Origin of the sequence: Limnobaculum allomyrinae (genome assembly GCF_016649425.1) — a bacterium.
Classification (GTDB): Bacteria; Pseudomonadota; Gammaproteobacteria; order Enterobacterales; family Enterobacteriaceae; genus Limnobaculum; species Limnobaculum allomyrinae.
In genome coordinates this window covers 56,656-273,346 of record NZ_JADRCR010000007.1, presented here as the reverse complement: position 1 = coordinate 273,346, position 216,691 = coordinate 56,656, and the positions used below count along the sequence as shown (strand labels likewise).

The window sequence follows — 216,691 nt, the reverse complement described above, 5'->3', positions numbered from 1 at the left end:
TTCTGTTTTCCTAAAGAATGGTAGAGTTTATAAAAATAACGGTACCGCGCAGTGGGGCTGGGATTTCTTTGGCGCAAATGGCGAAGGTATGGTTTGGAGTAGTACCGCTTCAGAAGCTATGGGGCCGAGTACTCCTGCTATTGTAGTCTCTCCATCTGGTGGGGGGTTTAATGGATGGGCTGCGCGTGGGACTGCGTTACAGATCCAATGTGGTGATGCTATGAACGCCGCTTATAGCGTATGGAAAGCAGTACAACCTGGAAGGGCATGGATAGCAGGGTTAGATCTTTATATGCCAAGTAATAATGTTGGCCTTGTTATGTTGCATGTTAATGATTCAAATTTTCAGTTTTCGGGAGTAGGTGATTTTTCTATACCAGGATCTGTATATTGTACGTCAGTAGTTCAAACATCTGATGAAACCAAAAAATCTGATATAGAAGTGATAGAGAATTCTGATGATATTGTGTCATCGTGGTCTGGAAAAACGTTTACATTAAATTTTAATGATCGCAAATCTGCTGGTGTAATTGCTCAGGAAATAATGGAAAAATTTCCTGTTGCAGTAACTATATTACCCGATGGTTCTCTTGCAGTGGATTATAGTACTCTTATTGCTCCGATGATTGAATCTATGAAAAATCGGATTAGCAATGAAGCAAAACTGCTTAAGCGAATTGAAGATTTAGAGAAAAAATTTGTTGAATTAGGTAAGTAGCAATATATGAGCCGCGAATGATCCGCGGCTCTTTTCAAATCCTATCTATACTGATTTATTCATTAGGTATTCATTGCGCCGGTAAAGCTGATCTACAGCTGCAGTGATAAATGAATACAATTCCTCACTTGTTATATACATTTCACCAGTGGCCACCTTTACCGCCATTCCTTTTACTGACATAACGCAGGCATCTTCAGGAACAGCCATAACTGTTTGGCGCCCATTCTCAATAGAAACGAGAAAGCGGGTTGATAGGGTTGGTTCTTGTCTCTTCTGGAAATAGCTATCTTCCAGCTTTTCAAATACGTCCCACGCTTGATCGGTTTCCAGCATCTTAGCATGTCTGGCTGCGCCGCGTTCGGTCCATAGAATGAGGTGACGGGCATTTTTACCAACTAACCCGACAGAATCGGGTTTGTTCTTAAAGCTAATTAGATCTTCTTTTTCCAGCTTAAAATAATGTTTACCGCATACAAACCGACCACAATTATTAATATGGTTATCAGAAATATTTTTGGGTTTGCAGCCATAAAGTTGTGCTAATAAATCTGTAGTAATTACAGGCTGATTATTGTGGGTAATAGCAGGAAGGCTTGAAACTGATAATTGAGTATTCATTGATGATGCCCCTAATTTTAGGATGATCACCACCGTCAGTTGCAAATCATTGGGTGGTGAGACGTACAGGGTTTGCAATACCGGTCATCAACGAACCCGGCGCGGATTACTCCGCCCCTATACGCCTCACCATTGTTTCGATGTGGACGTACATAGCGCATAAAAAAACCGCAGGCGCGGCTATGCGCGTTGATGATATCCGGGTTGCAAATCCCGACACTGAATTAGTCAGTGCGTGGTCACTATAGCCTCGAATATCTGAATTAGTCAAATGGTTGAGCGCTGACAAACTAGCGAATAGTTTCACCATTGTTACGCCATCGTTTCGCCATAACGGTAAATAGAGGGAGATAAAAACCAGCCGTAACCGACTGGTTTTTATGGAGGAATTTGGTCGGCACGAGAGGATTTGAACCTCCGACCCCCGACACCCCATGACGGTGCGCTACCAGGCTGCGCTACGTGCCGAAACTGGTGATTAATACTACCGTTTCCTGCGTCTAATGCAAGACCCGAACCTTACGTTTGCTTTAGTTTTAATCAGTTAGCCATAAAACGCTTAACGTCTGTCAGGACTTGCAGCAACAATGACAGGCTTGGTTTTTCTTTGTCGATCTGCTTAAAGTTAGCGTCATAGGCTTTATAGCGGCCATTAGCATTGATAAGGATAGTCTCATCAGAAGTAATGACGACCAGCTGTTTTGGATCACCGGCGGTTACCCAAGGGTAACGACGCTGGGCAGTAAACAGGTCTTCACCCTGAGTGTAGGTACTGCTGGCATTTTTAACATGCAATAGCCGTTGCATCAGGGTAGCCATAATGTCGGTATGACCGGTCATTTTATCAATTTTTTGTGCCGGAGTTCCTGGCCAGTGAATAACCAGAGGAACCTGTAGCTGATAGCGGCTATAGTTTTGGCCAAAACCCTGAACGTTTTGCTTCGTATCATTAAACTCAACGCCGTGCGCAGCAGTGATGACAACAACGGTTTTCTCCAACAAGCCTTTGTCAGAGAGTGTTTGCATCACGCTATCAATTTGTTGGTCTATATCATTGACGGAGTTACGATACTTGTTGATAAAGTCCGCAGGCGCTTTATTAGCGTTAGCATTCAAAATGTTATTATTACTATATTGAATGTAGGAGAACCACGGACTACTTCCGTTTGGCATATTCACCCATTCTTGCCACTGTTCCGTGGTTGTACTATTGCTTTGAGCAACCGTTGGCGGCAAGGTGAAATCGGACAACAGTGCCTGACGATAAAGCGGACTTCTGAATCCGGAGGCGGAAAACAGGCCAAACTGATAGTTTTGCTGGCTTAATGCTGTAATCAGCGCTGAAGACTTTTTACCTGCCAGAATACTGTCAATATAGGTAGGTGATATACCATAGAACAGGCCAAATAATCCTGTGTCCTGCATATTGCCGGAACTGTAATGGCGAGTGAATTGGACATTGTTATCAGCTAATGCTGACAGTTTTGGCATATCATTCGTCAGATTTTGATTGCGGATGCCATCAACAACGATCACTAACAGATTGTAGTTAGTTACGCTTTCGTTATAACTCAATTTAGCTAATGGGTATTCAACTTCAACGGCTTCCGGATTGCCTTGCTGTGCTAACTTATCCTGATAAGCCTGAGCATCCAATAATCCATGTTTTTCCAGAAAGCGACGTGCTGTCATTGGATAAGACAACGGTAAATTTGCCCGTTGCATGGTAATCGGCCGATAGAAGTTAGCATCTGCCCATATATAAGCCATATGGGTAAAGATAAAAGAGGTAATAAACAGGGCTGCCAGCGGTTTTCCAAATTTCTGCCGGTTCAGGCTACGTAATTTCTGCCAGCTCCAGGTACCAAACAGTAGTTCAATCAAAAAGATGACAGGAATGCAGATAAACAATAACTGCCAGTCACGAACCAGTTCAGTTTCATCCGGATTGATCAGTAAACCCCAAACGGTAGGATTAAGGTGTAAACGAAAACGGAAGAATACTTCGGTATCGATAATTAATAGCGTGAGCCCGGCAGTTGCCAGAATGGCCGACAGTACCCTCATCAGCCGTTGTGACATAATAATAAATGTCAGTGGAAACAGAATCAGAAGGTAGACGGCAAAGGTGATAAAACCAAAATGCCCCAGCCAGCTTACTAACGCATAAACACGCCCCAGCAAGGTGCCAGGCCAGTCGGTAATGAACAAATAGCGGCTGCTCAGTACCAGGCTGAGAATAATATTAAAGAGAGCGAACCAGTGCCCCCAGCTAATCATCTGGGAGACTTTCTCTTTATATTGCTGACGGTTTGTCACCATATTCACTTTTGGATAAACAAATTAATGGGCTTTATCATCTCTGATTGAAGCCTGTAAAGCCTCAATAAAAGATCGGACGATAGCTGGCCGGGCCGCAGGGGCAACGCTGGTATTAATCAGGTTGGTTACCATGTTACCTAAAACCATCAGGGACAGGTCGGTAGGTGTCTGATTCTTTTCCAGAACATGAACCAATTCGCTTAATAATTTTTCTACCAGTTCATCACTGTAACGGGAAGCTTGTGGCATAAATTTGCGCTTAGTGTATTTATCAGGTGATTTAATGGCGTCTATCTTACCGTATCGATTGATTATTTTCTGTAGTTTATACAGAAAATCTTGCTTCTCTTCCGCGATTTTGCGGGGAAGCGCGAATAATACCGCCTCAAATGGTGAAACAACAACCCTACAAATTATATAGTCTATAACGTGTAAGGATGCGAAGCATTCCGCGGTTGGCTGATTTTGTGATTACACCGAAAGATGGCTCCTGCTATTATATTCTCATTATCACTGGGCATTGTCGTACAGTGTATATTCAGCCGTACAGAGGAGTCGTTATGAGTCTGGATCTTGACCAGATCGTTTTACATCAGTTAATTAAGCGTGATGAACAGACGCTTGATGTTGTGTTGCGTGATTCTCCATTGACTAATAATCAAGCCACCGAAGAGATGGTGGCGGAGTTACACCGGGTATATAGCGGAAAGAGTAAAGCTTTTGGGCTATTCAATGGTGAGAGTCAGTTTGCCGATGCACTGAAAAGTTGTCGTAAGGGTGAAGAGAGTTTTCTCGATTTTACTCGCAACAGCACTGAAATGTTATGTAACGAATTAGCTAAATATCCGTTCGCTGAGGGCGGTATTGTGGTTTTTTGTCAGTATCGCTATCTGGCCGTTGAGTATTTACTGGTAGCAGTACTGACCAGTTGTAGCAGTATGCTGGTTAATGAGCAGTTAGATATTTCAACCACACATTATTTGGATATCGATAGAGCTGATATTGTTGCGCGTATTGATTTAACCGAGTGGGAAACTAACCCTGAGTCGGTGCGTTATTTGACCTTCCTTAGAGGGCGTGTTGGTCGAAAAGTATCAGACTTTTTCATGGATTTCCTGGCAGCCAGCGAAGGCCTGGATGCCAAGGCGCAAAACCGTGGGTTACTTCAGGCGGTTGATGATTATTGTGCTGAAGGTCAGCTGAATAAAAATGAGCGTCAGTCGTATCGCCAGCAGGTTTATACCTATTGTAATGGGCAGTTACAAGCCGGTGAAGAAATTGCCATTGATGATTTGGCAAAAGAGCTGCCAACCGTTGGTGAGAAAGATTTTCGTCAGTTTACGAATGAAAATGGCTATGAGCTGGAGGAGCATTTTCCAGCAGACCGTGGAACCTTACGTCAACTAACGAAATTCTCCGGCAGCGGTGGGGGGATTACTTTGGGATTCGATGCGTTACTGTTGGGTGAAAGAGTATTCTGGGATCCGGCAACGGACACTTTAACCATTAAAGGTCTTCCGCCGAACCTGCGTGACCAGCTTCAGCGTCGTCTAAGCGGCGGGGATAATTAATACTGGTTCAGAGCCATAAAAAAACGCCGCTATGCGGCGTTTTTTACGTTCACTACTGATTATCAGTAGCACTCATAACAGTCGGCAATTAAGCGCGAACGAAGTCGATATGAGCGAATTTTGGTTTGAACGGGTGACGTTGAGCAGCCTGGATTTTAACTTTAGCTGGTTTGCCGTCGATAACCAGAGTCAGAACTTCTTCATAGAAGCCTGGTTTGGTTTGCATGTTCATCAGAACATCTTGATCTAAAGAGATAGCAACTGGCTTCTCAGTTCCACCGTAAACGATAGCAGGGAACTTGTTAGCATGACGCAGGCGGCGGCTCGCACTCTTTCCCTGCTCGGTACGTACTTCAGCATTAATAGTAAACATTTTATTTTCTCTTAAAGAAATTAACTCCCGTTACAGGCGACCCAGCAACGAGGTGAGTGATCTGCTTATAAAGCGGACGGGATTCTAACGGAATTCACTGGTGACAGCAAACAAAACCGTTATTTTTACAGTTCATTGGCTCGACGATAGCGCCCCTGGTAGTCAAACATCTTTTCGCGCACTCGCCAAAACTCGCCACGCAAATAAGCAATAACAAAATCAGGGTGACGTAGACTTTCCTGCTGACGAATTACATCGCCGGCGTTATTCCAGAGGAAAGGGACTCCCGGAGCCCGTTGATGAGGGCGAATAAACAATTGCTGAAAGGCAGTTCGTTGGGCGGGTGTTTTTAGCCGAAAACGTTCCGTTACATCGGCACCGTCTTCATCATAATAGGTGATGCTGAGCCATTCGCCTTTATCATCCTGCCCTCGCTTAAGTTGCATTCCACTACAGCGAAGTACTCTGGCATTTTTCAGACGCAAGGCATCTTTCAACATATCGTCAGGATCCACCAGTATCGCCTGACATTGGTGACAGCGCCTTGCGGCGATATCGTTTTCCGCACCGCAATGAGGGCAGGTTTTAAAACGGAATCGATAGTCACACTGCTGCCGATGACCTTCATCATCTTCAAGAATGCCCTGACAACGGCGACCAAAGTGCTCGATAATCTCACCGGATGGAGTGCACTTTCCCCAGAAAGTATTGGCAAAACCACAGCCAGGGCAAAATACCTGCACTGGCTGACTGTCGCTTTGTGGGCGACTGCTGCCTACTTCTGGTGTAAACAGGTCATAGGGGTTACCGGCATAGTCCAGAATCAGGCAATCTTCTTTCCCCGGCGCGAGACGTAGCCCACGACCAATGATTTGTTGATACAGACTGATTGACTCTGTAGGGCGCAAGATAGCAATCAGGTCTACATGTGGCGCGTCAAATCCGGTAGTCAGTACTGCGACATTGACCAAAAAATGCAATTTTTGTTGTTTGAATTCATCTATCAGACGGTCACGTTCATCTCCCGGTGTATCTGCACTAATAAAGGCAGCACGTCCGGCAGGAAGGAGGCCATATATCTCTTTAGCATGCTCAACGGTAGCAGCAAATATCATCACCCCCTTACGGGTTTGGGCGTACTCCATAATCTGGCTGACGATATGTGGTGTGATTCGTTGTTGCTGTTTTAACTCACGATTGAGATCTACCTCGCGGAACAGACCATTGCTACCGGCTTCCAGACGGCTGAAGTCATATTGGACAATGGGCATATCCAGCCGTTCTGGTGGAACCAGAAAGTGATGCTTGATCATGTAGCGTAGCGGTAGCTCATAGATACAGTCGCGGAACAGACAGTTTTCATCACCGCGAATCATGCCGTGATAGTGGTATTGGTAGATCCAGCCCTGACCCAGTCGATAGGGGGTAGCGGTTAATCCTAACAGGCATAGTTTGGGATTTTGCTGACGTAAATGACCAATAATCTGTTGATACTGGCTGTCGCTGTCGTCACTAATACGATGACATTCATCTATTATCAGTAAAGAGAAGGTGTCACTAAACGCGTCTAAATTTCTGGCAACGGACTGAATACTGCCAAATACGACTTTGGCGGAACTCTGTTTTTTATTTAATCCGGCAGAGAAAATGTCTGCGTCCAGACCATAAGCACAGTATTTGGCATGGTTTTGGGCAACCAGCTCTTTGACATGTGCTAATACCAGTACTTTTCCTCTGGCGAGTCTTGCCAGCTCGGCAATCACCAGACTTTTGCCGGCACCAGTCGGCAGCACAATAACTGCCGGTTCTTGATGGCGACGGAAATAGCTCAGGGTAGCGTCAACCGCTTCCTGTTGGTATGGACGCAGTGTAAATGCCATTAGTGGTTGCAGATTTTATCAACGTGGGTGGTAAAGCCATCATCGGCTGGAATAAATTTACCTTTGGATGCTAAAAAATCAACCAGTTCAGCGGCGGTTAAATCTTGCTTTGAGCAGGTATGAAAACGGGCATCGGTACCAAAACGTTGGTTGATAGCTTCGATAAGACTGGCTGTGGAATAGGGGTGTTCGGATGCAATCATCATCTCTAAAACCTGGTGGCCATGAACAGAAGACATTTTTTCTCTCTTAAAATATTAACCATAAACTGAGCATATTATGCCTTTAGCAGCTATTGAGGGCGAGTGTTTATACTCAGGTTTGGTATACTGCTCCGCCATTTCAACATCAGGTATTTATTGCATGCGTTTGGATAAGTTTTTGTCACAGCAGTTAGGGATCAGCCGCAATTTAGTTGGGCGGGAGCTAAGAGCAGGTCTGGTAACGATCAATAATGAGGTTGTTAAAAGCGGATCTTATAAAATACTGCCAGACGATGAAGTCGCTTATGACGGAAATCCTCTGGTACAGCTTACCGGCCCCCGCTATTTCATGCTGAATAAGCCGGAGGGATATGTATGTTCTACCGACGATCCGGTAAATCCGACCATTCTCTATTTTATTGATGAACCGGTAGCGGATAAATTGCATGCCGCAGGGCGGTTAGATATGGATACCACTGGATTGGTATTATTGACGGATGATGGTCAGTGGTCACACCGAATTACTTCTCCACGCCATCACTGCGAAAAAACTTATCTGGTTACGCTGGAACATCCATTGGCGGACAATACCGCTGAGCTGTTCACCGCCGGAGTTCAGCTTCATGGTGAAAAGAACCTGACCAAGCCAGCGTTGTTAGAGCCTGTTGATGAGATCACCGTGCGCTTGACCATTTCAGAAGGGCGTTATCATCAGGTCAAAAGAATGTTTGCTGCTGTGGGTAATCACGTTGTAGCACTGCATCGTGAACGTATCGGTAATATCTTTTTGGATTCAGATTTAGAGCCAGGAGAGTACCGGGCGCTGACTCAGGAAGAGATCGACAGTGTCGGTTCTGCCCGATAAAACGGATTTAAGTTATGGTTCTGGTTGGCGCTTTCTGACCAGAAGATCTCAACATCAGCTAATACGTTAACAGCGGGAGATTATTCTGCGTGTCTAATCCTGTATCACAGTCAGACCCTCAATCAGCAACAGCCATGCCACCGGGCGTCTCTAAACGCTGGCTAATATTTATTCTCGGCCTGCTATCTATGCTGATGCCGTTGTCCATTGATATGTATTTACCGGCAATGCCGGGTATCGCTGCAGATTTCGGCGTTGGTGATGGCATGGTTCAGCTCACCTTAAGCGCCTATATCATTGGTTTTGCTATTGGCCAACTGTTTTACGGACCAATGGCTGATAGTCTTGGGCGTAAGCCGGTCATTATCGGTGGGGTGTTGGTATTCTCTGTGGCAGCGGCGGGTTGTGCTTTATCACAGAGCGTCGAGCAATTGATTTTGCTGCGCTGTCTGCATGGTTTGGCGGCGGCATCAGCCAGTGTAGTGATCAGTGCATTGATGCGTGACATGTTCAGTAAGGATGAGTTTTCACGCATGATGTCTTTTGTGACATTGGTGATGACGATTGCTCCGTTAATGGCGCCCATTATTGGCGGTTTTTTACTGGTGTGGATGAGCTGGCATGCCATTTTCTGGGTGCTCAGTGCTGTAGCATTAGTTGCTGTAGTGATGGTGAAATTCTGCATTCCGGAAACGTTGCATAAACAGAACCGGCAGAAATTCAACTTTATAACGACGCTGCGTAATTTTGCCTCGTTATTTCGTCATCGTCGGGTTATCAGTTATATGTTATCCAGTGCATTTTCATTTGCCGGTATGTTCTCTTTTTTAAGCGCCGGACCTTTTGTTTATATTGATTTAAACGGAGTATCGCCACAAAACTTTGGCTATTACTTTGCCCTGAATATTGTTTGCCTGTTTATTATGACCACCATTAATAGCCGCAATGTCAGACGATTGGGGGCTGCAAAAATGATGCGGCTGGGTCTGTCAGTACAATTTATTATGGGTATGTGGTTGGTGTTTGCTCAGCTTACAGGGCTGGGGTTCTGGGCCATGGTGGTTGGTGTGGCTGGTTATATGGGATGTATTTCAATGATCTCTTCTAATGCAATGGCAATCATTTTGGAAGATTTCCCTCATATGGCAGGCACGGCGGCTTCGCTGGCGGGAACGCTGAGGTTTGGGGTAGGTGCGGCAGTTGGTGGAATACTGGCGTTAGTCACCTCTCAATCGGCCTGGCCGATGGTTATCTCAATGGCATGTTGTGTCATTGGCGCTGTATTTTTTTATTGGCGTTCTCTGGCTAAAAGTACACATTAATTTAACTAAAGTTTAAATATTACCCCACCTGAATGCCGTCATTACGACGGCATAACCAATGAAAGACCTTTCGCGACACCTTCGTATTATTCATTCTGTATTTATTCTGGTTGAAAATTATTTTAGGAAAAATCAACACCAACCTAATACTTAATAAAACATAGATAAATTCAGGTATTAGTGGATAAATTTTCTTAAAGAGTGGGGGCTATTGATTTTTTAATATAAAGTGTAAACGATATTGAGATTTATCAAGTAAGAAGAGAATATTTGTACAAAAAACACAGAATAAAGGTTAATGCTCTTTACCATGTGAGTAATTTGTGAAAAAATTGTATATTGTTTACAGTCACGTTGAGTGAGTACTATGAAGCTATCTGTTCTTCAGCGTTTACCTCTGTTTTACCATTGGAATGCCGGAGAGATAGGAAGCAAGGTGGAGCCCGCATTATTATCTGAACTATCTGGTGAATCAGACAGTGATGATAACCTGATTGGTTTAAAGCTCCTGAGCTATCCGGATCATCAGGCGTGGGAAGTGATGCATAAGATTAGTCAGTACCTGAACGGAATTGGTATTGAAAATAGCATTATTGAAAATGAAGGGGAACCTTGCCTGTTTATAAATTCTCAGGATGAGCCAATTGCACTATGTCGTTTGAAAAATATAGGTATTGCCATCGCTGACTTTATTCCAGTCAATCCTTCGTTTTAATTACTACCTTACTGTTTGTCTCTGTTGGTCTTTGGTTAACTGAAGGCTATGTATCTGCTGTTAGCGAGAATCTTCCAGCAGATTTTGTGTGTAGGGGTGTTGTGGTGAATCAAATACGGTTTCACACTCTCCCTGCTCAACAATTTCCCCCTGACGCATCACAATAATTTGATGACAAAGCGAGCGAATCACCTGTAAGTCATGACTGATAAACAGGTAGGTTAACTGATATTGTTGTTGCAGTTTTTTGAGTAACTCCAGGATTTGCGCCTGAACTGAACGGTCCAGTGATGAAGTTGGTTCATCAAGAATGAGTAGTTCTGGTTGCAAAATTAGGGCTCTGGCAATAGAAATTCGCTGCCGCTGTCCGCCGGAAAATTCGGTTGGATAGCGATGGCGGGTTGCCGGATCCAGCCCCACTTCCTGCATGGTGGCGATCACTTTTTCTTCCCGCTCTTGAGGTGTGAAGTGATGATGAACCTCCAAACCTTCAGCAATAATTTGGCTGATACTCAGACGTGGATTGAGTGCTGAAAACGGATCCTGAAATACGATCTGTATTCGACTGCGGTAAGGCAGCATTTGACGCATATTTAAGGTATGTAGCGGTTGGCCGTCAAACCAGATCTCACCCTGAGATTTCAGCAAGCGAAGCAGTGCCAAACCGGTAGTACTTTTTCCTGAACCGGACTCACCAACCAGCCCCAGGCTTTCACCTTTGCGGATATTAAAGCTGATACCGTTAACTACCGTGTTGTCAATTTTGGGTCTGAACAGGCCGGCAGTACGAGGGAAACCGATAGTCAGGTTTTTTATCTCTAATAAGTTACGGCTATTTTCTTGTGCCGGGAGAGGGCGTCCTTTCGGTTCAGAATCCAGTAATTTTTGAGTATAGGGATGCTGAGGCTGGCTAAATAGCATGGTACGAGAGTTTTGCTCAACCAGTTTTCCCTGACACATAACGGCTACGTTATCTGCCAGCTTACGCACAATATTCAGATCATGAGTGATAAACAGTAAACTCATGTTCATCTCTTGTTTCAGCTCTTTCAACAGCAACAAAATCTGTGCCTGAACCGTGACGTCCAGAGCCGTCGTTGGCTCATCGGCAATTAATAACTTCGGTTTAGTCAAAATCGCCATAGCGATCATGACCCGCTGACGCTCTCCACCGGATAGTTGATGAGGATAGGCATTGAGGCGTTTTTTGGCATCTCTTAGTCTGACGCGTTCAAGCACTTCAATAATTTCGTCTCTGGCTGCCTGTTTCGCCATACCACGATGAATCAGCAGCACTTCAGATAACTGTTTTTCGATAGTGTGCAATGGATTGAGAGAAACCATCGGTTCCTGAAAAATCATCGAAATGCTGTTGCCTCGATGATGACGTAAAGTCTTATCATCAGCATGCAATAATGATTCACCATTAAACAGAATATCCCCCGTTGGATAAACTACCGGAGGAGTCGGTAACAGGCGTAAAACTGACAGGGCCGTTACACTTTTTCCTGAGCCGGATTCACCAACCAGCGCCATGGTTTCGCCTGCAGCCACCTGTAAAGAAATCTGATCGACAACCCGATTTTCCTGTCCGTTTTGTCGGAAAGCAATACTCAGGTTTTTAATATCCAGTATTGGTGTAGTGGTCATATTAATAGGCCTTAGCAGGGTCGAATGCATCACGAATAGCTTCACCGATAAAGATCAGCAAAGAGAGCAACAGCGCCAGAACGATAAAACCGCTGATCCCCAGCCACGGTGCTTGAAGGTTGTTTTTACCCTGTAGCAGTAATCCACCTAGTGAAGGCGAGCCCATCGGCAGGCCAAAACCCAAAAAGTCGAGGGAGGTTAACAGGCTAATTGATGCACATAGCGTAAACGGTAAATAGGTCAGGGTTGCTACCATAGCATTAGGTAGAATATGACGGCCCATAATTATTCGATCTTTCACTCCCATGGCTCTGGCTGCTCTGACATAGTCAAAATTACGGGTACGTAAAAACTCAGCTCGCACAATACCGACTAATCCCATCCAGCCAAACAGCACGGTAATAGCTAATAGCCACCAGAAGTTAGGCTGAATTACGCTGGACATCAAAATAATCAGAAACAACGTGGGCATACCAGACCAAACTTCAATCAGTCGCTGACCGACTAAATCAATTTTTCCGCCGTAGTAACCTTGAGTGGCCCCAACAGCAATACCTATCAGGCTGGAGATCAACGTGAGTGATAAACCAAACAAAATTGAGATGCGAAAACCATAAAGGATATTGGCCAGTACATCCTGCCCACGATCGTCGGTTCCTAAAAGGTTAGATGTCGACGGAGGCGCCGGGAAAGGGTAAGGGCTCTTAAAGTTAATGGTATCGTAACTAAAACGAATAGGTGGCCAGATTGCCCAACCATTGTTATTAATCAGGTTAATCAGGTAGGGATCGCGGTAATCAGCCTTGGTGTTAAAATCGCCACCAAAAGTGGTTTCGCTATAGTTGACCAGAAATGGCGTGTACAACTCACCTTTGTAGCTAACCAACAGCGGCTTATCATTGGCAATCAATTCAGCTGCCATGCTGATAACAAACAGGATGGCAAAGATCCAGAGTGACCAATAACCACGGCGATTGCGTTTAAATTTAAGCCAGCGGGCCTGATTGATGGGGCTTAATCTGCTCATCCGCGTGCCTCAAAGTCAATTCTTGGATCTACCAACGTATAGGTAATGTCACTAATGATACTCAGCACTAATCCAATCAGTGTGAAGATATATAAAGTGCCGAACATTACCGGATAATCTCGTTGCAATGTCGCGTCATAGCCCAGTAACCCCAGCCCGTTAAGAGAGAAAATAACTTCAATCAATAACGAACCGGTAAAGAACATGCCGATGAAAGTGGCAGGAAAACTGGCAATAACCAATAACATGGCATTTCTAAATACATGGCCATACAAAATACGCTTTTCTTCCAAACCCTTAGCTCTGGCAGTGATGACATATTGCTTATGGATCTCATCCAAAAACGAATTTTTAGTTAACATTGTAAGCGTGGCAAACCCGCCAATCACCGTAGTCAGGACGGGTAATATGATATGCCACAGATAGTCGGTAATTTTGCTATACCAGGGCAGACTATCAAAATTATTAGAAACCAGACCACGCAGTGGGAACCAGTCCAGATAACCGCCTCCGGCAAAGACAATAATTAACAAAATGGCAAACAGAAATGAGGGAATGGCATAACCGATAATAATCAGGCTGCTGCTCCAGATGTCAAAAGCCGAGCCGTTGCGTACCGCCTTTTTAATACCCAGAGGAATCGAGATAAGGTAGGTAATTAACATGCTCCATAACCCGAGAGTAATGGAGACCGGCATCGACTGTTTGATTAATTCCATTACCGACGCACCGCGAAACAGACTGTCGCCAAAGTCAAAACGGATATAGTTCCACAACATGTCGAAATAACGCTGGTGTAGCGGTTTATCAAAACCAAAACGCTTTTTAATTGCCTCAATGACTTCCGGGTCTAGCCCTCTGGAACCCTGATACTGACGATCGCCAACCGGTACCTGTCCCATTTTTGCACCACCGGTGAGATTAGGGCCGGAACCGCCGCCAAAACCACTTTGGTGTCCCAGTTCAATGGTGGCAATAGCCTGATCCACCGGGCCGCCAGGGGCAATTTGTACAATAAAAAAGTTGAGAGTAATAATGGCCCACAGGGTTGGGATCAGTAGCAGTAGCCTACGGAGTATATATCGAGTCATTCAGGCTCCTTAGCGACGCTGTTCGGGTAAATGGGCGGCTTTATTCACGTCATACCACCAGGTATCGATACCCAGCGAGCTTTTCGGCCTGATTTCAGGCATAGAATATTTATTCCAGTAGGCGAATCGATCATGATTGGAATACCACATTGGTATCATCAGATGATGCCAGGTCAGTACTCTGTCTAATGCTTTACCCAGTGACAATAATGGTTTTTCCTGCCCCTGATAGGTAGCAATCAGCTGAGTTAACTCATCCACCGCAGGATCGCTAATTCCTGGCCGATTATAAGTAGAATCAATATATGCGGAGTTCCAGAGGATCATCAAGGTAACCGGAGATGGATATTCCATGGCTGAGTAACGTTGTGGGATCATATCAAAATCACGAGAACGTAAACGGCTGACGAACTGTGAACTGTCGACGTATCGTGCTTCCATCTTAATGCCTAATTTGGCCAGATTTTGCTGGAAGGGTAGAACATACATGGCATCGCTACCGCTCAGCAATAATAGCTCAAATGTGAATGGTTGGCCGGTCTGGCTATTAACCAGCACGTTATCTTTAATTTCCCATCCCGCTTCTTTTAATAGTTGAGTTGCTTTAAGCAGGTTTTCCCGATTATAGCCGGAACCATCAGTAACCGGTGGCTGATAAGATTTGGTAAACACTTCGGCAGGAATTTTATCTTTTAGTGGTGCTAACCATTTCAGCTCATCATCATCCGGTAGGCCGGTGGCAGCATAAATAGTATTTTGAAAGTAACTGCGAGGTTGTTGATAGGCGCTATAAAACAGTGCTTTATTCATCCACTGGAAATCAAAAGCCAGTGTAATGGCTTCACGGACTTTTGGGTTAGCGAAAATCGGCCGTTGGATATTAAAGGCGATCCAGCGGGTATCCTGTGCTGCCTGATTTTCCCAGTCCTTTTTGACGATATAGCCGAGGTCAAAGTTCTTTCCCTGATATTGAGTCGCCCATTTTTTGGGGGATGATTCAACGCGAAAATCGTAGGCCCCGGCTTTAAAGGCTTCTAACGCAACATTATCATCCAGATAGTAGTCGTAACGTATGGTGTCGAAATTATAGCGACCTTTATTAACCGGCAGATTGGCAGCCCAATAATCATTCACGCGTTTGTATACAATATATTGGCCCAGTTTATAGCCATCAATCATATAAGGACCACCGCTCAGAGGCGGTGCATTTAACGGCTCACCCAAATTGTGCTGTTGCCAGAATTTTTTTGAAAATACCGGTAATCCACCCACTAAGCCAAACATCTGCTCCCGGTCTGGTTTTGGTAAGTCAAAACGCACAACCAATGGCGATAGCGCTGTAACTTTGACCCCTTTATACACGCTACGAAATTGAGGTACGCCTTCAGTCATAAATTTTTCAAAGGTATATGCCACATCTTCCGCGGTAATTGGCGTTCCATCCTGAAAGCGAGCCTGTGGATTAATCTGAACCTCCATCCACTGGTAGTTATCAACGTAACGGGCTGATGTGGCAATGAGTGGATAAAGGCTATTTATCTCATCTTCTGAAGAGGCAAACAGCGTATCACTGAGGCGTTCACTACCATCCAGAGGATTACCACGCAACGCATAGCGGTTGAAGTTATCATAAGTACCGATAGCTGCGACGGTAAGCTGACCCCCTTTAGGAGCCTGAGGATTGGTATAGTCGAAGTGTTGGAAATTATCAGGATACTTAGGTGCACCAATAAGCGAAAGAGTGGTTCCCTGTTTGATGACGGCTTGTTTATCTTCAGCGTAATTATCGAAGGAAGCGAATAGTGATGCAATGCTTAAAACTAACAGAAGAGATGAGGTAGTAAGGTTCTTCCATTGATTTGACTGCAACATATTCATAAAGATTTCTGCTCAACATTAAGACCATGAGTTATGCCGCTGACGTTTTTAGCTTGTTAGCCAGACGGTTTCACAGTAGATGATACAAATTATCTTTTAGTATATAGCATGTTATTGAGGTGTGCGATAAAAGGGATGCTGGCAGAATAGGGAATCAAAACCGGTAGAACAAGAGATAGACAAAAACCTGAGCTGAATAAATATTCAGCTCAGGTTTTTGATAGCGAATTAACCTTTGCTCAGGATACGACGAGCCTGATGGTAACGCGTATTCCAGTATCGATCGTTCAGGCTGGAAATCATCACACCACTGCTGGTGGACGCGTGTACAAAGTTATCGTTACCAATATAAATTCCAACGTGACGGCCAGTAGAGCCGGAACGGAATAGTACGATATCGCCAGGGCGCAGTTTTTCACGCTTAATTTGCTGACCTACGTTTTGTTGCATTGAGGTTGAACGTGGAAGCGCTAAACCAAACTGCTCACGAAACGTGATCTGAACAAAACTGGAACAGTCAACGCCGCTTTTATTAGTACCGCCCATGCGGTAGCGGACACCTTTCCAGCCTGCGTATTGATTAAGAATCTTTGACTTAATGTCAACGTTCTTAACCATGGATTCGAATTCATCCTGAGTAGATTGTAGTGACAGTCCTTGTCTCTCATTTTGTGCCTGAGCATGCTTTGAATTAGATGCTTCAGCCGTTGAGGAGAGTGTGCCACAGCCAGATAACATTACGATTGCGGCTACGGCAGGCGCCAATCGTAGAACGTATCTCAGAATCGGTTGAGATTTGACCATTTGTGTGGAATTCCCGTGTAGTCCTTAACGACACCGTCGTTATAAAAGAGTTATTAACAATGATCTGCCGCACAAGGCGCCAGGTACTAATTTTGACTGGCAGAAAGAGCAACAAACAGGCTCCTGACATTGCCAATAGTACGCAATGAGCACGCACAAACGTTGGGAAGACTACTTGATTCGCTGGTTGATTGCGAGTTTTTTCTATCAGGAAAGCGTAGCAGAGCACATTTTTCGAGCTTTAACGATCCTTTAGACCAGTGGCCAAAACCGCCACCGGCCTAATTATAGTGTTAATTTTGGCGTTTGCCTCTGCCGGGGATCGATCTATTGATGAAATTGATCGTTGCGTCACAGGCGGGAGTCAATAACCACCAGCTTAAACCGACACAAGCCATACTCAATGCGCCGACATAAATATCGGTAAACCAATGAGCTCCAACCATAATTCTGGGTAAAGAGAAGATGATCACATAGCCAACAGCGACACAAAATGCCCAACGGGTAAAGTAACGCAACATGAATGCGGCAAAGATCATTAGCATCAAACCGTGGTCTCCGGGGAAGCTATCCCGTGAAGCATCCTTGGTTGGGATTCCCGATAATTCAGTGACCCGATTGATATCAGTGAAAGTTAAGGTTGGGCTTGGGCGTTCTACCGGTAATAAACGACCAGACTGGTTAAGTAATACGGCGGTTAATAACATCACGATCCCCATGATGATCATCCAGCGTTTACCGGCAGCATCTTGTTTAACAAAGAAATAAAGGAAAAGTAGCCCCATCGCCAAAAGTGATACACTGTCGAAGGCTCGATTATTCGTGATCGCAACCAGTTTTAAGAAACTGCTGCTGGTCGCTAAATGCTGATTGAAATAATGGAAAATAGAAGAGTCGATTGGAAACCAGAAACCGTGGTTTTCTGGTAAATACCAGGAGAGGAATAAAGCTATTCCAAATGCATTTAACAGCAAAATTGCAGGGAGATTACGCAAACCCATCAAAATACCTTCAAAAGTTAACTAATAAAAATGTTGTTAAATAAATAGCATAGAATCTATCGGGTGCTAAAAATGGTCTGTTACAGCATGTTAATTCGCGCTTTTAGTAATGCACTTTGCAGTTCATTCCAGGGCGCTTCATCGGTATGGATCAGCTCTACCCGACTATCCAATGGCGCAACAGGTTGGGTTTCTATCTTAAAATCGAATCCCTGACGGTTGAAAATTAGCGTTCCTTCCGGAATACGCATAACACCTTTAACACGTTCAACGGGAGACAGACGTACCCAGTCCAGTAATTCTGTGGTTGAAAAACAGGTTTCACTGTCAAAAATCCAACCACAGCTGGTATATCCCTGGCCCTGGTTCAGTGCACGTCGCCATCCCTGATTACCCGGTAAGCTCAAAGCGGCCAAACCGTTAGGCTTTGAATGAGTATGATGATGCGGACTGTCCGGTAAAGATTGCTGATTAGTGCGCTCTGTGTTTAACAATGCACTGTCGATTTTTCCTTGTTCAACCAGATATAACGGTCTGTTTAACGGATCCTGATTATGCCACTGGGATAATAGATCGCTATCTTGTTGACTATAAGTATCAGACTTATTTGCCAGAATAATATCGGCGGCGGCTAACTGATCGCGAAAGTTATCGTTTTCCGTATAGCGAGGCTCTGATAATTGTCGGGCATCAAGCAGACAAAAGGTCGCTTGCAGTGTCAAAAATGGCTGATAAACCTCAGAAGTCAACAGGTTCAGAATTTGTTTAGGATGCCCTAATCCGGTAGGTTCGATCAGCAGTCTATCGGGTTTAGTCTGCTTTAATATCATGTTCAGACCCACTTGCATTGGTAATCCATTAACACAACACATACATCCACCGGGTATCTCTTTTAGCGTAGCGCCCCGATTGGCAAGTAGTGCTCCATCAATACCAATTTCGCCAAATTCATTAACCAGAATGGCCCAGTTTTCATTTTCCGGCTTTTGCTGGAGTAGGTGTTGGATCGTGGTGGTTTTACCACTGCCAAGAAAACCGGTAATGAGATTAACCTTTGTCACAGAAAAAATACCTTAAAGTGAATATATGAGAATGATAAGTAATGCGTGTGAAATAATCGAGCGATTATTAACACATTGTAGGCATTGATTGGCAAATGGAACTATATCTTATAGGAGAACATTTGAAGTGGCGTAAATGTTCAATTGCTTGTTATTCGTGTGGACGTTGTAAAACCTAATGCATCGTCGATCGCTGAAACAAGCAGGGCTCTTTGGTATCGAATGGATATGAATAAAATACGGTGAGGAGATAACGGCTAAAGGTTCATGATAAATAAACATGAGACTGGAGATATTGTGTATGAAATATCAACGCTGGTTTTTCGCAAAAGCAGGTTGGTTATTGATTGCATGGACAGCGTCGTTATCAATGGCATCTGCAAGTGATGGTGGCCGAATCATTTTTACTGGTGCAGTAGTAGAAGAAGGATGTCAACTTTCTAACAATCGAACTGAGATTGTGCAAAGTTGCAATCGCGATAATCAGGTAGTGAAAAGTCATTTGCCAATTAGCAATGTTGGACAAATCACGATGCTGATACCAGCTAATGGCAACAATAAAATGAGTTTTCGCTGGTTTGATAAGTCGAAAGGATTGGCGGTGACGGAAATCGAGTATAACTAATAATATTAGTTAGTTACTCAAGATATATCTTATGGATTTGAATTGAATAACGCCATCACGGTAAAGTGATGGCGTTATTGTTTGTTAGTCTGCCCGACCCATATAACGACGTTCTGGAATATGAATGCGGATTTTTTCTCCCGAATCCAGATATTCTGGTACCTGAATCACTAAACCGGTACTCATCGTTGCTGGTTTGTTACGGGCACTGGCTGATGCGCCTTTGATACCTGGAGCCGTTTCAATAATTTCCATATCAACGGTTTGAGGTAATTCCAGAGCGATAACCCGGCCTTCAACGGTTAATACTTGAATACCAGGCATTCCACCCTCAGGAATAAACAGAAGCTCTTCTTCAATTTGCTCTTGCTTGAAGATATAAGGCGTATAGTCTTCATTATCCATAAAGACATATTCGTCACCATCAATATAAGAAAAGGTAACCTGACGGCGGCTCAGATTGATTTCCTCAATAATATCATCGCCTTTAAAACGCTCTTCAACTTTCAATCCGGTAACAATATCGGAAAAGCGCATTTTATACAGGGTACTGGCACCGCGTGCGCTTGGACTCTGTACTTCAATATCGCGTACCAGCAACATTTTACCGTTGTAGTTAACCGCCATACCGCGTTTTATTTCATTAGCTTTTGGCATAAAAATGACCTGTTCTCACTGATTAAATGACTGGCGACAAATTACTCGTGACGGGTAAAACAGGCAAGCAGAATTCATCGTAACAGAGAAAAAAAACGGGGAAAGAAAAGGCATCAGAAACCGATGTGTGGTTTCTGATGCCGACAGGCGATTATTTGTAAACCGGAAGCAGGTTTAACGTTGAGGCTACGTGAGCCACAATGTTTATCAGACCAAACAGAATAACGAAATAAACCATAAAGTTACCGCCAGGAGCATGATAAGTCGCCTGAGGGAATTTCTTACGGCTGGCGCGAGCCAACATCGCCGGTACGATAACTGCCCAAATAGTTGCCGCCAAACCTGCGAAACCGATGGCATACAAGAAACCATCAGGGAATAACAGTGCGGCTACTGTTGGTGGTACAAATGTCACCAGAGCAGACTTAGTACGACCAGCAGAGGTATCTTCAAATTTGAAGAAGTCAGCAATGTAATCCAGCAACCCAAGGGAAACACCCAGGAATGAACTGGCGAGTGCCATATAAGAGAAGGCATTCAGTAATTGTTTAACTAATGGGGTAACAACGCCATTATCCAGTTGGGCTAACAAATTACCAATGTTTCCGCCTTCGGCGATCACCTGCTTAAAGCCTGCGCGAGGGATATTCCCCTGAATAACATACTGCCATAACAGATAGATAACCAGCGCGATAAGAGTACCAATCAGCAGGCTGTGTACTACCGATTTAGCATCCTGATGGTAGTATTTAGCCAACCCTGGAATATTGCCATGATAGCCAAATGAGGCCAGTAAATAAGGGAATGCAGCTAATGCATAAGGCAGGTATTCAGCGTTACTTTCACTGCGGTTGAACAAAATTTCTGGTTGAACCTGGGCAAACATATCACTGACAGAGAAGACAAAGGTAATCACCATGCCGCCGATCAAAATTGTATTGATACGGTCAACGGCTTTGGTCGATAACCAAACGATGAAGGCAACCAGAATAGCAAACAACAAACCAGCCATGGTCTGGTTAATGTCTAACACGGAAGTCAGAGTATGGCTGATGATTGAACCACCAGCAGAGATGTAAGCATAGGTCAGAATATAAAGGACAAATGCAACCGACAGACCATTAATGCTGTTCCAGATATTGCCTAACAGGCTTTTAACCATGGTGTGGAAACTGGAACCGACCGGATAGTTAAGATTGGCTTCCAGCAACATTAGCCCGGACATAAACATACAAAACCAAGTATAAACCAGCATCAGGGTTGAACCGCTGAACCAAACGCCAGAGGTGACGATAGGTATAGAGAACATACCGGCACCGACAGCGGTTCCGGCAATAATCATCGCTCCACCAAGTACAGAAGGGCGTTTAATTGGGGTTGTTTGGGACATGTGTATGCTTTCCTGAGTGGGTTATATTTCCGTACTAGTCGAATGATACGTACTTGTATGCTTTTGTAAACAACTATTTCTTCATAATCAGGGGTGGTAGTAAGAGGAGATTATAGGCAAGAGAACTATTTTTGGAGACACGATGGTAAATAGCTGGTTATCGTCACAGCGTACTGCTATGGTCAGGCACCAGAATCGTTGATCGCGGATCGTTAAAATGGAATGTCGCACGGGTTGCGGAGCATGCTGTATCGGATTATCAATATCCAGTCCTATTCCCGGCATGCCAGATGGCAAACCGGCGGATGTTCCCTGCATTCATCTTGATGAGTCTTTTCGCTGTAAAATTTTTCATCACCCCGATCGGCCAAAAGTCTGTGCCCAGCTAAAGCCGCGTGAAGATATGTGTTTTTCCCACCGGGATGAAGCATTACGCTATTTACATCAGTTGGAAATCCTGACCTCCCCCTAGTTGCTGAATGAAGTATTTTGCATCATGAGTCTCAAATATTCGGGGAATAATAGAGCAATTGAGCAAAAATAGCGCTAGAATCACCTGAAACGATCCACCAACCGGAAACAGGGAAACGCATCTGCGTTTTTTGCTTTTCTGACGGTGTTGGAAAGCGGAACAGAAGCAAAAAAAGAAGAAATAGATGAACAGACGTGTAGCGACCATAACCTTGAATCCAGCTTATGACTTAGTTGGCTATTGCCCGGATATCGTTTTGGGGGATGTCAATCGGGTGAGAACGGCGGGGTTACATGCGGCCGGCAAAGGCATTAACGTAGCAAAAGTACTGAAAGATCTGGGTATTGATGTCACCGTTGGTGGATTTCTTGGCAAAGAGAATCAGGATGGTTTTCAGCAACTGTTCAGTGAATTAGGTATTGCTAACCGCTTTCAGGTTGTGCCGGGTCGCACACGTATCAACGTTAAACTGACTGAAGCCAGCAATGAAGTGACAGATTTCAATTTCTCTGGTTTTGAAGTTTGCCAGAGTGACTGGCAGCGGTTTATGGCTGATTCATTATCATGGCTGGGGCAGTTCGATATGGTGGCGGTGAGCGGTAGTTTGCCTGCGGGTGTCGATCCTGAATCATTTAGCGACTGGATGCGCCAACTGCGCAGCGTCTGTCCTTGTATTATTTTTGACAGTAGCCGGGAAGCTTTTGCCGCCGGATTAAAGGCCTCGCCATGGTTGGTCAAACCTAATCGCCGTGAGCTGGAAATCTGGATGGGGCGTCCACTTCCGACATTAGAAGATGTGGTAGAAGCTGCTCACGCGCTGCGTGAAGATGGTATTGCTCATGTGGTGATCTCTCTGGGGGTGGAAGGGGCGCTGTGGGTCAACGCTTCCGGCGCCTGGCTGGCAAAACCACCGGTTTGTGAAGTCGTCAGTACGGTAGGTGCTGGTGACTCAATGGTGGGTGGTCTGATTTATGGTCTGCTAATGAGAGAGTCCAGTGAACATACTTTACGATTGGCAACCGCGGTTGCGGTGCTGGCGGTGAGTCAAAGTAATGTCGGCATTAAAGATCGCATGCAACTGGCATCCATGATGTCGCAAGTTGAGTTGAAACCATTTAACTAATGATAGCGATTAAATAGGCTATACAGAGTGTTAACGAATATCGTTAGTTGGCATCTATGTATATGGCGGTCGTAAATCAGCGGGGCTTATATTGATTTTGTGCCCGACCGGAAGACCATTCGTACTCAGCCACAGAGTGGGTCGGGTCTGGCCCGCTGAAGGAGTGATACAACACCTTATAGTGTTTCTCTCTGCGGGCCAGCGCTAGCGCTACTCAAACAGCTTCAGCCACTTTCTGCTGGCTTTTCAACCAGGCTATTTCATCTTTCCAGATATCCGGATTGATGGTTTCCAGAATTAGTGGAATATTGTCAAAACGTTCATCGCGCATGATATAGCTGAAAACGGTTTTGCCAATATTACCTTCACCCAAACTATTATGGCGGTCAACCCGACTACCAAACTCGCTTTTAGCATCATTTAAGTGCATACCGCGCAGATAATTGAATCCAACAATATCGCTGAAACGAGTAAAGGTTTTCTCACAATCTTCTTCTGTACGCAGGTCGTAACCTGCGGCGAAGGCATGGCAAGTATCAATACAGACACCAACACGACTTTTATCTTCAACACCATCAATAATGGCGGCCAGATGCTCAAACTTAAAGCCTAAGTTGCTGCCCTGACCAGCTGTATTCTCTATCACTGCAACAACGTTCTGGGTTCTGTCTAAGGCGATATTAATAGATTCAGCGATGCGTTTAAGGCATTCATCTTCATCGATTTGCATCAGATGGCTACCCGGGTGAAAGTTCAGTAGCGTTAGCCCTAATTGTTGGCAGCGATCCATTTCGTCAATGAAAGCATCCCGGGACTTTTGCAGCGCCTCTTCCACCGGATGACCAAGATTAATCAGGTAGCTGTCATGAGGTAAAATTTGAGCGGAGCTGTAGTGATATTGTTCGCAGGCGCTGCGAAAATCTGATATCACTTCTTCAGTTAGTGGAGCGGCTCGCCACTGACGCTGGTTTTTGGTAAACAGTGCGAAAGCTGTTGCTTCAAGCTCATGAGCCCGGATAACGGCCTGATCTAATCCACCAGATGCACTAACGTGTGCGCCAACAAACTTCATATCTATTCTCCTGTATTGCCAGCCAATATTATCTCACACTTTGGGTAGCAACATCTATTAACAAATAATTAACGCTAATAGTAAACAGACAATCAATTAAAGACCAAATTGATGAACGGCAAGATTGATCAGTGCTCCTCCGGCAATTAACCAGATAAACAGCAATGTAGCGAGTAATAGTGGTTTAATTCCAGCCTGACGAATCGCACTGATGTGAGTAGTCAGCCCCAGCGCCGCCATTGCCATAGAGAGCAGAATAGTATCCAGATCGATGAGGGTTTTTACTGCCATATGTGGAAGCAGATCCAGAGAATTAAATCCGGCAACCACGATAAACAGTACGGCGAACCAAGGGATAACGATAGCGCTTTTTTGCGCTCCCTGTGATGAACTGCTCTTCTTACTACGGTTAAGATAGCCGGAGAGTAATAATAAGAAGGGCGCCAGCATCATAACGCGGATCATTTTGACAATGACTGCGCTGTTACCTGCATCATCAGAAATAGCGCGGCCAGCAGCTACAACCTGCGCCACTTCATGTACCGTGGAGCCAATATAAATACCAAAGTCATTATCAGAAAATCCTAACAGGTGATATTTCATTTCCAACTGATACAACCATGGATAAAGAAACATGGCGATAGTGCCGAAGATAACGACTGTTGCAACGGCAACGGCGACTTTACTGGATTCTGACTTAACTACCGGGTCTGCCGCCATAATGGCTGCTGCACCACAAATACTGCTACCAGCACCGATTAACAGAGTGGTTTCTCGATCCAGACCAAAAAGATGTTTTCCCGCCCAACAGGCCAGAAAGAAGGTAGAGATCAGAGTAAGGGCATCAATAATAATACCGCTCGTGCCAACATCAGCGATTTGCTGGAAGGTCAGGCGAAAGCCATACAAAATGATACCCAGTCGTAATAATTTCTGTTTGGCTAAATGCACACCAGCATCGCAAACAGAAGAGATGGCAGGGTAAACCAGATTGCCTAATACCATGCCAATCACAATGGCCAGTGTTAAAGCACTGAGCCCCAGCCGGGCTATTGAAGGTTGGTTTGCCGCATATATAGAGAGTAAAGTGATGGCACCAGTCAGTAATAAACCAGGCAACAATGGCGTTGCTGATTTAAACAGGGATGGTTTTACCGTAGTTGAATGACTCTGTTGCATATATAACGACCTATTGACAGTGAATAGGCTTACAAAAATAAAGTAATTGGCTATAAAAGAGAAATTGATTATATATTTATAACTAATCGAAATAAGTGGTAAGGAGCAGCGATGCATATCACATTGCGTCAGCTTGAGATATTTGTTGAAGTGGTAAAAAGTGGCTCAACCACACAGGCATCCTCAGTTTTAGCACTGTCACAGTCAGCGGTGAGTGCAGGTTTAGCAGATCTGGAGAAACAGCTTAATGCTGCACTGTTTGATCGGGTGGGTAAGCGACTGGTGGTGAATGAAAATGGTCGATTGCTTTATCCTAAAGCACTCTCTTTGTTGGAAAGGGCAATGGAAGTTGAGCAGCTTTTTCAACAGCAGGATGGCGCGCTACGAATTGCAGCCAGTACCACAATTGGTAACTATATGTTGCCGGAAATGATTGCCCATTATCGTCAGGATTTTCAATCCACGCCGTTGGAGCTGATTGTTGCCAATAGCCGGGAGGTTGTTCAACTGGTCTCTGATTTTCGTGCTGATTTAGGGTTAATAGAAGGGCAATGTCATAGTCCCGAATTGATATCCCGACCGTGGATGAGCGATGAATTGGTAGTATTTGCCGCAGCAGGGCACGCATTAACTCAAAAGCCGGTGACGATTGATGATCTGATTAATGCGCCATGGATATTGCGTGAGGCTGGTTCAGGTACGCGAGATGTATTGGAACATAGTCTGATGTCACACCTGCCGGGAGCCAGGCCCATTTTAGAACTGGGTAATTCCGAAGCAATTAAACATGCGGTTCGCCATGGTATTGGTATCAGTTGTCTGTCACGCAGAGTGGTCGCTGAGCAATTAGAGAGTGGAACTTTAGTTGAATTGAAGATCCCTTTTGCTCCTCTTGAACGCAGGCTATATCTGATTTATCACCGTCAAAAACATATTTCTTCCAGCTTATTGCGTTTCTTATCTTATTGTCGGGTTACTCCTCAGATATTGGCCGAGATTCAACGGGCTGATTGAAAAGTAGACGAAAACACATTATTGGGTTTTGCTAATAAGATCTTCAGAATTATGAACGAATCTTATATTGAGAGGTTTGATGTTATCCCGCGATCTATCCTTTGCTACAATCGCGCTCTTTTTAGTAACAGACAAGCAAATAGATAGGTTAAGAATGGCTCTGGTCGATACAAAAGATTCAAAGGAAAAAAGCGTGCCGGGATTACGTCGGGTACTGAAAGCGCGTCATTTAACAATGATTGCCGTCGGTGGTTCGATCGGTACCGGTTTGTTTGTAGCATCCGGTGCGACTATTGCTCAGGCAGGTCCGGGCGGTGCGCTGCTTTCCTATGCGCTAATTGGCCTGATGGTTTATTTCTTAATGACCAGCCTGGGTGAGCTTGCCTCTTATATGCCGGTTTCTGGTTCATTTTCTACTTATGGCGCTAAATATGTTGAGCCGGGTTTTGGCTTTGCGCTGGGATGGAACTATTGGTATAACTGGGCGGTAACCGTTGCCGTTGATCTGGTGGCTGCGCAATTAGTGATGCAGTATTGGTTCCCGGAGACGCCGTTTGGGTTGCCAAGTTGGATCTGGAGTGCGCTATTCCTGAGCTTGATGTTCTTATTGAATTACATCTCGGTAAAAGGATTTGGTGAAGCCGAATTCTGGTTTGCCCTGATTAAAGTGGTTACCGTTGTTATCTTTATTGGTCTTGGCCTGCTGATGATTTTCGGCATCATGAAAGGTGGGCCAACTTCAGGCTGGCATAACTGGACTATTGGTGATGCACCGTTTGCCGGTGGCTTCTCTGCGATGATTGGTGTGGCAATGATCGTTGGTTTCTCTTTTCAGGGAACCGAATTAATTGGTATCGCTGCCGGTGAATCTGCCGATCCGGCGCGTAATATTCCACGTGCGGTGCGTCAGGTATTCTGGCGTATTTTACTGTTTTATATTTTCGCGATTCTGATTGTCAGCGTATTAATTCCTTATACTGACCCAAGCCTGTTACGTAATGATGAAACTGATATTAGTGTGAGTCCGTTTACGTTGGTGTTCCAGCATGCAGGGCTGTTATCAGCAGCAGCGGTAATGAATGCGGTTATTCTGACTTCTGTACTTTCTGCTGGTAACTCTGGTATGTATGCATCTACTCGTATGTTGTATGCTCTGGCAGCGGAAGGTAAAGCACCGAAGATTTTTGCTAAGCTGTCCTCCGGTGGTGTACCTCGTAATGCCCTGATTGCCACCACGGTTGTGGCGGGACTTTGCTTCCTGACCTCAATGTTTGGTAATCAGCAAGTTTATTTATGGTTGCTGAATACTTCAGGAATGACAGGTTTTATTGCCTGGTTAGGTATTGCCATCAGTCATTACCGCTTCCGTCGCGGCTATATTGCGCAGGGACATTCATTGGACGCGTTGCCATATCGTTCAGGTTTTTTCCCATTAGGGCCAATTTTCGCATTTGTATTGTGTTTGATTATTACTTTAGGGCAGAATTACCAAGCCTTCCTGGAAGATAATATTGATTGGGCAGGTGTTGCGGCTACTTATATAGGTATTCCGCTGTTTTTGGCAATTTGGTTTGGATATAAAATAATTAAAAGAACAAAATTTGTCCGCTATAAAGAGATGGATTTTCCCAAAACAGAAATCCGGGAAGAGTAATTAGTAACTATAGTATTTAAGAGCGGCGTATAATACGCCGCTTTTTAGTAGAAATAGTCATCAAGATGTATTATTACTTTTGGGTATAAAATTCCAAAAGTGTGATCAACTTATTTGATGAATACTATATTCATATCTCTTTTCACGGTGTTATATTAAACTGTGCTAAGATTGGATAGGTTTCGCTTTGGCGAGGTTGTGCTGCTTTTCGTTTTGTATCTTTAATTGTAACCAGAACGATCTGAAGTTGTTTAGCGATACTCATTTTATTGCTTGCGTTATATGCGATCGACCTTGGTTTGTATCATGCGATACATCTATAATTTATAAAACTGCAATCAATTTTTTAAGGTAACAGATTGATGAAAAGAACATTGATGTTGGCCGCAGTAGGGCTGGTCCTTATTAGCATCAACGGTTGTGCGAAGTTCGAAAAAAAGAACACCCAACAGGCTAATAGTAACGAACAGTCGTATAACCAGCGTTTTCAGGGATGTCTTGTTCGTTTGGAAACATTAAAGAAGCTCGATTTTAACAGCTATAATCAGAGCAAAATGATGATGGATTCGAACATGGAAACGGCAACTAAGTATCTTGCTATGCGTTCAACATTGGGACCCGATACTGTGAATGTCATGGATAGCGTTTATCAGGCGAAACTTGCCAGAACCTGTCAGCATATTGATGGCCAAATCTACTCATTATTGTTAGAGCAAGCAGACAGGAAATAATATCTATGTTAATTAAACGTTATCACTGTGCATTGATTCTAAGCGTTTTAACACTAATGGTGTCTGGTTGCGTCGACAAAAAACAGAACGATGAGGCGTCTTCCGCATTTGGTCAGCCAATTGATCCTTCACAACAGAATATGTTAGGTGGTCTGCAGCAGTACCTTTCTCAAATTCAAAAACAGGGGAATGCAGGCGATCAGATAGCTCAGCGTAGGATGGGTGACATTCTTTTAGCATCAGGTGAAAAAGCACAAGGGCTGGGGTGGATTAAATCTTCAGCAATCAGTGGTAATGTTGATTCTCAGCTTCAATTGGCAGATATGTATGCAAACGGCGTAGATATGATGCCTGATTATACGGAAGCTTTTAATTGGTATAAAAAAGCAGCCGAACAGGGTAATGCTCGCGCTCAGGGGCAAGTTGCTTCCGCCTATTTGAATGGCAAGGGCGTAGAGTTCAACCTTGAACAATCCATTTATTGGGATAGTCTGGCGGCCAAACAGGGTATTGCCAACTCTCAGAATAACTTAGGTGCGGCCTATACCCACGGTGAAGGTGTCCCTCAAGATCCGGAACAGGCTGTCTACTGGTATACAAAAGCAGCCAATCAGGGTGTTACTGAAGCACAATTTAATTTGGCGGGCTCTTATTACTTAGGTCAGGGCGTTGCAAAAGACGATCAACAAGCTTATGCCTGGTACGCGACCGTTGCTAAATACGGTGACAGTGATATCGCTGGCACTGCGAAGATGGTGATGGAAAAACTGACTCCGGTTCTGAGTAAAGCCGGTAAGTTGGCATCTTCCAAGAGTTTGGCTCAGCAATACATTTCAATGTATTCACCAACCAGAAAAAATTTAGTTTTTACTGAATATTAATACCGTTTCAGATAAGGCCGGAAAGCCTGTATTGTCATCTAATTGATAATACGCGCTTTCCGGTTTTTTTATTTTGCTTTAGTGACTTTTGATAAATCTCCCTTCGATTATTCCCACGCTTTAACGATGTATGACTTATATCTCCCTTTTACTATCCCTTTGGCTTTTATTATTGATAATCATTCTCTTTTGCATTATTGTTTGCATCTTTGAATCTGTAGGGAAGAGGCATCATCTATGAAGCAACTTAATGGTTCGCTGGCAAAACGCTTTAGCGTATCCTTATTATTAGGAAGTTCGCTATTATTGAGTGCAGGTGCATGGGCTGAAACTATTACTGATATAGCCGATCGCAAGGTTGAGCTCCCCAAGAAAGTCGATCGTATTTTATTGGGTGAAGGACGCTTAATTTATGCTGTTGCGTTATTAGAAGGCGATAAGCCTCTGGATCGTATTGCTGGCTGGCAAGGTGATTTTCGTAAGCTTGACCCTCATACTTATGCCGCTTATAAAGCTAAATTCCCTGAGATCGATAAAATTCCGTTAATTGGTAATACCACTGCTGAAAGCATCAGTCCGGAAAAGGTTCTGACGCTTAAACCTGATGTGGCTATCTTTGGTTTATCTGGTCATGGTCCGGGCCGCAGTAGTGAGCTGGTTACTCAGTTAGAAAAAGCAGGTGTACCGGTTGTATTTATTGATTTCCGGACTGCACCGCTGAAAAATACAGTGCCAAGTATGCGTATCCTGGGCAAAGCTTTGCAGCGGGAAGAGCAGGCAGAACGTTATATTAAGTTCTATCAGGATAACGTGGCGAAAATTACCAATGTCACTAAAGATATTCCTGAAGACCAAAAGCCAAAAGTCTTTATTGAGCTGAAAGCTGCAACCGCAGAAGACTGTTGTGGTACCGCAGGTAACGGTAATATGGGTGACTTTATCGATTTAGCCGGTGGTGCAAATATCGCTAAAAACTTATTACCGGGTGCGTTAGGCACAGTTAATCTGGAAAAAATCATCGCGACTAATCCTGATGTTTATATTGCCAGTGGTGCTCGTGGTGCGGATGCTAAAGGGCCTGGTGTTAAATTGGGTGCGGATGTTTCTTATGATGTGGCACGTACCAGTCTGGATAGTGCCCTGAAACGTAAGGGTATTGACACATTACCAGCGGTAAAAGAGGGGAGAACTTATGCTATCTGGCACAGTTTCTATAACTCCCCCTATAATGTCCTGGCTATTCAGGAGTTTGGTAAGTGGTTCTATCCTGAGAAATTTAAAGATATCAATACTAATGAGACCATGAAGACGCTGTATAAAGACTTCCTGGCCATTGAGCCAACAGGTACCTACTGGGTAGGTGCTGTAGGTGAAAATAATAAATAATCGATAAAGCAGCAATGGTTGTCATTGAATGAGCATAAGTAGCAATTCGGTAGTAAAAGCTAATACCCCGGCTGAAGTGGGTGTAATGGGTCGTTATCATCGCATTTTGCGTAAGCGCCTGATGATTTTAGCCATTGTGTTACTGGCGATTATTGGATCTCTTGTGCTTGATTTTATCATGGGGCCTTCGGGCCTCACGATTGCAGAATTGTGGCAAACGTTATGGCACCCTGAAACTGTCGATGCCGGAACTCAGGTTATCGTTTGGGATATTCGCCTGCCTTATGCCCTGATGGCAATCGTAGTAGGAATGGCTTTGGGGTTGGCGGGTGCAGAAATGCAAACTATCCTGAATAACCCATTAGCCAGCCCTTTCACTTTAGGGGTTTCTTCTGCGGCTGCTTTTGGTGCCGCGTTGGCTATCGTATTAGGGATTGGTATTCCCGGTATTGATCCTCAATGGTTTATTTCTGCCAATGCGTTTATTTTTGCCTTGCTGGCAGCATTTATGCTGGATGCGGTGACTCGCTGGACAAGGGTTGCCACTTCAGGCGTGGTGCTATTTGGTATTGCATTAGTATTCACTTTCAACGCTCTGGTCTCCATGATGCAGTTTATCGCTTCTGAAGATACCCTTCAGGGGCTGGTCTTTTGGACTATGGGGAGTCTGGCGCGAGCAACCTGGATCAAATTAGGTATTCTGTTAGCCGTGTTCCTGGTTCTGTTTCCATGGTCAATGATGAATGCCTGGAAGTTGACGGCGTTAAGACTGGGTGAAGACCGGGCAATCAGCTTTGGTATTGATGTTCGTCGCTTACGTCTGACAACGTTATTACGTATCAGTATGTTATCTGCTCTGGCAGTGGCATTTGTTGGGCCAATTGGATTTATTGGTTTGGTTGCCCCACATATTGCTCGTCTAATTTTTGGTGAAGATCATCGCTTTTATTTGCCAGCCAGTGCCTTAATTGGCGCATTGGTATTGTCGATGGCATCAGTAGCCTCTAAAAACCTGATTCCTGGTGTGATTATTCCGGTTGGTATTGTGACTTCATTGGTTGGTGTTCCGTTCTTCCTGAGCATCATTTTGCGCCACAGAGGGCAGGTATGATGACTGGTTTACAAGCGAATCACTTTAATGCGGGCTATCCGAGAAAAAATATTATTACCGATCTCTCGATTCCGATGCTATCGAGAGGAGAAATCACGGTTCTGTTAGGGCCTAATGGCAGTGGAAAATCAACATTATTACGCTCTTTTGCCGGCTTGAATCATGCTACAGGTGAGTTATTGCTGGATGGGCAGGATTTAATGAAACAGCCTTTTGCTCAACGGGCTAAAAGCGTGGTTTATCTGCCTCAGTCATTACCCGCCGGTGTACATCTGCATGTACTTGAATCTATCGTAGTTGCTCAGCGAGCTTCAGGTGGTAGCCATACTGAAAAAGGTGAAGCTGAAGTGATGGCATTACTGCAGCAGCTCGGCATTTCTCATCTGGCATTAAGTTATCTTGATCAGCTTTCAGGCGGGCAGAAACAGTTAGTTGGTTTAGCACAATCTCTGATTCGTCAACCTTCACTCTTACTGCTTGATGAGCCATTAAGTGCACTGGATCTTAACTATCAATTCCATGTTATGGATTTAGTACGTAAAGAGACGGTTAAACGCAATATCATCACGGTTGTCGTGGTTCATGATATCAATATTGCATTGCATCATGCAGATCATGTTCTGATGCTGCAAAATGGCAATCTTATTGCTGACGGTAAACCTGATGAAGTGATCACACCAGAAAGTCTGGCGCAAGTTTATGGCGTTCGAGGTCGTATTGAACGCTGTTCTCAGGGACGCCCACAGGTATTAATCGATGGCTTAGTCGAACATCCAATATATTGAATGCGTTAGTTGTTTATATTTTTGTTAAAAGTTAGATAACGGTCGCAAAAAAAGCTTTAATCCCTTCGTAACGCTAATGATATTAATTATCATTAGCGTTCTTTTTTATTTTGTATTTACATTTATGGATGAAGGGATGAACACAAACACATTTAAATTTAATCCAATAAAATATGCTGGTTTTTGTCTTCCGCTATTAGGGCTGGCAGCTACGCAAGCTATAGCTGAAGAGAATGATAGTGGTAATGTTATGGTAGTGACAGCATCCGGTGTGGAGCAACGCTTTAAGGATGCACCTGCCAGTATTTCCGTGGTGACAGCTGAACAGTTAGAAAAAGAGATGGGGACGGCATCAACCGATCTTGCTGATATTCTTGAACGTGTTGCAGGGGTAAGTAAAGCTATTGGTACTGATGTGAGTTCCGGCATTCAATTACGTGGTATGCCTGCTTCCTATACGTTGTTATTGGTAGATGGAAAGCGTATTGGTTCCAGTAATGGTCTTAAGACAACCCAGCAAAACTATTTTGATGATATTAACTGGATCCCGGTTGAGTCTATTGAACGCATTGAAATTGTTCGAGGCCCAATGTCTACGCTATATGGTTCTGATGCCATGGGTGGGGTAGTTAACATTATCACTAAAAAGAACAATAAAGAGTGGAACGGCGCTTTAACTATCGGTACTCGTCAGCCAGAAGATTCTAAAAGTGGTGAAACGACTACCTATACCGGTAGTGTTGGCGGCCCATTAGGTAATGGTTTCACATTACGTATGAATGGCTCATGGAATAAACGTGATGCGGATAAAACCGATACCGGAGCTTTGCGTTGGGGGAGCGGTCAGGAAGGTAAGAAACGTTATAGCTATGGTGCAGACTTAAGTTGGGATATCACGGATAACCATCAGGTAAGTATTGGTACATTACAGGGAACGGAAGAGGGTATTCCTGGCGAGACTCTGGATGGTGATGAAGTTGGTTTACGTGGTATTTCCAAGCTGGAACGTGAAAATTATTCGGCAGCTTACCGTGGACTATTTGATTTTGGTAGCGTCAGATTAACCGCTTATGAGAATAAATATAAAAACTCAGCCAGCGATGTACCGGTGATTTCTGGTGGTTCACTGGTAGGGACTGAAGATACCAAAATCCGAGGCAAAGATAAGATTATTGAAGGGGATATCAATCTACCTTTCGAGCTTTGGTTACCACACAATGTCACTATTGGTGGTCAGTGGATGAAAGAAGAACTTAACAACCCAAGATCGATGGGCACCAATAAGTATGCTGCCGCTTCTTATGGCACACATACCGGTGAGGCAACCAGCAAAGGGGTATTCGTTGAAGATCAGATTGGTTTATTAGACGATCTGACGTTGACGCTGGGGGTTCGCTATGATGATACCGAATATGGCGATCAAACCACACCGAGAGCCTATCTGGTTTATCAGGCTAATGATTATCTGACATTGAAAGGTGGATATTCAGAAGGCTTCAAAGCGCCAACGATACGTCAGGCCAGTCCGGGCTTTGTTGAAGAGTCAAAAGGCGCCGGATGTAATGGTTATGCAGACTATACCGGTGGTGGTTGTTATATCGTCAGTAATGGCAATCTGAAGCCTGAAACTTCCGAAAACTGGGAAGTTGGTGCGTTATTTAATTATGAAGGATGGGATGCAGGCATCACTTTCTTTGATAGTCGTTTCAAAAATAAATTAGCTACTGCGCCAATTGGCTATATCACCGGAGATAAATCGGGTCGTTACTGGCTAGAACGAGTTAATCTGGATTCCGCCAGAACTCAGGGCATTGAAGGTAATCTGAATATTCCTCTGATCAGTGAGCCAAAAGGCCAGTTTCTGCAGAAATTAACCTTACGTAATAACTATACCCGTATGATAAAAGCAGAGGACGATCAGGGGGTGATGCTGGTCACTACGCCTAAATTCACCAGTTATTCATCGCTGGACTGGAGCGTAACACAGGATCTTGATTTCTCATTCAGCGCTCATTATTACGGAAAAATGTTAGGCTTAAACAATAAAGCCGATCAGGAATCTCGCGGCAGTACCGCAACGGCACGTATCAGAAATTCTTACACGCTTTATGGTTTATCTGGACAATATAAGATAACTAAGAATTTCCGCTTTAATGCCGGTATCGATAACCTGTTCGATAAAGATCCTGTCTCTTCTGAGCCATCAGGAAGTGCTTCATCCGGTAATAACTATTATGTTCCGGGAAGAACTTACTACGCTTCAATAACCGCTTCATTCTGATAAAAGCAACCTGTTAACATTAAAAGCCGTGATAATTATCACGGCTTTTTTATCGTATGACCCTCCGATGTCTTGCCTGTCACTTTAATTCCTTAGTATTAACAATGTTAATTTAAATGTGTTTTTTTGTATCAATTTATTGATAATGATTATCATTTGTTTTAATGTATTCATTCCTTGCTAATCACATCGTATTTTAGAAATAGACGGATATTAATATCCATATAAACCTAATGGATATGATTATGCTTGGAATTTTTTGGAATAGTGAGCATTTAATTCTAACTGTTAATAATAATTATTATAAAAAATTATTATCATTACCAATGGTAGAGGATTTAGATGACCAGGTTTGTACTTAATCCAATTATTCGGGCAGGGATATTTGTACCAATTATATTGACCAGTACTTCGGCTTTGTCCGCGGTTGATGACACTATGGTGGTAACCGCTTCAGCTGTAGAGCAGAACATCAAAGATGCTCCAGCGAGTATCAGCGTTATTACCGGTGAGGATTTACAAAAGAAACCGGTGCAAAATCTGAAAGATATTTTGCAGGAAGTACCGGGAATTCAGTTAACTAATGAAGGAGATAATCGTAAAGGTGTCAGTATTCGTGGTTTGGATAGCGGATATACGTTGATTCTGGTAGACGGTAAACGCGTTAGTTCTCGCAATGCCGTGTTTCGCCATAACGATTATGACTTGAGCTGGGTTCCGGTTAATGCGATTGAACGCATTGAAGTGGTACGTGGGCCGATGTCTTCTCTGTATGGTTCTGATGCTTTGGGTGGCGTGGTTAATATCATTACCAAGAAGGTGAAAAAGAGCTGGGCCGGCTCGGTCAGTGTCGACAGCACCATTCAGGAAAACCGAGATAAACGGGACAGTTTTAACACCAGTCTTTATGCCAGTGGGCCTTTAATTGACGATCTGCTATCGGTAAAAACCTATGGTAACTTTGCCCACCGGGATAAGGATAAGCCGAATAAGTCGGCAACCAGCGCCACTGGAACGACAGGGGCTATTGAAGGATACAACAGCCGTGATGGTAATGTTGAATTCTCAGTCACGCCTAATAATGATCATGAGTTTCTGATGAATTACGGTTTTGACCGTCAGGACAGAGAATCGGACTCGCTGGATAGGACGCGTCTTGAGCGTCAAAATTATGGCCTGTCACATAATGGCCGTTGGGGATTCGCCAGTTCAGAATTACGTTTTTATGGCGAAAAGATTGATAACTACACCACTCAGAAGCTGACATCGGAAAACAACTCACTGGATGGTAAATTTATTCTGCCAATTGACGCTATTAATCAAACCATGACCTTTGGTGGTGAACTGCGTCATGATGAGTTAAAGGATCCGGTAAACCTGCAGGGAAGTGGCTCGACCTCCAGCAAGCAGCATGCCCTGTTCCTGGAAGATGAGTGGCGTATTTTTGATAATCTGGCTCTAACGGCAGGTACCCGAGTTGATGACCATGAAGATTATGGAGACCACTGGAGCCCGAGAGCCTATCTGGTCTATAACGCAACCAATACAGTGACCTTAAAGGGTGGTTGGGCGAAAGCCTTTAAAGCGCCGTCACTGTTACAGCTAAGCCCCGACTGGCAATCTAACTCTTGTCGGGGATCCTGTATTATTTCAGGAACACCCGATCTGAAACCGGAAACCAGTGAAAACTATGAACTTGGTGTCTATTACGCTGGAGATGAAGGCATTCTGGATGGAGTAAGCGGTAGCATTACAATATTCGAAAATAATGTTGAAGATATGATTAACATTACGCGTACTGCTAATAAAGGGGATGCTGTTAACTATCCTAACTTCATTGGTTTTGATCCGGCAACGGGAAAACCTATGTTTGCTTACTATAACGTGAATAAAGCACGGGTTCGTGGGGTTGAAACCGAAGTCGCTGTTCCGATTAATGACGCCTGGAAAGTACGGTTAAATTACACCTATAACGATGCTCGTGATTTAAGCAACGGCGGCAATAAGCCATTGCAGGAGCGTCCATTCCATACGGCCAACGGTACGCTGGACTGGAAACCAACTGATGACTGGTCTTTCTACACTTCAGCTAACTATACTGGCAAGCAGCGTTCTCTTACGCCAGCGGTATCCACACCGGGTGGTTATGTAGTCTGGAACACCGGGGGAGCATATCAGGCAACTAAAAACCTGAAATTACGCGCCGGCGTATTAAACCTGTTGGACAAAGAGCTGGATCGGGATATTTACAGTTATAACGAAGAGGGGCGTCGTTATTTTGTCGCAGCAGATTATTCATTCTGATGTTATTGCTTAACTGAGAATATTCAAAGTATAGGTTCTTCAGACCGGGCAGGAAGATAATAAGGACAATTCAATTTACGGTCGGGATATTCGCTAAAACAAGAAATGATACATAAAGGGCTATAAAGATTTTATAGCCCTTATTTTAATACCGTATAAACGTTACTTAACCGACATTCCCGGTTGGGCGCCGCTATCAGGCGTTAACAGGAAGATATCCTTTCCGCCAGGGCCCGCCGCCATCACCATGCCTTCTGATATACCAAAACGCATCTTTCTTGGTGCCAGATTAGCCACCATCACGGTCAGACGGCCTTCAAGGGCTTTTGGATCGGGATAGGCACTCTTGATACCAGAGAACACCTGACGAATTTCACCGCCCAGATCCAGCGTCAGGCGTAGTAGCTTGTCTGAACCTTCTACTTCTTCGGCTTGCTTGATCAGTGCGACGCGTAGATCAACTTTAGCAAAATCATCAAACGTAATAGTTTCAGCAATCGGCTCATCAGCTAACGGGCCAGTGGCTTCTGCTTTTGGTGCACCGGACTGCATGGCCTGTAGGTCGGCTTTGGATGATTCAATCATGGCATCAACTTTATCGCTATCAATACGGTTAAACAGCGCTTTAAATCCGTTAACTTTATGACCCAATAATGGTTGTTCAATCTCATCCCAATGCAGCTCTTTATTCAGAAATGCTTCTGCACGTTCAGTCAGCGATGGTAAAACCGGCTTCAGATAGGTCATCAATACGCGGAACATATTGATGCCCATCGAACAAATCAGCTGTAGATCTTCATCCCGGCCTTCTTCTTTCGCTACTACCCAAGGTGCTTGTTCATCAACGTAGCGGTTAGCGATATCGGCCAGAGCCATAATTTCGCGAATTGCTTTGTTGAATTCACGTTGGTCATAGTATTCAGCAATAGTTTTTGCTGATTGGATAAAGGTTTTATAAAGCTCTGAATCAGCCAGTTTAGTGGACAATTGGCCATCAAACCGCTTGCTGATAAATCCGGCATTACGGGATGCCAGGTTAACCACTTTATTCACGATATCGGCATTAACTCGCTGTACAAAGTCTTCCAGATTGAGATCGATATCATCAATACGGGAAGAGAGCTTCGCTGCGTAGTAATAACGCAGACAATCCGGGTCCAGATGCTTCAGATAGGTACTTGCCTGAATAAAAGTACCGCGAGATTTAGACATCTTAGCGCCGTTAACCGTGACATAACCATGTACAAACAGGTTGCTTGGTTTACGGAACTGGCTGCCTTCCAACATTGCAGGCCAGAATAGGCTGTGGAAGTAGACAATATCTTTACCGATAAAGTGATAAAGCTCGGTATCGGAACCTTCACGCCAGTATTCATCAAAGCTTAAATCATCACGCTTGTTACACAGGTTTTTAAATGAACCCATATAGCCAATTGGTGCATCCAGCCAGACATAGAAGTATTTGCCCGGCGCATCCGGAATTTCGAAACCGAAGTAAGGGGCATCACGGGTGATATCCCATTGTTGCAGACCGGTATCAAACCACTCCTGCATTTTGTTTGCCACTTGCTCCTGTAATGCACCTGAACGAGTCCAGGCCTGTAGCATTTCCTGAAATGCCGGCAGATCAAAGAAGAAGTGTTCGGTTTCACGCATTTCTGGTGTTGCACCTGAAACTACAGAGCGTGGGTTGATCAGCTCTGTAGGGCTGTAAGTGGCGCCACAAACCTCACAGTTGTCACCGTATTGGTCTGGCGCTTTACATCTTGGGCAAGTGCCTTTTACAAAGCGATCTGGCAGAAACATCGATTTCTCAGGATCGTACAGCTGAGAAATAGTGCGGTTTTTAATAAATCCGTTAGATTTTAACCGACCATAGATAAGTTCGGATAACTCACGGTTCTCTTCACTGTGTGTGGAGTGATAGTTATCGTAACTAATGGAGAAGCCTGCGAAATCCTTCTGGTGTTCACGGCTCATCTCATCAATCATGCTCTCAGGGGTAACACCAAGCTGCTGAGCTTTCAGCATGATTGGTGTGCCGTGGGCATCATCAGCACAGATGAAGTTAACCTGGTGTCCACGCATTCGCTGATAACGGACCCAAATGTCTGCCTGAATATGCTCGAGAATATGACCGAGATGAATTGAACCGTTTGCGTATGGTAGCGCACAGGTCACCAGTATTTTTTTCGCGACTTGAGCCATAGTTAGTGTCTTATCTTTTATTAAGTGGAATGAATGGGAACCATTGATGTTAACTGATTGAATCACACTCGGCTAGGTGCTATTTCTTTCTGATGACGATAATTTTTGATTGAGCGCAGGCATCGCTTCTTTTTATCGATGAAACCGGTTATTGAAGAGAGATGGCCGCAGAACAAGGTTACGTGTTTTTATTCGTCATCTGTTATGCTAATAGGCAGTATGAGTCACCATTCATGTATAGCCATGTTTGTCGTAAAACTAGCTGATAATAAAGAGGAGTAGGGATGAGCCAACAATCCCAGGGGTCAGTGACGCCAGAAGCATTAAACCATCAGGTTACAGAGCTGCTCGCCACGTTTACCCATCCAACACTAAAGAAAAATTTGAGCCAGCTTAAAGCTCTTCATCACTGTGCAATGTTAGATAACGTATTACATATCGAATTGCATATGCCATTTGCCTGGAAAACCGGGTTTGAGGCATTAAAAGCAGAAAAGAGTGCCGAGCTGATTAAAGCCACTGGCGCAGCTTCTATTGAATGGCGTTTACATAATAATGTGGTCACTCTGAAGCGTGCTAACGATCAGGCCGGAGTAAAAGGTGTAAAAAACATTATTGCTGTGAGTTCCGGTAAAGGCGGTGTAGGTAAATCCAGTACTGCGGTGAACCTGGCGCTGGCGCTGGCAGCCGAAGGTGTCAAAGTGGGCATTCTTGATGCTGACATTTATGGTCCTTCTATTCCAACCATGTTGGGTACGGCCAATGAGCGTCCAACCTCACCGGATGGCGAGCATATGGCTCCTATTATGGCGCATGGTTTGGCAACTAACTCCATTGGTTATCTGGTGGAAGACGGTAACGCCATGGTATGGCGTGGCCCAATGGCTAGCAAAGCGCTGTTACAGCTACTACAAGATACCTTATGGCCTGATTTAGACTATCTGGTGATTGATATGCCACCGGGAACTGGTGATATTCAACTGACGCTGTCGCAAAACATTCCAGTGACGGGAGCGGTTATCGTTACTACTCCGCAAGATGTTGCATTAGTCGATGCAATGAAAGGGCTGGTGATGTTTGAGAAGGTTCACGTTCCGGTGTTGGGTATTGTTGAAAATATGAGCATTCATATTTGCAGCAATTGCGGCCATCAGGAAGCTATTTTTGGTACCGGTGGCGCAGAAAAACTGATTGCAAAACACGGTAGTCAACTGTTAGGCCAATTACCGCTGCATATCACGATTCGTGAAGATCTGGATCGCGGTCAACCAACAGTGATTTCAAATCCGGGCAGTGAGTTTAGTGAGCTGTATCGCCAGGTCGCGGCTAAGATTGCTGCGGAACTCTACTGGCAGGGACATACCATTCCATCTGAAATTAATATCAGAACCATGCTGTAATTTGCCGCTTGTTTGAGATATCCCGGTGTTTGCTTTACTGCCGGGATATTTCTGTCGAAATATTTTCTATTTTTATCTCCTCTTCATTTATGACTCCAGAGACGACATATTGCCGTTTTCGCTGGATAATAAAGCACCTGTTAACGGAGTCCCGCTATTATTAAAGGGATACTCTGGCAAACTGATGATAATATATCGAGATTATTGATTTTAATTATTTGAAATCATAGCAAGTACTGAAGCGAAGCAACTAAAGCACAGGAGAGTTACCGCCATGAGATTATGCGATCGGGATATTGAAGCCTACCTTGATAGCGGCAAGCTTAAAATAACGCCCCGTCCGCCTGTTGAGCGAATTAATGGTGCAACCGTTGATGTTCGTTTAGGTAATCAGTTTCGCGTATTTCTTGGTCATACTGCAGCTTATATCGATCTGAGTGGGCCAAAAGAAGAAGTCTCAGCAGCCCTTGAGAAGGTAATGAGTGATGAGATCAATCTGACAGAGGATGAGCCTTTTTTCCTGCATCCTGGCGAGTTAGCTTTAGCGGTGACGTTGGAGTCAGTATCGATTCCTGACGATATTGTCGGCTGGTTAGATGGACGCTCTTCGCTGGCTCGTTTAGGCCTAATGGTTCATGTTACTGCGCATCGTATTGATCCCGGCTGGCAGGGTAAGATTGTGTTGGAGTTTTATAATTCAGGTAAATTACCATTAGCGCTACGCCCGGGCATGGTAATTGGCGCATTGAGTTTTGAACCTTTGAGTGGGCCAGCTGCCAGACCTTATCATCGTCGTGAAGATGCAAAATATAAAGGGCAGCAGGGCGCCGTAGCCAGCCGCATTGATAAAGACTAACTTATTAATTTGATGGATTAAATGTGCTAACCGTTGGGGACAGTATTCCATGAGACGATTCTTAACCACATTGGCGATCATTCTGGTAGTGGTAGTTGCCGGAATGACAGCGCTGATTCTATTGATTAATCCGAATGACTTTCGTGATTACATGGTGAAAAACGTCGAAAATAAAACCGGCTATCAGTTAAAAATCGAAGGGGATCTGCGTTGGCACGTTTGGCCTCAGCTAAGTATTCTGGCCGGGCAAATGAGTCTGACTGCGCCGGGTGCCTCCAAACCAATAATTGGTGCTGAGAATGTACGCCTGGATGTTGAGCTATTTCCGCTGTTATCTCACCAGTTAATCGTTAAGAACGTCGTCTTGAAAGGCGGCGTTATTCAGTTGGTTCCGGAAACTCAAAGCCAAAAATCACAGAATGCCCCGATTGCTCCGGCGGGGACACATGCTCCGAAATCTCCCGCGGAATCAACGGCATCAGCCTGGTCTCTTGAGCTGAGTAAAGTAAAAATAGCCGACAGCCTGCTGGTTTGGCAGCGTAGTGAAAACGATATTATCAATGTACGGGATATTAATCTGACGCTGACTCGTACGGACGCCCGTAAAGCTGATGTTACTGCGAAAGCGCGTATTAATCGGGATCAGCGAGAATTAAGTTTTTCACTGGATGGTGGATTAAATCTGAATCACTTTCCACAAGGGTTAGAGCTTGCGGTCAGTAGCCTTGATTATCAGTTACAGGGCGCTGATATTCCTGTGGAAGGTATTCAGGGTAGTGGTAGCTTTAATCTGGCTTATCTGAATTCACCACCGAGTATGAAAATATCTCCGCTGGCATTAACCTTTAACGGCAATCACGTTACTGCGGATATATCTGCATCATTGGATGACACACCGGTTTATACCCTGGCGGTGAAGGCGGATACGCTGAATCTGGATCAACTTTTCCCACCGAAGGTGATTAGCGGTAGTAGCGAAGAGGGGGCAATCACCAGCGCCAAAGAAACACCAGCCCCGGTAACTTCTTCCGCCAATGGGTTGAGTGTTCAGCCTGATTTAACCTTTTTACAGACTTTTAAGGCTCAGTTGGATCTTGAGATTAATAATCTGGTTTATCGCGGTATTCCTGCCAGCTCGGTGGTGATGAAGGGAAGCAATCAGCAAGGGAACGCGGTGATTGACTCTTTACAAGCGGTTATTGCGGGTGGTTCCCTTAAAGCAACGGGAACTGTAGATGCAACTTCTTCAGTGCCAAAAATTACGCTCAAGCCAACGGTACAAAATGTCGCGTTAGGGGATTTGCTGAAAACGTTAAATTATCCGCAAACGTTAACCGGAACGGTGACGGCGCAGGGTACTTTCAATAACGTGAATAGCAATATCAATGATTTGGAAAAAGGTTGGCAGGGGTATGCGCATATCAATATTAATCAGGCGCGCCTGCATGGGTTAAATATCCAACAGCTGATTCAGCAAGCTGCTTCCCGTAGCAACAGTGATGTGAGGGGAATGGAACATTATGAACGCTATACTGAAGTGAAAAATCTGGTCGTTGATACGGTTTTCAATCAAGGACAGCTTAAAGTAACCCGTATGAATGGCGCATCTGAGCTTCTGACGGTAGCCGGAACCGGTGTATTGAATCTGCCTGCTAAATCTTGCGACATGAGATTAAATATCAATGTAACGCAAGGCTGGCAGGGCAAGTCTGATATTGTTTCACTACTACAAAAAAGTGTGATTCCTTTACGTATTTATGGGCCATGGAGTAAGCTTAACTATCAGTTGAACGTAGAACAAATTCTGAGAGATCAACTGAAAGGGGAAGTGGGTAAAGCTATCGATAAATGGATGGATAAGAATAAAGATAAGCAAGAGAGCAAAGACATCCAGAAGCTATTGGAAAAATTAAGATAGTGATGAAAAAAGAAGGCGCATTATGCGCCTTCTTCATATATTGCCGTTAAACTTTACTCATCTTCCGGTTCTGGTTCTGCCAGTGAAGTAATCCTAACTTTCAGAATACGGTGACTGTTAACTTCCAGCGGTTCATATAACCATTCACCGATTTTTACCTGCTCTCCCACGGCGGGAATGTGTTGCGTATATTCCATCAACAAACCGGCTAACGTGTGATATTCACGTTTTTCTTCAATCTCGATTGGAACATAAACTACCAGGTCGTCCAGCGGCATATAGCCATTTGCAATCCAGCTACCGTCAGCTTCATGTTGAATATCATGACGGGCATCGATATTTTCACCATCAACTGGCAAATTACCAGCGATGGTTTCCATCACGTCGGTCAGCGTTACAATACCTTCCACTGAACCAAACTCATCAACCACAAAAGCGAAGTGTGTTTTAGCCTTACGGAATTGCTCCAGCGCCATTAATAGGGATACCGTTTCCGGGAATATTAGCGGCTGTTTAACCAGCGAGCGGATATTCAAATCAGGATGTTCCAAATGGTGCTTTAGCAAATCATTTACATGAACAACACCTAATGGTTCATCTACGGAACCATCTTCCGTTACTACCATGCGCGTATGTTGGTTTTTGTGTAGCAACTGGCGAATGGTCTCTTCCGGTTCACTCAAATCCAGATTTTCAATATCATGACGAGAAGTCATGATACTGCCAACAGTACGCTGAGCCATACCTAATACTCGCTCGATCATGCGGCGTTCTTGTTGGTTAAACAGACCATCATCTTCTTTGGTATCGGCAATCAAATTCGCACTATAGTTATCCAGCTCAGCATCTTCATGTTTTCCACTTAACATACGTAAAACGGCTTCCGCAGTACGTTGACGTAGTGGGCGGCTGGATGACAGATATTTACGGCGGTTGGCGATTGATAACTGATTAAACACTTCAATCAGGATAGAGAAACCAATCGCGGCATACAGATAACCTTTCGGAATATGGAAGCCAAATCCGTCTGCTACCAGGCTGAAGCCAATCATTAACAGGAAGCTGAGACACAGAATTACAATGGTAGGATGCGCGTTTACAAAGCGTGTTAGTGGCTTACTGGCCAGTAACATCAGACCCATTGCGATACAGACAGCAATCATCATGACGGCCAGATGGTCAACCATACCAACGGCGGTAATGACTGAGTCTAATGAGAATACGGCATCCAATACCACGATTTGTGCAACAACCGCCCAGAATTTGGCACCTTTTTGCTGGGTTTGATCGTCGTGGTCTTTCCCCTCTAACTGTTCATTCAACTCCATGGTTGCTTTAAACAACAGGAACAGACCACCGATCAACATGATCAGGTCACGTCCACTAAAAGGGTGTTCAAGCAGGTGGAATAGCGGTGCAGTTAGCGTAGCGAGCCAGGAGATACTGGCAAGTAATCCCAGGCGCATAACTAACGCCAAAATCAAACCGACAACGCGTGCGCGGTCTCGTTGATGTTTAGGGAGCTTGTCAGCCAGAATGGCTATGAAGACGAGGTTATCAATACCCAGAACGATTTCGAGCACAACCAACGTTGCAAGGCCGGCCCAAATTGTTGGATCAGCGATCCATTCCATAAGTCAGGTGGTTACCTTCAGGTTACACAGCACATGCTGCTTGAATAATTGTATGGTGTAAACGCGATAACGACAATAAATTATGTCATTGTAAATCATGCCAGAAGTCAAAAAGTCTATTCAGCCAGGGTAACTTTTCTGATTTCAGAAGAATACGTAGTGTTTTTTATTAAGAATAGATCGGCATGAATCGCGGTGAAGGAGGATATCGGTCAATGATTAACAGTAAGAAGATTAACGCCAGCAATTTCTGTGATAGCAATTTCTGTCGTACCAATTGTAACTTTGGTGGGGTATCATAATTGTTATGAATAAGTTGTTCACTTGTCGTTATTTTAGCGGGTGGATTTGTCCGGTCAGCCAGGAGTTTTTATGTCTAAACAACAAATTGGTGTCGTTGGAATGGCGGTGATGGGCCGCAATTTAGCGTTGAATATTGAAAGTCGCGGTTATTCTGTTTCTATTTTTAACCGTTCTGGCGATAAAACCGATGAGGTTATTGCTGAGAATCCGGGTAAAAAACTGGTTCCTTGCTATAGCGTAGAAGAGTTTGTTAATTCGTTAGAAACACCTCGTCGTATCTTATTAATGGTGAAAGCCGGTGAAGCAACGGATAAAACCATTGATTCACTGAAGCCTTATCTGGCCAAGGGCGATATTCTGATTGATGGTGGTAACACTTACTACAAAGATACTATTCGTCGTAATAAAGAGTTGTCCGCAGAAGGTTTCAACTTTATAGGTACTGGCGTATCTGGTGGTGAAGAGGGCGCTTTAAAAGGGCCTTCAATCATGCCTGGTGGACAAAAAGAAGCCTATGAGCTTGTGGCTCCAATTCTGGAGAAAATTGCGGCCAGAGCTAACGGTGAACCTTGTATTACCTATATTGGTTCTGATGGTGCCGGGCACTACGTTAAAATGGTGCATAACGGTATTGAATACGGCGATATGCAACTGATTGCAGAAGCTTATTCTCTGTTGAAGCAAGCGGTTGGTTTGTCTAATGCTGAACTGGCAGAAACCTTTACCGAGTGGAATAAAGGCGAACTGGATAGCTATCTGATAGAAATTACGGCTGATATCTTCCGTAAGAAAGATGACGAAGGTAACTATCTGGTCGACGTTATCCTGGACGAAGCAGCACAAAAAGGTACTGGTAAATGGACCAGCCAAAGCTCGTTGGATCTTGGCGTTCCATTGTCGCTGATTACTGAATCAGTATTTGCCCGTTTCCTTTCTGCGTTAAAAGATGAGCGTGTAGCCGCTTCTAAAGTGTTAACCGGTCCAAAAGCTCAGGCATTTAACGGTGATAAAGCGGAGTTTGTTGAGAAAGTTCGTCGTGCGCTCTATCTGGGTAAGATCGTCTCTTATGCGCAGGGTTTCGCTCAGCTGAAATCAGCCTCTGAAGAATATAACTGGGATCTGAATTACGGCGAAATCGCTAAGATTTTCCGCGCAGGTTGTATTATTCGTGCCCAATTCCTGCAGAAAATTACTGATGCCTATGCTGAGAATGGCAAGATTGCTAACCTGCTGCTGGCCAGTTACTTCAAGAAAACAGCCGACGAATATCAACAATCGTTACGTGATGTTGTAGCCTATGCGGTACAGCATGGTATCCCAACGCCAACCCTGTCCGCAGCTATTGCATACTATGATAGCTACCGTGCAGCGGTATTACCTGCGAACCTGATTCAGGCACAGCGGGACTACTTTGGTGCTCATACTTATAAACGTACCGATAAAGAGGGTGTATTCCATACCGAATGGATGGAATAATTTCTTCTTCAATAAGATAAAAAATCCGGCATCGTCCGGATTTTTTATTGATGCGGTAATAACGCAGAAAATTATCTTTTCAGTAGCAGAACGCGCCCGACTTACGTACTATCGTAGGTAGCTTATATGATTTAAAACTGTTTATTTATTAAGTAAGGGTACTATGATGGAAAACGCTAAACCTTCATTTCAAAATGTGCTGGAGTACGTACGCTTGTCTCGTCGCAAAAACAAATTGAAGCGTGAAATAGTGGATAATGAGAAGAAAATCCGCGATAACCAGAAACGTGTATTGTTACTGGAAAACTTGGGTGAGTACATCAAGCCGGGCATGAGTATTGAAGATATCCAGGCCATCATCGCCAATATGAAAAGCGATTATGAAGAACGCGTGGATGAGTACATTATTAAAAATGCTGAATTGTCTAAAGAACGTCGTGATATTTCACAGAAAATGAAAGCAAAATCAGACGTTAAATAAAAGTAAAAGTTAGTGTCAGCCAGTTTTTAAGACTGGATGTCATTACTCCTCTAATAAACCCTCGCATACTGAGGGTTTATTTTTTATTAAAATCAGTAGGTAAGAGTGAAGTTTGTTTATGTGATAGTGATTTATACACTATTTCTAATAAGTCATGCTTAATTAAATGTACTCATTACTAATGACATTTGCTTTCTTATTAATTCAATGAATAGAAATATAAGTTTATTTCTATGTTTTATATTACTTTAATTTTAATTTTTTATAAGTAAAAGCAGCTAATAACTTACCTTGAGAATAAATATAATAAATGAGGCTAAAATAAATAATATAAAGCTGATATTGTCTACATGGGTATTATATTAATTAATATAATACCCATGTAATGATCAAATACATAATTGAATGTACTTTAAGGGAATATAAATGCGTGAGTTAAGCCATAGTGAAATGGATGCAGTAAATGGTGGATGGGCGGCAAATTTTAGTGATGTCGTGGAAGGCGCTCTGTGTGGTTTTGGTCAGGGTAGCATGATTGGCTTTGTCGGCGGCGCTAAAGTAGGTGGTGAGATTAGTGGCATTTTGGGGCTTGGTCTGATCAGCTCATTAGGGGGAGCAATTATGGGAGGAGTTATTGGTTCTTTCGCATTTCTCGGTGGAATGGTTTTAGGTAAGGATGAAATTAACCAACTGGCGAAAGAATATCGCGACGCATACACTAGCTATTAATAAATAAAATAAGTCTTAAATTATATTTAACAGAGAGCATTGCTCTCTGTTTTTTTTAATAATAAAAAAGCCATCTTTATAAAAGATGGCTTTTCACAGTTAACGCAGCAAAATGCAATTAGTTATTACGGATATATTCATCCATATCACTTTTAAGGTTATCAGATTTGGTTCCGAATATAGCCTGGATACCAGAACCAGCAACTACCACACCGGCCGCTCCTAAACTCTTCAATTTATCCTGGTCGACTTGTGCGACATCAGCAACACCAACGCGCAGACGAGTAATACATGCGTCCAGGTTAGTAATATTACCTTTACCACCAAATGCGGCAACCAACTCACGTGCCATATCGGTACTGCTTCCAGTGGTTGTTTCGGCTGCAGAATCTTCTTCACGACCCGGTGTTTTCAGATTCAACTTGATGATAGCGAAGCGGAAAACAACATAGTAGAACAGGGCGTATAGTGGACCAAGGATGAAGAACATCCAGCCTTTAGTCGACAGGTGATAGAACAACGTAAAGTCGATAGCACCGTGTGAGAAGGTCATACCGTGCTTCACACCCAACAGGATTGTGATTACATAAGCTAAACCTGCTAACACTGCATGGATAACATACAGAACTGGCGCAACGAACAGGAAAGCGAACTCAATCGGTTCAGTAATACCTGTCAGGAATGAGGTCAGTGCAGCTGACACCATGATACCGCCCACTTTAGCGCGGTTTTCTGGTTTAGCCGTATGCCACATGGCAATTGCAGCAGCAGGTAAGCCCCACATTTTGAACAGATAACCACCGGCCATATTACCCGCAGTTTTGTCACCTAAAAGGTAGCGTTGGATTTCACCAGTGATCCAGCGACCATTTTCTGCTTTACAAGCAGCTTCGCTGGCAATTGTCGTTACAATCTTACTATCAATAACGCAAGCCTGTCCCGCTTCATAGAAGAAAGGAACGTTCCAGATATGGTGTAAACCAAATGGAATCAATGAGCGTTCAACCACACCGTAAATACCAAAGGCCAAAGCAGGGTTTTGGTAAGCAGCCCACTGAGAGAATGCGCTGATAGCATTTCCGATTGGAGGCCAAATAAAGGAAAGCACAATACCCAGAGCAATACAGATAAAGCCAGTAATGATAGGAACAAAGCGTTTACCGGCAAAGAAGCCTAAATAATCAGGTAACTGGATGCGGTAGAAGCGGTTAAACAGATAACCTGCCAGACCACCAACCAAAATACCACCTAATACGCCGGTATCGATTTTGGTAACGCCCAATACTTCGGCCATTACGTTTAACGTTGCGGCCATAATGCCATATCCGACGATGGATGCCAGGCCGGCAACACCGTCGTTATTGGTAAAGCCAAGTGCTACACCGACAGCAAACAGTAGAGGCATCTGTTCAAAGATAGAACCACCGGCTTGCTGCATTACTTTAGAAACTATAGTTGGTAACCAGCTAAAGTCAGCGGCACCTACACCGAGTAAAATACCGGCAATAGGTAACACTGATACTGGTAACATCAGTGCTTTACCGACTTTTTGCAAATTTGCAAAGAGATTTTTAAACATGGAAAGTGCTCCAGGATAGCGTCTGTTTTAGTCAGGACGGTTTAAGAACAATGAGTCTGAATTTCAGGTTAGGGTATTTATTTCATAGCGTAAAATAAATACCCTGGACATAAGGTGATAGTTGTCACAATTTCTTAAATTTGTGTAAATACCGAACATAATCCAGTCATTATGGGCGATAAAGGCATTTCGCTAACTCTATAAAATATATGTAAAAATGAGATTGATATGTCATAAAGCGAGTTCGAATAAGTATAGCCGTTATGAAATTTTTCGTCAGAAAATGCAGAGTAGAAATAACGTTTATTCGCTCAAAAATGAATAAATAAAAAACGCAGTAATCAAGAGTTGCTAGCTGGCTGTTTTTATTACCAAAAAAAGATATTTTTATATGTATAAAAAAACAGTATTGACAAGCTTTAATAAAGGGTTAGATTGGTCTGTAACGCAGGTGCAATCAACCTTTCAGGTGATTTTGTAGCGCTGGCGTTTTGTCTAAAAAACGCGATAAGGGCCTCGTAGTTAACGCATGTTAATGAGAAGAAGCCGCGATTTGGGTATCAATAATTGTCATCGCGGCAGAAGTCGGGTCACGGAGTTTAAAGTATCATCGCGTGCCGGGAACTAAAGGGCGCGTGACAGTTTCAGACTGATGATGAATTGAGAACCTGTTGCGTAGGTGGTGTACCAAGTTAGTTGAAACCAAGAAAACAAACTAACTTAATAGTTTAAATGTGCAGAAAATTATAGTGTTTCGGTCAATAAATCGGAGGGATTTTTAGCTATAAATACTTAATTTTTCTCTTATGCAAAACGTGTACATCTAGTTTTTAGTAGTAATGATCTGTTGAAGTATTAATGTTTAACTCACAATTTGTTTTACCCTAAAGCCCTGGCTAACACTAGTCAGGGCTTTTTCATATCATAAGTTTAAATAATATTAATAAAATCATTGCATTAAATATTGTTTGCTCAGCTAATGAAATCGGTGCCGAACATTTTTTGATTGATATCATTAAGCATGTCAGTGAAACAGGCTAATTTAATTTTATTATTTAAAACAAAGTGGTGGTTTTTATGGCTTACCTGATATTGACGCTGGCGGCTATTTTTTGGGGAGGCAACTATGTCGTAGGTCATTTTCTGGTAAAAAATGCCGATCCGATCATTCTTTCTGAAGCCCGGTGGGCCATCACCGGGATATTACTGATGAGTCTTTATTGGCATCAAGTAAAAACAAACAAGACAAAAATTAAAAACGCTATTTTTGTTATCCTGTTTCTGGCCATCTTTGGACAAGTGTTGTTCCCTTTAACCCTCTATATAGGCTTGCAATACACTTCTTCATTGAATGCGGCGATTTATATGTCCGCAACGCCATGTATGGTATTACTTATTAATAAATTGATTTTCAAGGATAATATTACACGAAATAATGTAATAGGGGTGTTGTTGAGCCTGATTGGCGTTGTCTATCTCATTTTAGAAGGGAAGGTGACGAATATTGAAGCTTTCCACGTTATGAACGTTGGTGATTTATGGGCCATGGGATCGGCACTGAGCTGGGCGTTTTATTGTTCATTTCTGCGATTAAAAGATAAATCTATCTCTGGCAATGTTTTCGTTGCGGTAAGCTCTTCCCTTGGTGCAATCATACTCATTCCGGTGATGATGTTTTATATGGCATTCAATAACGTTGAGTTTGATGCCCAACATTACGTCAATATGAGTTTTATTATGGGGTTGATGTATCTGGTTATTTTTCCGTCGTGGTTGGCCTATGTGTTCTGGAATAAGGGAATACAGGAGATCGGTGCAACTCGAGGAGAGGTCTATACCCATATCATTCCACTTTCTGGCGGGATATTAGCCATTCTGTTCCAGAATGTTCAACTGGAGTGGTTCCATGTTATTAGTGCGATGTTTATTGTACCGGGTATCTATCTGTGTTCTAAAAAAGCCAGGAAGAATTGATAATCTTTGATATAACCGGTGCTGTTATCTTTAGGATTGCTTAACTATAGATAAAATACAGTATGAAACTTTCTACTATACTCTTTGTTTTTTAAGACTATTTTCTCTGGTTATATCTAATTAGGTAATGGTGATTACACGCTTTTGGTATTGGATTTATTAATTAATTCCAGTTCTGTTGATTGTTGTTTTTTTGTTCTTTTAAAATAAAAAATAAAGAATTTACAACGCTTATTAGGGAATTTGTATTTTTTACGCTACTATCTATTTTTTTTAAGTTCTAACTTATCTTTTCCTTGTGCTGGTTAATGTTGTCCACTTCTGTTTTATTTTAACTTATTGTTGTTCAATTAATTAATAACTATTAATCAATTTTTTATTTTCATTTTTTCATATAAATATTTTTTATTTTTAATGCGATATTATTTTGGTTTTTTTTCATTTTATCCTTGCTCACGTAAGTGATTTTTTATTGTTTTTAAGATTTCAAATCTTAAATTAAATTAATTTCACTTAAAACAATCAGATGTGATTATTGTTAATAATCTGTTTAAATTCCGATGGTAAATGTCAGGGGTATTGAGTTCCAATTTTCATATAGTATATTTGAATCGTCTTGAATTGATTGGTTGGTGTGTTTTTAAAACACATTAGGCTTTTTATTTTAATGGCATCAAATATTAATATTCGTATAGAAATTGATTCTAGGCGGTTGGTTTTATGCCAGCTGATGGGAATTAATTATTTTAAACGAATAAACAAGGAATGACATAGACTCATGTCATAAATAAAAATACATAAAATGGTTTACCATTTAATATGTAAAGGAAAAGATTATGAAAAAGTATTTTTTTATTTCCACCGCTTTAGTTTGTACAGCTTTAAGTCCGATTGTTTTTGCTGAAGATGGTAAAGTCAATTTCAAAGGTACGATTTTGGAGTCAGCTTGTACTGTTGAGAGTAGCAGCCAGAATTTGGATGTTAATTTGGGTCGAGTTTCTAAAACTGTGTTTACCGCAGCGGGTGATACATCTTCACCAATGCCATTTAGTTTGAAGTTAGAAAACTGCCCTACAGACGTTCTGACATCAGGCGTTGCTGTTCGTTTTGAAGGAACAACCGTATCTGGAAAAACCGATGTTCTGGATATTACCGGTGGTGCTGCTGGTGTAGGTGTTCAAATTAAAGATAAAGCAGGTCAAAAAATTGTATTAGGTTCTGAGTCTACAACTTACACCCCTCTTGTAGCCGGGGATAATACACTGGATTTTACTGCTTATTATGTATCAACCAGCACAACAGTTACGGCTGGTGCAGCTAATGCAGTAGCAAATTTCACCATTATTTACCCTTAATAATTAGGTAAAGCACTTCACAACTTAGTGAATGAATGAATGAAAGTAAGGTCAGGAGAGTAATGCTCCTGACCCACCTTTTTACATCATTGTTATTCAGGAATAATAAATGAAAAAAAGTATTAAATTATTAATAGCGACCTTGTTGATATCACTGAGTGGTGTGACTTATGCCGGTGTGGTTATTGGTGGGACTCGTCTTATTTATGATGGCGCAAAAAAAGAGTCCACAATTAATATCAGTAATCCTGACAACTCTGCTTATTTAATACAATCCTGGGTTGATAATCAGGATGGTGTGACAGAAAAAGCCCCCTTCGTTGTTACCCCTCCATTATTTCGTTTAAATGGTGGTGGGCAAGAGAATGTATTACGTATTGTTCGCGCGGGTGGTAATTTACCACAAAATAAGGAATCTTTATTTTGGCTAAATATTAAATCAATTCCTTCTGCCGATAAAAAAGAAAATTCATTACAAATTGCAGTGAAAACGCGAATTAAATTAATTTATCGCCCCAAAGAATTAAGTGGAACGCTGGAAGAGGCTGCTCAGGAATTAAAATGGCAGCACGACAATAATGGTTTTAGCGTCACTAATAATTCTCCTTATTACATTACTTTTTTCACTATAAAGATTAATGGAACCACCATTCCTGATTCTACGATGGTTGCTCCCCATTCCAGTAAAAGTTTTAAATCATTAGCAAAAAATTCAAGTGGAAAGCTGAGTTGGCAAATCATCAATGACTATGGTGGTGTCAGTAAAACCTATAGTACAAACCTCTAAACGAATAAATTGATATCCACATGTTGCCAGAAATTAAAGTTTGGTGGGGCAAAAGTAATGTCTGAACAATGGAGTAATGTGTAATGAAAAGGATAATTAATGGACACTCTGAAGTTATTGGTTCTCGTGGTTTCAAGCTGACATTACTTGCTTTTCATCTTGCTTTATTGCTGGGAGGTATTAATCAGGTTTGTGCTGAAGAGTATTTTAATCCTGCTTTATTATCTTTGGATAAGCAAGATCTGGCGGGCACCGATCTCAGTGTTTTTGAACAGGATGGTCCACAGGTACCTGGCCAGTATCGGGTCGATCTTTATCTTAATAATGAGGTGGTGGAATCATTAGAGATTGATTTTCAGTTACAGAAAGGTCAGGACGGAAAACAAACTCTGTTACCTTGCCTGAGTACCGGAATGCTTGAAGGATTGGGAGTCAAATCTGGACTTATTCCATCCACTAAAGATGACACTCAATGTGTCAATTTGGCCCAAATAATCCCTTTGGCATCAACTGATTTTAATTTCAGTCAACAGCGCTTAAATTTAAGCATTCCTCAGGCTGCACTGAACTCTCAGGCCCGTGGTTATGTATCACCTGACAAATTAGATCAGGGAATTAGTGCACTTTTACTGAACTATAGCTTTAGTGGTTCTAACAGCCGGATTAGAGACAGTAGTACTCAAGACAGCAGCAATTATTATTTAAATTTACGCTCGGGGCTCAATGCAGGAGCCTGGCGTTTGCGTAATTATTCAACCTGGAATCGGGATAGTGATGGAAATGATAAATGGGATTCCATCAATACTTACGTACAGCGCGACATTATTCCGCTGAAAAGCCAGTTGGTTATTGGTGATAGCTATTCATCCAGCGATATGTTTGACAGTGTGCCTTTTCGCGGTGTTCAGGTCGCTTCTGATGATGATATGTTGCCCGACAGTATGCGTGGTTATTCCCCGGTGGTCAGAGGTATTGCCAATACCAATGCGCAAATCACTATTCATCAAAATGGCTATCAGATATATCAAAGCTATGTCCCTCCAGGCGCATTTGAAATTACCGATCTGTTTTCAACGGCCAGCAGTGGCGATCTTACCGTTACGGTAAAAGAAGCGGACGGCACCGAACAGAATTTTACCGTTCCTTATGCGGCAGTTCCGGTATTACAAAGAGAAGGGCGTTTTAAATACAGTATTACTGGTGGGGAATATCGTCCTTCAAATTCAGATGTGGATAAGAAAGCATTCGGTCAGTTAACCGCTATTTATGGTTTGCCGTGGAATACCACTATTTATGGTGGGACGCAGATTGCCAGTAATCAATACCAGTCTTTGCTATTCGGTCTGGGTAAAAATATGGGCACCATAGGTGCTTTGTCAATTGATGTGACTAACTCCAACGCTTCACTTAAAGATCAATCCAGTCAGCAGGGACAATCCTGGCGGGTGCGCTATAACAAAAATTTTGTTGAAACCGGAACCAACTTTGCGCTGGCAGGATATCGTTACTCCACATCAGGTTTTTATACTCTACAAGAGACGTTAAACAGCTATACCGGCAATTACGAAGTTGGAAACAGTTTTTACGATCATAAGAAAAGTCGTTCTGAGCTGATGCTAAGCCAACATCTGGGCAAAGTGACAGGTAGTCTTTCGGTCAGTTTGATAAATGAAGATTACTGGAACGATCGGCGTAACACTCAGTCTGCCAGCATAGGCTATAGCAACAACTGGAACAGTATTAGCTATGGAATGAATTATACCTATAGCAAAAACAGTGCGGATAGTAACGGCGATAAAACCAATAATACCGATCAGATATTCTCTCTTAATATCAGTGTGCCGCTGGATCATTGGCTGTCCAATAGTTACGCCAATTATAGCCTGAGCAGCAGTCGGCATGGCAAAACCACAAATACCGTAGGTTTAGGTGGTACCGCGCTAGAAAATAATAACCTTAGTTATAACGTCAGCCAGGGGTATACCAATCAGGGGGAAGGGAACAGTGGTAATGCTGGCGTAGACTATCGGGGAAGATATGGCAGGGTTAATGCTGGCTATAGTAACGACTCCAATATGCAACGGTTGAACTATGGGCTGGAAGGCGGCGTATTAGTGCATAGTGATGGCATCACGTTATCTCAATCATTGGGAGAGACGGTCGCGTTGGTAAAAGCGCCTGGTGCTGATGACGTCGGTGTGACTAACAATACCGGCGTTCGTACTGACTGGCGTGGATATGCCGTCGTTCCTTATATGACACCGTATCGCAAAAATGTAATCACACTCGATACCACCTCTTTTGCCGATGATGTTGATATGACGATAGCCAGTCAAACACTAACACCCACTCGGGGAGCGGTGGTACGTGCCGAATATAATACTAACGTAGGGCAACGGATGCTAATTACATTATTACAGAAGAATAATCTGCCCGTTCCCTTTGGTGCAGTCGTCGCAGTGATGGGCGATAAAAAGAGCCAGGCAGGGATAGTTGGTGAAAATGGTCAGGTCTTTATGACCGGAATGGAAGCTAAAGGGCAACTGAAAGCTAAATGGGGTAATTCATCATCTGAACAATGCTCTGTTGGTTATAACAATACGCAAGATACCCCTGAAACGGGAATTTATATGCTGAATGCGGTGTGTGAATAGCGATATGAAGCGCAATTGTGATTATCAATATATCGCTTTCAATAAAGCCGCGTATGACGTTTAACAAGGGGAGCAGACATGATGAAGACCAAATTTAATTGGCTAAAGTTATTATTTATTTTGACACTCGTTGGTCAGGATGGATGGGCAGAAAACGTAACGGTAAATATTCAGGGGCGAGTGTTAGCTTCACCCTGTGTGGTTGATACCGCAGTCCAGAGTGTAGATTTTGGCAAAATGTCAGCCCTCGATCTCCAGCAAGCGGGATCGTATTCCCCGGCAATTAAGAATTTTAGAATTACCGTTAAGGATTGTCCCGAAAGCACAACCTCCGTAACCGCTCAATTCTCCGGTCTACCTTATCCGGATGATAATTCGGGATATGGCAGTACGGGAAGCGCACAGAATATCGGTATAAAAGTGATACCAGCAAACTCTGTCTGGAGTGATAACTCTCTGTCGCCAGTAGATGGGCGTTGGATTAAAGGCGTTTCATCGCTAACACATTCAGCCGATTTTGATTTTCTGGCTCGTGTTTATAGCACCACTGGAAATGCAACATCAGGCAGCATTTCTGGTGCGATGTTGGTTACTTTTATATATGACTGATATTTATATAGATAATGAAAATGGTGTTAATGGGATAGTCATACATAACAAGGTGTTAAGCAGGAAGATTAATATGAATCGTAATATTTATTGGCAAAAGATAATTTATATCATGTTGTTACTAGCCTTCGGACTTTTGTGTAGTACGGTAGCGAATGCTGACTGTTTATTTGATGGCTCAGGCGGTAAGGTTGATGGCACAATCAGCTTACCGGCAACTATTTCAGTAAAGAGAAATATTCAACCGGGAACGACTATTTGGGATAGTGAATGGTATAACGCTGGTTCGACGTCAGTTAGATGCATTCAGGGAGGGAATAAGACACGGGTTGGTTATGAATATCCAATGACATCAATCTCAGGTTACGATGGTGTTTATGCTACCAGTAATCCCTCAATTGGCATGAGGATACATTATTCTAATACCACGAACCTTTCATATTCAGCTACAGGATATTACCCTCAAGTTGATGTGCCATTTTCTCCTAATTTTGTTGTTGGTACCTCATACCCTTCAACAATGATGTATCGAGTAGAGTTGATTGTCGTCGATACTATTCAGCCAGTAGCGGTCACGCTCCCTAACTCAGGACTGTTTGTTTACTATTACAGCAGCACATTCACATCACAACTTTCTATTCCAGGCACAACAAATATAGTCGTGCAGTCCTTAACCTGTAATACCACAACGCCTAATGTTCCGGTCTCACTTGGAGACGTTTATGCGGGAACACTGAATCAAATTGGCCCAACAAGCACTGAAAATACCTTTAATGTTGATTTTAACTGTACCGGAAATGAAAGCGCTAAAATTGCGGCAACGTTGGAAGGTGTGCCGAGTACCGATGTGGGTGATGATAGTGTATTGGCATTAACTAATGAAGGTTCACCTGGAATCGCCAGTGGTCTTGGCGTTCAAATACTCTATAACTCACAACCATTAAGGCTTAATCAGCCAATTGAGCTGGTAAATTCGGCGTTAACTACGGAACGGGTTACATTCAAGACTCGCTATTACCAAACCCTGACAAAAGTCATGCCGGGACAGGCAAATAGTGTCGCTATTTTGAATGTAACCTATGAGTAAAGATGGATCGTTAATTTTATAAACCAAATTAACAGGGAGAGGGCAAAAGTAGTCAGCAGAGCGAATTGATTAATGATGGCAGGGATGTGAATTAAATAGTTGTATCGCAGTGATAATAATCAGAAAGCAAAAAGCCCGCTAAAAAGCGGGCTTTTCTAAATATGGCTCCTCTGACTGGACTTGAACCAGTGACATACGGATTAACAGTCCGCCGTTCTACCGACTGAACTACAGAGGAATCGTGTGAACAGGGCGCATGATATCCGCCATTGCCAACTCTGTCAACCGCTCAACATGGGAAAATAGCGTGTTTGCTTATACTTCACTCAAAATGTCAGACGATCGCTTTTGTTTTAGTCAGTTAGTTCAACTATTGTTCATATTAGTAACGATAACAGCATCAATATTGCTTGTTTGAAAATAGATAACCTGAACGGTATCGATTTTGAATACATTTTTTAGGTAAATTTTGTATTTGAGATGGTTTTAGTCAAAAATAATATAGAGTTAAGCTATCCTTAGCTAAAGATATGGCTATCTGCTGATAATGTTGGTTATTGTGTCGATAATTCGAATGTTTTTTTGATAGTCCCTGAGTATGTTGAATCAAACAAACAATAAGTGGTGAAATCAGTGCGATTATTAAACTCAATCTCTTTAAAACTGATTGTGACATCGCTTTTTGTCTTTATATTAACCATCATGTTTGGTTTAGCGGTCTTTTTGCAATATCGCAGTGAAAACCGCATCTTCGATAGCCTTAGTGATAAGCTGATTTCTGCCCATATTGAGTATGTTCATACCAATTTGTTTAACTTTTTGAAAATTCCAATACAGGCCAATGCATCGATTGAAATGACAATGCAAGAGCTCCTGTCTGGCGAGATGGTTAATCTGGATGAGTTTGAATCACCACTGATAGCAACCATGAAACGGGTATTTCCATATTCCCCTCAGCTTAGTCTGGTAGCGTTTGGTGCAGTAAATGGCGATTATATTGGGGTTAGTCGTGAAACGGTTACCGATACCTATACGTTAATTTTGAAAGATAAGCGAACTCAAGGAACGCTGAATTTCTACTCGGGAATGGGGATTCAAAATTCAATCATCAAAACCATAGAGAAATACGATCCCCGTACTCGCCCCTGGTTTCGTGATGTGAATGCCAGCCAAAAACCATCCTGGACCAGAGCCTATTGGGATTTGGATGCAATAAGAGGCATCAGTATTTCATACAGTAGCCCAGTTTATGATATGCATAACCGCTATGTTGGTGTGGTATCAAGCGATATTAAGTTGAACCGGTTTAATCGTTATTTGCAGCAGATTCCTAATTTGGGTAATGGCGTCATTTTCATCGTTAATGATAACAATGAAATTATTTCTCATTCGACAATAGAAAAACCGATCATCAAACCTGAGGGGAGTCTGCCAGAACAAGAACGCGCTCATTTGTTAACGCCGGAAAATAGTGAGAGTGTGATTATTCGCGCTATTGCGCCTTACTTATCTCATCCTGAACATAGCAAGATGACCTTACATATTGATAGTGAAACTTACTATGGGAGAGTTGTCTCTTTTGGTAAAGAGTTAGGGTTACATAACTGGCGTATTGTTGTCGCTATACCTCAAAGTGATTTTGTTGGCCAACTTAATGATGAAAGAAAAACGACCTTCAGTTTGATTTTTGCCATTTTTTTACTGGGCGTCACGATGGCCTGGGTTATTCTCTCCAGAGTGACTACCCCAATTCAATATGTAGCAACTCAGGCTCGTCTGTTAGCCGGACAAAAATGGTCTCCTGCTCATCAATCTTCTTTTGAATTGAAAGAGATTAAGCAATTAAATGATGCCTTTAATGAGATGTCATCAGCGTTATCGACGGCCTTCTCCCGATTGGAGCATCAGGTTTATTATGATTCTGTCACTGGTTTGTTGAGTAAAGAAGGGCTACAAAAGCAGATCCAGGTATTAAGTGCTCAGGAACATGCCACTGCATGGAAGGGGCTGATATTGCTGAGTCTGGATAATATCAATGCGGTGAATAATAGCCTTGGTTATCAGAAAGGCGAGGCGCTGTTGTGTGAGTTTGTTAAACAACTACAAGAAATTGTGCCTTCCTGTACGTTATTGGCAAGAGTTAACGATATTGAGTTTGCCGTTTGTTACCCTGAAGGTTGTGGTGCTGAGTGCGCTGAGGATGAAATCGCTCGTTATGTGCATATTTATATTAACTCTCTGGGTTGTGAAAGTGAACATCCACTGTTTGCCGGCAACATTGGTTTAGTTAAAGAAGAATTTGATGACAAAACGTTAGCGGTGATTCTAAGAAATGCTTCTGTCGCACTGGCTACCGCCAGAAAAAAAGGTGCAGGTGCCTTTGAAATTTATCGTCCGGAAATGATGGGCCGGGCCATTGAAAATACTCAAATGCTAACGGAACTTAATCAGGCTGAGTTGAATCAGGAGCTGAGAGTTTATTTCCAACCGATAATTGATTTACACAGTCATAAGGTTATTGGCGCAGAGGCTCTGATTCGTTGGCAGAGCAAAGCCTATGGTATGGTTCCCCCCTATAAATTTATTCCTCTGGCAGAGGAGTCGGGCTTAATTTTATCTATTGGTCGCTGGGTGTTGAGAGAATCTTGTCGACAACTGGCATTAAAAATAGCTTCAGGCTGGCCGTCTGATTTTAATATTCATATTAATGTTTCTGCTCGCCAACTGTATCAGGCCGATTTTTATGATGTCATTGTAGCCACGCTAAATGAGTTTCAGCTATCAGCATGTAACCTGACCGTAGAGCTAACCGAATCCATTTTGCTTGAAAAGGGCACGGTTATTAGTGAGCAATTAGGGAGAATTCGCGCATTAGGCGTTTTTGTCGCGATCGATGATTTTGGCTCCGGTTTTTCCAGCCTCTCTTATTTACATCGCTTACAGTTTGATTGTCTAAAAATAGATCGGGATTTTGTTAGTGGTATTTTGGAGAACGCTCGAAATGAGGCGATTATTTCATCTGTGATTCGTTTGGCGAAAGGATTAGGGGTTCCTCTTATTGCTGAAGGAATTGAAACCAGAGAGGTAGCGGACAGGCTATATCAGTTAGGCTGTCCGAGAGGACAGGGCTACTATTTTGGACGACCAATCCCACTGGATGAATGGCAAATGCCAGAGTTACAGAAGTAAATAAAAGCTGGAAAGCAAAAGGCCCGCTAATAAATAGCGGGCCTTTCTAAATGTGGCTCCTCTGACTGGGATCGCATTTGCCAATAACTGGCTGATTGTTAGGCTAAACTTAAAAATTAGGGTTGTCAAGACCACCAGAGTGACCACCTTTTTTTCCCGTATATACGTCAAGTACAATAAACTAACACTCCACATCTGTTTTACCGTTATATGCTGGTAAGTTTTGAACTGCATACTCCATTGATTTTCATATTTATTTTAAGTTTTGTTGCAACCAGCTTTCTAAAGCATCTACTTGTATGAAGTTAATGTCTGTCTCATATGGAGGGTTTCTTAACCACCAATAAATCTGTCTGCTAATATATAGGTTAATAACTTTTTCTTGGCAGTCAGTTGATGGTTGATTCCAGTTTAATAGTGAGCGCAGCTTATCTTGATTAAGCATTAAAAACTTCATTCTATTTTCTATTTCTCCAATTTGCCCTCTTTTATCTCCTCGGCCAAAAATTTTCTCTCTTAAGCGGCGCATATCCTTAATGCAATAGTATGGCTGGTTATATTTACACTCTATATTTAGCCAAGTATTTTTTTCGGGGAAGTATGCTAAGGTATCAAAATCCCCGACGGTAGGAAAATTTTCATTTGGAAAGCGTTTTTTAAAATCAATACCCTGTTCAAGTCGCGTCGCAAATCTTTTTACTATATTAAACGTCATCATCTCTAATTGCTTTTCAATTTGCTCTTTTATTTGACGTACTTCATGAGAAATATGACTCCATTCAAATTCAGCTGGAAGATACCCATTTGCTATATGAGATATCCATATTGTGCCAGCTCGATAGGCAGCAGCAGCTCCCCAAATAATATTACCATTGTTGAGTTCAATTAATGGCCTGATGTTATATCTGTGTGCTCTTTTATTGTGATCTGATATGGGAACATCAAACGAATTAATTTCAGAGCCTAATAGTTTTCGTATTTTATTTGGATCTAAAATCAGAAAATCAACGATTCTGTTTGCCTCTTCTTCTGCTAAGTTTATACAATTATTTAAAATTACTTTTATCAATTCTGCTTTTGTTGTTTGATATGAAAGGCTAATTTGAGAATGATTTATTCTAGACCATTGAAATAAAATAGAAAAAACAGCCAGTAAATTTGAATACTTAAAGTCAAGATCTTGTAAGAATACCCTATCAAGGGAATCCAACTTATCATTTATAATATTGGGTTCGACTTCATCATTTTCATTTAAATTATAGCCAAGTTTATAATTGGCTTGCTCTTCACTAAATTTATTTTCTTTTAATTCTCGGTCTTCAGAGAAGAATACTTGGGGAATATAAAGATTATCAATTATTACACCACCAACATCTATATCGTTATGCAGTATATCACTAAAATTATAAAGGACCATTAGCCAATCAATGTCAGCAATGAGTTGTAATATTTCATTGTTAGTCGGTATCTTTTCGTTTTTAGAATTAAGGCTTAAAGTGCATTCCAGTAAGTATCTATAATTAGAAGATATGCGGTTGAATTCTGTGCTTTGTTTAGCCAGTTTTTCTGCTCTGTCATAGTTGACTTCATGTTGAAGACTTAAAATAATATTATTCTTCTTTCGCTGATCTTCAGCTACATAAGCATCATAATTTTCAAGTACAAAACACAGCAGGCTATCTCTATGTAATGAGGATATTTGCGCATGGATTTTTTCTCTGAAAAAATCAGCTAAAGAATTAATAATATCTTTAGCTGCCTGCAACTCGTAAATTCCTTCCTTAATACCAGTGTCTTTTATTCTGCCAGCTAATGTTTTTCTAGCTAATTTAAAATGTTTGGGTTCGGGAGTTTTGGGTTTTATTTCTAGCGTATCGAATGGGCGTTCTTCACTGGAAATTGCCATTCTTGGAGCATTGTTTCTTGTATTATTAATCTGGTTTTCAACGGATTCTGGAAATTTAATGTGAAGTATATTTGAGAGTAATTTTAAAAATACAATGCAAATATCCGCCTGGAAGCTTGCATCTTTTGGTTTATTGAGTCTATTTTGGATTAAAGGCAAATTAACACTCAGATCTATGATTGCTGAGGATGTATTGCTACTAATCAGAGATGTATGTGAAAATAATTCATGAGAAGTGTTTTCAATGATATCTAATTCACTGCTGACTAAATATTCGTTATCAACTGAACAATAAACCGAGATTTTCTCGATGCCTAAGAATGATATATTCTCTAAAATATCTTTTCGTTGTGATAGGGCGTCACATATACATTCTAAAAATAATGTGAGCAGTTGACCATTGAGATGGTCTTCATTTATTAATGGCTCGCAATTAGCACAGAAATGTATTGTGCAATTATTTATTTGAGTCGTCCATGATATATAAAAATGTCTTTTTGATATTAATGAAACGTTACCTTGATAATTATCTCTGATATCCCATTTCACATCAATATCAGGAAAGTTTAAAGGTGCCTGTGACCAGTATTTTTTCAGTTCATCATACCTCCAGTTAGAACCCCAATGAGGGTCAAGGGAAATCATATTAAAACCAATAGCACCATCTTCTAAAACAGAGTGACTCCCTCTAAATGATGCAAATTTATCTATCACAGAAGAGAATGGGCTAATTTTTTTATTGTACTTCTCTAGATAAGATAAAAATGATGATAATTCATCGATATTATTTATTGAATCAAATAAAGCGATAAATTCAGTTAATGAAAATATATGATGTTTACATTTCAACTCTGGTGGTTCAAAAAAATACATGCTAGTTGAAACATTAGAGCTTACAAAAATAAATTCAATATCATCTATTGTTGGTTTTTTTCCTAATGTATTTTGAATACTTATTCTATGTGGAGAATAAATGGTTTTTAAATCCCATCGGCCATTAGCTAAACATTGATAAACTTCCTTTGCTAAATGCTTTAATTTTTCAGGTGTTTTAATATCAAACAGTATGAATAAGAAAATCTTATTATTTTCTTGTAATAGTCCTGAGAATTTATATGGAAGCGTTTTTTGCTCCTGGCGAAGTAAAAATGGTTCTTCAATGATATTATCAAAACGTTGTGATATAAATTTTGATAAAGCATCAGAAAATTCGACAGTTGTATGTATTGATGAACAATATTCTATAATAACGTTTACCATTCCCCGAAATGATAATGGATAAATATTATTCTCAATTCTTATACCAATAGCAGGAAGAGCTACTCCCTCCATAATGGTATTAGCGAGTTCATTAGTGCTATTAATACTTTTTATATCGCCAATGTTTTTAATAAAGCTACTATCAATATCAGGCATTAGTTTTTGAAATAGTTCATTAGTATTAATCAACTTTTGACGACAAATCGACCAGAATTTTTCGGAAGGGATTTCGATATAACCAGGTGAGAACTCTTGATTGAAAATAAAGTCATTTGCATTCATTTCTGATAAAAAACTGTTTTGCAAAATAAGAATATTTTCCATCTGCTTAAGGATATTAGGATATTCACTATAGCAAAGTTCAAATGCTTTGATATAATCATAAATTCGCTCTATTGCACCACCATAGAAAATTTTGTAAATACTCTTATCCCATAATACTTTTACTTCTCCCCAGTCCTGTTCAGGGATATAATCTTCTAGTTGGGGTATGTTAGGTAATAGCTTATAGAGAGAGTTAAGAAATTCGCTCCCTTGTTCGTATGTTTTTATTTCTTTATTATTGAATTCATTGGTTTTCATTGATAGTAAAATATTAAGGGCTAACATGTGCTTAACTTGAGCAGAAATATTAGGTAGCCATAATTCAGAGATGCTTATAGTAAGGAGTAGGTCTAAAGGATTATATTCTGAAAAAATAGAGATCAGCTTAATCCTTACTTGTGAAATACTATCATCGGTAGATTTTTTTAAAGTTGAATGGGGAGGGAAGAGCTATTGATTTTTTTCGGCTAAAAGATTTTATATTAGACCTCTTGTTGTCTTTTTTCTTTTTTAAATCTCGTTTTAGCTTACTGTTTTTTCCCATTGTATAATCCTTAAATAATCATTAAGCTTAATAACCTTCGGTTCTTAATTTTGCGTTTTGATCTTCATTTATAGCATCAAAATTATAATAAGACATCAGTTCGTCAAAAATACTGGCTACTTTAGGGTAGGAGAAATATAATTTATTAGCAATCTCACGATATTTATCGACCAACTTTCTTTCCTTGTCGCCGCCCTCATGATAGCCTCGCATAGTTACACCACGGTTACTAATAATACCAAAGTAGAAACCCTCTCGAATACTATCGTTTTCTGTTTCTTCTAGTAGATGCCTGACGAATGAACATGGCCACAAATCATCATTTTGATATTGTGAAGTGGCGAGCCATTTACCTATTAGATAGTCGGTGATATCGCATCTATCGTTCTCCATTGCCAGTTTTCTGACTTCATGGATCCAATGGTGAAATAGAGACTCATTAATGTCGTTATCTTCTTCTTGACCAGGTAATCCATTGCTATGATCTAGTATTCTATGAGCTTGTTGTGCAGCAGAATGTAGGGATTCATCCAGTTTATAATTTGGATCGGACGTTGGCTTATAGGCAAGAGATACCAGTTGTATAAAAAGAGGTGGGTTAGAAAGTAATTCGGCATAAAGATTTTTTGCTTCTTTCTCACTGTTTCTGAATGCAGAGAAAAAGAAGAACTCCTGCAATGCTAAGTCTAAACGAGAAACTTTCCCTGATAACTCTAAGTATTCAATCGCTTTAGATAAATACCAACCGTTTGGCAATGGAACATCTTTTTCAGTAGTGTTTCTGAACCCATTTAATAGCTTTAGTATGTTTTGCCAAGATACTTTTTCCAGATGATGCTTAACTAAATTGAATGCTGATATATATCTCCCAACAGATATCATTTTATCGATAAAATAGTCAGCTTCGTCGTCGTTATCGATCCAGAAATTTTGATGGCTTATCTTTTTCCAATATAGAGTTCGAGCGCTTTCTGTATATTTTAGAAGTATTTTCCAAGTTGTCATATTCAGCGGGAGCGCAGAGAAGAACGCTGCTATTTTTACATCATTGTTTATCTCATTATTCAATATTGAAGAGTTGATTAAAGCTTGCTGTTTTTCTGTTGGCAACCAATTATAAAATGAACTAATTAATTGGTAGTGGAAGGGGAAGTCGTCCTCTGAAAATTTTTCTATAATCCATGAAAACGAATCTATGTAAGAGATAGAACTAAAAGCCAATGTGTCACCAATTGCTGACGAAGATTGCACGGATATTAATAATGATGATATACCGCTCCATCCTTGAATCGAATAAATTTCTTCTATTGCCTCAATCCGCAGATTCTTTATTCTTTCACTACGCTTAATATAATCTTTATCATCTCCTTCTGGCAAATCAGGATAATGATGGGTAAATAGTCGGCGTTTATCAAGAATGATATCTTTAGGCGATAATAGATTAAATAAAGGTGCTAATAGTTCAGCTGTGGCTCTGCTTTTTTTATCTCCAGATGTATTATAAGAATTATGCCAATGTAGATAATGGCACAAGGCTTCTCTTATAATTTCTTTTTCCTCATCGGGAAAAGAGATCGCTTGTTTAACTAGGTGAATTAGCCGTGTCTGATAGGAACCTTCAAAGTGGTCTATATGCTTAATTAAGCCAGCTAACCTTTCCGTATTGCCTTCCGCTAATGTGAGTATTCGTTCCCCAAGATCGGAGTAGTATGCGGCGAAAAAAGTACCTCTCATCTGTGCACTACCTGCATCGTCATCTCGCCATTTAGGTCTGGCATTTTCCATATAAAGATGATTAAAAGAACTAATTTGAGCGTAGAGAAAGCGCCATGCAATGGTATCCTGATTTTTAATAATCATATCTAGTACGAGAAGCTTTTGTTCATCAGTAGCCAATGGTCTGTGGCCAATAAGGCCGAAGTAAAGAGTCTAGGGTGTTTTCTGGCGTATTTGCCCAATTCCCCTTAATTTCTAATGCAGATAGTGTTGTAAGAATAGTCGCGACCCTGAGTAATCGCCTAGGGTTCCAGGCCAGGATTTCTAACGCATTTAATAAGTCCGCATGCCAGCAACGCATGCCAAATCCTGTGCTTTCACTCGTTTCGGTTAACAAGCGAGTCACGTTGGCCTCTTTTGAAGATAGGCTAATCTCTATTGATTTTAAAAAGATGTCTGGTGATGCTTCAGCTAATGGACATAACACATCTGCTAATGACAGCCATCTTTCACCATCGGCATCTATCAACAGGTCATGAACGAGTTCATCAATAGCCGTTATGATGTAACGTGAGTTAATATCTTCACTGTTTTCGGCATAAACCCTGAGCTTCACTAGTGAGTCAGTAATTGATTTCAGGATAAAATCTGATTCCGAGCGGACTCTCCCATGGATGGCGGCCATCCAACGTTCTTCGCTTTTGAGTTCCAGTGCGGGATCTGGTTTAAGCAATATCGTTTTTACAACTAGAAAAAAACGAGCCAAGTTACTTTCAGTAAACCGGGGGGCTAACTGATACAATAATTCAATCGATGATTTAGCTTTCCAGATATATCCAATTTGCAATACGGGAGAGTCGTCTAAAAGCGAAATATCACATAATTCTCGTTCTAACTCTTCATATTTTCTTTGTGTGAGCATTTCAATGCAATATTTATCACCTTCCTTTTTGGCATTCCAACATCCGATTAAAGTTAAGGTTATTAATGCATTTACTAATGGTGTTGTAAGCCATGAAGGTGATGATATAGCCGGATTTTTAGCCCTGAGACGTCGATATACGGACCAAGAACGTCCTGTTGTTCGTGATAACCTTCGGGCGTCGGACTCTTCTTCTCCAAGCGTACAGAGGCGTTCTTCAAAATTACTTCTGGTAAGGCGTTCTAACGTAATAGTATCTGTAGACTTATGGTGAGCACTAGCATGATCGCCCAGCGATAATGGCGTAATGGTTGTTTGTTCCGGATGGGCGCTGTTTTCTCTGGCAATACGACTGGTTATCGCCAAACAAAACTTAATTGATGGGTTTCTATCTATAAAACGCCATCCATCATTGGAGGTAATGCATGCAGAAACGTTCTCATAACCTTGTTCTATTAATCTGGCACAAGCAAAAGCAATGGCTTCTTCCTGGCTGTCTGCCTTGATAACAATGTGTTCTTTTTCATCTAATAGGCAGCGATCCAGACTCTTTACCTCGTTTTCTCTACCTGCCAGTAAAGCCTCTTTGGTCAGTGGAATCCGTGATTGATTACGCCATCGTTCCCAGAAATGGGAGACAGATTCAACTCCAGCTCCGATGTGACCGATTAGTTCACCAAACCATAGAGATACAGTCGGAGTATTTTCTAGCCATGCTTCCAGATCGTCGGCATCAAGTGCATAGACGTTGCTCCAAAAATTTTCAGCTTTAGCTTCTTTAAGCCAGTTATCTTTTTTCGGCCAACGGCGAGGAGAAATAAATATGAAACAACTTTTGGCTGCTTCTGAAGGCAAAATGCAATGTTTTCTCTTATGGAAATCTCTACGTGCTTTATCAATAATATCGGAAGAGCATCCCATTTCCCAAAAAGATGAGCCATCAGGAACCCAAGCGTTTCCTTTCTCGACCTGAACGATACCATCCCATCCTGGAGATGAAACTGAATCTCCTCCCGGCATACTCAACGCCGTTATTGTGGAGGTCGAGCTAATTAATCGCCGGATTAAAATGGGTAACATTCCCTGAGCGTCTCTTGAATCGGCCCATTGTTCGAGTTGGGTAGCGGTAATCCTCATGTTTAAATCCTTAAAACATCTTTTGGGAATTATATTCACTATGACTCGATGAATAAAATGTAATCTTAACCTTTCTGCTGAGAGAAATAGAACAATTTTGCTTCATTTGTGTTTTGCAAACAGATTTTATAAAACGCTTTTAATTATACGTTTGTTAGAATTTCTCGCTCATAACCGCTTCTGACAGCGCCGCAAAAAACGTCCCTCCGACACCTTATCCACAAAGGGGCGTAACAGCGTCGCAACCTTTATCGCTTCCACTTCGTTAATATGGCAGTCACCATCGCGAAATAGCGCCATCATGCCTCGAAGCAGATAGTCACATAGTGATGAATTCTTATCATAAAACGTACTTTCTCTCCGATACTTTTGTAATGCAGCTACCACAGACTCTCGCTCTTCCTGCGAAGCATTGACGCTACCGCGGATATAACCCCAGTAATTGACGGTAGTTTTGTTCAACAAAAAGAGAAAGGCATCGCAGAGTTGCTCAAATTCACTTGCCCGAAAGTACACCCGTCGAGTGTAAATATTGAAGAAATTCTGTAGTTCAGTCAGTAACACCAGCAGACTCTGTTTGCTGTCTACCTGTTCAACAGAGATATTACTTTCGGGTTGATAGTGCGAATAAATATCATCGGATGTATAGGGGATATGGCGGGGGACGAGAAATGACAGCCGTTGCCATCCACTGCGTTCTGGAAAGAAATTAGCGCAATACCAGCTATCCGCGGCAGGGATTAATTTCTCCACTAGCCAGCGATATGTCGTCAGCGCATCCCAGTAATTACGTGGCCCAACAACATCCTCTTCCAGACTATCGAGATTGTAGCGACTGGGAGGTTGCCAGATTAGCGCCACGCGATGATTAGTCAGGCGATCAAAATTAGGATCGCGGTTGGCCAATAGCGTGACGTGATGTCCTCCGTTCATTACCTCGTTTTTATGACGGGTGAAGACCATAAGACGTTCACGCATGGGGTTAAATATCGACCATTCCCCTTCGGTATCCAGATAGTCATGATGTTGACAAAAAACGTTGATGCGGCCCCATAGCCAGTAAGGAATGGTAATGAGATGAATATTATCGCCGAGTGGTGTACTGTTCGAGAAATCAACTGTGCGACAAATCCGGTCAATCTCTTCCATGCGCTGTTTATAGCACCTCCAGAATTTATCAAAAGCATCACAGAGGGAGCGGGTTTCATTTAGGGTTAGTGCAAGGCGGCAGTTACCGATATCACAATAATAATTTTCGCCATAAAGTTCTTTTAAAACCCATGGTCTGACCCCCGCCTCTGGTGGGCTATAAGCCCCTTCGAAGGCTGAATTTAGCAGGTCATTCTGACTCATTGTCAGCAAAGCATGGCTATAGCGGCCATTACGAAAATCAATAAAACAGGAAAGGCGGCTCCCTTTCAGGTTAGGTAAAAACGCCTGAATAAACACATGATCGTTCTGAAGTGTATAGGTATCACCATTAATGTGTTCATATGGATGCGTGTAATTTCGCCAGGCAGAAGATTCATTATAGTCCCACAAGCCATAATTTTTAATATTCAGCAGTGCCCGCTCACCGTAAAAGAGAGAGACCCAACTCTCATGACAAAAGCGATACAATAGATCCGGACAATACAGATTTTTCAGCCAGTCGTGGATCATTTCCGTATCAAGTAAACGATGCACTACATTCAGTTCTTTAAAAAGAGCCTCTTGTTTTTTGTATTCCGCAATTAATTTCGCTGAAGCTTTCTCACAAAGGAAAATGTAAAATTCGTTGATATTCACCTGCCATTTTTCCCGATGTTCATTAAAGCGCTTAACAGTGGAAATATAGTGACTTTCTGTAAATTTTTTACAACGTTTCACTTCGTACAGCGAATAAACGTCCTGATTACCATGCTGGCGATGTGACACAATATCCGCACCAAATTGTGATTGGCCGGAAATACCAATCGTCATGGCATCAATTATCTTACCGTCTTCGATTTTCAGCCGTCTTTTGATGAGTTCACAACAAAATAGCTCAAACGTTTTAGGCTCCATAAGCTCCAGTGGTAAATAAGCATCTGCTTTTCCTACTGGAGCCCCTAGTTTTACAATCTGCTGTTCTGCGGTATTCAACGGACTCCCTCCGAAAGATTGATGAAGATAATATTTTAGCGACTAATGCTTATATTTATAACAATCTACGATCTGTATTCCATAACTTCCTATTGCCATTTTTGACTGAAAGCCTGACCGCTGATGCCATCCCTGTTGATATGTCCTGTTTTGTCCTCTATGTTGAATTACTTTATGACTACTCACTGATGCTAGCGTAATCCCTTATAGGGCAGTGGATGCTACCAAAAATGAAGTTGACCTACCGCGCTGTTGGCTTGGCCATCTGAATATCAGGCGGTTAAAAACTTCCTGGCCCGGCACGGGCTGGCGACATTGGCTATCGATCATCCGTTATGCAAGACGCCGATGGTCATAGAATATTGTGTAGATTTCACTAAATGGAATAAGCCCGACGAGTTTGATGGTGTGGTTAGCGACCTGATTAAATCTGATCCTGAACTTACTTTTACGGCTGAATTTTTAGGTAGGGCGGTGTCCTTGCTGAGTATTAGATTAAACATAGCGGATAGTGATTGGATGATCATTATAGTGGTCAACTCAAACTGGCCCAATTGGATAGTCTATGCCAAGCTGTTAAGCATATTTTTATGCTGATTTATATTTCCCAAAGGCCAAATTTATTTCCTCTTGGAATTTGTTTTCTTATCGAAATATGTATATTTTGGGATGATTTTTTCGATAATATCTGCGGGATTAAGAGATAACAAACTAGAAATATGGACGAACTCCACCACATCTAATCTTCTCTCGCCATTTTCAACCTTGGCGATAAACGACTGAGGACGATCTAATGCTTGGGCTAAGCTTTCCTGCGTGATCCCCTTGGCTATACGTGCTTCACGGAGTGCTTTAATAACTATTTGATATTCATTAGAATAAATTGAAGCCATATACTTAATCCCATCAGTTTTTAGGATTAAATATCAATCAGTTGTCAAATAATCCCAAAATGGGATTGTTTGCGTGATATATGACAAATCTGAGTTTTTGACTGAATTTTAGTCAATATGTCTTTCAAGATAGCTTCTGGTTCTATGGATAGTAAGTAGGCAATATGTAAGAACTCGATCACGTCTAACCTCCGTTCTCCGTTTTCCACTTTAGCGATAAATGATTGGGGTCGCTTTAAAGCCTGGGCTAAGCTTGCTTGAGTTATGTTTTTTTCAATTCTAACCTCCCGAAGAGCTTTTATAACCAATTGATATTCATCTGAATAAATTGACGTCATTTTTTTAACCTTGATTGATATCCCAAAATCGAATATCAACCATTTACGCAATTATCCCAAAATAGGATAATTGGTTGAATGCGTTATATGGAGGAGTAAAACAAATGGTTCAAAATGACTGGCATCCGGCTGATATTCTTGCTGGCCTAAAAAAGCGGGGGACAACACTGGCGGCGGTTTCAAGAGAGGCAGGCCTAGCATCTTCAACGCTAGCTAATGCCTTAATCAGGCCTTGGCCTAAGGGTGAAATGCTGATAGCTAGGGCCCTGGAATGTGAACCTGCCGAAATCTGGCCTTCACGCTATCAGAAAAGAAAACCGAGTTTAGGAGATCGTTATGTCAAAAATTGAGAGGGCGCTGGCCGAGGATCTCATGGTCAAATCTGAGTTTGTAAGACACCTTCGCCAAATCATTAAGGACAGAAAACTAGGTGATAGTCAGGTCGCCAAAATCCTAAATTTAGAATCCGACCAACTAACGTCTTTGCTTCATGGGCAACCTCGCGGTTCGGCTATGAGCTAGTACAAATTACCCATCACAATAAAAATTCTCTTCATCGCGTTTAGTGTTTTCGCTCCTCTTTTTTGCTCATACCTATAGACTTCCTCTTGTCCTACCGTTGTCGCAGACAACACCCCGAAAGCTTCCGTGCGGTTTATCTGCACCAGTGATCTGAAAGAAGCGCCTTCGGGCGATCACGACCCTAGTTGCCCTGACCTGCAAGGCAACGCCTTAACCGGCGGTCATCCAAACACCGGCTGCCTTTTGAAAAAGATACATCTCTAGCGTTCTGAGTGTTCGTGCCGAACGATTCGTTGACCATTTATGCTGATTCTTAACCCATTTGCGAGCGACCGATTCAAAAGTATGGTCGTTTTTCCTGGACTGTTTTTCCCGCTGTTTTTGAAGACTGGGATCGAGCCCCTGACTCAGGGTTAAACGAGCTAACTCGCGTTGAGAGCGGGCATGGCTGAGTGTGATAGTGGGATACCCACCAAAGGCAAGCTTACGTTCCTTCGCATCAATCCGATACTTCAAGTACCAGAGTTTTGAGCCATTGGGTTTGATGAGGAGATACAGGCCGAGACTATCACTGAGCTTGTAAGGCTTATGAGTGGGCTTGGCGCTGCGGATGGCAATATCTGTAAGCGGCATGTGGGGGCTCCGTTTTTTATCAAACCGACAGGCCCCCAATTAAGCCCCCAAATTCTTTGGATGTCAAAAAGCCTCCATGCACGTGAGTGGAAGAGAGGCTATTGATAACTAACTATATTTTTCTATCCTAGGTCTTGTGTGGACGCATCCATACTACCTAAAATAGTTATTTGGCTCCTCTGACTGGACTCGAACCAGTGACATACGGATTAACAGTCCGCCGTTCTACCGACTGAACTACAGAGGAATCGTCTGAACGGGGCGAATCATATCCATCTCTATTCAGGCTGTCAACGCTAAATTATCAACTTCAATTTGAGTGTTCATCAACTGAACAAATTGGCGTGATGTTAAACAAAATGGTGGAGATGTTTTCGCTGTTCATTGATTAGATAATGTTTTTTTCAGTGTATTTTTAGCCGCAAATTCCCAGTTACCTTTATATACCAAATCATCAATCACCCAATTATCGTTCTGCTTTATCATTTTGATTTCGTCACTCCAGTGGAGAATGTCTTTGCCTTGCTCTGTACGAGTAAAATTCGCCTGCAAGGTTACACTGTTAGCGCTGGGTAATACTGGAATAGAGGGTATATCAACAGAAGTAGGGCCTTCAAACAGGCTGGAAAATAGATCGCCATCAACCAGTGATGGTTTTTCGTCAGGGTACCGTTTTATCTCTTCAAGCTGACGCTTCTTTGCTGCTTCCAGTGATTGATAGAGTGCCGTACTTATATAAGGTTTAAAGGAGGCAAGTTGAGTTTCTGTGGGAAGTCCGGCACTGCCGCTCATGAAGTACTGGCTATAAAATTTTTGAGCTGTCATCGCCGGATCGTTAGAACCATAGTGATGGCTTACCCTAGTTTCTGTTACCACACATCCAGCTAACCCAAATGTGATTAATAAGCTGTATATCATTGATAAACAATACTTCATTTATACCTCTCATTCTGTGGTTGATCATGCGTTCTGATGAAAAGATGTCCTGATGATGACTTAAACAATAAGTATAGAAGAGCTTTGCTTTGGAGGGATATGCAAAAAAATTGGATAAATGGGGTATCAATATTGAGTTAATAGAAAGTAACTCAATCAGGGCGTTTCTTATCAATAACGATGAAGAGTAATGTAACTGCAGGCAATAATGGAATGACTGGAATATAGTGTATTGTTTCTCGAAATGTTATCTATTGAAGTGCTGTTTATCTTTGGATGGAATAAATGTATTTCCCCAATATTAGTAGTTGGGACAGAATAAAATACAGATGAGCTCAATATATAATAGCGGCTTTTTTACTAAATTACGCCAATAGTTATTTCATGATTAAAATTAAGTGTTGGAGGGTTTCATTCAGATAATGTTATATTTCTTTATATTAGGTCTTATATCCATATGATCACTTATTAATGTAAGTGTGTAACTCTAAATAAAATTTGTTACATAGAATTTACATATATTGTATTTAATATGTTAGTTATGCAGACAGGAATATATGGGAGGATGGTTTGATGGTGAACGTTTGCGGGTAGCTCATTAGCTATCTTGCGGAGATAGCTAACGCTAAACCATTATCGAACTTACTAAATACATATAATTTATAAGTGCAAATAAGCACACTTAAACTTTGGCTGACCTATGCAGATAGCAAGCCAAATTAAGATAAATAATGAATAGCAATTCTTAATTTATAAAATAAATTATTTGACCTGAGACCAGATGGTTTTAGGTACTTTACCTAAGTCAAATAGTTTACCTGCTACTAATTCTGCACGACGATGATCGGCAGCACGATACATATTAGCTAATACATTATTATCCACTAAAGAATAATTTAATTTATCATAAAGGCGCTCTAAGCTATCGTGATTAGAGCATTTGCGGAACATCATTAAATAATCAATATCGCACATTATATTTTACTTTTATTGCAGACTAAATTGAATGGTAGCCCAAGCGAGCCAAACTAGCATAAGTAAATGTTACGTTAGGTGATAAACTGCTTGGTGAATAATATTATACCAGAGTATCGACGGTATCGTCCCGTTGACGCATATATAATAGTATGTCGGCAGAGAATGAACAAGCGTTTATAGTATTATTATTCTCTGCCGATTAGTACTAGTAACTTAAACTTAAAATCTTTCGGACTTCTATTACTGAGATATCTTTATGCTCTCCGAGAGGTAATAAATTAAATCTTTTTAAATAGTTAATTGCTTCTTCAATAGCTGATTCAGGGATTCCGTATGCTCTAAGATAAGTCGGTAGCCCCATACTTTCAAAGAATTGGCGAGTAAGAATAATCGCACTATTTATCCGTTCTTCGTCAGATCCTTCAGTGAGTTGCCATACTCTTTCTGCATATTGCAGTAGTTTTAGCCGTTTATTTTCTCTCTGCACATCTAATACCGCAGGAAGAAGAATGGCTAATGTTTGGGCATGGTCAAGACCATGGTAGATAGTAAAATAGTATCCAATACGATGTGAGGCCCAATCTTGCGGTACACCAACACCGATGAGGCCATTCAACGCCTGAGTGGCGCTCCACATAATGGCGGCTCTGACATCGTAGTTTTCAGGTTCTTTTAAGGCTTTTAGACCTTCTTCAATTAAGGTTAACATTAATCCTTCAGCATAGCGGTCCTGTACTTTGCCATATACCGGATAGGTCAGATACTGTTCGGCAACGTGAACAAAAGCATCTACCACACCATTTGCCATTTGTTTGGTTGGAAGTGTATAAGATTTTCTTGGATCAAGAATGGCAAAGCGTGGGAAGAGTAGGGGATGTTTATGACTTAACTTCGCATTGAGCGCGGTATTACTAATTACTGCTGTACCATTCATCTCTGAGCCAGTCGCCGGAAGAGTTAATACGCAGCCAATAGGCAAGACTTGTTTTAATGGTGCGTTACTAATCCATGTTTCCCAGGCATCGCCCTCAAAATAAACTGCGGCAGCAATGAATTTAGTACCATCGATGACAGAACCACCACCAACCGCAATCAAATAATCAATTTTTTCTGCTTTAACGATTTCGACTGCTTTCATCAAAGTATCGTAGTGAGGATTGGGTTCAATACCACCAAACTCAATGTACTTTCGTTTTCCTAATGATTGGATCACTTCATCGATGGTGCCATACCTTTTTGCACTTCCACCACCATAGGTGATTAGCACTTTGGCATCTTCAGGTAATTGGGCACCAAGGTCTTTGATACGTTCGGTACCAAACATAATGCGAGTCGGGTTGTAATAATCAAAGTTAAACATATTCAGCACCATTGATTGTCGTTGTCAGGGATATGTTAGCTAATATTGGGCGTTTAATTGGAAAACGCATTAAATAACAAATCAAAATGGATTGAGGTTTTCAGTTATTTAAACAGATTAAATCCCACTACTGATTTTATCCTCTATTTAGCGAAAATTGTGTTCAGCAAGAAGGGATACAATATTCCATCAATAATAATGCTGATCGCCCGTTGATTGCATCGTTTTTGATATGGAAAATGTCAGAGTGGTGAGAAAAACCGAGACTAAAAAAATAGCCAACCCTGAGGTTGGCTATTGATAAAGTTTTGTAGCTGATGACGACTATTTCAAAAACACGCCGCCTGAATCACCCAGGCGCTGTTCATTGGCGGCCGGTTTGGCTTTTGCCTTAGGTTTTGTTGACGTCGTCTTTTTAGCCGCTGGGGCTTTATTTTCACTCGGTAACGGCGCAGCTAAACGAGCAACAGCACCTTTCTCGATGACATCGATCTTACCGCTTTCAACAATACCGTAAGAAATTTTGTCTTTAATGTTGGTAATCAGGATAGTTGCCACTTTCTCTTCAGCAGCTCCCAGAACTTCTCCGGTATCTGGATCGACCAATTGCTCGCCTTGAGAATAAATATCAAAACGGTCACCGTCATAAACCATAGCTTCACCACGGTTAATGACTACCTGACCGTTAGTCACAGCAACCACTTTGGCTGGTGTCAGTTTATTGACAATTTTATCGGCAATTACATCACTGATCTGCTTACGGGCAGTTTCAATATATCTGCCACCCTGTTCAAATACGCTGGAGTCAGACCACTGGATACCATGGGTTGCCGCTTCCAGTAGGGAATAGCGTACGGTTACTTTGGTTCTGTGCGAACTACTAACGTCAAACTCACCGGTTAAATCAACGCTGGTGACTTTAGTGGTTGTTTTCACTCCCGCTTCAGTGACATTGATGACCAGAATATAGTCAGCAAGCAGGGCTGTTTGCCCGACGCTGGCGGCATTATCAGAACGGCCTTCCAACATCTTTTCTTCCTGAGCAAAGGCTTTTTCGTTAGTAGCACTACGATCCAGTACGGTAAAACGTTGTGACTGTACAATGCGATCGGTGATTTCCTGACGAAGCGTATTGGCAAAGGCTGAACGACTACGGTTGCCTGTAGTAATAATGGCTAAACGGTCACGCTGAGAAGATGCCTGTGAAGTTTTACGTTCAACTTTATCAACCTCAACAGTTAAGACAACCGTACAGCCCTTAGTATCACAATCACGGGTTTTTACTTTATACCCTTTAACGATACCCGCACTTTGAGTATTGATTTGTGCACTCTGGCCGGCATTGACCGTAACATCACGATTACTGTTCGCAGCAGCGTTGATGTTGATATTTTCGGTATAAGTACTATTACCTTTCTTATTACTCAGAAAGGAATCATCTTTATTTTGGTCGTCCTGAACGCTGGTACCTTTAACATCACCACTAGCATCGCTTTTATCATTGATGCGAACATAGTTACCAGCACGTTCTGACTGTGTTGAAACGGTCATTCCATTAACCTGACGAACGGCATCGGCCAGTGCGGCATCAACTGCTTTTTCGTAGGTTTCACCGTATCCTTGTGCTTCAACGGTTTCAATTTTTGCATAAGCAGCAGATGAAAACGCGAAGAAAGCGACAAGTACCAGGATCCATTTTTTCATTCGGACATCCCTAATGGATTAAGTTGGTTTTGTAATGCTGCGAATTAATTCGCAACATTACGCCAGACAATCATTACCAGCTAGCTGTACGGTTGTCGCCACGCTTGATGATTGGATACTCTTTTTCCCAATAGGCTAAACCATCATCCAGATTGGTCAGGGTTAGCTGGAAATAGTACTCAACTTGTTGAGTGCTGGAGTTTACACGTTGATTCTGCTGAATGATCTTACCGGTTAATGAGAAGTCAGGTGCGATAACACGTCCGTCTTTCTTCACTGTTTTTTGGTTAACCATTTTTGATTTACGCAGTTCACGAACTTTGCGAGTCATTTCATCTTCCGGCCCATTCGCGTTAATGGCAGTAGTCACTACGAAACGTCCTGAATTTAACAGGCTGGTACGAATTTTTTTAGTCAACTGGTCGGTATCAATGCGCTGATTGGTATCGTTCACAATACCCGTTACGGTTAATACATAGCGACCACCCTGAGGATGAACCAGCAGATCGGAACTCAGCATGTCATCAACCATATTGGTAGCTGCCATTTCAAAGTCTTTATAATCCAGCCCCATAACTGCTACGCTGTCATTTTTGCTGTCAACATAGTATGCGCCTTGTTCAGCACAACCAACCAGTGAGAAAGCAACAGCCGCAGCAAGAAGCGTTTTTTTGTTTAAAATTTTCATCATGAAAGTTCTCAATACAGTTTAATGATTAGAATGATAATTCTGCCTGTTAAACAGAGCTAGATTGCGTTTTTACTGGTTAACAGATTGACCTGTGGAACCGTATTCGCATTCAATGCCCTTACATAAACCACTACCGGCTGAGGCGTTGCTGGTAAATCAACCTGAATAGCAGCACCACCTGATGGATTAATCTGAAGCTGCCCATCTTTTGGCCATTTCACATAGGTTACCTGAAACTCGTAGGGTAGGGTATGCCAACTACGAATATCTGCCTGTGTAGTGACCGCTTGGGCGATACCGGTAAGAGCTCCAAGTATTCTGACGGTTTTATTATCAGAGTTTCTCATCGACGCCTGAGCCGCAGTTTTTAGTACGGCACGCGTCAACTCTTTGATCAGAATACCTGTAAATTCCGTTTTAAATTCACCCTGAATAATTTTATCCATGTTGGCGAATGATTCCGTTTGTCTCCCTCCGTTGACTGAAAGATAAGGATACGCCGGGCTACCGGATTCAAGCGTTGGCAATGCAATACCGGTATAGACAGCACGACTGGTCACTAAAAACAGTGGTAGGTCAATGCGGCGTTCTACTTTATAAGCTGCGGTACCATTTTCAAACACAATCCAAACGCCAGGAGCAACTTTGCGACCACCGTTAGCAAGATTAAGATCGGCGCGGATCTGTTTGCTGCGGGTCAGAGCATAGGCACGTTTCAGACTCTCCTTGGCTTTATTCAGATCGGCAGCACTTTCGTTATTAATCAAAAAGTACAGGCCGTGCAGGTAAAGCGAGGCCGGATTGATATAGCCATCGTAAGGTGCCCATTTAGCGACATCAATTCCTGAATCTCCCAGTCTTTCCATTGCGCCAGAATAGGTATCGCTCAGGTTGTTACTCTTCACACTATCTTTTTGCGCATTAATCTCTTTGGAGAAGTACTCAGCTGCACGACGTTGACGATCGTCAACCCGATTCCATTCTACTCGGGCATCATTAAAATTACCCTGCTGCCAAAAATTCAATGCCTTGTATGTGTTAACCATTACGCGGTCATATACCCGGGGGGTATAGCTCATAATGTTATCGTTAACCACCATCGAAGCGGCTTGACTAAATCCGGACGCTGCCAGATTTTGTGTTTCATTTTCTTTAATCAACGTTTCGCTGGTATCAAAAACTTTGGTTGAACGATCCAATTCACTGTTCATCCGCAACAATGAACCTGCTTCAAGAGACCATAGCAACTCAGTAGCTATATCTGCGTCAGAAGCGACTCCTTCTTCTAATGCAATTTTCTGCGCTAATTCGAGTTGTCCTTGCGAAAGTGAGTAATCAAAGTTTTGGCGTGATGGCGGATTCGAACAGGCTGCCAGGGTAAAAACAATGCCACTACAAAAAATAAAGCGTTTGATTTTATTATTCATATTATTTCTGTTGTATGGAGAAAGTCACGGGATTGCATAGCAGGCATAATGAATAGAAACGGTATGCAATCATTGCGCAGTGTGATACTCCCTTTGTTTTGAAGTATATCTGCCTTTTTACGGGGGGTAAACTGAAAAGCCAACCACCAGTTTACCGCTTCCATTCCCCACGTTTTCCCTGATTTCATCATTAACTGAATCGCTGCCACAGCCGGGTAAACTCCTGTTGATAAAAGGCGAGTAGCGTAGGGGAATCAGTTACAAGAATATTCTCATAATTATATTGGGATGCACTTCTGGTCCAGTTAAAACTGCCATTGAGTAAGTAGCGATCGTCAAACATGGCAAATTTGTGATGCATGTGATAGGGGCTATTATCCATCACAATCGAAATACCTTTACGCTGTAGATACTCAATATCACTGCCATCATCCTCAGATTTTTCGTTATCAGTAATAATTCTTACTTGAACCTGACGTTGATGAGCGGCAAGGATTGATTCTGTAATGATATCGTCGGCGATAGTAAATACGCAGATATCTACTTTTGATGTGGTTTGTGCCAGTATTTCACAGATTTTTTTTCGGCAGCTATCTCCCGGTGAAAAACAGGCAGAAGAGGTGACTTTTTGGCGTTGGTTAGCAATATCAATGGTTTTGATCACCATTTCCAGCCACTTTAATACTGGCTGAAGATTTTCCGGTGCGGCATTTAATTGAGCCCGAACTAAATCAAAAGCGCGATTACGCATAAATCCAGATTGCTCAGTATCCAGAACCTGACTTAATTCTCTCAGTTTTACGCGTTCGCTCTGACTTAAGGTTAAATCTGCCAGAGTATTTTCAAGATAGTGCTCGAGTTCTTTATTATCCATAACCTGCTTTCATCCATAAATCAATGAGATAAGTAAATAGATTCTGCTTACCAAAACTTATGTATTCGAACGAAACCGCGGTATATTTTAATTATTCTAATTTCGAACGAGACGCTAGTATAAAGCGCTGATAGTTTGCGGTAATCAGAAAGTAAAATAAAGACGTTAATGTCAAATTTGTTAGCTAAAACCGGAAGATTAGTTTTTTTGATGGGAAAGATATAAGGGTGTCTTGTGATAATGCCGCGTTCACAGTGATTTAGGCAGATAATCATCCTGAAATGTAATTTTATTAGCTTTTTTATAAAGCTAAGGGGTGTTTGTCTTATTGGTTGGAATAAGTTTTCTGGTTATCAGTGCAAAACAGAGACCAGCCACAGCGCCAGCAATATGGCCTTCGGTGGAAATATCCGGGGCACCTGGCAACAAGCCTGAAGCTAATCCTCCGTAATAAAGAAGAATTAATACAGCATAAATAAAATCGAGTATTTTTCTTCGAGTGAATGCGTTTGCCAGCAATAACATCCATAAGCCAAAGATCCAGCCGCTGGCACCAATATGAATAGCACTACGGGCAAAAACCCATACCAGCAGTCCACCGAATAAAATAATAAAAGCGCTGGCACTAATGTAGTAACGCACCGAGTGCGTTAATAACAGTGCACTTAAGATAAGCAATATGGGTAAATTACTTAATAAGTGTTGCCAGTCCTGATGTAAAAAAGGCGAAAATAAAATACCCAATAATCCCTGGGCTGAACGGGGCAGAATACCAAAATGGTTCAGAAACCCACCGGTCAGCGTATTCACCAATTGTAAACCAACGAGAATGACGGTTATCAGACTCAGGATTTTAATGCGCTGTTGTATCCACAGTTTCACTGCTGTTCTAATTCCTTAAGGCCTGAACGCTTTCAACCAGATCGGCTAACTGTGCAACAACCCGTCCTCCGATATCTGTATTGTCACCACCTAATGATTTATTCCTCATAAAGTCATGCTTAATTTGAGCCCAGCGTTTTTCTTCTTCAGGGGACATCATATCGCGGATTTCAGCCAGTTTTAGCAGGTTTTCTTCAGCGCCATTGGTGAGTAACTGCGCCTCGCCTAAATAGTGGTCGTCAATGATTCGACGGACTTCTGCCGGGTTCATAACGGCTGAAATTTTCTCACTAAGTTTGTTCATATTACGATAGCTACCCTGTAGCTTGAAGGCTGGCTCGGTACGGTATTTATCAGACTGTGCCGCACTGGCAATGTACTGTTGATTCACTTTTAATACCACGTCACGCATAGCCATAATACGTTCAAGAATAGCGACAATCTCACTAATTTCAGCTTCGCTATATTGGTGGCTAAGAGCATTACTGGAGAAAGGTTTACCCAGTGCTTTATCGACTAATAGATAGAGGTCATTCATATCCCGCAGTGCCATAGGAGCCAGCACAGGATTAGAGGTCAGGCTGTTTTCGATATAGCTGAGAGCGAATGCCTCTTCCATACCGCCTAATACTTCACCCAGATTATAAATATCCGCGCGGTTTGCCAACATATCCGGGATTTTGAAGACGTCACCGGATTCGGTGTAAGGGTTACCAGCCATCACAACACAGAATTTTTTACCGCGCATATCATAGGTTTTAGTCTTACCTTTCCAGACCCCTTCAATACGCCGGGTACCGTCACATAATGAGATGAACTTCTGTAAAAATTCCGCATGAGTATGCTGAATATCATCAACATATAACATCACGTTGTTGCCCATCTCTAATGCCAGATTGAGTTTTTCTAACTCCTGGCGAGCGGTAGCGTTAGGCGCCTGCTCCGGATCCAGAGAAAGAACATCATGACCTAATGCTGGCCCGTTGATTTTCATAAAAATCAGACCCAGGCGGTTAGCAATATATTCCATCAGAGTCGTTTTGCCGTAACCCGGTGGGGAGATCATTAACAGTAGCCCCATCAGGTCAGTTCGTTTACCTTCACCAATGGCCCCAATCTGTTTCGCCAGGTTGTCACCAATGATAGGCAGATAAACATCATTAATCAGTTTGTTACGTACGAAAGAGCTCAGAGGGCGTGCTTTAAACTCATGTAAACGCAGTTGATTGCGTTGCTGATTTAATACTTGTTGTCTGACTGATTGATAACGCTGGTAGGCAGGAATAAATACCTTACGCTGGTAGCGCATACGGCTGAAATAGTCATCCAGACTTAAGGTTAGCGTCTGCTGTTGAATGCGAGGGTGTTCCCCCATCAGGTCACTGACGCTGAAATGTAAATCAACTTCACTGAAGCGGGTAATGACTGATTTATCCAGTAACATCAGTACCACGGCTTCCGGAATATATTCGGTTAGTCCCTGATACTCAGGCAGAGAACATAATCCCTTTAGCCAGTTTTCTATCAGCATCCAACGTTGAGATAAGCGATTACCCAGGTTTTGTTGTGAGTGACTAAAATCACTCCACATGTGAGCTTTTTCCAACTGAGCCTGTAATCCTTCCGACAGGGTACGAGCATATTTGCTAAAGCTGAACTCTAATGGTGTTCTCCCCAAGACCAGGCTAAGGTATTCAGCCGCCTGTGACTGCTGATACGGTTGGCAAGGAATAGGGTACTGTTCCAGAAACAGACTGAGTTCCGCTTCTATTTCTGCCTGTAGGTCTAGCAGACCGGCATCGCTGCGGAATAGTTGTTTAATATTCAGGCTGGTACGGGCGCGTTCAGGCCACAGGGATGGTAACTCTTCTGAGTACTTATATTGCCATAGCAAAACGGCGAGACTACGAGCCAGTGGATTGAAACGCAGCAGGTCGGCGCTTTCCCCAACCGGTAGTAGCTTGCGTAGAATTGCAACCGCATCATGGTCGTGAATCCCTTTTTCATACCCCTCTTTATAGCGGGGGGCAGCGAAATCACGTACGGTTTTCTCTAATATTTCTGGTTGATTTTGCTGGGCTTTGAGCAGGTCGAAAGTCAGTCCATCTTGCTCTTTACTGGCGGCATAGATCAGTGAATAGGCGAGGTACTCAGCCCGATAGACTTCCGGTGACTCTGATTCAATAGCGATATTCCAGTAATCTTTTAGTGCCTCTAACTCTGAGCTATCAATAGGTTCCTGATAATCAGTACCGGTCAAATGCAGATAAAGTTGTTCACCCCGAGGTAGGATGGTGAGATCTAACTCTTGAGTATTAACGCTAAAGCGATGGCGTGGCCCCAGTTTAATAACGCTGCCACCGTCTTCGAAAATCTCTGACTTATCACGCAGGCTGCGTATTGCCTGATCGCGCGCGGCTTTAAATTTGGCGTCAATATCGTCAGCTTTTACGCTGTCTTTCAACTCCCGCAGGCGCTCAATGATTTCACGGGTTTTCAGCGATAGTGGGTCGGCGGCAAAGAAGGCGTTTAGTTCGTCCAGCGTCAGGAATTTAGCCGTTCGGCGACGGAGGCTATCTAATAAACGTTCAGCGGCTACCTGAAGATTTTGCGATTTACGTTGGCGTTCGTCTAATAGAGATTGCTTATGGGTTTCGAAGGTTTCCAGCAGCTCTTCACGTTTGCTAAGAATATCACCAAGAAACTCTTCCTGGCCGCTGAACTGACTCTCAAGCTCTTCTAACTGAACCAGCAGGCGTGAAAGCTGTTCATCACAGCGCTCCGGATCTGATGCCAGCGTTAAGGCATTGGTAATCCCCTGGCTGAATAACTTAAATTGAGCACCAAACTGTGCGACAGATTCAACGGAGCCTTGCTCTTTACGACGCTGTTGCAGGCGAGCCCGGGCCTGATTCAGGCGGGCATAAATCTCTGAAATAGATTCAATAATGCCGGTTTGCTGAGTGGTGTCTTCAAATTTCAGTGATGCCATCAGATTAGATAACATATCCAGATCCGCCGACATTTTATCCATACCTGCCAGCGGCTCATTAAGTTGGGCGCTGTTGCGTGCTTCCTGAGTCTGTTTCTCCAGTTCCTGCAGCTGTAGGGTAAAAGGCTGAAGCGCCTTTTCACTGGCGAGAAATTCGGCGGTAGCAAGAGAGATACGCTCCTGACTGGCAGTCAGTTGCTGTTCCATCTCATCCAGGCTGGCTAAATCAATATAGCGGTAATCGCGCAGGGTGATCAGATGACCACGTTGCACGTTGAGTTCATTCAACGCGTCAACAAATTGTTGTGCATTAATCCAGCTGTCTGGCAGCATGGAGGATAACAGCTGTTTCTGACGGCTGGTCGCTTCATTCATTGCCCGGGAGGACTGGCGGCGAATACTTTCTACTTTTTCATATTCGTCCAGTACCAGCTCACCGGTATTGGCAATCTCTTTTAGCAAAATGGAGGCATGCAGGCTATGTTCATCATTTAGCCAGTAATAGATATCAATTAATCGTTTAGCATCCAGAGAGAGTTTTTCATACAGCTGGGAAGAGATTTGTTGTTGTTCGATCTCTCTGGCGATGTGGTACAAGTCAGAAATACCACGCACCAATTCCGCATTACCGATGCGACCAAAGAAACTGTTTTTTGCAGGCTGAAGGGCGGCATACTCATCAGAATAGAAGGGGGTTTGCCAAACTTGCATTGGATGAATGCGGGTGGGTTCATCTGACTGGCCTTCAAACAGCACCATGCGGCCATCTTCCAACATGGCATAACCATGACCAAACAATGGGTTCTGTAGCTTACGTTCAATCATGTTGTAATTGAACAGGGCGATGCGACCAAAATTTGGTTCGTAAAAAATATACAGCACGTCTTCACCATTAGGTGAACGACGAATACGGCGAAAACGCATACCGGTCATTGGCTGGTCGAAGGTTTTGTATTCACCATTTTGCAGATAGTAACCGCCGGGGAAAATAATGCCGTGATCTTCGGGCAACTGAATACAGGCTAAACCAATAGCATCAATTCGTTGGGCAGTTTGTGTCAGGGTGTTATATACCAGATAGCGCCAGCTTTCTTCCCTATAGGGTAGGATCTTCAGCAGGATTAGACTGCCCGTTTGTGCATATTCAATTTGCGCATCGTCCAGCGATTGGGTTTTATCCAGAACGGCTTCCCGGTAGATACCCAGACCATCTTCGGTGTTGTTTTCACATTTGATGGTCAGGTCACCACCAATCGTTTCAACAAATACCGTATCCAGAATATTCATATGTGGATAGCGGCCATTGACGGTATTTTCGCGGGTGGTTTTATGCCATTCGAAATCGTAGGCTGGTGGCAGAGCGATATCTCGTTCGCCTCGATTATCAATGTACTTAATTTCTTTTTTATCGCTGGAAATGGACCAGCGGAACACACGAATATCAGTGATGCGTTCACCAATCTGGAAGCTGGCGAGGAGTTTACCGTCGCGTTCTACCAGTTGTAATAGTTGAGTATTTTTATAATAGGTATAAAGCTCATTGAAATCCTGAACAAAGCTGGTGATGTTCAGGAAAGTTCCGCTCAGTGCAACGGGTTCAACATCATACTCCCCGTTTTGTTCAGTTAAACGATATAGCGAAAAAACATCCTCAATTCGGGTTTCTTTCTTCAGGCCAATAAATACGTTATAGCCAAACAGCAGCCATTCACCAACGCGGACGATATCGCGAGCAACACAGTTATTTTCAGTACGAATACGAATTCGACCGATGATATCCATCTGGCTTTTGCCAAATTCAGCCAGGCGCCGCTCGTTGAGGGTCCAGGCTTTTTCATGCAGTTGCTGACCCTGTTCAGATAAACGTTTACGTAAAATATCGTAGGCACCGCCTTCTGCAACGGCGTTATCCAGTAATTCTCGATCTCGATTATTCACTTGGTTATCTGACATGGCGTTTAACGTTCCCTTGATCAATGTTTGCTTTCGTCGCGTTAGTCATTGTTCCGTATCATGGCAAACGTCCTGTAGAGTGAAGCGCCATCATAGTGTTCGGAGAAATTAACTAAGATAAATCGTTTTAATAAACGGCTTATCTTAGTTAACGCAAAAAATAACTGGCTACCGTAAATACAACGGTAGCCAGCTCGATCAATTACTCTTCAATAGAACGAGAGCCAGTTGTAACAGTTGGTAGTTTTTTAGCGGTGGTGAACTGCTGAATTAAATCGCGAACTTCCGGATTTTGCAGCAGGCTTTCCAGATCCAGCTTTTGACCTTCTTTGCTGCTCATCAGCTTTTGAACTACGTCTTGTACCAATGGGCTCTTATCGACTACGCCATTAATGGCTTTACCAACGCTGAGCGCTTTGGAGAAGGTATTAAAGAAGCTACCGTCACCACCCACGATATCAATATTGGTTTTACTTAATGCCGCGGCCAGAACATCGGCTTGTTCTCTGGCGATCTCTTTGTTTGCCGCAATAGAGGCCATGGCCTGCTCGAAGTGTTTTTCAAGCTGCATACGGAACTCTTCGTGCTCACGAGCGGTAGTATTAAGGTTACCCATAGCGGTAAATTTATCGGTTAAACCATCTGCTTCTGCTTTCAGGCGCTGACGAACTACTTCTGCCTGAGCTGAACCTAACTGGCCTTCACCACGGGCTTGTGCTGCCAGCTTCTCTTCCAGAACTTTAGCATCCGCCAGACCCAGTTTTTCTTTCGCCAGAGCCTGTTGTTCATCACCACGAGCCTGAGCTGTTAGTTTCTCTTCCAGCACTTTGGCTTCTGCCAGACCTTGCTTCTCAGAGGCGGCAGCCTGAGCTTCCTGAATACGAGCCTGTGCCAGACCTTTTTCCTGATTACCACGGGCTTCAGCCAGCAGTTTTTCAGCGGTGACATTTGCCTGTACTAAGCCTTCTTTCTCTTCCGCTTCGGCCTGAGCCTGACGAACTCGTGCTTCTGCTAATCCCAGTGCGGCCTGTTCTGCCTCAATACCTTCTGCCATGCGTTTCTTGGCTTCAGCCTGCTTAGCTGCGGCTTCCAGCTCTGCCTGAGCCATGGTGCTAATTTCTAACGCTTTGTGCTTGGCGCTGTTTTCATCTGCTTCAGCTTGTTTAACCTGACGCACCAGTTCTTGCTCGGCTTCTGCCTGTGCCTGAATAATGGTGACTTGTTTCTGACGGTCAGCATCAGAAACCATACGAACTTCTTTAATACGTTCTTCTTCCTGAGCTACGGTCTTTTCTACCGCGACACGTTCACGAATAACGTTGGCAATATTTTTACGCTCTTCTTCCAGCGCTTTCTCTTTTTCAATACGCTGTAACTCAACTTCCCGCTCACGGGAGACTATTTCCAGATCTTTCGCGCGAGTTACTTTTTCGATTTCAATGGTTACGGCACGAGTACGGTTCTGCTGCGCAACTTCAACTTCACGCAGACGGTTTTCTTCACGAATCTCGATTTCTTGCTGAGTCTGAATTCGGGCCTGCTCAGCTTTCAAACGCTCTTCTTCTTTTACGCGCAGAGTTTCGGCTGCTTCTCGGGCACGAATACTTTCGATTTCACGCTGTTGGCGGGCTTCCGCATCAGCCTGTTGGCGTTCAAGAGCCAGACTGGCTTCACGGGTTTCCACGTTTTTCTTCTTAATTGCCAGTTCCTGATCGCGCTCTTTCTGGTTAGTTTCGATATTGTGAATAGCCGTGATTTCAGTAATTTTGCGAATACCCTCGGAGTCGAAGATATTATTTGGATCGAGGGAGCTTTTCGGCGTTTGTTCCAGATAGTCAATGGCGACATCTTCTAACGCATAGCCGTTTAAGTCTTTACCGATAACGTCTACGATACGATCGCGGAAGTTTTGACGGTCTTCAAACAGTTTAGCCAACTCAAATTGCTTACCTACCGTTTTTAGCGCTTCAGAGAATTTGGCGCTGAACAGGGTACTGACTGCCTGATGATCGGATGCCCGATCTACGCCGATAGCTTTAGCGACTTTCAGTACGTCTTCGGTAGTCTCATTTACTCGCAGGTAGAAGGCAACGGTAATGTCAGCACGCAGGTTATCTTTACAGATCAAACCATCTTTACCACGGCGGTCAACTTCCAGTGTCAGTAAAGAAATACGCATAAACTCTTTCTTGTAAATGACCGGATAGACTAATGCACCAGTGAAGTGAACCTTCGGCTGTGATGACATATCATTGACGATCAGGGCTGTTCCCTGTGGCACCTTAATATAAAACGCTTTAAACAGCCCAAACAGACCCAGAATTGCAACAATGATCACTGCAACAATGGTTAAGAACGGCATTAGTTCTGCCATAGCCATAGGTGTTTCTCCATGTTATTCAGGCTGTTGACTGGTTAATTACCGTCTCACGTGGCCTTACGTTACTTTTGTTCATCCCTGAGTTGAGCAGGGGGTTTTCATACGACTAATTAGATACAATAATCTGGCGCAGGAAAGGTATTGGAACTCAGTGAATTCATCAAAGGTTCCTGCGATAGATTATTAAGATATGTTCTGTTTTAAAGCCGGTTAAATTCAAGCTCACTGACGACGTTATAGCTGTTAGTTGCCGTATCGTAACTGATAAGTACCACACGATCTCCTCTGACTATTTCGGCATCTTGTGGTGCACGAATTTGTAATATCAGGCCAGCACCGCCATCTTCCATCAGGGCCTCTCCGCGTTGTTCAGTGACTACGGAAGAACGCACTTCAGCTACTTTACCGATTAAATTCTTTACTCCCTGACCCTGTTTCATTTTGGTTAATTTGGGTTGTAAAGGTCTTAACAGAAATGAGGTAATCAGTAGAGCAATAAAACCGATCAGAAACAGAGCAACAGTTCCCAGCAGATAACGGAGAATGTCTGTTTCAATAAAACGTAGCATCAAATGGACAGTGAAATAGCTGAGTAGCCAGCCAATTAAGGTAATGAAGGTGATAATAATAGTGAGGGGAATACCTGCCAGACCGAGTTTAGTCATCCAGCCGGCAATGCCGGAAATATCACCAGCATCAATGTCGGCGTCGATACCATCAATATTGAGAATATCGATATCCAGCAGGCCAAAAGAAGCACATATCCAATAGAACAGGACGATTAATAACAGGCCGCTGAAAATGATAACCGGAAAAGCTAAACAGTTTTGCAAGAAGAGCGTCATTAGAGTCCTTTCTCAAACGGTGGCGATTACAAAATTGTCCTAAGTAAATCAGGTTTTAGCCTGCTTTGGTAGCTAAAATAGAGTCTTTTTTGATATTTCTCGCAACAAAAAAAGAATGGGATCTCATATTTGCCCGGATTGGTTGGATAATCTCAGGAATACAATGTGTTAAAGACAGGTAAAGTTAACTTATTAAAAGATAAATTATTATTTTATACTATCTGCAAAATGCTAATGGTTAATGTAAAGGTCAGGTTATGTTCAGGTACGGGCGTGTTGTCTGTTTTCTCATCATATCGGTGATAGCAGGGCTGATTTCGGGCTGTAGTGCTGTTCACGATCGCGGAAGCTATTGGGTGGATGACAGCCATATTGCCATGGGGAATGAGCCACGAGTTAATTTCCTGATTTTTCACTATACGGCAGAGGATGAAGCGAATTCATTAACGGTATTAACCGGGGAGAATGTCAGTGTGCATTATCTGATCAATCCTTTGCCGGATGAGGTTTCAGGGAAGCCGGTCGTGTTGCAACTGGTGCCCGAAAATCGTAGAGCCTGGCATGCTGGCGCCAGCTTTTGGCGTGGTCGCATGAATCTGAATGATACTTCGGTAGGTATTGAACTGGTTAATCCGGGTTATCATAAAGTGGGAGCCGAACGGCGTTGGGAGCCCTATACCGATGAACAAATTGCATTACTGATTGCTTTATCTGATGACATTATCAAACGTAATCAAATCAAGCCGGAGAATGTATTGGGCCACAGTGATATTTCTCCCCAGCGTAAGGTTGATCCTGGCCCGCTGTTCCCATGGCAAAAGTTGGCGCAGGCAGGCATTGGTGCATGGCCGGATGACGAGCGAGTGAGCCACTATTTAGCGATTCGTCAATTAGAGGAAGCCCCGGATATTGCGGCGCTGCAAAATAACCTGAATCGTTATGGTTATCAGGTACCTTCAAATGGTGTTCTGGATGATGAAACCCGCAGGGTGGTTAAGGCATTTCAGATGCATTTTCGGCAGGCTAACTACTCAGGCATTCCGGATGCGGAAACCTTAGCGATTCTTGATGCTTTACTGGAAAAATATCGTTCCTGATGGCAGGCCGCTTTTGAAAACAGCGGTCAACCGGATTAAGAGCGATCGTTTTCAGCGTCAGACTGCTTATCCAGTTGCTCAGCCAGGTAAGCAATTCGCTTTGCCATGCCTTTAAAAATAAACAAATGGGCCGGCATCATTACAAACCAGTACAGTAGCCCACCAAAACCGGCAGGGTGCCACCAGGCACGAACATCCAGTTCCCTGAACTGTTTGTTATCATTAATACTTAAAGTGAGTCGACCTAATCCGGGCGCTTTCATACCAAATAGCATGGCTAACTGACGCAGTGGCTTGATAGAAATCACTCGCCATGAGTCAATATGGTCGCCTATTGCCAGTTGTTCTTTATCGGGTCTGCCATAGCGTTTTTCCCCACCTATCATATCGTCCATCCAACCGCGGATATTCCACAAATAATTAGCATAGAAGTAACCCTCCTGGCCGCCAATTTGTTGAATAACCTGCCACAGGCTTTCGGCGCTGGCTTTGGTTTTTATGGTGTAGCCTGCATGCTTAGGATAAAAGGCATAACCGGGGCGCCAACGAGCTCTGGCCTCTGGGTCGTATCCCCAGTCGGCAGAGTTTACTGCTGACTGTTCTTTATGCATGGTGCTGATAACCGCTTCATCATAATTGATCAGCTTTTGTGGAATCAGCTGTTGTAAAGGCTCTGCGTCTGCCGGTAGGTTATGTTTTAAACCTTCAATCAAGGCTTTGGCCGTGGTGGTTGGAACGGTGGTAATCATATTCAACCAATATACGGAAATCAGCTGCGTTGGCAGCGGAATAGGAATAATCCAGCGCTTCTTGGCGGTAATTTTAATAAAACGCTCAAACATATTTTGGTAGCTGATGTACTCCGGCCCGGCAACGTCAAATATCCGGTTTTCTGATGAAGGATAATTGATAATCTCAGATAGATAGACCAACAAGTTTTCCAGCGCTACGGGGGATGATTTGGAGCGAACCCAGCGGGGAGGCGTAAGGATTGGCAGGCTATATACCATATCTCGCATCACTTCAAAGGCGGCAGAACCAGCACCAATGATAATTCCAGCCCGTAGCTCGGTTACCGGAATGCCACTGTCACGTAACGTATCGCCGGTGATTTGACGCGCCAGTAAGTGTTGAGAAGAGACACTTTCTTTCGGCTGTATGGCGCCTAAAAAGACAATCTGTTTTACAGCGGATTGTTTTAATGCCTGTTGCAGGTTTTGCGCTGCCATTTTTTCGCTATACAAAAAATCAGCTTTTTCGCCCATGCTGTGAACCAGATAGTAGACCACATCAATGTTATCCAGTGCAGGAGTGATAGTTTCTGGTTTAAATAGATCGACATACTGGCAATGAACATTAGGGATTTGTTGTTCTTTTAGCCACTCAATGCGCCGGGCCGCAGCAGTAACGTGATGTCCCTGCGCCGTCAGATAGGGGATAAGGTTTTGCCCAATATACCCACTGGCTCCGAGGATTAATATACGTTGTGGCATCATAGTGTGACCCTGATATGTTTTTATTAGGTTAATAAATTGTTATCTGTTGTGAAGGGTAGCATAAGAAAGAAGAAATAGTTAGGTTTTCAGGGGAATAGCAAAAAATAAGCGATGGGTGTTGTGTTACACAAAGGTGCTTGAAAATGGATCGCCAGCCAGAATCTAACGTATTAATACTCTGTGATCTGACCGGCTATAGGGGAATATTATTGGTAGTGCAAAATATCAGGCTACTTCAACATCTCCGGTTAACTGGCAGCTACAGGCCAGCACGTAACCTTGGGTGATTTCATCTTCCGTCAGGCTCATTTGGCTGGTGGTGGTGTAATGACCTTTAACAATTAGCGTCTTACATGAACCACATACCCCGGAACGACAGGCGGCAATAACCGGTACTTTATTCTGTTCCAGCGCGTATAGCAGGGTGGTACCTACCGGTGCAGTAAACTGCTGGTTAGTGCGAATTACCGAAATATTTAGCATGGGTTCATTACCGGTAATACACTCGGCAGCGGTATGAAACTGTTCTTTATGGAAGCGCTCATTACTGATGCCTAATGCGTAGCTGATAGCTTCTACTTGATCCATATAGACAGCCGGGCCACAGGTCATGACTGTACGGGTGGCAATATCACCGACCTTTTCAGCAATCAGTTCCCGGGAAATCCGACCAGACAGATAACCCTCATTTGCCTGATGTTCGGCCATCAAATACAAGGTCAGTTGAGTCGGGTAACGTTGAACTAATTGCTGCCATTCTTGCGCAAATATCACATCTGCCGGAGTTCGCACATTATAAAAAACAATCAAATTGCTTTCAGGTTGATTGGCTAACAGCCAGCGAGTCATTGACATAATCGGTGTCACGCCACAGCCACCCGCCAGCATCAGATAGTGTTTGTCCGCTACGTTAGCGTAGGTAAATTCTCCCTGAGCATCGGAAAGCCATAGGGTATTACCGGGTTTGACTTCTTGAGTTAACCAGGAAGATCCTTCTCCATCGGGTAATGCACGCACAGTTAAAGTAACGAAGCGGCTTAATCCGGGGGATGAAGATAGCGTATAGGCTCTGAGGGTACTTTCGCTATTGCGAATACTAACCAGGGCATACTGACCTGGAAGATAGGGATAGAAATCCTGAGCGATGAGTTCCAGTGTCCAGACATCGGCAGTTTCCTGCCGGATACTGTGTATTTGCATCGCATTAGGACAAAGGGGTGTCGGCATTGTCATACGGTAAACTCAGTCTATAAGGTGGAGGTGAGAAGGATCACCTCCACAGGATGATGCCTAATCAGGCAGCCAAAATTTCATTGATATCTTGTTCTACGGTGGTAATAGAACGCATACCAAAATTCTCTTTCAGTACATTTAACAAGTTATCCGTCAGGAAACCTGGTGCTGTTGGGCCGGTATAGATGTCTTTAACACCCAGTGCCAGTAAGGTTAATAAGATGACAATAGCTTTCTGTTCAAACCATGAAAGTACCAGAGTCAACGGTAAATCATTAACGGTACAACCCAGTTTTTCGGACAGCTTAACCGCCAACATGATAGCGGAGTAAGCATCATTACACTGACCAACATCCAGTAAACGAGGCAACCCTTCCAGCGTACCAAAGTCCAGTTTGTTAAAGCGATATTTACCACAGGCCAGCGTCATGATCAGACAGTCTTGCGGAACGCTACGGGCAAAATCGGTGTAATAGCTACGTTCACCGCGACTACCGTCACAGCCACCAACCAGAAATACGTGATGTAGCTTTTTCTGTGATACTAAATCAATCACGGTATCTGCGGCATTGAGCAAAGTCTGGCGACCAAAACCAACGGTGATTAAGTGCTCGATTTCGCTATAAGGAAAACCTGCCAGAGAGTGAGCCTGAGCGATGATGGCACTGAAGTCATCACCTTCAAGATGTTTTGCTCCCGGCCAGCCGACAATGCTGCGAGTCCAGATACGGTCAATATAATTACCCGGATTAGGATCGATAATACAGTTTGACGTCATCACAATAGGCCCCGGGAATTTGGCAAACTCGGTTTGTTGATTTTGCCAGCCGCTGCCGTAGTTACCTACCAGATGCTTATATTTGCGCAGTTCAGGATAACCATGGGCCGGAAGCATTTCTCCATGGGTATAGATATTGATACCGGTGCCTTCTGTTTGTTGTAACAGCATTTGTAGGTCTTTCAGGTCGTGACCCGATATCAGGATCGCTTTACCGGCAACCGGTTTGACGTTAACCGATGTAGGGGTAGGATCGCCATAAATGCTGGTTTCGCCATGGTCAAGAATCGCCATGATCTTGAAATTCATTTTGCCAATATTCATGGCGTTATCCAGTAAGGTGGCCATATCCGTTGGATTGGTACCTAACCACGCCATTAGCTGGTGATATTCGGCATAAATGGCGTCGTCATGCTGACCGAGAACCAGCGCATGTTCCATGTAGGCAGCAGCACCTTTCAGACCATACAGACACAGCATACGTAAGCCGTGAATATCGTCACCAATTTCAGCTTTATCTTTGTTCAGCGCAAATTCGGTAGCCTGTTGCAAAATAGCTGGCAGCGTGGCGGCCAGTTGCAGATTTGCCATTGGATGATCCAGTTGCAGGTTGCTATCAATTACACGACAACGGCTAACCAAAGATTCACGCAGGATAATGGCATCGCGGGCATAGCCAATAATGCGGTCAGATTCAAAGTTGACGTTAGTTAAGGTCGAGAAGAAGGCTTTTGGCGCGAACGCATCAACATGATGATCGATAATACCTAAATCCCGAGCTTTGACTGCCCATGCTGACAAGCCTTCCAACACGGCCACCAGCAGGTCTTGCAGGTCAGATACTTCAGCTGTTTTTCCACACATACCTTGTGCATAAGAGCAGCCGTTGCCGGCAGGGGTGCGGATCGTTTGTTCACATTGTACGCAGTACATAATCATGACACCTTTATAAGTTGTATTTTGAATTCATGTTTATCATAAGACGATGGGTGAAGGTTAAAAAGGTATTTTAAATGCAACTTTAACTGTTGTTGATTTAAATCAAAAAAAGGATGGGTTGAGTAATGAGAAAGTTTCGACCACTAATAGTGCAGAGTATGAATTAACCGTGGAATACGTGGCCGAGTTAAGGGGGTTGGCGAACCCCCTTAACAATCCCGCGCTTTCGCACCCGAATCCAGGTCGCTATGCGACTACCTTCCTCCTTCGTTCGGGCTTACGCACCGGCACTGCTTCGGTTTATTCGCCTCATCCATGAGGCTCACCCCTACGGGGCCAGCACGTTGTGCTGTTCAAAATTGCTCCTGCAATTTTGTCAGGCGAAGCAGTGCCTCGCCAAACATCCATGTTGGGCGTGCTACCCTCTCTCAGTCGTCAGCTGAATTCCAGTGCTCTTAAAGGTCAAAGGCTAAGAATTAAGAGATTAAGGGCAAGTTTAGGGAGCAGCAAAAAACGCCATCAACACCGGGGCCAGCAAACTAAGAATAAATCCATGTACGATTGCCGGGGGGATCATTTCAACGCCGCCGCTGCGTTGCAGCACCGGGAGGGTGAAATCCATGGAGGTTGCGCCGCAAACGCCGAGGGCAGCAGAAGGGCTGGAGCGTACCAGCGTGGGAATCAACATAATAGCCACCAGCTCTCTGGCGAGGTCATTAAAGAAAGCAGCACTCCCGAGTACCGGGCCGAGAGAGTCGGTAAGTAAAATACCCGACAGGGAATACCAGCCGTAAGCCGAAGAGATGGCCAGACCATGTTTTATTGGCAATCCAAGCAACAACGCCGCCAGTGCTCCGCCAGCCAATGCGCTGACGGTGACTACCAGAGCAATCACCATTCCACGCTTATTTAGTGTGATCTCTTTTAGTGTCATACCGCTATTTCTAAGCTGGATACCCACCAGTAATAGCAGAAATATCAATGCAAATTCGCTGGCTCGAGAAGCGTAGGTGAACCAACACCACTGGCTTAATCCTAACAAAAATCCGAGAACTACCACGCCACAAAGCTGTAATGACTCCAGCGCCATATGCAGACGAGAGGGGAGCTTTTCCTGGCGATGATTATTTTTCCATGGCCATTGTTTATCCAGCAGTTTTAACGCCAGTACGTTGGCAATAAAAATACAGACAAAAAATACGCCGGCATACAGAAAGATCATCTGTAAATTAGCGCTCAGGTTATCGAGAAACGCCAGGCTGATACCCATAAAAAATAAAATAACGTACACCATCGCGCTTAACAGACGGTTAATACGCCGTAATAAAGGCAAACTTTTGACTGGGATCAGATAACCGATAACCAGCGGCAGCAGAATAATGATTAGACCTGAATACATAGTTTATTGGTAGTAAGCCATCTGATTTTGTTTAGTTTTAGTTAATGAATTTATACGCTAACTAAAAGTGTGGGGGGAGTAAAGTGCCACGTATAGAAAGAATTAAAGAATGATTCATTGCTATTCAGCCAGTTATTTTCATTGGGTTTATAGTTTTTAGCGTTGGCTAACATATAATTATCTTGTTACTCAGTAAATTATAGGTAAGACAAAACACTTTCTGCCGCAGGCTAAGTGAGATGATATGTATTTAGAGCGCGTTGAAATAGTAGGATTCAGAGGAATTAATCGCCTGTCGCTGACGTTAAATGAAAACGTAGTGTTAATTGGTGAAAATGCCTGGGGTAAATCAAGCCTGCTGGATGCATTAACGCTGCTCTTTTCTCCCGGTAGCGATCTTTACTCTTTTAAATTGCAGGATTTTCATTATCCGATGGGAAATGAATCATCCCGTCAGGACCATTTACATATGGTCTTTACCTTCTGTGCCCGAGAAGTTGATTCTCCGGAGATGCCTAAGTTTCGCAAGCTTTCCCCATTATGGATAAAAGGCAATGATGGACTGTCTCGAATTCTCTATCGTCTGGAGGGTGAGGTTCAGAAAGAGGGCAATGTAATAACAGCTCGTTCTTTTCTGGATGCAGCTGGTCATGCCATGGAACTGGATCATATTGATGTATTAGCCCGTGAGATTGTTCGCCTGCATCCGGTATTACGATTACGGGATGCCCGTTTTGGCCGACGTTTCCGTCAGGAAACAGCACAGTTGCAGGAACAGGAAAACGAAGCATTAAGTCAACAATTAGCCAGACTGGCGGAAGAACTCGAGTGTAATCCTCAAAAGTTAAGCAATAAGGATTTGAAACAGGGATTACAGGCGATTCACGCTTTGCTTAAACACTACTTTATCGCCTTGAATGCCAAAGAAAGCAGTGAAAATATCCGTTATAAGGATGAGAAGTACCGTCATAACACGCAATTGTGGCAATCATTAAACTACCTGAATCAGCTTATTTCTGAACCCGAAAGTCGCAATATGCGTATGATTTTGCTGGGAGTGTTTTCAACCTTGATTCAGGCCAGAGGCACGGAAAACCTGGATGCCAAAGCGGTACCTTTACTGCTGATTGAAGATCCGGAAAGTCGGCTACACCCGATTATGTTATCTGCGGCTTGGGGGTTGCTGAATAATCTACCGCTGCAAAAGATCACTACCACCAACTCAGGGGATTTACTTTCTCTGGTACCTCTGGAGAGTGTCTATCGTTTAGTGCGTCAGTCTAATAGAGTCGCCGCTTTTAGAATTGAGGCGGGTGAGTTGAATATTCAGGAACGCAGACGTATTTCGTTTCATATTCGTTTAAACCGAGCCTCTTCACTGTTTGCCCGTAGCTGGCTGTTGGTGGAAGGGGAAACTGAAGTATGGTTATTGACCGAACTGGCGCGTCAGTGTGGATATCACTTTGAAACGGAAGGTATTAAGGTCATTGAATTTGCGCAAAGTGGTTTACGACCCTTATTAAAATATGCCAGTAAGATGGGAATCGAGTGGCACGTGCTGGTGGACGGTGATGATGCTGGCAAAAAATACGCCGATACGGTTCGTTCATTTATTAATGGTGGTGGAGATAGCGATCGGGAGCGTTTGACTCAATTACCGGCGCTGGATATGGAGAATTTTATGTTCAAAGAAGGGTTTAGCAACGTTTATTACGAAGCGGCAGGGATTCCTTCTAATGTTCATATGCCAATGCGTAAAATTATTAGTAAAGCGATTCAACACAGTTCTAAACCCGATCTGGCTATTGAGGTAGCTGAACGGGCAGGGCAGATGGGAACAGAAAGTATTCCTCCGCTACTAAAGCGTATGTTTTCTCGTATTTTATGGCTGGCTCGAGGCCGGGCTGGTAATTAAGTTTTATCTATCACTTTAGCGGTCTGAACGTGGCATGAATGGTTAATATTTCAGCGTTCAGACCGTGATTTTGTATCCAAATGTTATTTTGTGTGAATTTCCTTTTTTATTTTGGCTGCCACTTATCCCCAGATAACGAACTTATTATTGCTTTAAGAGGTCAAAACATTTTGATTATCATGTGATAAAAAGTCATTATTCAGTAAAAGCAGTAACAGAAAAATCTGTGCGCTGCCTGACGGTATATCCATAGATATATTCTTGCTCTGCAAGTCAGAGCTGTCTCAGATAGCGGTAATTGGGTCGGTAAATTCCGACGCAACCGGCGAAGTCAGGGGTGGTTTCACGTATAATCACCATTCTTTTATCAACTCAGGCAAACTATCTGACAGATATCCCATCAGGGTAAGTACCAGAGTAAAACGGCATGTTGGAAATGAATAATTTACGCGATTGGCTAAGCTTGGAAGAGCTGGCTGACTCAGAATTAGATGAGAAGCTGAAACAACCACCTCCGATGTATCAGGTTATACTGAATAATGATGACTATACGCCGATGGAATTTGTGGTGGAGGTGTTACAGAAATTCTTCTCCTATGACATTGAACGGGCAACACAATTGATGTTAATCGTTCATTATCAAGGTAAGGCAACGTGTGGAGTCTTTACTGCAGAGATTGCAGAAACGAAGGTAACGCAAATTAATCGCTACGCGCGAGAGAATGAGCATCCATTGTTGTGTACGTTAGAAAAAGCCTGAAAAGGTCATTTATGTGGAGGTGCCCATGCTTAATCAAGAACTGGAACTCAGTCTCAACATGGCGTTTGCTACAGCCAGGGAACAGCGTCATGAATACCTGACCGTCGAACATCTGTTGCTGGCATTATTGAGCAATCCGGCAGCGAGAGAGGCACTTGAAGCCTGTCAGGTAGATATTGTCGCGTTACATCACGAACTCGAGTCATTTATTGGACAGAACACGCCTCACTTACCGGATGGCAGTCCCGAGTCTGAAACTCAGCCAACCCTGAGCTTCCAGCGGGTGCTGCAACGTGCAGTATTTCATGTCCAGTCATCTGGCAGAACCGAAGTCAGCGGCGCTAATGTGCTGGTGGCTATTTTTAGCGAGCAAGAATCCCACGCGGCCTATTTACTGCGTAAACATGATGTCAGCCGTCTGGATATTGTGAACTTTATTTCTCACGGTACCCGTAAAGATGGATCACAGGATGATATTGGCCCTCAAGGCTCTATTCCCAGTGAAGATGAACAAACCAGTGCAGAAGATCGCATGGATAACTTTACGTCCAATCTGAATCAATTAGCTCAAAACGGCAGTATCGATCCGTTAATTGGTCGGGAGATGGAACTGGAACGTACTATTCAGGTTTTATGCCGCCGTCGTAAAAACAACCCATTATTAGTTGGTGAATCTGGCGTGGGTAAAACCGCTATTGCCGAAGGCTTGGCATGGCGAATTGTTCAGGGAGATGTTCCTGAAGCGGTGGCGGATTGCACCGTGTACTCTCTGGATATTGGCTCATTACTGGCTGGTACCAAGTACCGTGGTGATTTTGAAAAACGTTTCAAAGCGCTTTTAAAGCAGCTTGAAGCAGATAAAAACAGCATTCTGTTTATTGATGAGATCCACACCATTATTGGTGCCGGTGCGGCGTCAGGCGGTCAGGTTGATGTAGCAAACCTGATTAAACCAATGCTTTCCAATGGACGTATTCGGGTGATGGGTTCAACCACCTATCAGGAATTCAGCAATATCTTTGAAAAGGATCGTGCTTTGGCACGTCGTTTCCAAAAAATCGATATTACTGAGCCTACCGCAGAAGAAACGGTGCAAATTCTTACCGGGCTGAAGCCGAAGTATGAAAAACACCATGACGTGCGTTATACCGCTAAAGCGATTCGCGCAGCGGTTGAATTGTCGGTGAAATATATTAACGACCGTCATCTGCCGGATAAAGCCATCGATGTGATCGATGAGGCTGGAGCCTATTGCCGCTTAATGCCAGCCAGCAAACGTAAGAAGACGGTCAACGTCAGCGATATCGAAACCATCGTTGCTCGTATTGCCCGCATTCCGGAGAAAACCGTTTCGGCTAACGATCGTACTGTGTTGAAAACCTTAGCTGAACGTATGGGCATGATGATTTTCGGTCAGGATAAAGCGATTAACGCTCTGACTGAAGCTATCAAAATGAGCCGTGCAGGGTTAGGGGATGAGCGCAAACCGGTAGGTTCATTCTTGTTTGCCGGCCCAACCGGTGTGGGTAAAACCGAAGTTACTGTACAGCTGGCAAAGGCGCTGGGCGTTGAGCTGCTGCGTTTTGATATGTCCGAGTATATGGAGCGCCACACCGTCAGCCGTTTGATTGGTGCGCCTCCTGGCTATGTAGGTTTCGATCAAGGCGGCTTACTTACTGATGCGGTAATTAAACATCCTCATTCGGTTCTGCTGTTGGATGAAATTGAGAAGGCCCATCCGGATGTATTCAACCTGTTGCTGCAAGTAATGGATAACGGTACGTTGACGGATAACAATGGCCGTAAAGCTGATTTCCGCAATGTGATTCTGGTAATGACTACCAACGCCGGGGTTCAGGAAACTCAGCGAGAGTCCATTGGTTTTAAACATCAGGATAATCGTACTGACGCAATGGGTGAAATTAAACGTCTGTTTACACCGGAATTCCGTAACCGTTTAGACGGTATCATTTGGTTTAACCATTTGTCAGCGGAAGTGATTCAACTGGTGGTAGACAAGTTTATTGTTGAGTTGCAGGCACAGTTGGATGCCAAGGGAATTTCTCTGGAAGTCAGTCAGGATGCTCGTCACTGGTTAGCTGAAAAAGGCTACGACAAAGCGATGGGAGCCCGTCCGATGGCCAGAGCTATTCAGGAACATTTGAAGAAACCATTAACTAATGAACTGTTGTTTGGCTCTTTAGTGAACGGTGGTTCAGTCAGTGTAACGCTGGATACTCAGGCAAATGACCTGGCTTATCGGTTTGAGAAAATGAAAAAACCGAAAATTGAGAAGGCCGTCCAGTAATCCATTAACTGTAAATAAAACGCCCTTGCCAACAGGTAAGGGCGCAGGAGATTAACTCCAACGGGTTCCGCAATATGAATGCGGAGTACCGTTTATTAACGGCTACGGAAGATGATGCGGCCTTTGCTCAGGTCGTACGGGGTCAGTTCGACAGTGACTTTGTCACCCGTCAGAATGCGGATATAGTTTTTACGCATCTTACCGGAGATATGGGCTGTAACCACGTGACCATTTTCCAGTTCAACGCGGAACATTGTGTTAGGCAACGTATCTAAGATCGTGCCTTGCATTTCAATATTGTCTTCTTTGGCCATCGAATCCTCTAGGTGTAACTACCTTAGTTTTTAACCGGCAAGATAATGCCGAAAAACGAGCAAAGTGTAAAGGACAGAGTGTAAAGAAAAGCAGGTTAAGCTGCTTTATTTTCACTCTGTTGGCTCATCATATGATGGTTTCAACGCAAATCTTGAGGAGCCCAACAGGCCGGAGAGAGCGGCTGTTGCTGTAATTTGTATAAAAATTGTAAATAATCTGAGCGAGGGATCTCGGTAGCGCCCAATGACTCAGTATGGGGATTTAAAATCTGACAGTCGATTAATCTACCACCATGGCGAATAAAATGCTGACAAAATACGTATAAAGCCAGTTTGGAAGCGTTAGTTTGACGACTGAACATCGACTCGCCACAAAATAGCGAACCTTGTTCAACACCGTACAAGCCCCCCACCAGTTTCTGTTGATCCCATACTTCAACAGAATGTGCCACTCCTTGTAGGTAAAGCTGAATGTAAGAATACTGGATAGTTGGATCAATCCAGGTTCCTTCATCTCGCTCACTGGCACAGGCTTCAATCACCTGATGAAACGCGGTATTCAACGTTACACGCAGGGATGTCTTGCTAATAAATTTCATCATGCTACGACTGACATGCAACTGTTCTGGTACCAGAATGGCTCGAGGATCGGGTGACCACCATAATATTGGGTCGTCAGGACTGAACCAGGGAAAAATACCATTCTGATAAGCATTCAGTAGTCTCTCCGGGGAGAGATCGCCACCCAGCGCCAGCAAACCATTAGGATCTTCCAGCGCATACTTTACCGGTGGAAAATCGATGGAATCTGGCGATAGCTGAATCAGCGGCATAATAACGTATAACCTATCAAAATTATCTCTCAGGATAATTATCGGACAAATAACAACGGACGCTAGTTTACCAGAAATGGGTGAGAGATAGGACAAATAGATTCCTGAATGGGAAGAATGACCCGCTTTACCACTATTTACCATTGTATAATGCCAGCCAGCAATAGATTATCGCAGTTGGTGCCGCGACATAACGTCATAGCATGTGGGTAACGGAATACTGGAACAGAGGTTATTTGATGGGATTACAATATAAATTAGCTCGGGTGTTGATGATGGTGATGTTATTGGTCGCGACCCATGCTGCTCGGGCAGATTCGGATTCAGTAATGTTGACCTATACGCCAGATCTGGCAACTGAAACCATCCGCATGTATTGGCTCAAAGACGATGGAACGCCGTATAAAACAATTAATAATTTATTGGATATGCAAGGGAAGACTCGGCAAATCCACATGGTAATTAACGGTGGGATATACAGCAAAAGTTACCAACCAGAAGGACTTTATATTGAGCAAGGTAAAGTACTAAGTAAGCTGAATCGGCAAAAAGGGAAAGGTAATTTCTTCATTCGTCCGGGCGGTGTGTTTTCTGTGCGTAATGGCGTTGTACGTATTGATACGCTGGAAAAATTTCGCTTAACACCAGTAGCTGATTTTGCCGTGCAGTCTGGCCCGCTACTAATTAACAAAGGTGTGGTTAATAATAAGTTTAGCAATACGTCTGAATCCCGAAAAATTCGGCATGGTGTTGGAATTACGGATAAAGGGAAGGTCGTGTTTTTACTCAGTAAGCAGGCGATGAGTTTTTACGATTTTACCTACTATGCGCGTGATCGGCTAAAGATAAGAGATTTACTCTATCTGGACGGTAGCATTTCTAATATGTATACCCCTGAATCGCCGGTGTATTACCAACATTATCCTTATGTCACTATGATTACGGTTGAGGCAAAATGATTCCCCGGCGACTTACCGGGGAATGCGAACGGGGAGATTAACGTTGGTGGAAACGGTAATACTGACCTTGTTGTTCCAGCAGACTGTGATGGGTTCCCTGTTCAATAATTCGACCCGCATCCATTACATAGATTTGATTCATTCGTTCTAATCCTGACAGGCGGTGGGTTATCAGGATAACGCTCTTATGCTGGCAGTGTTCTTTTAACAGCATCAGAATTTGATGTTCTGTGTTGGCATCCAACCCTTCTGTAGGCTCATCCAGCAGTATTAACGGGGCCTTATGCAGCAGCGCCCTGGCTAAACCGATACGACGTTGTTCGCCGCCGGAGATTTGTCGACCACCTTCACCTATCCATGTATTGAGTCCATCCTGTTCCAGTAAAGCATCAAGACCTACTTTAATCAGAGCAGAAGTGAGTTGTTCATCACTGGCATCAGGGGCGGCCAATAATAAGTTGTTACGTAACGTAGCGCTAAAGATATGAACACGTTGGGTAACCACCACCATCATTTCCCGCAGAGTGGCTTCATCATAGTCGGTCAAAGGACGATCGTTAAGTAGGATAGTACCTTGCTGTGGATCCCAGGCGCGAGTTAATAGTTGTAGCAGGGTGGACTTGCCACAGCCAGTACGACCCAATAGGGCGATATGCTCACCGGATTGCAGATTCAATGAAACATTCTTTATTGCCGGGAAAGGCTGCTTTTCATAGGTGAAGCTTACATTGTCCAGTGACAGCGAGGCTTGCTCCGCGAAAGCTGTCTGATGATGTGGGAAGGTGACTTCCGGTTTTTGTTCAATTAACTGGTTAACGCGTTCAGCAGAGGCCATCACCTGACCTAAATGCTGGAAAGCTCCGGCAACGGGAGCCAGTGCTTCAAAGGCAGCCAGAGAAATAAATACAAACAGAGCGATAAGCGCTCCGGGCTGGGAATTGTCACCAACTCCGTCTGCTGCCATCCAGAGAATCAGAACGAAAGTTAATCCGGATGCCACAATCATCAGAGATTGTGATGAACCGGCTAATGAAGCCTGTTGCTTTTGACGTTCTAACCAGCGAAGCTCAATCACATCAAGTTTTTGGCGAAATGCAGTCAAAGCACCAAAAATAACCAGCTCAGATTGCCCCTGTAGCCATGAAGTGAGTTGTCCCCGGTAGTCACTGCGTAATGCGGTTAAATCTGCTCCCACAGGTTTACCGGCCCGATAAAAGATAGCCGGAATAGTGAACAGCAACACCAGCATGATCAGACCAAGCGTAAATGCCAGAGAGACATCCAGCCAGCTTAAACCAAATGTCACCACCATAATAACGACAATGGCGCTGACCAGAGGTGAGATAAGCCGTAGGTAGAGGTGATCCAGTGTCTCTACATCAGCCACCAGTCGGTTAAGCAATTCTGCCTGACGGAAACGGGCAATACCGGCAGGCGAAAGAGGCATCAGCTTCTTAAAAGTGAAGGTTCGCAGGTGAGCCAGAACACGGAAAGTGGCATCGTGAGTAACTACGCGCTCAGCATAACGTCCGGCTGTACGGAAAATCGCAGAGCCACGTACTCCAGCAGCCGGTAACATATAGTTAAACAGGATACCGGCAATACCTGCCAGTGCCGATGCTGCCAGAAACCATCCTGAAAGCGTTAACAGACCGATACTGGCTAAAATAGTGACAATAGCCAGTACAATCCCTAAAGAGAGACGGAACCAATGACGACGATACAGGGCTAAAAATGGTAATAATGTTTTCATTTTCAGACCTCTGCATTTCGGTTAGACATTAAAGCGGCAAACGCGCCACCTGACTGGCTGAGAGTCATAAAATCTCCCCGTTCAATGATTTGGCCTTTATCCATCACCCAAATCTGATCGTAACCTTCAAGATCTTCGAGACGATGGGTAACCAGCAAAGTGGTTTGGTGGAGCGAGGCTTCATTTAAGGCTTTCATCACCAGACGTTCACTGTTGGCGTCAAGACTGGCGGTGGGTTCATCCAACAGCAATAAGTGACAGGGGGATAATAGTGCCCGGGCAACGGCGACTCGTTGGGCCTGACCTACAGATAGTCTGGCCGCATGATCGCCGACTACGGTATCCAGTCCATCAGGAAGCTGTGTCACAAATTCATCAATATAGGCTCGCTGTATTGCCAGCTTTAGAGCCTCATCGGTAGCTTGTGGATTAGACAATAAAATATTTCCACGCAGCGTTTGCTCCGGCAGGTGAGGGTTTTGTCCCACCCAACTGAGCTCTCTTCGCCATGAAGCAGGGCGAAGAGAGCTCAACTCAATATCATTAATAGTGATCGAACCCTGATAGGGTAAAAATCCTAATAACAAATTAAGCAAAGAGCTTTTACCTGCGCCACTATGCCCGACAATCGCGATACGCTGGTTGGGAGTTAAGATAAAATTGAGTGGGCCAGCCAGGCTTTTTCCCTGTGGAGAGAGGATATGCAGGTTTGTTGCTTTGATGGTGACCTGATCACATTGGACTAAATCTTGAGTACCTTCACCGTTAGACTGTGTTGATTCTGATTGTAAGAAGGTTTGCAGAGATTCAGCGGCACCAATAGCCTGTGCTTTGGCATGGTAATAGGTTCCTAAATCCCGCAGCGGCTGGAAAAACTCTGGCGCCAGAATCAATACCAGAAATCCGGCGAATAGCGTAACCGGCAAACCGTATGAGCCAAAATTCAGTTCCCCCAGATATGAGAAGCCAAAATAAACCGCAGCCACAGCAATAGATACTGAAGCAAAAAACTCTAAAACAGCGGAAGAGAGGAAGGCCAGCTTTAACACATCCATGGTACGTGAACGGAAGTCTTCTGAGGCCTGAGCAATTTGTTCCGTTTCCGCTTTTGCACGGTGGAACAATCTCAAGGTTTCCAGACCCTTTAATCGGTCAAGAAAGTTACCACTCAAACGTGCCAGTGCAATGAAGTTACGTCGATTCGCATCCGCCGCACCCATGCCGACCAACGCCATAAATATTGGAATAAGTGGGGCAGTGGTCAGTAAGATCAGACCGGCAGTCCAGTTAATAGGGAATACAGTGGCCAGAATTAACAGCGGGATAATCACCGCTAACATCATTTGAGGCTGATAGCGGGAGTAAAAATCCTGCATATCTTCAATCTGTTCAAGAATCATGGTGGCCCAGCTACCTGCTGGCTTCCCCTGAATCCAGGCTGGGCCAAGTTGTTCAAGGCGATTTAGCACCTGACGACGAATGTGTTGACGTATCGCTGCGCCATACATAAAACCAACCCGCTCACGAAACCAGGCCAGCACTGCACGCAGCACGATGGTGACCACAATCAACAGAAAATAATTAAGTAACTCGTTGCGGGGGATATTTTCAATAATCAGCGAGTGCAGCAGAGTTGCCAGTAACCAGGCCTGCGCAATGATTAACAATCCGCTGAGTAGTCCTAACAGGGTAGATATCCGTAACCAGCGCTGAGCCAGAATACCCTGAGACTTTAACCAACGTGTTAACTCACGTTGCCGTACCTTATTCATATTAGACATAAAATAGACTGGTTCTGATAACTAAAGTTGGGCTTAGGATACCATTAGTATCCATGAAACAAGAAGGCGGCCATTAGCCGCCTTGTTATGTTGTGTCACACTTTCAGTTCACACAATAGCTATTAATTGTTATTTAGCGTCTCAAGATAGCGTTCTGCATCCAGTGCAGCCATACAGCCGCTGCCAGCAGAAGTAATGGCCTGACGGTAGATATCATCTGCAACATCACCTGCCGCAAATACGCCAGGAATGCTGGTTTGTGTTGCATTTCCGTGGCTGCCTGATTGTACTTTCAGATAACCATCTTTTAGTTCTAACTGACCCGCAAAGACTGCCGTATTTGGACGATGACCGATAGCAATGAACACGCCGGTCAGCGTTAACTCTTCGGTGACGTGAGTTTTGACATCTTTCAGACGAACGCCGGTAACGCCCATATCGTCACCCAAAACTTCATCCAGAGTTCGGTCAGTATGCAGGATAATGTTGCCGTGACGAACTTTTTCCATCAACCGGTCAATCAGGATCTTTTCTGCCCTGAAACTGTCTCTGCGGTGAATCAGATGGACTTCAGCAGCGATATTAGAGAGATATAATGCCTCTTCAACGGCGGTATTACCACCACCGACAACGGCAACTTTCTGGTTGCGATAGAAGAAGCCATCACAAGTTGCACAGGCAGAAACGCCACGTCCTTTAAACGCCTCTTCTGAAGGTAAGCCTAAATATTGAGCAGAAGCACCGGTAGCAACGATTAATGCATCACAGGTATACTCTTCACTGTCTCCAAACAGACGAAAAGGTCGGGTTTGCAAATCAACACGATTAATATGGTCGATAATGACTTCAGTATTAAATTTGAGTGCATGTTCACGCATGCGCTCCATCAATGCCGGGCCAGTCAAGCCTTCAGCATCACCAGGCCAGTTTTCAACATCGGTTGTTGTGGTTAATTGTCCACCCTGTTCAATACCGGTGATGAGTACCGGACTAAGGTTTGCACGGGCACCGTAGACGGCTGCGGTGTAACCAGCAGGACCAGAACCTAAAATAAGTAATTTACAATGTTTGGCCATGGCCATAATTCCTCTATAAAAGTGAGGTCGGAAGATACATGCGATTGTAAGGAAAATAGCGCATTAAAAAAAGTTATTAGCTACATTGTTACCAATCGATGTGATAGCTTTTATCTATCAAAAAATGATTTTTAGATTAAAAATGAAGCCGAAACGGATTTTTATAGAGAATTGTGCTTTTTTTTAATCATTTGCTTTGACAATAAGGTAGCTATTTGCGAAAACATTATTCTGTGATTACGCTGGTAATTATATTAATAAAGCAACAGTGTATAGATAATTTGGCAAGATGATAGATACATACACTTTATTTATATAGATTGACCGCATAATACGATATGTTCAAATGATAGTTTAGCGTAGAATTGCGGAACTTCGCGGATCACAATAGTGGTATGTTTTAGGTTGTTAGTTTTAGTTAATCCAGTTGATGTAATGCTTCGTTATTGTGCGAAAAACGGTAACGAGAAACTGCCTGATGGCAGATTTACCTGGTAACTACAAGATTGGCCTGAACGGAGGCGCCAGATATCTTTTGGATAGATAATGGTGTATCAGAAACAAGGAAGATATTGAGAGAAAAAAAATGGTAGACAATAAAAAACGCCCTAGCAAAGATCTTGATCGCATTGACCGTAATATTTTGAATGAATTACAACTGGATGGTCGCATTTCCAACGTTGAACTGTCAAAACGCGTTGGCTTATCTCCAACTCCATGTTTGGAGCGCGTACGTCGTCTGGAAAGACAAAAATTTATTCAAGGTTATACGGCGTTATTAAATCCACACTATCTGGACGCATCGCTGTTAGTGTTTGTGGAAATCACCTTAAACCGTGGCGCAGCAGATGTGTTTGAACAGTTCAATACGGCTGTGCAAAAATTGGAAGAAATTCAGGAGTGTCATCTGGTATCCGGTGACTTTGACTATCTTCTGAAAACTCGTGTATCAGATATGTCTGCATACAGAAAACTGTTAGGTGAGACGCTGTTGCGCTTACCGGGTGTAAACGATACGCGTACTTATGTAGTAATGGAAGAAGTCAAACAAAGTAACCACTTAGTTATCAAAACACGATAATTCATCGTTGCAGGTGCAAAATCTGCTAACTTCCGTTACACTCCTGTGTATTCATACAGTTTCAGCGCTGGGTACTCCTGGCGCTGCCGTTTTATTACTCGGTACTACGGTAACCTGGAGAGCCTTTCTTGAGCCAGGAATATATAGAAGATAAAGAGCCTAAGTTGAAGAAGTTAAGTAGCCGCCAGCGGCTTTTTGAAGCTGGTTTATTATTGGTGGTTATTTTCTCCATTTACCTTATGGTGGCGTTAATTAGTTTTAATCCTGCCGACCCTAGCTGGTCACAAACAGCCTGGCACGAACCTATTCATAATATAGGTGGTGAAACCGGAGCCTGGCTGGCAGATACCCTGTTATTTATTTTTGGGGTGCTGGCCTATGCCGTACCGCCAATGATCGTTTTTCAGTGCTGGATGCTGTATCGCCACGAGCGTGAGCAGAAAGCCGTTGATCTATTCTCCTTTTCACTACGCTTTATCGGGCTGCTAGCTCTGATTTTTTCATCCTGTGGCCTGTCGGCTATCAGTATTGATGACTGGTACTATTTTGCCTCCGGCGGTGTGATTGGTAGTTTGATCAATAGTGCGTTGTTACCTCATTTTAACAGCGTAGGTGCGACACTGATTTTGCTCAGCGTATGGGCTGTAGGGCTAACACTGTTTACCGGCTGGTCATGGTTAACGATTGCTGAAAAGATAGGTGCCTTTGTTATGGGTATCCTGACCTTTGCCTCAAATAAAACTCGCAAAGAGCGTGATGTTACCGATTACGATCAGGATAACGTTAATGACAACGTCATCACCTCTACCGTTGGCGCTTCTTCTTTTGCTGCGACCGCAGCGGATGATGTTTTGTTTACTGCGCCAGGCGTAAGATCTGACGATGAGTTGACTCAGGCTGATGATGACGCAGAGGTCAATGAACTGCAGCAGGAGTTTACTTTTAATGCAGCGCTGGACGATTTGCCTGAACTACAAGAATCACCTGAACCAGCAACATTTGGTTCGGTAGATCTTGTGACTGACAGGATGAATAACGAAAGTCACGCACCTGTTCAACATGAGCCCGAGGTTCCCGCTGAACCAACGATTTCTTCGTCAGAACAACCGGCGATTTCTTTTGGTCCGACAACCTATACTTTCAGCAATTCTGAACCACAGACGGTAACCGTTAACCCGTCAGAAACTCAGCGTAGCGAGTTCACTAATCCTTATTCTCCGATTAATCCACCGGTTGTTGCTGATACATCACCAGATGAACCAACAGAGCCGTTGATATCGGGAGATTTTGATGCAACGGCACAGGATAATACATCACCAAATACGGATGCATTATCAAGCAACCTGACATTTGGTGCAGCAACGGCTGCTGTCACGGCCGCTGCCGCAGGAACAGCTACTTCATCTGTGCCAACCATGACGTTTACTCCTGTAGCCGGTAGTCAGCCGCAGGTTAAACAGGGGGTTGGCCCAGAGCTTCCGCGTCCAAATCCTGTTCGAATCCCCACTCGCCGCGAACTTGCTTCCTATGGGATTAAACTGCCGTCACAACGGGAGGCGGAGCAGCGTGAACGCGATCGTCTTAACCGTAATAAGCCAATGGTGAATGACTTCGCTGTTAGTGAAGACGATGATGAGGCGATAGAGCAAGAAGCATTGAGAAGGGCGTTTGAAGAAGAACAGCGTCAACGCTATGGTGATCGTTATCAGGATGATGATAACGATGAGGATATGGTCGATAACCCACTGTACGGTATTTCTGCCCGGGATGATGTTGACGATGAGGTTCCTGATGAACGTCCAGTTGAACCACTGTTTACCTTACCTTCCCAGGTAGGTGACGTAGAACGCACTGATGATGTTCCTTTTGGTAATATCAATGACGTTACGCAGTCGGTTACTTCATCTTATGGTTATCAACAACCTGTTGAACGTCCGGTAGCTCCAGTGCCACAGGCACCGGTTACAGCGTCAGGTTATACGCAGTCATCGCATGGTGTGAATGTAACATCACAAACGCCATCACCTTTCCAACCTGTAGCGCCTAAAGAAGAGCCACAACCCGCTCAGCCTTCAATGGACGGCTTAATTCATCCGTTCCTGATGCGTAATGAACGGCCGTTAGAAAAACCAACTACGCCACTACCTTCTCTTGATTTACTGGCTTCACCTCCATTGAATCAGGATCCGGTAGATGTGGAAGCGCTAGAAGAGACCGCTCGTTTACTGGAGCGTCGCCTTGCCGATTTCCGAGTTAAAGCACATGTGGTTGATATTTTGCCGGGGCCGGTGATTACTCGTTTTGAATTAGATTTAGCGCCGGGCGTGAAAGCGTCCCGAATTTCCAGTTTGGCGCGAGATTTAGCTCGTTCGCTGTCGGTAACGGCGGTGCGTGTGGTAGAGGTTATTCCGGGCAAGCCCTATGTTGGTCTGGAATTGCCAAATGAACGTCGCCAAACGGTTTATATGCGTGAAGTGCTGGATACTCCAGAGTTTACCGACACGCCTTCTCCACTTACTGTGGTGTTAGGTAAAGATATTTCGGGGCAACCAGTGGTTGCCGATTTGGCTAAAATGCCTCATTTACTGGTAGCTGGTACGACAGGTTCAGGTAAATCGGTAGGTGTGAACGCCATGATTCTGAGCATGCTGTATAAAGCTAAGCCAGAAGATGTTCGCTTTATTATGATCGACCCCAAAATGCTGGAGTTATCAGTTTATGAGGGAATTCCTCACCTGCTAACCGAAGTGGTTACTGATATGAAAGACGCCGCCAATGCGCTTCGCTGGTGTGTTGGCGAGATGGAACGTCGCTATAAGTTGATGTCTGCCCTTGGGGTAAGAAACCTGGCGGGATACAACGAAAGGGTTGAAGAGGCTGAACGTCTGGGTCGTCCAATACCGGATCCATTCTGGAAGCCAAGCGAAAGCATGGATGTATCACCACCAATGCTGGAAAAACTGCCTTATATCGTCGTATTGGTTGATGAATTTGCCGATCTGATGATGGCGGTAGGCAAGAAAGTTGAAGAGTTGATTGCTCGTCTGGCACAAAAAGCTCGTGCTGCAGGTATTCATCTGGTGTTGGCAACCCAGCGTCCATCAGTAGATGTGATAACGGGTCTGATTAAGGCTAACATTCCAACCCGTATGGCATTTACCGTATCAAGCAAGATTGATTCGCGAACCATTCTCGATCAGGGTGGCGCAGAATCCTTGTTGGGGATGGGTGATATGCTTTATTTACCACCTAACTCCTCGATGCCGGTGCGTGTTCATGGTGCTTTCGTGCGCGATCAGGAAGTTCATGCGGTAGTTCAGGACTGGAAAGCGCGTGGCCGTCCTCAGTATATTGATAGCATCACAGCAACCTCAGAAGAAGGTGAAGGTGGTTTTGGACTGGAAGCGGATGAAGAGCTTGATGCACTGTTCGATCAGGCCGTGGCTTTTGTGGTGGAAAAGAAAAAGCCATCAATATCCGGAATTCAGCGCCAGTTCCGCATTGGTTATAACCGTGCTGCGCGCATTATTGACCAAATGGAGGCTCAGGGTATTGTGAGTCCTCCGGGGCATAATGGTAACCGGGAGGTTTTAGCCCGCGGTCAGTTTGATTAATTTAAGGCAACAACTGTTGTTTAAGGGCCGCAAAATGCGGCCCTTATGCTAACTGAAAAGATAAGTAAAAGATCATATACTTACTGATTCAAGACTATACGCGACGGGTGATTGTCAGGTAGAGTTGGCGGTGATATTCAACGCGTTTAATTGACGCTTTATTGATAATAGATGGGAGTAATTGCAACAATGAAGAAATTATTTATCGCCTGTTGCCTGATGTCTGGCCTGGTGTCATCAGCCGTATTGGCTGATGACCGTTCAGACTTGCAGAGTCGTTTAAATAAGGTGAATAGTTTTCATGCCAGTTTCTCTCAGTCAGTGAAAGATGCCGGCGGTGCTGCAATTCAACAGGGAGAGGGTGAACTGTGGGTTAAGCGTCCTAACCTGTTTCGTTGGCATATGACTTCACCGGATGAAAGTATTTTAGTCTCTGATGGTAAAACCCTTTGGTTTTTTAATCCATTTGTTGAGCAGGCAACGGCAACCTGGTTAGACAGCGTTACCGGTGATACGCCATTTATGCTGATCACTCGCAATAGCGCTACTGACTGGAGTAAGTATGATGTAGTGCAAAAAGGCGATGAGTTTGAGTTAAAACCAAAGGCAGCTAAAGGCAACCTTAAAGCATTTTCTATTAATGTGACTGGTGATGGTGTCATTAAAGGTTTTGTTGCGGTAGAACAAGATGGACAACGCAGCACCTATACCTTAAAAGGCCAGCAAAGCGGTTCAGTTGATGCTGCTAAATTCACCTTTACACCACCAAAAGGCGTGACCATCGACGATCAGCGCCAGTGAGGTCTTAGTGAGTACTCTGTCACTCGATTTCTCTCAAAATGAGTTTCAGCCTCTGGCCGCTCGCATGCGGCCCCGGACGCTGGCTGAATACATCGGCCAGCGTCATTTGCTCTCTCCAGGTAAGCCATTACCACGGGCAATAGAAGCTGGACATTTGCACTCAATGATCCTTTGGGGGCCGCCGGGCACCGGAAAAACCACGCTGGCTGAAATCATTGGTCATTATGGTAATGCGGATATCGAACGAATATCCGCAGTAACTTCTGGTATTAAAGAGATTCGCGAATCCATTGAACGGGCGCGTAATAATCGTGATGCCGGTCGAAGAACCATTCTGTTTGTAGATGAAGTTCATCGTTTTAATAAGAGCCAGCAGGATGCTTTTCTGCCTCATGTAGAGGATGGCACCATTACTTTTATTGGCGCAACTACTGAAAACCCTTCATTTGAATTAAACTCGGCTCTGTTATCCCGAGCGAGAGTTTATTTGCTGAAATCTTTGGAAAGCGGTGATATTGAGCAAGTTCTGCTGCAGGCAATGAATGATGATGAGCGGGGATATGGTAAACAGAATATTGTTTTACCCGATGAAACTCGACGCATGTTGTCCGAATTAGTGGGTGGTGATGCTCGTCGGGCACTAAACAGCCTTGAAATGATGGCGGATATGGCCGAGATTTCTGCTGATGGTCAACGTGTTTTAACACCTGAACTGTTAAAAGAGACTTCCGGTGAACGTAGCGCCCGTTTTGATAATAAAGGCGATCGTTATTACGATCTGATTTCCGCACTACATAAATCGGTACGGGGTTCATCACCTGACGCGGCACTTTACTGGTATGCCAGAATAATCACTGCCGGTGGCGACCCGTTGTATGTTGCCCGTCGTTTGCTGGCGATTGCTTCAGAAGATGTTGGTAACGCGGACCCTCGTGGTATGCAGGTGGCAATTGCCGCCTGGGATTGTTTTACTCGCGTAGGCCCGGCAGAAGGCGAAAGAGCTATCGCGCAGGCGATTGTTTATCTGGCCTGTGCACCAAAAAGTAATGCGGTATACAAAGCGTTTAAGGCTGCAATGCAGGATGCCCAACATCAGAAAGATTTTGATGTACCAGAACATTTGCGTAATGCCCCGACTAAATTGATGAAAGAGATGGGGCTTGGTGCAGAGTATCGTTATGCTCATGATGAACCAAACGCTTATGCGGCAGGAGAGAATTATTTTCCACCGGAAATGGCTGGCCAACGTTATTATTTTCCTGAGCCGCGTGGCTTAGAAACCAAGATTGCAGAAAAGCTGAGCTGGTTGGCTGAGCAGGATCAAAATAGCACCATAAAACGCTACCGTTAACCTGTTGGTTGCGGTAAGGTAATTGCGGAAAACTGTCTGCCGGGCTGTCAGTCAGCCGGTACGGCCATCGATTAATATTAAAAATATATAGGCATAGGATTAGCATGCTGGACCCGAATTTATTACGTAATGAGCTAGACGCAACTGCTGAAAAACTGGCTCGCAGAGGTTTTAAACTGGATGTAGATACTTTACGTAAGCAGGAAGAGCGCCGTAAGGTTTTGCAGGTTGAAACAGAATCATTACAAGCTGAGCGTAATGCACGATCGAAGTCCATCGGTGAAGCTAAAGCTCGCGGTGAAGATATTGAAGCGTTACGTCGTGAAGTTAACCAACTGGGCGAAAAGCTGGATGCTGCTAAATCCGAGCTTGAGCAATTACAGTCTGAGATTCACAATTCGGTATCCGTTATTCCTAATATTCCTGATGAGTCAGTACCATTTGGTAAAGATGAACATGATAATCTGGAAGTCAGCCGTTGGGGTGAACCACGCAAATTTGATTTCCCTATTCGCGATCATGTTGATTTAGGCGAAAGTAGTGGCGGATTGGATTTTGCTGCCGCAGTGAAGCTGACCGGTGCACGTTTTGTCGTGATGAAAGGGCAAATTGCGCGTATGCATCGTGCTCTGGCACACTTTATGTTGGATTTGCACACTACCCAGCACGGCTATATGGAAACTTACGTTCCTTATCTGGTTAACCAGGCTACGCTGTTTGGTACCGGGCAATTGCCAAAGTTTGGTGAAGACCTGTTTCACACTAAACCACTGACAGAAGAAGCAGAAACCAGTAACTATGGTCTGATCCCTACTGCAGAAGTTCCGGTTACTAACCTGGTACGTGATGAAATTCTGGATGAAGATCAGTTGCCATTAAAGATGACCGCTCATACACCATGTTTCCGCTCAGAGGCAGGTTCATATGGTCGTGATACTCGTGGTCTGATTCGTATGCACCAGTTTGATAAAGTTGAGCTGGTACAAATCGTTCGTCCTGAAGACTCTATGAACGCGTTAGAAGAGTTGACCGGTCACGCCGAGAAAGTGCTGCAGCTTTTGGGGCTACCTTACCGTAAAGTTTTACTCTGTACTGGTGATATGGGTTTTGGTTCAAGTAAAACTTACGATCTGGAAGTTTGGGTTCCGGCTCAAAACACATACCGTGAGATCTCTTCATGTTCTAACATGTGGGATTTTCAGGCTCGCCGCATGCAGGCTCGCTATCGTGGTAAAAATGATAAGAAAACCACGCTGGTTCATACATTAAATGGTTCTGGTCTGGCAGTGGGTCGTACTCTGGTTGCTATACTGGAAAACTATCAGCAGGCTGATGGTCGAATTGAAGTTCCTGAAGTATTGCGTCCGTATATGGGCGGCCTGGAATATATCGGCTGATAGGTATTCGTTAATCGAATGGCCTCGGGTTTACCCCGGGGCTTTTTTATACGCTTGAAACTATATGCACAATAAATGCAATTTTATTCATATAGTACACATATTGTTTACGGAAAAATCTGTTCATATCTCTGGCTGAAACAAGTGATATATTATATTTAGCTAAAACAGATAAATGAAATCCCTGGATAGTTACTTATCAAATACTAATTTATTCCTGCTATCAGAATTATTATCTGATTAATGATGAGTTGAAATAAGAAACGGTCTGAATTCCATCTAATATAAAGTTTATTAACACCTTCATTTTCTTATTAAAGGATATGGTACACCCCTTCAATAAATAAGAATTATTTTCATTATCCTTTTATTTTTTATATAAATCATAGTGTTAATTGCATTAATTGTTCATGTAATCACAATATTATAACCCGATTATTATTTATTCTAATGTAGACTCTGGCTATTTTAATGCAGTCATAATTGATTGAACGCAATAATTTCTGGCGATGTTAACGTAGTATGTTAGTTGATAGATTAGGTAGGATCGAGTGTGTGAAATGGATGCAGATACCTTCATTGAATAAGCCATTACTTATTCAGTCTGACTTTTTTATTCCTGATATTAGCTATTGCTGACTACCTTTTATATTTACTTTTCCCACAGAGAAGCAATTTAACAGAAACCCATAATCTAACGATAAAATAACAGGTGATTTTATGAGCCTTGACGATCAGAAAAATCCAGTATTGATGCCGGTAAGCCGACGTAAATTCGTGCAAACCAGCGCATTGGGTGGCCTGGCAGTAGCGGCTGGTAGTGTTGCATTACCATTTGGTACCGCGAATGCAGAAGAAACTGTTAGTAACAGTACTGCGCCAGAGGCTAAAACCGTCTGGAGTGCTTGTACCGTAAACTGCGGTAGCCGTTGTCCATTGCGTATGCATGTAGTAAATGGCGAAATTAAGTATGTTGAGACAGACAACACTGGTGATGATGTCTATCAAGACCATCAGGTCAGGGCCTGCCTGCGAGGCCGCTCAATGCGCCGTCGGGTTTATAATCCAGACCGTTTAAAATATCCGATGAAACGCGTTGGTAAGCGTGGCGAAGGTAAATTTAAACGCATTACCTGGGAAGAGGCTTATGATGAAATTGCTAATAATCTGAAGCGTATTATTAAGGATTATGGTAACGAAGCTGTTTATCTTCAATATGCGACCGGGACATTGGGTGGAACGGTAACTCGTTCATGGCCGCCAGGAACGTCACTGATTGCTCGCCTGATGAACTGTTGCGGTGGCTATCTGAACCACTATAACACGTATAGTACAGCGCAAATTACCACTGGCCTGAGTTATACCTATGGCGGTGGCTCCGGCAACAGTATTTCTGATATTGAAAATACCAAACTGGTAGTGATGTTTGGTAATAACCCGGCAGAAACCCGCATGAGCGGTGGCGGCATTACTTATCTGCTGGAGCAAGCCCGGGAAAAGTCTAATGCCAGAATGATTGTCATCGATCCTCGCTATTGTGATACAGCAGCAGGGCGTGAAGATGAGTGGATCCCAATTACGCCAGGTACTGATGCAGCGTTAGTTTCTGCACTGGCTTATGTGATGATCACCGAAAATTTAGTGGATCAGCCGTTCCTGGATAAATATTGTGTAGGTTATGACGAGAAGACATTACCGGCAAGCGCACCAAGCAATGGTCACTATAAAGCATATATCTTGGGTGAAGGAGATGACGGTATTGCTAAAACGCCAGAATGGGCGTCTAAAATTACTGCTATTCCTGCCGATCGTATTATCAAGTTAGCTCGTGAAATTGGTACCGCTAAACCTGCCTATATTTGTCAGGGATGGGGGCCTCAGCGCCATGCGAATGGAGAACAAGTTGCCCGTTCGATAGCTGTATTAGCCTGTCTGACCGGTAATGTGGGGATTACTGGTGGTAACACTGGCGCTCGTGAAGGTTCCTACGCCATTCCATTTGTGCGTTTTCCAACGCTGGAAAACCCGGTTAAAGACAGTATCTCTTTCTTCCTGTGGACCGATGCAATTATGCGTGGCCCGGAAATGACGGCAACCCGTGATGGTGTACGTGGTACCGATAAGCTGAAGCAGCCGATTAAATTTATCTGGAACTATGCTGGTAACAGCATGCTAAACCAGCACTCTGATATCAATAAGACGCTGGAGATTCTTGGTGATGATACCAAGTGTGAAATGGTGGTAGTGATTGAAAACCACATGACAGCCAGCGCTCGCTGTGCTGATATTTTGCTGCCAGACCTGACTACTTCAGAACAGATGGACTTCTGTCTGGATGCCTCATCAGGAAACATGGGCTATGTCATTTTTGCCGATAAAGCTATTGAGCCTCAGTTCGAGTGTCGTTCTATTTATGAGATGACCTCTGAAATTGCCAAGCGTATGGGGGTTGAATCCCAGTTCACCGAAGGCCGTACTCAGGAAGAGTGGTTGCGCCATCTGTATCAACAATCTTGTGAGAAAGATCCGCTGCTGCCTTCGTTTGAAGAGTTCCGCAAAATGGGAATCATCAAGCGCAAAGATCCAGCCGGGCACTTTATTGCCTATAAATCATTCCGTGACGATCCTCAGGCCAATCCATTAGGAACGCCTTCAGGCAAAATCGAGATTTATTCAGAGCGTTTGGCTGAAATGGCTAAAACCTGGGAACTGCCAAAAGGCGATGTGATTTCACCACTGCCTATTCATGTCTCGACTTTTGAAGGGGCAGACGATCCTATGCGTGAAAACTATCCATTGCAGTTGATCGGCTTCCACTATAAAGCACGTTGTCACTCGACTTACGGCAATATCGATGTGTTGAAAGCAGCTGCACGTCAGGAAGTATGGATGAACCCAATTGATGCTCAGAAACGCGGCATTAAAAACGGTGACATGATCCGCATGTTCAATGATCGGGGTGAAACCCAGATTAATGTCAAAGTGACTCCACGTATGATGCCGGGTGTAGTGGCATTAGGTGAGGGTGCCTGGTATACGCCAGACAGCAAAGGTGTCGACCATGCGGGTAGCATTAACGTGCTGACTACGCTTAGACCATCACCGCTGGCGAAAGGTAATCCTCAGCATACAAACTTAGTTGAAGTTGCGAAAGTTTAAGGAGCCGCCAATGACAACACAATATGGTTTTTTTATTGATTCAAGTCGTTGCACGGGCTGTAAAACCTGCGAACTGGCGTGTAAAGACTATAAAGATTTAACTCCGGATGTGAGTTTCCGTCGCATTTATGAATATGCCGGCGGCGACTGGCAAAAAGATGGCGATATCTGGAATCAAAACGTATTTGCTTACTATCTCTCCATTGCATGTAACCACTGTAGCGATCCTGCTTGCGTCAAAGTCTGTCCAAGTGGTGCGATGCATAAAGATGAAAACGGCTTTGTGCTGGTTAATGAAGAGGTTTGTATCGGCTGTCGTTATTGCCATATGGCCTGCCCATATGGTGCTCCACAATATAACGCCGCTAAAGGTCATATGACTAAGTGCGATGGTTGCCATGAGCGAGTGATAAAAGAGGGTAAAAAGCCAATCTGCGTAGAATCTTGTCCTCTACGTGCGCTGGACTTTGGGCCAATTGATGAACTGCGCGAGAAGCACGGTCGTCTGGCTGAGATTGCACCATTACCGGCTGAAAAATATACCCGGCCGAATATTGTGCTGAAACCTAACGCCTGTAGTCGTCCTGTTGGTGACACTACTGGTCATTTATCCAATCCGAAGGAGGTTTGATATGGAACTGGGATGGCATGAATGGCCGTTGATGTTATTCACCGTACTGGGCCAGTGCGCTGTCGGTGGGTTTATTGTTTTAGGCCTGGCACTTCTGTGCAATCAAACAACAGACGAGCAGAGAAAATCGATTCATAAAGGCATGTTCTTTATCTGGGTTCTGATGGGTATTGCGTTTATTGCTTCAGTGATGCACCTGGGAACTATTGCTCGCGCCTTTAATTCGTTAAATCGCGTAGGTGAGTCCGGCCTGAGTAATGAAATTGCTTTAGGCTCTGCGTTCTTTGCCATTGGTGGCTTCTACTGGCTAATTGCAATAATGGGCAAAATGCCTCAGGCGTTGGGTAAAGTTTGGTTGATTATTGGTATGGTTGCTGGCATAGCGTTTGTTTATGCTATGTGCCGTGTATATCAGATCGATACAGTACCAACCTGGCATAACGGTTATACCACGCTGAATTTCTTCCTGACGGTATTCATAGGAGGCCCTCTGTTGGGTTGCCTGTTAAAGAACCGTGACTGCAACTGCAGTGGGAAGTTACTGGCTGCGGTAAGCGTGATTGCTTTGCTGGTCAGCATTGGTTCAGCGTTAATGCAAGGTACCGAACTGGCTGGAATGCATAGCACGGTGACGTCTGCCATGGCGTTGGTACCTCAGTTTGGTAAATTGATGGCTCTGCGTTTAGTTCTGGTCGCTATTGGCCTGGGACTGTGGATTTATCCAATGTTAAAAGGCAATAAGCCAGGAACTCCGGCTATGTTAGCGGGTTTCATTTTGGTAGTTTGCGGTGAAATCATTGGTCGTGCGGTATTTTATAATCTGCATATGACCGTTGGTGTAACCTTTGGTGGTTAATCTGTAATACAATAAATGGCGCTCGAAAGGGCGCTGTTTATTGAGTTTCCAACTGACAGAAAGGTTATCTATGATTTCTCCTGCTACGCCTGGCCTTGCCGATCTTGATGATGTTTCGTTAACGGGTCGGATGCTGGGAGCACTGTTGTATTATGCACCGGATCGACCAGAAGTGATTTCTCTGCTTGAGTTACTCAGTAATGATAACTGGCAAGAAGAATGGCCCTGCGGTGCCATGTCTGAGATAAGAGCGGCAGCGGCGTTAATTAATACCGGATTAAATACCGAGCATCGACAAACCCTGAATGAAGCCTATCAGCGTTTGTTTATTGGGCCTGAGGCATTACCTGCACCACCATGGGGTTCGGTTTATCTGGATCGTGAGAGTGTGGTTTTCGGTAATTCGACGCTGGATCTGCGTCAATGGCAAGCTTCGCTGGGGATTGCAGTTCAACAGCAACTGCGTGAACCGGAAGATCATATTGGTTTACTGTTAATGCTGGCTGCATGGTTGGCAGAAAATCAACCCGGACAACCAGGTATTCTCTTAGGCGAACATGTGTTGCCATGGAGTAGTCGCTTTTTGACGTTACTGGAGGAGAGGGCGGAACACCCTTTCTATCAGGGGATTGCCCGGCTGACCTCCATTACTTTGGCCCACTGGCAACAGCGACTGAATGTTTCTGTAATCACTAAAGATCTATTTTTCTGATGGCTATTGATAGTCGAGATGAGAAATACTACAAAGCCTGGATGACTCACCATACGGTGAGTCGTCGGGGTTTACTCCGTGGTTTTTTTAAAGCCGGGCAGCAAACTCAGGCGCGTATTGAACATCAGGATATTGCTCGTCATGCAGGTCGTCCTCCACAAGCGATTGTGGAGTCATTATTTTTACGCTTATGTAATGGTTGTGGAGAGTGTGTATCAGCCTGTCCTTATGGCATTATTGCCATGAATAGTGGCAAGGCTGAACTGCAAATTGAATATGCCGACTGTGACTTTTGCCATAAGTGCGCGGATGTGTGTCAGACCGGGGCACTGGAGTCTCAAGTTACGCCGGATACCGGTCTGAAACCCGTTGTCGGTACCAGTTGCCTGGGGCGGATGGATAATTATTGCCGTTTGTGTGTGATGAGTTGCCCACAGCAAGCGATCGCTTTTGATTCTTTTAATCAGGTAATCGTTGATGAGGTTCGTTGTAATGGTTGTGGAAAGTGTAAACTGGCCTGCTATCACGGTCATATTTCATTAGCGCCTTTAAACTAATTTGGCTTGTTATCGGCCTGCATTGTAGTTATTTCCCTTCTCTTATATTTAATGTGTTTTTATAACAATAAAAACTAATGATCGATACGGCACTGAAAAAAACTAATACTTTGTATTAAAAGTAATTAATACAAAGTAGTTTCAGTCAGCAACAATGAATGTGTAACAATCATTTTTTTGCTAATTGACTTTTAAAACAACAGTGGGATGATGCGCAACAATTTCTCCTTCCCTTGTTTGGCATAAGAATGTCTGCGTTTAGTCGTCCCGTGCTGTTACTGCTGGCCGGGCTGTTGTTATTTACAACATCAATGGCGGTACTGAATACGCTGGTTCCTCTCTGGTTAATTCATGAATCTTTAACTACCTGGCAAGTTGGCATTGTCGGTTCGTCCTATTTCGGCGGAAATTTGTTGGGAACACTGGTAGCGGGGTTCTGTATAAGTACATTAGGGTTTAACCGAACCTATTACTATTCCTGTGCACTTTTTATTGCAGCAACGCTATTGTTGGGCGTATCCGTTGGTTTTGTTAGCTGGAGCCTGTGGCGCCTGTTAGCGGGGGTCGCCTGTGCCGTTATTTGGGTAGTAGTGGAAAGTGCATTATTACGCAGTGGAACCATCAAGACTCGTGGGCTTTTGCTTGCTGCCTATATGGTTATTTACTATGCGGGAACGTTGATAGGGCAGTTGTTATTAGGCGTAGTTCCTACCAATCTGAGTGACATACTGCCCTGGGTGATTGGCTTGCTGTTGCTGGCTGTTTTACCATTGCTGTTTGCCCGCTTCCCTAAACCAGAGCACGCTGATAAAAAACTATCCGTATGGCTGATGTGTCGCCGTCGTGATGCCCGGCTGGGTATTGTTGGCTGTATTATTTCTGGGGTGGTGATTGGTTCACTATATGGTCTGCTGCCGATCTATCTTTCTCATGCTGGTTACAGAGATGCCGATGTGGGTTCCTGGATTACCTTGATGGTAGGTGCCGGTATTGTTGGGCAACTACCCGCAGGTAAGCTGGTTGAACGTTATGGCAGGGTGTTTGTTCTGCGTATTCAGGTGTTTGCTATCATTGTTAGCTCAATGGTGATTATTAGTGGTTATCCCTTGGCTCCCGCGCTGTTTATATTAGGTTTTTCCGGCTTTACGCTCTACCCGGTAGCGATGGCATGGGCTTGTGAAAAAGTGGACACCAGTGAGCTGATAACCATGAATCAGACGCTTTTGTTAAGCTATACGGTAGGAAGTCTGGCGGGACCGGCGTTAACGGCTACATTAATGCAGCACTATTCCGACCGATTATTGTTTGTGGTGATAGCGGTGGCGGCAGCAATATTTTTGATAATGTTGTTTAACCGGGCGCAGCACCATCGTAATCCATTGGCGATGCAGTAAAGCTTAGGGGCATTAATTTTTAAAAAGCCCGTAATAAATTACGGGCTTTTAGCATAAGCGTGGCCTGAATATTAATAGATCACCTTGTGACCGTACTCTTCGAGGATGGATTTTACGCGATCCATGATCTCTTTAGTGGGTGGTTTCACACCATCAAGACCATATTCTTCACCCATAGCAACCCACTTGTGTTTACCTAATTCATGGTAAGGGAGCAGCTCTATTTTCTCGATATTAGTCATATTCTGGGTAAATTCACCCAGCATACGGGCAGATTTTTCATCATCAGACCAGCCGGGAACTACCACATAGCGAATCCAGGTTTTCTGGTTACGTTTAGCTAAATGACGAGCAAATTCCAGAGTACGATGGTTGGATACCCCCACCAGATTTTGATGCACGCTATCATCCAACTGCTTTAAATCCAGCATCACCAGATCGGTTACATCCAACAGTTCATCAATCACTGCATCATAACGACGAACAAAGCCGTTTGTATCCAGACAGGTGTGAATCCCTTCTTTTTTACAGGCGCGGAACCAATCGCGGACAAATTCAGCCTGTAAGATAGCTTCACCACCCGATGCGGTAACACCACCGCCGGAAGCGTTCATAAAGTGGCGATAGGTAACAATCTCTTTCATCAGATCGTCAACCGACACTTCTTTACCGCCGTGAGTATCCCAGGTATCGCGGTTGTGGCAGTAAAGACAACGCATCAGACAACCCTGAAAAAAGACGATAAAACGAATTCCCGGACCGTCGACGGTACCGCAGGATTCAAATGAGTGAATGCGACCATTTACTGCTGACATTACGGTGTACTCCAAAATTGACCCACCAAAAGGGCCCAACGTGTTTGCTTCTGAGACAGTCAGTCTTTGTCATCGAATAAATTTTTTTGACCAGACTATCTGTTAATTGTGTTTTTCAGTTTATCAAATTAACGAGTTGCTTTGGTTGAACCTCTATTCTATGACATTCTGGTTAAGATTTCTTTTAAAGCTGGTGTTTTTATTATTAATGAAAAAAGCCCTGCAAAATATTGCAGGGCTTCATTTTCAGAGCATTTTCAAACTAATTAAATTAGATAGTTTGAGTGAATGTCCGGGTAATAACGTCTTGTTGCTGTTCTTTAGTCAGTGCGTTAAAACGCACTGCATAACCAGATACGCGGATGGTTAACTGAGGATATTTCTCAGGATTTTCCATAGCGTCTAACAGCATTTCGCGGTTCATAACGTTAACGTTCAGGTGTTGACCACCTTCAATGCTGGCTTCGTGGTGGAAGTAACCATCCATCAGGCCTGCAAGGTTAGCTTTACGAACATCGTCATCTTTACCCAGTGCATTTGGAACGATAGAGAAGGTATAAGAAATACCATCTTTTGCGTAAGCAAATGGCAGTTTAGCAACAGAAGTCAGAGAGGCAACCGCACCTTTCTGGTCACGACCGTGCATTGGGTTAGCACCTGGTCCGAATGGTGCGCCAGCGCGACGGCCATCTGGGGTGTTACCTGTTTTCTTACCATATACCACGTTTGAAGTGATGGTCAGAACAGACTGAGTAGGGATTGCGTGGCGATAGGTACGCAGTTTCTGAATTTTCTTCATGAAACGTTCTACCAGATCACAAGCGATATCATCAACACGAGAGTCGTTGTTACCGAACTGTGGATATTCACCTTCAATCTCAAAGTCAACTGCCAGACCGTCTTCGTCACGGATTGGTTTAACTTTTGCGTACTTGATAGCAGACAGGGAGTCAGCGGCAACTGACAGACCAGCAATACCACATGCCATGGTGCGAACCACGTCACGATCGTGCAGAGCCATCAGGGCTGCTTCGTAGCTGTATTTGTCATGCATATAGTGAATCACGTTCAGTGCAGTCACGTACTGTTTTGCTAACCAGTCCATGAAATGATCTAAACGGTCCATTACTTTGTCATAATCCAGTACTGCATCGGTCATGGCTGCTTCTTTTGGGCCAACCTGGATCTTCATTTTTTCATCCATACCGCCGTTAATAGCATACAGCATGGTTTTAGCCAGGTTTGCACGAGCACCGAAGAACTGCATTTGTTTACCAACGATCATTGGGCTTACGCAGCAAGCGATAGCATAGTCATCGTTGTTAAAGTCAGGACGCATCAGGTCATCGTTCTCATATTGTACAGATGAGGTATCGATAGACACTTTAGCCGCATACTTTTTAAATGCGATTGGTAACTTCTCAGACCACAGGATGGTCATGTTTGGTTCCGGAGAAGGGCCCATGGTGTACAGCGTGTTCAGGAAACGGAAACTGGTTTTAGATACCAGAGTACGACCATCAACACCCATACCAGCCAGAGATTCTGTTGCCCAAATTGGGTCACCAGAGAACAGCTCATCATATTCAGGAGTACGCAGGAAACGAACCATACGCAGCTTCATCACTAAATGGTCGATCAGCTCTTGAGCTTCGCTTTCAGTGATTAAGCCTTTTTTCATGTCACGTTCGATGTAAACGTCAAGGAACGTTGATACACGACCGAAGGACATTGCCGCACCGTTTTGTGATTTTACTGCTGCCAGGTAGGCGAAGTAAGTCCACTGAACGGCTTCACGAGCATTAGTTGCCGGAGCAGAAATATCACAGCCGTATTTTGCTGCCATTTCTTTCATTTGACCCAGTGCACGATGTTGCTCAGCAATCTCTTCGCGCAGCTGAATAGTCATTTCTAAGTCTTCACCGTTTTCCATTTTCTCTTGCAGAGACTGGAATTGAGCGTATTTGTCAGCCATCAGGAAGTCGATACCATAGACTGCTACACGACGGTAGTCACCGATGATACGGCCACGGCCATAAGCATCTGGCAAGCCGGTTAATACACCGGATTTACGGCAGTTCAGGATGTCTTTGGTATAAACATCAAAAACGCCCTGGTTGTGAGTTTTACGATATTCAGTGAAGATTTTTTTCAGTGATGGATCGAGTTCACGACCATACACCTGACAAGAACCTTCAACCATTTTAATGCCGCCAAATGGAATAATGGCACGCTTTAATGGCGCGTCGGTTTGTAAACCAACGATGGTTTCTAATTCTTTATTGATATAGCCAGCATCATGAGAGGTAATGGTTGAAGCTAGGTCAGTGTCAAAATCGACCGGCGCATGAGTGCGGTTCTCGATTTTGATGCCTTCCATCACTTTATCCCATAGCTTGTCAGTCGCATCAGTTGCGCCAGCCAGGAAAGATTCATCACCTTCATATGGGGTGTAGTTTTTTTGGATAAAGTCACGAACGTCAACATTATGTTTCCAGTCGCCTTCTTTAAACCCTTCCCACGCTTTGACAAACTTTTGGTTAAGCTCGGTCATTTTTTACCTACCTTTCGTATTCTAAGGAAATTGAATTAACCTTTTATTGAAGGAAGCGTCGAACTAGTGCTTCCCACCACGTAAATACATTGCCCAAAAAGGCAAACCTACCATTAACCCACCGATGATGTTACCGATTGTCACGGGGATTAAGTTGTCTATAACAAAGTTACTAACAGTCAGGCTTGGAAATTGCTCCGGAGTGGCGTTAATCATGTGCCAGAACTCAGGAGATGCAAAATTCTTAATAACGATTCCCATTGGAATCATAAACATGTTTGCAATGCTGTGCTCAAAACCGCTGGCAACAAACATCGCTACGGGAAGGATCATGACCAGCATTTTATCGGTCAAACTGCGCCCGGCGTAGCTCATCCATACTGCTAAACAGACCATCAGGTTAGCTAGTGTACCAAGAGCAACCGCTTCTACAAAGGTGTGATGTAGTTTGTGGTCAGCCGTTTGAAGTACATTTAGCCCCCAAAGCCCGTTAGCGGCAGTGATTTGGCCTGCTAAAAATATAATAGCAACAAAGAATAGAGCGCCAACCAAATTGCCTAAATAAACATTGATCCAGTTACGAATCATTTGACCCCAGGTAATGTGATTGGTTGCTTTAGCAATACAGGTCATTACCGTTGAGGTGAAGAGGTCGGTGCCACAGGCAACAACCAACATCAAACCTAAAGAGAAGCAGACGCCACCTAAAAATTTAGCCACGCCAAAAGGAACATTAGCTGTTCCGGTGGTAGCGGTAATATAGAAGACAAATGCGATGGAAATAAATGCACCAGCTAATATTGCTGAGCAGAATGTAATAGCTGGATGTTTTGTAGCTTTATATATTCCCGCATTCTCGGCAACCTGAGCCATGGCGGCGGGTGATAATGCTGCGATAGGATTATCTGTTTTCACTTAATAATATCTCTGCGCCTAAATAAAGACTGAAGACTAAATTGCTTGGTGATACTAACAAAGCAGTATACTGCAAAAATTGATACTGATCATGATGAGTAAAATGAATAATTGTAAAAAAGGGCGTGAAAAAGTATTTTTTTAACATATCTCATTGATTAATATGTATAAAAACTTTTTTAATGTTTGCAAAATAATTTTAATCAATAGCTGAAACGATATCAGGTTCTGTTAATAAATTATAAATTATGTATTCAATTAAAATTTATTAATTATATATTTTTACTTTTATTTAACATTGATTCTTATTATTTCACTTTTAAAAGAGATGCTAACAAGACTCTCTATATTTTATAAAGAGTCTTGTTATTTGGTCATTTATTTAAGACAGCCGCTTAGCCGCCTGTAATTTATTGTATGCATCCAGTAAAGAGCTGTGTGTAGCCAGTTGAGTTAGATCTTGATCTACATCAAAAATACCGTGAAAGCGTTGTATTCCACGAATATTATCCCACACGGTTGCTACAGTATCTTCACCATACATACGGTTAAATGCCGGGTTGTACTGCTCCGGATCGCGTTCTTCAGCGTCTACTTGCATTAATAGCAAGGTCTGCAGGCAGCGATAGTAGTTGCGACGTTCGTCACTAAATAGTGAAGCGTTGAACTCTTGAGTCCATTCAACCCAACTTAGTGCCTGATCCATATCACCACCGGCGAGCGCCAGCATGGATTTAAGTTCACCTATACGCAGGCTACTCCAAACATTATTTGAGCCGGTTGCCATGCCCAGTAATTCACGCACGCGTACAAAGTCGTCCAGACCTTCCTGATCTATCTGTTCAATTAAAGCCAGATACTCCTCTGGCTGCCACTGGCTGGAAGGCAGACTTAAGATAGTATCTCTTAAATGTTGGCCCATATTGTTATTGGCTAATACCAGGTCTTCAGCAGGATAGATATCAGACATACCCGGAGCCAGAATACGGCAGGCATCGACACCTAAATGGGTATAATCAGCAATATAGACTTCCACTTCTTCTTTATTAAAGATAGCCATCATCGTGGCAAACTCTTCTTCAGAAGTTCCACTGAAGTCCCAGCCAACAAATTCATAGTCAGCCTGCTGTTTGAACAGATCCCATGAAATTAAACCGCTGGAATCAATAAAATGGGTTTCCAGATTGGCGTATTCGCCCACTTCTTCGTTATCAAATGTTGGCGCATTGAACACATCCAGATCTTTCAGGCTGCGACCCTGTAGCAGCTCGGTAACGGTACGCTCTAAAGCGACGCCAAAATCTGGGTGAGCGCCAAATGAAGCAAAGCAGGTTCCATTGGCGGGATTAAATAGCACAACACAGATAACAGGGTACTGACCACCCAGTGAAGCATCATAAGCAAATATTGGGAAGCCTTCAGCTTCAAGCGTGGTTATTGCTTCTTTTACCGGAGGATAAAGATTGATCATTGCCTGTGGAATTTCTGGCAGGCTAATAGCTTCAGCGATAATGCGATTTTTTACGAAACGCTCAAAAATTTCTGACAACGCCTGAACCCGCGCTTCACTGCGGTTATTACCGGCAGACATCCCGTTAGAGACATAAAGGTTGCCGATAATATTCATTGGAATGTATACCGTTTCCAGATCGGATTGACGAACAAACGGTAGGGCGCAGATGCCGCGATCGACATTGCCAGACTGTAAATCAACCAGTTCGGTAGCGGTCAGGCTCTGATCAGGATCGTAGAAGGCGTGCAGATGAGGGTCTAAGATCCCTTCAGGTAAGCTGTTGTCCGGCGAAACAGGAAACCATTTCTCATTGGGATAGTGAACAAAATCACCTTCCGAAATAGTTTTACCTAAATAGAAATCTGCAAAAAAATAGTTAGTGGATAACCGCTCAAAATATTCACCCAGAGCAGAAGCCAGAGCAGCTTTTCGGGTTGCACCTTTTCCGTTGGTAAAACAGAGTGGACAATCCTTATCACGTATATGTACCGACCAAACATTTGGAACCGGGCTAAGCCAGGAAGCCTCTTCTATATTGAACCCTAATTGTGTCAGCTTTTGTTGAAAACGAGAGATGGAGTCTTCCAGTGCTGCATCTTTACCGGGAATAAATGTTTGCGTTGTCGCAGAAGTGATTGTTTGCATTAATGTTTAGGCTCTTGATTTTAATGGGATTATCCATTTCTGTTTCGTCAGTTTAACGATCCGGCATCATACGGGGTTTTTGGTCATAGCTCCATAGTGCGTAGTGCAATAATTAATTAGCTCAATGATTCAATAAATGTTAGTTCTCGGGCGTAATGTCACAGAAAAAAAATAGAATACTCAGATAATACAGTGAGTTTCAGAATATTAATGAATTTTTAGGTGTCAGAACTTAATTACGTAGGGTTATAATTTTTCGCGTAAGTGATTAACTTCCAACATGTTAGTATTTTTGTTGTTTCATGATTGACTATTTAAAACGTATCAATAACTCATCCTGATTTTTACTTTAAGAATAACGAAGATAGGAGATTAAGTATGTCAGTGTTTAAGAAGACTGCTCTTGGTGCTTTGCTTTGTTGTATCGCCGTACCTGCGTTAGCAAAATTACCTACTATTACCGTGCTGGCAACAGGCGGAACCATTGCTGGCGGAGGCGTTTCAGAAACACAATCCAATTATGTTGCCGGGCAGTTTGGTGTTGAACGTTTAGTAGATGCTGTTCCACAGTTAAAAGAAATTGCTGATATTAAAGGAGAACAGATTGTTAATATCGGTTCACAGGATATGAATGATGAAGTCTGGCTTAAGTTAGCCAAAACTATCAATGAACGTTGTGACAGTAGTGATGGCTTCGTGATTACTCACGGTACCGATACGATGGAAGAAACCTCTTACTTCCTTAATCTGACGGTAAAATGTAATAAGCCAGTGGTCATGGTTGGAGCAATGCGCCCGGCTACGGCTATGAGCGCAGATGGCCCATTCAATCTTTATAACGCCGTGGTCGTTGCTTCCGATAAGAATTCTGCAGGTCGTGGCGTATTGGTGGCGATGAATGATGTGGTTGTTGGTGGTCGGGATGTAACGAAAACCAGTACTACCGGCGTTCAGACTTTCCAGGCGGTCAATTATGGGCCACTGGGATACATCCATAATGGCAAGGTTGACTATCAGCGGATGCCAACACGTGCTCATGCACCAGAGGCACCGTTTGATGTAAGTAAACTAACCGAGCTACCAAAAGTCGACATTATCTATAGTTATGCAAATGCTTCGGCGGCCCCGGTTAAAGCCTTACTGGCTGATGGTACCAAAGGTATTGTTACCGCAGGTGTGGGTAACGGTAACTTATATAAAACGGTATTCGATGCACTGGTTAATGCCAGAGAGCAAGGGACTGTAGTGGTTCGTTCTTCACGCGTGCCGACGGGGTCTACAACTCAGGATGCAGAAATTGATGACGTTAAATACGGTTTCGTTGCATCAGGCACCCTGAATCCGCAAAAAGCACGAGTGTTGCTGCAGTTGGCATTGACTAAAACTCAAGATCCGACCGAAATTCAGAAGATGTTCAATGAGTATTAATGAATAAATTTTAATGATTAGTCTTTAGTCATAGCGGATGCCAGTATGACAAATGGTGTCCGCTATTTTTTTACTTTCTTCAGGTGACCGGAACATTTGTTGTTTCTCATCTAATGACGATGAATATCGCCATCCAGTTGCTGCTTTTAGTTAATTCATTCGCTTTCTTTGCTATCTACAACATACTTTTCTACGACTGGTAGCAAAGTTGATGCCGCTCAGTATGAAAAATTAATCAGAACTGATGCATAAAGCATTGCAGCAAAACTAAGTGAATGATAAAACCGATAATCCTATTTCTAAAAACTAATCCATAATCTCTATCAGGGCGGTGAAGTAAATGGCACAGGTATTTAATTTTAGTGCAGGGCCGGCAATGTTACCGGTTGAAGTGTTACGTCAGGCACAGCAAGAACTTTGTGATTGGCAGGGGCTCGGCACATCGGTCATGGAAATTAGCCACCGCAGTAAAGAGTTTATTCAGGTAGCCGAAACGGCAGAGCGCGATTTGCGCGATCTGATGAAGATTCCTGATAATTATAAAGTGCTGTTTAGTCATGGCGGTGCCCGCGCTCAATTTGCTGCTATCCCATTAAATTTATTGGGCGACGCGACTCAGGCTGATTACATTGATGGTGGCTATTGGGCTCACAGTGCCATTCAGGAAGCGGCTAAATATTGTACGCCAAACGTGTTTGATGCAAAAACGCAAATTGATGGATTATCAGCTATCAAGCCAATGAAAGATTGGATATTGAACGACAAATCTGCCTATGTTCATTTCTGTCCAAATGAGACAATTGATGGTATTGCTATTGATGAACAGCCAGATTTTGGTGATAGGGTTGTTATCGCGGATCTCTCATCAACTATTTTATCTCGTCCAATTGATGTCAGTCGTTATGGTGTCATTTATGCCGGGGCCCAAAAGAATATTGGACCGGCAGGTATTACAGTGATCATCATACGTGAAGACTTGTTGGGTAAGGCTCGCAAAGAGACGCCATCTATTCTCGATTTTACCGTGTTGGATGAGTATGACTCGATGTTCAATACGCCACCAACCTTTGCCTGGTATCTGTCCGGACTGGTATTTAAATGGTTAAAGGCTCAGGGTGGATTGACGGAGATGGCTCGTCGTAACGAAGAGAAAGCATCACATCTGTACAACTTTATTGATAACAGTGATTTCTATCGTAATGGTGTCGCGATCCCTAACCGTTCCTGGATGAACGTTCCATTCCAACTGGCGGATGGTGCGTTGGATAAAGTATTCCTGGAGGAGGCTCAGGTTGCAGGTTTACATGCCCTGAAAGGGCATAGAGTCCTGGGTGGAATGCGTGCATCTATCTATAACGCGATGCCACTGGCTGGCGTTCAGGCATTAACTCAGTTTATGGCTGATTTTGAACGACGTCATGGCTAATTGTCGTTTGTTTATAACAGTGTAAATTCAACAGCAATAACCCACTGACAGGCAATTCAGAACCTCTGTCAGTGGGTTATTGTGTAGCCATATAAACATCAGACGAAAACTTATAATGATTGAGAGCTAACCCAATGAAAACGATAGGACTTATCGGTGGTATGAGTTGGGAGTCAACCATACCTTATTATCGCCATATTAATGAAACCATCCGCCATCATCTCGGCGGCTTACATTCGGCTAAGATTGTGCTATTGAGCGTTGATTTTCAGGAAATAGAACAGTTACAACATCAGGGCGATTGGGTTGCCGCAGGTGAACATCTGGCTGAGGCTGCGCGTAAACTCGAAGGTGCAGGGGCTGATTTTCTGGTTATCTGTACCAACACTATGCACAAAGTGTATGAAACGGTAGAGAATGCGGTTGGAATTCCGGTTTGTCATATTGCCGATGCAACAGCAGAAGTGATTCTGGAAGATAGTATTAAGAAAGTTGGCCTGTTAGGCACGCGTTTCACCATGGAACAGGATTTTTATAAGGGACGGCTCAGTGGCCAGCATGGCATTGAAGTTATCGTACCGGATGAAGCGGATCGCGAAATTGTACATCGCGTTATTTATCAAGAGCTTTGCATGGGGAAAATTAACGAAGAATCCCGTCAACAGTTTAGCCGAATCATGCAACAGCTGGCAGATAAGGGCGCTCAGGGAATTATTTTGGGTTGTACTGAGATTGGTCTGTTGGTTGGTGCTAAAGATGCCTCTGTTCCTTTATATGACACCGCAGAGATACACGCCATTCGTGCAGCAGAGCTTTCACTGAAAGCCTGAAGATAACTGCAAATTAATTTTTACCGATTTGAAAATTCAAAACAGATAACAAGAGAACATTTACCCATGCTGGAATCGTTAACCCTACAACCTATTGCGAAATTTGATGGGACTATTAATTTGCCTGGTTCAAAAAGTGTTTCTAACCGGGCGTTACTTTTAGCTGCAATGGCACAGGGTAAAACCCGACTAACTAACTTATTAGACAGTGATGACGTGCGCCATATGCTTAATGCATTAAAGGCGCTGGGTGTTCATTATCAGTTATCTGATTGCCATACTATTTGTGATATCGAAGGTGTAGGTGGCCCATTAAAAGCCCATAGCGCACTGGAAATATTTCTGGGTAATGCCGGAACGGCTATGCGCCCGCTGGCAGCTGCATTAAGTTTAGGACAAGGCGACATTATTTTAACCGGTGAGCCTCGAATGAAAGAGCGGCCTATTGGTCATCTGGTCGATTCATTACGCCAGGGGGGCGCACAGATTGATTATCTGGAACAAAAAAATTATCCGCCGCTTCGCCTGCGCGGTGGATTCCAGGGCGGTAATATTTCTGTAGATGGTTCCGTCTCCAGCCAATTTTTAACCGCGTTACTGATGGCGGCACCACTGGCAACACAAGATACTCATATTACGATTAAAGGTGATTTAGTTTCAAAACCATATATTGAGATAACGCTGCATATGATGCGCGATTTTGGTGTTGAAGTGAGCCATGACAACTATCAGGTTTTCTATGTCAAAGGACAACAGCAGTATCGCGGTGTAGAACAATATTTAGTTGAAGGTGATGCTTCTTCGGCATCTTACTTTCTTGCTGCTGCAGCAATTAAAGGCGGTAGTGTGCGGGTTACAGGTATTGGTAAAAATAGCGTTCAGGGTGATATTCGCTTTGCTGATGTGCTGGAAGCGATGGGAGCCAAAATCATCTGGGGCGACGATTTTATTGAATGTCAGCATGGTGAGCTAAACGGTATTGATATGGATATGAATCATATCCCCGATGCGGCAATGACCATTGCTACCACGGCGCTGTTCGCCAAAGGGGAAACTCGCATTCGTAATATCTATAACTGGCGAGTTAAAGAGACTGACCGTCTTAGCGCAATGGCAACTGAGCTGAGGAAAGTAGGTGCAGAAGTGGAAGAGGGGGAAGATTATATTCGAGTCGTTCCACCTGCACATCTGAAGCACGCGGAAATTGAAACGTATAACGATCACCGTATGGCGATGTGTTTTTCACTGGTTGCGTTGTCCGATACGCCCGTTACTATTCTGGATCCAAAATGTACGGCTAAAACTTTTCCGGACTATTTTAAACAGTTCGCTCGTTTGAGCCAGTTGGCATAATTTCATTGTTTCAGGTGATACAGACTTTGATTGTTTGTATCCTTCAGGCTATTGATAAACCAGATAAATTAGCATCAATAAATATTCCGGTCGTAAAATCTAATATATTTTTATTGGCTTTGTGCCCGACCGGAAGACCCTTTCCCTCTCTTATTTCAGCCAATAAATGCGTTTGCTCTTCCTTTATTTATGTCCTTTTCTTATTGAAATCTAAGCTTTTGTTCTTTTTGCGTACGACCAGATCTAATACATAGCCTGTCAGTTATCCGTGATGATGAGTATAATCACGGGATATGCTTCATTGAAGCACATCATGATTTTCTGGTTTAGAGGAGCTCGATATGACAGCAGTTGTGCCGGTAATAACCGTTGACGGTCCAAGCGGAGTGGGAAAAGGAACACTTTGTCAGGCTTTGGCTGAAAAACTGGGTTGGCATTTACTGGATTCGGGGGCTATCTATCGCGTTTTAGCATTAGCAGCACTGCATCATGAAGTGGATTTGGCCTCAGAAGAAGCGCTGGTTCCTCTGGCTATTCATTTGGATGTCCGTTTTATTTCTCAACAAAACCAATTACAGGTGATTCTTGAGGGTGAAACAGTAACCAATGAAATTCGCAATGAAACTGTTGGAAATGCGGCGTCTCAAGTGGCGGCATTTCCTCGTGTCAGAGAAGCACTGCTACGTCGTCAACGGGCATTTCGAGAGGCTCCCGGACTGATCGCCGATGGTCGCGATATGGGAACTATTGTTTTTCCTGATGCACCGGTGAAAATTTTTCTCGATGCGAGTGCGGAAGAGAGAGCCAGACGACGCATGCTACAGTTGCAGGAAAAGGGGCAGTGTGTTAAATTTGAACGTCTTTTGTCTGAGATACAGGAACGGGATTCCCGGGATCGTAATCGGGCGGTTGCACCCCTTGTCCCGGCAGCTGATGCGTTGATGATGGATTCAACCCATATGAGTGTTGATGACGTGATCGAACGAGCGTTAGCTTATGTGCAAAGTGTGCTAAAATAATTCATGTCTACTGCTTATTTTTTAGGCAGTGGGCTTTTTGTGAATAACTCTGTTGCATGGATGTAAGCAGGGTATGTATAACAACCCCATCGGGCCGGATGTCAGATGGACGTTAAATTTAAGAATCCTGAAGATTAATAACATGACTGAATCTTTTGCTCAACTCTTTGAAGAATCCCTGAATGAAATTGAAACCCGTCCGGGTTCGATTGTACGTGGCGTTGTTGTTGCTATTGATAAAGACGTTGTTCTGGTTGACGCGGGTCTGAAATCAGAATCTGCAATCCCAGTAGAACAGTTTAAAAACGCTCAGGGCGAACTGGAAATCCAGGTTGGTGACGAAGTAGACGTAGCGCTGGATGCTATCGAAGATGGTTTCGGTGAAACTCTGCTGTCTCGTGAGAAAGCTAAGCGTCATGAAGCTTGGATCACGCTGGAAAAAGCTTCTGAAGAAGCTGCAACTGTTATTGGTATTATCAATGGCAAGGTCAAAGGTGGATTTACCGTTGAGCTTAACGGCATTCGTGCGTTCTTACCAGGTTCACTGGTAGACGTTCGTCCTGTTCGTGACACGCTGCATTTAGAGGGCAAAGAGCTTGAGTTCAAGGTTATCAAACTTGACCAAAAACGTAACAACGTTGTTGTTTCTCGCCGTGCTGTAATCGAATCAGAAAACAGTGCAGAGCGCGATCAACTGCTGGAAAACCTGCAAGAAGGCATGGAAGTTAAAGGTATCGTTAAGAACCTTACTGACTACGGTGCATTCGTTGATCTGGGCGGCGTTGACGGCCTGTTACACATTACTGATATGGCATGGAAACGCGTTAAGCATCCTAGCGAAATCGTTAATGTTGGCGATGAAATCCTGGTTAAAGTTCTTAAGTTCGACCGCGATCGTACCCGTGTTTCACTGGGTCTGAAGCAGTTAGGCGAAGATCCATGGGTAGCTATTGCTAAGCGTTATCCGGAAGGTACTAAGCTGACTGGCCGCGTAACCAACCTGACTGATTACGGCTGCTTCGTTGAAATCGAAGAAGGCGTTGAAGGTCTGGTACACGTTTCAGAAATGGATTGGACCAACAAAAACATTCATCCATCTAAAGTTGTTAACGTGGGTGATGTGGTTGAAGTTATGGTTCTGGATATCGACGAAGAACGTCGTCGTATCTCCCTGGGTCTGAAGCAGTGCAAAATTAACCCATGGCAGCAATTCGCAGAAACCCATAACAAGGGCGAGCGTGTTGAAGGTAAGATCAAGTCAATCACTGACTTCGGTATCTTCATCGGCTTAGACGGCGGTATTGATGGTCTGGTTCACCTGTCTGACATCTCCTGGAACGTTGCCGGAGAAGAAGCGGTTCGTGACTATAAGAAAGGTGACGAAATCGCCGCTGTGGTTCTGCAAGTTGACGCAGAACGTGAGCGTATCTCCTTAGGCGTTAAGCAATTAGCTGAAGATCCATTTAACAACTACCTGGCTAACAACAAGAAAGGTGCTATTGTTAAAGGGAAAGTTACAGCAGTTGACGCAAAAGGTGCTACAGTTGAATTAGCAGGTGGCGTTGAAGGTTACCTGCGTGCTTCTGATGCAAGCCGTGATCGTGTTGAAGATGCAACTACGGTTCTGAGCGTTGGTGATGAAGTTGAAGCTAAATACACCGGTGTTGATCGCAAAAACCGTGTAATCAGCCTGTCTGTACGTGCTAAAGATGAAGCTGATGAGAAAGAAGCCGTTGCTACTGTTAATAACACTAACAGTGCTAAGCAAGAAGAAGGTGGATTCTCTAACGCTATGGCTGAAGCATTTAAAGCAGCTAAAGGCGAATAATGGCGAGGGGCAGCGATGCTGCCCCTTCGGTAGTTGAGCTGATAAGCTTGGAGGAACGATGACCAAGTCTGAACTTATAGAAAGACTCGCTAGTAGACACACTCATTTACCAACTAAATCCGTTGAAGATGCAGTGAAAGAGATGCTTGAACATATGGCGGTAACTTTAGCCGGTGGTGAACGCATCGAGATCCGTGGGTTTGGCAGTTTTTCTCTTCACTACCGTGCCCCGCGTGTTGGACGTAACCCTAAAACGGGTGAGAAAGTGGAACTGGAAAGCAAATATGTTCCTCACTTCAAACCAGGTAAAGAGTTACGCGATCGTGCGAATATTTACGGCTAATAATCCGTAAATCATTGCCAGTTTGATTTAATTGTAAAATCCGGATCGGTTAATCTGTTCCGGATTTTTTATTGGTTTAAATTTTATAAATTACCGAAAAATTCGGTCTGCCTCGCAATATCCATGTTGTCACTGACAGGCAATATAAAATATTGCCATCCAGTTCTATATTCTGCTTTTTTCCCCTTCGTTCTGTAATAGATATCCATTTATAAAGCTGAATAACAAACCAGTATCGGATGTTATTCAAGGATCTCTATTTTGCGTTCAGCACTTTCAATCGATCTTATTTCATGTGCGGTGATTAGCGGGATTTTACCTTTGCTATTTCTTCCTCAACTTCCTTCTCCATCGACCTGGTGGGGAGTCGCGGTGATGACTGTTTTGTGCGCTGGATGCCGGATAAATCAACTAAGACTCTTATCTATTGTATTGCTCAGTTTTCTATGGAGTACGCTGTATGCAGAAAATATTTATCGTCAGGTTGATGGCTATGTCGGACGAACAGCCCGGGTTCAAGGGGAAATAGTCAGTGCCCATATCAACACACAACAATCTCAGACGCTGTTGTTAAGAGTGACGCAGATAGATGGGCATTCATTATCATGGATTGAACATTTCACTTTACCTCTGCACTTTTCGATGACCGATCAGATAATTTCGCAACAAATGGCAGCAGGTCAGCAATGGCAGTTAAATTTATTATTCAGAGCGGTTCACAGTCGTTTAAATCAAGGCGGTTATGACCAGCAACGCAGAGCCATGGCTACACATCAACCATTGATTGGAATAGTCAAATCAGCCAAAGTTATTGATGAATCGACAGATATCCGGCAGAAATTAATTAGTCGGGTGCAACAGGTTATAACACCTTTAGCAACCCGGGACATTATTCTGGCTCTTGCATTTGGCGAACGGGGAGGGATGCAACCAGAACGAAGGTCACTGTTTTTACAAACAGGAACTGCTCATTTGATGGCGATATCAGGTTTACACATTTCGCTGGCGGCCTTGTTGGGCTGGGTTCTGACCAGAGGTATACAGTACTTCTTCCGCAATCGTTATATAGGTTTGTGGTTTCCGGTATTATCCGGATGGATAACTGCAATACTGTACGTCTGGCTATCGGGGGCTAATCCTCCCGCTTTAAGAGCTTTTCTGGCACTGTCATTCTGGATGTTACTAAGAGTGAAGGGTATTAACTGGACACCATGGCAGGTCTGGCTGCGCATTATTACGCTGTTATTGATATTTGATCCTTTGATGATTCTCTCGGACAGTCTATGGGTGTCCTGTCTGGCTGTTGCCGGATTAATATTTTGGTTTCAATGGGTTCCATTACCTGATTGGATAACGCTTCGTTATCGAATGTTGGCTCGTTGGTTACATCTACAGTTAGCTATGATGATTTTGCTTATACCTGTACAACTCTTTATGTTCCATGGCATTAGTTGGACATCTTTCCCTGCGAATCTGGTTGCTGTACCCGTGGTCTCATTTGTGACAGTACCAGCAATCTTATTAGGATTACTCTTTTGTTGGTTACCATCACTGGCAATATTATTTTGGCGGATTGCTGATTATTCATTATCAGGCGTGCTGTATATACTGGAGGCGTTGCAACAAGGATGGGTGACAACCGCAGGTTCCATGCTGCTATTTAGTGGATTAGGTTGGTTGTTGATCATTTGCTGGCGTCTCTCATTATGGCGCTGTGGGTTATTTACTCCATGGATAACGTTCATTGCAATTCTGGTTCCTTTTTGGCAGAAGCCTGATGAAACGTGGCGGATTGATATGTTGGATGTTGGTCATGGATTAGCCATGCTTATTCGACAGGGTGAGCAGGCTATTATTTATGATACGGGTAATCGCTGGAGTCATGGTTCTATGGCAGAAAAGGAGATTTTACCATTTCTGAATTGGCACCATTTATCGCTGCTGGGCATTATTATCAGTCATCAGGATTTGGACCATATTGGTGGTCTGGAAGTATTACAGAAAGTCTATCCCGAAGCCTGGTTACGTACTTCGGTAATTTCATCAGGAGAACGTTGTCAACAAGGAGATAGCTGGCAATGGGGTCATTTAACCTTTAATGTTCTCTGGCCTCCTGCTTTAACTACGCGTGCTTATAATGGCAACTCTTGTGTATTACGTATCAGTGATGGTAAATACAGCGTATTGTTGACTGGTGATTTGGAAAGTGGTCAAGAACTGAGTTTGGTGAAACACTATGGTGATAAACTGAGCAGTAATATTTTACAAACTCCCCACCATGGTAGTAAAAGTTCATCCACAATCTCCTTTATACAAGCCGTTAATCCACAAGCTACATTAACCTCGGTATCACGCTATAATCCCTGGCGTCTTCCGGCTGAAAGTGTGGAACAACGTTATAAAAAATCCAGGATAGAGTGGATTTCCACTGCAAAATCCGGTCAGGCTAGTGTATTGTTTTATAAGGATAAATATAGAATATTAACCTTCAGGGAGCATTTTATGCCTCGTTGGTATCACCAGTGATTTGGTTCTTTGCTTCATAATGAGTAGAATAACGCGCTATTTCGCATAATGTTGGTAACTAATGTTGAATGATAAAGACCTAACAACGTGGCAAACATTTGGCCGTTTATGGCCATTGATTAAGCCATTTAAGCTCGGATTAATTGTCGCTGCCGTGGCACTGATTTTGAATGCCGGTACTGATGCCATGATGCTCTCATTATTAAAACCTCTATTGGATGATGGTTTTGGTAAGACGGGAAGCCGCGTATTAGTCTGGATGCCATTGGTTGTGCTTGGGCTGATGGTCATGCGCGGCATTACCAGCTATGTATCAACCTATTGTTTATCATGGGTTTCGGGCAAAGTGGTGATGACTGTTCGTCGTCGGCTATTTGGTCATATGATGAATATGCCGGTTTCATTCTTTGATCAGCAATCAACGGGAACATTATTGTCCCGTATTACTTACGATTCTGAGCAAGTTGCATCTTCTTCTTCCGGTGCACTGATTACCGTGGTTCGTGAAGGGGCTTATATACTGGCTCTGTTTGGTATCATGTTCTATAACAGCTGGCAGTTATCTTTGATTTTGGTGATTCTGGCGCCGGTTGTCTCTTTTGTTATCCGCTTTGTTTCCAAGCGTTTTCGCAGCATCAGTAAAAATATGCAAAACACCATGGGACAAGTTACGGCCAGTGCTGAACAGATGCTAAAAGGGCATAAAGAAGTATTGCTGTTTGGCGGTCAGGATGTAGAAACTAATCGTTTTAATAAAGTCAGTAACAGAATGCGCCAGCAGGGTATGAAGATGGTTGCCGCATCTGCGATATCTGATCCTATTGTCCAGCTAATCGCATCAACGGCGCTGGCGATGGTGCTATTTGCAGCCAGCTTCCCAAGTATTATGGATACTCTGACTGCGGGTACTATAACGGTAGTGTTCTCTTCGATGGTGGCATTAATGAAGCCACTTAAATCGTTAACTAACGTTAATGCTCAATTCCAACGTGGTATGGCGGCCTGTCAGACATTATTTGCCATTCTGGATATGGAAACAGAACAGGATACAGGCACCTTAAAAGTCGATCGGGTACAGGGCAATGTTGAATTACGTAATGTGACATTTACTTACCCAACCAAAGATGAACCTGCACTACGAAATATCAACCTGACGATCCCGGCTGGAAAAACAGTGGCATTAGTGGGGCGTTCTGGCTCGGGTAAATCAACTATTGCGAATTTATTAACGCGTTTTTATGACATTCAGGAAGGTGAGATTCTGATTGATGGACATGAAATCCGTGAATATACCCTGGCATCATTGCGTTCTCAGGTGGCGGTAGTTTCTCAAAGCGTTCACCTGTTTAATGACACCATTGCTAATAACATCGCTTATGCCCGTACCACTGAATATTCTCGTGAAGACATAGAGAAGGCTGCAACGATGGCATATGCCATGGACTTTATTAATAAGATGGATAATGGCCTGGATACGATAATTGGTGAGAATGGTGTATTGCTATCTGGCGGTCAACGCCAGCGTATTGCGATCGCCCGGGCACTGTTAAGAGATAGCCCAATTTTGATCCTTGATGAAGCCACCTCTGCGCTGGATACCGAATCAGAACGTGCTATTCAAGCTGCTTTAGATGAGTTACAAAAAAACAGGACTTCACTGGTGATTGCCCATCGCCTGTCCACTATCGAAAAAGCAGATGAAATTCTGGTTATTGAAGATGGGCGTATTGTCGAACGAGGCAACCATGAAATGCTGATTAAGAATGGCGGTACTTATGCCCAGTTGCATCGGATGCAGTTTAGCCAATGATTGAGCGCATCTGGTCCGGCGAATCCAAATTATATTTACTGCTGCTGCCACTGTCCTGGCTATATGGTCTGATTAGCGGTTTAAGGCAGCTTGGATATCGCCGTGGCTGGTTAACATCATGGCGAGCGCCGGTACCGGTTGTGGTTGTTGGTAATCTGACGGCTGGCGGTAATGGTAAAACACCAGTAGCAATTTGGCTGGTGGAGAATTTACAGCGTCGTGGAATTCGCGCAGGCGTGGTCTCCCGGGGATATGGTGGAAAATCAGATCGTTATCCTTTGGTGTTAGATCGAAACACGACGACAGACGTTGCGGGAGACGAACCGGTACTTATTTATCAACGTACCGGTGTACCGGTAGCCGTTGCCCCTGTACGTTCCGATGCCGTTAAAGCTTTACTGAATCAATTTGAACTGGATGTCATCATTACAGATGACGGCTTACAGCACTACGCATTACAGCGAGATATTGAGCTGGTCGTGGTTGATGGCGCCCGACGCTTTGGTAATGGCTGGTGGTTACCGGCTGGCCCGATGCGTGAAAGAGCAGGGCGTTTACGCTCTGTTGATGCGGTGATTATCAATGGGGGTAGTGCCCGGGAAAATGAAATACCGATGGTGCTTAAACCGGCAGAAGCGATCAATTTGCTGAGTGGTGAACGCTGTCAGGCTCGGGAGCTTCCACATGTCGTGGCAATGGCGGGAATCGGCCATCCTCCTCGTTTCTTTCAAACCTTAAATATGCTCGAGGTACAGCCTGAGCAGACGCATGCCTTCGCTGACCATCAGTCATACTCTGAGTCTTTATTGGCAAATCTGGTTACGGCAGAACAAAGCTTACTGATGACAGAAAAAGACGCGGTAAAGTGCCGGGCCTTTGCTCAAAAAAATTGGTGGTATTTACCCGTTGATGCTCAACTTCCTGTTGAAGGTGCAGAGAAGTTATTAGCATTGATTATGAGCAAAGTTGAGAAGAAATAACCCCCTTTCTGGCTTTATTTAATACCTAAAACCAGTCTCGTTTAATCAAGTATTTCTGAGGCGTTTATCATTCATTAAACCTTCGGGTGAAATATGATATTCTTGCCCATCACAAAGTTATGTTACTCGTCCGATAATAGAGGTCGTGCATGGATCATCGTTTGCTGGAAATCATTGCTTGCCCGGTTTGTAATGGGAAACTCGCATTTAATAAAGAACGTCAGGAACTGGTTTGTAAGATTGATGGTTTAGCTTTCGCTGTCCGTGACGGTATTCCCGTATTGCTTGAAACTGAAGCACGCAAACTGACGTTAGATGAGAAAACAGCATGAGTTTTATTGCAATTATTCCTGCTCGTTACGCCTCCACTCGTTTACCGGGTAAACCACTGGCTGATATTGCCGGTAAGCCAATGGTGGTTCATGTTATGGAAAGAGCGCTGGAGTCAGGCGCTTCCAGAGTGATAGTGGCAACCGATAATATCGATGTACAAAAGGCTGTAGAAGCTGCCGGCGGTGAAGTTTGCCTTACCAGCCCACACCACAATTCGGGAACTGAGCGTTTAGCTGAAGTCATTGAACGTTATCAGTTCGGTGATGATGAAGTCATCGTTAACGTTCAGGGTGATGAGCCATTAGTGCCTCCGGTGATTATTCGCCAGGTTGCGCATAACTTAATTGGTGCTGATGCGGGTATGGCAACGCTGGCGGTGCCCATTACTTCTGTTGAAGAAGCGTTTAATCCGAATGCAGTTAAAGTGGTTATCAATAGCGAAGGTTATGCGCTCTATTTTTCAAGGGCAACCATTCCATGGGATCGCGAACGCTTTTCCGTTTCTCAGAAGGAAATTGGTGATTTCTATCTTCGTCATATAGGCATTTATGCTTACCGGGCTGGATTTATTCGTCGCTATATTAGCTGGGAACCAAGCCCGCTAGAGCAAATAGAGATGCTGGAGCAACTGCGCGTCTTATGGTACGGCGAGAAAATTCACGTTGAAGCGGCAATTGAAGTACCTTCTGTGGGGGTTGATACACCGGAAGATTTAGCCCGGGTTCGGGAAGTACTTGGCCACAAGTAAGATTAGATTTGATAGACAATAAGCCGCTCAGAATGATTCTGAACGGCTTATTTAGATTAAAGATGAATAATAACTACTCTTTGATGGTTAGCCATAAATTACCCAGCGTTTCGTACCATGCCCGTTCGCTGTGTGATAAATAGAAAGCAGAAGGGAAGGCTTTTTCCCAGGGATTAAGTGGTCCCAATGTTGCAAGTTGGTTGGCCGGGGCTGGAATAGGGTTTAATCCCTCTTTCTGAAAGATACGCATAGCTCTGGGAAGGTGGTTAGCAGAGGTCACTAATAACAGTGTTTTTTGCTGCGCTATCTGAGCGACTGCCTGAGCTTCTTCTATCGTATCTTGAGCCTGTGGCAGGATGATAATATCTTGTTCAGGAACGCCCAGGCTTTCCGCCACCATCGCTGCGACTTTCGCATTAGGTAAAGGGTTAGAAATAGCGGCCGCCCCACAAAAAATCATTTTAGCACCAGGATGTTGGCGATAAAGACGAACACCTTCAGTAACTCTTGGCAAACTATTAGGAAAAAGATTAGAGCTCGGTGCCCATTCCGGATTGTAAGTATAGCCACCGCCCAGCACCACAATATAGTCAATGGGCTCATTTTTTTGATAAGTAGCATACTGATTCTCTATCGGCATCAGTAATCGATCCGCAACCGGTTGAAGGCTTAATAGTAATAAACCAAGCCAACTGACAGTAAGTAGTGTTTTAGCACTTTTTTGCCAACGGCTAAACCAAAGCAACAGTAATGCAATAGCCATTAACAGCAGCAAGAAGGGCAAAGGAAGAAGCAAGTTGCCGATAATTTTTTTTAAAATAAATAGCATGTTTTTTCCGAAAAATAGCTGTTTTTTGTATAAAAAAACATCATCTGAATATCCAGACAGGACGAATAAGATTTATTCTATATCAGCCTGTGTCAAAATAGCAGACTGATATAATAAGAGACTCATTTGTGAGTTATGGTAATAAAGTCTGGCGGAGTCAATTTGAGAGCCACCAAAGATCGTAATTTTGATGATATTGCAGAAAAATTTTCTCGCAATATTTATGGCACAACAAAAGGCGAAATTCGTCAGACCGTATTGTGGCAGGATCTCGAACATTTGCTGTCACTTATGCCTCAGCGTCCCTTGCGCATTCTTGATGCTGGTGGTGGTGAAGGTGTAATGGCCTGTGAGATGGCTGCGCGAGGGCATCAAGTGATTTTCTGTGATATTTCAGCCGAAATGTTGAAACGGGCAGAATCAGCCGCAGCAGAAAAAGGTGTGAGCCAACAGATACAATTTATTCACTGTGCAGCAAAGGATGTATCAGATCATTTAGAACAGCCGGTAGATCTGGTATTGTTTCACGCAGTTTTAGAATGGGTTCAGGACCAGCGAGGTACGCTGGAAGCCCTAACCCAATGTCTGCAACCAGCGGGCATGTTATCATTGATGTTTTACAATTATAACGCACTGTTATTTCGTAATATTACGTTAGGTAATTTTGGCTATATTGAAGCCGGGATGCAAAAAAAGAAAAAGCGCACACTGTCACCTGACCGACCATTAGAACCTCAGCAGGTCTATAATTGGTTAGATGAAATGCAGATGGTTACCATCAGCAAGAGTGGAGTTCGGGTTTTTCATGATTACGCACAGAATAAACAACAACAGCAGCAGGATTTTGCTGCCTTGCTGGCACTGGAATTGCGCTATTGCCGACAAGAGCCGTTTGTCAGTTTGGGACGTTATATTCATGTGATAGCACAAAAGCCAAACGAGTCGAACGTAAAGGATGAACTATGAGTGATTTTTCCCAGACTGTACCGGAACTGGTCGCCTGGGCTCGTAAAAATGATTTTTCATTGTCGTTACCAACAGAACGTCTGGCATTTTTATTAGCCATTGCCACGCTGAACAGCGATCGGCTGGATGGTGAAATGAGCGAAGGCGAGCTGGTTGATGCATTCAGACACGTTAGCAAAGGGTTCGAGCAAACGCACGAAACCGTTGCCGTACGCGCCAACAATGCTATCAATGATATGGTTAAGCAACGACTTTTGAACCGTTTTACCAGTGAACTGGCAGATGGCAATGCTATCTATCGTTTAACGCCTTTAGGCATAGGTATTACGGATTATTATATTCGACAGCGTGAATTCTCTTCACTGCGTCTCTCTATGCAGCTATCGATTGTTGCCCAGGAACTCAACCTGGCGGCCGAAGCGGCCGAAGAGGGCGGTGATGATTTCCATTGGCACCGAAACGTATTTGCTCCACTGAAATACTCGGTTGCTGAAATTTTTGACAGTATCGATCTCACCCAGCGCATAATGGACGAGCAGCAACAAAACGTAAAAGATGATATCGCTGCCCTGTTAGGTAAAGACTGGCGCGCTGCTATTTCGAGCTGTGAAGCCTTATTGATGGAAACTTCCGGCACTCTGCGGGAACTGCAAGACACACTGGAAGCTGCAGGTGACAAACTTCAGGCCAATTTATTGCGCATTCAGGATGCCACAATGAATAATTCTGAACTGCTGTTTGTCGATAAATTGGTATTGGATTTACAGTCCAAACTGGATCGTATTATCAGTTGGGGGCAGCAGGCTATTGACCTGTGGATTGGCTACGATCGCCATATTCATAAATTTATCCGTACTGCGATAGATATGGATAAGAACCGAATCTTCTCCCAACGTTTACGTCAATCACTACAAACCTACTTTGACCAGCCATGGGCGTTAACTTACGCTAATGCAGAACGTCTGTTTGATATGCGTGATGAAGAGCTGGCTCTGCGTAGTGAAGAGGTTACCGGGGAGCTTCCACCGGATTTAGAATTTGAAGAATTTACCGAAATGCGAGAGCAAATCGCAGCGCATATTGAAGTTGCGCTTGAGGTTTATCGACGGGATGCCCGGCCGTTAGATCTCGGTGCAGTCATGCGTAGCTATTTGACTCAATTCCCACGCTCCCGCCATTTTGACGTAGCCCGACTGTTAGTCGATCAGGCCGTCAGACTTGGTGTGGCAGATGCTGATTTCTCCGGATTGCCTGCCGAATGGCAGTCGATTAACGATTACGGAGCCAAGGTGCAGGCCCATGTCATCGACAAATATTGAACAAATCATGCCAGCAAAGCTGGCTCAGGCAATTGCCAACTCACTTTTCCCGGCGCTTGATAGTCAACTGCGTTCTGGCCGCCATATCGGCATTGATGAACTGGATAATCATGCTTTCCTGATGGATTATCAGGATGAGCTGGAGCTGTTTTACCAACGCTATAATGTTGAGTTAATTCGGGCACCAGAAGGGTTCTTCTATTTGCGTCCTCGCTCAACCACGCTGATATCTCGTTCAGTTTTGTCCGAGCTGGATATGATGGTTGGTAAGATCCTTTGTTATCTCTACCTCAGCCCGGAGCGATTAGCTCAGGAAGGTATTTTTAGCAGTCAGGAACTGTATGAAGAACTGATTTCGCTGGCTGATGAAAGCAAATTATTAAAATATGTCAACCAGCGCTCAACCGGTTCTGACCTTGATCGTCAAAAATTGCAGGAAAAAGTGCGAACTTCTCTTAACCGTTTGCGTCGTTTAGGCATGGTGACGTTTATGGGTACCGACAACTCTAAGTTTCGAATTACCGAGGCAGTATTCCGTTTCGGTGCAGATGTTCGCAGCAGTGATGACCCAAGAGAAGCACAATTACGTATGATTCGTGATGGTGAAGCAATGCCGCTGGAAAACAGTTTGTCACTGTCTGATGACGACCAGAATAATGAAAACGTAGCGGATAGCGCGGAGGATGAACAGGAATGATTGAACGCGGTAAATTTCGCTCGCTAACGCTGGTCAACTGGAATGGCTTTTTTGCCCGTACTTTTGATCTGGATGAGTTAGTTACCACACTTTCTGGTGGTAATGGGGCAGGGAAATCCACCACCATGGCGGCTTTCGTTACTGCTTTGATCCCCGATCTGACGCTGCTTCATTTCCGTAACACTACGGAAGCGGGAGCGACCAGCGGTTCCAGAGATAAAGGCCTGTACGGTAAGTTAAAAGCCGGTGTATGTTATGCCACACTGGATGTGGTTAACTCCCGTCATCAGCGCGTTATCTGTGGGGTTCGCTTACAGCAGGTTGCCGGTCGTGATAAGAAAGTTGATATCAAACCATTCACTATTTCTGGCTTACCGGCAGCGATACAACCAACCCAAATTTTAACAGAAACCGTCGGTGAACGTCAGGCCAGAGTATTACCACTGCCTGAATTAAAAGAGCGGGTTGAAGCTATTGAAGGGGTTCAGTTCAAGCAATTTAACTCCATTGCTGATTACCATGCCTTGATGTTTGATTTAGGTGTTATTCCTAAACGTTTACGCTCTTCTTCCGATCGTAGTAAGTTCTATCGTCTGATTGAAGCCTCACTGTACGGCGGTATCTCCAGCGCCATTACCCGTTCATTACGGGATTACCTGTTGCCAGAAAACAGCGGGGTGCGCAAAGCCTTCCAGGATATGGAATCGGCGCTGCGGGAAAACCGCATGACGTTAGAGGCTATTCGAGTCACTCAATCTGACCGCGACCTGTTTAAGCATCTGATTTCCGAAGCGACCTCGTATGTGGCAGCGGATTATATGCGTCATGCCAACGAACGTCGGGTGCATCTTGATGGTGCACTGGTATTGCGGCGCGAGTTACTTACCAGTCGTGCTCAGTTGGTTACTGAACAGTATCGCCATGTTGAAATGGCGCGGGAGCTGGCTGAGCAGTCCGGAGCGCAATCCGATCTGGAAATGGATTATCAGGCAGCCAGTGACCATCTCAATTTAGTGCAAACGGCAATGCGTCAGCAGGAAAAGATTGAGCGCTATCAAAGCGATTTAGATGAGCTGACTTACCGTTTAGAAGAGCAAAATGAAGTTGTTGCTGAATCTAATGAGCAACTGGCGGAGTATCAGGCCCGTACTGAAGGATCTGAGCTTGAAGTTGATGAACTAAAAAGCCAGTTGGCTGACTATCAGCAAGCATTGGATGTTCAGCAAACCCGAGCTATTCAGTATCAACAGGCGTTGACTGCGTTAGAACGCGCACGGGAAGTGTGTCAGCTACCTGAACTAACCGCAGACAATGCCGATGAATGGTTAGAGACCTTTACTGCTCGTGAACAAGAAGCTACCGAAGCATTGTTAGCGCTGGAGCAAAAACTTAGCGTGGCCGATGCGGCACACAGCCAGTTTGAAGAAGCCTATCAACTGGTGTGCAAAATGGCCGGTGAAGTTAGCCGGGCAGATGCCTGGAAAACAGCAAAAGAATTATTGCGTGACTGGTCATCACAACAGCATCAGGCGGAACGAGTCAATGCGTTACGCATTCAGCTTTCGGAGCTGGAGCAGCGTTTACGCGAGCAACAAGATGCAGAACGCTTACTGCAAGAGTTTTGTAAAAAAGCCGGGCATAACTACCAACTGGAAGAGTTAGAGGAAGTTCGTAGCGAACTGGAAATGCGTCTGGAAGAGCTGTCTCAGGGCGCGGCCAGCTTTGGTGAACAGAGAATGACGCTGCGTCAGGAACTGGAACAAGCCAATAGCCGTATTAAACAGCTATCTGACAGAGCTCCGGTTTGGATCGCTGCTCAGGATGCTCTCACTCAGCTTAGTGAGCAGTGTGGTGAAAGTCTGGAGAGCAGTGCTCAGATTACTGAGCAGATGCAATATCTACTGGAACGTGAACGTGAAACCACCGTTGAACGTGACCAGATATCACAGCAAAAGAGCTTAGTTGAGCAGCAAATTGAACGCCTGAGCCAACCAAGTGGTGCAGAAGACAATCGTCTGCTGGCTTTAGCTGAACGCTTTGGCGGCGTCCTGTTATCTGAAATTTATGATGACGTGGTACTGGATGATGCACCTTATTTCTCTGCCTTATACGGGCCTGCTCGTCACGGTATCGTGGTACCGGATCTTTCACTGTTACGTGAACACTTAGACTCTCTGGAAGATTGCCCGGAAGACCTGTATTTGATTGAGGGGGATCCTCAGTCATTTGATGACAGTGTTTTTGAGGCGGAAGAGCTGACTGGCGCAATCGTGGTTAAAGTTTCCGATCGCCAGTGGCGCTATTCACGTTTCCCGGAAGTGCCGTTATTTGGTCGTGCTGCTCGTGAAAACCGTCTGGAAGTACTGAGTGCAGAGCGAGAAGAACTGGCAGAACGTTATGCGACTATCTCTTTTGATGTTCAAAAAACACAGCGCTTGCATCAAAGTTTCAGCCGTTTTGTTGGTACTCATCTTTCCGTAGTGTTTGAAAGTGATCCGGAAGCGGAGATTCGCCAGTTAACCTCCCGTCGTAATGAAATTGAGCGTGAGCTGAATGGTCATGAAGGCCAGGAGCGCCAGCATAAGCAGCAGCTTGATCAAACCAAAGAAAGCATCAGCCAGCTAAACCGTATCATGCCACTGTTGCACTTGATGGGAGATGACTCCCTGATAGAGCGTGTTGAAGTGATTCGGGAAGATCTGGAAGAGGCTCAGGAAGCCGCTCGCTATGTTCAACAGCATGGCAACACGTTAAATAAACTTGAACCATTAGTGTCCGTGTTGCAAAGCGATCCAACGCAGCATGAAAATTTACAGGCCAGTTATGCTCAGGCGCAATCGGCTCAACGTCAGGCGAAACAGCAGGCTTTTGCATTAACAGAAGTGGTGCAACGTCGGGTTCATTTCAGCTATAGCGATTCGGCTGGGATGCTAACTGAAAACTCCGATTTAAACGATAAGTTGCGTCAACGTCTGGAGCAGGCAGAAGCCGAACGTAGCCGTGCCAGAGAGCAGTTAAAATCCTATCAGGCTCAGGCGGCGCAGTTTAATCAGGTACTAGCCTCTCTCAAAAGCTCTTACGATGCTAAGCGCGATATGTTGAAAGAGTTAGGGCAGGAACTGCAAGATATTGGCGTTCAGGCCGATCCAAATGCAGAGGCCAGAGCTAAACAACGTCGTGATGAGTTGTATGCCGGGCTGCACCAAAATCGCCAGCGTTGCAATCAATTAGAAAAGCAAATTACCTTCTGTGAAGCCGAGATGGACAATTTACAGAAGCGCTTACGCAAAGCAGAACGTGAATATCATCAGATTCGTGAACAGGTGGTAACCGCAAAAGCCGGTTGGTGCCTGGTGATGCGTCTGGTTAAAGATAATGATGTTGAGCGTCGCCTGCATCGTCGTGAATTAGCCTATATGGACGCAGAAGAACTGCGCTCAATGTCGGATAAAGCATTAGGTGCGTTGCGTCTGGCGGTTGCTGATAACGAACACTTGCGTGATGTACTCAGAGCCTCGGAAGATCCTAAACGTCCTGAGAGAAAAGTTCAGTTCTATATTGCGGTTTATCAGCATCTGCGTGAGCGTATTCGTCAGGATATTATTCGTACCGACGATCCGGTTGAAGCCATTGAACAAATGGAGATTGAACTGGCTCGTTTGACGGAAGAGCTGACAGCCCGTGAGCAGAAGTTGGCCATTAGCTCTAAGAGTGTGGCTAACATTATCCGCAAAACAATTCAGCGCGAGCAGAACCGTATTCGCATGTTGAACCAGGGCTTGCAGGCCGTAGCCTTTGGACAGGTTAAGAGTGTGCGTCTGAATGTTAATGTGCGTGAGGCTCACGCGACACTGCTTGAAGTGTTGTCAGAACAGCAAGAGCAGCATCAGGATCTGTTTAGCAGTAACCGTTTAACCTTCTCTGAAGCTTTGGCCAAACTTTACCAGCGTTTGAATCCGCATATTGATATGGGGCAGCGCACAGCGCAAACCATAGGTGAAGAGCTGCTGGATTACCGCAACTATCTTGAATTGGAAGTTGAAGTATATCGTGGTTCTGACGGTTGGTTGCGTGCAGAAAGTGGCGCTTTATCAACCGGTGAAGCTATCGGTACCGGTATGTCAATCCTGGTGATGGTAGTTCAGAGCTGGGAGGAAGAATCCAGACGGTTACGTGGTAAAGATATTTCTCCATGCCGCCTGCTGTTCCTGGATGAGGCGGCTCGTCTTGATGCCAACTCTATTGCGACACTGTTTGAGCTCTGCGATCGTTTGGAGATGCAACTGGTGATCGCCGCCCCGGAAAACATTAGTCCGGAGAAGGGAACAACCTATAAGTTGGTTCGTAAGGTATTCCAAAATCATGAACATGTTCATGTGGTTGGTCTTAAAGGGTTTGCAGCAGATAAAGAGCCTGCTAAAGTTGAAAGTGAGGCGAAAAAAAGTGATGAGCCAGATGTTTCTGAAGAGTTGTTACAATAAATCAATATTAGATTATTGTTTATTGTTACCTTGTTAAGATAATCTGTATTTAAGGTCGCCGAAAGGCGGCCAATTTTTCGAATGCCAATTTATACAGGATGTTTGGTAGAAATGTTTTAATTAGAGCGCATGTTTATCAAGCCATTTTAACGTTCAAATGGGGCATAGTGGCGATGGTCAATAATATGTTGGTAAAAGCAGGGGACAAAGGATGTTGTTGGTAAAACGAAAAATTATTAAAAATTTAGCGGTAAAATGTACATTAACGGCGTTGATGGCATTCCCATTAGGCGGATGTGCGGCGGATGAAGACCTGAATAATCAGGCTCCAGCGGCTATTTCTGCCGAAGCACCCGTGACAACAGAAGGTGAGCAAGTAGCAACAGCAGAAACTACCGCTGTTGAATTGCCGGTTCAAGACCCGGCACTGGTTGCCCAAACGCGTGATGCATTACTCGCGGCATTACCTGCTGGGGTAACATTAAAGTTCATGCCTGAGTTAAGTTCTGTCTATACCACTTCAGAAATGAAATCCCTGTGGGAAGACGAGAAAGTTCAGAAGTTGTTTGAACAACAGTTAGCTGAAATGGCGCTGGCAGGTATACAGCCTCAATTTGGTCAGTGGGCAAAATTACTGACTCAACCAGAAATTACTGGTATTGCCAGAGATGCTATATTATCTGATGCTCTCTTGGGCTATATGCATTTTGTTGAAGGTGTTAAAACTAATGGTAATCGTTGGTTATATAACAAAGGCTCTTACAAAATGGCCGCACCTTCAGCTGAAATGATTAGCCAATGGCAACTGGCCGTTAAAGATGGCAATTCTGACAAGTTTATCCAAAGTTTAGCCCCACAGAATACCTCCTATAGCAAAATGCATGATTTATTGAAGCCGTTAGTTGAAGATGTTCAACCATGGCCACAAATGTCGCTTGCTAAACAAAGTTTGCGTCCGGGTAACAGTAATAAAGATGTGCCTGTACTGAGAGATATTCTGGCGCGTAGCGGTCTTATCAAAGGTGATGCCGCGTCTCATGCTACAACAGAAGGCCAAACTTCGGCGCCTAAGAAAAATGTATCGTTGGTATACAGCGGCGAGTTGGTGGATGGCGTAAAACGTTTCCAACAAATGTATGGCATGGAAACTGACGGTGTCATCGGTAATACGACTCGTGAAGCGTTAAATATGGCTCCGCAAACGCGCGCAGCTATTTTAGCACTGAATATTCAGCGTTTACGTTTATTACCACACTCAATGGATCACGGTATTTTCGTCAATATTCCCGATTATTCACTGGCCTATTATGTAAATAGCGAATTGATTCTGGAATCCCGGGTTATTGTTGGTTCTGTAAAACGCAAAACACCATTAATGAGCAGTGCGTTAAACAATGTGGTGGTTAATCCGCCATGGAACGTTCCGGTTAAATTAATTCGTGAAGATTTAGTACCTAAAGCTAAACGTGATGCTGAATATCTGAAGCGCGGTGGTTATACCGTCTATTCCGGTTGGGGCAAAGGCGCTACCGTTGTGGATCCAAGTACCATTGACTGGTCAGCCGGTGGGAATTACCGCCTGCAACAAGCCCCTGGCCGTAGTAATGCGTTAGGCCGCTTTAAGTTTAATATGCCGAATGATGATGCAATTTATTTGCACGATACACCTAACCACCGTTTGTTTGACAAAAATATGAGGGCGTTAAGCTCAGGCTGTATTAGGGTTAATAAAGCATCTGAACTGGCAAATATTTTGTTAAATGAAGTGGGTTGGGATGACAATAAAATTCAAAACACTCTGAAACGTGGCAGCACAACCTATGCCAATATTCGTGAAGAGATCCCTGTGCAGCTCTATTATATGACCTCTTGGGTGTCAAATAGTGGAACGCCTGAATTCCGTACTGATATTTATGGATATGACAGTGCAGCACAAGAAGGGATTAAAGAGTTACCTCAGGTAGAAAAATTATTGCGCTAATGCAGTAATCCTTTCATTTTTGTTGTCATAACATTATCTGTTCACGGGTGCTTACATTTAAGCACCCGTAGAAACAGTCAAAGTCTGGACTGAGAAGCATTAAAAGTTATGCTACATAGAGACTTAATATAGTATTCGTTTGTTTTTCTTCGCACTTTTGCTTACTACGCGGTAGTGAAGCAATATGGCATAAATCAATTCATGTCAGTGGCTATTGAGTAACGAAATTATTTTGTAACCTGTTTTACTGAGTATAAATAGAATTATGGATAAAATTGATCATCACCGTCGTAAATGGCTGGCCATTAGCGGCGCAGCATTAGGTCTGGCACTTATTCCTGATGCGGCATTTGCTGCTTCCAGTACCTCAACGACAAAGAAAAGTAAGAGTGCATTACGTACCCGTACTTTGTTGGTTAAAAATATCAATACCAATGAAACAATTAAGTCTACTTACTTTAATGGTAAGAGTTATGACAAAACAGAGCTCTCTCGCTTAAATCATATTTTCCGCGATCGACGTAACGATCAAATTACCACTATTGATCCACAGCTTTACGATAAGCTTTATTATTTACAAAAGCAGTTTGGTAATAAGGAAATTGAACTTATTTGTGGCTATCGTAGCGTTGATTCCAATAATAGTATGCGTAGTCAGAAACGTGGAGTAGCAAAACACAGCTATCATACATTAGGTCAGGCGGCTGATATCCGTATTGATGGCGTATCGCTGAGAAGCTTAAGAGATGCAGCATTACAGATGAAATCCGGAGGGGTAGGTTATTACCCATCCAGTAATTTTGTACATGTTGATACCGGACCCGTTAGAGACTGGTAATTAAGGTTGTTCCCAGCATGAATTGAATAAGGCGTCTAATCAGACGCCTTATTTTATATAGAGAGCTAAACAAATCAGAAAGAAATGGTAATATGATTTATTGCTTAAAATAACAATCATATTAGCTATGAGGGAGAGCTTCTTTGAAATACAAAATTATTCCAGTCACACCTTTCCAGCAAAATTGCACATTATTGTGGTGTGAAGAAACTAAACTGGCGGTGATTGTTGATCCTGGCGGTGAGCCGGCGATATTAAGTAAGACCATTGAAGAGTTAGGCTTAAAGCTGGTTAAAGTATTATTGACTCATGGTCATTTAGATCACGTAGGTGCTGCCAGCAAGATGGCGCGGCGTTATACGGTGCCAATTGTTGGCCCTCATAAAGACGATGTTTTTTTACTGGAAACCTTATTGGAACAAAGTGCTCGTTTCGGTTTAGAACACTGTACTCCGTTTGTTCCGGATCGTTGGTTAGATGAAGGAGATACCGTCAAGTTTGGCAATGTAGAACTACAAGTTCGCCACACACCAGGCCATACTCCAGGTCACGTTATTTTCTTCTCCGAATCTACCCGATTAGCTTCAGTGGGTGATGTGTTATTTGCTGGCGGCATTGGCAGAACTGATTTCCCACGGGGTGATTATCAGGCACTGATCTCCTCTATTCGCAATAAATTATGGCCGCTGGGCAATGACGTTCAATTTATTCCAGGTCATGGGCCAATGTCCACATTTGGTGAAGAGAGAATGACTAATCCGTTTGTGGCTGACAGAACCTAGTAAATTATTGATAAATTCTCTGGTTACTAATCTTTTTCCAGAGAGTTTATCAAGAGAGTATTGGCTTACCTGCCAGAATATATATACATAATTAAGCGTGTTAAATACTGGCATTTTTGACAGGTATTAAATAAATCTCATTAGCCTTATAATTACTTAGGGTTAATTCTTAATAATTGCTTAAAATAATTATAACCCACTGATAATAAAAATTAATTTATATTTTCACCATGGATGGAATATGACTTTTATATTAAAAAGTGTGTGGGATAATTCTGTAAATTTATATTTATCTACAGTTTTAACTATCATTAAGTTTATAATTTTATTGTTTACGGTATTTAACGTTATTGTCTGTTTGTCATATGCTCATGCAGCCCCATTAAATCCGGCTGACCGAGGTGATATCGAACAGCAGCAGCGCGATATCCTGTTGCAAAACCAACAGCAAAGGGAAGATTTAGAGCGCAATGTCGAATTGCGAACCTCCCCTCAATCTACCTCTCCAGAAATATCGGGTCCGTGCTTTTCCATTAATCACATCAATATAGAGCAGGCAACCCGACTGTCTGAAAAAGATAAAAATCAATTGGTTCAGCCCTATCTTAATCAATGCATGGGTATTTCTCAGATATCTAAACTGGTTGAGGTGGTTTCCGAGTGGTATATCAGCCGTGGCTATATTACCAGCCGGGCTTTTTTAACCGAGCAGGATCTCTCTTCCGGCACCCTGAATATCTGGGTACTGGAAGGCAAACTGGAAACCGTACTGCTGGAAGGTGAATCCACCACCGCTCTTGGTATGGCGTTTCCCGGTCTGGAAGGAAACATCTTTAACCTGCGGGATATTGAGCAGGGAATGGAACAAATTAACCGGGTGCGTACCGTTCCGGTACAGATTGAAATCTTACCGGGAAGCGAGCAGGGGCTTTCGGTGGTTAATCTATCCGCCACCCCGGAATTTCCGCTGAGTTTCACGCTGGGTTTTGATAACAGCGGACAGAAAAGTACCGGTACCGGGCAGATGAACAGTTCAGTTACCGGCAATAACCTGCTGGGGATCGCCGATAAGTGGTTCGTTAATGGTGCCAAAAGCAGTGATTTATCCAACAGCCATGATGCCCAGAGCTTACAGGCCAGCCTCAGCGTACCTTACGGCTACGCCCTGTTTGATTACAGTTACTCCTGGAGTGACTACCTGAACAGTATCGATAACCGCGGCTATTACTGGCGTTCGCGGGGTGATTCCCAGACCCATCGACTGAACAGCAGCTGGACGCTGTACCGTGACGGGGATATTAAAACCGGTCTCTCCTTAGGCATAACCCATCGCATCAGCCGTAACTACCTTAACGATGTATTGCTGCAAAGCAGCAGCCGCAAGCTCTCCAGTGTCACCATTGGCATTAACCACGGTCAAAAATTGTGGGGTGGCTTTGCCACGCTCAATCCGGCTTACAGTCAGGGCGTGCCATGGCTGGGGGCTGAAGATGATGACGGAAAGCCGTCAGGCGCTCCCAAAGAGGAATTTTCTAAATGGAGCCTGTCCGGTAGTTACTACTTTCCGCTAACCGAGCGAGTTACCTGGTTAAGCAGTGTATATGGACAGTGGACCCCTGACCGGTTGTACGGCAGTGAACGCCTGACCATTGGCGGGGAAAGTTCCGTCCGTGGCTTTAAAGAGCAATATCTGGCGGGTGATAGCGGTGGTTACTTGCGTAACGAGCTGAATACTTACCTGTTCACCATGCCGGTGATGGGGCAGGTGAGTCTGGTGACCGCTGTGGATGGCGGTTATCTGCATCACGACAGTCTGGATAAATACGCCTCCGGTACCCTGTGGGGCGCGGCGGTTGGGTTGTCTACGGCTCATCGTCATGTTTCCAGCAGTTTTACAGTGTCAAAGCCACTGAAATATCCGGACTGGCTGGAGCCAGACCGGTACGCCGTCTATTACCGCATTGGACTTATGTTTTAATTAAACACACGGGATAACAACAATGAAAAACAACATGGAAGTGTTACCAGTTTCAACTCGTCGCCGTGTATTGAGCTATCTGATTAGCATGCTGTTGTGTATTCAGCCAATGGCACCGGCACTGGCGGCAGGGATAGATGTCGCCGGCGGCAATACTTCAACGGATAATGCGGCTAATGGTGTGCCGGTGGTGAATATCGCCACGCCAAACGGCTCGGGGGTATCCCATAACCAGTATCAGAACTTTAACGTTGGCAAGGAAGGGCTGATTTTAAACAATGCCACGGAGGCGCTGAATCAGACTCAACTGGGCGGACTGATCCAGAATAACCCCAATCTGAAAAACGGGCAGGAAGCGAATGCCATTATCAATGAAGTGGTGGGAGCCAATCGCTCACAGCTTCAGGGCTATACCGAAGTGGCGGGCAAACAGGCCAATGTGATGGTGGCGAACCCGTACGGCATCACCTGTAGCGGCTGCGGGTTTATCAACACGCCCAACGTGACGTTAACCACCGGTAAACCGGTGCTGGATGCGCAGGGCAATGTGCAGGCACTGGAAGTCAGCAAAGGCACCATTACCATTGAGGGACAGGGGCTGGATGCCAGCAACAGCAGTTCACTGGCGATTATTTCCCGCGCCACCGAAGTGAATGCGGCGGTCTATGCGAAAGATTTAAGCGTTATCAGCGGCAGTAACCGGGTGGGCAGCGACGGCAGCATTACCCCGATTGCCGGGGACGGTACAGCACCTAGGGTGGCGATTGATACTGGTGCATTAGGCGGCATGTACGCTAACCGTATCCATATGGTGTCCAGCGAAAAGGGCGTCGGGGTTAATCTGGGTAATCTGAATGCCCGGCAGGGCGATATCCAGCTGGATGCTAACGGTAAGCTGACGCTGAACCATACCCTGTCTCAGGGCAACCTGACGGTGCAGGCCGATGAGCTGGCGCTACAGGGAAATCATAAGGCGGGGGGTGATATCCGCTTAACCAGCCGTGGTCAGACTGAAATCAGTCAGGGGGCACTGTCATCGGCGGGTAACGTTACGCTCAACAGTCAGGGGCAGATAACGGTTGGCAACGGTACTGTTGCTGCCGGTAATAACGTTAACCTGAGTAGCCAGCAGAGCCTGCAATTGAGCAATGCCAGTGTAGCGGCAGGGGTGGATGCGCAGGGTAGGGTTGGCAGTCAGGGAACTGTCCAGTTGGATGCTCAGCATCAGTTATGGAACAGCAGTCAGATTTCTGCCGGTCAGGTGAAAGCCAAAGGCCATCAGACCCTACAGCAGGATGCTGCTTCCCGTGTAACGGGCCTGACCGACGTCAGCCTTGAAGGCAGGCATCTGGCGCTGGATGGCAACGTCAATGCCGGACAGAATATCGCGTTAAGCGGGAGCCGTTTGCAAACCGGCGCTCAGTCAAAACTTCAGGCTCAGCAGAATCTGAATGTGGCGATGACTGAACGTGTTGACAGTCTGGGCGAGATAAGTTCCGGCAATGCCCTGTCATTATCCACCGGTGAGTGGGTCAATCAGGCGCTGTTTGCCACCAACGGCAACAGCACCATTAATGTTACCTCACTGAACAATCAGGGTAAAATTCAGGCTCAGCAGAATTTAAATATTATCGCTACTGAGTGGGTTGATAGCGTGGGGGAAATAAGCTCCGGCAATACCCTGTCACTCACGACGAGAGGATGGCTCAATCAGGGGCTGTTTGCCACCAACGGTAACAGCACCATCAATGTCACATCCCTTAATAATCAGGGAACAATTCAAGCCCGGCAGAATCTGAATGTAACAGCAACAGAACGCGTTGAGAGTGCCGGGGAAATAAGTGCAGGCAATGATCTGTCACTTTCTGCGGGAGAATGGTTCAATCAGGGGCTGTTTGCTACTAACGGTAACAGTACTATTAATGTTACGTCACTGAACAATCAGGGAAAAATTCAGGCTCAGGGTTCACAGAATATTGTTGCCGGCACGGTGAATAATGGTGGCATCATGCTGTCCGGTGCTCAGACAACGCTGACGGCGGATAACGTCACCCTGTCCGGCAGTCTGGGCTCACAGCAGGCATTGAACCTGACCGCACGTCAGTGGTTGAAAGTCGAGCTGTCAGGTTTGTTACTCAGCGATGGCAGCATAACCCTTGAGTCAGCACGCATTGATTTGGCGGGTTCGGTTAAAGCGCAACAGGATATCCGGGTGAATACCACCACCCTGAATACCCTCGCGGGAAGTCAGCTGTTAAGTGATGGCCATATGGCGGTGATGGCTTCAGCCAGTACTTTAGCCGGGCTGATTTCTGCCGGAGGTACCTTCTCGCTGGATTCACCGTTATTAACGGCGCTGGAGACGGCCCATATTCAGGCGCGGCAGGGTATGACCCTGAATGCCAGTCAGACTGCTTTGCTACAGGGCACGGTAGTTTCCGGCAGCGGACTGACGTTAACCGGCACGGATATCAGTCAACTGGGCATCATGCAGTCTGATACCGGGCTGACACTTAACGGCACCACCATTCATCAACAGGGCACATTGCAGGGGCAAACCGTTACGATTAACGGGCAGACCCTCACTAACAGCGGCACGGTGCTGGCGCTGAATCAACTGGATATTAACACCCGACTCACCGATAACCAGAGCAGCGGCAGGTTGTTCAGCGGCGGTAATCTGACATTAATCAGCGATGTGTTAAACCACGCCGGGCAGATACTGGCATTAACGGATATCTCGGTTCGTCTCAATCAGGATTTCACCCACAGCAGCACCATGGCGGCAGGCAATTCGCTTTCCCTCAGCACCGCAGGCGCACTGATGCAAAACGGTACCTTACAGGGGCAAAGCGTCAGTCTGAGCAGCGGTGGCTTGTTGACCAGTCAGGGAAAAATTGCTGCCGGTACCGGGGTTCTTAAGTTAAGCGGTGCGGACATTGTACTGGGGGACAACAGCAACCTTCAGTCCGGCGGCAATATTGAGATAACCAGCCAGAACTCTATTGTACACAGCGGTTTTACCGGTGCGGGTGGTGATTTACTGTTGAGCGCGGTTAACAATATTACTAACAGTTCTCTGCTGTATGCCGCAGGGGATATGCGACTGTTTGCTGACACCATTAGCAACCTGAAAGGAGACATTCTGGCAGGCAATAGCCTGTGGATGCAAAAGGACGCGGCGGGGAATGCCAACAGTCTGGTGCTGAACAGCTCGGGGACGATTGAAACTTATGACGGTGATATTACGATTAATACCGGGCATTTGCTGAATGAGCAATATGGATTGTCTGTTGTTGAAACTGAGCAGGATTTAACGAAAGAATATTCATGGTTAACGGATATACAGGCGGATATTCCATTAATAGAGCTCAATTTAGACGAATTAGTTGTTTATCATTATAACGACAACGCTAGTTCAAACGGGAATGGCGGGTTTAATGATAAGGATTATTATTATGCTGTTCCACTACAGGGGCATACTGAAAAAGAATTGGCTGTTACCATCTCATCAGTTAAGGTTAATAGTGATGGTAAAGCAGCAAAAATATCATCAGGCCGTGATCTATTTATATCAGCTGGAAAATTAGATAATCGAGCCAGTCATATTTTAGCTTCGCGTGATGCATTTTTATCAGGTGGAAGTTTAAATAATCAGTCTTGGTTTGATGGCTCAGTAACGCAATACCAGACCTATGAGTATCCGTTATCGAGTGTTCCTAATGACTGGGCGTTATTACCTGAAAGCAAAGTGCAGCTTCGACAATATCCAAATGGTAATTATTATTTCTATTTTTTAAAGATGGGATATGACAGTTATTATGAGCAGACGCTGGATAATCGATATATCACTTATATTGCTAACGGTGGACGTCGTTTCGAATATACAGAAGACTCTGGTCTGTATAATTCCACCATCCAAGCCGGCGGCGATCTCTACGCCACCTTCGATAATGACATTAGTAATACCACTACGGTAGCCAATGCGGGTAATATCAGCCATTCGCTGGCAGCACCAACCCTCAGTGGCTTTGGTGATATTTCATTACCCAATGGCCAGAATGGTCTGTTTATCACCAGCCAGAATCCGGACAGCCCTTACCTGATCACCATTAACCCTAAACTGAATGGTTTAGGCGGGGTAGGAGAGATGGGGGGAATGGGGCATCTGGACACCAGTCTGTTTAATGATTTGTACGGCATGTTAGGCATGCGGCCGGGTTCTGCCCCGCATGAAACCGACAGCCGCTTTACCGATAAAAACAGGTTTATTGGCTCCGCCTATTTTCTTGACCGTTTGAATCTGAATCCGGATTATGACTATCGTTTCCTCGGAGACGCCGCGTTTGATACCCGCTATATCAGCGATGCCATGCTGAAGCAGACCGGTAGCCGTTATATCAATGGTATTGGCTCTGACCTGTCACAAATGCAGTATCTGATTGATAACGCAGCACAAGCCTATGGTTCTCTGGGGTTAACGTTTGGTGTGAGTCTGACGGCGGAACAAATTGCCCGGTTAGATAAGAGTATGGTCTGGTGGGAGCCAATGACCATTCAGGGTCAAACCGTTCTGGCACCAAAACTGTATCTGGCTAAAAACGATGTTACTGCGGTTTCTGGCAGTGTGATTAAGGGCGGACATGTTGAGCTGGAAGCCGGTCGCTTAATTAACAGCAACGGCAGTATTCTGGCGGATAACTCCCTGTTTATCGACAGCTGGAGCACCATTGACAATATTAATGCCGGGCAAATAAAAGCAGGTGGTTATGTGTCAATGTTTGCGATGGACGATATTAACAATATCGGTTCCACCATTGGTGGTCAGCAAGTGGCGCTGGAGAGCCTGGATGGTAGCATCATTAATCGCACCGAGACACAGCAGTGGTCGGTTTCAGGTCAAAATGGAAGAAATCAAACCTTAGCTTTCTCACAAACCGATGTGGGTAATATCGCCTCCATTCAGTCTGAAGGTTCATTGAGCCTGTATGCCGGTAAAAATATTGAGCTTACTGCGTCTGAAGTCACCACCGAAAAAGGGCCACTTACGCTGAGTGCCGGGCAGGATATTAATATTCTGGCTGCTCAGCAGAGCCAGTCGACTCAGGTGGGTAAGAATAAAACCGAAGTGCAGGGGGCATTAAGTAGCTCACTGGTGAGCGGTGGTGGTCTGAGTATGGCTGCGGACAGGGACATTAATGCTCAGGCCGCAGAAATTATCGCGGAAGACTCGGTTTTACTGGGTGCCGGCCGTGACGTGAATCTGACTACGGCAGAGAGTCGGGTTTATCAGGAGAGCTACGGTAAACGCGCTAAAAATGTCGATGAGTCTGTGCGCCAGCAGGGAACTGACATTATCAGCGGTGGAAACGTGCAAATTGCCGCGGGTCATGATGCTAACCTGAAAGCGGCGAACGTTCAGGCTGATGGCAATCTCGGCGTGTATGCCGGTAATGACATCAACGTTACCAGCGCCACCGAAAGTGATTACCACTTTGCTGAAAAGACCACGGTTAAGAAAAAGACGCTCTCCAAAAAGACCACCCATACCATTGAGCAGGACTATGCCACTCATGAAAAAGGTTCATTGTTAAGCGGTGATAAAGTCACGCTGTCTGCGGGTCATGACCTGAAGGTTGAAGGCTCCTCTGTTGTTGGTGAAGGTAATGTGGTGCTGGCGGCCGGTAATAACGTGAATGTTGTTGCCGCAACCGAGGAACAATCCACCTATCGCCTGAAGGAAGTGAAAAAGAGCGGGGTAATGAGTAACGGCAGCCTGGGGGTGAGTATTGGTTCCCAGTCGAGCAAGTCAACTTATGATGGCGCAGAAGTGAATCAAAGTGACGCACGTAGCCTGATAGGGACTTCCGGCGGTAATGTCATTATTTCCGCCGGTAATACCGCGACTATCAGCGGCAGCGATATGGTTGCCGGACGTGCTATCGGTGATACCACGCGTGCCACCGGGCATATCGATATTACCGCTCAGGATATCGTGATTAAGCCAGGGCGTGATGTGGTGAATGAGAAAGTCACCCAGTCCTCGAAAAGTAGCGGCGTGGGTATTTCTGTTTCAGACCCGCTGATTAATAGCGTACGTAACTACCGGGATATCATTAACTCAAATGATGGCGGCGTACAAAAAACCAAAAATCTGTTAAATGAAACCGGTGCGACAGTGGCTGATTTATTCAGTCCGACGCAGCTGCCGGTAAGTTACGGGCGTTCTTCCAGCTACAGTGAAACCACGAGCTATGGAGAATACCAGAGCGGCAGTAATTTGAGTGCGGCAGGAAATATTCAGCTTAATGCCACAGGAAATGGTAGCCGCATCGCGGACGGTAAACTGACGAATGGTGATGTGCTGATTAGCGGTAGCCAATTGGGGGCTGGAGAATCCATCATTATTGATGCCAGTCGTGATGTGGTTATCGTACCGTCAACCGACAGCCAGAACAGCACCAGTCAGTCGAAAAGCAGCAGTTGGAGTGTGACGGATGCCATGCCAACCGCAGGTTCTGTCATTCGTGGTGTTGGCGGTGGGCCAAATCATGGTTCCGGCGTATTACCAGTTGGCTATGACAAGTCACAAAGCAAAGGTGATAAACAGGTTACCGCCCAGAATCCATCGGTTCTGACAGGTCAGGATATCTATATCAACAGCAAAGAGGGCAGCATTGATATTGCCGGCAGTGCGCTGACCTCCGTCAATGATTTGATACTGGTGGCTAAGCAGGGGGATATCCGGGTCAGCTCAGGCAGTAATACGGTACGGGAATATGAAAGCGGCAGCAGTACCACCATTGGGGAGCTGGGTGGTGATGGTTACAGCGGTACCGCAGGCTGGCGTAAAGACAGTTACTCAAAGCTTGATCAAAGCACTCAGCAGAGCACGGTTCGCAGCCAGCTAACCTCCGGTAGTGGGAACATCACGCTGCAGGCCGGTCAGGATGTGGTGTTAAACGGTGCTGATGTCAGCGCCGGTAAGTCGATTAATCTGAGTGGCAAAAATGTGCTGATGGATGTCAGTGAGGACAACTCGCTGCATGAGTACAGCTCCAGCTCCACGCAGTATGGTGTCACTGCTTCCACCTCAGGCTATGCCGTTGCGGCCGCTCAGGCCGTAGAGAAGGCGGCCCGCTCAGCGGAAGATGGCAGAGACCCAAGGCTGACGGCAATTTATGGTGCTCAGGCGGCGCTGAATATCGGCTCCCAGACCATTCAGTCGGATATGAATCCGTCGGCGGTGAAGGTGACGGTGAGTGCTTCAGCGGGCAGTTCAAAACAGCAAGAGAAATATGAAAGTCAGCAGCAACAGGGAAGCATGCTACAAGCCGGAGAGACGGTGAGTATTAACGCCACGGAAGATATTCGCGGTAAGGGCGTGGATATTCATGGTAAGAACGTCATTCTTAATGCGGGTCAGGACATCATTCTGACGGCGGCGCAGGACAAAGATAAGCTGGAAAGCAGCAACTCAGGTAATCAGCAGAGTATTGGTATTGGCGCCGGGGTTGGCGGTTCACAGAATGGATTTACCATTGAACTGGGTGCCAGCCAGTACAAGGGCAAAGAGAATGGCAGTTCGCTGGTTAACCACAATAGTCAGGTTCATGCGGATGAGACGTTAAGTATCACCAGCGGTCGGGATACCACCCTTCAGGGGGCGGAAGTCTCTGGTGACCGGGTGATAGCCAATGTGGGACGTGACCTGACGATAAGTAGTTTGCAGGACACTGCCGATTATGACAGCAAGCAAAATTCGGGTGGTTTTAGTGCCAGTATCTGCGTTCCGCCACTTTGTTGGGGAGCTCCGGGTGGTCAGGGAAGTGCTAACTTCAGCGGTGAGAAAATCACCAATGATTATGATGCGGTACGCGATCAGAGCGGTATTTTCGCTGGTTCCGGTGGTTTTGATATCAATGTGGGGAATCATACACAGTTAGACGGGGCGGTGATTGCCTCTGAAGCGGATGCGGATAAAAACCGCCTCAGTACCGGAACACTGGGCTGGACGGATATTGAAAACAAAGCCGAATCAGAAGGTAAGCAATACGGTATCAGCGTATCGGCAGGAACCCGCTACGATGGCGACAGTGACAGCTATCAGGGCTATGCGCCGGCAATGCCAACCACTCCGATAGGTAAAGTGTCGGATAAGGACAGCAGCACCACTCACAGTGCGATTGCCGTCGGGGATATTGTTATTCGTGATAAGGATAATCAGCAGCAGGATATTGCTGACCTGAGCCGAGATACGGATAACGCTCACCATGCGTTAGATAATAACTTCGATAAGGATAAGATTAAGGACAAGCTGGATATCCAGAAAGAGGCGGTGGCTCTGGGTACTCAGGCGATGGATGCCTATAAACAAAGCAAGCTGAACGAGGCTAAAAAGCAGGTTCGGTCTGAGATGGCGGCTAACGGTGAGCTGAATGGTTTATCTGAGGCGCAAATCAATGACAGGATCATTAAGTCTGAGGCGTATCAGAATGTCGATAAAGAGTATGGTGTCGGCAGTGAGTTCTGGACTCACAGTTCGGCAGCAACCGGGTTACTGGCAGGGATATTGGGCGGTAATGTTACCGGAGGGCTTGCTGCGGGTTCAGCGCCTTATATGGCGGCATTGGTTAAAGATGCGACCAACGGTGAGGGTAATGAAGGTGCGCGTGAAGCGGCACGGGTTGCATTACACGCTATTGTTTCCGGTGCATTAGCTTCCGCTCAGGGTGCAAACCCTGGCGCGGCAGCTGCAGGTGGATTGGTTGCTGCGGCGAGTTCTGATACTTTAGCGATGGCGTTCTACGGCAAGAAAGCCTCAGAGCTGGTGGGCGATGAGAAGATGCTTATCAGTAATCTGGTGGTAATGCTGGGCTCGGCGGCTGGTGGTGCGGCAGGCGGGGATGGGTTGTCGATTGCCAGTGGGGGGAATGCGGCGCGGGTTGAGGTTGAGAATAACTCGCTGAAGAATAAAGAGCCGCAAGAGTTCGCGAATAAATTGGCTGCCTGTGGAAGTGATGGAGATTGTCGTGCCGGTGTTATTAAGGAGATAGTCGCTACTTCAAATAAGAATATTGATGAATTTAGTGATTGCCTGAAAGCCGGTGATAAATCTTGTGTTAATAAGACCCTTGATGAGGTAGGTGGCGCAACTGGATATGATGCACTTGCTGCCCAGATTGGCGCCGATGCTGCAAATACTTATAAGGAAGGGCTGGGTATCGAAACCTATAACTATGCGATAGATTGCATGGGAATGGGCTGGGAGGCTTGTTCGAACCAGAAAGGTTGGCAGTTGATACAATCAGGTTCAACAGTATTGATATTAGCTGGCGGTCAGACAATTGGTGGAGTTCTAGCTCAGAAGATTGTTGAAAGCAAGTCTGTGAAAGGTGTGTCTGAAGCTGTTCCTGCAGGTACTAGCCTCATCGGGAAAGGAGATCCTTTATCTAAAGCAACCACTTGGATAAAGCCGCAAGAGGGTTATTTCGATGTGGTTGTTCATGGTACAACTAAGGGTTTTTTGGTACTTCGTGATGGGAAATGGATTAACTTGGATCAGAGATCCCTTGCTACATTCATTAAGAAGAATGGTTATACTGGCGAGTCAATTCGCTTAATTTCATGTAATACGGGAGCTTGTTCTACAGGGGCGGCTCAGAATTTATCGAATAAGTTAGGTGTAACTGTTGTAGCTCCTAGTAACACTGTTTGGATTCATCCTAATGGAGCGATGACTATTGGAAATACCGCTACATCAAATACAGGTACTTGGAATACTTTTACTCCTCATTCAGGTGGAAAATGAAAAAACTGAAGAAGGTGGGCTTTTTTAAAGAACTATCTCATGGTGATGATAACGGTGAGTCTTTAATTGCATTGGTTAATCGAGGTATATTAGCCGATTCCCTCAAGGTGGCTGGCTATCTTAATAATGGACATTTTTTGATGATTGCTCCAACTGTGGTTACCGATGTGTTATCTGATGAGCAAAAATTTATAGGAACACTAACTATACAAACTGATGGGGTATGGGCTTGGCCAAGTGATCTTGCATACTATGTGAGTAATTATGGAGTGTTATTACCTCCAGATTTTATTCAGTATATGTCTGATAATAAATGGGTTATCAGTAGTGTTGATGTAAGTAATTTAACATTATAGTGAATAACTTTAGATAGCTCCTCAACATTTGAAATGCACCCCAAAAGTTGGACACCCAACTGAGTAAGGTGCAGTTCAAGTTGGCGGGGATTTTTACCTGTCATACAGCCACAGTGCGGATCACCAGTTGCCCTTGCTCAACGGCCACAGTCAGCGGCGTATCTGTCCCAAACCCCGCTTCTTCCAACCAGTCGCCTTTGAGGTGCAGACTAGGTGTGTGGCTGTAATAGGTGATCATGTGGAGCATATACCACAGTGTAATAGTGGGTCATAAAGTGCCAATAAATAGTAATAAAATCAAATGGTAACTGATAACGAATATAAAACTATTCTGAAATATGCAGAAACCCAAGCTTTAAATGGGTTATGTGCTTACATAGCTCTGTTTCTTCTTTCATCTATCCATACTGAATATGAGGATTTTCCTTTTCTGAAGAGAAAAGCAATCTTCTTCTGGTTTTTAGAAAAGTTATTAAAAGCAGGAAGAATAAAACTAGCTAAACATGGCTCCTTTCTTAAAGGAACTGTCAGTGAACAAGTTAAATGCTTCAAGCTTTCATTCCCAAAAACAGAAGAAGAAATAGAAAATGGTCTTTGGTTTTTTGATGAGTCTTGCCCTGGGGGAGCAGTCTGGATACTTGAAGATGGCTATTTGGAGTGGACTTAAAATGAAGCAGAGATTATTTGATGAATAAGAAAAGCTTTTATGAAGAGAAACTACTTTGGAGGCTCCAGAGAAATAAGTTAAGTTCTTCTGATAAGTTAGTGTTCACAGGGTGCATGATTCTATCAAGCAGCATTTGTTAGAGTATGCGGGTATAGAGACCATCCCTGTAATTGTATTTTGGAACGGTAAAGAATTATGGACTTTTATTAGTGGATTAGAAATCGTTAGTATGCACAGTGGCTTAGTTCATCGTATCCATCTTGATGATATTAATAAGAAAATAAAAGTTCCATCATTGGTTAAACAAGGTAAAGAATCGAAGATGACTTTTAACTATCTTGATCTTGGTGACGAAGGTATCCGTGTTTGGGCTCCTGAAGGGAAAGAAATGTTTGTTTTGATGAATCTGCTTCAGATGTTTCCTTTACTTAATAATCAAATTACATAAATAACAAATAATGGTTAAATTTAGGCTATATCAATAATGGAATTACCAGATGGCTCCTAATTTGATTTTGTTGAGTACTGTACCTAAATCACCATCCACCGATGCTCAGTGGCCACGGTCATCGGTTTCCTCGTGCTAAATCCCAATGCTTCCAGCCAGTTACCACTAATTTTAAGCTGTAGGTAGGGGAAGCTTTGCCGCTGCCGAGATATGCCTTAACTAACAAAACTTAATACCACCTCATTTTTGCGATACATCCCCAACATTCCAAATTCCCCCACGAAAACCCCTGCCCATCAATTGACCCAATCGCTGTATAAATATACTGTTGCAGGGCAGGTGGGTTTATCCGCCGCCAAAAAGCAAAACCCCGCAGTGCGGTAACACTAACGGGGTTTCTAACCACAACGTTATCGAGGTAACATCATGGCTACTAAACAGCATACCCAAACTCACCCTAAATTTATACCCGTCATCAGATCCAATTTTCGATCCGCATCGGGTAAACGATCCTCAGTTTCAGCCGGTTATGCGTTAAATGAGGTAACCAGCCATGCTTAATTCAATTGAGTTAACTTCAGGCGATCCGCTGGAACTGGCAGAGCAATGCCTTGCACTGATAACGGCAGTAGTAAAACTGGATGACGCTCCAATAAAAGAGTCGTTACAGTTTATTCTGCAAGAGAAAATGGCAGCCTTATTTGTCGCGCTTGATGCCAGCGGCGGCTGATTTCTGGAAGGGTAGATAAAATAATGGGCCAGTCATTTTATTAACTGGCCCATCAACAGAATAAAACCACTCTTCAAACTTACAGCACCGCGACAATCGCCTCACACAGCGGAGCCATATTATCCAGCGTCATTCCAGCCACGTTAATTCGGCCAGAGTTAACCGCATAGATGGCATAATCGCTCCTCAAACGCAGCACCTGCTCTTGAGTCAGGCCACTGAAGGAGAACATGCCATTCTGTTGAATAATGAAGCTAAAGTCCTGCTGAGCGCCTTTTTCCTGTAGCGTATTAACAAACAGCTGGCGCATACGGTGAATACGCTGGCGCATATCCGTTAATTCCTGCTCCCAGGTAGCACGCAGAGTAGGGTTACTCAGGATGGTGGCAACAATAGAAGCACCATGTGCAGGAGGGTTGGAGTAGTTAGCGCGAATAACTGACTTCACCTGACTGAATGAACGTTCTGCGGTTTCGCTATCTGCTGCAACCAGAGTAAAGGCGCCTACACGCTCGTTATACAAGCCAAAGTTCTTAGAGAAAGAGCTGGCAACAATCAATTCTGAATGAGTTGCGGCAAACAGGCGTAATCCCTGAGCATCTTCTTCAAGACCATTAGCAAAACCCTGATAGGCGAAGTCAAACAGAGGTAACCAACCGCGTTCAGCGGAAAGTTCAGCCAGTTTCTGCCATTGTTCAGCGGTAGGATCTATTCCGGTAGGGTTATGGCAGCAACCGTGGAATAACACCACATCACCCGCCTGAGCTTGCGCTAAACTGGCTAACATACCTTCAAAGTCTAATGCATGCTCTTCGGCGTTATAGTAGGTATATTCAGGCGTTTCTAATCCTGCTGCCTGAAAAATATTTTTATGGTTTGGCCAGGTTGGGTTGCTGATCCAAACGCGCTTCACATCCGTGTTGGAAGCGATAAAATCCGCTGCAATACGTAATGCACCAGTACCGCCAGGGGCTTGTGCCGTACGGGCACGCTTTTCGCTAATAATTGAGCTACCGGCACCAAATAATAACTCCTGAGTGCAGGTGGCAAATGCCGGAATACCCGCAATACCAAGGTAATTTTTGGTTTTTTCATTTTCCAGCAGATATTGCTCTGCTTTTTTTACGCATTCAAGAACCGGAGTCTGGCCCGTTTCATCTTTATATACCCCAATACCAAGGTTAATTTTGCTTGGGCGGGTTTCAGCGTTATACAGCTCTCCCAATCCTAATATCGGGTCAGCGGGCGCAGCTTTAATATGTTCAAACATAGTTGATGGCTTCCATGAATCAGATTAATTGAGAAAAGCAGAAGTATCGCCAGAGTAACGCTAATTTATTGAGTTTGACAATGGTTTAGAATGAAAAAGTAATTAAAACTATAAAGCCGATGGATATATTGATAATTCTAATAATCAAACCATCTGCTTAGCCAAATAGTTTATCTGTTACATTAAAAAGGCACTCCGAAGAGTGCCTTTTGCATATCATCAAATAAGATGAATTAGAACTGGTAAACGATACCTACAGCTACGATATCATCAGTAGAGATCTTAGCTGCGTCAGTGAATTTATTGTCATCAATTAAGTTGATTTTGTAGTCAACTTTAGTAGAGATGTTTTTGTTGAAGTAGTAAGTTGCACCAACATCAACATATTTCACTAAGTCCTGGCTGTCGCCGTAACCAGCGTAGTTCAGGTCTTTACCTTTAGACTGAACGTAAGCTAATGATGGTTGTAAACCGAAATCGAACTGGTACTGAGCTACAACTTCAATGTTTTGTGCTTTGTTAGCAGCGTAAGCGCCGTTAGGCCCAAAACGAGTCATGTTGTAAGTCTGGCTGTACATAGCGGCTAAATAGATGTTGTTCGCATCGTATTTGATACCACCGGTAGCAGCATTAGCGCGGTCGCCATGACCATCAGCAGTTTGCACATCGGTACGGTCAGATGATGCATAAGCAGCACCTAAAGACAGACCATTACCTAAATTATAGGTAGAAGACAGACCCCAGCCGTCGCCGTTACGGTCAGAACCGTTACGGTCGCCAGAATCGTTACGGCCTTGATACTGAACAGCGAAGTTCAGACCATCAACCATGCCGAAGAAGTTCTTGTTACGGTAAGTAGCCAGGTTAGCAGCACGTTGAGTCATGAATACGTCAGTTTGCTGATAGCTGTCGCCACCGAACTCTGGCAGAACGTCAGTCCAGCCGCCGATGTCATACAGAACGCCGTAGTTACGACCGTAGTCGAAAGAACCTGCATCACCTGCTTTAATACCAGCATAAGCTAAACGGGTTTTTTGTGTGTTGCCACCAGACTTACCGTTGCCTTGGTTGTTGCCTTCTTGGTTGCTAGCGTTCAGCTCGGTTTGGTAGTAACCATAACCAACTACTTGATCGCTAACTTGGGTTTCACCGCGCAGACCGAAACGAGCGTAAGTTTTGTCGCCGTCGTTGCCTTTGTCGTCAGAGAAATAGTGAGAACCCTGAATCTTGCCGGTAATGTCTAACTTGTTACCATCTTTGTTATACACTTCCGCTGCGTTTGCTGCACCAGCAACTAACAGAGCTGGTACGATCACTGCTAAAATTTTACGTTTCATCATTTTATTAACTTCCCTCATTGGAGTTGTCTGACATCTGCCACTGCTTCCAACTTTATAGTTGGTAAACGTTGATGCCATTTTTTAAGCCACCCGCAGTTTTTCATTCGCAAGGCAGTTAATCTAGCCTTTAAATGCTACTAATATCCTAAAGAAGTTACAAGCGGAAAATAGGTATTTCCAAATGTGAATCCAATTGAACTTTGTGATAAGCATCTAATTTTTAAAAAACAAAAGGCCAAAATTGCTGGCCTTTTGTTTTTTGAGTGAAATTTAATCAATTTCTGTGGGTTTAGAAAGAGACGTTTCTTGGGGTTCTTGGGAACGGAATGACATCACGTACGTTCTGTACTCCGGTCACATAAGCGATCAAACGTTCGAAGCCTAAACCAAAGCCGGCATGTGGCACGGTACCGTAGCGACGCAGGTCACGATACCAACTGTAATCTTCTTTATTCATGCCCAATTCAGCCAGACGACGATCAAACTGCTCTAAACGCTCTTCACGTTGAGAACCACCGATGATTTCGCCGATGCCTGGCGCCAGAACGTCCATTGCTGCAACGGTTTTACCGTCTTCATTCATACGCATATAGAAGGCTTTAATATCTTTTGGATAGTTTTTAACTACCACTGGCGCTTTAAAGTGCTTCTCAGCTAAATAACGTTCGTGTTCAGAAGAGAGGTCAATACCCCAACTTACCGGATTTTCGAAGCTCTGACCGCTGTTAATCAGAATTTCAATCGCATCGGTATAGTCAACCTGAGCAAAGTCAGATGTTACAAATTTTTCCAGGCGAGAAATCGCTTCACTGTCTACGCGTTCTGCAAAGAAGGCCATATCATCAGCGCGTTCTTCTAAAACTGCTTTGAAAACATACTTCAGCATACTTTCTGCCAGTGCAGCAATATCATTCAGGTTAGCAAAAGCAACTTCTGGTTCAACCATCCAGAATTCAGCCAGGTGACGGCTGGTGTTGGAGTTTTCCGCACGGAACGTTGGGCCAAAAGTATAGATTTTGGACAGTGCACAGGCGTAAGTCTCGCCGTTCAACTGGCCTGATACCGTCAGAAATGATTCGCTACCAAAGAAGTCCTGACTGAAATCAACCAATCCTTTATCGTTACGAGGCAAGTTTTCCAGATCCAGTGTGGAAACACGGAACATCTCACCAGCACCTTCTGTATCGGCAGCGGTGATAATCGGAGTGGATACCCAAAAATAGCCCTGCTCATCAAAGAAACGATGAATAGCCTGAGCAAGAGTATGTCTCACACGAGCCACTGCACCAATAATATTGGTACGCGGGCGCAGGTGAGCAACTTCACGCAGATACTCAATAGTGTGGCGTTTAGCCGCCATTGGATAAGTGTCCGGATCGTCAATCCAACCGGTTACCTGAACTTCAGTGGCCTGCAGTTCAAAAGATTGACCTTCACCCGGTGATGCAGTGACTTTACCAGTAACAATCACGGAACAACCAGTAGTCAGACGTAACACTTCGTCCTGATAATTAGGCAGAGAATTATTAATGACAGCCTGTAATGGATTAAAGCACGAACCGTCATAAACGGTCAGAAAGGATATACCGGCTTTAGAATCACGCCGGGTACGTACCCAACCGCGTACGGTGACTTCGCTGTCAACCGCGGCACGGCCTTGCAGTACGTCGACTACAGGCACTACGCTCATAAATTTCTCTCTTATGATGTTAAATTATCTGAATTTTATTTCAGGGTGCATTTTTTCACTGCAACCTGACTCTTAATTACTTGCTGCATGTTAACTGACATCCAGAAAACAGCAATCTCCGTCAATCAATATCAGTCATTCGCGTAAAAATAGAAGGACTTTTCGCACGATGGCCTATTGAATGCCGGGGTAATTGATAAAGGTACTAAAAAAAGCCGCCTTTTTACAATAGAAGGGCGGCTTTTCTTTTCATTTACTACATTAATATGGCGATTTAATTGCCACGTTTCACCAGCGGTAAGTTGAAGGCTTTATGTAGTGCTTTGACGAATGCTTTATCCTGACAGATGGTTTTCCCGGGACTGTCCGACAGTTTCGCCACGGGTTTGCCATTACATTGAATCAGTTTTATCACGATATTCATCGGACTGACGTTTGGAATATCACAGGTGAGGCGTGTTCCAATACCAAAGACCAGTTTTACCCGAGTATGGAAACGTTTGTATAACGCCAGTGCCTTATCTAAGTCGAGATTATCAGAGAACACTAACATTTTAGTTAATGGATCGATTCCCAGATTCTGATAGTGAGCAATGGCCTTTTCACCCCATTCAAACGGATCGCCAGAGTCATGTCTTAGTCCTTCATACTGGCTGGCAAACTGAATACCGAAATCGCGTAAGAAGGCGTCCATGGTAATACAATCTGTTAATGCAATGCCCAACAGATCAGGATATTCATCCAGCCAGCCTTGCAACGCAGCGCGTTGACTGTTGGCCAGTACGGGACTTATCTGTTGAAAAGCCTGAAACCACTCATGAGCCTGAGTGCCTATCGGAGAAAGATTCAGGCGGCGAGCCAGATCGTAATTGCTGGTTCCTGCCATATAAGGAGAAAACTCTTGTTGCAACAGGTGAACAATATCTTGCTGAACCGCTTTGCTATAACGGCGGCGGGTACCAAAATCAGAGATTCTGAATTGCGACAGGTCGACATCAGCATAATCCTGACGGAAGCGAGCCAGTTTCTCTTTTAGATGGACGATTGCCTGTTCGGAACCGATATCTGGCGTTCTGTGACGGTGTATGGTTTCGCTAATCACCGCCAACAGAGGAACTTCCCACAGAATTGTTTCATACCAAAGTCCGGTAATGCGGACTTTTAACCGACCTTTCTCATTGCTTACATGCACCTGAGCTGGATTAAAGCGGAAGGTTTTTAACCAGTCGAGATAGTCCTGCTGGAAAAAGGGCAGAGAGGCCAGATATTGGTACTCATCTTCAGTTAATGCCAAATCACGCATTAATGATATCTGTTGACGAATTTCATCTGCATATTCACCCAGAAGGTCTTCGCTGCGACAGCGAAACTCCGCGACCACAGTAGTATTACGATAGCGATGGAAAACGGCCTGTTGCATATGCAGCTTATAAGCATCGGTATCTAATAATGACGTAAGGATGGGGGTTGCCTGTTGTTTCATGTTGCGGTTACTGTTTTCTCATTAGGTGACGCACTGAAATATCCGGAGAGTATACCTTTAATATCAGGTTAATAAACCCAGAAAATGTGCGGTTTCGACTCTGACTTTCTATTTTATCAGGCACAATACTGAATAACTTCGTGAAGAAAATGATTATTTTTCGTATTTAATCGGTTGGGCTTTTGCATCTGATTGTTAAGAAGCATAGACTCAATTGATAAATTAATTGAACAACATCGTCTTTCATATATAGGTTTTTTATGACTCAGAAACCACAAGCTAAGTACCGTCAGGATTACCGCAAACCTGACTTCACTATCACCGATATTGATTTATCCTTTGATTTAGCACCAGAAACCACTCAGGTAACGGCTATCAGCCAAGTCCAACGTCAGGGTGAGAAACAGGCACCACTAATATTAGACGGTGAAAACCTGACACTAATTTCCATCAGTGTGAATGATACTCCCTGGGCTCACTATCAACAGCAGGAAGGTAAACTGGTATTAGAACAACTGCCAGACAACTTCACGCTGAAGATTGTTAATGAAATTCATCCTGCTGCTAACAGTGCTCTGGAAGGGCTATATCTTTCCGGTGAGGCTTTATGTACCCAGTGTGAAGCTGAAGGTTTTCGCCATATTACCTATTATCTCGATCGTCCGGATGTTTTGGCTCGTTTCACCACGCGTATTGTGGCGGATAAACAGGCTTATCCTTATTTATTGTCGAATGGTAATCGCATTGCTCAGGGAGATTTGGAAGATGGCCGTCATTGGGTGCAATGGCAGGATCCTTTCCCGAAACCTTGTTACCTGTTTGCGCTGGTAGCCGGTGACTTTGATGTATTAAGAGATACTTTTATTACCTGTTCAGGCAGAAGTGTAGCGTTGGAGCTGTTTGTCGATCGTGGCAATCTCGATCGTGCCGACTGGGCGATGACTTCGCTGAAAAATGCGATGAAGTGGGATGAACAACGTTTTGGTCTGGAGTATGACTTAGATATCTATATGATCGTTGCCGTTGATTTTTTCAATATGGGGGCGATGGAAAATAAAGGGCTAAACGTATTTAACTCCAAATATGTGTTAGCTAAGGCTGAAACAGCCACCGATAAAGACTATCTGAATATTGAATCAGTGATTGGTCATGAATATTTTCATAACTGGACGGGAAATCGGGTTACCTGCCGGGATTGGTTCCAGCTTAGTCTGAAAGAGGGGCTAACGGTTTTCCGCGATCAAGAGTTCAGCTCTGATTTAGGTTCTCGGGCAGTAAATCGTATTGACTCAGTACGCGTTATGCGCGGAGCGCAGTTTGCTGAAGATGCCAGCCCAATGGCACATCCAATTCGTCCTGATAAAGTTATTGAGATGAATAATTTCTATACCCTGACGGTATATGAAAAAGGATCGGAAGTGATCCGTATGATGCATACCTTACTGGGAGAAGAGAAATTTCAGGCGGGAATGAAGCTCTATTTCCAACGTCATGATGGCAGTGCAGCCACCTGTGATGATTTTGTTCAGGCGATGGAAGATGCCTCCGGTATTGACTTAACGCTGTTCCGTCGGTGGTATAGCCAGTCGGGAACACCACAGTTAACGGTACGCGATAGCTACGATAGTGCAAAACAGCAATATACTTTAACCGTTAGCCAATTTACGCCACCGACTCAGGATCAGACGGAAAAACTACCGTTACATATTCCATTAAGTATTGAACTGTATAACGACAACGGCGATGTTATCCCGCTATATTCCGCAGGAAAACCGGTAAATTCAGTGCTGAATATTACTCAGGCTGAACAAACCCTGGTGTTTGAGCGCGTACCACAACAACCGATCATCTCTTTATTAAGAGAGTTTTCTGCGCCGGTTAAGTTGGATTATCCTTATACCGATAAGCAACTGGCATTTTTAATGCAGCATTCCACCAACGATTTTTCCCGTTGGGATGCTGCGCAAATGTTGCTGGCAAAATATATAAAAGAGAATGTCACTCGACTGCAAAAAGGTGAGGCGTTTGAATTACCTTTACATGTGATTGATGCTTTCCGCGCTATTTTATTAAGCGATCGATTAGATCCGGCACTGGCCGCTCTGATATTAAGTCTGCCGTCAGAAAATGAGATGTCAGAGCTTTTTGATATTATCGATCCTGATGCTATTCATCAGGTCAGAGGTGAATTGGTTAACTGTTTTGCTCAAGAGATGCAAGATGAGTGGTTAGCGGTTTATTTAGCTAACAGAACGGATGAATATCGTATTGAACACAGTGATATTGCTAAGCGAGCATTAAGTAATACTTGTCTGGGATATTTAGCATTTACTGAAACTGAGTTTGCCAATAATCTGATTAGCCAACAGTATCATCAGGCTAATAATATGACCGACGCTTTAGCTGCATTATCAGCCGCGGTTGCAGCACAATTACCATGTCGTAATAAATTGATGCAGTCATTTGATGAGCGTTGGTATCAGGATGGTCTGGTGATGGATAAATGGTTTATATTGCAGGCCAGCAGTCCGGATAGCACAGTGCTTAATAATATTAAAGCATTATTAAGTCATCGTTCTTTCAGCATGAATAATCCGAACCGTATCCGTTCATTAATTGGTGCTTTTGCTTCCACTAATCCATCCGCATTCCATGCAAAAGATGGTAGTGGTTATGCATTTTTAACTGAGGTTCTGACTGAGCTGAATCAGAAAAATCCACAGGTAGCTTCACGTCTGATTGAGCCATTAATTCGTCTTGGCCGTTACGATCGGGAGCGGCAGATATTAATGCGTAACGCGTTGGAGCAATTAAAGCAATTGGACAACCTTTCGGGCGATTTATTTGAGAAGATTAGTAAAACGCTAAATGGTGAATAATCCATGCTGATCGAAAAAGCCGGCTATGATGCCGGCTTTTTTATGCACCGTTGACGCACAAATACTCGATTTCCTGTAATTGATCATTTCTTTTAGCAGGTCAATACTGAATAATATGTCTCCGGTCGATAGCCCGGATTAAAAACCAATCCCATCGGGCTGAGTGAGTTGTCATTTTGGGCAGGTTTTTAAGGAGGAGTATGTTTTACCCTTTCATCAGAAAAGCATTGTTTCAGCTCGATCCAGAGCAGGCACATGAATTTACCTTCCGTTTACTTCACCGTATTAACGGTACGCCATTACAGTGTCTTATTCAGCAATCCGTTCCCAATAAGCCCGTTAGCTGTATGGGACTTAATTTTAAAAACCCATTGGGATTAGCCGCCGGCCTGGATAAAGACGGTGAATGTATTGATGCATTAGGTGCCATGGGTTTTGGCTCCATTGAAGTCGGAACCGTTACACCAAAGCCACAGCCAGGTAATGAAAAGCCAAGGTTATATCGGATCGTGTCGGCAGAAGGATTGATCAACCGAATGGGGTTTAATAATCTCGGCGTTGATAATTTGGTAGAGAATATCAAGAAGACACGCTTTGACGGAATTATTGGTGTAAATATTGGTAAAAATAAAGTCACACCGGTAGAGCAGGGTAAAGATGACTATTTGATTTGTATGGATAAAGTATATCCATATGCTGGTTATATTGCGGTAAATATATCTTCTCCAAATACGCCAGGATTAAGAACATTACAATATGGCGAGGCGTTGGATGATCTATTAACCGCAATTAAAAATAAACAAGTTGAATTAGAAAAGCGTCATGCCAAATATGTTCCTGTAGCCGTTAAGATCGCACCGGATCTTTCTGAAGAAGAATTGATCCAAGTAGCCGATAGTTTAATTCGACACAATATAGATGGTGTCATTGCAACAAATACCACATTAGATCGGAAATTAGTCGATGGACTAATTAATAGCGAGCAATCTGGTGGATTAAGTGGCCGGCCTTTACAGCTTCGTAGTACTGAGATCATTCGTCGTTTATCCACAGAGCTTAAAGGGAAATTACCTATTATTGGCGTTGGTGGAATTGACTCTTTAACCTCTGCCAGAGAGAAACTGGAAGCGGGATCTTCATTAATCCAAATATATTCCGGTTTTATTTATAAAGGTCCGGGGTTAGTGAAAGAAATTCTCACACATATTTAATCTTATTTCTTATTAATTGATCACCGGGGGTTTATTTTTTCTCCCGGTTGTTCTATATTTTAAGCGTTTGTGATTGCGTTTATATTGTTAGTCATAATTATCAGAATCTTTATCCAGTTAATTAGATAATATTGGACGTTATCTGGGATAAAGATTGAATTAAATAAGCTTCATAGTTTAAGGAAAGTGTAATGAGGATTAAGCCAGATGATAACTGGCGCTGGTATTTTGACGATGAACACGATCGGTTAATGTTAGATTTATCTAATGATATGATTTTCCGCTCTCGGTTCCCGGCCAAAATGTTGACGCCTGATGCGTTTACCGAATCCGCATTTTGTGTTGATGATGCCGCGCTATTTTTTGAATTAGAAGAACGCTGCCGTTGCTTACCTTTAACTAACGATCAGCGTGCAGAATTAAATTTGAATGCGCTGACAGCTTATCGTTTTTTAAAGCCATTAATGCCGAAGAGTTGGTATTTCGTTCAGCAGAAGGTGGAATTACAGCCTCAAAATAACGAGATAGTTGCCGTTACCCTGATTGATAGCGGCGAGACCGCGCTATTGTTGGTGGTTGATGCAGGAGAGAACGCCAGCCTCTGTTTGGTGGCTCAGCCTTATCTGGCGCTCTCTGGTAAAGCTCTGCAACTGGGCGATGCGATTAAAGTGATGCACGACAGAATGTGCGCTGTGAGCATTGTTAGTCAGGACGCTTCCCCAAATTACTTACTCGCGCAAGCGGTATAACCAAACTAGCTTAAATCATTAAGCTAGTTTGATGTTGCCTTTTGGTATACAACTACAGGCAAGAACCGAACCATCTCTTTTTATTGCCCCTTTTCGCATGGCACTTACCTCGCCCGCTTCCAGTTTGATTCTACAGCACCCACATATACCAGCCCGACAAGAGTAGGGAATTTGAATACCGTTTTGTTCTAGTTGCTCCAGTAATACCTGTTGATTATTACCAATAAAAGTGTGCTCACCATAGCTGATCACCACCTCTTTTGGTTCCACTTGCTCAGGCTCAAGGACTTCCACTGGGTCTTTGGATTTATAGACTCTGGCAGGATGGGTTGCCAATACTTCAATCGAATCTCCTAAACGAATAACACCATGATTTCGGGCAATCATATTCTGACCAAAATCCACGTCGCCATTTTCTGCAGTTCTGAACTGTTGCAGAGTGCGTAAAGGTTCACCCTGAGGGTGTTTACGGCCATTTTCAGTATTTACGGTGGTTAAAACGCAGCGGCTACAGGGTTTAACTAAATCAAAAATAACTTCACCAATACGAATAGTTTGCCAGCTGTCTTCTGCAAATGGTGTTGCATCGCGAATAATCAGATTAGGCCGGAATTGCTCAATCACAATACTGCCCGGGCAACGGGACTGTAGCACCTGAAATGAAGTTTCATTGATTAGCAAGTATGGGAAACCATCGGCAAAAGAAAGGGGGACTTCAGGACGGTTCTTTACCCTACGGGTAAGTTCCGGGCCCACCCAGCGAAGCTGAACTTCCTTATTTAAATAGCGGCTTAACCATTGATTGATACTGTCAGGAGCAATATGAGCCGTAAAATGGTTTCCCCAAACTTCGGTTGGAGAAAGGGTTTGAGAAAAATCACTAAAGCCGACCATTTTGCTTTGTCCGTCAGGTGCAGTAATAGATACACCGTTAATCAGCAAGGCAGGAATAAAGCGTACTAACTGTGGATATTGTCGGGCGGTAATAAATGTTCCATTCGGATCGGTCACCATAAAAATACGGTCAAATGCCAGACCACTTTCGCCAACCTGAGCATGAGAAAGCTCCAGACCTCTCATTGATTTAACCGGATGAACATATAAACGAGAAAGAGTAACCACGTAACAACTCCATTGATAGCTGGTGAAGCTCACAGACGCCAGAAGCTAACGATATGATATGGCAGCATAAATAATTATGTAACCTGAGGAGTATCGATACTGGACAGCGGTGATTCGAGATTTCACTAATTAATAGAGGGTAACTTTATGACAAAGCGCATGGATTGGCTATAATGCACCACTATTTTTATTATGCGGTGTAACCTTATGATCTCTCTGTTTGCCAGTACGGCGCGTGGGCTGGAAGAATTATTAAAAACTGAGCTGGAAGCGCTGGGGGCAAGTTCCTGTAAAGTGGTGCAGGGCGGTGTGCATTTTGAAGGTGACGAACGCCTGATGTATACCAGTTTGCTATGGAGCCGATTAGCTTCGCGCATTCTGTTACCGTTAAGCGAATTCCGTGTATACAGCGATATGGATTTGTATCTTGGTATCAATGCCATTAACTGGCCTTCTCTGTTTGGGGTTGATAAGACCTTTGCCGTTAACTTCACCGGTACCAACGAAGAGATTCGCAATAGTCAGTATGGCGCTCTGAAAGTGAAAGATGCCATCGTTGACAGCTTCACTCGCAAAATTCAACAGCGCCCGGACGTAGCGAAAGTTCAGCCAGATATTCGTATCAACGTCTATTTACAAAAAGATCGTGCCAATGTGGCCATTGACTTAAGCGGTGATGGTTTACATCAACGTGGATATCGCGATATGGCAGGTCAGGCCCCGTTAAAAGAAAACCTGGCAGCGGCGATTGTGATGCGCTCGGGCTGGCAGCCAGAGACACCAATGGTTGATCCAATGTGCGGTTCCGGCACCTTATTGATCGAAGCTGCTATGGTGGCCGCGGATATTGCACCAGGTTTACGTCGCGATTACTGGGGTTTTAATCAATGGCTTGGGCATAATGCTGAATTATGGCGCGAATTGTTGGCTGAAGCACAGGTCAGAGCCAGTCGTGGTATTAATAAAACTGAATCGCGTTTCTATGGTTATGATCACGATCGTCGGGTTATTGAGATAGCTAAAAACAACGCTCGCCGGGCTGGTGTTGCCAGTTTGATTCAGTTTGAAACTCAAGAATTAACGCGTTTGACCAATCCATTACCCGAAGGCCAAAAAGGGACAGTACTCAGTAACCCTCCCTATGGTGAACGTCTGGATAGCGAGCCCGCACTGATTGCTTTGCACAGTGCGCTAGGCCAGATAATGAAACGCGATTTTGGCGGCTGGAACCTCTCTTTATTCAGTGCCTCGCCTGAACTGCTAAGCTGCTTACAACTGCGGGCAGGGCGTCAATTCAAAGCTAAAAATGGTCCATTAGACTGCGTACAGAAAAATTACTCTCTGGCTGAAAATAGTGAAAGAAGTTCATCTCAAAGCGATCGCTCCACAGGGAGTGACGGTGAGAAAAACACAGAACAGTCCGTACAGATTGCGGCAGATTTTGCTAATCGACTGCGAAAAAATGTGAAAAAGCTGGAAAAGTGGGCGAAACAGGAAGGTATCGAATGCTATCGTCTTTACGATGCAGATTTACCAGAATATAACCTGGCGCTCGATCGTTATGGTAGCAAATATGTTTTACAAGAGTACGCACCACCCAAAACGGTCGATCCGCAAAAAGCCCGTCAACGCCTGTTTGATGCTATCAATGCCACATTGGCGGTTCTTGAGTTACCGGCCAGCGCTTTGATTTTAAAAGTTCGTGAGAGACAAAAAGGCAAGAGTCAGTATGAGAAACTGGCACAGAAGGGAGATTTTTTCCTGGTTAATGAGTTTGGCGCTAAGCTGTGGGTTAACCTGACAGATTATCTGGATACCGGTCTGTTCCTTGATCATCGCATTGCGCGTCGTATGTTAGGCCAGATGAGCCGCGGTAAAGATTTCCTTAATCTGTTTGCCTATACCGGTTCGGCCAGTGTACATGCCGGCATTGGCGGTGCGCGAACCACCACCACGGTTGATATGTCGCGTACCTATCTGGAATGGGCGGAACGTAATTTACGGGCTAATGATTTGGTTGGCCGACAACATCGCTTGATTCAGGCGGATTGTCTGGGCTGGATGCATGAAACCAATGAACAGTTTGATGTGATCTTTATCGATCCACCCACGTTCTCCAACTCTAAACGTATGGAAAATAGTTTTGATGTGCAGCGTGACCATTTGGCTCTAATGGCTGATTTAAAAAGAATGTTACGTCCTGGTGGCACCATCATGTTCTCCAATAACAAACGTGGCTTTAAGATGGATATGGATGGCTTAGCTAAACTGAAACTCAGTGCGCAAGAGATCTCCGAAAAAACGCTGTCTGTCGATTTTGCCCGTAACCGACAAATTCATAATTGCTGGCTGGTATCTCATGCCGGTGAGGGAAAGTAACAAATGTCTTTGATTAATATGTCAGGTGCATGGCTGTCATTCAGCGATGCACCATTATTGGATAATACAGAACTGCATATTGAACCAGGTGAACGCGTTTGTCTGGTTGGGCGTAACGGTGCGGGTAAATCGACACTATTAAAAATTCTGAACCGCGAAGTGCCGTTGGACGATGGGCAACTGGTATTTGAGCAGGATATTGTTGTTGCGCGTTTGCAACAGGATCCACCTCGTAACGTGGAAGGAAGCGTCTTTGATTTCGTGGCCGAAGGTGTTGAGAAGCAAGCCGAACAGTTAAAAGAGTATCATCATCTGTCTCAACTGGTGGGTAGCGATCCCAGTGAGCAAAACCTGAAGAGATTAGCCAGTCTACAAGAGATGCTGGAACATCAGGGAAGTTGGCTAATTGATAGCCATATCCGCGCGGTGCTGGCGAAGCTGGAGCTGGTAGCTGATGCACCATTGTCATCGTTATCTGGTGGTTGGTTGCGTAAAGCAGCACTTGCTCGTGCGTTGGTCTCTTCTCCAGATGTGTTGTTGCTTGATGAGCCAACTAACCATCTGGATATTGAAACTATTTCCTGGCTGGAAGAGTTTTTGAAAGAGTTTGATGGCAGCATTGTTTTTATCTCTCATGACCGTTCATTTATTCGCAGTATGGCAACCCGTATTGTTGATTTAGATCGCGGCAAACTGGTGTCCTGGCCCGGTAATTACGACCTTTATCTGGAAGGAAAAGAGGAGGCATTGCGAGTTGAAGAGCTGCAAAATGCAGAGTTTGATCGCCGTCTGGCTCAGGAAGAGGTCTGGATCCGTCAAGGGATCAAAGCGCGGCGTACTCGTAATGAAGGGCGCGTGCGTGCATTGAAAGCGATGCGCAATGAACATGCTGCTCGCCGTAATACCATGGGTACAGCGAAAATGCAGGTGGAAGAGTCGCTGCGTTCAGGGAAAATTATTTTTGAACTGGAGAATGTTAGCTACAGCGTGGCAGGAAAAACGCTGGTAAAAGATTTTTCAGTTCAGGTTCAGCGTGGAGATAAGATCGCCCTGATTGGCCCAAATGGCTGTGGTAAAACCACCTTGTTGAAGATAATGCTACAACAGTTACAGCCAGACAGCGGTAAGGTACGTTGCGGAACAAAGCTGGAAGTCGCCTATTTTGATCAGCATCGGGCCGAATTGGATCCAGATAAAACGGTTATTGATAATCTGGCGGATGGTAAACAGGAAGTGATGGTTAATGGCCGTTCCCGTCATGTATTGGGGTATCTGCAAGACTTCCTGTTTCATCCTAAACGTGCAATGACGCCGGTACGGGCATTATCAGGTGGAGAACGCAATCGTCTATTGTTGGCTCGTCTGTTTTTGAAACCGAGCAACTTATTGATCCTCGATGAACCAACTAACGATCTGGATATTGAAACTCTGGAGTTGTTGGAAGAGCTATTAAATGAATATAGCGGTACCGTATTGTTGGTAAGCCACGATAGGCAATTTGTTGATAACTCGGTAACTGACTGCTGGATTTTTGAAGGGCAGGGAGTCATTAAACAATATGTTGGTGGTTATTTCGATGCTCATCATCAACAGGCCAATGCCAAAGAGTTGCGGACACCTGTTTCTGCTCCGGAATCTAAACCAGTAGCACAAAAAGCGGAAGAAAAGAAACGGACTAACAATAAACTAAGCTACAACCAACAGCGTGAACTCGAGGGACTACCGGCTAAAATAGAACAGCTGGAGGGTGAGGTTGCTGAGTTTCAGGCTAAAGTTAGTGATGCTTCGTTCTTTAATCAACCCCATGAAGTCACTCAAAAAGTACTGATGGATTTAGCAACTAAAGAGCAAGAGTTTGAGCAGGCTTTCCTGCGTTGGGAAGAGTTGGAATCCCAGAAAAACGGATAACTCAAAAAGATAAAACCTGTGTTAAATGCTGTAAAAACAGTCGGTTGATAACATCAAATGGATTTTTTGATAAACTTTATTAACCGATAAAATGAATAATATGATAAATATATTATTCAAAGTGATAGTTAATACGGCATTTATCAACTTTGTTTGAAGATGCGTTTCAACGTAATGGATTATACTGAGTATGCTAATGGGTGTTCTCTCTGAATGATAAAAGGTGGTAGCAATGTGTACTGATGCGGGTTGTTCCCATGCATCACTGCTACGGGTAAATATCAAACAGACCCATGGCGATGCAGTAACAGTAGAAAAATCTGACGATAATCTGGTGTTATGCCCACAGTGTGACTGGATGGTTAAACTTCCTGAGATTAAGCAGGGAGATAAAGCGGTTTGTCCTCGCTGCCACACTACGTTAAGTGCTATGTGGGTAGAACCTGTTTTACAGCCCGTGAGTTGTGCTATTAGTGCACTTATCATGTTGGTGTTTGCCAACCTGTTCCCATTCATTAATATGCAAGTTTCAGGTATCTACAATCAGATTAAACTGATGGAGATACCTGAAGCCATGATGAGTGATGATTACGCCAGTCTGGCAACATTATTCATTATCTTTGTTCAGTTGATCCCGGCATTTTGTATGGTTGCCATCATTTTGTTGTGCCTGAAAGTCAGGCTACCTTATCGACTGAAAGTCATTATGGGGCGTGTTATCTATCTCGCCAAAGTTTGGTGCATGGTAGAAATCTTTCTGGTTGGTGTACTGGTAAGTTTTGTAAAATTAATGGCTTACGGGGATATCGGCATTGGCCCGAGCTTTGTGCCTTACTGTCTATTTTGTTTGCTTCAGGTTCGAGCTTTTCAATGCCTGGATCGTTACTGGCTATGGAACACTATCCAACCTGCACCGACATTACATCAAACACCTCAGGTTGGTATGTCCGGTATGGAACAAGGTCTGAGATCCTGTCCTTGCTGTATGGCGATTTTGCCTATGGATGAACACCAATGTCCGCGTTGCCATACCATCGGTTATGCCAGACGTCGTAATAGTTTACAGTGGACTCTGGCACTATTAGTGACATCCATTATGCTTTATATCCCGGCCAATATTCTCCCCATCATGGTAACCGAAGTATTAGGGAACCCAATGGCATCCAATATTATTTCTGGGGTTATTATCCTTTGGGAAGACGGTTCTTATCCTGTCTCACTGGTGATATTTATTGCCAGTATCATGGTTCCTACTTTAAAAATAATGGCTATCGGTTGGTTATGTTATGACGCATCCGGAGCAGGAAAGCTTGGGAATAAGTTGGATCGCGAGAAAATGCATTATTTGTATGAAGTGGTTGAGTTTGTTGGTCGATGGTCAATGATAGATGTATTTGTGATAGGGGTTCTGTCTGCGCTGGTTCGAATGGGGCGGCTTATGAGCATCTATCCTGATGTTGGCGCAGTGCTGTTTGCTATGGTGGTTATTTTAACCATGATTGCGGCTATGATGTTTGATCCCCGTCTTTTGTGGGATCGTAAAAAAATGATTAACCAATAAGGAGCCTGATCGTGCAGGACAGTCATCAGGACGTAGCAAAAGTTGAAAAAATAAAACGCTGGTCACCCGTGTGGATTATTCCTATTGTGACGGTGCTCATTGGTGCCTGGATCCTTTTTTACCATTTTAGTACCCAAGGACCTGTTGTTACGCTGATAACCACCAATGCTGAAGGTATTGAGGCGGGTAAAACAGCCATTAAGAGCCGTAATGTCGGCATTGGTATGGTGGAGAGCGTTACCCTGAGTGATGACCTGAAACAGGTGGTTGTTACTGCACGTTTAAATGATGGCATGGTTAAACTACTCAATAAAGGCACGGTCTTTTGGGTGGTAAAGCCTCAGATTGGTCGGGAAGGGGTATCGGGTTTAAACACTCTACTTTCCGGTGCTTATATTGAGTTACTTCCAGGGCACGATAAGCAGGAACAGGATAAATTTACTCTGGAGGAGAATGCGCCTTTGGCTTCGGCAGATACTAAAGGATTGCGCGTTTCACTGGAGAGTAAACAGCCAAGCCGCTTGAATGCCGGCGATCCGGTACTGTTTCGTGGTTTCCGCGTCGGTACGGTAGAGAGCAGTGAATTTGATCCCAAAGAACGGGTAATGCGTTACAGCCTGTTCATTATGGATGCTTATCGTGGATTAGTGACCAGCAACGTTCGTTTCTGGCAAGACAGCGGCATTGCGTTTGATATGTCATCACAAGGGGTGAGAGTTGAAATGGCCTCGCTGGATACCTTAGTCGCGGGAGGTATTAGTTTCGACTTACCTAACGGTTGGGCTCAGGGCGATCCAGTTAAAGACAACGAAGAGTTTGAGCTTTATTCAGATCAAAAGAGCATTCAAGAGTCTCTGTATACTCGACATGAAGATTTCTTACTCTATTTTGAGGACTCTATTCGTGGTCTGCAACCGGGGGCTCCGGTTGAGTTTCGGGGAATCAGGGTGGGTACTGTTTCAGAAGTACCGTTCTATATGCCTGAATTGAAGATGACAAATAATAATTACTATGTGCCGGTGTTAATTCGTATTGAACCCGATCGAATTCAAAATCGATTTGGTAAAGATTTTGATATGAAGGCACATCTGTTGGCATCAGTAGATGCTAATGGTCTGAGGGCATCGTTGAAATCAGGTAACCTGTTAACAGGTGCGCTGTTTGTTGATCTCGATTTCCACAAAGACGCAAAACCGTGGAAAGGGCCAAAAGAAGTGTACGGACATCCGCTGATACCAACCATGCCGGGTGGATTAGCTGAAATTCAGAAACGTTTAATGACGGTATTGGATAAAGTTAATAACATGCCAGTTGAACCAATGTTGGCAGAGATGACTAATACCTTAAAAGAAACGCGCAGTATGATGAACAATCTGAATGCCATATTGTCCAGCAAAGAGGCTAATAATCTGCCGAAAGATATGCAGAAGACACTCACCGAGTTGAATCGTAGTCTGAAAGGGTTACAACCAGGTTCAACGGCATACAGCACCATGGTTGCCGATATGCAACGTCTGGATCAGGTTATGCGTGAGTTGCAGCCAATATTGCAGAAACTGAATCAGAAGAGTAATGCACTGGTATTTGAAGCACCAAGTGCGAATGACCCTACGCCAAAAAAGGCCAATAACCAATGATGAAATGGACTATTGCAACCCTTGCGCTGTTATTGAGCGCCTGTAGCAGCCAGCCGCAGGTATCCTATTATCAACTGCCATCAGCAAGTGCGGCTAAAAGCAGTTCGGCTGCTATTGCAGTCAACTCTGGCAAACAGTTGTGGATTGAAAATGTTACCGTGGCTGATTTTCTTAGTGGAACCGGAATTGCTTATCAAACCAGCAATGTAAAATACACCATAGCGAATAACAATCTTTGGGGTAGTAGCCTGGAGCAGCAATTAAAACAAGCATTAACCGATAATTTGAATGCACAGCTAAGTGGCTGGGTTGTGTCTGCACAACCTATTGGCGGAAGCAGTGATGTGGATATATTGCGCGTAACGGTAAATGGATTTCATGGTCGTTATGACGGTTATGCTGTGGTTAGTGGTTATTGGATATTGCAACACGGTAATCAAATTATTCGTCGTCCTTTTGATATTGAAATGCCTCTACAAAAAGATGGTTATGACGAGCTGGTTCATGTTTTGGCTAATGCCTGGCAACAAGAAGCAGTACAAATAGCAAAAGCACTAAAGAATTAAAAGATAAATCAATGTAGTGAGAATATTACTCGCTAATTAATAGCGAGTAATGTGTAAATCAGGGGTAGTGATGAAATTAAGTCGTATAGTTTGGAGTTCATGCATTTTAGGTGCCGTAATGGCTGTTCCTGTTGCCAATGCAGATACCTGGTCTATTGGGGCTGGAGCCGCAGTTGAGATGTATCCTTATAAAGGCATTGATAACAAAGTATCGCCGTTACCAACGATTGTTTATGAAGGGGAACACTTCTATATTCGTGGTATCGGTGCTGGTGCTTATGTCTGGAAAGATAGTCAGAATCAGCTATCACTGGATCTCTATTACTCACCATTGCGTTTCCGTGCCAGTAAAAGTGACGATCGTCAGATGAAAAAGCTGGATAATCGTGACTCAACAATGATGGGTGGAGTCAGCTATAAGCATACGGCAGATTGGGGTATTATCAGAACTTCATTCTCTGCAGATATGCTGGATGAAAGTAATGGCTTGCGTGGTGATATTGCTTACTTACATCCTTTCGTGCTGAATGATTTGAAAATTACTCCGGGAGTTGGTGCCGTTTGGTATAGCAGCAACTTTAATGATTACTACTATGGTATATCAGGTAAAGAATCTGCTCGTAGTGGTCTGGATAAGTATGAGGCCGACAGCAGCTGGTCACCTTATGCTGAATTGACTGCAACCTATAAGATCAATAATAGCTGGAGCACCTACGCGACAGGCCGTTATACCCGTCTTGCCAGTGAAGTGAAAGATAGCCCGATGGTTGATAGATCGTATTCAGCTATTGTTGCCGGTGGTGTGACTTACACTTTCTAATACTGATTGGTTAAGCGTTATTCTTTTTTATAAAACCGGTCAATTTATTGACCGGTTTTATTTTGCCAAAAATATTTGTTACACAGGTTCATTTTTGTGGCAGCGAATAGTCATCGATAAATATTGTGGTTTATCGCTGTGCACCTCAACCGGCTGATGAGCATTGGCAGTTTCAACGCAAACCATCGTTTTATAACCATCGTTTTCCATATCTTTCATACCGCTGGCACCTTCAGCTGCAGGATTCCAGGTTACAACATCATGGGCATTACGATGATGAACTTCGATACTGCGAGCAAAGACTGGATCCTGAATCAGGCTAAAGGCTTCCGGTTGACTATAAACACGATCGACCGGGCCGGTAAAAGTGAGTGTTTTATCGCTGGTGTCATGTTCACTACCGGTGATGGTATCAAGATAATGAGAACCTAAACCGGAGATGCTGATTTGAGAAATATCGGCAATATTCAAGTAAGTATGAAGGGCGGAAGTAATTGAGTAATCACCATGGGACTCCAGCTCAATTTCACAAGTCGTGCCCAACTTAATGCGAGCGATCAGACAAAAAGAGTGAGGCCATATTTGGCGAGTTTGCTCATTGTCTTCCAAAGAGAAAGTGAGCCAAACTGATTCTTCATTCGCATCATGTGCTGTTAATTGCCATAGTTCATTTCTGGCAAAACCATGGGCAGGGGAGGCGACTTTTCCAAACCAGGGCCAGCAAATAGGAACGCCACCACGAATTGCTGTACCTTGTTTAAAATGACTGGCTTTGCTTAACCAGATGACGGGTTCTTCACCATTAGGCTGCCATGATAATAGATGGGCACCTTGCAGTGCGATAGCACCTCTGGCTTTCGGGTGGTTAACCACAATAATGGCTAACTCATCTTTTTTACGTAGAGTTAAATAGGGAGTTAATTGCTGTTCTATGGGTAATGAAAAGAGAAAGTCTGACATAACGTTGCCCTTCTAATCATAGCTAATTTGTGACTTGATATGGCGCCAATAAAAAGGGCAGCGATTACGCTGCCCTCTTGAATCAGAACGACTGATGACTCTTATTTAGAAACGTGAGCAATCAGGTCTAATACTTTGTTTGAATAACCGATTTCGTTATCGTACCAGGCAACAACTTTCACGAAGTGGTCGTTCAGAGAGATACCTGCTTTGGCATCAAACACAGAAGTGCATTTTTCGCCCAGGAAATCAGTAGAAACAACATCATCTTCGGTGTAACCCAGAATACCTTTCAGAGCACCTTCAGAAGCAGATTTCATTGCTTCACAAATATCTTTGTAAGAAGCGGCTTTGTCTAAACGTGCAGTTAAGTCAACTACAGACACATCCGGAGTTGGAACACGGAAAGACATACCGGTTAACTTACCGTTCAGTGAAGGGATAACTTTACCTACAGCTTTAGCTGCGCCGGTAGAAGAAGGGATGATGTTCTGAGCTGCACCGCGGCCGCCGCGCCAGTCTTTGTGAGACGGGCCATCAACAGTTTTCTGAGTAGCGGTAGTTGCGTGAACAGTCGTCATCAGTGCTTCAACAATGCCGAATTTGTCATGCAGAACTTTAGCAACTGGAGCCAGGCAGTTAGTAGTACAAGAAGCGTTAGAAACGATATCCTGACCAGCATAGGTAGAATCGTTCACACCCATAACGAACATTGGAGTATCGTCTTTAGATGGGCCAGTTAACACAACTTTCTTAGCGCCAGCAGTGATGTGCTTACGAGCGGTAGCATCATCCAGAAACAGGCCAGTTGCTTCTGCAACAACATCAACGCCAACTTCGTTCCATTTCAGGTTTGCCGGATCTCTTTCCGCCGTTACACGAATTTTTTTACCATTAACGATTAACTGACCGTCTTTCACTTCAACGGTGCCTTTGAAACGACCGTGTGTAGAATCATACTTCAGCATGTAAGCCATGTATTCAGCGTCGAGCAAGTCGTTGATTGCAACGATTTCAATGTCAGTGCGCTCTTGTGCAGCACGGAATACGAAGCGACCGATACGGCCAAAACCGTTAATACCTACTTTGATAGTCATATTGTTCCACCAGCTTGTTTGTTAGTGAATGAAGTGAATTTAAAACCTGCCAGTAAAATTACAAAAACCTTGCAAAACGTCAAGCGGAATCGTGTCAATCATTGTCAGTAATCACAAAAAAAAGTCAGAGTACAAATGAGAAACGGACGCAGTTTTGCTGGTTTTTTGTGCTTTTCAGGCGGTCTATCGGGTGCCGATTTTTCAATTATAACCCCATTCGATATGAATTGGGTAATTATTGCTGTTTTGCCTCCGAAAATGACCGTTTTAACGATAAATCACCTGCCGTTTTGTTAATCTATTGTTATAATTAGAGGTCTGGAAGCTATTTTTTGTCATAACTGATTTTTTAGAGGGTGGAAATGAGTAACCCATTGAATAATAAAATCAATGAATTATCAGATATTCAGCGCTATGTTACTCAGGAAAGAGGAACTGAAGCTCCATTTACCGGGCATCTTTTACATAATAAACAGGTAGGAATATACCACTGTATATGCTGTGATTCCCCGCTGTTTTACTCCGATACCAAATTTGATTCTGGCTGCGGGTGGCCGAGTTTTTTTGAAGCAATTAGTCCTGATGCTGTTCGCTATCTTGATGATTATTCACATAATATGCATCGTATTGAGATTCGTTGTAATCATTGTGATGCACATTTAGGGCATGTATTTCCTGATGGGTCACCACCTACAGGAAAGCGATATTGCATCAATTCAGCCTCAATGGTTTTTGTTGATGAACAGAGTGGAGAGAAGAGTCTCGGTTAAATTGTATCCGAATATTAACAAAATCGATTCAGCTTAATATTCGAACTAAACAGTGAGCAAAATGATAAGAAGGGTGAGAAGCGTGGGTAATGTTCCAAAGCTTCTCACTCTGTGATTTATATATCATGGAGTTGAATAACTCTGGCGCCTTTAGCTGACATTTCGTGCAAGGCCTTCTCGCTGTCACCGGCGGCTAAATTTACTCCACGACACCCTTCAGCAATCACTTCCGTTTGATAACCTAGCTCTAAAGCGTCCAGAACGGTGAATTTTACGCAATAGTCTGTTGCCAAACCTAATACCGTCAAATGCTGAATGTTTTCGCTATTCAGCCATTGATGAAGCGCTGTTGCCGAGCGCTTGCCATTATCAAAAAAAGCGCTGTAGCTATCAATTTCGGGATCTTGCCCTTTATAAATTCGTTTGTTGATATATTGCTGTTCCAACTGTGGGTGTAGCGATGCACCAGTGGTATTTTGCACACAATGTGTTGGCCACCAGACCTGTGTTAGTCCGTTTAATGTACCAACTTCTCCCGGCTGAGTACCTGAATTAATAGCAAAACTTTTATGATTTGCCGGATGCCAGTCCAGTGTTGCAATAACCGGCCAGCCATGTTGATGGAAAATACGCATAGCCTGATTGGCAATATCGATAACCGCATCTCCGTCATGAACAGCAAGGGTGCCATTCAGACAGAAATCGTTTTGCAGATCGACCAAAAGCAAAGCCTTCTTCATGATAACTCCCTTAATGATTACTCGTTTTCCGCTAACTCACCGCGCAGACTTTGTTGCATTAAGCTTCTGATTTGATGAGCAGGAAGGTTCAGACTCAACAAAAAATGCAGTTTTGTCAATGTTGCTTCGACCGTCATATCGAAGCCACTAAGAACACCGGCGTGGGCTAATGCATTCCCTGTGGCATACCCCTCCATGTTCACTCTTCCTGAAAGACATTGGGTTAGATTAATCACAATAATGCCCCGTTCAGTGGAATCACGCAGTTCTTTCAATAAATCAGGGTCTTGTGGAGCATTTCCAACGCCGTATGAGCGCAGAATAAGCGCTTTAACCGGTTGACGCAGGAAGTTGCGAATAATCTCGGCTGAAATCCCAGGATAGATAGTAATAACCCCAATTGGCTGAGGAGCAATAGCCTGTACTTTTAACTCACCTGTGCAAGGGGAGGTATCCGGTACCGTCAGGCGCTTAATATGAATACCCGCCTCCAGCAGTACGGGATAATTTGGTGAAGCAAAGGCGTCAAAGCCATCGGCATGAACTTTAGTGGTGCGGTTGCCACGAAATAGTTTGTTATTAAAGAATAAGCAAACTTCATTAATAGGGTAGTTGGCTGCTACATACAACGCATTGAGCAGATTAGTCTGCCCGTCAGATCTTAGTTCAGCTAAAGGTATTTGAGAACCGGTAACAATGACCGGCTTGGATAAATTCTCCAGCATAAAAGAGAGTGCCGAAGCGGTAAATGCCATGGTGTCCGTGCCGTGCAAAATAACAAAGCCATCATATTGGTGATAGTTTTTCTGAATATCATCAGCAATATGCTGCCAGTCTTGTGGCGTCATATCTGAGGAGTCAATTAAAGGCTGATATTCATGAATAACAAAGGTTGGCATTTCATCACGATGAAACTCTGGCATTTGTGCCAACTGTTTCTGTAAATGTCCGGAAGCAGGAATATATCCGTGTTCTGAGCGCAACATACCAATTGTTCCACCGGTATAAGCCACATAAATCGATTTTTTTTGCTTATTTTGCATGATAATTCAGACCATAAATCGGAAAGTGTGGGGATTATAGAAAATTAACTCAAAGAATAATATGTATTCAACAGATAGAAAAAGGCCTGGTGATAAACCAGGCCTGAAAGAAGATTCGTTAACCAGAATAATTACTGCGTATAGCTACAGCTTAAACAGTAAATGTAACGATAACCGGGATCGTTCATGTTACCAAAGAAGCCCGGTTGTTTATTGATATCCTCTGCAACCTGGCGCAATGGTGCAGGAAGTTCAATTTTTATTGTTTCTGGCAGTAGGGCATTAACTGATGCAGAAACCTGACCTAACAGAATTTCTCTGACGGTTGGTTCTGTCACTGTCCATTTGATTTCATAGTCTTTCAGTTTAGCGAGTTCTGCCGTTTTTTTAATGGCATCGTCAAAATCACCTAGCTGATCCACCAGTCCATTTGTTTTTGCATCTGAACCAATCCAGACTCTACCCTGAGCTATGCTGTCAACTTCAGCAGGTGTTTTATGCCGGGATTTAGCCACCAGATTGATAAAAGTCTTATAACCATTCTCAATGGTTAACTGCATCATTTCAGAGAATTGTGGTGGTAATGCCTTAGTTATTGTCGCATCAGCCAAGGGAGAAGTAGAAACACCATCGGTATGAACACCAATGGCATCCAGCGAATTTTCAAATGTATTGATAACGCCAAAAATGCCAATAGAGCCGGTTAAGGTACTTGGGCTGGAGATGATGTAATCCGCAGGTGTAGAGATCCAGTAACCACCTGAAGCGGCCATTCCACCCATTGAAACAACGACAGGTTTACCCGCATCTTTCAGCGCCTGAACTTCTGAACGAATCATTTCCGAAGCGGTAACACTACCTCCGGGACTATTTACCCGCAGTATAATCGCTTTGATTTTGTCGTTAAGCCGAGCGGCTCGCAGTTGCTTAGCGGTAGTATCACCGCCAACCATTCCTGGCATTTCAGGGCCATCAACAATAGCACCATTAGCAAAAATGACCGCAATTTCCGGCAATTTAGCTCTTTCAAAGTCAGGCTCTGTTACCTGATAGTTATAGATACTGACAAAGTTATAATTTTTATTTTGCTGATCCCAACCAAAAGTCTCTTTCAGTATTTTTTCTACCGCTGAACGGGAAGCGATTTCATCTACCAGTTTATTCTTAAGGGCGAATGTCGCAGTATCACCATCGCTGGCCTTTAATTGCTGAATTAACTGAGCAGGTTCCGGATAGAGTTCTGCAATTGAGATATTACGATTCGCAGCCACATCGGTCATATAGTTAGACCACAACGTATTTACCCAACGGCTATCAGACTGGCGAGCTTCAGGGGACATATTATCGCGAATGAATGGTTCAACGGCGGATTTATAGGTGCCCACGCGAAAAATATTGGTGGTGACTTTCAACTTATCCAGTAGCGATTTGTAATAGAGGTTATTGGTGGAAATTCCGGTTAACAGAACCGAGCCTTGCGGGGATAAATAGATCTTATTGGCAAAACTGGCCAGATAATACTGACCCTGAGAGTAACTATCCCCAATGGCATAAATTGGCTTTCCGCTATCGCGAAACTCCTTTAAGGCTTTGCCGATATAACGCAGGGAAGGTTGATCCGCACCAATGAAATTTCTCAGAGATAGTACCATTCCACTAATTTTGTCATCGTCTTTGGCCTGGCGGATCTGTTTCACAATATCGAACAGTGAGTTTTCCTGAACGTCTTTATTACTGCCTATCAACTCTTGACCTATCTGACGTAATTTACTGTCAGAGCTTAAACTATCCACCACGGTGCCGCTCAGGTTAACCAGCAACGCCCCTTTTTCAGGTTGAATAGTGGAGTCTTGCATTTGTATATAGAGCGCAAAACCAATAAGCAGAACGAAGAAGAAAATCAGATTACAAACAGCCTGGCGAATAAAATTAATAATCCGCCAGGAGAATTTGAATATGGTTGCAAAAATTTGCCATAGTGCCCGCATGTATACTCCATTCATTAAGCGGTAAAAACATTGTTGGATATCCTAAAGCCTGATGATAGAAAAGTCAGTGTTAAATAACCAATTGGTTACGTTATTTTTGTGTTCGTAACAAATAATTAACCTTACAATAGGCAATTCCCCGTTTGTCTGGAGAGTTTTATGGATTCGTTAGAACTATTACTTAACCGCCGTTCCGCGTCTCGTTTGTCAGAACCCGCACCTCAGGGAGAAGCGTTGCACAACATTATTCGGGCAGGCATGAGAGCTCCAGATCACGGAACTCTGGAACCATGGCGTTTCATCATTATTGAAGGTGAAGCGCGCAGTCGATTTGCCGATGTGTTACTGGCTGCGGCGGTAGATGCAGGTCAGGATGAGTCAGTACAGGAAAAATCACAAAAAGGGCCCTTCAGAGCTCCAATGATCATTACCGTAGTGGCCCATTGCACTGAACATCATAAAGTACCACGTTGGGAACAAATAGCCTCGGCAAGCTGTGCCGTTCAGGCTATGCAGATGGCTGCGGTTGCTCAGGGATTTGGTGGTATATGGCGCAGTGGTTTTTGGACTGAACACCCTATTGTCAGAGAGGCTTTTGGTTGTCGTGAACAGGATATGATCGTTGGTTTCCTCTACTTGGGTACTCCCTTGATGCAACCAGCTAAAGTTAAAGCACCAGATACGTCAGCTTTTGTTTCTTACTTCTGAGATTGATTGTTTTTTGGGTATGCATGGAATAGCGTACCCAAAAACTTCACCATAATTATCATCGCATTTATTCCTTTCTGTATCCTGTAATCTGAGCAATATATCCACGATCGGCATGGTATGACTTATCAATAGTGACGAGTCGCGGTACTATATACGCTTGATCTCCGTTTGCCATTCAGGCCAAAAAGAGGAATTGATATATGACAGAGCAAAATGTTCGTTTAACTCAGTACAGTCATGGAGCTGGTTGTGGCTGCAAAATTTCCCCAAAAGTACTGGAAACGATCCTGCATTCTGAGCAAGAGAAGTTTATCGATCCTCATCTGTTAGTGGGTAATGAAACCCGTGATGATGCAGCGGTTTATGATATTGGCAACGGTATTGGTATTATCAGTACCACAGATTTCTTTATGCCCATTGTTGACGATCCTTTTGATTTTGGCCGAATTGCGGCAACGAATGCCATTAGTGATATTTATGCCATGGGCGGCAAGCCGATAATGGCTATTGCGATTCTTGGTTGGCCAATCAATAAACTGGCTCCTGAAATTGCCCAGAAAGTGATCGACGGTGGTCGCTATGTCTGCCAGCAGGCAGGTATAGCGCTGGCTGGTGGGCACTCAATTGATGCCCCTGAACCGATTTTTGGCCTGGCAGTGACCGGTATAGTAAGTACTGAACAAATTAAGAAAAACAGTGCGGCAAAGGCTGGATGTAAGCTGTTTCTCACGAAGCCATTAGGTATTGGTGTACTGACTACCGCAGAGAAGAAAAGCAAATTGCTGCCACAACATCAGGGAATAGCAACGGAAACTATGTGTCAGTTGAATAAGCCTGGTGCAGAGTTTGCTAAAGTTGAAGGTGTAACGGCGATGACCGATGTCACCGGTTTTGGGCTATTAGGTCATTTAAGTGAGATATGTCAGGGCTCGGGGCTACAGGCCAATATCTGGTTTGATGCAGTGCCAAAATTACCGGATGTAGAGCAGTATATTGCCGAAGGCTGTGTACCAGGAGGAACACAACGTAACTTTGATAGTTACGGGCATCTTATTGGATCATTGACTGATTTACAGCGTAACTTGCTGTGCGATCCACAAACTTCTGGCGGCTTGTTAATTGCTGTTACCTCAGAGGCTGAAGCTGAAGTGCAGAAAATTGCTGAACAATACCATATTACATTAACGGCCATTGGCGAGTTGTTTGCTCCTCAGCAAGGTCGTGCATTGATTGAGGTTGGTTAATGTCAACCAATAGTCGCGCTGATTATCAGCAAATATTTCTTAATGACATTCCATTAATTGATGTGCGCGCTCCGGTCGAGTTTATTCAGGGCGCATTTGCTTGTGCCACCAATTTGCCACTGATGATGGATGAAGAGCGTCACGCAGTTGGTATTTGTTATAAACAATATGGGCAAAAAGCCGCGATTGAATTGGGTGAACAATTAGTCAGCGGGGATATTCGGGAACAGCGAATTGACCAATGGCGAGCTTTTTGCCAGCAGCATCCCGAGGGATTGTTATATTGTATGCGTGGAGGCTTACGTTCTCATATTACGCAGCAGTGGTTAAAAGAAACAGGCATTAATTATCCGCTGGTGAAAGGCGGGTATAAAGCAATGCGTAATTTTCTGATAAACGTGAACCAACAGGTTGCTACCATGCCGCTGAAGGTAATTGGTGGAAATACCGGCAGTGGTAAAACACGGTTAGTGAAAGAGTTACCTTTTGGCATTGATTTAGAAGGTGCAGCCAGACATCGAGGTTCTTCATTTGGAAGAACGTTGGAAAACCAAAGTACCCAGATAAATTTTGAGAATCGTGTTGCCGTCTCGTTACTAAAACAACAACATCAGGGTATTTGTCGCTGGGTGGTTGAAGATGAGGGGAAAACTATTGGTTCCAACCATGTGCCGCTGGAGATCTATGATTCAATGCAAACCGCAAATTTAGTCGTGATTGAAGATCCCTTTGAATTACGCCTGCTGCGTTTAAAGGAAGAATATATCGATACCATGAGCGCTGGATTTCAACAGCAGTATGGTGAAGATGATGGGTGGGTACGCTTTGGTCACTATCTTCATCACGGTCTGTTTGCGATTCGTAAACGGCTGGGAATGGAGCGTTATCAAACACTGCTGAATGAGCTTGATAGTGCATTACATCATCAACAGATGGGACAGGGCAGTGATAAACATGAAAACTGGCTGGTACCGCTGCTAATTGAGTATTATGACCCTATGTATAGTTATCAATTAAGTAAAAAATCCGATCGTATTATTTTTCGGGGAGATTATAACGCTGTCCGTGATTTTCTATTGAATGATAATCACTGATGCGTTTATTCATTGCCGAAAAACCGAGTCTGGCACGGGCTATTGCAGATGTACTGCCAAAACCACACAAGCGTCAGGATGGCTTTATTGTCTGTGGCAACGATCAGGTGGTGACTTGGTGTGTGGGGCATTTGCTGGAACAAGCACAGCCCGATCAATATGACGCACGTTATGCACGCTGGTCACTTTCTGACTTACCCATTATTCCTGAAAAGTGGCAGCTAAAACCGAGAGACTCAGTAACCAAACAGCTGAATGTGATTAAACGACTGCTTGCTGAAGCTAATGAAGTGGTACACGCAGGAGACCCGGATAGGGAAGGGCAACTGTTGGTTGATGAGGTATTGGATTACCTCGAACTTGATGCAGATAAACGTCAGCAGGTGCGTCGCTGCCTGATTAATGATCTTAATCCACAGGCTGTAACTCGTGCTATTGATAAGTTAAGAGATAATCGGGAATTTATCCCACTTTGTGTTTCAGCATTAGCGCGTGCCCGGGCTGATTGGTTGTACGGTATTAATATGACCCGAGCTTATACGTTGCTGGGCCGTAATGCCGGATATAACGGGGTATTATCTGTTGGCAGAGTACAAACACCGGTGCTAGGCCTGGTGGTTCGTCGGGATGAAGAGATTGAGAATTTTGTACCGAAGGATTTTTTTGAAGTAAAAGCACATATTGTTACGCCAGCAGAAGAGCGTTTTACCGCTATCTGGCAGCCCAGTGACTCCTGTGAGTCTTTTCTGGATGAAGAGGGGCGATTACTTAACCGCAATTTAGCGGAGCATGTGGTTAAGCGTATCACCGGTCAGCCAGCATTTGTCACAGAATATAACGATAAGCGAGAGAATGATGTGGCTCCGTTGCCTTTCTCTCTTTCAGCATTGCAGATTGAGGCTGCGAAACGTTTTGGTTTTAGCGCACAGCAAGTATTGGATCTCTGCCAACGGCTCTATGAAACCCATAAGTTAATTACCTATCCTCGTTCTGATAGTCGCTATTTACCGGAAGAGCACTTTGCCGATCGTCATGCGGTGATAGCCGCTATTGAAACTCATCAGCCAGATATATTCCCATTACCCGTTGTTGATAGTGAGAAACGTAATCGTTGTTGGGATGATAAAAAAGTTGATGCTCACCACGCTATTATCCCTACGGCACGTAGTTCGTCGGTCTCTTTATCTGCAGATGAACAGAAAATATATCAGCTGGTTTCGCTCCAGTATCTGATGCAGTTTTGTCCGGATGCGGTTTATCGGAAATGTGTTATTGAACTGGATATTGCCGGTGGTAAATTTATTGCTAAAGCCCGTTTTCTGGCCGAAGCTGGTTGGCGTATGCTGCTGGGCAGTAAAGAGCGTGATGAAGAGAATGAGGGAACACCATTGCCAGTAGTAAATAAAGGCGATGAATTGTTGTGCGAACAAGGGGAAGTGGTAGCGAAGCAGACTCAACCTCCACGCCCATTTACGGATGCGTCTCTGTTGTCAGCGATGACCGGTATTGCCCGCTTTGTTCAGGATAAAGAGTTAAAGAAAATATTACGGGCGACGGACGGATTAGGTACAGAAGCGACCCGAGCAGGTATTATTGAGTTGTTGTTTAAGCGTCGTTTTTTACAGAAGAAAGGCCGGACGATTACCTCAACGGAAGCGGGTAGAGCGTTGATCCATTGTTTACCTGAAATTGCAGCTCATCCTGATATGACTGCCCATTGGGAATCTACGTTAACTCAAATTAGTGAAAAACAGTGTCGCTATCAGGATTTTATGCAACCAATGGTAGTAACCCTGCAAGATTTAATTGCTCAGGCAAAGCGTAACCGTATGCCTCAGGTATTTAAAAATATACAGCAGGCAACGGAACTTGAAGAATCAAAACCAAAGAAAAAACGGGCTAAATCCAGCAAGAAGAAGAGTGAAGAGTAACCAGTACTTCCGGTGTTATATACGTTGATAAGCTAAAAGCAGGGGAATATCAGCAGGAGCCAATTGATAGCCTAATGCTTCATCCGGTGTGACCCAGCAAAAATTGGTGTGGCAACGTAACTGTATATCTCCTTGCCAGGCCACCACTTTCCATGCCTGTAATTGAATAATGCGTTCAGGCTGTTGAATGGTACTGGTAGCAATATAATCAGTAACCTGAATATGATGAATATTGAACTCTTCTTCCAACTCACGGATTAATGCTTGTGCTGGTGTTTCGCCGTTTTCTATTTTCCCACCAGGGAACTCCCAGTAGCCAGCAAGGTCGCTTTGACTATCTCGTTGAGCAATCAAAATACGTTCTTGTTGCTGCATAATAGCGGCGACGACATTAACTATTTTCATATTGATGTATTTGTGAGAGAGCCAGACCGATTAAAACCACCGGTCTGGTTGAAATCATTATCAGAGCTTAAAATTAGCCCAAATAGGCGCATGATCAGACGGCTTCTCCATGGCTCGGATATCATAATCAATACCGGTAGAGACGCAATGAGGAGCCAAAGACTGACTGGCTAGTATCAAATCAATACGTAAACCGCGATTATCATCAAAACCACTGGAGCGGTAATCAAACCATGAATAGCGATCGTTGGTTTCCTGATTAGCCTGACGGAAAGTATCAACTAATCCCCAATTGAGTAGTTTCCCCATCCATTCACGTTCTTCAGGTAAGAAAGAACATTTTCCTGTACGCAGCCAACGTTTACGGTTTTCCTCCCCGATACCAATATCCAGATCGGTAGTACTGATATTCATATCACCCATAATTACAACAGGATTAGCCGGGTTAAGATGTTGTTCCAGATAGGATTGCAAGTCTGCATAGAATTTTTGCTTGGCCGGAAATTTAATTGCGTGATCCCGGCTTTCTCCCTGAGGGAAATAGCCATTGATTACCGTTAATAAACCCGCAGGTGTTTCTATATCCGCCATGATAATACGACGTTGGGCATCGTCATCATCAGTGGGAAAACCCTTCCTGACAGCAACGGGCTGTGCTTTAGTTAGCAGTGCTACGCCATAATGTCCTTTTTGACCATGATAAAAGACGTGATAGCCATACTGGCTGACTTCTTCAAGGGGAAACATATCATCATGAACTTTTGTTTCCTGCAGTCCAATAACATCAGGCTGATGTTGGTCAATAATTGCTGCAAGCTGATGAGGTCGGGCTCTTAGTCCATTGATATTAAATGATATAAACTTCATGATTAAGTATCTTTTATCTGCCAAAAAATAGGGATAAATAGTAACAGAAATTGAGAATAATTGTTATCCGACCATTCAAACAGAATGGTCGGATACGATTGGTATATTATTTAGCCCAGCGATTAAGATTATGTGGCTGGTATTGGTCAAACTGGTTGAGCAAGTCATGAGCCGAATCGCTGATTAATAAGGTGTTCAGGTAACTTTGGCGAACAAAACCCTCATCAGCTACATGTTGTAGGAATTGGCTCATTGGAGAATAGAAATTTTGAATGTTTAGCAGACCAACCGGGTTGGTATGGTATCCAATCTGGCTCCAGGTCCATACTTCGAACAGTTCTTCGAGCGTGCCGATACCGCCAGGTAATGCAATAAAGCCATCAGCCAACTCACTCATGCGCGCCTTACGAATATGCATGTCAGGAACAACTTCCAGGTCGGTAATACCATGATGGGCCGTTTCAGCCTCAACTAAGCGTTCAGGAATAACACCGGTAACCTGACCACCTGCATCTAATACTGCATTCGCCAGAATGCCCATTAATCCTTTATTGCCGCCGCCATATATCAGCCGACGACCTTGCTCAGCGATCGCTATCCCCAACTGTTCAGCCGCTTCGGCATAGGCAGGATTATTTCCGGTGCTGGCACCACAATAAACACATATATTCTTACGCATGAGACACCCTGATAAATCAAAATAAGGGGCTTGTATAGCCTATTTAGACCAGAGCTTCAAGGTGGTGGTGAAAATTATTGTTAAAAAGAAGGGGAGATAATGGTGGTGGGAGAAGGATTCGAACCTTCGAAGTCTGTGACGGCAGATTTACAGTCTGCTCCCTTTGGCCGCTCGGGAATCCCACCATAGGATATATATTTGCTCTGTCATGAATGACAAGGACGCGCATCATAGCAGAAGCATCAGCGGTGTAAAGTATTGATGTGGAAATAATGATTGTTTGTTGTTTTTTCCAGCATGGGATGCTGATTATTCGAACTTAATGAACAAACGATGTATTAACACCGCTTGTTCATTAAAAAGCACTTAAAGAATTACCGTTCTATTTCCGTAAACGAAAACTCGTTGTCCCAGAACCCGATATAACCCGTGGCTTAGTACATTTTTTTCAACGTCTCGTCCGGCACGCATCATATCTTCAGCACTGTAGGTGTGATCAACGTGAATAACATCCTGCATGATGATTGGGCCTTCATCTAAATTGTCATTAACGAAGTGAGCAGTAGCGCCGATGATTTTAACTCCACGTTCATAAGCCTGATGATAAGGACGAGCACCAATAAAGGCAGGCAGGAATGAGTGATGGATATTAATAATCCGGTTTGGATAATGACGAACAAAATCAGGCGTCAGAATTCGCATATATTTAGCCAGAACGACATAATCCGGATTAATGCTGTCAATTAACTCAACCACTTGTTTATCATGGTCTTCGCGGGTTAACCCTTCATGGCTGAGTAAATGGAAGGGGATATCAAAACGCTCAACCAGTGTACGTAAGGTATCGTGATTACCAATAACGGCTGCAATCTCTACATCGAGTCCACCGTACACGCTTTTCATTAACAGATCGCCCAGACAATGTGCTTCTTTAGTGACCAGAATGACTATCTTTTGTCTTCCGGCTTCATTCAATTCACGGACAGAACCTTCCGGTAATGCATCATCCAGATCGGCCAGCAAAGTTTCATCATTGAAGAACCCTTCCAGTTCGGTACGCATAAAAAAACGTCCGGTACGGTGGTCTACAAACTCATTATTTTGGACAATATTCAGTTGGTGCTTGTAACAGATGTTAGTTATTTTTGCGATCAGGCCTTTAGCATCAGGACAAATCGTACGGAGTATTTTTTTTTGCATGGCGCACTTAACCTTTTGATGTGTTTGCTATTGCTTATTGTTATGGAATGAGTCGTTATTAAACATAACGGGTAATTTTATTCTGTTATTTACCACAACATTTTTTGTATTTTTTCATTGAACCACAGGGGCATAGCTCATTACGACCAACCTGAGGTTTAATGCCTGAAGTATAATACCAGCTTCCATGCAGTTTGATAAAATGAGAACGTTCGTGGAGTGCATGTTCTTGCTGTGTCTGACTATCAAGGTATTTTGCAACAAACTCAACATAGCTTTCATTACCATGATCTGAGGTTGTAACAATATTTAATTCAAGCCACTGGGTATGTTCAAAACTGTGAGCGATAGATTCAGCTAAATCAGGTGAGCGAAAATCAGGATGCCATGTTGCAACCAAATATTCGACATCATGGCTGACATAAGCACTATAACGTGACTTCATTAACTCAAGCGCTGTTGAAGCAATGGTTTGACCAGAAATCAATGGGTGGCAGCATACGGAAAACTCCTTTAAGCTACCGCATGGACATAGTTTGAACAATATAATCTCCGATATACTGATAACGCATTTTAGGTAGTTAGCGTTGCGGCAAGATAATTTGACAAGAATAAATCATACTTTTACAGGCACAAGTGCCAAATTTGAACCAAAATATAATAAACAGAAAGCATGGAAGTTTACAATGACACCCCCTTTAGCCAATAAACATATACTCCTTGTTGAAGATGATGCGGTATTTCGCTCAATGCTGGCGGGATATCTAACCTCATTAGGTGCAATAATTGGCGAAGCTGAAGATGGCGAACAGGCGTTAGCCTATGTTGCACAGTTTCAGCCTGAATTGATGATTTGCGATTTGAATATGCCAAATATGGACGGCATAACGCTGGTCGATCGTTTACGCCATCAGGGCTGCCAGATCCCGGTTATTGTTATTTCAGCAACAGAAAAAATTACTGACGTTGATAAGATGCTACGTCTCGGGGTTCAAGACGTTTTACTTAAACCTATTACTGACTTGAATCACTTGCGTGATGCGTTATTATCCAGTTTTTACCCCTACTTATTCTCCTCTCCAGCTAGCGAAGAATTAACCATGCTTGCCGACTGGACCGACCTTAGCGAAAAACCGCAGGAAGCAGTGCAGTTGCTTAAACAACTCCAGCCTCCGGCACAGCAAACTATTGCTGGCTGCAAAATTAATTATCGCCAACTGACATTAGCGGAGAAACCAGGAATTGTGTTTGATATTGCCGCGTTATCCGAACATGATTTTGCTTTTTATTGTCTTGATATTTCGCGAGCAGAAAATAAAGGTGTATTGGCAGCATTAATGCTTAGAGCTCTGTTTAATAATCTATTACAGGAACATTTAGCTGAGCAAAATGAAGCATTACCGCAAATGTCGACTATCTTAAATCGTATTAATCAGTTGTTACATCAGTCTTATCTGGAAGGACAATTTCCTTTTCTTGCTGGCTACTATCATGCACCAAAACAAAAACTATTAATCGTGTCCGCTGGGTTGCATGTCAATATTGAAGCTAACGGCCGTAAATATGAATTGGATGATAGTGTTCCAATGGGAACCTTACAGACTCTCTATCCCAGCCAGACCAGTCTGGTTGCGGATCGCTGGGTTTGTCATGTCAAAGGAAAGGGTGGGCGTTTGCAACTAAGTGCAACGCTTTAGGCCTGTGAATTAGCATTTTGTTATCTGATTGGCCTGTGAATGATATCGGAGAATGGTCTCTTAGCTGATATACTCTCGTCATAATTTGTTCAGAATAGTATGCCGAAAACATGTCAGATTTATGGCATGTTTAAAGTTTAATCTATTCTATTTAATGAACAATGATGAATTTTATATTAACTAACTGAATATCGTATTAATAAAACGATATTCTTTGAATAGTGAGAACATTATTTATGTCAGTAATACAGCCTAAAGTCAGAAAAGCAATTATTCCTGTTGCCGGACTGGGCACCCGCATGTTGCCTGCAACCAAAGCAATTCCTAAAGAGATGTTACCACTGGTAGATAAACCTTTAATCCAATACGTGGTTAATGAATGTATTGCTGCAGGTATTCATCATATTGTGCTGGTTACCCACTCATCTAAAAATTCCATAGAAAACCATTTTGATACCAGCTTCGAGCTTGAAGCTATTTTAGAGCGCAGGGTTAAACGCCAACTACTGAATGAGGTTCAATCTATATGTCCCAGCAACGTGACGATAATGCACGTTCGTCAGGGGCTGGCTAAAGGATTAGGGCATGCCATTATGTGCGCGCACCCTTTAGTCGGTGATGAGCCTTTCGCAGTAGTATTGCCAGACGTCATTATTGATGAGTATGAATCAAACCTTAAGAAAGATAATCTCAGTGAGATGCTAAATCGTTACGAGACAACGGGGCATAGCCAGATTATGGTTGAACCCGTACCAATTAATGAAGTCAGTGATTATGGTATAGTTGACTGTAATGGTTATGGATTATCTGCAGGTGAGAGTGCACCTATCGCTAAAGTAGTAGAAAAACCAAGTGTTGCTGAGGCACCTTCCAACCTGTCTATTGTTGGGCGTTATGTATTAAGCGCTGATATTTGGCCATTACTATCCCGCATTCCACCAGGAGCTGGTGATGAGATCCAGTTAACGGATGCTATTGCAATGCTGATGGAGTCAGAACCTGTTGATGCTTATCATATTCGAGGCCGCAGCCATGATTGCGGTAACAAAATGGGATATATGCAGGCATTTGTTGAATATGGTTTACGTCATGCAGGGCTGGGTGCTGAGTTTGGCTCATGGCTAAGACAACTTCAGGGTACAGGTAAAAGCTAATAATTATATTTGGACAATAAAAGATGAAAGTCACAGTTTTTGGTATTGGTTATGTAGGATTAGTACAGGCTGCCGTACTGGCAGAAGTCGGTCATGATGTTATGTGTATCGATGTTGACGAAGCGAAAGTAACCAATCTTAAGAAAGGTGTTATTCCTATCTTTGAACCCGGATTAGCACCATTGGTGAAAGAGAATTATGAAGCAGGACGATTAACTTTTACCACCGATGCTGAAGCGGGTGTGGCTCATGGCGAAATTCAGTTTATCGCTGTTGGCACACCGCCGGATGAAGATGGTTCTGCTGATTTGAAGTATGTTACGGCAGTGGCTCGTACTATTGCTGAGCATATGACTAGCTATAAAGTGATTATTGATAAATCAACGGTGCCAGTGGGTACCGCCGATAAAGTTAAATCGGTGGTTATGGAAACACTTGCTCGCCGTCAGGCTAATTTACCGTTTGATGTGGTTTCAAATCCGGAGTTTCTTAAAGAAGGGGCTGCAGTATCTGACTGTATGAAACCGGAGCGTATTATTATCGGAACTGATAATAATCAGGTGTTGGATTTGATGCGTGAGTTATATGGTCCATTTAATCGTAACCATGACAGAATGGTGATTATGGATATCCGTAGTGCTGAATTAACCAAATATGCTGCTAACTGTATGTTGGCTACAAAAATCAGCTTTATGAATGAAATGTCCAATCTGGCTGAGTTACTGGGTGCTGATATAGAAAAAGTACGTCAGGGTATTGGTTCTGACTCACGTATTGGCTACCACTTTATTTATCCTGGTTGTGGTTATGGTGGTTCCTGTTTTCCTAAAGATGTACAGGCATTAATTCGTACCGCGGAACATATCGGTTATCAACCCGTATTATTGCAAGCGGTTGAAGCCGTTAATGCCAAGCAAAAACATAAGTTGTTCAGCTTTATTCAGCGTCATTTTAATGGTGATTTGAAAGGGCGTACTTTTGCGCTTTGGGGGCTATCTTTCAAACCGAATACTGATGATATGCGTGAATCATCCAGTAGAGTATTAATGGAAACGCTTTGGGAGGCTGGCGCGAAAGTTCAGGCATTCGATCCTGAAGCGATGGAAGAAACACAGCGTATTTATGGTACACGATCTGATTTGGCATTGATGGGTACTAAAGAGGCGGCTCTACAGGGCGCTGATGCCTTGATTATCTGTACTGAGTGGCAAAATTTCCGTGCTCCTGATTTTGATCTTATTAAAGCAACATTAAAACATGCGGCAATATTTGATGGGCGTAATCTCTATGAACCTGAGCGTATGGTTCAACGAGGATTTACCTATTATGGTATTGGTCGTGGCGCTTCAGTAAACCCTGTTATTTGAGGTTGATAATGAAATTTCTTGTTACTGGAGCCGCTGGGTTTATTGGTTTTCATGTTAGCCAGAGACTATTAGCATTAGGTCATGATGTCGTAGGTATTGATAATCTTAATGATTATTATGATGTCAATTTAAAGTTGGCTCGCCTTGGACTAATTGAAAATCACCCCCAGTTTAAATTTTTTAAAATGGAGCTGGCCGATCGGGATAATATTGCCCGGCTTTTTGCTGAGCAAAGCTTTCAACGCGTTATACATTTAGCGGCTCAGGCCGGGGTGCGTTATTCATTAGATAACCCTCATGCTTATGCTGATGCAAATCTAACGGGACACTTAAATATTCTGGAAGGGTGTCGCCACCATAATATAGAACACTTGCTTTATGCTTCTTCGAGTTCTGTTTATGGGTTAAACCGTAAACTCCCATTTTCAACAGATGATAGTGTAGATCATCCTATCTCGCTGTATGCCGCCACCAAGAAAGCAAATGAATTAATGTCCCATACCTATTCTCATTTGTTTAATTTGCCTACGACAGGATTACGTTTCTTTACCGTATATGGTCCATGGGGGCGGCCAGATATGGCGTTATTTAAATTTACTAAAGCCATCATCGAAGGGCGTAGTATTGACGTATATAACCATGGGGATATGCGTAGAGACTTTACCTATATTGATGATATTGTTGAATCAATAATTCGTTTACAAAGTGTTATTCCAACAACTAATTCGTCATGGACTGTCGAAACGGGTACTCCTGCAACCAGTTCTGCCCCCTATGTTGTTTATAATATAGGTAATAGCGAACCGGTTCGTTTAATGGAGTATATTGAAGCCATTGAGAAAGCGTTGGGGAAAACAGCACAAAAGAATCTGCTACCAATGCAACCAGGTGATGTAATGGAAACCAGCGCGGATACTTCCGCGTTGTATAAAGTTATCGGTTTTAAGCCCCATACGTCTGTAATCGACGGTGTACAGAAATTTGTTGAATGGTATCGGGAATTTTACTAATAACAGTAATTTACTTAGTCTGTATCATACTTTTAAAAAGAGGACTTAGTTCCTCTTTTTTATTTGTTTTATCATTTCAAATTATGCAGAGGGTAAATCACCAGAAAAGGTATATTTAGATTGTATTATTTCGATTGTAACTATTAGTTAATAATCATGACATAAACTGAAGAAAAAAATAGCGGTATATAGAGAGTGCTGAAACAACCCTTATTCGAATAATAATTTGTTAAATAGCACAAAAAAATAAAGCCTCCGATATGGGAGGCTTTATTCAGCGGGAAAGCTTAAATTACATCAGGAAATCATCCAGAGATTTACCTTGTTCTTCAATAGCTTTCTTGATAACGGCTGGTGTACGACCCTGGCCTGTCCAGGTTTTTAATTCGCCGTTTTCATCAGTAAATTGATATTTAGCTGGACGTGCAGCACGCTTAGATTTACCCGTGACTTTAGTAGCAGAAAGAGACTGAAGTAATTCATTTGGGTCAATACCGTCAGCAATTAACATTTCACGATATTGTTGTAATTTACGAGTACGTTCTTGAATTTCAGCTTGGTTTGCCTGATCTTCTTCGCGGCGCTCTTTGACCACTACTTCCATTTTCTCTAACATTTCTTCTAAAGTCTCAAGAGAGCACTCTCGGGCTTGAGCACGCAAAGTACGGATGTTGTTAAGGACTTTTAATGCTTCGCTCATTGTATCGTTCTCAAATTAATTATGGATTGAAATTTTGGTTAATAATAAAGCGCTAAATTAAATTCTGCAATAGGGTATTACATAAATAAAGTTAATTTATTTATAAGTGATAGTCAAATATTGTCAATAACTGCTGGTTAATAGGATGGAAAACACATTTTGTGTGGTTATAAAAAATTCGTGGCATATCCCATTAAAAGCCAGAACATAGGTTTATTTATCTTACTAAATAGAGGTAAATTGTTATATGACGCTTATTATTGCTTTTGGATGTTAGTTTTACTTACTATTTACCGGACAAACTCTATCAATAACGCGTTGTAAAAAGCGGGATGACATTAATCAACAATACTTTTCCATGCCTATTTTATCCTGCGTAACTATATACATTATTATCGTTATGCTCTATATCCCCGCATAGTGTGACTTATAGTGCGGCTATAAACGGTGCTTTTTATATCAAATATATTTATAACGAGCGGTGATGTTTATGACCTGAAAACAAATGAAGCTCCAGTAAATCGTTATAATTTCGGAAATAATTAGCTGAAAAATAGTCTTTACACACTCTACAAGCGTTTCATGTAGCACTTTAATAGCAAACATAACTTGAGAAGTTATCTGTTAAAAATCAAAGATAATTATAATAAATTCATATGAGTATGATGACCAATCCTCACTAATTATAAGCAAGTTTGAACGATCAACAGATTAGTTCCCATGAAAGTAACAGAACGATCCCCTGATAAAAATGTGTTCTTTGTCTATCAATATAATATCGGATAAATCTATCTCACAGGTAGAACGCGTTCTTTTGGCCGAAATGAATGTAATAACTAAAAAATACAGTACGTATTTACATTTGATTTAATAATAGATGAGCACTTTTTCAATAGTAATCATGGTGTTTGAGTTAATTGGCCGGTTTCAGCTATGTGCCTGAGGTATACAGGTCGTTATAGCATAAAGTTTGAATGGTACGTCTGATTAAATGTTCTGGTATCAGGGGGATTAATCTGCTGATAAGAGCGGCAAGCGGCCTGTGTGTAGAGATAGGAGGGAATACCCTATCAGTAGCTTTTAAATGAGCTACAGGCGATTTTATGATTGGAATACGGGGAACATTAGATGTAAAAATCCGCCTTCATAGAAGGCGGCATTGCTTTGACGCCCCATAGGAGCGTACTAAAAGATCTAAAAAGAAGTCGTTACCTATTCTGTAAGATTCAAATCCAAAGACAATAAGGCAGAGCCAAAACCTATTGATGACCACACCCACAGGATGTGGTTTTCTGTTAGAAATAAAAAAGCCGCCCGTTCAGGCGGCTTAGAAAGAGATAACTAAAAATTACTTCTTAGCTTTTTTAGCCGGTGCTTTAGCTTTAGTTTCAACAACAGGTTGCTGCTGTTCTTCAACGTAGCTACGTCCATAATAAGTATCCAGCAAAATTGTTTTCAGCTCGGAGATTAATGGATAGCGTGGGTTAGCGCCGGTACACTGATCGTCAAAAGCATCTTCAGACAGTTTATCAATTTTGGCCAGGAACTCTGCCTCCGGAACGCCAGCCTCGCGAATTGACGCCGGAATATCCAGTTCTTTCTTAATTTCATCTAACCAATTAAGCAGCTTCTCAATTTTGGCAGCTGTACGATCGCCGGGAGCGGATAAACCTAAGTGATCAGCAATTTCTGCATACTGACGGCGAGATTGCGGACGATCATACTGGCTAAATGCGGTTTGTTTAGTTGGGTTATCATTAGCGTTATAGCGAATAACGTTACAGATTAACAACGCATTAGCCAAACCGTGTGGCAGATGGAATTCTGAACCTAATTTGTGCGCCATTGAGTGACATACACCCAGGAAGGCGTTAGCAAAGGCGATACCAGCAATAGTTGCGGCATTATGAACACGCTCACGTGCAACTGGATTTTTAGCACCTTCTTTATAGCTAACTGGCAGATACTCTTTAAGCAGTTTCAGTGCTTGTAGAGCCTGGCCATCAGTGTATTCGTTAGCCAGAACGGATACATATGCTTCTAATGCGTGGGTTACCGCATCCAAACCACCAAAAGCACAAAGTGATTTAGGCATGTTCATTACCAGATTAGCATCCACTATGGCCATATCTGGTGTTAATGCATAATCGGCTAATGGATACTTCATTCCGGTAGCATCGTCGGTTACCACTGCGAACGGCGTTACTTCTGAACCTGTACCCGAAGTGGTAGTAATCGCGATCATCTTGGCTTTCACACCCATTTTCGGGAATTTATAAATACGCTTACGAATATCCATAAATCTTAATGCCAGTTCTTCAAAGTGTGTTTCCGGATGCTCATACATGACCCACATGATTTTAGCTGCATCCATTGGAGAACCACCGCCTAATGCGATAATGACATCAGGTTTAAAGGAGTGCATTTGTTCAGCCCCTTTACGCACGATGCTTAGAGTAGGATCCGCCTCGACTTCGAAGAAAACTTCAGTTTCAACGCCATACTGTTTTAATACATTGGTGATTTGATCTGCATAGCCGTTATTGAACAGGAAACGGTCAGTAACGATAAAGGCACGTTTGGCACCATCAGTAGCAACTTCTTCCAAAGCAATTGGCAGTGAACCACGACGGAAGTAGATTGATTTAGGAAGTTTATGCCATAACATATTTTCTGCTCGCTTAGCCACAGTCTTCTTATTGATAAGATGTTTTGGTCCTACGTTTTCAGAAATTGAGTTGCCACCCCATGAGCCGCAACCTAAAGTCAGTGATGGCGCCAGTTTAAAGTTATACAGGTCGCCGATACCGCCCTGAGAGGTAGGGGTATTAATCAGAATACGGGCTGTTTTCATCTTATCGCCGAAGTAAGCAATGCGTTCGCCTTGATTATCCTGATCGGTATAAAGGCCAGATGTATGACCAATACC

General features: G+C 43.7%; 162 protein-coding genes and 4 tRNA genes (1 of these 166 cut by a window edge). 91 read left to right on the top strand and 75 right to left on the bottom strand.

The annotated features are described in order from the left end of the window. Positions 1-718 (top strand): tail fiber domain-containing protein (locus I2494_RS14420; protein WP_228350967.1); only part of this gene is annotated, 718 nt, incomplete at its 5' end. A 45-nt stretch (positions 719-763) separates the two neighbouring features. On the opposite strand, the gene I2494_RS14415 is transcribed toward I2494_RS14420, so the two are convergent. The 4 genes from I2494_RS14415 to I2494_RS14400 all read right to left on the bottom strand — a co-directional run bounded on the left by I2494_RS14415 (position 764) and on the right by I2494_RS14400 (position 3,910). Further along, a complete protein-coding gene (locus I2494_RS14415; RefSeq protein WP_218467443.1) occupies positions 764-1,339 on the bottom strand; it encodes an ORF6N domain-containing protein in 576 nt (191 codons plus the stop codon). A gap of 391 nt (positions 1,340-1,730) precedes the next feature. Then, positions 1,731-1,807 (bottom strand) — tRNA-Pro (locus I2494_RS14410). Positions 1,808-1,879: 72 nt separating this feature from the next. After that, positions 1,880-3,661: an LPS biosynthesis-modulating metalloenzyme YejM gene (gene yejM / locus I2494_RS14405; RefSeq protein WP_218467442.1), complete on the bottom strand. Its 1,782-nt coding sequence runs from the start codon at positions 3,659-3,661 to the stop codon at positions 1,880-1,882. A 21-nt stretch (positions 3,662-3,682) separates the two neighbouring features. Further along, a complete protein-coding gene (locus tag I2494_RS14400; protein WP_130590892.1) occupies positions 3,683-3,910 on the bottom strand; it encodes a YejL family protein in 228 nt (75 codons plus the stop codon). 311 nt (positions 3,911-4,221) lie between these two features. Between I2494_RS14400 and yejK the strand changes: the two genes are divergently transcribed. Then, positions 4,222-5,232, top strand: coding sequence for a nucleoid-associated protein YejK (yejK, locus tag I2494_RS14395; protein ID WP_218467441.1), 1,011 nt, complete (start codon positions 4,222-4,224; stop codon positions 5,230-5,232). Positions 5,233-5,320: 88 nt separating this feature from the next. Here yejK and rplY read toward each other — a convergent pair whose 3' ends face one another. From rplY to I2494_RS14380, 3 genes are all read right to left on the bottom strand, one after another. After that, positions 5,321-5,605 (bottom strand): 50S ribosomal protein L25, encoded by a 285-nt coding sequence (rplY, locus tag I2494_RS14390; protein ID WP_218467440.1) that lies wholly within the window; start codon positions 5,603-5,605, stop codon positions 5,321-5,323. Between the two features lie 125 nt (positions 5,606-5,730). Next, the gene (locus tag I2494_RS14385) at positions 5,731-7,485 is read right to left on the bottom strand and encodes a DEAD/DEAH box helicase (protein ID WP_218467439.1); all 1,755 of its coding nucleotides are present in this window, start codon (positions 7,483-7,485) and stop codon (positions 5,731-5,733) included. After that, positions 7,485-7,724, bottom strand: coding sequence for a YecH family metal-binding protein (locus I2494_RS14380; protein WP_218467438.1), 240 nt, complete (start codon positions 7,722-7,724; stop codon positions 7,485-7,487). Before I2494_RS14380 ends, I2494_RS14385 begins: the two co-directional genes overlap by 1 nt. Before the next feature lie 124 nt (positions 7,725-7,848). Between I2494_RS14380 and rsuA the strand changes: the two genes are divergently transcribed. The 3 genes from rsuA (at position 7,849) to I2494_RS14365 (ending at position 10,590) form a co-directional block, all read left to right on the top strand. Beyond that, entirely contained in the window at positions 7,849-8,553 is a 705-nt protein-coding gene (gene rsuA / locus I2494_RS14375; protein WP_218467437.1) for a 16S rRNA pseudouridine(516) synthase RsuA, read from the top strand. Between the two features lie 134 nt (positions 8,554-8,687). Next, on the top strand, positions 8,688-9,875 hold the full coding sequence (locus I2494_RS14370; RefSeq protein ID WP_218467451.1) for a Bcr/CflA family multidrug efflux MFS transporter: 1,188 nt from the start codon (positions 8,688-8,690) through the stop codon (positions 9,873-9,875). Between the two features lie 358 nt (positions 9,876-10,233). Next, positions 10,234-10,590, top strand: a complete 357-nt coding sequence (locus I2494_RS14365) for a YejG family protein (RefSeq protein WP_218467436.1) — start codon at positions 10,234-10,236, stop codon at positions 10,588-10,590. A 60-nt stretch (positions 10,591-10,650) separates the two neighbouring features. Here I2494_RS14365 and yejF read toward each other — a convergent pair whose 3' ends face one another. The 7 genes from yejF to I2494_RS14330 all read right to left on the bottom strand — a co-directional run bounded on the left by yejF (position 10,651) and on the right by I2494_RS14330 (position 19,102). Further along, positions 10,651-12,240, bottom strand: coding sequence for a microcin C ABC transporter ATP-binding protein YejF (gene yejF / locus I2494_RS14360; RefSeq protein WP_218467435.1), 1,590 nt, complete (start codon positions 12,238-12,240; stop codon positions 10,651-10,653). Position 12,241: 1 nt separating this feature from the next. Then, complete coding sequence (locus I2494_RS14355) at positions 12,242-13,267, bottom strand: ABC transporter permease (RefSeq protein WP_218467434.1); 1,026 nt, start codon at positions 13,265-13,267, stop codon at positions 12,242-12,244. Continuing rightward, positions 13,264-14,358 carry a microcin C ABC transporter permease YejB gene (locus tag I2494_RS14350; protein ID WP_218467433.1) on the bottom strand — a complete coding sequence of 365 codons (1,095 nt, stop codon included), beginning with the start codon at positions 14,356-14,358 and terminating at the stop codon, positions 13,264-13,266. Before I2494_RS14350 ends, I2494_RS14355 begins: the two co-directional genes overlap by 4 nt. 9 nt (positions 14,359-14,367) lie before the next feature. Further along, a complete protein-coding gene (locus tag I2494_RS14345) occupies positions 14,368-16,236 on the bottom strand; it encodes an extracellular solute-binding protein (protein ID WP_228350966.1) in 1,869 nt (622 codons plus the stop codon). Positions 16,237-16,464: 228 nt separating this feature from the next. Next, on the bottom strand, positions 16,465-17,040 hold the full coding sequence (mepS, locus tag I2494_RS14340; RefSeq protein WP_130590882.1) for a bifunctional murein DD-endopeptidase/murein LD-carboxypeptidase: 576 nt from the start codon (positions 17,038-17,040) through the stop codon (positions 16,465-16,467). Between the two features lie 293 nt (positions 17,041-17,333). Then, positions 17,334-18,041 (bottom strand): phosphatase PAP2 family protein, encoded by a 708-nt coding sequence (locus I2494_RS14335; protein WP_218467432.1) that lies wholly within the window; start codon positions 18,039-18,041, stop codon positions 17,334-17,336. Between the two features lie 80 nt (positions 18,042-18,121). Then, positions 18,122-19,102: a CobW family GTP-binding protein gene (locus tag I2494_RS14330; protein WP_218467431.1), complete on the bottom strand. Its 981-nt coding sequence runs from the start codon at positions 19,100-19,102 to the stop codon at positions 18,122-18,124. Between the two features lie 301 nt (positions 19,103-19,403). On the opposite strand from I2494_RS14330, the gene I2494_RS14325 reads away from it, so the two are divergent. Then, positions 19,404-19,727, top strand: a complete 324-nt coding sequence (locus I2494_RS14325; protein WP_218467430.1) for a hypothetical protein — start codon at positions 19,404-19,406, stop codon at positions 19,725-19,727. A gap of 84 nt (positions 19,728-19,811) precedes the next feature. Here I2494_RS14325 and yeiP read toward each other — a convergent pair whose 3' ends face one another. Together yeiP and mtr are read right to left on the bottom strand one after the other, a co-directional pair. After that, complete coding sequence (yeiP, locus tag I2494_RS14320; protein ID WP_218467429.1) at positions 19,812-20,384, bottom strand: elongation factor P-like protein YeiP; 573 nt, start codon at positions 20,382-20,384, stop codon at positions 19,812-19,814. Between the two features lie 151 nt (positions 20,385-20,535). Further along, positions 20,536-21,774, bottom strand: a complete 1,239-nt coding sequence (gene mtr, locus I2494_RS14315) for a tryptophan permease (RefSeq protein WP_218467428.1) — start codon at positions 21,772-21,774, stop codon at positions 20,536-20,538. Positions 21,775-21,991: 217 nt separating this feature from the next. Here mtr and I2494_RS14310 point away from each other — a divergent pair, with 217 nt between their 5' ends. Together I2494_RS14310 and fruK are read left to right on the top strand one after the other, a co-directional pair. Beyond that, a complete protein-coding gene (locus tag I2494_RS14310; protein ID WP_218467427.1) occupies positions 21,992-22,246 on the top strand; it encodes a YkgJ family cysteine cluster protein in 255 nt (84 codons plus the stop codon). Between the two features lie 184 nt (positions 22,247-22,430). Continuing rightward, positions 22,431-23,369, top strand: coding sequence for a 1-phosphofructokinase (fruK, locus tag I2494_RS14305; protein ID WP_218467426.1), 939 nt, complete (start codon positions 22,431-22,433; stop codon positions 23,367-23,369). A 214-nt stretch (positions 23,370-23,583) separates the two neighbouring features. Here fruK and nfo read toward each other — a convergent pair whose 3' ends face one another. Together nfo and I2494_RS14295 are read right to left on the bottom strand one after the other, a co-directional pair. Continuing rightward, complete coding sequence (nfo, locus tag I2494_RS14300) at positions 23,584-24,441, bottom strand: deoxyribonuclease IV (protein WP_218467425.1); 858 nt, start codon at positions 24,439-24,441, stop codon at positions 23,584-23,586. A 96-nt stretch (positions 24,442-24,537) separates the two neighbouring features. Next, positions 24,538-25,620 carry a YeiH family protein gene (locus tag I2494_RS14295; RefSeq protein WP_218467424.1) on the bottom strand — a complete coding sequence of 361 codons (1,083 nt, stop codon included), beginning with the start codon at positions 25,618-25,620 and terminating at the stop codon, positions 24,538-24,540. A 111-nt stretch (positions 25,621-25,731) separates the two neighbouring features. Here I2494_RS14295 and yieE point away from each other — a divergent pair, with 111 nt between their 5' ends. The 9 genes from yieE (at position 25,732) to cirA (ending at position 37,767) form a co-directional block, all read left to right on the top strand. Continuing rightward, positions 25,732-26,634: a DNA-binding transcriptional regulator YeiE gene (yieE, locus tag I2494_RS14290; protein ID WP_218467423.1), complete on the top strand. Its 903-nt coding sequence runs from the start codon at positions 25,732-25,734 to the stop codon at positions 26,632-26,634. 154 nt (positions 26,635-26,788) lie between these two features. Continuing rightward, a complete protein-coding gene (locus I2494_RS14285; protein ID WP_218467422.1) occupies positions 26,789-28,288 on the top strand; it encodes an amino acid permease in 1,500 nt (499 codons plus the stop codon). Between the two features lie 362 nt (positions 28,289-28,650). After that, positions 28,651-29,019 carry a hypothetical protein gene (locus I2494_RS14280; RefSeq protein ID WP_130590870.1) on the top strand — a complete coding sequence of 123 codons (369 nt, stop codon included), beginning with the start codon at positions 28,651-28,653 and terminating at the stop codon, positions 29,017-29,019. A 5-nt stretch (positions 29,020-29,024) separates the two neighbouring features. After that, on the top strand, positions 29,025-29,900 hold the full coding sequence (locus I2494_RS14275) for a tetratricopeptide repeat protein (protein ID WP_218467421.1): 876 nt from the start codon (positions 29,025-29,027) through the stop codon (positions 29,898-29,900). Positions 29,901-30,137: 237 nt separating this feature from the next. Continuing rightward, on the top strand, positions 30,138-31,286 hold the full coding sequence (locus I2494_RS14270) for an ABC transporter substrate-binding protein (RefSeq protein ID WP_218467420.1): 1,149 nt from the start codon (positions 30,138-30,140) through the stop codon (positions 31,284-31,286). A 28-nt stretch (positions 31,287-31,314) separates the two neighbouring features. After that, positions 31,315-32,397 carry a FecCD family ABC transporter permease gene (locus I2494_RS14265; RefSeq protein WP_218467419.1) on the top strand — a complete coding sequence of 361 codons (1,083 nt, stop codon included), beginning with the start codon at positions 31,315-31,317 and terminating at the stop codon, positions 32,395-32,397. Continuing rightward, complete coding sequence (locus tag I2494_RS14260) at positions 32,394-33,182, top strand: ABC transporter ATP-binding protein (RefSeq protein WP_218467418.1); 789 nt, start codon at positions 32,394-32,396, stop codon at positions 33,180-33,182. The genes I2494_RS14265 and I2494_RS14260 overlap by 4 nt, the downstream gene beginning before the upstream one ends. A gap of 136 nt (positions 33,183-33,318) precedes the next feature. Beyond that, entirely contained in the window at positions 33,319-35,463 is a 2,145-nt protein-coding gene (locus tag I2494_RS14255; RefSeq protein ID WP_228350965.1) for a TonB-dependent receptor domain-containing protein, read from the top strand. Positions 35,464-35,805: 342 nt separating this feature from the next. After that, a complete protein-coding gene (gene cirA, locus I2494_RS14250) occupies positions 35,806-37,767 on the top strand; it encodes a catecholate siderophore receptor CirA (RefSeq protein WP_218467416.1) in 1,962 nt (653 codons plus the stop codon). Positions 37,768-37,929: 162 nt separating this feature from the next. On the opposite strand, the gene metG is transcribed toward cirA, so the two are convergent. Continuing rightward, complete coding sequence (gene metG / locus I2494_RS14245; RefSeq protein WP_218467415.1) at positions 37,930-39,975, bottom strand: methionine--tRNA ligase; 2,046 nt, start codon at positions 39,973-39,975, stop codon at positions 37,930-37,932. A 284-nt stretch (positions 39,976-40,259) separates the two neighbouring features. Here metG and apbC point away from each other — a divergent pair, with 284 nt between their 5' ends. From apbC to asmA, 3 genes are all read left to right on the top strand, one after another. Next, positions 40,260-41,375 (top strand): iron-sulfur cluster carrier protein ApbC, encoded by a 1,116-nt coding sequence (gene apbC, locus I2494_RS14240; RefSeq protein WP_218467414.1) that lies wholly within the window; start codon positions 40,260-40,262, stop codon positions 41,373-41,375. Between the two features lie 274 nt (positions 41,376-41,649). Further along, positions 41,650-42,231, top strand: a complete 582-nt coding sequence (dcd, locus tag I2494_RS14235; RefSeq protein ID WP_130590862.1) for a dCTP deaminase — start codon at positions 41,650-41,652, stop codon at positions 42,229-42,231. Positions 42,232-42,280: 49 nt separating this feature from the next. Then, complete coding sequence (gene asmA / locus I2494_RS14230) at positions 42,281-44,149, top strand: outer membrane assembly protein AsmA (RefSeq protein WP_218467413.1); 1,869 nt, start codon at positions 42,281-42,283, stop codon at positions 44,147-44,149. A gap of 53 nt (positions 44,150-44,202) precedes the next feature. Here asmA and I2494_RS14225 read toward each other — a convergent pair whose 3' ends face one another. Beyond that, the gene (locus I2494_RS14225; RefSeq protein WP_218467412.1) at positions 44,203-45,783 is read right to left on the bottom strand and encodes a TerC family protein; all 1,581 of its coding nucleotides are present in this window, start codon (positions 45,781-45,783) and stop codon (positions 44,203-44,205) included. 372 nt (positions 45,784-46,155) lie between these two features. On the opposite strand from I2494_RS14225, the gene gndA reads away from it, so the two are divergent. The 3 genes from gndA (at position 46,156) to I2494_RS14210 (ending at position 48,772) form a co-directional block, all read left to right on the top strand. After that, positions 46,156-47,562: an NADP-dependent phosphogluconate dehydrogenase gene (gene gndA, locus I2494_RS14220; protein ID WP_218467411.1), complete on the top strand. Its 1,407-nt coding sequence runs from the start codon at positions 46,156-46,158 to the stop codon at positions 47,560-47,562. Positions 47,563-47,728: 166 nt separating this feature from the next. Then, positions 47,729-48,043, top strand: a complete 315-nt coding sequence (gene tmaR, locus I2494_RS14215) for a PTS system regulator TmaR (RefSeq protein WP_108901911.1) — start codon at positions 47,729-47,731, stop codon at positions 48,041-48,043. Between the two features lie 426 nt (positions 48,044-48,469). Continuing rightward, entirely contained in the window at positions 48,470-48,772 is a 303-nt protein-coding gene (locus tag I2494_RS14210) for a Blp family class II bacteriocin (RefSeq protein ID WP_218467410.1), read from the top strand. Between the two features lie 118 nt (positions 48,773-48,890). On the opposite strand, the gene ptsG is transcribed toward I2494_RS14210, so the two are convergent. Continuing rightward, positions 48,891-50,351 carry a PTS glucose transporter subunit IIBC gene (gene ptsG / locus I2494_RS14205; protein WP_218467409.1) on the bottom strand — a complete coding sequence of 487 codons (1,461 nt, stop codon included), beginning with the start codon at positions 50,349-50,351 and terminating at the stop codon, positions 48,891-48,893. Positions 50,352-51,428: 1,077 nt separating this feature from the next. Between ptsG and I2494_RS14200 the strand changes: the two genes are divergently transcribed. The 6 genes from I2494_RS14200 (at position 51,429) to I2494_RS14175 (ending at position 58,817) form a co-directional block, all read left to right on the top strand. After that, the gene (locus I2494_RS14200) at positions 51,429-52,325 is read left to right on the top strand and encodes a DMT family transporter (protein WP_218467408.1); all 897 of its coding nucleotides are present in this window, start codon (positions 51,429-51,431) and stop codon (positions 52,323-52,325) included. Positions 52,326-53,161: 836 nt separating this feature from the next. Continuing rightward, positions 53,162-53,680 carry a fimbrial protein gene (locus I2494_RS14195; RefSeq protein WP_218467407.1) on the top strand — a complete coding sequence of 173 codons (519 nt, stop codon included), beginning with the start codon at positions 53,162-53,164 and terminating at the stop codon, positions 53,678-53,680. Positions 53,681-53,789: 109 nt separating this feature from the next. Beyond that, on the top strand, positions 53,790-54,467 hold the full coding sequence (locus I2494_RS14190; protein WP_218467406.1) for a fimbrial biogenesis chaperone: 678 nt from the start codon (positions 53,790-53,792) through the stop codon (positions 54,465-54,467). Positions 54,468-54,550: 83 nt separating this feature from the next. Continuing rightward, positions 54,551-57,121 (top strand): fimbria/pilus outer membrane usher protein, encoded by a 2,571-nt coding sequence (locus I2494_RS14185; protein WP_218467405.1) that lies wholly within the window; start codon positions 54,551-54,553, stop codon positions 57,119-57,121. A 78-nt stretch (positions 57,122-57,199) separates the two neighbouring features. Beyond that, positions 57,200-57,730, top strand: coding sequence for a fimbrial protein (locus tag I2494_RS14180; protein WP_218467404.1), 531 nt, complete (start codon positions 57,200-57,202; stop codon positions 57,728-57,730). Positions 57,731-57,803: 73 nt separating this feature from the next. Further along, positions 57,804-58,817, top strand: coding sequence for a fimbrial protein (locus I2494_RS14175; RefSeq protein WP_218467403.1), 1,014 nt, complete (start codon positions 57,804-57,806; stop codon positions 58,815-58,817). Between the two features lie 162 nt (positions 58,818-58,979). Here I2494_RS14175 and I2494_RS14170 read toward each other — a convergent pair. Beyond that, a tRNA-Asn gene (locus tag I2494_RS14170) sits at positions 58,980-59,055 on the bottom strand. Positions 59,056-59,450: 395 nt separating this feature from the next. Here I2494_RS14170 and I2494_RS14165 point away from each other — a divergent pair. Continuing rightward, entirely contained in the window at positions 59,451-62,006 is a 2,556-nt protein-coding gene (locus I2494_RS14165) for a bifunctional diguanylate cyclase/phosphodiesterase (RefSeq protein ID WP_218467402.1), read from the top strand. Positions 62,007-62,259: 253 nt separating this feature from the next. Here I2494_RS14165 and I2494_RS14160 read toward each other — a convergent pair whose 3' ends face one another. From I2494_RS14160 to I2494_RS14135, 6 genes are all read right to left on the bottom strand, one after another. Continuing rightward, complete coding sequence (locus I2494_RS14160; protein ID WP_228350964.1) at positions 62,260-65,781, bottom strand: hypothetical protein; 3,522 nt, start codon at positions 65,779-65,781, stop codon at positions 62,260-62,262. Between the two features lie 286 nt (positions 65,782-66,067). Then, a complete protein-coding gene (locus I2494_RS14155; protein WP_228350963.1) occupies positions 66,068-67,936 on the bottom strand; it encodes a hypothetical protein in 1,869 nt (622 codons plus the stop codon). Then, positions 67,926-69,815, bottom strand: coding sequence for a hypothetical protein (locus tag I2494_RS14150; protein WP_228350962.1), 1,890 nt, complete (start codon positions 69,813-69,815; stop codon positions 67,926-67,928). The genes I2494_RS14155 and I2494_RS14150 overlap by 11 nt, the downstream gene beginning before the upstream one ends. Before the next feature lie 168 nt (positions 69,816-69,983). Further along, entirely contained in the window at positions 69,984-71,939 is a 1,956-nt protein-coding gene (locus tag I2494_RS14145; protein ID WP_218467401.1) for a hypothetical protein, read from the bottom strand. Positions 71,940-72,559: 620 nt separating this feature from the next. Beyond that, positions 72,560-72,832: a helix-turn-helix domain-containing protein gene (locus I2494_RS14140; protein ID WP_218467400.1), complete on the bottom strand. Its 273-nt coding sequence runs from the start codon at positions 72,830-72,832 to the stop codon at positions 72,560-72,562. Between the two features lie 44 nt (positions 72,833-72,876). Next, positions 72,877-73,170, bottom strand: a complete 294-nt coding sequence (locus I2494_RS14135) for a helix-turn-helix domain-containing protein (RefSeq protein WP_218467399.1) — start codon at positions 73,168-73,170, stop codon at positions 72,877-72,879. 104 nt (positions 73,171-73,274) lie between these two features. On the opposite strand from I2494_RS14135, the gene I2494_RS14130 reads away from it, so the two are divergent. Both I2494_RS14130 and I2494_RS20720 read left to right on the top strand, forming a co-directional pair. Then, positions 73,275-73,520, top strand: a complete 246-nt coding sequence (locus tag I2494_RS14130; RefSeq protein ID WP_218467398.1) for a helix-turn-helix domain-containing protein — start codon at positions 73,275-73,277, stop codon at positions 73,518-73,520. After that, positions 73,507-73,692, top strand: coding sequence for an XRE family transcriptional regulator (locus I2494_RS20720; RefSeq protein WP_407657913.1), 186 nt, complete (start codon positions 73,507-73,509; stop codon positions 73,690-73,692). Before I2494_RS14130 ends, I2494_RS20720 begins: the two co-directional genes overlap by 14 nt. Positions 73,693-73,902: 210 nt before the next feature. Here the strand turns inward: I2494_RS20720 and I2494_RS14125 are convergent, their stop codons facing one another. The 13 genes from I2494_RS14125 to I2494_RS14065 all read right to left on the bottom strand — a co-directional run bounded on the left by I2494_RS14125 (position 73,903) and on the right by I2494_RS14065 (position 91,347). Further along, complete coding sequence (locus I2494_RS14125; RefSeq protein ID WP_218467397.1) at positions 73,903-74,325, bottom strand: tyrosine-type recombinase/integrase; 423 nt, start codon at positions 74,323-74,325, stop codon at positions 73,903-73,905. 171 nt (positions 74,326-74,496) lie between these two features. Then, a tRNA-Asn gene (locus tag I2494_RS14120) sits at positions 74,497-74,572 on the bottom strand. Positions 74,573-74,706: 134 nt separating this feature from the next. Beyond that, positions 74,707-75,201, bottom strand: coding sequence for a DUF3828 domain-containing protein (locus tag I2494_RS14115; protein ID WP_218467396.1), 495 nt, complete (start codon positions 75,199-75,201; stop codon positions 74,707-74,709). Between the two features lie 822 nt (positions 75,202-76,023). Next, entirely contained in the window at positions 76,024-76,236 is a 213-nt protein-coding gene (gene ydgT / locus I2494_RS14110) for a transcription modulator YdgT (RefSeq protein WP_228350961.1), read from the bottom strand. 208 nt (positions 76,237-76,444) lie between these two features. Further along, positions 76,445-77,599: an iron-containing alcohol dehydrogenase gene (locus tag I2494_RS14105; RefSeq protein WP_218467395.1), complete on the bottom strand. Its 1,155-nt coding sequence runs from the start codon at positions 77,597-77,599 to the stop codon at positions 76,445-76,447. Positions 77,600-77,923: 324 nt separating this feature from the next. Further along, a complete protein-coding gene (locus I2494_RS14100; RefSeq protein WP_218467394.1) occupies positions 77,924-79,303 on the bottom strand; it encodes a hypothetical protein in 1,380 nt (459 codons plus the stop codon). Between the two features lie 73 nt (positions 79,304-79,376). Then, positions 79,377-79,994, bottom strand: coding sequence for a penicillin-binding protein activator LpoB (gene lpoB, locus I2494_RS14095; protein ID WP_218467393.1), 618 nt, complete (start codon positions 79,992-79,994; stop codon positions 79,377-79,379). Positions 79,995-80,050: 56 nt separating this feature from the next. Continuing rightward, positions 80,051-81,421 carry a COG3014 family protein gene (locus I2494_RS14090; RefSeq protein WP_218467392.1) on the bottom strand — a complete coding sequence of 457 codons (1,371 nt, stop codon included), beginning with the start codon at positions 81,419-81,421 and terminating at the stop codon, positions 80,051-80,053. Between the two features lie 190 nt (positions 81,422-81,611). Continuing rightward, positions 81,612-82,295, bottom strand: coding sequence for a phospholipase D-like domain-containing protein (locus tag I2494_RS14085; protein WP_218467391.1), 684 nt, complete (start codon positions 82,293-82,295; stop codon positions 81,612-81,614). Between the two features lie 309 nt (positions 82,296-82,604). After that, entirely contained in the window at positions 82,605-83,177 is a 573-nt protein-coding gene (locus tag I2494_RS14080) for a rhomboid family intramembrane serine protease (RefSeq protein ID WP_218467390.1), read from the bottom strand. A gap of 7 nt (positions 83,178-83,184) precedes the next feature. After that, entirely contained in the window at positions 83,185-88,122 is a 4,938-nt protein-coding gene (locus I2494_RS14075; RefSeq protein WP_218467389.1) for a DNA repair ATPase, read from the bottom strand. A 202-nt stretch (positions 88,123-88,324) separates the two neighbouring features. Beyond that, a complete protein-coding gene (locus I2494_RS14070) occupies positions 88,325-90,502 on the bottom strand; it encodes a hypothetical protein (RefSeq protein WP_228350960.1) in 2,178 nt (725 codons plus the stop codon). 200 nt (positions 90,503-90,702) lie between these two features. After that, positions 90,703-91,347, bottom strand: a complete 645-nt coding sequence (locus I2494_RS14065; RefSeq protein ID WP_218467388.1) for a ubiquinone biosynthesis protein UbiH — start codon at positions 91,345-91,347, stop codon at positions 90,703-90,705. A gap of 257 nt (positions 91,348-91,604) precedes the next feature. On the opposite strand from I2494_RS14065, the gene I2494_RS14060 reads away from it, so the two are divergent. Beyond that, on the top strand, positions 91,605-92,444 hold the full coding sequence (locus tag I2494_RS14060) for an N-acetylmuramoyl-L-alanine amidase (protein WP_218467387.1): 840 nt from the start codon (positions 91,605-91,607) through the stop codon (positions 92,442-92,444). Between the two features lie 35 nt (positions 92,445-92,479). Here I2494_RS14060 and I2494_RS14055 read toward each other — a convergent pair whose 3' ends face one another. The 4 genes from I2494_RS14055 to I2494_RS14040 all read right to left on the bottom strand — a co-directional run bounded on the left by I2494_RS14055 (position 92,480) and on the right by I2494_RS14040 (position 98,289). Then, positions 92,480-93,940 (bottom strand): DUF2867 domain-containing protein, encoded by a 1,461-nt coding sequence (locus tag I2494_RS14055; protein ID WP_218467386.1) that lies wholly within the window; start codon positions 93,938-93,940, stop codon positions 92,480-92,482. 225 nt (positions 93,941-94,165) lie between these two features. Then, on the bottom strand, positions 94,166-95,173 hold the full coding sequence (gene hcr, locus I2494_RS14050) for an NADH oxidoreductase (RefSeq protein ID WP_218467385.1): 1,008 nt from the start codon (positions 95,171-95,173) through the stop codon (positions 94,166-94,168). Positions 95,174-95,234: 61 nt separating this feature from the next. Then, a complete protein-coding gene (hcp, locus tag I2494_RS14045; protein WP_218467384.1) occupies positions 95,235-96,884 on the bottom strand; it encodes a hydroxylamine reductase in 1,650 nt (549 codons plus the stop codon). 502 nt (positions 96,885-97,386) lie between these two features. Further along, entirely contained in the window at positions 97,387-98,289 is a 903-nt protein-coding gene (locus I2494_RS14040; protein WP_218467383.1) for a lysine exporter LysO family protein, read from the bottom strand. A gap of 244 nt (positions 98,290-98,533) precedes the next feature. On the opposite strand from I2494_RS14040, the gene I2494_RS14035 reads away from it, so the two are divergent. The 3 genes from I2494_RS14035 to clpA all read left to right on the top strand — a co-directional run bounded on the left by I2494_RS14035 (position 98,534) and on the right by clpA (position 103,272). Continuing rightward, entirely contained in the window at positions 98,534-100,204 is a 1,671-nt protein-coding gene (locus I2494_RS14035) for an ATP-dependent nuclease (protein WP_218467382.1), read from the top strand. A gap of 436 nt (positions 100,205-100,640) precedes the next feature. After that, complete coding sequence (clpS, locus tag I2494_RS14030; protein ID WP_218467381.1) at positions 100,641-100,964, top strand: ATP-dependent Clp protease adapter ClpS; 324 nt, start codon at positions 100,641-100,643, stop codon at positions 100,962-100,964. 25 nt (positions 100,965-100,989) lie between these two features. Beyond that, positions 100,990-103,272: an ATP-dependent Clp protease ATP-binding subunit ClpA gene (clpA, locus tag I2494_RS14025; protein WP_218467380.1), complete on the top strand. Its 2,283-nt coding sequence runs from the start codon at positions 100,990-100,992 to the stop codon at positions 103,270-103,272. 95 nt (positions 103,273-103,367) lie between these two features. Here clpA and infA read toward each other — a convergent pair whose 3' ends face one another. Continuing rightward, positions 103,368-103,586: a translation initiation factor IF-1 gene (infA, locus tag I2494_RS14020; protein WP_029093554.1), complete on the bottom strand. Its 219-nt coding sequence runs from the start codon at positions 103,584-103,586 to the stop codon at positions 103,368-103,370. A gap of 140 nt (positions 103,587-103,726) precedes the next feature. Beyond that, a complete protein-coding gene (gene aat, locus I2494_RS14015; protein ID WP_218467379.1) occupies positions 103,727-104,419 on the bottom strand; it encodes a leucyl/phenylalanyl-tRNA--protein transferase in 693 nt (230 codons plus the stop codon). A gap of 239 nt (positions 104,420-104,658) precedes the next feature. On the opposite strand from aat, the gene I2494_RS14010 reads away from it, so the two are divergent. Next, complete coding sequence (locus I2494_RS14010; protein ID WP_218467378.1) at positions 104,659-105,378, top strand: phosphodiester glycosidase family protein; 720 nt, start codon at positions 104,659-104,661, stop codon at positions 105,376-105,378. Between the two features lie 37 nt (positions 105,379-105,415). On the opposite strand, the gene cydC is transcribed toward I2494_RS14010, so the two are convergent. The 3 genes from cydC to trxB all read right to left on the bottom strand — a co-directional run bounded on the left by cydC (position 105,416) and on the right by trxB (position 109,994). Further along, positions 105,416-107,131 (bottom strand): heme ABC transporter ATP-binding protein/permease CydC, encoded by a 1,716-nt coding sequence (gene cydC, locus I2494_RS14005; protein WP_218467377.1) that lies wholly within the window; start codon positions 107,129-107,131, stop codon positions 105,416-105,418. A gap of 2 nt (positions 107,132-107,133) precedes the next feature. Further along, positions 107,134-108,903 carry a heme ABC transporter permease/ATP-binding protein CydD gene (gene cydD, locus I2494_RS14000; protein ID WP_218467449.1) on the bottom strand — a complete coding sequence of 590 codons (1,770 nt, stop codon included), beginning with the start codon at positions 108,901-108,903 and terminating at the stop codon, positions 107,134-107,136. Between the two features lie 131 nt (positions 108,904-109,034). Further along, a complete protein-coding gene (gene trxB / locus I2494_RS13995; RefSeq protein WP_218467376.1) occupies positions 109,035-109,994 on the bottom strand; it encodes a thioredoxin-disulfide reductase in 960 nt (319 codons plus the stop codon). Between the two features lie 580 nt (positions 109,995-110,574). On the opposite strand from trxB, the gene lrp reads away from it, so the two are divergent. The 11 genes from lrp to I2494_RS13940 all read left to right on the top strand — a co-directional run bounded on the left by lrp (position 110,575) and on the right by I2494_RS13940 (position 125,541). Then, complete coding sequence (lrp, locus tag I2494_RS13990) at positions 110,575-111,069, top strand: leucine-responsive transcriptional regulator Lrp (RefSeq protein ID WP_047781371.1); 495 nt, start codon at positions 110,575-110,577, stop codon at positions 111,067-111,069. A gap of 128 nt (positions 111,070-111,197) precedes the next feature. After that, a complete protein-coding gene (locus I2494_RS13985; protein WP_218467375.1) occupies positions 111,198-114,683 on the top strand; it encodes a DNA translocase FtsK 4TM domain-containing protein in 3,486 nt (1,161 codons plus the stop codon). A gap of 189 nt (positions 114,684-114,872) precedes the next feature. Next, positions 114,873-115,484 carry an outer membrane lipoprotein chaperone LolA gene (gene lolA / locus I2494_RS13980; RefSeq protein ID WP_218467374.1) on the top strand — a complete coding sequence of 204 codons (612 nt, stop codon included), beginning with the start codon at positions 114,873-114,875 and terminating at the stop codon, positions 115,482-115,484. 7 nt (positions 115,485-115,491) lie between these two features. Continuing rightward, a complete protein-coding gene (locus I2494_RS13975; RefSeq protein ID WP_218467373.1) occupies positions 115,492-116,835 on the top strand; it encodes a replication-associated recombination protein A in 1,344 nt (447 codons plus the stop codon). 104 nt (positions 116,836-116,939) lie between these two features. Then, on the top strand, positions 116,940-118,232 hold the full coding sequence (gene serS, locus I2494_RS13970) for a serine--tRNA ligase (protein ID WP_218467372.1): 1,293 nt from the start codon (positions 116,940-116,942) through the stop codon (positions 118,230-118,232). Positions 118,233-118,952: 720 nt separating this feature from the next. Beyond that, the gene (locus tag I2494_RS13965) at positions 118,953-121,391 is read left to right on the top strand and encodes a DmsA/YnfE/YnfF family dimethyl sulfoxide reductase (protein WP_218467371.1); all 2,439 of its coding nucleotides are present in this window, start codon (positions 118,953-118,955) and stop codon (positions 121,389-121,391) included. A 10-nt stretch (positions 121,392-121,401) separates the two neighbouring features. After that, positions 121,402-122,022 (top strand): DMSO/selenate family reductase complex B subunit, encoded by a 621-nt coding sequence (locus I2494_RS13960; protein WP_218467370.1) that lies wholly within the window; start codon positions 121,402-121,404, stop codon positions 122,020-122,022. 1 nt (position 122,023) lies between these two features. Continuing rightward, positions 122,024-122,878 carry a DmsC/YnfH family molybdoenzyme membrane anchor subunit gene (locus I2494_RS13955; RefSeq protein WP_218467369.1) on the top strand — a complete coding sequence of 285 codons (855 nt, stop codon included), beginning with the start codon at positions 122,024-122,026 and terminating at the stop codon, positions 122,876-122,878. 70 nt (positions 122,879-122,948) lie between these two features. Continuing rightward, a complete protein-coding gene (gene dmsD, locus I2494_RS13950; protein ID WP_218467368.1) occupies positions 122,949-123,590 on the top strand; it encodes a Tat proofreading chaperone DmsD in 642 nt (213 codons plus the stop codon). Beyond that, positions 123,590-124,147: a ferredoxin-type protein NapF gene (gene napF, locus I2494_RS13945; RefSeq protein ID WP_218467367.1), complete on the top strand. Its 558-nt coding sequence runs from the start codon at positions 123,590-123,592 to the stop codon at positions 124,145-124,147. The genes dmsD and napF overlap by 1 nt, the downstream gene beginning before the upstream one ends. 248 nt (positions 124,148-124,395) lie before the next feature. Next, a complete protein-coding gene (locus I2494_RS13940) occupies positions 124,396-125,541 on the top strand; it encodes an MFS transporter (RefSeq protein ID WP_218467366.1) in 1,146 nt (381 codons plus the stop codon). 71 nt (positions 125,542-125,612) lie between these two features. Here the strand turns inward: I2494_RS13940 and pflA are convergent, their stop codons facing one another. The 4 genes from pflA to ycaO all read right to left on the bottom strand — a co-directional run bounded on the left by pflA (position 125,613) and on the right by ycaO (position 131,983). Continuing rightward, entirely contained in the window at positions 125,613-126,356 is a 744-nt protein-coding gene (gene pflA / locus I2494_RS13935; RefSeq protein WP_218467365.1) for a pyruvate formate lyase 1-activating protein, read from the bottom strand. Between the two features lie 271 nt (positions 126,357-126,627). Beyond that, the gene (pflB, locus tag I2494_RS13930) at positions 126,628-128,910 is read right to left on the bottom strand and encodes a formate C-acetyltransferase (protein WP_218467364.1); all 2,283 of its coding nucleotides are present in this window, start codon (positions 128,908-128,910) and stop codon (positions 126,628-126,630) included. A gap of 63 nt (positions 128,911-128,973) precedes the next feature. Beyond that, positions 128,974-129,825: a formate transporter FocA gene (gene focA / locus I2494_RS13925; protein ID WP_130590818.1), complete on the bottom strand. Its 852-nt coding sequence runs from the start codon at positions 129,823-129,825 to the stop codon at positions 128,974-128,976. A gap of 382 nt (positions 129,826-130,207) precedes the next feature. Continuing rightward, complete coding sequence (gene ycaO / locus I2494_RS13920; RefSeq protein ID WP_218467363.1) at positions 130,208-131,983, bottom strand: 30S ribosomal protein S12 methylthiotransferase accessory factor YcaO; 1,776 nt, start codon at positions 131,981-131,983, stop codon at positions 130,208-130,210. Positions 131,984-132,361: 378 nt separating this feature from the next. Here ycaO and ansB point away from each other — a divergent pair, with 378 nt between their 5' ends. The 12 genes from ansB to kdsB all read left to right on the top strand — a co-directional run bounded on the left by ansB (position 132,362) and on the right by kdsB (position 146,607). Then, positions 132,362-133,411: an L-asparaginase 2 gene (gene ansB, locus I2494_RS13915; RefSeq protein ID WP_218467362.1), complete on the top strand. Its 1,050-nt coding sequence runs from the start codon at positions 132,362-132,364 to the stop codon at positions 133,409-133,411. A gap of 340 nt (positions 133,412-133,751) precedes the next feature. Beyond that, positions 133,752-134,837, top strand: a complete 1,086-nt coding sequence (serC, locus tag I2494_RS13910; RefSeq protein ID WP_218467361.1) for a 3-phosphoserine/phosphohydroxythreonine transaminase — start codon at positions 133,752-133,754, stop codon at positions 134,835-134,837. A gap of 134 nt (positions 134,838-134,971) precedes the next feature. Beyond that, on the top strand, positions 134,972-135,667 hold the full coding sequence (locus I2494_RS13905) for an aspartate/glutamate racemase family protein (protein ID WP_218467360.1): 696 nt from the start codon (positions 134,972-134,974) through the stop codon (positions 135,665-135,667). A gap of 69 nt (positions 135,668-135,736) precedes the next feature. After that, the gene (gene aroA / locus I2494_RS13900) at positions 135,737-137,020 is read left to right on the top strand and encodes a 3-phosphoshikimate 1-carboxyvinyltransferase (protein ID WP_218467448.1); all 1,284 of its coding nucleotides are present in this window, start codon (positions 135,737-135,739) and stop codon (positions 137,018-137,020) included. A gap of 341 nt (positions 137,021-137,361) precedes the next feature. Next, positions 137,362-138,039 carry a (d)CMP kinase gene (gene cmk, locus I2494_RS13895; RefSeq protein ID WP_218467359.1) on the top strand — a complete coding sequence of 226 codons (678 nt, stop codon included), beginning with the start codon at positions 137,362-137,364 and terminating at the stop codon, positions 138,037-138,039. Positions 138,040-138,181: 142 nt separating this feature from the next. Beyond that, complete coding sequence (gene rpsA, locus I2494_RS13890) at positions 138,182-139,867, top strand: 30S ribosomal protein S1 (RefSeq protein WP_130590811.1); 1,686 nt, start codon at positions 138,182-138,184, stop codon at positions 139,865-139,867. Between the two features lie 58 nt (positions 139,868-139,925). Beyond that, positions 139,926-140,210, top strand: coding sequence for an integration host factor subunit beta (gene ihfB / locus I2494_RS13885; protein ID WP_130590810.1), 285 nt, complete (start codon positions 139,926-139,928; stop codon positions 140,208-140,210). A gap of 261 nt (positions 140,211-140,471) precedes the next feature. After that, positions 140,472-142,736: a DNA internalization-related competence protein ComEC/Rec2 gene (locus tag I2494_RS13880; protein ID WP_218467358.1), complete on the top strand. Its 2,265-nt coding sequence runs from the start codon at positions 140,472-140,474 to the stop codon at positions 142,734-142,736. 61 nt (positions 142,737-142,797) lie between these two features. Next, positions 142,798-144,546: a lipid A ABC transporter ATP-binding protein/permease MsbA gene (gene msbA, locus I2494_RS13875; protein ID WP_218467357.1), complete on the top strand. Its 1,749-nt coding sequence runs from the start codon at positions 142,798-142,800 to the stop codon at positions 144,544-144,546. Beyond that, positions 144,543-145,526, top strand: a complete 984-nt coding sequence (gene lpxK, locus I2494_RS13870; protein ID WP_218467356.1) for a tetraacyldisaccharide 4'-kinase — start codon at positions 144,543-144,545, stop codon at positions 145,524-145,526. The genes msbA and lpxK overlap by 4 nt, the downstream gene beginning before the upstream one ends. A gap of 149 nt (positions 145,527-145,675) precedes the next feature. Next, positions 145,676-145,858 (top strand): Trm112 family protein, encoded by a 183-nt coding sequence (locus I2494_RS13865; RefSeq protein ID WP_218467355.1) that lies wholly within the window; start codon positions 145,676-145,678, stop codon positions 145,856-145,858. After that, positions 145,855-146,607, top strand: coding sequence for a 3-deoxy-manno-octulosonate cytidylyltransferase (gene kdsB, locus I2494_RS13860; protein ID WP_218467354.1), 753 nt, complete (start codon positions 145,855-145,857; stop codon positions 146,605-146,607). The genes I2494_RS13865 and kdsB overlap by 4 nt, the downstream gene beginning before the upstream one ends. A 73-nt stretch (positions 146,608-146,680) precedes the next feature. Here kdsB and elyC read toward each other — a convergent pair whose 3' ends face one another. After that, on the bottom strand, positions 146,681-147,436 hold the full coding sequence (elyC, locus tag I2494_RS13855; RefSeq protein WP_218467353.1) for an envelope biogenesis factor ElyC: 756 nt from the start codon (positions 147,434-147,436) through the stop codon (positions 146,681-146,683). A gap of 162 nt (positions 147,437-147,598) precedes the next feature. Between elyC and cmoM the strand changes: the two genes are divergently transcribed. The 10 genes from cmoM (at position 147,599) to I2494_RS13805 (ending at position 170,645) form a co-directional block, all read left to right on the top strand. Then, entirely contained in the window at positions 147,599-148,402 is an 804-nt protein-coding gene (gene cmoM / locus I2494_RS13850) for a tRNA uridine 5-oxyacetic acid(34) methyltransferase CmoM (protein WP_228350959.1), read from the top strand. Continuing rightward, positions 148,399-149,721 carry a chromosome partition protein MukF gene (mukF, locus tag I2494_RS13845; RefSeq protein WP_218467351.1) on the top strand — a complete coding sequence of 441 codons (1,323 nt, stop codon included), beginning with the start codon at positions 148,399-148,401 and terminating at the stop codon, positions 149,719-149,721. The genes cmoM and mukF overlap by 4 nt, the downstream gene beginning before the upstream one ends. Further along, complete coding sequence (gene mukE / locus I2494_RS13840) at positions 149,702-150,418, top strand: chromosome partition protein MukE (protein WP_218467350.1); 717 nt, start codon at positions 149,702-149,704, stop codon at positions 150,416-150,418. The genes mukF and mukE overlap by 20 nt, the downstream gene beginning before the upstream one ends. Continuing rightward, entirely contained in the window at positions 150,415-154,899 is a 4,485-nt protein-coding gene (mukB, locus tag I2494_RS13835; RefSeq protein WP_218467349.1) for a chromosome partition protein MukB, read from the top strand. Before mukE ends, mukB begins: the two co-directional genes overlap by 4 nt. Before the next feature lie 211 nt (positions 154,900-155,110). After that, a complete protein-coding gene (gene ldtD, locus I2494_RS13830; protein WP_228350958.1) occupies positions 155,111-156,880 on the top strand; it encodes a L,D-transpeptidase in 1,770 nt (589 codons plus the stop codon). A 265-nt stretch (positions 156,881-157,145) separates the two neighbouring features. Continuing rightward, positions 157,146-157,718 (top strand): YcbK family protein, encoded by a 573-nt coding sequence (locus I2494_RS13825; RefSeq protein ID WP_218467348.1) that lies wholly within the window; start codon positions 157,146-157,148, stop codon positions 157,716-157,718. Positions 157,719-157,861: 143 nt separating this feature from the next. Next, on the top strand, positions 157,862-158,500 hold the full coding sequence (locus tag I2494_RS13820) for an MBL fold metallo-hydrolase (protein ID WP_218467347.1): 639 nt from the start codon (positions 157,862-157,864) through the stop codon (positions 158,498-158,500). A gap of 241 nt (positions 158,501-158,741) precedes the next feature. After that, positions 158,742-160,478: a ShlB/FhaC/HecB family hemolysin secretion/activation protein gene (locus tag I2494_RS13815; protein ID WP_218467346.1), complete on the top strand. Its 1,737-nt coding sequence runs from the start codon at positions 158,742-158,744 to the stop codon at positions 160,476-160,478. 22 nt (positions 160,479-160,500) lie between these two features. After that, positions 160,501-170,289, top strand: coding sequence for a hemagglutinin repeat-containing protein (locus tag I2494_RS13810; RefSeq protein WP_218467345.1), 9,789 nt, complete (start codon positions 160,501-160,503; stop codon positions 170,287-170,289). After that, positions 170,286-170,645, top strand: a complete 360-nt coding sequence (locus I2494_RS13805) for a hypothetical protein (protein WP_218467344.1) — start codon at positions 170,286-170,288, stop codon at positions 170,643-170,645. The genes I2494_RS13810 and I2494_RS13805 overlap by 4 nt, the downstream gene beginning before the upstream one ends. A gap of 100 nt (positions 170,646-170,745) precedes the next feature. Here the strand turns inward: I2494_RS13805 and I2494_RS13800 are convergent, their stop codons facing one another. After that, positions 170,746-170,892: a SymE family type I addiction module toxin gene (locus tag I2494_RS13800; RefSeq protein ID WP_218467343.1), complete on the bottom strand. Its 147-nt coding sequence runs from the start codon at positions 170,890-170,892 to the stop codon at positions 170,746-170,748. A 54-nt stretch (positions 170,893-170,946) separates the two neighbouring features. On the opposite strand from I2494_RS13800, the gene I2494_RS13795 reads away from it, so the two are divergent. Together I2494_RS13795 and I2494_RS13790 are read left to right on the top strand one after the other, a co-directional pair. Continuing rightward, positions 170,947-171,312, top strand: coding sequence for a DUF596 domain-containing protein (locus I2494_RS13795; protein ID WP_218467342.1), 366 nt, complete (start codon positions 170,947-170,949; stop codon positions 171,310-171,312). A 109-nt stretch (positions 171,313-171,421) separates the two neighbouring features. Further along, positions 171,422-171,760 (top strand): hypothetical protein, encoded by a 339-nt coding sequence (locus tag I2494_RS13790; RefSeq protein WP_218467341.1) that lies wholly within the window; start codon positions 171,422-171,424, stop codon positions 171,758-171,760. Between the two features lie 83 nt (positions 171,761-171,843). On the opposite strand, the gene I2494_RS20715 is transcribed toward I2494_RS13790, so the two are convergent. Further along, the gene (locus I2494_RS20715) at positions 171,844-171,930 is read right to left on the bottom strand and encodes a SymE family type I addiction module toxin (protein WP_407657916.1); all 87 of its coding nucleotides are present in this window, start codon (positions 171,928-171,930) and stop codon (positions 171,844-171,846) included. Positions 171,931-172,313: 383 nt separating this feature from the next. Here I2494_RS20715 and I2494_RS13785 point away from each other — a divergent pair, with 383 nt between their 5' ends. Further along, the gene (locus I2494_RS13785) at positions 172,314-172,490 is read left to right on the top strand and encodes a hypothetical protein (protein WP_218467340.1); all 177 of its coding nucleotides are present in this window, start codon (positions 172,314-172,316) and stop codon (positions 172,488-172,490) included. 79 nt (positions 172,491-172,569) lie between these two features. On the opposite strand, the gene I2494_RS13780 is transcribed toward I2494_RS13785, so the two are convergent. The 4 genes from I2494_RS13780 to pncB all read right to left on the bottom strand — a co-directional run bounded on the left by I2494_RS13780 (position 172,570) and on the right by pncB (position 178,273). Beyond that, a complete protein-coding gene (locus tag I2494_RS13780; RefSeq protein ID WP_218467339.1) occupies positions 172,570-173,760 on the bottom strand; it encodes an amino acid aminotransferase in 1,191 nt (396 codons plus the stop codon). Between the two features lie 233 nt (positions 173,761-173,993). After that, complete coding sequence (gene ompC / locus I2494_RS13775) at positions 173,994-175,097, bottom strand: porin OmpC (RefSeq protein ID WP_218467446.1); 1,104 nt, start codon at positions 175,095-175,097, stop codon at positions 173,994-173,996. A gap of 292 nt (positions 175,098-175,389) precedes the next feature. Further along, the gene (gene asnS, locus I2494_RS13770) at positions 175,390-176,790 is read right to left on the bottom strand and encodes an asparagine--tRNA ligase (protein WP_218467338.1); all 1,401 of its coding nucleotides are present in this window, start codon (positions 176,788-176,790) and stop codon (positions 175,390-175,392) included. A 274-nt stretch (positions 176,791-177,064) separates the two neighbouring features. Further along, positions 177,065-178,273 carry a nicotinate phosphoribosyltransferase gene (gene pncB, locus I2494_RS13765; RefSeq protein ID WP_218467337.1) on the bottom strand — a complete coding sequence of 403 codons (1,209 nt, stop codon included), beginning with the start codon at positions 178,271-178,273 and terminating at the stop codon, positions 177,065-177,067. 260 nt (positions 178,274-178,533) lie between these two features. Here pncB and pepN point away from each other — a divergent pair, with 260 nt between their 5' ends. The 3 genes from pepN to I2494_RS13750 all read left to right on the top strand — a co-directional run bounded on the left by pepN (position 178,534) and on the right by I2494_RS13750 (position 183,112). Then, positions 178,534-181,152 carry an aminopeptidase N gene (gene pepN / locus I2494_RS13760; protein WP_218467336.1) on the top strand — a complete coding sequence of 873 codons (2,619 nt, stop codon included), beginning with the start codon at positions 178,534-178,536 and terminating at the stop codon, positions 181,150-181,152. A gap of 200 nt (positions 181,153-181,352) precedes the next feature. Next, complete coding sequence (gene pyrD, locus I2494_RS13755; protein ID WP_218467335.1) at positions 181,353-182,363, top strand: quinone-dependent dihydroorotate dehydrogenase; 1,011 nt, start codon at positions 181,353-181,355, stop codon at positions 182,361-182,363. Positions 182,364-182,554: 191 nt separating this feature from the next. Continuing rightward, positions 182,555-183,112 carry a cell division protein ZapC gene (locus I2494_RS13750; RefSeq protein ID WP_218467334.1) on the top strand — a complete coding sequence of 186 codons (558 nt, stop codon included), beginning with the start codon at positions 182,555-182,557 and terminating at the stop codon, positions 183,110-183,112. A gap of 18 nt (positions 183,113-183,130) precedes the next feature. On the opposite strand, the gene I2494_RS13745 is transcribed toward I2494_RS13750, so the two are convergent. Further along, the gene (locus tag I2494_RS13745; protein ID WP_218467333.1) at positions 183,131-184,234 is read right to left on the bottom strand and encodes a YcbX family protein; all 1,104 of its coding nucleotides are present in this window, start codon (positions 184,232-184,234) and stop codon (positions 183,131-183,133) included. 207 nt (positions 184,235-184,441) lie between these two features. On the opposite strand from I2494_RS13745, the gene rlmKL reads away from it, so the two are divergent. From rlmKL to I2494_RS13715, 6 genes are all read left to right on the top strand, one after another. Further along, positions 184,442-186,613, top strand: coding sequence for a bifunctional 23S rRNA (guanine(2069)-N(7))-methyltransferase RlmK/23S rRNA (guanine(2445)-N(2))-methyltransferase RlmL (rlmKL, locus tag I2494_RS13740; protein WP_218467332.1), 2,172 nt, complete (start codon positions 184,442-184,444; stop codon positions 186,611-186,613). Positions 186,614-186,616: 3 nt separating this feature from the next. After that, complete coding sequence (locus I2494_RS13735) at positions 186,617-188,521, top strand: ABC transporter ATP-binding protein (protein WP_218467331.1); 1,905 nt, start codon at positions 186,617-186,619, stop codon at positions 188,519-188,521. Positions 188,522-188,753: 232 nt separating this feature from the next. Next, the gene (gene pqiA / locus I2494_RS13730; RefSeq protein ID WP_218467330.1) at positions 188,754-190,082 is read left to right on the top strand and encodes a membrane integrity-associated transporter subunit PqiA; all 1,329 of its coding nucleotides are present in this window, start codon (positions 188,754-188,756) and stop codon (positions 190,080-190,082) included. An 11-nt stretch (positions 190,083-190,093) separates the two neighbouring features. Further along, on the top strand, positions 190,094-191,719 hold the full coding sequence (pqiB, locus tag I2494_RS13725) for an intermembrane transport protein PqiB (RefSeq protein WP_218467329.1): 1,626 nt from the start codon (positions 190,094-190,096) through the stop codon (positions 191,717-191,719). Further along, positions 191,716-192,285, top strand: a complete 570-nt coding sequence (gene pqiC, locus I2494_RS13720) for a membrane integrity-associated transporter subunit PqiC (protein WP_218467328.1) — start codon at positions 191,716-191,718, stop codon at positions 192,283-192,285. Before pqiB ends, pqiC begins: the two co-directional genes overlap by 4 nt. A 70-nt stretch (positions 192,286-192,355) precedes the next feature. Next, on the top strand, positions 192,356-193,105 hold the full coding sequence (locus I2494_RS13715; protein ID WP_218467327.1) for a MipA/OmpV family protein: 750 nt from the start codon (positions 192,356-192,358) through the stop codon (positions 193,103-193,105). Positions 193,106-193,183: 78 nt separating this feature from the next. On the opposite strand, the gene I2494_RS13710 is transcribed toward I2494_RS13715, so the two are convergent. Both I2494_RS13710 and gapA read right to left on the bottom strand, forming a co-directional pair. Then, on the bottom strand, positions 193,184-194,065 hold the full coding sequence (locus tag I2494_RS13710; RefSeq protein ID WP_218467326.1) for a D-hexose-6-phosphate mutarotase: 882 nt from the start codon (positions 194,063-194,065) through the stop codon (positions 193,184-193,186). Positions 194,066-194,166: 101 nt separating this feature from the next. Beyond that, on the bottom strand, positions 194,167-195,162 hold the full coding sequence (gene gapA, locus I2494_RS13705; RefSeq protein WP_130590782.1) for a glyceraldehyde-3-phosphate dehydrogenase: 996 nt from the start codon (positions 195,160-195,162) through the stop codon (positions 194,167-194,169). Positions 195,163-195,524: 362 nt separating this feature from the next. On the opposite strand from gapA, the gene msrB reads away from it, so the two are divergent. Beyond that, on the top strand, positions 195,525-195,932 hold the full coding sequence (msrB, locus tag I2494_RS13700; protein WP_218467325.1) for a peptide-methionine (R)-S-oxide reductase MsrB: 408 nt from the start codon (positions 195,525-195,527) through the stop codon (positions 195,930-195,932). Positions 195,933-196,048: 116 nt separating this feature from the next. Here msrB and pncA read toward each other — a convergent pair whose 3' ends face one another. From pncA to sppA, 3 genes are all read right to left on the bottom strand, one after another. Beyond that, on the bottom strand, positions 196,049-196,672 hold the full coding sequence (pncA, locus tag I2494_RS13695) for a bifunctional nicotinamidase/pyrazinamidase (RefSeq protein ID WP_218467324.1): 624 nt from the start codon (positions 196,670-196,672) through the stop codon (positions 196,049-196,051). A 17-nt stretch (positions 196,673-196,689) separates the two neighbouring features. Beyond that, positions 196,690-197,715: an asparaginase gene (ansA, locus tag I2494_RS13690; protein WP_218467323.1), complete on the bottom strand. Its 1,026-nt coding sequence runs from the start codon at positions 197,713-197,715 to the stop codon at positions 196,690-196,692. Positions 197,716-197,846: 131 nt separating this feature from the next. Continuing rightward, complete coding sequence (gene sppA / locus I2494_RS13685) at positions 197,847-199,703, bottom strand: signal peptide peptidase SppA (protein ID WP_218467322.1); 1,857 nt, start codon at positions 199,701-199,703, stop codon at positions 197,847-197,849. 159 nt (positions 199,704-199,862) lie between these two features. Here sppA and I2494_RS13680 point away from each other — a divergent pair, with 159 nt between their 5' ends. The 4 genes from I2494_RS13680 to I2494_RS13665 all read left to right on the top strand — a co-directional run bounded on the left by I2494_RS13680 (position 199,863) and on the right by I2494_RS13665 (position 204,683). After that, positions 199,863-200,411, top strand: coding sequence for an NAD(P)H nitroreductase (locus I2494_RS13680; RefSeq protein WP_218467321.1), 549 nt, complete (start codon positions 199,863-199,865; stop codon positions 200,409-200,411). Positions 200,412-200,614: 203 nt separating this feature from the next. After that, on the top strand, positions 200,615-201,658 hold the full coding sequence (selD, locus tag I2494_RS13675; RefSeq protein WP_218467320.1) for a selenide, water dikinase SelD: 1,044 nt from the start codon (positions 200,615-200,617) through the stop codon (positions 201,656-201,658). Next, on the top strand, positions 201,658-202,752 hold the full coding sequence (gene mnmH, locus I2494_RS13670) for a tRNA 2-selenouridine(34) synthase MnmH (RefSeq protein WP_218467319.1): 1,095 nt from the start codon (positions 201,658-201,660) through the stop codon (positions 202,750-202,752). Before selD ends, mnmH begins: the two co-directional genes overlap by 1 nt. Further along, the gene (locus I2494_RS13665; protein WP_218467318.1) at positions 202,752-204,683 is read left to right on the top strand and encodes a DNA topoisomerase III; all 1,932 of its coding nucleotides are present in this window, start codon (positions 202,752-202,754) and stop codon (positions 204,681-204,683) included. The genes mnmH and I2494_RS13665 overlap by 1 nt, the downstream gene beginning before the upstream one ends. A 15-nt stretch (positions 204,684-204,698) precedes the next feature. Here the strand turns inward: I2494_RS13665 and I2494_RS13660 are convergent, their stop codons facing one another. The 6 genes from I2494_RS13660 to I2494_RS13635 all read right to left on the bottom strand — a co-directional run bounded on the left by I2494_RS13660 (position 204,699) and on the right by I2494_RS13635 (position 208,378). After that, the gene (locus I2494_RS13660; protein WP_218467317.1) at positions 204,699-205,088 is read right to left on the bottom strand and encodes a pyrimidine (deoxy)nucleoside triphosphate diphosphatase; all 390 of its coding nucleotides are present in this window, start codon (positions 205,086-205,088) and stop codon (positions 204,699-204,701) included. 60 nt (positions 205,089-205,148) lie between these two features. Then, positions 205,149-205,955: an exodeoxyribonuclease III gene (gene xthA, locus I2494_RS13655; protein ID WP_218467316.1), complete on the bottom strand. Its 807-nt coding sequence runs from the start codon at positions 205,953-205,955 to the stop codon at positions 205,149-205,151. A 106-nt stretch (positions 205,956-206,061) separates the two neighbouring features. After that, on the bottom strand, positions 206,062-206,634 hold the full coding sequence (locus tag I2494_RS13650; protein WP_218467315.1) for an LOG family protein: 573 nt from the start codon (positions 206,632-206,634) through the stop codon (positions 206,062-206,064). A gap of 100 nt (positions 206,635-206,734) precedes the next feature. Continuing rightward, positions 206,735-206,819: transfer RNA gene (locus tag I2494_RS13645), tRNA-Tyr, on the bottom strand. A gap of 181 nt (positions 206,820-207,000) precedes the next feature. Beyond that, positions 207,001-207,834: a formyltetrahydrofolate deformylase gene (gene purU / locus I2494_RS13640; protein WP_218467314.1), complete on the bottom strand. Its 834-nt coding sequence runs from the start codon at positions 207,832-207,834 to the stop codon at positions 207,001-207,003. A gap of 85 nt (positions 207,835-207,919) precedes the next feature. Further along, positions 207,920-208,378 carry a YchJ family metal-binding protein gene (locus I2494_RS13635; protein WP_218467313.1) on the bottom strand — a complete coding sequence of 153 codons (459 nt, stop codon included), beginning with the start codon at positions 208,376-208,378 and terminating at the stop codon, positions 207,920-207,922. A gap of 142 nt (positions 208,379-208,520) precedes the next feature. On the opposite strand from I2494_RS13635, the gene rssB reads away from it, so the two are divergent. The 4 genes from rssB to I2494_RS13615 all read left to right on the top strand — a co-directional run bounded on the left by rssB (position 208,521) and on the right by I2494_RS13615 (position 213,062). Further along, positions 208,521-209,531: a two-component system response regulator RssB gene (gene rssB / locus I2494_RS13630; protein ID WP_218467312.1), complete on the top strand. Its 1,011-nt coding sequence runs from the start codon at positions 208,521-208,523 to the stop codon at positions 209,529-209,531. 236 nt (positions 209,532-209,767) lie between these two features. Beyond that, positions 209,768-210,685: a UTP--glucose-1-phosphate uridylyltransferase GalU gene (gene galU / locus I2494_RS13625; RefSeq protein ID WP_218467311.1), complete on the top strand. Its 918-nt coding sequence runs from the start codon at positions 209,768-209,770 to the stop codon at positions 210,683-210,685. A 23-nt stretch (positions 210,686-210,708) separates the two neighbouring features. Then, positions 210,709-212,052: a UDP-glucose dehydrogenase family protein gene (locus I2494_RS13620; protein ID WP_218467310.1), complete on the top strand. Its 1,344-nt coding sequence runs from the start codon at positions 210,709-210,711 to the stop codon at positions 212,050-212,052. 8 nt (positions 212,053-212,060) lie between these two features. Continuing rightward, positions 212,061-213,062 carry an NAD-dependent epimerase gene (locus I2494_RS13615; RefSeq protein ID WP_218467309.1) on the top strand — a complete coding sequence of 334 codons (1,002 nt, stop codon included), beginning with the start codon at positions 212,061-212,063 and terminating at the stop codon, positions 213,060-213,062. A gap of 292 nt (positions 213,063-213,354) precedes the next feature. On the opposite strand, the gene hns is transcribed toward I2494_RS13615, so the two are convergent. Further along, the gene (gene hns, locus I2494_RS13610) at positions 213,355-213,762 is read right to left on the bottom strand and encodes a histone-like nucleoid-structuring protein H-NS (protein WP_130591035.1); all 408 of its coding nucleotides are present in this window, start codon (positions 213,760-213,762) and stop codon (positions 213,355-213,357) included. A gap of 1,348 nt (positions 213,763-215,110) precedes the next feature. Beyond that, positions 215,111-216,691, bottom strand: the 3' portion of a protein-coding gene (gene adhE / locus I2494_RS13605; protein WP_218467308.1) for a bifunctional acetaldehyde-CoA/alcohol dehydrogenase. The gene runs 1,089 nt beyond the window's last position; only the last 1,581 of its 2,670 coding nucleotides appear in the window; the start codon falls outside the window, past its right edge; the stop codon is at positions 215,111-215,113.

What these genes read in the sequence shown, in the direction of transcription:
- I2494_RS14415 (WP_218467443.1), bottom strand. Translation starts at nt 1,339, where the DNA reads ATGAATACTCAATTATCAGTTTCAAGCCTTCCTGCTATTACCCACAAT.
- yejM (WP_218467442.1), bottom strand. Translation starts at nt 3,661, where the DNA reads ATGGTGACAAACCGTCAGCAATATAAAGAGAAAGTCTCCCAGATGATT.
- I2494_RS14400 (WP_130590892.1), bottom strand. Translation starts at nt 3,910, where the DNA reads ATGCCACAAGCTTCCCGTTACAGTGATGAACTGGTAGAAAAATTATTA.
- yejK (WP_218467441.1), top strand. Translation starts at nt 4,222, where the DNA reads ATGAGTCTGGATCTTGACCAGATCGTTTTACATCAGTTAATTAAGCGT.
- rplY (WP_218467440.1), bottom strand. Translation starts at nt 5,605, where the DNA reads ATGTTTACTATTAATGCTGAAGTACGTACCGAGCAGGGAAAGAGTGCG.
- I2494_RS14385 (WP_218467439.1), bottom strand. Translation starts at nt 7,485, where the DNA reads ATGGCATTTACACTGCGTCCATACCAACAGGAAGCGGTTGACGCTACC.
- I2494_RS14380 (WP_218467438.1), bottom strand. Translation starts at nt 7,724, where the DNA reads ATGTCTTCTGTTCATGGCCACCAGGTTTTAGAGATGATGATTGCATCC.
- rsuA (WP_218467437.1), top strand. Translation starts at nt 7,849, where the DNA reads ATGCGTTTGGATAAGTTTTTGTCACAGCAGTTAGGGATCAGCCGCAAT.
- I2494_RS14370 (WP_218467451.1), top strand. Translation starts at nt 8,688, where the DNA reads ATGCCACCGGGCGTCTCTAAACGCTGGCTAATATTTATTCTCGGCCTG.
- yejF (WP_218467435.1), bottom strand. Translation starts at nt 12,240, where the DNA reads ATGACCACTACACCAATACTGGATATTAAAAACCTGAGTATTGCTTTC.
- I2494_RS14355 (WP_218467434.1), bottom strand. Translation starts at nt 13,267, where the DNA reads ATGAGCAGATTAAGCCCCATCAATCAGGCCCGCTGGCTTAAATTTAAA.
- I2494_RS14350 (WP_218467433.1), bottom strand. Translation starts at nt 14,358, where the DNA reads ATGACTCGATATATACTCCGTAGGCTACTGCTACTGATCCCAACCCTG.
- I2494_RS14345 (WP_228350966.1), bottom strand. Translation starts at nt 16,236, where the DNA reads ATGAATATGTTGCAGTCAAATCAATGGAAGAACCTTACTACCTCATCT.
- mepS (WP_130590882.1), bottom strand. Translation starts at nt 17,040, where the DNA reads ATGGTCAAATCTCAACCGATTCTGAGATACGTTCTACGATTGGCGCCT.
- I2494_RS14335 (WP_218467432.1), bottom strand. Translation starts at nt 18,041, where the DNA reads ATGGGTTTGCGTAATCTCCCTGCAATTTTGCTGTTAAATGCATTTGGA.
- I2494_RS14325 (WP_218467430.1), top strand. Translation starts at nt 19,404, where the DNA reads ATGAAATATCAACGCTGGTTTTTCGCAAAAGCAGGTTGGTTATTGATT.
- yeiP (WP_218467429.1), bottom strand. Translation starts at nt 20,384, where the DNA reads ATGCCAAAAGCTAATGAAATAAAACGCGGTATGGCGGTTAACTACAAC.
- mtr (WP_218467428.1), bottom strand. Translation starts at nt 21,774, where the DNA reads ATGTCCCAAACAACCCCAATTAAACGCCCTTCTGTACTTGGTGGAGCG.
- I2494_RS14310 (WP_218467427.1), top strand. Translation starts at nt 21,992, where the DNA reads ATGGAATGTCGCACGGGTTGCGGAGCATGCTGTATCGGATTATCAATA.
- fruK (WP_218467426.1), top strand. Translation starts at nt 22,431, where the DNA reads ATGAACAGACGTGTAGCGACCATAACCTTGAATCCAGCTTATGACTTA.
- nfo (WP_218467425.1), bottom strand. Translation starts at nt 24,441, where the DNA reads ATGAAGTTTGTTGGCGCACACGTTAGTGCATCTGGTGGATTAGATCAG.
- I2494_RS14295 (WP_218467424.1), bottom strand. Translation starts at nt 25,620, where the DNA reads ATGCAACAGAGTCATTCAACTACGGTAAAACCATCCCTGTTTAAATCA.
- yieE (WP_218467423.1), top strand. Translation starts at nt 25,732, where the DNA reads ATGCATATCACATTGCGTCAGCTTGAGATATTTGTTGAAGTGGTAAAA.
- I2494_RS14285 (WP_218467422.1), top strand. Translation starts at nt 26,789, where the DNA reads ATGGCTCTGGTCGATACAAAAGATTCAAAGGAAAAAAGCGTGCCGGGA.
- I2494_RS14280 (WP_130590870.1), top strand. Translation starts at nt 28,651, where the DNA reads ATGAAAAGAACATTGATGTTGGCCGCAGTAGGGCTGGTCCTTATTAGC.
- I2494_RS14275 (WP_218467421.1), top strand. Translation starts at nt 29,025, where the DNA reads ATGTTAATTAAACGTTATCACTGTGCATTGATTCTAAGCGTTTTAACA.
- I2494_RS14270 (WP_218467420.1), top strand. Translation starts at nt 30,138, where the DNA reads ATGAAGCAACTTAATGGTTCGCTGGCAAAACGCTTTAGCGTATCCTTA.
- I2494_RS14265 (WP_218467419.1), top strand. Translation starts at nt 31,315, where the DNA reads ATGAGCATAAGTAGCAATTCGGTAGTAAAAGCTAATACCCCGGCTGAA.
- I2494_RS14260 (WP_218467418.1), top strand. Translation starts at nt 32,394, where the DNA reads ATGATGACTGGTTTACAAGCGAATCACTTTAATGCGGGCTATCCGAGA.
- I2494_RS14255 (WP_228350965.1), top strand. Translation starts at nt 33,319, where the DNA reads ATGAACACAAACACATTTAAATTTAATCCAATAAAATATGCTGGTTTT.
- cirA (WP_218467416.1), top strand. Translation starts at nt 35,806, where the DNA reads ATGACCAGGTTTGTACTTAATCCAATTATTCGGGCAGGGATATTTGTA.
- metG (WP_218467415.1), bottom strand. Translation starts at nt 39,975, where the DNA reads ATGGCTCAAGTCGCGAAAAAAATACTGGTGACCTGTGCGCTACCATAC.
- apbC (WP_218467414.1), top strand. Translation starts at nt 40,260, where the DNA reads ATGAGCCAACAATCCCAGGGGTCAGTGACGCCAGAAGCATTAAACCAT.
- dcd (WP_130590862.1), top strand. Translation starts at nt 41,650, where the DNA reads ATGAGATTATGCGATCGGGATATTGAAGCCTACCTTGATAGCGGCAAG.
- asmA (WP_218467413.1), top strand. Translation starts at nt 42,281, where the DNA reads ATGAGACGATTCTTAACCACATTGGCGATCATTCTGGTAGTGGTAGTT.
- I2494_RS14225 (WP_218467412.1), bottom strand. Translation starts at nt 45,783, where the DNA reads ATGGAATGGATCGCTGATCCAACAATTTGGGCCGGCCTTGCAACGTTG.
- gndA (WP_218467411.1), top strand. Translation starts at nt 46,156, where the DNA reads ATGTCTAAACAACAAATTGGTGTCGTTGGAATGGCGGTGATGGGCCGC.
- tmaR (WP_108901911.1), top strand. Translation starts at nt 47,729, where the DNA reads ATGGAAAACGCTAAACCTTCATTTCAAAATGTGCTGGAGTACGTACGC.
- I2494_RS14210 (WP_218467410.1), top strand. Translation starts at nt 48,470, where the DNA reads ATGCGTGAGTTAAGCCATAGTGAAATGGATGCAGTAAATGGTGGATGG.
- ptsG (WP_218467409.1), bottom strand. Translation starts at nt 50,351, where the DNA reads ATGTTTAAAAATCTCTTTGCAAATTTGCAAAAAGTCGGTAAAGCACTG.
- I2494_RS14200 (WP_218467408.1), top strand. Translation starts at nt 51,429, where the DNA reads ATGGCTTACCTGATATTGACGCTGGCGGCTATTTTTTGGGGAGGCAAC.
- I2494_RS14195 (WP_218467407.1), top strand. Translation starts at nt 53,162, where the DNA reads ATGAAAAAGTATTTTTTTATTTCCACCGCTTTAGTTTGTACAGCTTTA.
- I2494_RS14190 (WP_218467406.1), top strand. Translation starts at nt 53,790, where the DNA reads ATGAAAAAAAGTATTAAATTATTAATAGCGACCTTGTTGATATCACTG.
- I2494_RS14185 (WP_218467405.1), top strand. Translation starts at nt 54,551, where the DNA reads ATGAAAAGGATAATTAATGGACACTCTGAAGTTATTGGTTCTCGTGGT.
- I2494_RS14180 (WP_218467404.1), top strand. Translation starts at nt 57,200, where the DNA reads ATGATGAAGACCAAATTTAATTGGCTAAAGTTATTATTTATTTTGACA.
- I2494_RS14175 (WP_218467403.1), top strand. Translation starts at nt 57,804, where the DNA reads ATGAATCGTAATATTTATTGGCAAAAGATAATTTATATCATGTTGTTA.
- I2494_RS14160 (WP_228350964.1), bottom strand. Translation starts at nt 65,781, where the DNA reads ATGTTAGCCCTTAATATTTTACTATCAATGAAAACCAATGAATTCAAT.
- I2494_RS14150 (WP_228350962.1), bottom strand. Translation starts at nt 69,815, where the DNA reads ATGAGGATTACCGCTACCCAACTCGAACAATGGGCCGATTCAAGAGAC.
- I2494_RS14140 (WP_218467400.1), bottom strand. Translation starts at nt 72,832, where the DNA reads ATGGCTTCAATTTATTCTAATGAATATCAAATAGTTATTAAAGCACTC.
- I2494_RS14135 (WP_218467399.1), bottom strand. Translation starts at nt 73,170, where the DNA reads ATGACGTCAATTTATTCAGATGAATATCAATTGGTTATAAAAGCTCTT.
- I2494_RS14130 (WP_218467398.1), top strand. Translation starts at nt 73,275, where the DNA reads ATGGTTCAAAATGACTGGCATCCGGCTGATATTCTTGCTGGCCTAAAA.
- I2494_RS20720 (WP_407657913.1), top strand. Translation starts at nt 73,507, where the DNA reads ATGTCAAAAATTGAGAGGGCGCTGGCCGAGGATCTCATGGTCAAATCT.
- I2494_RS14125 (WP_218467397.1), bottom strand. Translation starts at nt 74,325, where the DNA reads ATGCCGCTTACAGATATTGCCATCCGCAGCGCCAAGCCCACTCATAAG.
- ydgT (WP_228350961.1), bottom strand. Translation starts at nt 76,236, where the DNA reads ATGTGCGATATTGATTATTTAATGATGTTCCGCAAATGCTCTAATCAC.
- I2494_RS14105 (WP_218467395.1), bottom strand. Translation starts at nt 77,599, where the DNA reads ATGTTTAACTTTGATTATTACAACCCGACTCGCATTATGTTTGGTACC.
- I2494_RS14100 (WP_218467394.1), bottom strand. Translation starts at nt 79,303, where the DNA reads ATGAAAAAATGGATCCTGGTACTTGTCGCTTTCTTCGCGTTTTCATCT.
- lpoB (WP_218467393.1), bottom strand. Translation starts at nt 79,994, where the DNA reads ATGATGAAAATTTTAAACAAAAAAACGCTTCTTGCTGCGGCTGTTGCT.
- I2494_RS14090 (WP_218467392.1), bottom strand. Translation starts at nt 81,421, where the DNA reads ATGAATAATAAAATCAAACGCTTTATTTTTTGTAGTGGCATTGTTTTT.
- I2494_RS14085 (WP_218467391.1), bottom strand. Translation starts at nt 82,295, where the DNA reads ATGGATAATAAAGAACTCGAGCACTATCTTGAAAATACTCTGGCAGAT.
- I2494_RS14075 (WP_218467389.1), bottom strand. Translation starts at nt 88,122, where the DNA reads ATGTCAGATAACCAAGTGAATAATCGAGATCGAGAATTACTGGATAAC.
- I2494_RS14070 (WP_228350960.1), bottom strand. Translation starts at nt 90,502, where the DNA reads ATGGCTATGGCAGAACTAATGCCGTTCTTAACCATTGTTGCAGTGATC.
- I2494_RS14065 (WP_218467388.1), bottom strand. Translation starts at nt 91,347, where the DNA reads ATGACGCTCTTCTTGCAAAACTGTTTAGCTTTTCCGGTTATCATTTTC.
- I2494_RS14060 (WP_218467387.1), top strand. Translation starts at nt 91,605, where the DNA reads ATGTTCAGGTACGGGCGTGTTGTCTGTTTTCTCATCATATCGGTGATA.
- I2494_RS14055 (WP_218467386.1), bottom strand. Translation starts at nt 93,940, where the DNA reads ATGATGCCACAACGTATATTAATCCTCGGAGCCAGTGGGTATATTGGG.
- hcr (WP_218467385.1), bottom strand. Translation starts at nt 95,173, where the DNA reads ATGACAATGCCGACACCCCTTTGTCCTAATGCGATGCAAATACACAGT.
- hcp (WP_218467384.1), bottom strand. Translation starts at nt 96,884, where the DNA reads ATGTACTGCGTACAATGTGAACAAACGATCCGCACCCCTGCCGGCAAC.
- I2494_RS14040 (WP_218467383.1), bottom strand. Translation starts at nt 98,289, where the DNA reads ATGTATTCAGGTCTAATCATTATTCTGCTGCCGCTGGTTATCGGTTAT.
- I2494_RS14035 (WP_218467382.1), top strand. Translation starts at nt 98,534, where the DNA reads ATGTATTTAGAGCGCGTTGAAATAGTAGGATTCAGAGGAATTAATCGC.
- clpS (WP_218467381.1), top strand. Translation starts at nt 100,641, where the DNA reads ATGAATAATTTACGCGATTGGCTAAGCTTGGAAGAGCTGGCTGACTCA.
- clpA (WP_218467380.1), top strand. Translation starts at nt 100,990, where the DNA reads ATGCTTAATCAAGAACTGGAACTCAGTCTCAACATGGCGTTTGCTACA.
- infA (WP_029093554.1), bottom strand. Translation starts at nt 103,586, where the DNA reads ATGGCCAAAGAAGACAATATTGAAATGCAAGGCACGATCTTAGATACG.
- aat (WP_218467379.1), bottom strand. Translation starts at nt 104,419, where the DNA reads ATGCCGCTGATTCAGCTATCGCCAGATTCCATCGATTTTCCACCGGTA.
- I2494_RS14010 (WP_218467378.1), top strand. Translation starts at nt 104,659, where the DNA reads ATGGGATTACAATATAAATTAGCTCGGGTGTTGATGATGGTGATGTTA.
- cydC (WP_218467377.1), bottom strand. Translation starts at nt 107,131, where the DNA reads ATGAAAACATTATTACCATTTTTAGCCCTGTATCGTCGTCATTGGTTC.
- cydD (WP_218467449.1), bottom strand. Translation starts at nt 108,903, where the DNA reads ATGAATAAGGTACGGCAACGTGAGTTAACACGTTGGTTAAAGTCTCAG.
- trxB (WP_218467376.1), bottom strand. Translation starts at nt 109,994, where the DNA reads ATGGCCATGGCCAAACATTGTAAATTACTTATTTTAGGTTCTGGTCCT.
- lrp (WP_047781371.1), top strand. Translation starts at nt 110,575, where the DNA reads ATGGTAGACAATAAAAAACGCCCTAGCAAAGATCTTGATCGCATTGAC.
- lolA (WP_218467374.1), top strand. Translation starts at nt 114,873, where the DNA reads ATGAAGAAATTATTTATCGCCTGTTGCCTGATGTCTGGCCTGGTGTCA.
- serS (WP_218467372.1), top strand. Translation starts at nt 116,940, where the DNA reads ATGCTGGACCCGAATTTATTACGTAATGAGCTAGACGCAACTGCTGAA.
- I2494_RS13965 (WP_218467371.1), top strand. Translation starts at nt 118,953, where the DNA reads ATGAGCCTTGACGATCAGAAAAATCCAGTATTGATGCCGGTAAGCCGA.
- I2494_RS13960 (WP_218467370.1), top strand. Translation starts at nt 121,402, where the DNA reads ATGACAACACAATATGGTTTTTTTATTGATTCAAGTCGTTGCACGGGC.
- I2494_RS13955 (WP_218467369.1), top strand. Translation starts at nt 122,024, where the DNA reads ATGGAACTGGGATGGCATGAATGGCCGTTGATGTTATTCACCGTACTG.
- dmsD (WP_218467368.1), top strand. Translation starts at nt 122,949, where the DNA reads ATGATTTCTCCTGCTACGCCTGGCCTTGCCGATCTTGATGATGTTTCG.
- napF (WP_218467367.1), top strand. Translation starts at nt 123,590, where the DNA reads ATGGCTATTGATAGTCGAGATGAGAAATACTACAAAGCCTGGATGACT.
- I2494_RS13940 (WP_218467366.1), top strand. Translation starts at nt 124,396, where the DNA reads ATGTCTGCGTTTAGTCGTCCCGTGCTGTTACTGCTGGCCGGGCTGTTG.
- pflA (WP_218467365.1), bottom strand. Translation starts at nt 126,356, where the DNA reads ATGTCAGCAGTAAATGGTCGCATTCACTCATTTGAATCCTGCGGTACC.
- pflB (WP_218467364.1), bottom strand. Translation starts at nt 128,910, where the DNA reads ATGACCGAGCTTAACCAAAAGTTTGTCAAAGCGTGGGAAGGGTTTAAA.
- ycaO (WP_218467363.1), bottom strand. Translation starts at nt 131,983, where the DNA reads ATGCAAACAATCACTTCTGCGACAACGCAAACATTTATTCCCGGTAAA.
- ansB (WP_218467362.1), top strand. Translation starts at nt 132,362, where the DNA reads ATGTCAGTGTTTAAGAAGACTGCTCTTGGTGCTTTGCTTTGTTGTATC.
- serC (WP_218467361.1), top strand. Translation starts at nt 133,752, where the DNA reads ATGGCACAGGTATTTAATTTTAGTGCAGGGCCGGCAATGTTACCGGTT.
- I2494_RS13905 (WP_218467360.1), top strand. Translation starts at nt 134,972, where the DNA reads ATGAAAACGATAGGACTTATCGGTGGTATGAGTTGGGAGTCAACCATA.
- cmk (WP_218467359.1), top strand. Translation starts at nt 137,362, where the DNA reads ATGACAGCAGTTGTGCCGGTAATAACCGTTGACGGTCCAAGCGGAGTG.
- rpsA (WP_130590811.1), top strand. Translation starts at nt 138,182, where the DNA reads ATGACTGAATCTTTTGCTCAACTCTTTGAAGAATCCCTGAATGAAATT.
- ihfB (WP_130590810.1), top strand. Translation starts at nt 139,926, where the DNA reads ATGACCAAGTCTGAACTTATAGAAAGACTCGCTAGTAGACACACTCAT.
- msbA (WP_218467357.1), top strand. Translation starts at nt 142,798, where the DNA reads ATGTTGAATGATAAAGACCTAACAACGTGGCAAACATTTGGCCGTTTA.
- lpxK (WP_218467356.1), top strand. Translation starts at nt 144,543, where the DNA reads ATGATTGAGCGCATCTGGTCCGGCGAATCCAAATTATATTTACTGCTG.
- I2494_RS13865 (WP_218467355.1), top strand. Translation starts at nt 145,676, where the DNA reads ATGGATCATCGTTTGCTGGAAATCATTGCTTGCCCGGTTTGTAATGGG.
- kdsB (WP_218467354.1), top strand. Translation starts at nt 145,855, where the DNA reads ATGAGTTTTATTGCAATTATTCCTGCTCGTTACGCCTCCACTCGTTTA.
- elyC (WP_218467353.1), bottom strand. Translation starts at nt 147,436, where the DNA reads ATGCTATTTATTTTAAAAAAAATTATCGGCAACTTGCTTCTTCCTTTG.
- mukF (WP_218467351.1), top strand. Translation starts at nt 148,399, where the DNA reads ATGAGTGATTTTTCCCAGACTGTACCGGAACTGGTCGCCTGGGCTCGT.
- mukE (WP_218467350.1), top strand. Translation starts at nt 149,702, where the DNA reads ATGTCATCGACAAATATTGAACAAATCATGCCAGCAAAGCTGGCTCAG.
- mukB (WP_218467349.1), top strand. Translation starts at nt 150,415, where the DNA reads ATGATTGAACGCGGTAAATTTCGCTCGCTAACGCTGGTCAACTGGAAT.
- ldtD (WP_228350958.1), top strand. Translation starts at nt 155,111, where the DNA reads ATGTTGTTGGTAAAACGAAAAATTATTAAAAATTTAGCGGTAAAATGT.
- I2494_RS13825 (WP_218467348.1), top strand. Translation starts at nt 157,146, where the DNA reads ATGGATAAAATTGATCATCACCGTCGTAAATGGCTGGCCATTAGCGGC.
- I2494_RS13815 (WP_218467346.1), top strand. Translation starts at nt 158,742, where the DNA reads ATGACTTTTATATTAAAAAGTGTGTGGGATAATTCTGTAAATTTATAT.
- I2494_RS13810 (WP_218467345.1), top strand. Translation starts at nt 160,501, where the DNA reads ATGAAAAACAACATGGAAGTGTTACCAGTTTCAACTCGTCGCCGTGTA.
- I2494_RS13805 (WP_218467344.1), top strand. Translation starts at nt 170,286, where the DNA reads ATGAAAAAACTGAAGAAGGTGGGCTTTTTTAAAGAACTATCTCATGGT.
- I2494_RS13800 (WP_218467343.1), bottom strand. Translation starts at nt 170,892, where the DNA reads ATGCTCCACATGATCACCTATTACAGCCACACACCTAGTCTGCACCTC.
- I2494_RS13795 (WP_218467342.1), top strand. Translation starts at nt 170,947, where the DNA reads ATGGTAACTGATAACGAATATAAAACTATTCTGAAATATGCAGAAACC.
- I2494_RS13785 (WP_218467340.1), top strand. Translation starts at nt 172,314, where the DNA reads ATGCTTAATTCAATTGAGTTAACTTCAGGCGATCCGCTGGAACTGGCA.
- I2494_RS13780 (WP_218467339.1), bottom strand. Translation starts at nt 173,760, where the DNA reads ATGTTTGAACATATTAAAGCTGCGCCCGCTGACCCGATATTAGGATTG.
- ompC (WP_218467446.1), bottom strand. Translation starts at nt 175,097, where the DNA reads ATGAAACGTAAAATTTTAGCAGTGATCGTACCAGCTCTGTTAGTTGCT.
- asnS (WP_218467338.1), bottom strand. Translation starts at nt 176,790, where the DNA reads ATGAGCGTAGTGCCTGTAGTCGACGTACTGCAAGGCCGTGCCGCGGTT.
- pncB (WP_218467337.1), bottom strand. Translation starts at nt 178,273, where the DNA reads ATGAAACAACAGGCAACCCCCATCCTTACGTCATTATTAGATACCGAT.
- pepN (WP_218467336.1), top strand. Translation starts at nt 178,534, where the DNA reads ATGACTCAGAAACCACAAGCTAAGTACCGTCAGGATTACCGCAAACCT.
- pyrD (WP_218467335.1), top strand. Translation starts at nt 181,353, where the DNA reads ATGTTTTACCCTTTCATCAGAAAAGCATTGTTTCAGCTCGATCCAGAG.
- I2494_RS13750 (WP_218467334.1), top strand. Translation starts at nt 182,555, where the DNA reads ATGAGGATTAAGCCAGATGATAACTGGCGCTGGTATTTTGACGATGAA.
- rlmKL (WP_218467332.1), top strand. Translation starts at nt 184,442, where the DNA reads ATGATCTCTCTGTTTGCCAGTACGGCGCGTGGGCTGGAAGAATTATTA.
- I2494_RS13735 (WP_218467331.1), top strand. Translation starts at nt 186,617, where the DNA reads ATGTCTTTGATTAATATGTCAGGTGCATGGCTGTCATTCAGCGATGCA.
- pqiA (WP_218467330.1), top strand. Translation starts at nt 188,754, where the DNA reads ATGTGTACTGATGCGGGTTGTTCCCATGCATCACTGCTACGGGTAAAT.
- pqiC (WP_218467328.1), top strand. Translation starts at nt 191,716, where the DNA reads ATGATGAAATGGACTATTGCAACCCTTGCGCTGTTATTGAGCGCCTGT.
- I2494_RS13715 (WP_218467327.1), top strand. Translation starts at nt 192,356, where the DNA reads ATGAAATTAAGTCGTATAGTTTGGAGTTCATGCATTTTAGGTGCCGTA.
- I2494_RS13710 (WP_218467326.1), bottom strand. Translation starts at nt 194,065, where the DNA reads ATGTCAGACTTTCTCTTTTCATTACCCATAGAACAGCAATTAACTCCC.
- gapA (WP_130590782.1), bottom strand. Translation starts at nt 195,162, where the DNA reads ATGACTATCAAAGTAGGTATTAACGGTTTTGGCCGTATCGGTCGCTTC.
- msrB (WP_218467325.1), top strand. Translation starts at nt 195,525, where the DNA reads ATGAGTAACCCATTGAATAATAAAATCAATGAATTATCAGATATTCAG.
- pncA (WP_218467324.1), bottom strand. Translation starts at nt 196,672, where the DNA reads ATGAAGAAGGCTTTGCTTTTGGTCGATCTGCAAAACGATTTCTGTCTG.
- ansA (WP_218467323.1), bottom strand. Translation starts at nt 197,715, where the DNA reads ATGCAAAATAAGCAAAAAAAATCGATTTATGTGGCTTATACCGGTGGA.
- sppA (WP_218467322.1), bottom strand. Translation starts at nt 199,703, where the DNA reads ATGCGGGCACTATGGCAAATTTTTGCAACCATATTCAAATTCTCCTGG.
- I2494_RS13680 (WP_218467321.1), top strand. Translation starts at nt 199,863, where the DNA reads ATGGATTCGTTAGAACTATTACTTAACCGCCGTTCCGCGTCTCGTTTG.
- selD (WP_218467320.1), top strand. Translation starts at nt 200,615, where the DNA reads ATGACAGAGCAAAATGTTCGTTTAACTCAGTACAGTCATGGAGCTGGT.
- mnmH (WP_218467319.1), top strand. Translation starts at nt 201,658, where the DNA reads ATGTCAACCAATAGTCGCGCTGATTATCAGCAAATATTTCTTAATGAC.
- I2494_RS13665 (WP_218467318.1), top strand. Translation starts at nt 202,752, where the DNA reads ATGCGTTTATTCATTGCCGAAAAACCGAGTCTGGCACGGGCTATTGCA.
- I2494_RS13660 (WP_218467317.1), bottom strand. Translation starts at nt 205,088, where the DNA reads ATGAAAATAGTTAATGTCGTCGCCGCTATTATGCAGCAACAAGAACGT.
- xthA (WP_218467316.1), bottom strand. Translation starts at nt 205,955, where the DNA reads ATGAAGTTTATATCATTTAATATCAATGGACTAAGAGCCCGACCTCAT.
- I2494_RS13650 (WP_218467315.1), bottom strand. Translation starts at nt 206,634, where the DNA reads ATGCGTAAGAATATATGTGTTTATTGTGGTGCCAGCACCGGAAATAAT.
- purU (WP_218467314.1), bottom strand. Translation starts at nt 207,834, where the DNA reads ATGCAAAAAAAAATACTCCGTACGATTTGTCCTGATGCTAAAGGCCTG.
- rssB (WP_218467312.1), top strand. Translation starts at nt 208,521, where the DNA reads ATGACACCCCCTTTAGCCAATAAACATATACTCCTTGTTGAAGATGAT.
- galU (WP_218467311.1), top strand. Translation starts at nt 209,768, where the DNA reads ATGTCAGTAATACAGCCTAAAGTCAGAAAAGCAATTATTCCTGTTGCC.
- I2494_RS13620 (WP_218467310.1), top strand. Translation starts at nt 210,709, where the DNA reads ATGAAAGTCACAGTTTTTGGTATTGGTTATGTAGGATTAGTACAGGCT.
- I2494_RS13615 (WP_218467309.1), top strand. Translation starts at nt 212,061, where the DNA reads ATGAAATTTCTTGTTACTGGAGCCGCTGGGTTTATTGGTTTTCATGTT.
- hns (WP_130591035.1), bottom strand. Translation starts at nt 213,762, where the DNA reads ATGAGCGAAGCATTAAAAGTCCTTAACAACATCCGTACTTTGCGTGCT.